Source organism: Paenibacillus sp. strain BS8-2 (assembly GCF_054483835.1).
In genome coordinates this window covers 1,645,344-1,876,029 of the sequence record NZ_CM137010.1, presented here as the reverse complement: position 1 = coordinate 1,876,029, position 230,686 = coordinate 1,645,344, and the positions used below count along the sequence as shown (strand labels likewise).

Annotated in this window: 186 protein-coding genes, 1 pseudogene and 1 riboswitch (2 of these 188 only partly in view); of the genes and pseudogenes, 96 read left to right on the top strand and 91 right to left on the bottom strand. The window is 49.8% G+C overall.

Annotation, left to right across the window (positions count from 1 at the left end; translation table 11 throughout):
- From ACX1C1_RS08215 to ACX1C1_RS08195, 5 genes are all read right to left on the bottom strand, one after another.
- A protein-coding gene (locus ACX1C1_RS08215; RefSeq protein WP_458956615.1) for a carbohydrate ABC transporter permease crosses the window boundary here: on the bottom strand, window positions 1-700 show its 5' portion. The gene continues 173 nt to the left of window position 1, outside the view; 700 of the gene's 873 nt are visible here — the first part of the coding sequence; its start codon is at window positions 698-700; the stop codon falls past the left edge of the window.
- A 42-nt stretch (window positions 701-742) separates the two neighbouring features.
- Window positions 743-2,074: an extracellular solute-binding protein gene (locus ACX1C1_RS08210; protein WP_458956614.1), complete on the bottom strand. Its 1,332-nt coding sequence runs from the start codon at window positions 2,072-2,074 to the stop codon at window positions 743-745.
- Between the two features lie 429 nt (window positions 2,075-2,503).
- Complete coding sequence (locus ACX1C1_RS08205) at window positions 2,504-4,048, bottom strand: response regulator transcription factor (RefSeq protein WP_458956613.1); 1,545 nt, start codon at window positions 4,046-4,048, stop codon at window positions 2,504-2,506.
- The gene (locus tag ACX1C1_RS08200; protein WP_458956612.1) at window positions 4,045-5,925 is read right to left on the bottom strand and encodes a sensor histidine kinase; all 1,881 of its coding nucleotides are present in this window, start codon (window positions 5,923-5,925) and stop codon (window positions 4,045-4,047) included. The genes ACX1C1_RS08205 and ACX1C1_RS08200 overlap by 4 nt, the downstream gene beginning before the upstream one ends.
- Before the next feature lie 199 nt (window positions 5,926-6,124).
- On the bottom strand, window positions 6,125-7,132 hold the full coding sequence (locus tag ACX1C1_RS08195) for an HNH endonuclease (RefSeq protein WP_458956611.1): 1,008 nt from the start codon (window positions 7,130-7,132) through the stop codon (window positions 6,125-6,127).
- 189 nt (window positions 7,133-7,321) lie between these two features.
- Here ACX1C1_RS08195 and ACX1C1_RS08190 point away from each other — a divergent pair, with 189 nt between their 5' ends.
- The 3 genes from ACX1C1_RS08190 (at window position 7,322) to ACX1C1_RS08180 (ending at window position 12,006) form a co-directional block, all read left to right on the top strand.
- The gene (locus tag ACX1C1_RS08190) at window positions 7,322-7,804 is read left to right on the top strand and encodes a GyrI-like domain-containing protein (protein ID WP_458956610.1); all 483 of its coding nucleotides are present in this window, start codon (window positions 7,322-7,324) and stop codon (window positions 7,802-7,804) included.
- Between the two features lie 726 nt (window positions 7,805-8,530).
- Entirely contained in the window at window positions 8,531-10,267 is a 1,737-nt protein-coding gene (locus ACX1C1_RS08185; protein WP_458956609.1) for an ABC transporter ATP-binding protein, read from the top strand.
- On the top strand, window positions 10,264-12,006 hold the full coding sequence (locus tag ACX1C1_RS08180) for an ABC transporter ATP-binding protein (RefSeq protein ID WP_458956608.1): 1,743 nt from the start codon (window positions 10,264-10,266) through the stop codon (window positions 12,004-12,006). The genes ACX1C1_RS08185 and ACX1C1_RS08180 overlap by 4 nt, the downstream gene beginning before the upstream one ends.
- Before the next feature lie 426 nt (window positions 12,007-12,432).
- Here ACX1C1_RS08180 and ACX1C1_RS08175 read toward each other — a convergent pair whose 3' ends face one another.
- Complete coding sequence (locus tag ACX1C1_RS08175; RefSeq protein ID WP_458956607.1) at window positions 12,433-13,980, bottom strand: RNA-guided endonuclease InsQ/TnpB family protein; 1,548 nt, start codon at window positions 13,978-13,980, stop codon at window positions 12,433-12,435.
- A gap of 249 nt (window positions 13,981-14,229) precedes the next feature.
- Between ACX1C1_RS08175 and ACX1C1_RS08170 the strand changes: the two genes are divergently transcribed.
- The 3 genes from ACX1C1_RS08170 to ACX1C1_RS08160 are packed head-to-tail and all read left to right on the top strand — an operon-like array spanning window position 14,230 to window position 17,064.
- The gene (locus tag ACX1C1_RS08170) at window positions 14,230-15,276 is read left to right on the top strand and encodes an ABC transporter permease (RefSeq protein WP_458956606.1); all 1,047 of its coding nucleotides are present in this window, start codon (window positions 14,230-14,232) and stop codon (window positions 15,274-15,276) included.
- Window positions 15,269-16,375 (top strand): hypothetical protein, encoded by a 1,107-nt coding sequence (locus ACX1C1_RS08165; protein WP_458956605.1) that lies wholly within the window; start codon window positions 15,269-15,271, stop codon window positions 16,373-16,375. Before ACX1C1_RS08170 ends, ACX1C1_RS08165 begins: the two co-directional genes overlap by 8 nt.
- Window positions 16,372-17,064: an ABC transporter ATP-binding protein gene (locus tag ACX1C1_RS08160; protein WP_458956604.1), complete on the top strand. Its 693-nt coding sequence runs from the start codon at window positions 16,372-16,374 to the stop codon at window positions 17,062-17,064. Before ACX1C1_RS08165 ends, ACX1C1_RS08160 begins: the two co-directional genes overlap by 4 nt.
- Window positions 17,065-17,644: 580 nt before the next feature.
- On the opposite strand, the gene aguB is transcribed toward ACX1C1_RS08160, so the two are convergent.
- Window positions 17,645-18,523, bottom strand: coding sequence for an N-carbamoylputrescine amidase (aguB, locus tag ACX1C1_RS08155; protein ID WP_458956603.1), 879 nt, complete (start codon window positions 18,521-18,523; stop codon window positions 17,645-17,647).
- A gap of 28 nt (window positions 18,524-18,551) precedes the next feature.
- Complete coding sequence (locus tag ACX1C1_RS08150; RefSeq protein ID WP_458957630.1) at window positions 18,552-19,586, bottom strand: agmatine deiminase family protein; 1,035 nt, start codon at window positions 19,584-19,586, stop codon at window positions 18,552-18,554.
- A gap of 549 nt (window positions 19,587-20,135) precedes the next feature.
- Between ACX1C1_RS08150 and ACX1C1_RS08145 the strand changes: the two genes are divergently transcribed.
- The gene (locus tag ACX1C1_RS08145) at window positions 20,136-24,149 is read left to right on the top strand and encodes an RCC1 domain-containing protein (protein WP_458956602.1); all 4,014 of its coding nucleotides are present in this window, start codon (window positions 20,136-20,138) and stop codon (window positions 24,147-24,149) included.
- 88 nt (window positions 24,150-24,237) lie between these two features.
- On the opposite strand, the gene ACX1C1_RS08140 is transcribed toward ACX1C1_RS08145, so the two are convergent.
- Complete coding sequence (locus ACX1C1_RS08140) at window positions 24,238-25,677, bottom strand: GGDEF domain-containing protein (protein ID WP_458956601.1); 1,440 nt, start codon at window positions 25,675-25,677, stop codon at window positions 24,238-24,240.
- A 233-nt stretch (window positions 25,678-25,910) separates the two neighbouring features.
- Here ACX1C1_RS08140 and ACX1C1_RS08135 point away from each other — a divergent pair, with 233 nt between their 5' ends.
- Both ACX1C1_RS08135 and ACX1C1_RS08130 read left to right on the top strand, forming a co-directional pair.
- Window positions 25,911-31,010 carry an AAA family ATPase gene (locus tag ACX1C1_RS08135; protein WP_458956600.1) on the top strand — a complete coding sequence of 1,700 codons (5,100 nt, stop codon included), beginning with the start codon at window positions 25,911-25,913 and terminating at the stop codon, window positions 31,008-31,010.
- Window positions 31,007-31,651: a response regulator gene (locus ACX1C1_RS08130; RefSeq protein ID WP_458956599.1), complete on the top strand. Its 645-nt coding sequence runs from the start codon at window positions 31,007-31,009 to the stop codon at window positions 31,649-31,651. Before ACX1C1_RS08135 ends, ACX1C1_RS08130 begins: the two co-directional genes overlap by 4 nt.
- A 553-nt stretch (window positions 31,652-32,204) precedes the next feature.
- Here ACX1C1_RS08130 and ACX1C1_RS08125 read toward each other — a convergent pair.
- Both ACX1C1_RS08125 and ACX1C1_RS08120 read right to left on the bottom strand, forming a co-directional pair.
- Window positions 32,205-33,215, bottom strand: a complete 1,011-nt coding sequence (locus tag ACX1C1_RS08125; protein ID WP_458956598.1) for an SGNH/GDSL hydrolase family protein — start codon at window positions 33,213-33,215, stop codon at window positions 32,205-32,207.
- Between the two features lie 232 nt (window positions 33,216-33,447).
- A complete protein-coding gene (locus ACX1C1_RS08120; protein WP_458956597.1) occupies window positions 33,448-33,993 on the bottom strand; it encodes a LemA family protein in 546 nt (181 codons plus the stop codon).
- A 150-nt stretch (window positions 33,994-34,143) separates the two neighbouring features.
- Here ACX1C1_RS08120 and ACX1C1_RS08115 point away from each other — a divergent pair, with 150 nt between their 5' ends.
- Both ACX1C1_RS08115 and pepT read left to right on the top strand, forming a co-directional pair.
- Window positions 34,144-35,190 carry a DUF3137 domain-containing protein gene (locus ACX1C1_RS08115; protein ID WP_458956596.1) on the top strand — a complete coding sequence of 349 codons (1,047 nt, stop codon included), beginning with the start codon at window positions 34,144-34,146 and terminating at the stop codon, window positions 35,188-35,190.
- Window positions 35,191-35,296: 106 nt separating this feature from the next.
- The gene (gene pepT, locus ACX1C1_RS08110; protein ID WP_458957629.1) at window positions 35,297-36,529 is read left to right on the top strand and encodes a peptidase T; all 1,233 of its coding nucleotides are present in this window, start codon (window positions 35,297-35,299) and stop codon (window positions 36,527-36,529) included.
- 122 nt (window positions 36,530-36,651) lie between these two features.
- Here the strand turns inward: pepT and ACX1C1_RS08105 are convergent, their stop codons facing one another.
- A complete protein-coding gene (locus ACX1C1_RS08105) occupies window positions 36,652-37,386 on the bottom strand; it encodes a lysoplasmalogenase (RefSeq protein ID WP_458956595.1) in 735 nt (244 codons plus the stop codon).
- Window positions 37,387-37,450: 64 nt separating this feature from the next.
- Window positions 37,451-38,068, bottom strand: a complete 618-nt coding sequence (locus tag ACX1C1_RS08100) for a sterol desaturase family protein (RefSeq protein WP_458956594.1) — start codon at window positions 38,066-38,068, stop codon at window positions 37,451-37,453.
- Between the two features lie 663 nt (window positions 38,069-38,731).
- Between ACX1C1_RS08100 and ACX1C1_RS08095 the strand changes: the two genes are divergently transcribed.
- Window positions 38,732-40,384, top strand: coding sequence for a transposase (locus tag ACX1C1_RS08095; protein ID WP_458955523.1), 1,653 nt, complete (start codon window positions 38,732-38,734; stop codon window positions 40,382-40,384).
- 351 nt (window positions 40,385-40,735) lie between these two features.
- Here the strand turns inward: ACX1C1_RS08095 and ACX1C1_RS08090 are convergent, their stop codons facing one another.
- The 5 genes from ACX1C1_RS08090 to ACX1C1_RS08070 form a co-directional block, all read right to left on the bottom strand.
- A complete protein-coding gene (locus ACX1C1_RS08090; protein WP_458956593.1) occupies window positions 40,736-42,538 on the bottom strand; it encodes an ABC transporter ATP-binding protein in 1,803 nt (600 codons plus the stop codon).
- 52 nt (window positions 42,539-42,590) lie between these two features.
- Window positions 42,591-43,616 (bottom strand): aldolase, encoded by a 1,026-nt coding sequence (locus tag ACX1C1_RS08085; RefSeq protein ID WP_458956592.1) that lies wholly within the window; start codon window positions 43,614-43,616, stop codon window positions 42,591-42,593.
- Window positions 43,617-43,753: 137 nt separating this feature from the next.
- Window positions 43,754-43,915 carry a paeninodin family lasso peptide gene (locus ACX1C1_RS08080; RefSeq protein WP_458956591.1) on the bottom strand — a complete coding sequence of 54 codons (162 nt, stop codon included), beginning with the start codon at window positions 43,913-43,915 and terminating at the stop codon, window positions 43,754-43,756.
- Window positions 43,916-44,269: 354 nt separating this feature from the next.
- Window positions 44,270-44,641: a DUF4180 domain-containing protein gene (locus ACX1C1_RS08075; RefSeq protein ID WP_458956590.1), complete on the bottom strand. Its 372-nt coding sequence runs from the start codon at window positions 44,639-44,641 to the stop codon at window positions 44,270-44,272.
- Window positions 44,638-45,102 carry a DUF1284 domain-containing protein gene (locus tag ACX1C1_RS08070; protein ID WP_458956589.1) on the bottom strand — a complete coding sequence of 155 codons (465 nt, stop codon included), beginning with the start codon at window positions 45,100-45,102 and terminating at the stop codon, window positions 44,638-44,640. Before ACX1C1_RS08070 ends, ACX1C1_RS08075 begins: the two co-directional genes overlap by 4 nt.
- 269 nt (window positions 45,103-45,371) lie before the next feature.
- Between ACX1C1_RS08070 and ACX1C1_RS08065 the strand changes: the two genes are divergently transcribed.
- Window positions 45,372-46,424 (top strand): LLM class flavin-dependent oxidoreductase, encoded by a 1,053-nt coding sequence (locus tag ACX1C1_RS08065; RefSeq protein WP_458956588.1) that lies wholly within the window; start codon window positions 45,372-45,374, stop codon window positions 46,422-46,424.
- A gap of 22 nt (window positions 46,425-46,446) precedes the next feature.
- On the opposite strand, the gene ACX1C1_RS08060 is transcribed toward ACX1C1_RS08065, so the two are convergent.
- The 4 genes from ACX1C1_RS08060 to greA all read right to left on the bottom strand — a co-directional run bounded on the left by ACX1C1_RS08060 (window position 46,447) and on the right by greA (window position 49,550).
- Window positions 46,447-47,310 (bottom strand): TolB family protein, encoded by an 864-nt coding sequence (locus tag ACX1C1_RS08060; RefSeq protein ID WP_458956587.1) that lies wholly within the window; start codon window positions 47,308-47,310, stop codon window positions 46,447-46,449.
- A 166-nt stretch (window positions 47,311-47,476) separates the two neighbouring features.
- Window positions 47,477-48,532 (bottom strand): NAD(P)/FAD-dependent oxidoreductase, encoded by a 1,056-nt coding sequence (locus ACX1C1_RS08055; protein WP_458956586.1) that lies wholly within the window; start codon window positions 48,530-48,532, stop codon window positions 47,477-47,479.
- 164 nt (window positions 48,533-48,696) lie between these two features.
- Window positions 48,697-48,981 carry an alpha/beta-type small acid-soluble spore protein gene (locus ACX1C1_RS08050; RefSeq protein WP_458956585.1) on the bottom strand — a complete coding sequence of 95 codons (285 nt, stop codon included), beginning with the start codon at window positions 48,979-48,981 and terminating at the stop codon, window positions 48,697-48,699.
- A gap of 89 nt (window positions 48,982-49,070) precedes the next feature.
- The gene (gene greA, locus ACX1C1_RS08045) at window positions 49,071-49,550 is read right to left on the bottom strand and encodes a transcription elongation factor GreA (RefSeq protein WP_458956584.1); all 480 of its coding nucleotides are present in this window, start codon (window positions 49,548-49,550) and stop codon (window positions 49,071-49,073) included.
- Between the two features lie 529 nt (window positions 49,551-50,079).
- On the opposite strand from greA, the gene ACX1C1_RS08040 reads away from it, so the two are divergent.
- From ACX1C1_RS08040 to ACX1C1_RS07975, 14 genes are all read left to right on the top strand, one after another.
- The gene (locus ACX1C1_RS08040; protein WP_458956583.1) at window positions 50,080-51,447 is read left to right on the top strand and encodes an extracellular solute-binding protein; all 1,368 of its coding nucleotides are present in this window, start codon (window positions 50,080-50,082) and stop codon (window positions 51,445-51,447) included.
- A 116-nt stretch (window positions 51,448-51,563) separates the two neighbouring features.
- Window positions 51,564-52,448, top strand: coding sequence for a carbohydrate ABC transporter permease (locus tag ACX1C1_RS08035; protein WP_458956582.1), 885 nt, complete (start codon window positions 51,564-51,566; stop codon window positions 52,446-52,448).
- The gene (locus ACX1C1_RS08030) at window positions 52,448-53,278 is read left to right on the top strand and encodes a carbohydrate ABC transporter permease (protein ID WP_458956581.1); all 831 of its coding nucleotides are present in this window, start codon (window positions 52,448-52,450) and stop codon (window positions 53,276-53,278) included. The genes ACX1C1_RS08035 and ACX1C1_RS08030 overlap by 1 nt, the downstream gene beginning before the upstream one ends.
- Window positions 53,279-53,402: 124 nt before the next feature.
- Window positions 53,403-54,323: a GntR family transcriptional regulator YhfZ gene (gene yhfZ, locus ACX1C1_RS08025; protein ID WP_458956580.1), complete on the top strand. Its 921-nt coding sequence runs from the start codon at window positions 53,403-53,405 to the stop codon at window positions 54,321-54,323.
- 30 nt (window positions 54,324-54,353) lie between these two features.
- Window positions 54,354-54,713, top strand: a complete 360-nt coding sequence (locus ACX1C1_RS08020; protein WP_458956579.1) for a hypothetical protein — start codon at window positions 54,354-54,356, stop codon at window positions 54,711-54,713.
- The gene (locus ACX1C1_RS08015) at window positions 54,714-55,079 is read left to right on the top strand and encodes a DUF2620 family protein (RefSeq protein ID WP_458956578.1); all 366 of its coding nucleotides are present in this window, start codon (window positions 54,714-54,716) and stop codon (window positions 55,077-55,079) included.
- On the top strand, window positions 55,076-56,455 hold the full coding sequence (locus ACX1C1_RS08010) for a YhfT family protein (RefSeq protein WP_458957628.1): 1,380 nt from the start codon (window positions 55,076-55,078) through the stop codon (window positions 56,453-56,455). Before ACX1C1_RS08015 ends, ACX1C1_RS08010 begins: the two co-directional genes overlap by 4 nt.
- 32 nt (window positions 56,456-56,487) lie before the next feature.
- Window positions 56,488-57,393, top strand: coding sequence for a phosphotriesterase family protein (locus tag ACX1C1_RS08005; protein WP_458956577.1), 906 nt, complete (start codon window positions 56,488-56,490; stop codon window positions 57,391-57,393).
- A 51-nt stretch (window positions 57,394-57,444) separates the two neighbouring features.
- Window positions 57,445-58,614 (top strand): YhfX family PLP-dependent enzyme, encoded by a 1,170-nt coding sequence (locus ACX1C1_RS08000; protein ID WP_458956576.1) that lies wholly within the window; start codon window positions 57,445-57,447, stop codon window positions 58,612-58,614.
- On the top strand, window positions 58,607-59,830 hold the full coding sequence (locus ACX1C1_RS07995) for a phosphopentomutase (protein ID WP_458956575.1): 1,224 nt from the start codon (window positions 58,607-58,609) through the stop codon (window positions 59,828-59,830). Before ACX1C1_RS08000 ends, ACX1C1_RS07995 begins: the two co-directional genes overlap by 8 nt.
- Window positions 59,831-59,918: 88 nt before the next feature.
- On the top strand, window positions 59,919-60,176 hold the full coding sequence (locus tag ACX1C1_RS07990; RefSeq protein WP_458956574.1) for an HPr family phosphocarrier protein: 258 nt from the start codon (window positions 59,919-59,921) through the stop codon (window positions 60,174-60,176).
- 41 nt (window positions 60,177-60,217) lie between these two features.
- Window positions 60,218-61,945, top strand: a complete 1,728-nt coding sequence (ptsP, locus tag ACX1C1_RS07985) for a phosphoenolpyruvate--protein phosphotransferase (protein ID WP_458956573.1) — start codon at window positions 60,218-60,220, stop codon at window positions 61,943-61,945.
- A gap of 675 nt (window positions 61,946-62,620) precedes the next feature.
- Window positions 62,621-63,142: a MerR family transcriptional regulator gene (locus tag ACX1C1_RS07980; RefSeq protein WP_458956572.1), complete on the top strand. Its 522-nt coding sequence runs from the start codon at window positions 62,621-62,623 to the stop codon at window positions 63,140-63,142.
- The gene (locus ACX1C1_RS07975) at window positions 63,139-64,056 is read left to right on the top strand and encodes an SRPBCC family protein (RefSeq protein WP_458956571.1); all 918 of its coding nucleotides are present in this window, start codon (window positions 63,139-63,141) and stop codon (window positions 64,054-64,056) included. Before ACX1C1_RS07980 ends, ACX1C1_RS07975 begins: the two co-directional genes overlap by 4 nt.
- Before the next feature lie 101 nt (window positions 64,057-64,157).
- Here ACX1C1_RS07975 and ACX1C1_RS07970 read toward each other — a convergent pair whose 3' ends face one another.
- From ACX1C1_RS07970 to ACX1C1_RS07955, 4 genes are all read right to left on the bottom strand, one after another.
- Window positions 64,158-65,018, bottom strand: a complete 861-nt coding sequence (locus ACX1C1_RS07970) for an alpha/beta fold hydrolase (protein WP_458956570.1) — start codon at window positions 65,016-65,018, stop codon at window positions 64,158-64,160.
- 471 nt (window positions 65,019-65,489) lie between these two features.
- Window positions 65,490-65,909, bottom strand: a complete 420-nt coding sequence (locus ACX1C1_RS07965; protein WP_458956569.1) for a hypothetical protein — start codon at window positions 65,907-65,909, stop codon at window positions 65,490-65,492.
- 55 nt (window positions 65,910-65,964) lie between these two features.
- The gene (locus tag ACX1C1_RS07960; protein WP_458956568.1) at window positions 65,965-67,161 is read right to left on the bottom strand and encodes a ParM/StbA family protein; all 1,197 of its coding nucleotides are present in this window, start codon (window positions 67,159-67,161) and stop codon (window positions 65,965-65,967) included.
- Between the two features lie 307 nt (window positions 67,162-67,468).
- On the bottom strand, window positions 67,469-69,274 hold the full coding sequence (locus ACX1C1_RS07955) for a cache domain-containing sensor histidine kinase (protein WP_458956567.1): 1,806 nt from the start codon (window positions 69,272-69,274) through the stop codon (window positions 67,469-67,471).
- Window positions 69,275-69,461: 187 nt separating this feature from the next.
- Here ACX1C1_RS07955 and ACX1C1_RS07950 point away from each other — a divergent pair, with 187 nt between their 5' ends.
- The 6 genes from ACX1C1_RS07950 to ACX1C1_RS07925 all read left to right on the top strand — a co-directional run bounded on the left by ACX1C1_RS07950 (window position 69,462) and on the right by ACX1C1_RS07925 (window position 77,985).
- Window positions 69,462-70,838: a carbohydrate ABC transporter substrate-binding protein gene (locus ACX1C1_RS07950; protein WP_458956566.1), complete on the top strand. Its 1,377-nt coding sequence runs from the start codon at window positions 69,462-69,464 to the stop codon at window positions 70,836-70,838.
- A gap of 166 nt (window positions 70,839-71,004) precedes the next feature.
- On the top strand, window positions 71,005-72,387 hold the full coding sequence (locus ACX1C1_RS07945) for an ABC transporter substrate-binding protein (protein WP_458956565.1): 1,383 nt from the start codon (window positions 71,005-71,007) through the stop codon (window positions 72,385-72,387).
- Between the two features lie 96 nt (window positions 72,388-72,483).
- On the top strand, window positions 72,484-73,395 hold the full coding sequence (locus ACX1C1_RS07940; protein WP_458956564.1) for a carbohydrate ABC transporter permease: 912 nt from the start codon (window positions 72,484-72,486) through the stop codon (window positions 73,393-73,395).
- 15 nt (window positions 73,396-73,410) lie between these two features.
- Window positions 73,411-74,226 (top strand): carbohydrate ABC transporter permease, encoded by an 816-nt coding sequence (locus ACX1C1_RS07935; RefSeq protein WP_458956563.1) that lies wholly within the window; start codon window positions 73,411-73,413, stop codon window positions 74,224-74,226.
- A 55-nt stretch (window positions 74,227-74,281) separates the two neighbouring features.
- Window positions 74,282-75,949, top strand: coding sequence for a response regulator transcription factor (locus tag ACX1C1_RS07930; RefSeq protein WP_458957627.1), 1,668 nt, complete (start codon window positions 74,282-74,284; stop codon window positions 75,947-75,949).
- Window positions 75,949-77,985 carry a DUF5107 domain-containing protein gene (locus tag ACX1C1_RS07925; protein WP_458956562.1) on the top strand — a complete coding sequence of 679 codons (2,037 nt, stop codon included), beginning with the start codon at window positions 75,949-75,951 and terminating at the stop codon, window positions 77,983-77,985. The genes ACX1C1_RS07930 and ACX1C1_RS07925 overlap by 1 nt, the downstream gene beginning before the upstream one ends.
- Window positions 77,986-78,161: 176 nt before the next feature.
- Here ACX1C1_RS07925 and ACX1C1_RS07920 read toward each other — a convergent pair whose 3' ends face one another.
- Together ACX1C1_RS07920 and ACX1C1_RS07915 are read right to left on the bottom strand one after the other, a co-directional pair.
- Window positions 78,162-78,590: an SRPBCC family protein gene (locus ACX1C1_RS07920; protein ID WP_458957626.1), complete on the bottom strand. Its 429-nt coding sequence runs from the start codon at window positions 78,588-78,590 to the stop codon at window positions 78,162-78,164.
- Between the two features lie 144 nt (window positions 78,591-78,734).
- Entirely contained in the window at window positions 78,735-79,226 is a 492-nt protein-coding gene (locus ACX1C1_RS07915) for a hypothetical protein (protein WP_458956561.1), read from the bottom strand.
- A 278-nt stretch (window positions 79,227-79,504) separates the two neighbouring features.
- Between ACX1C1_RS07915 and ACX1C1_RS07910 the strand changes: the two genes are divergently transcribed.
- The 5 genes from ACX1C1_RS07910 to ACX1C1_RS07890 are packed head-to-tail and all read left to right on the top strand — an operon-like array spanning window position 79,505 to window position 84,253.
- A complete protein-coding gene (locus ACX1C1_RS07910; RefSeq protein WP_458956560.1) occupies window positions 79,505-80,629 on the top strand; it encodes an amidohydrolase/deacetylase family metallohydrolase in 1,125 nt (374 codons plus the stop codon).
- A complete protein-coding gene (locus ACX1C1_RS07905; RefSeq protein ID WP_458956559.1) occupies window positions 80,595-81,704 on the top strand; it encodes a DgaE family pyridoxal phosphate-dependent ammonia lyase in 1,110 nt (369 codons plus the stop codon). Before ACX1C1_RS07910 ends, ACX1C1_RS07905 begins: the two co-directional genes overlap by 35 nt.
- 56 nt (window positions 81,705-81,760) lie before the next feature.
- Complete coding sequence (gene dagF, locus ACX1C1_RS07900) at window positions 81,761-82,516, top strand: 2-dehydro-3-deoxy-phosphogluconate aldolase (protein WP_458956558.1); 756 nt, start codon at window positions 81,761-81,763, stop codon at window positions 82,514-82,516.
- The gene (locus tag ACX1C1_RS07895; RefSeq protein WP_458956557.1) at window positions 82,509-83,528 is read left to right on the top strand and encodes a sugar kinase; all 1,020 of its coding nucleotides are present in this window, start codon (window positions 82,509-82,511) and stop codon (window positions 83,526-83,528) included. The genes dagF and ACX1C1_RS07895 overlap by 8 nt, the downstream gene beginning before the upstream one ends.
- 11 nt (window positions 83,529-83,539) lie before the next feature.
- Entirely contained in the window at window positions 83,540-84,253 is a 714-nt protein-coding gene (locus tag ACX1C1_RS07890) for a GntR family transcriptional regulator (protein WP_458956556.1), read from the top strand.
- Window positions 84,254-84,740: 487 nt separating this feature from the next.
- On the opposite strand, the gene ACX1C1_RS07885 is transcribed toward ACX1C1_RS07890, so the two are convergent.
- Window positions 84,741-85,127, bottom strand: a complete 387-nt coding sequence (locus tag ACX1C1_RS07885; RefSeq protein ID WP_458956555.1) for a retropepsin-like aspartic protease — start codon at window positions 85,125-85,127, stop codon at window positions 84,741-84,743.
- A 721-nt stretch (window positions 85,128-85,848) separates the two neighbouring features.
- Complete coding sequence (locus ACX1C1_RS07880; RefSeq protein ID WP_458956554.1) at window positions 85,849-87,135, bottom strand: IS110 family RNA-guided transposase; 1,287 nt, start codon at window positions 87,133-87,135, stop codon at window positions 85,849-85,851.
- 338 nt (window positions 87,136-87,473) lie between these two features.
- On the opposite strand from ACX1C1_RS07880, the gene ACX1C1_RS07875 reads away from it, so the two are divergent.
- The 4 genes from ACX1C1_RS07875 to ACX1C1_RS07860 all read left to right on the top strand — a co-directional run bounded on the left by ACX1C1_RS07875 (window position 87,474) and on the right by ACX1C1_RS07860 (window position 91,736).
- Window positions 87,474-88,847: an IS110 family RNA-guided transposase gene (locus ACX1C1_RS07875; protein WP_458952756.1), complete on the top strand. Its 1,374-nt coding sequence runs from the start codon at window positions 87,474-87,476 to the stop codon at window positions 88,845-88,847.
- A gap of 647 nt (window positions 88,848-89,494) precedes the next feature.
- Window positions 89,495-90,727 (top strand): serine hydrolase domain-containing protein, encoded by a 1,233-nt coding sequence (locus tag ACX1C1_RS07870; protein WP_458956553.1) that lies wholly within the window; start codon window positions 89,495-89,497, stop codon window positions 90,725-90,727.
- 24 nt (window positions 90,728-90,751) lie between these two features.
- The gene (locus ACX1C1_RS07865) at window positions 90,752-91,294 is read left to right on the top strand and encodes a LytTR family DNA-binding domain-containing protein (RefSeq protein ID WP_458956552.1); all 543 of its coding nucleotides are present in this window, start codon (window positions 90,752-90,754) and stop codon (window positions 91,292-91,294) included.
- A 10-nt stretch (window positions 91,295-91,304) separates the two neighbouring features.
- Window positions 91,305-91,736, top strand: a complete 432-nt coding sequence (locus ACX1C1_RS07860) for a hypothetical protein (RefSeq protein ID WP_458956551.1) — start codon at window positions 91,305-91,307, stop codon at window positions 91,734-91,736.
- Window positions 91,737-91,830: 94 nt separating this feature from the next.
- Here ACX1C1_RS07860 and ACX1C1_RS07855 read toward each other — a convergent pair whose 3' ends face one another.
- Complete coding sequence (locus tag ACX1C1_RS07855) at window positions 91,831-93,921, bottom strand: polysaccharide lyase (RefSeq protein WP_458956550.1); 2,091 nt, start codon at window positions 93,919-93,921, stop codon at window positions 91,831-91,833.
- A gap of 380 nt (window positions 93,922-94,301) precedes the next feature.
- On the opposite strand from ACX1C1_RS07855, the gene ACX1C1_RS07850 reads away from it, so the two are divergent.
- A complete protein-coding gene (locus ACX1C1_RS07850) occupies window positions 94,302-95,027 on the top strand; it encodes a 3-ketoacyl-ACP reductase (RefSeq protein ID WP_458956549.1) in 726 nt (241 codons plus the stop codon).
- A gap of 45 nt (window positions 95,028-95,072) precedes the next feature.
- Complete coding sequence (locus ACX1C1_RS07845) at window positions 95,073-96,293, top strand: DUF4872 domain-containing protein (protein ID WP_458956548.1); 1,221 nt, start codon at window positions 95,073-95,075, stop codon at window positions 96,291-96,293.
- A 35-nt stretch (window positions 96,294-96,328) separates the two neighbouring features.
- Here ACX1C1_RS07845 and ACX1C1_RS07840 read toward each other — a convergent pair whose 3' ends face one another.
- Window positions 96,329-97,261 (bottom strand): substrate-binding domain-containing protein, encoded by a 933-nt coding sequence (locus tag ACX1C1_RS07840; protein WP_458956547.1) that lies wholly within the window; start codon window positions 97,259-97,261, stop codon window positions 96,329-96,331.
- A 235-nt stretch (window positions 97,262-97,496) separates the two neighbouring features.
- Between ACX1C1_RS07840 and ACX1C1_RS07835 the strand changes: the two genes are divergently transcribed.
- The gene (locus ACX1C1_RS07835) at window positions 97,497-98,864 is read left to right on the top strand and encodes an FAD-dependent oxidoreductase (protein ID WP_458956546.1); all 1,368 of its coding nucleotides are present in this window, start codon (window positions 97,497-97,499) and stop codon (window positions 98,862-98,864) included.
- Between the two features lie 24 nt (window positions 98,865-98,888).
- On the opposite strand, the gene ACX1C1_RS07830 is transcribed toward ACX1C1_RS07835, so the two are convergent.
- Window positions 98,889-100,859 (bottom strand): ABC transporter substrate-binding protein, encoded by a 1,971-nt coding sequence (locus ACX1C1_RS07830; RefSeq protein WP_458956545.1) that lies wholly within the window; start codon window positions 100,857-100,859, stop codon window positions 98,889-98,891.
- A 186-nt stretch (window positions 100,860-101,045) separates the two neighbouring features.
- Here ACX1C1_RS07830 and ACX1C1_RS07825 point away from each other — a divergent pair, with 186 nt between their 5' ends.
- Complete coding sequence (locus ACX1C1_RS07825) at window positions 101,046-102,740, top strand: M3 family oligoendopeptidase (protein ID WP_458956544.1); 1,695 nt, start codon at window positions 101,046-101,048, stop codon at window positions 102,738-102,740.
- A gap of 313 nt (window positions 102,741-103,053) precedes the next feature.
- Here the strand turns inward: ACX1C1_RS07825 and ACX1C1_RS07820 are convergent, their stop codons facing one another.
- The 3 genes from ACX1C1_RS07820 to ACX1C1_RS07810 all read right to left on the bottom strand — a co-directional run bounded on the left by ACX1C1_RS07820 (window position 103,054) and on the right by ACX1C1_RS07810 (window position 106,887).
- The gene (locus ACX1C1_RS07820) at window positions 103,054-105,285 is read right to left on the bottom strand and encodes a carbohydrate-binding domain-containing protein (protein ID WP_458956543.1); all 2,232 of its coding nucleotides are present in this window, start codon (window positions 105,283-105,285) and stop codon (window positions 103,054-103,056) included.
- Between the two features lie 80 nt (window positions 105,286-105,365).
- Complete coding sequence (locus tag ACX1C1_RS07815) at window positions 105,366-106,058, bottom strand: DUF4956 domain-containing protein (protein ID WP_458956542.1); 693 nt, start codon at window positions 106,056-106,058, stop codon at window positions 105,366-105,368.
- Window positions 106,051-106,887, bottom strand: coding sequence for a VTC domain-containing protein (locus tag ACX1C1_RS07810; RefSeq protein ID WP_458956541.1), 837 nt, complete (start codon window positions 106,885-106,887; stop codon window positions 106,051-106,053). The genes ACX1C1_RS07815 and ACX1C1_RS07810 overlap by 8 nt, the downstream gene beginning before the upstream one ends.
- A 379-nt stretch (window positions 106,888-107,266) precedes the next feature.
- On the opposite strand from ACX1C1_RS07810, the gene ACX1C1_RS07805 reads away from it, so the two are divergent.
- Together ACX1C1_RS07805 and ACX1C1_RS07800 are read left to right on the top strand one after the other, a co-directional pair.
- Window positions 107,267-107,944 (top strand): response regulator transcription factor, encoded by a 678-nt coding sequence (locus ACX1C1_RS07805; RefSeq protein WP_458956540.1) that lies wholly within the window; start codon window positions 107,267-107,269, stop codon window positions 107,942-107,944.
- A 1-nt stretch (window position 107,945) separates the two neighbouring features.
- Window positions 107,946-109,232, top strand: a complete 1,287-nt coding sequence (locus ACX1C1_RS07800) for a sensor histidine kinase (RefSeq protein WP_458956539.1) — start codon at window positions 107,946-107,948, stop codon at window positions 109,230-109,232.
- Window positions 109,233-109,860: 628 nt separating this feature from the next.
- Here ACX1C1_RS07800 and ACX1C1_RS07795 read toward each other — a convergent pair.
- Together ACX1C1_RS07795 and ACX1C1_RS07790 are read right to left on the bottom strand one after the other, a co-directional pair.
- Window positions 109,861-110,058 (bottom strand): annotated as a pseudogene (locus ACX1C1_RS07795) (IS256 family transposase); the annotation flags it as partial.
- Between the two features lie 384 nt (window positions 110,059-110,442).
- The gene (locus ACX1C1_RS07790) at window positions 110,443-112,242 is read right to left on the bottom strand and encodes a CotH kinase family protein (RefSeq protein WP_458956538.1); all 1,800 of its coding nucleotides are present in this window, start codon (window positions 112,240-112,242) and stop codon (window positions 110,443-110,445) included.
- Between the two features lie 253 nt (window positions 112,243-112,495).
- Here ACX1C1_RS07790 and ACX1C1_RS07785 point away from each other — a divergent pair, with 253 nt between their 5' ends.
- The 4 genes from ACX1C1_RS07785 to lepB all read left to right on the top strand — a co-directional run bounded on the left by ACX1C1_RS07785 (window position 112,496) and on the right by lepB (window position 115,147).
- A complete protein-coding gene (locus tag ACX1C1_RS07785) occupies window positions 112,496-112,957 on the top strand; it encodes a hypothetical protein (protein ID WP_458956537.1) in 462 nt (153 codons plus the stop codon).
- A 39-nt stretch (window positions 112,958-112,996) separates the two neighbouring features.
- Window positions 112,997-113,770 (top strand): hypothetical protein, encoded by a 774-nt coding sequence (locus ACX1C1_RS07780; RefSeq protein ID WP_458956536.1) that lies wholly within the window; start codon window positions 112,997-112,999, stop codon window positions 113,768-113,770.
- Between the two features lie 92 nt (window positions 113,771-113,862).
- Entirely contained in the window at window positions 113,863-114,510 is a 648-nt protein-coding gene (locus ACX1C1_RS07775; RefSeq protein WP_458956535.1) for a hypothetical protein, read from the top strand.
- Window positions 114,511-114,565: 55 nt separating this feature from the next.
- The gene (gene lepB / locus ACX1C1_RS07770; protein ID WP_458956534.1) at window positions 114,566-115,147 is read left to right on the top strand and encodes a signal peptidase I; all 582 of its coding nucleotides are present in this window, start codon (window positions 114,566-114,568) and stop codon (window positions 115,145-115,147) included.
- 77 nt (window positions 115,148-115,224) lie between these two features.
- Here the strand turns inward: lepB and ACX1C1_RS07765 are convergent, their stop codons facing one another.
- Window positions 115,225-115,872, bottom strand: a complete 648-nt coding sequence (locus ACX1C1_RS07765; RefSeq protein ID WP_458956533.1) for a response regulator — start codon at window positions 115,870-115,872, stop codon at window positions 115,225-115,227.
- A 128-nt stretch (window positions 115,873-116,000) separates the two neighbouring features.
- Here ACX1C1_RS07765 and ACX1C1_RS07760 point away from each other — a divergent pair, with 128 nt between their 5' ends.
- The 3 genes from ACX1C1_RS07760 to ACX1C1_RS07750 are packed head-to-tail and all read left to right on the top strand — an operon-like array spanning window position 116,001 to window position 119,122.
- Window positions 116,001-117,563 (top strand): sensor histidine kinase, encoded by a 1,563-nt coding sequence (locus ACX1C1_RS07760; RefSeq protein WP_458956532.1) that lies wholly within the window; start codon window positions 116,001-116,003, stop codon window positions 117,561-117,563.
- Window positions 117,564-117,566: 3 nt separating this feature from the next.
- On the top strand, window positions 117,567-117,995 hold the full coding sequence (locus tag ACX1C1_RS07755) for a response regulator (RefSeq protein WP_458956531.1): 429 nt from the start codon (window positions 117,567-117,569) through the stop codon (window positions 117,993-117,995).
- A complete protein-coding gene (locus tag ACX1C1_RS07750; RefSeq protein WP_458956530.1) occupies window positions 117,992-119,122 on the top strand; it encodes an HD-GYP domain-containing protein in 1,131 nt (376 codons plus the stop codon). The genes ACX1C1_RS07755 and ACX1C1_RS07750 overlap by 4 nt, the downstream gene beginning before the upstream one ends.
- Window positions 119,123-119,211: 89 nt before the next feature.
- On the opposite strand, the gene ACX1C1_RS07745 is transcribed toward ACX1C1_RS07750, so the two are convergent.
- From ACX1C1_RS07745 to ACX1C1_RS07735, 3 genes are all read right to left on the bottom strand, one after another.
- On the bottom strand, window positions 119,212-120,051 hold the full coding sequence (locus ACX1C1_RS07745; RefSeq protein WP_458956529.1) for a sugar phosphate isomerase/epimerase family protein: 840 nt from the start codon (window positions 120,049-120,051) through the stop codon (window positions 119,212-119,214).
- Between the two features lie 46 nt (window positions 120,052-120,097).
- Window positions 120,098-120,427, bottom strand: coding sequence for an MGMT family protein (locus ACX1C1_RS07740; RefSeq protein ID WP_458956528.1), 330 nt, complete (start codon window positions 120,425-120,427; stop codon window positions 120,098-120,100).
- A 157-nt stretch (window positions 120,428-120,584) separates the two neighbouring features.
- Window positions 120,585-121,094: a C40 family peptidase gene (locus ACX1C1_RS07735; RefSeq protein ID WP_458956527.1), complete on the bottom strand. Its 510-nt coding sequence runs from the start codon at window positions 121,092-121,094 to the stop codon at window positions 120,585-120,587.
- Between the two features lie 229 nt (window positions 121,095-121,323).
- Here ACX1C1_RS07735 and ACX1C1_RS07730 point away from each other — a divergent pair, with 229 nt between their 5' ends.
- From ACX1C1_RS07730 to ACX1C1_RS07720, 3 genes are all read left to right on the top strand, one after another.
- Complete coding sequence (locus tag ACX1C1_RS07730) at window positions 121,324-122,562, top strand: MFS transporter (protein ID WP_458956526.1); 1,239 nt, start codon at window positions 121,324-121,326, stop codon at window positions 122,560-122,562.
- A 178-nt stretch (window positions 122,563-122,740) separates the two neighbouring features.
- Window positions 122,741-123,121 carry an AbrB/MazE/SpoVT family DNA-binding domain-containing protein gene (locus ACX1C1_RS07725; protein ID WP_458956525.1) on the top strand — a complete coding sequence of 127 codons (381 nt, stop codon included), beginning with the start codon at window positions 122,741-122,743 and terminating at the stop codon, window positions 123,119-123,121.
- Window positions 123,122-123,415 (top strand): type II toxin-antitoxin system RelE/ParE family toxin, encoded by a 294-nt coding sequence (locus ACX1C1_RS07720; protein ID WP_458956524.1) that lies wholly within the window; start codon window positions 123,122-123,124, stop codon window positions 123,413-123,415. It abuts the gene before it with no gap.
- A gap of 141 nt (window positions 123,416-123,556) precedes the next feature.
- Here ACX1C1_RS07720 and ACX1C1_RS07715 read toward each other — a convergent pair whose 3' ends face one another.
- Window positions 123,557-125,008 (bottom strand): IS1182 family transposase, encoded by a 1,452-nt coding sequence (locus ACX1C1_RS07715; RefSeq protein WP_458956523.1) that lies wholly within the window; start codon window positions 125,006-125,008, stop codon window positions 123,557-123,559.
- Window positions 125,009-125,157: 149 nt separating this feature from the next.
- Here ACX1C1_RS07715 and ACX1C1_RS07710 point away from each other — a divergent pair, with 149 nt between their 5' ends.
- Window positions 125,158-125,418 carry a hypothetical protein gene (locus ACX1C1_RS07710; RefSeq protein WP_458956522.1) on the top strand — a complete coding sequence of 87 codons (261 nt, stop codon included), beginning with the start codon at window positions 125,158-125,160 and terminating at the stop codon, window positions 125,416-125,418.
- 189 nt (window positions 125,419-125,607) lie between these two features.
- On the opposite strand, the gene ACX1C1_RS07705 is transcribed toward ACX1C1_RS07710, so the two are convergent.
- Window positions 125,608-127,167: an SAM-dependent methyltransferase gene (locus tag ACX1C1_RS07705; protein ID WP_458956521.1), complete on the bottom strand. Its 1,560-nt coding sequence runs from the start codon at window positions 127,165-127,167 to the stop codon at window positions 125,608-125,610.
- Between the two features lie 185 nt (window positions 127,168-127,352).
- Here ACX1C1_RS07705 and ACX1C1_RS07700 point away from each other — a divergent pair, with 185 nt between their 5' ends.
- Together ACX1C1_RS07700 and ACX1C1_RS07695 are read left to right on the top strand one after the other, a co-directional pair.
- Window positions 127,353-128,354: a phosphodiester glycosidase family protein gene (locus ACX1C1_RS07700; protein ID WP_458956520.1), complete on the top strand. Its 1,002-nt coding sequence runs from the start codon at window positions 127,353-127,355 to the stop codon at window positions 128,352-128,354.
- Window positions 128,355-128,369: 15 nt separating this feature from the next.
- Window positions 128,370-129,404 (top strand): GtrA family protein, encoded by a 1,035-nt coding sequence (locus tag ACX1C1_RS07695; protein ID WP_458956519.1) that lies wholly within the window; start codon window positions 128,370-128,372, stop codon window positions 129,402-129,404.
- On the opposite strand, the gene ACX1C1_RS07690 is transcribed toward ACX1C1_RS07695, so the two are convergent.
- On the bottom strand, window positions 129,398-130,627 hold the full coding sequence (locus ACX1C1_RS07690; RefSeq protein WP_458956518.1) for a glycoside hydrolase family 130 protein: 1,230 nt from the start codon (window positions 130,625-130,627) through the stop codon (window positions 129,398-129,400). The genes ACX1C1_RS07695 and ACX1C1_RS07690 overlap by 7 nt on opposite strands.
- Window positions 130,628-130,849: 222 nt before the next feature.
- Between ACX1C1_RS07690 and ACX1C1_RS07685 the strand changes: the two genes are divergently transcribed.
- Window positions 130,850-132,358, top strand: a complete 1,509-nt coding sequence (locus ACX1C1_RS07685; RefSeq protein WP_458956517.1) for an FAD-dependent oxidoreductase — start codon at window positions 130,850-130,852, stop codon at window positions 132,356-132,358.
- Here ACX1C1_RS07685 and ACX1C1_RS07680 read toward each other — a convergent pair.
- From ACX1C1_RS07680 to ACX1C1_RS07640, 9 genes are all read right to left on the bottom strand, one after another.
- Window positions 132,355-133,179: a helix-turn-helix domain-containing protein gene (locus tag ACX1C1_RS07680; RefSeq protein WP_458956516.1), complete on the bottom strand. Its 825-nt coding sequence runs from the start codon at window positions 133,177-133,179 to the stop codon at window positions 132,355-132,357. The two genes, ACX1C1_RS07685 and ACX1C1_RS07680, sit on opposite strands and share 4 nt — an antisense overlap.
- A gap of 112 nt (window positions 133,180-133,291) precedes the next feature.
- Window positions 133,292-134,647, bottom strand: coding sequence for an FAD-dependent oxidoreductase (locus ACX1C1_RS07675; RefSeq protein WP_458956515.1), 1,356 nt, complete (start codon window positions 134,645-134,647; stop codon window positions 133,292-133,294).
- 44 nt (window positions 134,648-134,691) lie between these two features.
- On the bottom strand, window positions 134,692-135,702 hold the full coding sequence (locus ACX1C1_RS07670) for a glycoside hydrolase family 130 protein (protein WP_458956514.1): 1,011 nt from the start codon (window positions 135,700-135,702) through the stop codon (window positions 134,692-134,694).
- 32 nt (window positions 135,703-135,734) lie between these two features.
- Window positions 135,735-136,640, bottom strand: coding sequence for a carbohydrate ABC transporter permease (locus ACX1C1_RS07665; protein ID WP_458956513.1), 906 nt, complete (start codon window positions 136,638-136,640; stop codon window positions 135,735-135,737).
- Window positions 136,641-136,735: 95 nt separating this feature from the next.
- Window positions 136,736-137,641, bottom strand: a complete 906-nt coding sequence (locus ACX1C1_RS07660; protein WP_458956512.1) for a carbohydrate ABC transporter permease — start codon at window positions 137,639-137,641, stop codon at window positions 136,736-136,738.
- A 74-nt stretch (window positions 137,642-137,715) separates the two neighbouring features.
- Entirely contained in the window at window positions 137,716-139,119 is a 1,404-nt protein-coding gene (locus ACX1C1_RS07655) for an ABC transporter substrate-binding protein (protein WP_458956511.1), read from the bottom strand.
- A gap of 128 nt (window positions 139,120-139,247) precedes the next feature.
- The gene (locus ACX1C1_RS07650) at window positions 139,248-140,873 is read right to left on the bottom strand and encodes a response regulator (RefSeq protein ID WP_458956510.1); all 1,626 of its coding nucleotides are present in this window, start codon (window positions 140,871-140,873) and stop codon (window positions 139,248-139,250) included.
- Entirely contained in the window at window positions 140,860-142,614 is a 1,755-nt protein-coding gene (locus ACX1C1_RS07645; protein ID WP_458956509.1) for a cache domain-containing sensor histidine kinase, read from the bottom strand. Before ACX1C1_RS07645 ends, ACX1C1_RS07650 begins: the two co-directional genes overlap by 14 nt.
- Before the next feature lie 124 nt (window positions 142,615-142,738).
- Window positions 142,739-145,402, bottom strand: coding sequence for a family 16 glycoside hydrolase (locus tag ACX1C1_RS07640; protein ID WP_458956508.1), 2,664 nt, complete (start codon window positions 145,400-145,402; stop codon window positions 142,739-142,741).
- Between the two features lie 318 nt (window positions 145,403-145,720).
- Here ACX1C1_RS07640 and ACX1C1_RS07635 point away from each other — a divergent pair, with 318 nt between their 5' ends.
- Entirely contained in the window at window positions 145,721-147,766 is a 2,046-nt protein-coding gene (locus ACX1C1_RS07635) for a LuxR C-terminal-related transcriptional regulator (protein WP_458956507.1), read from the top strand.
- Window positions 147,767-147,906: 140 nt separating this feature from the next.
- On the top strand, window positions 147,907-148,593 hold the full coding sequence (locus tag ACX1C1_RS07630; protein ID WP_458956506.1) for a hypothetical protein: 687 nt from the start codon (window positions 147,907-147,909) through the stop codon (window positions 148,591-148,593).
- 97 nt (window positions 148,594-148,690) lie between these two features.
- Here ACX1C1_RS07630 and ACX1C1_RS07625 read toward each other — a convergent pair whose 3' ends face one another.
- Window positions 148,691-149,281 carry an MSMEG_1061 family FMN-dependent PPOX-type flavoprotein gene (locus ACX1C1_RS07625; RefSeq protein WP_458956505.1) on the bottom strand — a complete coding sequence of 197 codons (591 nt, stop codon included), beginning with the start codon at window positions 149,279-149,281 and terminating at the stop codon, window positions 148,691-148,693.
- A gap of 226 nt (window positions 149,282-149,507) precedes the next feature.
- On the opposite strand from ACX1C1_RS07625, the gene ACX1C1_RS07620 reads away from it, so the two are divergent.
- From ACX1C1_RS07620 to ACX1C1_RS07605, 4 genes are read left to right on the top strand one after another with little or no spacing between them, the layout of a single operon-like run.
- On the top strand, window positions 149,508-150,599 hold the full coding sequence (locus tag ACX1C1_RS07620) for an iron-siderophore ABC transporter substrate-binding protein (RefSeq protein WP_458956504.1): 1,092 nt from the start codon (window positions 149,508-149,510) through the stop codon (window positions 150,597-150,599).
- Window positions 150,599-151,639 carry a FecCD family ABC transporter permease gene (locus tag ACX1C1_RS07615; RefSeq protein ID WP_458956503.1) on the top strand — a complete coding sequence of 347 codons (1,041 nt, stop codon included), beginning with the start codon at window positions 150,599-150,601 and terminating at the stop codon, window positions 151,637-151,639. Before ACX1C1_RS07620 ends, ACX1C1_RS07615 begins: the two co-directional genes overlap by 1 nt.
- Entirely contained in the window at window positions 151,636-152,667 is a 1,032-nt protein-coding gene (locus tag ACX1C1_RS07610) for a FecCD family ABC transporter permease (protein WP_458956502.1), read from the top strand. The genes ACX1C1_RS07615 and ACX1C1_RS07610 overlap by 4 nt, the downstream gene beginning before the upstream one ends.
- A complete protein-coding gene (locus tag ACX1C1_RS07605; protein ID WP_458956501.1) occupies window positions 152,667-153,470 on the top strand; it encodes an ABC transporter ATP-binding protein in 804 nt (267 codons plus the stop codon). The genes ACX1C1_RS07610 and ACX1C1_RS07605 overlap by 1 nt, the downstream gene beginning before the upstream one ends.
- 20 nt (window positions 153,471-153,490) lie before the next feature.
- Here the strand turns inward: ACX1C1_RS07605 and ACX1C1_RS07600 are convergent, their stop codons facing one another.
- Window positions 153,491-155,053, bottom strand: coding sequence for a GGDEF domain-containing protein (locus ACX1C1_RS07600; protein ID WP_458956500.1), 1,563 nt, complete (start codon window positions 155,051-155,053; stop codon window positions 153,491-153,493).
- Between the two features lie 202 nt (window positions 155,054-155,255).
- Here ACX1C1_RS07600 and ACX1C1_RS07595 point away from each other — a divergent pair, with 202 nt between their 5' ends.
- The 5 genes from ACX1C1_RS07595 (at window position 155,256) to ACX1C1_RS07575 (ending at window position 160,140) form a co-directional block, all read left to right on the top strand.
- Window positions 155,256-156,701 carry a DEAD/DEAH box helicase gene (locus tag ACX1C1_RS07595; RefSeq protein ID WP_458956499.1) on the top strand — a complete coding sequence of 482 codons (1,446 nt, stop codon included), beginning with the start codon at window positions 155,256-155,258 and terminating at the stop codon, window positions 156,699-156,701.
- 138 nt (window positions 156,702-156,839) lie between these two features.
- The gene (locus tag ACX1C1_RS07590; RefSeq protein WP_458956498.1) at window positions 156,840-157,760 is read left to right on the top strand and encodes an ATP-binding cassette domain-containing protein; all 921 of its coding nucleotides are present in this window, start codon (window positions 156,840-156,842) and stop codon (window positions 157,758-157,760) included.
- Window positions 157,753-158,529, top strand: coding sequence for an ABC transporter permease (locus ACX1C1_RS07585; protein ID WP_458956497.1), 777 nt, complete (start codon window positions 157,753-157,755; stop codon window positions 158,527-158,529). Before ACX1C1_RS07590 ends, ACX1C1_RS07585 begins: the two co-directional genes overlap by 8 nt.
- Before the next feature lie 10 nt (window positions 158,530-158,539).
- Complete coding sequence (locus tag ACX1C1_RS07580) at window positions 158,540-159,211, top strand: response regulator transcription factor (protein WP_458956496.1); 672 nt, start codon at window positions 158,540-158,542, stop codon at window positions 159,209-159,211.
- Window positions 159,212-159,231: 20 nt separating this feature from the next.
- Complete coding sequence (locus ACX1C1_RS07575) at window positions 159,232-160,140, top strand: sensor histidine kinase (RefSeq protein WP_458956495.1); 909 nt, start codon at window positions 159,232-159,234, stop codon at window positions 160,138-160,140.
- Window positions 160,141-160,313: 173 nt separating this feature from the next.
- On the opposite strand, the gene ACX1C1_RS07570 is transcribed toward ACX1C1_RS07575, so the two are convergent.
- Together ACX1C1_RS07570 and ACX1C1_RS07565 are read right to left on the bottom strand one after the other, a co-directional pair.
- On the bottom strand, window positions 160,314-161,777 hold the full coding sequence (locus ACX1C1_RS07570; RefSeq protein ID WP_458956494.1) for an amino acid permease: 1,464 nt from the start codon (window positions 161,775-161,777) through the stop codon (window positions 160,314-160,316).
- Window positions 161,778-161,856: 79 nt separating this feature from the next.
- On the bottom strand, window positions 161,857-162,798 hold the full coding sequence (locus tag ACX1C1_RS07565; protein ID WP_458956493.1) for a DsbA family protein: 942 nt from the start codon (window positions 162,796-162,798) through the stop codon (window positions 161,857-161,859).
- 160 nt (window positions 162,799-162,958) lie between these two features.
- Here ACX1C1_RS07565 and ACX1C1_RS07560 point away from each other — a divergent pair, with 160 nt between their 5' ends.
- From ACX1C1_RS07560 to ACX1C1_RS07550, 3 genes are all read left to right on the top strand, one after another.
- Complete coding sequence (locus ACX1C1_RS07560) at window positions 162,959-163,525, top strand: TetR/AcrR family transcriptional regulator (RefSeq protein WP_458956492.1); 567 nt, start codon at window positions 162,959-162,961, stop codon at window positions 163,523-163,525.
- A 68-nt stretch (window positions 163,526-163,593) separates the two neighbouring features.
- Entirely contained in the window at window positions 163,594-164,055 is a 462-nt protein-coding gene (locus ACX1C1_RS07555) for a nuclear transport factor 2 family protein (RefSeq protein WP_458956491.1), read from the top strand.
- Window positions 164,052-164,612, top strand: a complete 561-nt coding sequence (locus tag ACX1C1_RS07550; protein WP_458956490.1) for a TetR/AcrR family transcriptional regulator — start codon at window positions 164,052-164,054, stop codon at window positions 164,610-164,612. The genes ACX1C1_RS07555 and ACX1C1_RS07550 overlap by 4 nt, the downstream gene beginning before the upstream one ends.
- 105 nt (window positions 164,613-164,717) lie before the next feature.
- On the opposite strand, the gene ACX1C1_RS07545 is transcribed toward ACX1C1_RS07550, so the two are convergent.
- Window positions 164,718-165,671, bottom strand: coding sequence for a hypothetical protein (locus ACX1C1_RS07545; protein ID WP_458957625.1), 954 nt, complete (start codon window positions 165,669-165,671; stop codon window positions 164,718-164,720).
- Between the two features lie 352 nt (window positions 165,672-166,023).
- Here ACX1C1_RS07545 and ACX1C1_RS07540 point away from each other — a divergent pair, with 352 nt between their 5' ends.
- Entirely contained in the window at window positions 166,024-166,881 is an 858-nt protein-coding gene (locus ACX1C1_RS07540; RefSeq protein ID WP_458956489.1) for a class II fructose-bisphosphate aldolase, read from the top strand.
- 101 nt (window positions 166,882-166,982) lie between these two features.
- On the opposite strand, the gene ACX1C1_RS07535 is transcribed toward ACX1C1_RS07540, so the two are convergent.
- On the bottom strand, window positions 166,983-167,315 hold the full coding sequence (locus ACX1C1_RS07535) for an antibiotic biosynthesis monooxygenase (protein ID WP_458956488.1): 333 nt from the start codon (window positions 167,313-167,315) through the stop codon (window positions 166,983-166,985).
- 282 nt (window positions 167,316-167,597) lie between these two features.
- Between ACX1C1_RS07535 and ACX1C1_RS07530 the strand changes: the two genes are divergently transcribed.
- Complete coding sequence (locus ACX1C1_RS07530) at window positions 167,598-168,260, top strand: hypothetical protein (protein WP_458956487.1); 663 nt, start codon at window positions 167,598-167,600, stop codon at window positions 168,258-168,260.
- Between the two features lie 246 nt (window positions 168,261-168,506).
- On the opposite strand, the gene ACX1C1_RS07525 is transcribed toward ACX1C1_RS07530, so the two are convergent.
- Both ACX1C1_RS07525 and ACX1C1_RS07520 read right to left on the bottom strand, forming a co-directional pair.
- The gene (locus ACX1C1_RS07525) at window positions 168,507-169,931 is read right to left on the bottom strand and encodes an MFS transporter (RefSeq protein ID WP_458956486.1); all 1,425 of its coding nucleotides are present in this window, start codon (window positions 169,929-169,931) and stop codon (window positions 168,507-168,509) included.
- Window positions 169,932-170,050: 119 nt separating this feature from the next.
- A complete protein-coding gene (locus ACX1C1_RS07520) occupies window positions 170,051-172,399 on the bottom strand; it encodes a glycoside hydrolase family 2 protein (RefSeq protein WP_458956485.1) in 2,349 nt (782 codons plus the stop codon).
- 137 nt (window positions 172,400-172,536) lie between these two features.
- Between ACX1C1_RS07520 and ACX1C1_RS07515 the strand changes: the two genes are divergently transcribed.
- The 3 genes from ACX1C1_RS07515 (at window position 172,537) to ACX1C1_RS07505 (ending at window position 175,680) form a co-directional block, all read left to right on the top strand.
- Window positions 172,537-173,778, top strand: a complete 1,242-nt coding sequence (locus ACX1C1_RS07515) for a helix-turn-helix transcriptional regulator (RefSeq protein ID WP_458956484.1) — start codon at window positions 172,537-172,539, stop codon at window positions 173,776-173,778.
- Between the two features lie 267 nt (window positions 173,779-174,045).
- A complete protein-coding gene (locus tag ACX1C1_RS07510) occupies window positions 174,046-174,756 on the top strand; it encodes a MerR family transcriptional regulator (protein WP_458956483.1) in 711 nt (236 codons plus the stop codon).
- 60 nt (window positions 174,757-174,816) lie between these two features.
- Window positions 174,817-175,680 (top strand): AraC family transcriptional regulator, encoded by an 864-nt coding sequence (locus ACX1C1_RS07505; RefSeq protein WP_458956482.1) that lies wholly within the window; start codon window positions 174,817-174,819, stop codon window positions 175,678-175,680.
- On the opposite strand, the gene ACX1C1_RS07500 is transcribed toward ACX1C1_RS07505, so the two are convergent.
- From ACX1C1_RS07500 to ACX1C1_RS07490, 3 genes are read right to left on the bottom strand one after another with little or no spacing between them, the layout of a single operon-like run.
- The gene (locus ACX1C1_RS07500) at window positions 175,677-176,336 is read right to left on the bottom strand and encodes a universal stress protein (RefSeq protein WP_458956481.1); all 660 of its coding nucleotides are present in this window, start codon (window positions 176,334-176,336) and stop codon (window positions 175,677-175,679) included. The genes ACX1C1_RS07505 and ACX1C1_RS07500 overlap by 4 nt on opposite strands.
- 25 nt (window positions 176,337-176,361) lie before the next feature.
- The gene (locus ACX1C1_RS07495; protein WP_458956480.1) at window positions 176,362-177,066 is read right to left on the bottom strand and encodes a response regulator; all 705 of its coding nucleotides are present in this window, start codon (window positions 177,064-177,066) and stop codon (window positions 176,362-176,364) included.
- 30 nt (window positions 177,067-177,096) lie between these two features.
- Window positions 177,097-178,572, bottom strand: coding sequence for an ATP-binding protein (locus ACX1C1_RS07490; protein ID WP_458957624.1), 1,476 nt, complete (start codon window positions 178,570-178,572; stop codon window positions 177,097-177,099).
- 406 nt (window positions 178,573-178,978) lie between these two features.
- A riboswitch (cyclic di-AMP (ydaO/yuaA leader) is annotated at window positions 178,979-179,177 on the top strand.
- Window positions 179,178-179,494: 317 nt separating this feature from the next.
- Here ACX1C1_RS07490 and kdpF point away from each other — a divergent pair.
- The 5 genes from kdpF to ACX1C1_RS07465 all read left to right on the top strand — a co-directional run bounded on the left by kdpF (window position 179,495) and on the right by ACX1C1_RS07465 (window position 186,329).
- A complete protein-coding gene (gene kdpF / locus ACX1C1_RS07485; protein ID WP_458957623.1) occupies window positions 179,495-179,575 on the top strand; it encodes a K(+)-transporting ATPase subunit F in 81 nt (26 codons plus the stop codon).
- 31 nt (window positions 179,576-179,606) lie between these two features.
- Entirely contained in the window at window positions 179,607-181,277 is a 1,671-nt protein-coding gene (gene kdpA / locus ACX1C1_RS07480; protein WP_458956479.1) for a potassium-transporting ATPase subunit KdpA, read from the top strand.
- 23 nt (window positions 181,278-181,300) lie between these two features.
- Entirely contained in the window at window positions 181,301-183,331 is a 2,031-nt protein-coding gene (gene kdpB / locus ACX1C1_RS07475) for a potassium-transporting ATPase subunit KdpB (protein WP_458956478.1), read from the top strand.
- Between the two features lie 30 nt (window positions 183,332-183,361).
- Window positions 183,362-183,934, top strand: coding sequence for a potassium-transporting ATPase subunit KdpC (kdpC, locus tag ACX1C1_RS07470; RefSeq protein WP_458956477.1), 573 nt, complete (start codon window positions 183,362-183,364; stop codon window positions 183,932-183,934).
- Between the two features lie 67 nt (window positions 183,935-184,001).
- Complete coding sequence (locus tag ACX1C1_RS07465; protein WP_458957622.1) at window positions 184,002-186,329, top strand: histidine kinase; 2,328 nt, start codon at window positions 184,002-184,004, stop codon at window positions 186,327-186,329.
- 117 nt (window positions 186,330-186,446) lie between these two features.
- On the opposite strand, the gene ACX1C1_RS07460 is transcribed toward ACX1C1_RS07465, so the two are convergent.
- The 6 genes from ACX1C1_RS07460 to ACX1C1_RS07435 form a co-directional block, all read right to left on the bottom strand.
- Window positions 186,447-187,025, bottom strand: a complete 579-nt coding sequence (locus ACX1C1_RS07460) for a YdeI/OmpD-associated family protein (protein ID WP_458956476.1) — start codon at window positions 187,023-187,025, stop codon at window positions 186,447-186,449.
- A gap of 123 nt (window positions 187,026-187,148) precedes the next feature.
- Window positions 187,149-188,225 (bottom strand): sensor histidine kinase, encoded by a 1,077-nt coding sequence (locus ACX1C1_RS07455; protein WP_458957621.1) that lies wholly within the window; start codon window positions 188,223-188,225, stop codon window positions 187,149-187,151.
- Between the two features lie 5 nt (window positions 188,226-188,230).
- The gene (locus ACX1C1_RS07450) at window positions 188,231-188,911 is read right to left on the bottom strand and encodes a response regulator transcription factor (protein ID WP_458957620.1); all 681 of its coding nucleotides are present in this window, start codon (window positions 188,909-188,911) and stop codon (window positions 188,231-188,233) included.
- A 99-nt stretch (window positions 188,912-189,010) separates the two neighbouring features.
- Window positions 189,011-189,769, bottom strand: coding sequence for an ABC transporter permease (locus ACX1C1_RS07445; protein WP_458956475.1), 759 nt, complete (start codon window positions 189,767-189,769; stop codon window positions 189,011-189,013).
- Window positions 189,766-190,782, bottom strand: coding sequence for an ATP-binding cassette domain-containing protein (locus ACX1C1_RS07440; protein WP_458956474.1), 1,017 nt, complete (start codon window positions 190,780-190,782; stop codon window positions 189,766-189,768). The genes ACX1C1_RS07445 and ACX1C1_RS07440 overlap by 4 nt, the downstream gene beginning before the upstream one ends.
- A gap of 192 nt (window positions 190,783-190,974) precedes the next feature.
- Window positions 190,975-191,658, bottom strand: a complete 684-nt coding sequence (locus ACX1C1_RS07435) for a TetR/AcrR family transcriptional regulator (RefSeq protein ID WP_458956473.1) — start codon at window positions 191,656-191,658, stop codon at window positions 190,975-190,977.
- 132 nt (window positions 191,659-191,790) lie between these two features.
- On the opposite strand from ACX1C1_RS07435, the gene ACX1C1_RS07430 reads away from it, so the two are divergent.
- From ACX1C1_RS07430 to ACX1C1_RS07420, 3 genes are all read left to right on the top strand, one after another.
- Window positions 191,791-193,143: an MATE family efflux transporter gene (locus tag ACX1C1_RS07430; protein ID WP_458956472.1), complete on the top strand. Its 1,353-nt coding sequence runs from the start codon at window positions 191,791-191,793 to the stop codon at window positions 193,141-193,143.
- Window positions 193,144-193,406: 263 nt separating this feature from the next.
- Window positions 193,407-193,892 (top strand): RNA polymerase sigma factor, encoded by a 486-nt coding sequence (locus ACX1C1_RS07425; RefSeq protein ID WP_458956471.1) that lies wholly within the window; start codon window positions 193,407-193,409, stop codon window positions 193,890-193,892.
- Window positions 193,889-194,497, top strand: coding sequence for a zf-HC2 domain-containing protein (locus ACX1C1_RS07420; RefSeq protein ID WP_458956470.1), 609 nt, complete (start codon window positions 193,889-193,891; stop codon window positions 194,495-194,497). The genes ACX1C1_RS07425 and ACX1C1_RS07420 overlap by 4 nt, the downstream gene beginning before the upstream one ends.
- Before the next feature lie 250 nt (window positions 194,498-194,747).
- Here the strand turns inward: ACX1C1_RS07420 and ACX1C1_RS07415 are convergent, their stop codons facing one another.
- Window positions 194,748-198,089, bottom strand: coding sequence for an S-layer homology domain-containing protein (locus ACX1C1_RS07415; protein ID WP_458956469.1), 3,342 nt, complete (start codon window positions 198,087-198,089; stop codon window positions 194,748-194,750).
- A 248-nt stretch (window positions 198,090-198,337) separates the two neighbouring features.
- Between ACX1C1_RS07415 and ACX1C1_RS07410 the strand changes: the two genes are divergently transcribed.
- Complete coding sequence (locus ACX1C1_RS07410; protein ID WP_458956468.1) at window positions 198,338-201,304, top strand: ATP-binding protein; 2,967 nt, start codon at window positions 198,338-198,340, stop codon at window positions 201,302-201,304.
- Window positions 201,282-202,055 (top strand): LytR/AlgR family response regulator transcription factor, encoded by a 774-nt coding sequence (locus tag ACX1C1_RS07405; protein ID WP_458957619.1) that lies wholly within the window; start codon window positions 201,282-201,284, stop codon window positions 202,053-202,055. The genes ACX1C1_RS07410 and ACX1C1_RS07405 overlap by 23 nt, the downstream gene beginning before the upstream one ends.
- A 38-nt stretch (window positions 202,056-202,093) precedes the next feature.
- Here ACX1C1_RS07405 and ACX1C1_RS07400 read toward each other — a convergent pair whose 3' ends face one another.
- The 8 genes from ACX1C1_RS07400 to ACX1C1_RS07365 are packed head-to-tail and all read right to left on the bottom strand — an operon-like array spanning window position 202,094 to window position 213,103.
- A complete protein-coding gene (locus tag ACX1C1_RS07400) occupies window positions 202,094-202,966 on the bottom strand; it encodes an aldose epimerase family protein (RefSeq protein ID WP_458956467.1) in 873 nt (290 codons plus the stop codon).
- Window positions 202,963-204,450: a sulfatase gene (locus ACX1C1_RS07395; protein WP_458956466.1), complete on the bottom strand. Its 1,488-nt coding sequence runs from the start codon at window positions 204,448-204,450 to the stop codon at window positions 202,963-202,965. Before ACX1C1_RS07395 ends, ACX1C1_RS07400 begins: the two co-directional genes overlap by 4 nt.
- 6 nt (window positions 204,451-204,456) lie before the next feature.
- Complete coding sequence (locus ACX1C1_RS07390) at window positions 204,457-205,791, bottom strand: sulfatase family protein (protein WP_458956465.1); 1,335 nt, start codon at window positions 205,789-205,791, stop codon at window positions 204,457-204,459.
- A complete protein-coding gene (locus ACX1C1_RS07385; RefSeq protein ID WP_458956464.1) occupies window positions 205,778-207,253 on the bottom strand; it encodes a glycosyl hydrolase family 28 protein in 1,476 nt (491 codons plus the stop codon). The genes ACX1C1_RS07390 and ACX1C1_RS07385 overlap by 14 nt, the downstream gene beginning before the upstream one ends.
- A gap of 21 nt (window positions 207,254-207,274) precedes the next feature.
- Window positions 207,275-209,593: a helix-turn-helix domain-containing protein gene (locus ACX1C1_RS07380; RefSeq protein ID WP_458956463.1), complete on the bottom strand. Its 2,319-nt coding sequence runs from the start codon at window positions 209,591-209,593 to the stop codon at window positions 207,275-207,277.
- A 33-nt stretch (window positions 209,594-209,626) separates the two neighbouring features.
- Window positions 209,627-211,270 (bottom strand): extracellular solute-binding protein, encoded by a 1,644-nt coding sequence (locus ACX1C1_RS07375; RefSeq protein ID WP_458956462.1) that lies wholly within the window; start codon window positions 211,268-211,270, stop codon window positions 209,627-209,629.
- A gap of 21 nt (window positions 211,271-211,291) precedes the next feature.
- Window positions 211,292-212,200, bottom strand: a complete 909-nt coding sequence (locus tag ACX1C1_RS07370) for a carbohydrate ABC transporter permease (protein WP_458956461.1) — start codon at window positions 212,198-212,200, stop codon at window positions 211,292-211,294.
- A gap of 18 nt (window positions 212,201-212,218) precedes the next feature.
- Window positions 212,219-213,103, bottom strand: a complete 885-nt coding sequence (locus ACX1C1_RS07365; protein WP_458957618.1) for an ABC transporter permease — start codon at window positions 213,101-213,103, stop codon at window positions 212,219-212,221.
- A 332-nt stretch (window positions 213,104-213,435) separates the two neighbouring features.
- On the opposite strand from ACX1C1_RS07365, the gene ACX1C1_RS07360 reads away from it, so the two are divergent.
- Window positions 213,436-213,567: a hypothetical protein gene (locus ACX1C1_RS07360; RefSeq protein WP_458956460.1), complete on the top strand. Its 132-nt coding sequence runs from the start codon at window positions 213,436-213,438 to the stop codon at window positions 213,565-213,567.
- A gap of 34 nt (window positions 213,568-213,601) precedes the next feature.
- A complete protein-coding gene (locus ACX1C1_RS07355; RefSeq protein ID WP_458957617.1) occupies window positions 213,602-213,781 on the top strand; it encodes a phosphatase PAP2 family protein in 180 nt (59 codons plus the stop codon).
- 100 nt (window positions 213,782-213,881) lie between these two features.
- On the opposite strand, the gene ACX1C1_RS07350 is transcribed toward ACX1C1_RS07355, so the two are convergent.
- Window positions 213,882-217,670, bottom strand: a complete 3,789-nt coding sequence (locus ACX1C1_RS07350; protein ID WP_458956459.1) for an RCC1 domain-containing protein — start codon at window positions 217,668-217,670, stop codon at window positions 213,882-213,884.
- Between the two features lie 163 nt (window positions 217,671-217,833).
- On the opposite strand from ACX1C1_RS07350, the gene ACX1C1_RS07345 reads away from it, so the two are divergent.
- Window positions 217,834-220,434: a LuxR C-terminal-related transcriptional regulator gene (locus ACX1C1_RS07345; protein ID WP_458956458.1), complete on the top strand. Its 2,601-nt coding sequence runs from the start codon at window positions 217,834-217,836 to the stop codon at window positions 220,432-220,434.
- Between the two features lie 157 nt (window positions 220,435-220,591).
- Here ACX1C1_RS07345 and ACX1C1_RS07340 read toward each other — a convergent pair whose 3' ends face one another.
- The 6 genes from ACX1C1_RS07340 to ACX1C1_RS07315 form a co-directional block, all read right to left on the bottom strand.
- Complete coding sequence (locus tag ACX1C1_RS07340; RefSeq protein ID WP_458956457.1) at window positions 220,592-220,993, bottom strand: hypothetical protein; 402 nt, start codon at window positions 220,991-220,993, stop codon at window positions 220,592-220,594.
- A gap of 184 nt (window positions 220,994-221,177) precedes the next feature.
- On the bottom strand, window positions 221,178-222,242 hold the full coding sequence (locus ACX1C1_RS07335; RefSeq protein ID WP_458956456.1) for a phosphotransferase enzyme family protein: 1,065 nt from the start codon (window positions 222,240-222,242) through the stop codon (window positions 221,178-221,180).
- A gap of 102 nt (window positions 222,243-222,344) precedes the next feature.
- Window positions 222,345-223,244 (bottom strand): helix-turn-helix domain-containing protein, encoded by a 900-nt coding sequence (locus ACX1C1_RS07330; protein ID WP_458956455.1) that lies wholly within the window; start codon window positions 223,242-223,244, stop codon window positions 222,345-222,347.
- Window positions 223,245-223,370: 126 nt separating this feature from the next.
- On the bottom strand, window positions 223,371-224,351 hold the full coding sequence (locus ACX1C1_RS07325) for a hypothetical protein (RefSeq protein WP_458956454.1): 981 nt from the start codon (window positions 224,349-224,351) through the stop codon (window positions 223,371-223,373).
- A complete protein-coding gene (locus ACX1C1_RS07320; protein WP_458956453.1) occupies window positions 224,342-225,487 on the bottom strand; it encodes a hypothetical protein in 1,146 nt (381 codons plus the stop codon). The genes ACX1C1_RS07325 and ACX1C1_RS07320 overlap by 10 nt, the downstream gene beginning before the upstream one ends.
- Before the next feature lie 117 nt (window positions 225,488-225,604).
- Window positions 225,605-226,582, bottom strand: a complete 978-nt coding sequence (locus tag ACX1C1_RS07315) for a helix-turn-helix transcriptional regulator (protein ID WP_458956452.1) — start codon at window positions 226,580-226,582, stop codon at window positions 225,605-225,607.
- A gap of 81 nt (window positions 226,583-226,663) precedes the next feature.
- Here ACX1C1_RS07315 and ACX1C1_RS07310 point away from each other — a divergent pair, with 81 nt between their 5' ends.
- Window positions 226,664-227,143 carry a hypothetical protein gene (locus tag ACX1C1_RS07310; protein WP_458956451.1) on the top strand — a complete coding sequence of 160 codons (480 nt, stop codon included), beginning with the start codon at window positions 226,664-226,666 and terminating at the stop codon, window positions 227,141-227,143.
- 29 nt (window positions 227,144-227,172) lie between these two features.
- Window positions 227,173-227,649, top strand: a complete 477-nt coding sequence (locus tag ACX1C1_RS07305) for a GyrI-like domain-containing protein (RefSeq protein WP_458956450.1) — start codon at window positions 227,173-227,175, stop codon at window positions 227,647-227,649.
- A 211-nt stretch (window positions 227,650-227,860) separates the two neighbouring features.
- Here the strand turns inward: ACX1C1_RS07305 and ACX1C1_RS07300 are convergent, their stop codons facing one another.
- From ACX1C1_RS07300 to ACX1C1_RS07285, 4 genes are all read right to left on the bottom strand, one after another.
- A complete protein-coding gene (locus tag ACX1C1_RS07300) occupies window positions 227,861-228,562 on the bottom strand; it encodes an SDR family oxidoreductase (RefSeq protein ID WP_458956449.1) in 702 nt (233 codons plus the stop codon).
- A gap of 39 nt (window positions 228,563-228,601) precedes the next feature.
- Window positions 228,602-229,594 carry an NADP-dependent oxidoreductase gene (locus ACX1C1_RS07295; RefSeq protein ID WP_458956448.1) on the bottom strand — a complete coding sequence of 331 codons (993 nt, stop codon included), beginning with the start codon at window positions 229,592-229,594 and terminating at the stop codon, window positions 228,602-228,604.
- An 86-nt stretch (window positions 229,595-229,680) separates the two neighbouring features.
- Window positions 229,681-230,259, bottom strand: coding sequence for a TetR/AcrR family transcriptional regulator (locus ACX1C1_RS07290; RefSeq protein WP_458956447.1), 579 nt, complete (start codon window positions 230,257-230,259; stop codon window positions 229,681-229,683).
- Window positions 230,260-230,475: 216 nt separating this feature from the next.
- Window positions 230,476-230,686 carry the 3' portion of a TolB family protein gene (locus ACX1C1_RS07285; protein WP_458956446.1) on the bottom strand. 908 nt of this gene lie beyond the right edge of the window, so only the last 211 of its 1,119 coding nucleotides appear in the window; its start codon lies beyond the right edge, outside the window — the gene reads right to left on this strand; its stop codon occupies window positions 230,476-230,478.

The following is a 230,686-nucleotide window of genomic DNA, read 5'->3' as shown; positions in this document are numbered from 1 at the left end:
CGATAACGTGGTCGAATGCTTTCAAGCTTCCGGAGATACAGAGTACAATCGTTACTACGACTGTTCCCCAGATGATCGGCAGCGTCACAAAGAACAACTTTCTCCAGCCAATGGCGCCGTCGATCTTCGCCGCATCGTCGATCTCCGAAGAGATGTTCTGCAGTGCGGCAATAAAGATGATCAGATAAGGGCCGATATTCGCCCAGTTAATCGGGATGGACACCGCAAACATGTTGATTTTCGGATCGGATAACCAAGCACGGGTCCAGGAGTCCAGCCCAAGCGTCTCGAGAGCTTGATTCAGCAGACCGATCTGCGGGTGGTAGATATACCCCCAGATGAGGCCGACCACGACTGTGGACAGCACCATCGGGAGGAACACCGCCGAGCGGAGTATCCGATTGAACCAAGTGTTCTTCAAGAGCAGCAGGGCAAGCAGGAGGGCGATCGGCACTTGGCCGATAATCGCTGACGCAACCAGAATGAGGTTATTCTTCAGCGCCCTCCAGAATACAGGATCCTGCAGCATCATTTCGTAGTTATTAAACCCGATGAACTTAGCGGCACCGAGCCCCTTCCAATCGAAGAAGCCGTAGTAGCCGGACCAGAAGATCGGGATAATAGCGAAGACCAGGAAGATCAGCAGTGCAGGAAGAAGCGCCAACACGACGAAGCTTCTACTGCGCAGGGATGCGGGCATGGCGACAGCCTCCTTTGAATAAACTTGAGTGAATTAGTGAGATTATTGTTGAGTCGAACGAGCTTGCGCGTCCTGCAGCTTCTTCGCTACATCTTCCGGTTTGCCGCCCATCATAAGCTCTTGCAGACCGTTGTTGATCGCTTCGCCTGCTTCTGCGGACAAGTATGCGTCGTATACAGGCGTGATGCCTGCTTCTTTGGCCAGGTTGAATGCTTTGTAGTAAAGCGGGCTTACTTTGGACTCATCCAGCTCCATCTTGAACATTACCATGGAGTTGCTCTCGGCAATTGCCTTCTGGCCGTCTGGTCCGCTTACTGCGTAGATCAAATCAAGTGCCGCGTCTCTTGAAGCGCCTTCTGTTTTCTTGCTAAGCGCGAAACCGCCGCCTGCGCCGCCGGAGATTGTTCCAGCTTCGCCTGCTCCGCCTTCAATGGACGGAAGCGTCGTCACTTCGATTGGTGCGATTTGCTCTGGTGTTGCAGATGCTGCAAGGTTTGTCAGCGTCCAAGCGCCGGATACCATCATTGCTGCATTGCCTTGTACGAAGTATTGCTCAGCTTGCGTGTTATCGATGCTGTTCGCGCCTTCTTGGAACGCTTTGTTGTCTACAAGCTCTTTGAACTTGCTAAGCGCGTCTACGAATTGTGGATCCGTGAAGGATGCGCCATCACCTTTAACCGCTTTGAGGAACCAGTCTGTGCCAGTCACTCGATCCGCCAAGGAACCGATAATTGTGGACTGTGCAACCCACGGCGCTTTGTTGCCAAGCGCGATTGGCGTAATTCCTTTATCATTGAACGCTTTAACGGCGTCCATCATCTCTGCCCAAGTTGTAGGCACTTTCACGCTGTTAGCGTCGAACAGATCTTTGTTATAGTACAAGAACGATGTTGCAGACATGGCAAGCGGTGCGGAGTAGATTTGGCCTTCTTCGAAGGAGAAGCGGTCAAACGCGCCGTCCATGAAGTTGCCTTTCCAATCCGGATTCTCGTCCGCAAGCTCAGTGATCGGTTGGAGCAATCCTGCATCAAAGAACTCTTGCGACTGGCTGCCTGCGTATACGAAGAATACGTCCGGCATTTCGTTAGCTGCCGCAACCGTACTCAGACGCTGACGGTAGCCGTCAACCGGAATCGCTTGCGCGTCTACTTCAACGTTAGGGTTGTTTGCTTTGTAGGTATCAATCAGTTGTCTTACTGCTTTGGCGCGAAGGTCATCGCCTGCGAAGTTATGCCAAACCGTGATTTTTGCTTTTTCTCCTCCAGCGTTGTTGCCTCCGCTGTTGTTGGATGTTTCGTTCGAATTTCCGCAAGCCGCTGTCAGCAAAGCTAGCATGGTGGTAACGGTAACAAGTAGGGTAAGTCTCTTTTTCATATTGAATAATCCCCCTTCATGTAATGTATCCTAAGTATAGATGGCGAGCCCAAAACGTCGTAGGGGGGAAACTTCAGTCCAACTAGGGGGGAAATTCACCTTAGCATCAAAATTGACGGTAGCGTTTCCATTGCTTGGCCACTCTGACTTTATATTTCCCTCTCACCTTTTTGGTTATTCGTCTATGAACAAATATACGCCGATTTGGCTTAGCCGCAGCTGCTGATAAGCATGACGATGATCGCCGCAGTTGGTGTATAGGTAAACTGACATCAAATCAAAGGATTTACTCCTATATTTGAATAAACGCCACACAACCCTCATCTAATAGTTTAGGTGGGGGTTCTGTGGCGTCTATTAATTGAAGCTAAACCTTTATTGTTAATCTGATGTTGCGACATTAACAAACATTCTATCAACAAGCCAAAACTACCCCTGACGGAACTGCGAGGGAGTGGCGCCGGTATGGCGTTTGAATAAATGGTTAAAGTGCTTGAGATCCTCGTACCCTACACGTTTGGCGATCTCGCTCACCTTGGCGGGCGTTTCCCTTAACAGCTTTGCCGCCCATTCCATTCGCACTTCCGTTACATATTCAATGTATGTCTTGCCTGTCTCTTGCTTAAAGAGCTTGCTGAAGTAATTCGGATTCATATGAATGGAAGCCGCAACCTGCGATAACGTCAGACTCTGGTCAAGATGCTCGCGGATATAAGCAATCGTCCGCTCGATAGAATCGCGCGGTCCACCGTTCAGGCGCTTGTATTCGACTACAATAGCCGACAGCATACGACTCAGCGCTTCATCCGGATGTTGCTCCAGCTGATTCTCGTTGTTATCATCCGCGCTGCCGAATGCCGGCGCCGATTGACCGATAGATTCCGCCGCACGCTCGAGCCAACGGAAGCCCGCCAGAAGCAGGGAGCGCAGATAAGAGGACATCGTGCCCGGTGTTGCTTCGGGGTCGCGCTTGATCGCCGAAAGCAGGTTCTCGATCCACGCTGCAAGCGCGTCCTCGTCCCCTCCCCTTAGAACAGCAATCAATTCCGCTTCCTCTTCCTGCGAACAGACTGTGCGCATCCCCTTCCGATCCTTGATCTCCTCATAATCAAGAATGCCGCTCCCGCCAGCCAGCCAGCGGTAGGCAAGCGTCTGTTCGGCCGTCCTGAGCGAATCACGCAACCCCGCAATCCCCGATGCTTGCTGACCGATTACAGTAAAGACGGACAAATTCGAGACGCGACCGATTGCGTCAATCGCCGCGCGTACCGTACGACTTGCCGCAGGCTGGCCCGCACGGAAGAAGATTAGCCAACCGTTGTTCCAATCCAAGATGGCACAGTTAAGCGAGTCCCTAAGCTTATCGCCGATGTGGCGAAGCGGCATCTTGAGCTGCTCTTGCAAGTGCATCGACGAGCTAGGGCAGATCATCCAGAGCTCCAGTGTTTCCCACTCCGATCCTAATCTGAGTTCAGGGTAATTCAACAATACTTCTCCAATCTCCGCATCCTCCAGCGGATGATTGCTCCTGAGAAGTCTATCAAGCAGCTTCCATCTGAATGCCGTCTGATGGACCTCCCCTTCTTCTACGGCGGCACGGTTGCTTGCGATCTTGCCCCGTGCCTTCATGACGGCGGACATAATATCGCCAGGGCGGCTCGTCTTGAGCAAATAATCGCTAATTCCACTCCGAATAGCTTGTTGAGCGTATCCGAAGTCATCATGCCCGGACAATATCACAATCTCGATGCCAGGGTAGTCCCGTTTGATCTCTTGTGCCATATCCAGCCCGCTCATACCCGTCATGCGTATATCAGTCAGCACAATATCCGGCTTTTCTAACGGAATACGCATTAATGCTTCCTCGGCGGAGGCCGCAGGCGCAAGTACGGAGATGCCGTTCTCCTCCCATTGAATCACGGTACTAAGACCTGTGCGGATAATGACTTCATCATCGACAATCAGCAGCTTCATCCTCGCTCCCCCTCTCCTTCGGATGGTTTGTCCAGTATAATCGCATGTCTAGACTCGTATTCGTTCACTTTCTCTTGCTCAATCTGCTGCTCGCGCGAGACGTACAAGGGCAGGATCGTGAATGTGACGACCGTACCTGCGCCTTCCGAACTCTCGATATGCAGTCCGGATTCTGGGCCGTAATGCAGCAGCAGACGATTATGCACGTTCCGCAGCCCGTAGCTGCTCCCTTCTTGAGACGAGGGCTCGTCCATAGTCTCCTGCAAGCCGGAGGCAAGACTTAACGTCAACCGCTCGCGAAGCTCCTCTAACCTTGCGACGTTCATGCCTACGCCGTTATCTTTGACCGAGAACGTAATGTTATCGCCGTCTTCCCAAGCTTGAATCGCAATATGCCCCTTGCCTTCGCGCGTGAGAATACCATGTATCATCGCATTCTCGATCAATGGCTGAAGAAGCAGCTTGAGCATCCTCCGATCCAGCAGCACGGATGAGATGTCCGCTTCATATTCGAATTTGTCCGGGTATCGAATCCTCTGTATATTGACGTAATTGTCGATATGAAGAATCTCTTGGCTGATCGCACAATACTCCTGACCTTTGTTCAAGCTGAAACGCAGGAAGTCACTAAGCGAGCCCACCATCTCAGCAATCTTGGCATCTCCTTTCATCAAGGCCATCCAGTGGACAGAGGACAACGTATTGTAGAGAAAATGGGGATTAATCTGAGCTTGAAGCGCCGACATATCGGCTTCCTTCTTAAGCGCCTCGTTCTGCTTCACCTCATCCGTCAGCTTCACGATTCGCGAGCTCATTCGATTGTAAGTAATAATGAGCTGGCCCACCTCGTCGATGCTCGTCACCGGCAATGTCGGCAATGGCTCGTCCGGACTGTAGCGTTTCAAATATTGGGTAAGCTGAGAGAGCGGCTTGGTCACCTTCTGAATGAGAAACAATACGAATGCAATGACGAACAACATGGCAAGACTGACCGCTATGGCCGTGAGTGTAAGGAAATATTCGTTCTCCGCCTTAAACGCTTGGACTGGGGTAATGCCGACCAGCTTCCAGCCGACGTTTTCTATCGAATAATAGAACACGGACTTTCGATCCGCTTTATCGTCGTAGTGAAAAAATCCAGAACGATCCCCCAGTGACCCGATTCCTGGATAGAAGTCATCGAGCGCAAGAGAGGTGGAATACCCGTCCGGCCCCGCCAGTATCCGGTCGTTCTTATCAAGCAGCAGCACGATGCCGCCGCCCTCAAGGCCGGCCTGCTTCAGATGATTGGAGATCACCGATTGGAGCAAGCTGATCTTGAGCATGCCGATATCGTAATACTTTTGCGTGCTTCTAATCGGTCGCGACATGGTGATCACATCGTTTCTTCCTTCGGAAGTAACTTGCAGATGCACCGATGACCACCACTTCGGATATAGGGCGTAGTAATTCGGAATCGTCTCGGTGATGTCCTTGAATTGGGAATCGATCACCGATTTAAAGGCAACGGCAGGCTTGTCCGAATTCGCTTCAATGATGACATTGGCAATATACGGCTTGGAAATCGAAAGCGTCGTCAAGAGATTGATGATAGACGTCTGACGAAGCAAGTTGCGCTCCGGCGTCTTGAGATACGTCTGCACGTCGGGGTGACCGATCAAGAAAAGTGATTGGTTCTCGACATCGCTGACCATGTTTTCTAGATAAGCACCGATCTGACGCAGCGTGTTCATCCCCGAGTTTCTGGCCTTTTCCTCGGTCAGTCCGGCTGCGATGTTATAAGAGAACAATCCTAGCGACACTACGGGCACCAGGACTGAGATAATAATTAATAACGACAGCTTATGCTTGAGCGATCGCCCGAGCCAGTTTTCCATAGTGCGCCTCCGCTTCGACTATCTTCGCAGGAATTACATCTCCACCAATAGACTAGACCAATAGAATAGACCTTACTCGACCACATGCGATGCAGGTCTCGGAACGTATCATGCGAAAGAGCGCCATTGGTTATTGGCGCTCCTTCACTAACGGTATCTATTCGCGGCTGATATTATGATTTACAGCTTCTACGCACCGTTATTCCAGCGTGCTTCTGAATTCGTCCGCATCGCGGTTTGCCTTAAGCTGATTGCATTCGTAACAGGCACAGACGCAATTGGCAGGGGTCGTGTGACCACCTTTGGCTCGAGGCAACTCATGATCGATCGTATCTCCGTACTTGCCGCAGAAGCGGCATATATAATTGTCGCGCGTTAATATAAGCTTGCGGAACTCCTTATTGCTGTACAATCTCCGAATCGTTGAGCGGTTGACGACAACCGCCGCCCCTTCACGGACCAGGATCTGCGCGAGCTCAAGCTCGACTTCCTGGTACCAACGGCGACCGTTATCGGTCTTGCCGCGCATGCGAACGAAACCGCTGGCGGTTGGCCGCAGGAAGGAGGCGTCGCCCTTGTCATGCGTGCTGCGCCGCGGCGGCTCCGCCAGCATTCGTGGCTGTGCGGCCGGCCGGCGCTTGCGCCCGCGACCGTGCGGCTTGCGCGCAGCAGCAGCCGCATCGCTCGGCGCGTCCGCGCTAGCCGGCGCCGCGGCGATGCCCGGCGCTGCCGCTTGGCCGGCGGCTGCGGGGCGCTGTGCCGGCGGCGGGGCTGCGCTGGCGGCTGCGCTGCCGGCGGCGCTGGCACTGGCAGCGGCTGCCGCGCTAGTGCCGGGCTGCGCGCCTGCGCTTGCCGCGCCGCTCATGCCTGCGCTTGCCGCGCCGCTCATGCCTGCGCTTGCCGCGCCGCTCATGCCTGCGCCCGCTGCGCCGCTCATGCCAGTGCTTGCCACTGCGCCTGCATGCGCTTCCGCATGCTTGTTCGCGCTCGCATGATGCAGCTGTCGCGAAGCGCCTTTCGCCGGGAGCGCTTCGACGGACTGCCGTCCGCGCCTGCAATCGCGGCAAGTGCCGCGTCTTCCTTGGCTTCCCGCACGGCGACCCGTACGGCGCAGAAACTCGCTCAGCGCTTTCATCTCACCGCACTGCACGCACAGCTTCGTGCTTATATGCTCATGTTGGTTGGATTCGGAATGTTCAGTAGTCATAAGAAGAGTATAGCACACAGGGTTCATTTACTAAATGATCGTATTACACCACTGAAGGATTCCCCCCTTGTCTAGCCGAATAATTTAGAAACAGTCACGATTGGTTTATCCATCCTGCATAGTGCCTCAAAAACTGCTTGAATGAATCATCGATTGACCACAACCCACATCTCAAAGGAGATCAAAGATATGGAATACAAAATCGAAGTCAAAGATTCCTTTACAATCGTCGGCAAATCACTTGCGGTATCTTGTATCGATGGGGAGAATCTCAGAGAAATACCGAAGTTCTGGGGACAATGCCATCAAGACGGCACCATTGCAGCCTTAGAAGAGCTGTCGCCAGGTGAGCTGTGTCTAGGCGTATGCTTGGATATGAATGAAGAAATGACCAACTTCAACTATATGATTGCCGTTAAAGGCAATGCCAACCAAGCCGGCGGTGAATTTATCTCGCGTACTGTCCCGGCCCTAACCTGGGCGATTTTCACCTCTATCGGACCAATGCCAGGCGCCATTCAGGATCTATTCAGCCGCATCTTCTCGGAGTGGTTCCCATCGTCTGACTATGTACATGCTGGCGGACCCGAGATTGAAGCCTACACGGCAGGCGATACCTCCTCTGCGGATTATCGATGTGAAGTGTGGATACCGGTTATCAAGAAGGTTTAGGCATTCTGCTGCTACAATGCAACGACAACATCTCACCCTGTAACACTACAATCTGTGTAAACGACTCTATATCCCGCCTAGAAACTCATATCCATCGTCTCGCTGATCACCAACCCTATGCCCTTTTACAAACTTAAGACGTTAGCACACCTACCTATGTATCCCATCCGACGTGATCGATGTTTACAATCCCATATGGCAAACCAATTTAAGCGAAAAACTCCTATTGGAGTACTTCAAAGATGAGCGACCGCGCTATGATGAAGGTTTTATTGCCAAATCCAATTTCCGTCTTCAAATGCTCGAAAACATATAACTTCCGGCGTGTAATATAATCCCTCTTAGAAAAGTGAAATCCCAACCATATTCAAGGCTTAAAGGGAACGAAGCTCGGTCAATAACTGCGAGGTGTTAACCTGGAGCAAGTACTCTTCGCAGCGTTCGATGCGGCGAAGCGCGGAAAGATAAATCCACGCTTCCCCTTTCATTCTCAACTTCATCCATCCCTCGAACTAATTCAGTCAGCCATACGGCTGTGCTTTTTTCGAATCATCTCCGCCACCGCAGTACTTCGGATGGATTCGTTTCGCTCTAGGCGCCATTTTTCTGGACGCCTAATTAAATTTAGCACGTAAACATCCGTTAGCGAATGACAACACTTGTATGTTTTCCTAATTTGATAAAACCTGTAAAATATGTTCGGATGATATAGAATGGAGTGATTCATTGGCTGCTTACAGGTGGATTGTGTCCTATTTGCGACCCTATGGATGGCAGCTAGGGTTGTTTACGATGCTTAGTTTGTTCATTTCTGGAGTTGAGCTTGCTGTCGTGTGGTTCATACAATACTTTATCGATGGAATTGGGCCAAGCGGCGATGGAAGTCGAGCTCTGCGTATGGTCGTTCCGTTGCTCGTATTGGCGTTCATGATGGTAGGTGCACAGGCTTTATCCAATCGGCTGCGTCGTCATTTCCAAGAGCTCGCCACGCGTGATCTGATCAAGGCGTTGTTCAGACACTTGCGCACACTCGGATTCGACTACTCCGAACGGCATCCGAACGGAGAGATTATTGGACTGTTCCATACCGATGTTCGGTCAGCGCAGCTCTTTTATGAAAGATTCGTACCCTCTACTATCCAACAATTGTTGTTGCTTGCAGTTTTCAGTGCGTATGCGATTTACACTTCATGGCAACTCAGTCTCATCGTTATTCCTTGTTTTCTCACTTACTATATCATCGGTCCGTACTTCGCCAAGCAGGCATCCATCGGGGCTAAGGAAGCGAATGTCCTTCGCCGAGCCGCGAACAAGCAGCTGTACGATACGGTGTCCGGCCTTCACGAGGTACGCGCCTATTATCGTCAGGCATGGAGCATCAACCGACTCATAGAACGCTATCGGAATTATCACCGTGTCGAACTGCGCCGATATATGTTCAACTACTTGCGTTCATCCACTCGGTTAATTGCAACGGGATTAGGATCTGTTGCCGTATTGGCCATGGGCATCTGGATGGTGAAGAACGGGCGGATGTCATTAGGAGAATTCGCCGCTTTCTCCATCGTGTATTCTCGAGTGATGGTGACGCTTACCTCGTTCGTCGTCTTGCTTACGGAGCAGCGGGTGCAGCTCCAGCAAGCGGCTGGCATGCATGATCTCATATTGCAGACACCCTCTGTGCGTGAGCCGGATTCCCCGCGACTGCTGGATCGGGTACAGGGTGAACTCGCTCTCGATCGGGTCAGCTTCGACTATCCGTCCCGCCCCGGCGTCATCAGAGATTTCTCCCTGCATATTAGACCTGGAGAGAAGGTGGCTTTAGTCGGCGAGAGCGGCGGAGGCAAGTCGACGTTGCTGAAGCTGTTCGCGAGACTGTACGATCCCACATCGGGTACCGTTACGCTTGACGGCGTTCCCGTTCGCGAACTGAGCTTCCATCAACTGCATACGAAGATCGGATATGTGTTCCAGGAAACCTATCTATTCGGCGGAACGGTGCGTGATAACATCTTGTTCGGGCAACCCGATGCAACCGCCGAACAGATAGAGGCTGCCGCTCGCGCAGCCTATGCGCACGAGTTCATCCTTGCGCTTCCGAACGGATACGACAGCATCATCGGCGAGCGGGGCATCACGTTATCCGGCGGACAAAGACAGCGCATTGCCATCGCGCGCATGTTCATCAAGAATCCTGCGATTGTCCTGCTCGATGAAGCGACCAGTGCGCTCGACACCGTAAGCGAACGCGAGGTCCAAAGTGCGCTTGAAGCGCTGCTCACAGGTCGAACGACGATTGCTGTCGCACACCGATTATCGACTGTCCGCCATTATGATCGAATCGTTGTTGTCAATGATGGACGCAACGCGGAGATGGGGACCTACGAACAGTTAATGACTGCCAATGGAATATTCCGGAAGTTGGTATTGGCGAGAAAGCAAGAATGGGGAGATAGCGCATGAAAGACGCCAATTCACGTCAGCCGAGCAACATTCGCTGGCTGCTGGAGTTAGTCCGGCCGGTGCGCGTATTGATCAGCTTCGGCTTATTGCTGTTTACTGTCAAAGTGCTTATGAACCTGGTGACGATCGGCATGCAGAAGTGGGTTATCGACGATATCCTGATCGCCGGACAGTACCACCTGTCACTGCTTTATTTGACCCTCTTCTTTGGCTCGATTGTGATATTCCATACGACGAACACGATTGCTGCGAGATTGCTCGACAAGAGCGGCTTCCTCCTTAACCGGGCGTTGACCGAGAAGTTCATGACGCAGTTGCATGTCTGGCCAACGGCGAATCTGCAGAAGGAACGAACAGGCAAGCTCATCCATCACGTGACTGACGACATCTATCAGGTGGGGAGCATTGTTCCCGGTTTCTCTCAAATCGGAATCAACCACGGCTTCAGCTTCCTAGTGTTGATCGGCTTCATCGGCTGGACGAGTCCTCTGATCTTATTAGCGGTTATCGTCGTTAGCGTTGTCTACATCGCCCTGGCGAGGTACTTCGGTCCGAAGGTGAAAGCGGCGGCCAAAGAGAAGAAGGAGCGACACTCCGACGTCATCGTCGGCATTGAGGAAGCTGTTGCTTCCACCCGTGAAGTGATTGCCTTCCACCGGATGGAGTGGGAGGAACGCAAGTTCGATAGGACGTTCCGCTCATACTTCAAATCTTCGATGAAGGAAGTCGATCTGGACAATAAACAGCTGATCGCAATCGAGCCGCTTCGCTGGCTAGTTACCTTCGTCACACTTGGTATCGGTGGCTGGTTCGTTATACGTGGATCGATGACAATCGGCACACTCGTTATCCTATACCCGTTCGCCGTTCAACTCATGTATTCAGCGAATAATTCGCTGAATTTTATAATGCTTTTGTCTGCGCGTTCAGCCGATATTGATCGGTTGCGCCGCGCGCTGGATCAAGAACAATGGAAGGAAGGGGATCGTTCGTTAGAGGGAAACATTCATTCGTTGACGCTGAGGGAAGTCGGCTTTCGATATGCCGAAGGGCTGCCTCGTGTGCTGAACGGGGCAACCTTGGACTTTCCGATCGGACGCAAAACGGCATTGGTCGGCGCAAGCGGCGGGGGAAAATCAACGGTCGCGCAGCTGTTAATCCGATTCGTCGAGCCAGAGGACGGCGTTATCGAAGTGAACGGCACTCCGCTCTGTTCGATTCGTCGCAGCGATTGGAATACGCGAGTGCGTATTGTATTCCAGGAGCCTTATTTGTTTCCCGACACCATCCGCAACAACTTGCTGCTCGGACGCGAAGGCATAACAGCCGCCGAACTGAGCGAGGTATGCGAAATCGCTCAAATTCGTTCGTTCATCGAAGAGTTGCCGGAAGGATACGATACGGAGATTGGCGAGCGCGGAATTACGTTATCAGGCGGGCAGCGGCAAAGACTCGCAATCGCACGCGCACTGATCGGCCATCCGGACATTCTTATCCTGGATGAAGCGACAAGCGCGCTTGACCTGGAGACAGAACGCCGGCTGCAGGCCGCGATGGATACGAGCCGACAAGGGCGGACGACCATTGTCATCGCACATCGGCTTTCCACCGTTCGTAATGCCGATCGCATATACGTGATCCAAGATGGCATCATCGCCGAAGCAGGTACGCACGACGAGTTACTTGCCGCTAGAGGGCCATACAGAACGTTGTGTGACAAGGAGATGCGACTGGCATAATAGAATCAGAAACCCTCCTAACCCTGACCTCGTATGGTCGGGGCTTTCTTGGCGGAGCCGTATCACGAACCACTTCAACTAACACTACGGCTTGATGATTCACTTCGTCGTTCGCTGCATACAGCAACGTCAGCATGCCTTCATCTGCCCATTTCCACAATTCTTTCAGGATTGGAAGCCTTGATTGATCCTCCATGAACTCTTCTCGAAGATCTAATGATGATCTAATCCTAAACGACAAGATTGAAATAGCAATTCGAGTCGCCTGAGCCGTACACTTGTTTCTGGCATTGAAGCAACCATGCATTACTACGAGAACATCGTCAGACAGATGTTTTTCGACAAACCCGATAACTAGAAAATTTATAAATTACAGTAAGAATATATTAAACTTTTCTTAATGAATACTCCCAACACTTACCGATGCTATCGCTTCGGCTGAAGTGGGGGTTTCGAATGTCTCAACCTGACTGATTGCAGGATGCTTAACACCCGGGGAGTTGACACGTTGACGGACTGGTTACCATCCAACCCCTCTATCCCATCCGTGCTCTTCGCAGATACGTTTGGGAATACTTTGCGCATAATGTTGGCTGCGCCGTTCACATCGGCATGAATCAAGCCCTTTGTGCTCCTATACAGTCCGCGATGAATCCGTCTGCCGCAGAACTTCCATGTCCCTTCATCACCATATCGCGGCAAGGGGTCGTGATCCAAAAAGCTTGCTTTCGACGTATACGCTTCTTCCGTCAGAACAACCGCTATCCCTTGGTCTGCCGCCTTATACTGGATCATACGGATCAACATCTGGTGCGGGATGTGGCAGAACGCCTGATTATGACGTCGTCCCATCGCTGTCGCTTGCTTCCAACCATCGTTATGTCCGATGACGATCGTACCGATGCGTTGTTCCACAGCCAACTGGACGATGTGGTGGCTGGCTTTGTGGAACAAATCTTTGATCCGGAGATGGCGCTTCCGATGCAAACGTTGCAGCCGTTTGGATGTAAAAGCTCCTTCTCGCGGGTCTTTGCCTTGACGAAGAATCCCGGTGTAGTGCGCTTTCATCTTATTGTAATACTGATTGATTGCTTTGACGATCTTGTCCTTCACGATCAGCGGCTGCGAACCCGTTGTCGTGACAATGGTTGCAAGATTGTCTACGCCCAAATCAATGGCCATTAGTAAATGCGGAGCATTTACGTCCATTAGTAAATCGGAACGATTTACGTCCATAAGGGACTCGGCACATGTTTCGCCCTGCACATGTTCTTGCGTTGTTTCCTTTTCCTTCTCTTTCATCGGACAAGCGAAGATCAACTCGACAACATAGTGTCCATGGCTCGGCACCACGCGTACTTGCTTCAGTTGTCCGTCGATACAGCCCAGCTTGCCGATGTTAAGCTGCAGCTTGGTCTTGGGCAGCTTAAGAAACTTCCGTTCTTTGATTACGCAATCCTGATTGGAGAACACCACTTCTTTCACCGGACGGCGAGCGTAACCCGGTATATTCGGTTTGCCGCTGTACTTCTCTGGATGTTTGCGATAATCCTTCATGCTCGCGAAGAAGCCTTTCCAATTCTGAAATACCACCTTCATAATGCCTTGACTGCTTTGCGCAGGGAGCGCGCGATAATCGGGTTGTTCCATCACTTTGAACAACGCGTCCAGAAAGGAGTAAGACACAAAGCTCTTCTCCTGTGAAGGCCGTTCAAACGGACGGGAACGATTTTTATCGCTCCGTCTCTCGTTCATCGCTTCGAGCTGCGATTCGAGTGTATCCATCACGTGTTGTTGCAACGGCTGGAGGGGTTCATTTCGACCAAAAGCAGTAAACACTTGCCGGATGAAAAAGTTGGTCGTGTTGTACAGATTTTTAGCGTTCTGACACACTTCATCCAGGTACGCAAACAACCGATGGCCGGGTTTAATCCACACGTGATGCGTTCTGTACATCACCGATGAATCCGACATGATTTCACCTCCACCTGAAAACAATATACGAATGTATGTTCCTATTCAATTATAACGTTAATACAGGTGGAAGAAAAGGACATCTTTCGGGCACGTTCAGGAGGTCCCCGATTCACCTCACCGCTTGCAGAAGCGGGAGTCCTCTCGACGAGTGCTGATAGAAAATAAAACAACGTCCTGTATAGTCATGATGTCGACTCGCACGATAGCGCGCCAACTCATTGATATGGAAAGGACGATTTTGTTCCCATGTTCATCTTGATCACCAGCTTGAAATCATTAATACGACAGCCACTGATCGTTTCGCTGCTACTCATCAACATGATCGTTATGACTCTGTCTCTCCTCACCGTATTATCCGTTCTAAACACCGAGTGGAAAACATATCTTCGGAATCGGAACACGGTCATCGTGACCCTGCAGGAGTACCCGCCACTTAAAACGCTACTAGACAAACTGGAATCGTGGAGAGATCACCCATCTGGTGTATCTCCTTCTCCGCTAGCGACAGCCAAGCTTCCACTGACATACGGAACCGCTCAAGGCGTCTACTCCGTCTCCGGCTTCGGCAAGGACAACCCCGCACTCGGCCTCTTCTCGGAATTCGAACCTCGGCCAGGGGAGATCCTGCTTAGTTATCCCCTCGCAGCCAAGCTTGGTGACGTCCGACCGGACAAGCTGCTTGGAGAGAACATCTATATAAACGATAGCCCCTTCGTAGTCGCCGGCATTGTAAAGGATAACTCTCTAGATACTGCCTTCATCTCCTACGAATCACTTGCAGAACTTGCCAATCCGCTTGTAACCGTGGTGTTCGCCGGGACCAGCTCAAGCGATATTGTAGATACGCTTATGGCGGACCTGCTTCCTTTTCACCCTACTATCCGCACAGAAGACGACGCCTTAATTCTTGCCCAATTCGAGCGGACACTGTTGCGATACACGGGAATCGCAGCTTTGCTCGCTCTTTTCTCGATCATCAGCTTTCTGCAATTGTTCCAATGCAAGCTGCGGGCGGATACCAACAGATGGAACATCTTCCGCTTGTTCGGTGCCCGCAGGAACGATATGCTCTATGCCGCTTTGATCGAGTCATTGGGTATTACGTTGACGGGATTCGGTAGCGGATTCGCGCTGTTTGCTATTTTGCACAAATATGTACAGATTCCGTATGTCGCGCTAACCTTTGATACCCTTGTATGTATCGTCGCTGTAGTTTTGTTGGCACTCCTCTTCGTCTGTCTGCTCGCTGCGATGCCATTCTATATTCGCAGAGGGGGGTATGAGCGTGCCTAGTTATTTGCTTTATCTTTCTCGCAAGCTGATGGGATCTTCACGTAGAATTTGGCTCATTTTACTGCAATTTTTGCTATTATTTTCATTATTCAACGTTCTCGCATACGACTTGTGGGAGGAACGACAACGCCATCGGCAGACGATGGACGCAATCGGTCGGAATTCTTACATATTAGACGCAGCGATTAGAGATATGAACACGATAAGAGGAGGCGATTGGCCTGATAGTTGGCTCCCCAGTCAAATCGAATATTTGAGAGAAAATTTCCGTGAACGATTGTCCTACTTTTACAGAGACTCTATCCTTGCAGCCGAAAACGGTAACGCCCTAGACGTATTGTACATCGACAAACCATTCTATCAACGACTGATGCATGTTTATTTCGATGGCAAAAAACTACCTTATTTCCACGACTGCGCAGTTCCCCCTCACTTTCTATTCCACGGAGAAGTGCGGGAGACAAGGCCCGATTACGAGTTGAATCATACAGACATGATACGTTACTTAACCCTTCAAGAGAGTAAGCCCTTCTTGGTGCTCCCCGCACCAAGCGATACGATTTATCAATCTGGACAAGGCGATTTATATCCGATTTATGCCGGCCCGCTAACCAATGAGGAACGAGCGCGCACAACCGAAGAGCTGACGCTTTTGAACGACAACATCAACTACTCCTTCCGCCTATTGGCTGAAATGCCAACCGAGAAGCACCAATATGAAGCGGGAAGCGCCATTCTCCGACTGGTGTTCCTTGCGGCGGCAGCCCTTATATTATTTGTAGGATATGTCGGCTCCATTCTGATGCTATATGCTATGAATCGCCGCTCCTTGCAGACGTTACGCTTATTCGGAGCCAGACTGCTCCATGCAAGAGCTATCGTCCTTGGTTGGAATACGTACTTGCTGTTGCCTAGTTGCATCGCAGCGCTTCCGCTCAGCTATTTGTATATTCGAGCGCAGGGGAGTGGCGATTTTTTCGGATCGTTCCTGCCATTCCCTTTCTTGCTGTGCATGTTGCTTGTCCTGCTTGGTGTCCTGCCACTCTTACGAGACAGCTGGTCGATTCATCATAAATTTGATAATGGAGGTAGATCATGACCTTACTTTCGCTGCGTGATGCGAGCAAATGTTATAAAGGAACATACACCGATACCAATGTCTTCAGTGGCTTATCACTCGAGGTGGAGGAAGGCGATTATCTTGCTGTAGTCGGACGATCTGGCGGAGGTAAGACGAGCTTGCTGCATATCATCGGTTTGCTAGATCCCAGCTTCGAAGGCCGTCTCCTATTTCGTGGACAAGATGTTCGTTCCTTGAGAGCCGCAGACTATCAGCGTATCCGCAACGAGGAGATCGGGTTCGTTTTCCAGAATTTCAGACTGATTCCGGAGCTTACGGTTTACGAGAACGTGGAAGTCCCACTTGCTTTCTCAACGAAGAAGGAGCTTCGCAGACACAAGAAGGAGCGAATCTCACACTTGCTGCAGGAGCTAGGTTTAACCGGAAAAGAAAAGGCGATGCCGCACGAATTGTCGGGCGGGCAGCAGCAACGCGTCGCCATTGCGAGAGCGCTGGCGAACGAGCCGGCCTTGCTCATCGCGGATGAACCAACCGGTAATTTGGATGAAGCCTCCTCGCACGCCATCCTAACGATCTTGCGAGATTTGAATGAGAAACACGGTATGACCATCGTGCTTGTTACGCATGATCCAGAGGTCATGTCGCATGCCGACAAAGTATATGAGCTGCGCAGTCTTATTGCCGCACCCTTACCTACAATGACTTGACTTGTGAGCCGGGGTGAAGTCAAGAAGATAAACCTCTCGCCCTATATCTGCGCAGCTATATACAAAATTGCATCCGTAGACGGTGAGCAAGGGGATGCGAGTGAATTAACCTTGAATGGATAAACAATCCTGCATTTTGTACATCATTCCGTCCTCTTTAATTCGAGGATCCGTGTATTCCTGTATTTCGCACAGCATTTTTTGTGCTGAAACCCTTCTTCACCCCGCCGGGGCTAGTTTTTCCTGTATCAAATACATCAATCTAGATCAGTTGGAGACAAACCGCAGAATATTGCTGTACGAAACACATCATTCACCCGAGGAAACAGCATACTCTAAGCACATTCTCAACCCACGTAAGTACAAGGTTCTAGTTCTTTACAATCCAAAAAAACCTCCTGACCCATCTGGTCAAGAGGTTTCTCTATCATGCGAGCTAGCTATGCGGCGGATGCTAGCACTTGTTCAGCACTTGTTCTGCACTTTTCCAGCTCTTGTTCATCACTGCCCACTGCCCATCACTTGTCTACTCATTCATCACTCATCCGGCACTGCCCAGCACTTACCCGCCAATTATCGGTTATCTTACCCGAATCTCGCCGTCATACGAAGCGATCACACCGTACAAGTCCGGGCGGCGGTCGCGGAAGATGCCCCACTCGATGCGCTGGACCTCCAGCTGGTCAAGATCGAATTCGGCGACAAGCACCGTTTCTTCGTCACGGCCCGCTTCGGCCACCATGTTGCCTTGAGGACCCGCGATAAACGAAGAGCCGTAGAAGTTGATCGTAGAATCTTCGTCTCCCTCTTCGCCGATTCGGTTAGACGCAATGACCGGCATGAGATTGCAAGCCGCATGACCCCTCATACACATCTGCCAGTGATCCTTGGAGTCAATTGAGCCATCCTGCGGCTCCGAGCCGATCGCAGTTGGGTAGAACAACAGCTCGGCACCCATGAGCGCCATGCTGCGCGCCGCCTCCGGATACCATTGATCCCAGCATACGCCGATTCCAATTTTGGCATAACGCGTTTTCCATACCTTGAAGCCCGTGTCTCCAGGATTGAAGTAGAACTTCTCTTCGTACCCCGGACCGTCAGGGATATGGCTCTTACGGTATTTGCCCAGCACCTCGCCGTCGGCGTCAATGACCGCAAGCGAGTTGTAGCGCGCATAGTTTTTCTTCTCGTAGAAGCTGATCGGCAGCACGACGTTTAACTCTTTGGCAATACCGCGGAAGTGGTTGATCGCTTTGTTTTCTTCCAGCTCCGTCGCATACACGTAGTAATCCGCTTTTTCCTTCTGGCAGAAATACGGCGTCTCGAACAGCTCCTGCAGCAAAATAATTTGCGCGCCTTCTGCCGCAGCTTGGCGCACCAGCTTCTCGGCGTTGCGAATATTCTCTTCTATGTTGGTTGTGCAGCTCATTTGCGTAGCCGCTACTTTCACGGTTCTCATCGGAATCGATACCCTCCTTCGAATTCTGTTAAACCCGGCGTGCCGGCATTTGTTGCGTCGTGCAGTGGACGTTGCCGCCCTCGCGAATAACAGCCATACCATCAATCGTACGAATTCGGCGCTCCGGGAACGCCGCTTGCAGCTTCTCGATCGCTTTACGATCCGTCTCCTCTGCCCCGCCGCCGAACACCGGCAGAATAATGCCGCCGTTGACGAAGTAGAAGTTCAAGTAGCTGAGCGTAAGGCGCGTTTCCTCATATTCGGCGTACGGAGGCTGTTCGATCTCGATGATCTCGAGCTTGCGGCCTTTGGCGTCCACCGCCTCGCCCAGAATACGACGGTTCTCTTGGGTAATCGCATAATTATCGTCGGATGGATCGTCGCACACTTGCAGGATAACCACGCCCGGCGCTGCGAAACAAGCGATATTGTCGACATGACCGTCCGTTTCATCCCCGCTCAGTCCGCGCTTCAGCCAGATGATGTTCTCTACATTGACGAAATCTCTAACATAACCTTCAATCACCTCGCGGCTCAGCTCGGGATTACGGTTCGTGTTAAGCAGGCATTCTTCAGTCGTCAGAAGGGTGCCTTCGCCATCTGTGTGGATGGAGCCGCCTTCCATGACGAGCGGCGCATCGAATTGCTTCACATTCACATGCTTCAATATTTGCGGCGCTACAGCATCGTCCAGATCCCAAGGCGAATATTTGCCGCCCCACGCATTGAACTTCCAGTTCACGCCTGCAACCTCGCTATCCTCGCCCACAACAAATGTAGGGCCGTTATCGCGAAGCCAAGCATCGTTATGCTCGATCGGCAGGCATTCTACAGCCTCGTTGCCAGCGAAGATCGCGCTCACTCGCTCGAGATCAGCAGGATTAACGACAACCGTAATCGGCTCAAATTCGGCGATAGCCGTCACCAGCTCGGCGTAACCTGCGCTCACTTGCTCGTAATGTTCGGGATAGACCATCGAGGCTTGTACCGGCCAAGAGATAAAAGTACGTTCATGCTCCGTCCACTCGGCCGGCATTGTATAGTTTAATTGTTTAGGATTCATCATGTAGAGCGCCCCCATTATCGCAATCGCATAGTACTTCAGACGTTCGGTGCCGCTGAAACCATCCTTATCATATAACAAATTTTCATGGCGCTCAATGCAAGAGAAGGCTGTCGCTGTCATTGTTCAAACAATTTGCCCCCCCTACCCTAGCAAAATAAAAGGGGCTGACTCAAAAGCAGGTTTCTCGCTTGAAGAAACAGCTCGCGTAATGAAATTAAGATTGATGGACGAGCATCTCCAGTTGTGTTGTTTCAGTGTTTTCCATTTCATAGTTCTCCATTTTATCATCCATGTAATAACCAAATACTTAATTATTTAATTACAAATACAATGGGGGCTGGGGGCGTTGTCAAGGGACCTTTTTTGCACATGAAATAGACCTAGCCGCTGTCAGTTTGAGCATGCTTTTGGTCTTAAGTCCTAGAATTTAGTAATTTGTCATATGACAAAAGTACTGACTCCGGTCACTATTCGACATGAACCGATACTCCTATAATAATACTGGTTATAAGAGATTCGTGAATAGGATGAAGGAGGATAAGCGCAATGGAACATGCAGGGTCGAGAGGAAAACGAAAGTCGCGATTGACACTACTATCAAAGTGTTTGATATTTTTCCTGGCAGTTCATGTGATACAGACAATGGCGTATTCGCCGATGACAACAGCAGCGCCGGGTAATGAAATGTCGGCGGCAGGCACCGGGGTAGTTGTATTTGGCAAAAATGATGTGGGACAGTTAGGGGTGGCAAATCCACCATGGATGGATGTGATTCTATATCCTACCGCAGTGTCTTCCCTATCGAATATTACGCAAGTAGCTGCAGGAGAAAAACATTCTCTTGCGCTCGATGCGGATTTCAAGGTTTATGGCATCGGAAGCAATACATTCGGACAGCTGGGAAGTGTCCCGAATGCGAACGATAATAGTATGGCATCTCCAGTCGAAATTGCGGGGCTGCCTCAAGTGAAGTCGATAGCGGCAGGAAAAGATTACTCCATGGCATTGTCGGTCACGGGCTCCGTATACATGTTTGGTTCATTGTCGTTTGGAGATTCGAATGTCTCGTACAGCGATCCAACGCCAACGCCAACGTTAATAAATGAGGAGCTGCCGGCCATGAAGGCTATTGCAGCAGGTCCTAACCGTGCGTTCATGGTTGCGGAGAATGGCGATGTGTATGCTCTCGGTAAGAAGGACGGGTATCTCCTTGGCGTTCCAGGCACAGGTTATGAGCACACGCCTATACAAGTATCGCTTCCGGGGGGAGCGAAAGCTGTAGATGTGTCTGTCGGGGAGGATCACAATTTAGTCTTAACAGAAAACGGCATCGTGTATGGTTTTGGTCTTAACCAGAACGGTGCTCTTGGCTCTTCCAATATAGGAAATAGCAGTGGTATGGGACCGACGCTTATGCAAGGGTTTCCGGGGGGCACAACCTTCTTCTCTATATCTGCAGGAGACAGGTATTCACTCTTCGCAACGGCTGATGGAATAGTTTATGGCATGGGTCTTAATGTTTACAACACACTGGGCATTGATTCGACAATGTATTCACAGCCTACAGCGCCAATACAAATTACTGGTCTTGAGAACGTGACGTCGGTAATTGCCGGTTATACGCACTCTCTAGCCATTACGGCAGATGGCAGTGTCTATTCATTCGGTCAAGGTTTAGATGGCCGGCTAGGTCAAGGCCAAGGTTATGACAATTACACGCAAGCCACACCTAAGAAGATTGTCGGCATGACGGGGTCAGCTGTTGCTATTGGGGGCGGCAATTCAAACGGATTTACTGTGGTTGCCGGAGAAGTGAACAGCTCAGTAACCTCGTCGAGCACAACCTTCGATAAACATCCTGAGAGACAGGCGAATATCCTCATTACAGCTACTCTAAGAGGGAATGTAGTAAGGGGCATCACTTATAACGGAAACACACTGCAGGCAATGACGGATTATCGTGTAAGCGAATCAGGTTATCAAATCACGATAAACAAATCCTACCTGGCCGGAACTGCTATAGGTATTGGGGACTTGGCTGTAACCTTTAGCGGCGGTGAAGATCAGATTGTGAAGATTACCGTAAGCGAATCACCGGTTCCAGATTTCAGCCAAGATGGTTTGTTCGTATTCGGGAAAAACGATTATAACCAATTGGGTCTTGCGGATGGCAACAACCACTGGTTGCCGCATCATCTGAATGCTTTTGGCGGCAACGAGGTTGTAGACGTCGATTCTGGGTATAGGCATACACTGGTTCTGACCTCGGACGGCAGTGTCTATTCCTTTGGCAATGGCAACGGAAGTGGCGTGCTGGGTCAAGGTGATTCGAATCATGAGAGTACGCCGAAACGGATTGAAGGTTTAACTCAGGCTGTGTCAATTGCCGCAGGCGGCATTCATTCATTGGTTCTGACGGCTGATGGTAAAGTCTATGCATTTGGAGCTGGCTATTCTGGGCAGTTGGGCGACGGCGAGTTCCATGCTGGTCTAAATGTGCCAACTCAGATTGAAAATTTGCCGCCGATTAAGGCGATTGCAGCTGGCAGCGAGCATTCTATCCTTTTGTCCGAAGCGGGAGATGTATACACGTTTGGTGGAGGGTACATCGGCCAATTGGGACAAGGCAAGTTCTATGTCGAAAGTAATGACTATGGCCTGAGTGTGCCGACCAAAATGATGAACTTGCCTAAGATCAAGTCAATTGCGGCAGGCTATGACCATTCCATACTCTTGTCAGAAGAAGGAAAGGTTTATACGTTTGGCGGAGGTTACTCCGGTCAATTAGGCGACGGTAACTTCTATGAAGAGGAACAAAATGGTGGATCAGCTTCGCCGATTTTGTTAACAAATCTGCCCAGCATGAAGCAAATTGCGGCAAACGGCGATCATACACTCCTATTAAGTCTGTCGGGAGAGGTATATGCGTTTGGCTATGGCGGGGCTGGCCAATTGGGCCAAGGGGTCTTCTATGGTTCCGAAGCTGAATATGGTCTTAGTGTGCCAACCAAGATTGAAAGCTTGCCCAAGATTAAAAAAATAACGTCGGGTATGAATCATTCCTTGTTCCTGTCGGCTGCAGGAGAAATATATGCATCGGGGAGTAATAACTCGGGTGAAGTTGGCCAGGATACTAGAGATTATAGTAAAATTTCCACACCAACACGTATTACGCAGCTGTCCAACGTTGTGAATATTGCGGCAGGCTACAATCAATCCTTTGCTGTGGTTAAGCATCATGTGTTAGACAGCAGTCTGGACCTAAGCACAGCGACCTTCGATAAATACGGACCGAGTCAAGTCGACATAAGCGTTGAGGTTCAGGAGAACGGCAATAAGCTTGCATTCATTCATGACGGCCAGCACGTATTAATCGCCGGGACAGATTATACGGAGGATGGGACGTCGATAACGATTAACGCCTCCTATCTGTCGCAGCTTGCAGTCGGAACGACGGAGTTGACGTTTGAGTTTAGTGAAGGCGCGGACCAAACGGTAACGGTAACGATTTCCGATTCTACGCCTCCTGGCGGCAACGGAAGCTCGGGCAATACTTCTGGCGGAGGAGCAGTGTTGCCGGTGCATTCGACCAATGGTCAGATTACCGTGCCAAGCGGATCCTCGGGAAGCGTCTCGCTGGATAATGCGGTTACGGTCATGATCCCGGCGGGTGCTTCCAATCGCGAGCTGAGAGTGACGATCGAGAAGCTCGCTAATACTTCAGGGATTATTCGCAGCGAATTGATGGCAAGTCCCGTATACGAGATGCTTAAGAATGTAGCGGGCAATTTTGACAAGCCGGTGGTGCTGTCCTTTGTCTTCGACAAATCGAAGGTTAAGCAAGGGCAATCGGTTGCGATCTTCTACTATGATGAAGTGAATAAGAAATGGGTTTCGATCGGCGGAGAAGTAAGCGGAAACCAGGTGACGGCGGATGTAGACCACTTTACGAAATTCGCGGTACTGGTTGTAGATGAGAAGACGGGACAACTGGTTGACGAGACGGCGGAGACGGTGGAGGAGCCTTCCTTCAGCGACATCGCTGGTCACTGGGCTGAAACCAACATTGAGGAAGCTGCGAAGCTTGGCATTACGGGCGGCTATCCAGACGGTTCATTCCAACCGGAAGCGCAAATTACACGCGCGGAATTTGCAGTTATGCTCGCCAATGCCTTGAAGCTGGAGGCTATAGCTGATTCATTAGCCTTTACAGACTGGACAAGCATTGGCAAATGGGCAAGAACGTCAGTAGCTGCGAATGCGGAAGTCGGTATCATTAAGGGCTATGAGGATGGCAGCTTTAGGCCGAATGCAAGCATTACACGCGCAGAGCTTGCTGTTATGATAGCTAGGGCTTACGGTTCGGATTACGCGGAGAATGCGAAGTCGGATTATGCGGACCAATCGGATATTCCGCAGTGGGCCGTAGGGCCGATCGCTTCCATCGAGAGTGTGGGCATTGTCCAAGGGCGTGATGGCAATCGCTTTGCTCCTAACGACACTGCTACAAGAGCGGAAGCGGTGACCATGATTCTGAGATTGCTGCAAGTGAAGTCATAATAATAAGGAGGACAGGCGCCCCAGGCGGCCTGTCCTCCTTATTAACTGGCATATGCAATGCGGCCTGGCCTGAGCACGTAGAGAGAAGCTACTCTCTCTCTCGACCGCGCTTCATCTCAAACATGGCGTTGTCGGCTGCATTAATTAACGCTTGCCCGTCGGTTCCATCAGCCGGGTAATAACTCGCGCCAATGCTGATGCCAATAGTAACGTCAAGTTTCCCGTACCTTGAGGTGTATTGGGCGAATTTCTCCTGAATGTGCTGAATGAGCGTATGAATCTCTTGAGGGGTAGGCGAGTTGCGAATAAGCAGAATAAATTCGTCGCCGCCCATTCTTGCAGCTGCACTTCGGTCGGCTGCTGCTTCTTGTAAGATTCGGGCCGCTTGCCGCAAGGCGTCATCGCCTGCGAGATGACCGCGATTATCGTTCAGCCATTTCAGTTGATCGAGATCGATCAGCAACACAGCAAGCGTCTCCTGGCAAGTCTTGGCCTCCTGCAAGGCGGCGTCTAGTTTCTCGTAGAAATATCTGCGGTTGGGAAGACGCGTAAGCGGATCGTGATAGGCGAGAAAACGAATTTCTTCCTCTTGCTGCTTCTGCGCCGTCACATCACGCAGGATGAGGAGAATATGCCATTCATTGTCGACCCATACATAGTCGGCGTTAGCGAGCAGCACCAAGCGGCCTGAGCTTGTGTCGAGCTCCGTCATGACTTGTTTGATCTCCAGCTGGGCCTCGATGCGGCTGTGAATGTCAGAGCCAAGCATCCCAAGACATAGACCCGGCGCCAGTCCAATTGAATCGAAGAAACGTTCCGCACCAGGATTAATATTTTTGACCTTGCCATCCAGGTTTACGAGTAGAATAGAGTCCGGGTTCAAGTTGAACAGCTTCTCGAATCGTTTGTCGTACAGGTTCAGGAAGTCATGCTTGCGCATCGTTCGTCTTAGGAAGTAGCACCACAAGATGCCGCTGTACAAATAAGGGTAAGGCGGCAAGCTGTCACCGAAGTTTATATAACCAAAGACAATATGCCAGGCAATGGATACCGCAATTCCCCAGATGAGCTGGATATAGATGGCTCGTTGCTCTTGCGTTTCGGCTTTGGAAATCGCCCTCATCAGTGGAATGATAAACAGGAGATCCATTAATACGCTAGATGACATAGCTACGTAGTAGCCTTCATTATAGACAGGCAGCTTCCACATGCCAACTTCTGCAAATTGCTGTGGAGAGATAAGCTGCGCGCCTGTAGCCAGATTGAGGATAACAAATATAAGCGGTAGATAAAACACCCAAGGGTACAGCCAGCGGGGAAGCCCGGCGTCTAGCCGAGTAAATTTAATCAGGAAATGAAAACATAAACCAGGGATTATGATCCCTACGCTGCTCAGCCAGAGGGAAGAGAGTAAGGGACTATGCTCGATGGACACCTGATTTCGGATGTACTCTTCCGCGAATAGCAGCAAGTAACAGAATGCAATTAAACTAAGCAGGATATGCTCAGTCTTCTTGAAGTTCCTCAACAGGACGTCTGTGGTCATATACGCAAAAAATAAAATGGGCAATCCATGAGAAAATAATAGTAGAAATGCCTCTTGTAGGCTCATTAAATCACCAAATCTTTCCATATATTCATTGAAAAAATGAATAGGCTACTATTTATTCTAACCTATTATGGAAACCTTGTGTATGAATGAATTTAAAATTTTGATATGATGGTCAGTAAAACGCAAATTTAGAACGCGAGTAGGTGAGAATGATGCTGGAATTATCGGGGTTTCGAGTTGTCGAGACGCTTGGAAGCAATGAGGAGATTAGTCTGTATCGTGTTAAGCATATAAGAGACGGTCAACGCTTCATCGTGAAGACAACCAGCGAGTTCTATTCGGGCTCCGATATGAAAGCCTCATTCGAGGAGGAATTTGACAGGCTCCGTGAGCTGCGGGGGAAGGGAACGCTGTTCCCCGAACGATTAGAGGTATTGGGCGAGCGCCCCTGCATGTTCCTGCAAGATCCAGGAGGCATGACGCTGGAGCAGCTCATGCAAACGCAAAGGACCTCTTTAAAGCTGGAGCAGCTTATGGAGACGGCGATTTCTGCAGTCGAGTGTGTTCGTCAGCTTCATCGTGAACACATGACGCTGTACGAGCTGTCGCCTATGTTTATGCTCGTCAATGATAGCTTTACAGAAGTACAGCTAATGGATGTTCGTTCCTCTAATGTTGATGGAAGGGAACATACAGCCTCTCGATCAGCGACAAGGCGTTTGGATTCGCTTCTTGCTTATTCAGCGCCGGAGCAAACGGGTAGAACAGGCAGGATGCCTGACCACCGTTCGGACTTCTATGCGCTTGGCGCCATTCTGTACGAATGGTTTGCCGGGAGACCGCCGTTTCTCGCGCAGAATACAATGGATCTGGTCTATCAGCATTTGGCGACACCTCCAGAGCCAATTTCTTATCGAAACAAATCCATCCCCAAGATGGTTTCGGATATTGTATTAAAATGTTTGGAGAAGATGCCGGAAGAGCGATACGCAAGCGCATTTGGCCTAAAGTCAGATCTGGAGGAATGTATGGTCCAGCTGCGTATCTCTGGTAAAGTTCGGACGTTTCCTCTTGCTAATCAGGATATTTCGGAAAGATGGATTGTATCAGGAGGCCTTATCGGAAGACAAGCCGAGCAGCAGGTTCTGCTTCAGGCGTTGCAGAGAACTTGTGATGGAGCGCAGGAGGTCATCTGGGTTAGTGGGAAGTCTGGGGTTGGCAAGACTTCGCTTGTCCGGGAGACGCTTCGCAGCGCGATGCCAGCAGGAGGCTTGTTTATCAGAGTAAAGGCGAATTCGGAGGGGCTTCCTTATGACGTATGGCTGCAGACAGTTGATCAATTAACGGCGCATCTCCTAACGCTAAGCTCCCTGCAAGCGGAAATGTGGAAATTAAAAATAAGGGACGCTGTACAGAACGGCGGAGAGCTTCTCATCAACCATGTTCCTCGCCTAGCGGCACTTATAGGAGCGCAACAGACAGCGGCAACGAGGGAGCTGAATCCGCTGGAAGCAAGGACACGGCTCCATCTTGCCATGAATCGATTCATTCAGCTATTCCTGGGGCAAGGGCAGCCGTTGGTTCTTTTTCTTGACGACTGGCATATGGCGGATGAAGCAGCCACTCAATATTTGCTCGATTTGCTTAAGGATGAGGCCACAAATCATCTGCTGATCGTCGGAGCTTATCGACATCAGGAAGCACGCCATCAGGATAAGCTGCAAGAGCTGTCCCGCCAGCTAGTCGGGCTTGGTACATCGACGGGGCAGATTCAACTGGGCGATTACGATCGCGCGGCTCTAAAGGTGATGTTACAGCCTGTCATGCAAGGGCCTGTTGAGAGGAGCGAGGAGCTGCTTGATGTTCTGCTGCGCAAGACGGAAGGCAACCCCATGCTGCTTCAACAATTCCTGCAGGATATATGGCTGCATGAATTAGTGAGCTTCAATGACCGGAGTCGATTCTGGGAGTGGAATATTCAAGCCATCCTGGAACGGAATGTGCCCGAGCATGCGGCGGCAGAGCTGGCGGACAGGCTTAAGCAGTTGCCCGCCCGCACCATTCATGTACTAAGTCGAGCGGCTTTTCTGGGTAAGCAATTTGATCTGCGTACGCTCTCTGTCATTACGGACATGACTCAGGAGCAGCTGCTAGAATTAGGTCTCCATGCCGAGGTTCGAAGGCTGCTGCAGCCGATTCACATCGTAAACAGGGTTTATGCCTTTCAGCACGATCGGATTAGGAAGTTAGCTTATCAACTGGTTTCTGAGCCAGAGAAAACCCGTTTGCATCTGGAGATTGGAGAGCTTCTGTTCCAACGCTGGAAAGCAGGCGAGGCGGTTACGGTATTCGAGGTGTTAAGTCAATGGAATCAAGCTTTGTCAATGCTTGTCCAGCAAGGAAAGTGGGAAGAGCTGGCGGAGCTGAACCTGCATGCGGGTGTTGAGGCTAAGCAATCTGCCGATTATGAGGCATCGCTTCGTTACTTGCGTCTGGCCACGCAGCTGCTAGAAGCAGAAGGATGGAAGGCATGTTATGGATTAACCTATCAAGCTTATAAAGAACGGGCGGAAGCCGAGTTTCGGAGCGCGAACTTTGCCGAAGCTCAGGAGCTGTTTCACCATATGCTGAACAATGCGGTAACCAATATGGATAAAGCAGCGGCTTGTCTGATGCTCATCCAAATGGAGACCAATCGCGATCGCTTTCATGAAGTTATTACATTAAGTGAGCAGGCATTAGCCTATTTAGGCACTCCTTGCCGCATGAGAACCGATTCGCTCCAATTGCTGCGTCAATGGCTGAGAGTGCACTGGAAGCTTCGCAAGAAACCGGTTGAAGCTCTTGAAGCAGCACCTCCAATGACGGATGAGCGGTACCAAATGGCTATGGCTGTGCTGGATTATGCGAGTCATGCCAATTTCGTGCTGGACAAAAAATGGTGGCTCTCCTCCACTCTTATGCTGCTAGAGTTAACGTTGGATCACGGAATAGCGCCGGAATCTTCTATCGGCTTCGTAAATTACGCCATGGTTCTGGATTTCAAGCAGCATCAGTATGAAGCAGCCTATAAGTGGGGGAAGCTCGCTTGCAAGGTGGCACAGCCGAATCCGAGGCTGCACGCCATCGCTGTCACCGCCTTGTCGGTGTGCTATAACAGCTGGAGACGATACGAGCCTGGTTTATTGCCTATATCCATAGATGATGTCAGCAAAGCCGCGCTTCGGTCCGGGGAGCTCTGGAACGCCAACCAAAGCATGCTGGTCAATTGTGGGCTGCTATTCCAATTCAGTCATCCGCTGAAGGATATTTATCGCAGACTTATCGATTACGCTCCTCATTTGCAACGTAACTCAAATGTTCTGCATAGTAAGCAGGCGGCCATTCTTGCTCGTATGATTCTTGATCTGGCAGGGTATTCGACCGTAAATGATCCGTATGCAGGGGTTGACATTCTAGCGAAATCATTTGCCGAAGCTGTGCCCGGAGACGATACTTATTTCCTCCAGGAGTCCATCTATATCTACCAATACATTACAGGCTATTACTTTGGTGATGTCGAGGGGGCTCATGCGGCGCTTCAAGGCTGTATACAGCTCAATCAATTGCGAGCGGATCATGCGGTCGATACTTCCAGTCATGACTTTTATTATGTGTTGGTGTTGAAAGAAAGATTTGCCTCCAGGGATAAACGCGAGCAGCGGGCGGACTGGAAAGAAATACGTGGATGCTTGAAACGGTTGAAAATCATGGCGAAGCGATCGCCCATTCAGTATCTGCACAAATACTTGCTGGCCCAGGCAGAAGCGGCTTCCATAAGGAAGCAAGATCGATTAGCGGAGACCTTGTACGAGCGTGCCATAGATACGGCCCGCGCCAATGGGTACATTCACGATGCTGGGACGGCAGCGGAATGTTTCGCCAAGCAAGCAATTTCCACAAGGAAGGAACGACTCGCTAAGCTTTATATCAATGAAGCGTATGAGTCGTATCGAAAGTGGGGGGCGCATGCCAAGACGGCGGATATGGAGTCGAAATTCGGCTATCTGTTGAGTCTTAAGAGAGAATCGGAAATACAGTTGGAGAGAATCGATTATCATTCCGTCGTGATGTCCGCTCAAGCTTTGTCTGGTGAGATGGAAATGGACAAGCTACTGGGCATGTTGATGCGTATGATGATGCAAAATGCGGGGGCCGAATACGGTGCGCTGATCTTCGAGGATGAAGAAGGGCGCAAGGTTGAGGCATACGGAACGCCGGAGAAGCTTCATATAGCGTCCATCCCGTGGGAGGAAGCGCATGAGCTTGTTCCTGCGGCAATCGTTGATTACACGGCAAGGACGAAAGAAGAAGTGGTCGTTGACGATGCAGCAGTCAGCGGGCTGTTCGAGCGGAATGATTACATCAAGCACAAGGATCTGAAATCCGTGCTTTGTTTGCCAATTATGAATCAGAATAAACTGTTATGCATGCTTTACTTGGAGAATAATTTGTCGTCAGGGGTATTCACAGAGAAGCGTCTGGACGTGCTGAAGCTGCTCAGCTCCCAATGTGCAATATCGATTGCCAACGCCAAGCTGTATTCGGGCATTCAGTTTCTCAAGAGCAACTTGGAAGAGCAGGTAGAAGAACGTTCGCGCGCGCTGGAGAAATCGATGCAAGCAACCTCCGAAGCGTTGGCCGAAACGACGGTCTACGCGGAGCGAACCCGAATTGCCCAGGAAATTCATGATATTGTCGGTCACACCCTTACCTCTACCGTACTTCAAATTGAAGCGGGGAGAAGGCTTCTGCACAAAGATATGGACAGTGCGGTTGTACGACTGAAGGAAGCGCAAGATCTTGTAAGGCATAGCTTAAGCGAGATTCGTAATTCCGTCCATATGCTGAAGGAGGACAAATACTACGATATCGAAGAGTCTTTAAAGCTGCTTATTCACGATACGGAACGAAATATGGGCGTTGTGATTCACACTTCGATCGCCTCCGCTTCACATTTGTCATTTATGCATAAGAAAGTGATTTACCATGCCCTGCAGGAAGGATTAACGAATGGCATTCGGCATGGAGGCAGCAGCGAGTTTTATTTCCGTCTGGAGGATGACGGACTGCGGATGCAGTTCAGTCTTGCGGACAATGGATCTGGTGCAAGCCGCATTAAGATGGGATTCGGGCTTACCATGATGAGAGATCGTGTCGAGCAGCTGAAGGGTACGCTTCAGATCGATTCCGAGCCTAACAAAGGAAGCCTGCTGCGCATTCAAATGCCGTATCAGCTGCAAGAGAAGGAGAGTGAAAACGCAGGATGATTACCATTGTTATAGCAGATGATCAGATGCTGACGAGAGAAGGCTTGAAGACGATTCTGGATTTGGAAGAGGATATCGAGGTCGTCGGCGTTGCCCGCAACGGTGCAGAAGCTTGTGAGCTTGCGGCCAGACTCCATCCGAAGCTCATTGTAATGGACGTTCAGATGCCGGAGATGGACGGTATTCAAGCATTGAAGCAAATCAAGAAGAGTCTGCCTGAAACGTTTGTCCTTATGCTCTCCACCTTTCTAGATGACAACTACATTGTAGACGGAATGGCACAAGGCGCGAGCGGCTACATGCTGAAGGACATGGACGCGGATAAGATGATCGCTGCGATCCGTGATACCGTATCCGGTCAGTTTATCTTGCCATCAGCGGTAGCAGCCAAGCTTGCGAGCCGCATGATGAAGCTGTCGGTGGAGCAACAAGCTGCGGCAGCCGTCCAATCGAATGTCCAACTGACAGATCGGGAGAAGGAGCTTGCAAGGCTCGTCTTGAAAGGGTATACCAATCGGGAAATTGCCGCTGCTATGTACATTTCCGAGGGCACCGTACGCAATTATATCAGCAATCTCTACAGCAAGCTGGAAGTGATGGACCGTGTGCAGGCGATTGTGCGTCTGCAAACGTTCATGTGAACGTTACGGCCTCATGCTGGAATGTTGGAACCTCTTAAAGTTTCAGAAAGGGGCTGACTCAAAAGCAGGTTTCTCGCTTGAAGAAACAGCTCGCGTAATGAAATTAAGGTAATAACAAAGAGATGGCGGTGCTTAGGGAGTTATTCCCGGCATCGCCATCTCTGGCTTTCGGTCTATTGCTGCTTTCTTGAGCAAATTATGGGCGAGCGAGCGAAAGCCACCCGACCTCAGAGCTTACTTTCGGCAAGCCTCGAAGCAGGAAACGTCGGAATCCCCGATTGTTCTTCGCTTGTCCTTGGGCCTAACTTGCAACTTTTCTTCCAAATGCTGAACAGCCGACTCCACCTTTTCGCTCGTCAGCTCAGATGCTTCGCCAAGCTCAGCCAGATCTAGTCCTGCCTGAACCTGATCCTCCTGTCTTTCCGCCGCTTCAATGGTCGCACTTCCATTTTACCAAGAAACGGTTTTTTTTATTTAATCAATAAGAAAGGGGCTGGCCCTTAGGTCAATTTATGACCTTATGGGACAGCCCCTTATTATTCTGTGCTACCTATTATATAAGCGTTTCCCGTCCGACAGCCGGGCGCACCTCGCCTACGATACGCTCCGAGAATCGAGCGCCCATCAATTTGCACCCTTCTGCATTAGGATGCAGACCATCTGGCAGATGGTCGTTATCGGCTTCTCCGAACCAATCCCTGCCATCCCGGTACGTTAAATAACGATCGCCATGACGCTGCAATATATCCGCCGCCTCCGCAACCTGGTTCCGGTAGTCCTCGACGGTCATGCTGAGCAAATTAGGCCTCGTCTCCCTTTCGGCCGCGTAGATCGGCGACACCAGAATAATCGGCGTCTCAGGTTGTTTCTCCCGGATCGTCTGCACTAGTCCGATGACGGCGGGTAGAAACGTTCGCTTGCTGAGCGTGCTCGCCCCATGTACGTTGATACCCACGCATAAGGTAATGAGATCCGCAGGCAAATCCCGGATTAAACGCGCGACCATTGGCTCCAGTGCACAGTTGCCGGAGAACCCTAAACAAGTCAGGTTGTAGTCCAGCTCCTTGGCTGCAATAGCCGGCCATGTCAGCGTTGGACTTGTAGCGGAACCACAGACGGTGATGGAGCTGCCGTAAGTGACCCATCGCGGTCTGTCATCTGCTGATTGCGGCGATGCCGTACTGCCAGGCTCTATCTCCAATCCCTCAATGGTCATATGACCTTGCTGGGGCAGCCATATCTCTACGTTGCGCATACCGTCAGGCAAGTTCTCCCAGACTGATTCCGTTGTCCCTACCGGCAAATTCACCGTGCCGTGCAGATTACCGTCGACGACACAATCAATTCGCAGGTCTATATCAACCGGATGGAAACGCAGCGCAATCCTGCTCGAATCCGTACGAAATCTCAGTCGAACGCCCGCACAGATTCCCGCTTGCCCATCAATGCCATTGGGAGGGAACAGCTCATATTCCTCATACCGAATGCGCCACGGCTTGACCCCATCTACTTTCTGCTCTACCGACACCGTCCCCGCGAACCATTGCTCCGTTAATTTGATCATTCAATCTCCTCCTATGAAGCCCATTGTGCCGCAAGCACGGCCCTTACTAATTCCCTTGTTTTACCTCATTATACCGACTCCGCATCGCGATCGTATATATGAAAACGATTGAAAATATGATGAATATCTGCAACATTTCCGTTCTCCTGCTTGATTTGCTCTGTTGCTCAGAACAAAATAGAGGAGCCGCAGCTCGTCATCCGAGTTACGGCTCTTCTTGGCATACGTATATCTAGCGTTGCAGCATTTCTTTCATGCTCACATCAGCCTTCTTGGCCTTCTCTACCTCTAGTAGCTGCTGTTCTTTGAAGCCGAACAAACCGGAAATCAAATTCGCCGGGAACGAAGCGATTGCCGTATTAAACGCAACCACATTGGCGTTATATGTACGACGGCCAGCCGACAGCTTCTCTTCGAGATCAGCAGCAGTGTGCTGCAAGTGGAGATAGTTGTCGCCAGCTCGAAGCACGGGATAATCTTCGGCCAACGCCACGATACTGCCGAGCTTCCCGTTCAGCTCGCTCAAAGCCTGCAGACTCTCGCCACTTCCCCCTAAGCCGGCTCTTTGGCGAACAATATCCTTCAGCGTGTTCTCTTCATACTTAGCGTATTCTACGACCGTCTGCGCCACCTTAAGCAACGCGTCGTAACGCTGCTGCATATAGATTTCGATAGCGCCCTGTGTCTCTTTAATCCTGTTTCGCATGCCTAGCAGGCTATTGTACTTCGCTATAATATACAATGCCATCAAGACAACAATAATGATAGCCCAAACCATGAAAGTCACCCCTCATCATCATTTTTCGACAATTTATAGGACAATTGTAGAATGAATGTGGAGGAATAACAAGGGAATTTTGCATATTTCGTCGAATACGTACAACTATTGTCCTAAATAATTTATGTGAAGAAAGAGGGATTCCTGAATATGCTTCCTTCCTATGAAGAAGTGACGAACAATATTTCAGCGCTTAACGCCTGGGAAAGTCTGCGTGAGCACCGAAACCGCAGCATAATCAGACGAGGGTGGCATATTGTCGTCGGACTTGGCATATTAGCGATCGGACTCGGTTTTATTTGGTTCTCATTTGATACCAGTACGACGAGCCCCGGAACTGAAGAGGATGCCGAAGGGGCCTTCTACACGTTTCTTTTCGGCCTGCTTATCGTCATCTGCTCGCCCCTGTATATTCGCCAAGCCTTCGGCAAAGTGCACAAACGCTACAGTCGCTACTATAAGGAGCTAATCGTGCCGCCAGTCGTTGCCAATATGGTTAAGCTGGCCTCCTATCCTCCTGAGCTCAAAGGCAGCCGCTTCGATTGTCGGTATACTATGAACGGCTCCATTCCCAAAAGTGAACTATTGGAAATTCCTATTTTCGAGGTATTGAAGGACGCTAACCTTTATGACGGTGAAGATCTGTTCAAAGGAATTCTTGGTATGACGGACTTCCAGCTGTGTGAGATCCATGCCCAGAAGGAAGAGCGTGACCCTGAGGGCGGGAACATGACTAGAACCACCTTGTATCAGGGGCTTGTGCTTATCGCAGACTTTCACAAGCATTTCGAGGGAACAACCGTTATCCAATCCCGTAAGGGAAAAATAAGCAACTATATGAAGCATGTCGGAGAATTCATGAAAACAATCAGTCATGATTTCGACAAGCAATTCAAGGTCTGGACAACAGACGAGACAACCGCCCGATACTTGCTGCCCGTCGATATGCTGGAGAGATTGTTACAGCTCCGCCTGCGATATCCCAAGAACAGTATTACTATTTGCTTGCACGATGGGAAGCTCACGATCGCTCTCCACTGCGTGGACTACTTTGAGGCCAAGGGTATCAAGAAGCTCGAAAACGATGCAATTCTACACACCTACAACGAAATTCGCTCCATCTTGGAAATTGTGGATTTGCTGAACCTTAATACACGAATCTGGAACAAACAAGGCGTGAAAACCCGCACGAAGTAGATCATACCTTAGCTGTGTCCCGCTTCGCCGCGCTGCATTTCTGCTTGCATCCATTTTGTATTATACTTGGAGCAGAACAGAAACAGGAGCTGAATACCCAATGAGCATGAAACAAGAGCTAATTTCGCGTCTCACTACATACGTGCAAGTAGACACACAATCCGACGAAAACAGCGAGAGCTGTCCATCCACTCCGGGACAACTAACCTTGCTCCGCATGCTGGTGGAGGAACTGAAGCATATCGGCATGCAAGAAGTGACGATGGACGATAACGGCTATGTCATGGCGACGCTGCCGTCTAATACGGACAAGGCAGTGCCAACGATTGGTTTCCTCGCGCATGTCGATACGGCAACCGATATGACAGGTGCGAATGTGCAGCCACAAGTCGTAGATTCATACGATGGCGGCGACATTATCCTGAATGCCGAGCAAGGCATCGTCTTCTCCCCCCGTGAATTCCCGGCATTAGCCGGTCATGTCGGCAAGACGCTGATGACAACCGACGGAACGACGCTGCTTGGGGCGGACGACAAAGCAGGCCTTACGGAAATTATGACTGCAATGGCCTTCTTGATCGCCAATCCAGAAATCAAACACGGCAAGATTCGTGTCGCTTTCACCCCGGACGAAGAAATTGGGCGCGGTGCGCACAAATTCGATGTGACGGCTTTTGGCGCGGATTTTGCATATACGATGGACGGCGGTCCGCTTGGTGAACTGCAATACGAGAGCTTTAACGCTGCGTCTGCCAATGTGACCATCAACGGCAAGAACGTGCATCCAGGCACCGCGAAGGACAAAATGATCAACGCAACCAAGCTGGCCATGGAATTCCATGCTATGCTGCCCGCCTTGGAGGTACCCGAGCATACGGAAGGCTACGAGGGCTTCTACCATTTGAACAACATAGCTGGAGATGTCGAGCAGATGCGTCTTCACTACTTAATCCGCGACCATGACCGCAAGAAATTCGACGATCGCAAAGCAGAGATGACGCGCATCGCCCAGTCGATGCAGGCTCAATATGGCGAGCAACGTATTGTGCTGGAGCTCAAGGATCGGTACTACAATATGGGGGAGAAGATCCAGCCTGCGTTCCATATCGTAGAGACCGCGCGCGAAGCCATGCAGAACCTCGGCATTAAACCGCTAATCGAACCGATTCGTGGTGGCACCGACGGCTCCCAACTCTCCTTCATGGGATTGCCTACTCCGAATCTCTTTACAGGCGGCGAGAATTACCATGGTCGCTACGAATATGTCTGCATCGATACGATGGAGCTAGCGGTGAACACAATCATCGAAATCGTTAAGCTGTACGAAGCAAAAGGATAGGTTGCCGCCGAATTCGATGAACCTCATCAACAAATAACGAACAACGGACAGACACATCCCACACAAATAAAGGAATGGCGATGCTGGGGAAATCCCCATTACATCGCCATTCCTTTTTGTCATTACTTTGTCGTTACTTCGAAACCCCGGGAGCCTCGCCCATTGGCAATACTTGATGCGATCAGGAGCTGTGCTGCAAAGTAAGTCGACATTATGAGTACCCCTGACATCGGCACTTCACCGACAAATTTATTCCACGCTAGGATGGAGTCCGATGCCATAAACAGCAGTGCGCCGCATATTGCAACAACGTTGCGACTCATGATGGCCGTCCAGCCCATTGCTCCGATAACCGCAATGTAGATGACAACGGGAATCCACAAGCCACTCTGACTCTCATCCGCCATAATACTCTCGTAGAAGCGGCTCCCCATTGTAATCGAATAGGCGATGATCATGATCCCGGCTGTGAAGCCGATTGCGAACCCTTCCTGCTTACTCTTGGCCGTTTTCTCCTGACTTTTCGTCGAATTTAGCCATCTCGTCGCCATCGCGGCTACATAGAACAAGTGCCCAATCAGGAACGAGCCCAGTCCGAAAACAAACCAAGGATCGTCCGGCAGCAGTAGCAGCGTATCTCCGCCGATGCTGAATACGAGTCCCGTCACGATCAAACCTCGATATACCGCGCCGTCATTGCCCGTTCCTTTGACTCGCGACGCGAAGGCCAGCCCAATAATGAGCACCATAGGCAGCAGCTTAAACAACCAATTGAGCCACTCGATCCCGAGCGACAGCGTAGCCAGATGAATGATGGCGGAGATACCTATTACCAAAAGAAGTCCATTCTGTTTCACTTTCGTTCCTCCCCCTGTTTCATGTTTATCTAAGGATGCAGCTTAACTCTTCTATACTATAACGTCAGCGTCCTTCCAAATCCTTGACAAAAGCGCTTGTCGGCACCTGTTTCTCATCCTTTAGTGTGCCGAAGAGCGCATCCACGAACGGTGTTGAGACGCCATACCAGTAATTTTCGTTTTTGAAATGATGGAGTAGATGTGTCTTTTTGACCCACTTCCCTAGCTTCGTGCGCGGCTGCATCGGACGATGAGCAACGTAATGTTTCCACTCGTAGACGAGCAGCATGGTGATCAATCCTGCGGCAAAGGCAGCGGACGCATCTGGCAGTCCGGTTACGAGGTAGAAGACCCCAACGAAGACGACGAAGTTAGGCAGGCTGTACCACAATGGCAAAAACAACAGCTTCAGATCATTCGGGTACGTATGATGATCGTAATGTAAGCGCTTGAGTAACTGTAGAAACAAAGGATGACGCGGAGCCTTAAGATGAAAGAAGAACCGATGCGTCAAATATTCGCTGAACATAAATCCGACGAGACCCGCGGCGAAACAGAGCAGGCTCCTTAGGCTAGCTCCATACAGCGAAAGGATCGTCCCAATGATAGCCACAAGCAGCACCAGCATAACCGTGATGTCCGTATGTAGGAAAAAATCTCTATACAACTTCTTATTCGCCATCGCTCGCTCACCCACCGTCCCGCAATATAGTCACACTATGATTGCAACACAGCAGGGCGGAAACTGTCAACTGCGATACGATAAATCGGCGGACCGATCGCGGCTCGGTGCCGCGCATAGCGCCATAGCCCACTTCTGCCGCGCACACACCTGCAGCCCGAAAAAAATCGGGCTACAGCGCCCACCGCGGCCGCGCACTCACCTGCAGCCCGAAAAAATCGGGCTATCGCGCCCACCGCGGCCGCGCACGCACCCGCAGCCCGAAAAAATCGGGCTATCGCGCCCACCGCGGCCTCGCACACACCTGCAGCCCGAAAAAATCGGGCTATCGCGCCCACCGCGGCCGCGCACACATCTGCAGCCCGAAAAAATCGGGCTATCGCGCCCACCGCGGCCGCGCACACACCTGCAGCCCGAAAAAATCGGGCTATCGCGCCCACCGCGGCCGCGCACACACCTGCAGCCCGAAAAAATCGGGCTATCGCGCCCACCGCGGCCGCGCACACATCTGCAGCCCGAAAAAAGAGACTGTCGATTAATTCTAAAGAATCTATAAATAAAAATGGTCAAATTCTATATAAAATAACCTTTTTACTCGATAAATCACCGAATATCTCCCGATTTCGTGGTATAATAGACTTATACTGAGGGGAGAGATTTGTCATGGCAGTCGCGTTTAAACAGTTTGAGCAGCTTTCATTTGCGGATATCGAGGTTTATTCTGTGTTGCCTGAGCATCCCATTTGGAGCAAAGTAGCGGATCTCGTGGACTTTAGCTTCACTGACCGCATTTGTGCTCATCTGTATTCCTCGCGCGGTCCTAGACCCTATGCCCCATCCATCAAATTTAAACTTCACGTTGTCCAGCGCTATTACAACCTTTCGGATCGCGAGATGGAGGAGCGCGTCATTGGCGATCTCTTCATTAAGCGATTTTTAGGCGTTCCGGTCAGCTTTATGGGGTTCGACCACAGTACGATCGGGCTTGATCGCGACCGTCTCGGCTCTGCTTTATTCGATGCCTGTCACCATCACATTCTCGCGCAAGCGAAGCAAAAAGGGCTTTGGGGCGATAACAAGGACATTTGGATTGTGGATTCCTTTATCACGCAGGGCAATGCCGTTTACCGCTCCTCTTATCGCCTCATCAAGCATGCCTTCGTCCGCGTGCTGAACCACCTGAAGCGTGCATATCGGCACTTGTTTGACCGTGCCCAAACGGAGCTTGACTTGCGTCCGTTGACCACAAAGCTTCCTCCCGATGCGACCGCGGAGGATCTCGGTGTTGCGTTTAGTCAATTGATTCTTATGGCTTACGAACTGTTACACTGGTTCGAAAAGGATGCGATCCGCAACCTCTTCTGGTCGTGGTCCCATCCGGAGCGCCGAGTGGATTCTTTAGAGCTTCAAGCGATTCTGTACCAGACTTTAATGGAGAATGTGTACCCGGAAGATCCGAATGATCCCAAGACCCCATTCAAGAAGATCGAGCGTAAAAAGCGGCTGAAAGACCGGATCGGCAGCGCAGTCGATCCAGAGAAGCGAAATGGTTTCAAAAGCAAAACCTTACAGTTCTTTGGCGACAAGGTGCAGGTGGTCATGTCCGAAACCAATGGCATCGTGCTCCATGCGGAACCGATTGCGGGCAATGAGCCCGATGGCGACCGTCTGCAGGAGCTCTTGAACGTTGTGATGGAAGAGCATAACGTCAAACCGGAGTACGTCTTGGGCGATTCAGCGTATGGATACGGGGTACACCGTCAGACGTTGGCTAAAGACGGCATTCAACTTGTGTCGCCGTTAAAATCCATTGGCGTCAATACGAAGGGGCTCATGTCCAGCGACTTATTCCTTTACGACCCCGATGCGGCGTCGGTCACTTGCCCGCAAGGCCAAGTAAATGCTTATATTAACGATATGCGAGAAGACTCAGGCAAACAGTATATATTCAGCAAAGCCCAATGCAAGAGCTGTCCGATCAGATCGGAGTGTACCACGAGCAAAAGGACCGGGAGAACCATTTTCATCAGTGACTATTATGCAGAATTCAAGCAAGCAGGAGCATTTAACGCAACCGATGCGGGAAAGGCACTGCTACAAAAACGCGCGAACATTGAACGGAAATGCAATGAAATGAAAAATCACAATGGGCTAGGCAGAACACGATTACGTTCTCGGGAGAAGCGCCGTATAGACACGAAGCTTGTAGCCGTGGTGACAAATCTGAAGCAAATCGTGAAACACGCGCAGGGTTCGCTTACACTTAGTTTTCAACGTAAGCGAGGCCCTGGCTCACTGTGGCCGATTTACGGTTAAGGGCAGCAAAAGGAACAGAAAAACGGGCTGACTTGACCGAAGTTGGACGTTGAAAGGCATGAAATGCAAAAATTTAACAGAATGATAGTTGAGGGCAAGTCTGGTGACTGTTTAATCGACAGTCTCGAAAATCGGGCTATCGCGCCCGCTTCGGCCGCGCACACACCCTGCAGCCCGAAAAAATCGGGCTATCGCGCCCGCTCGGCGCTGCCTTCGCTCAAACGGGACGTTTGAGCACTTACAAGTAAATTAAATAACTTCTACTAGATTGATGCGGATGTACTCCCCCATCTTCATTCAGCAGCCTGTTCGCTCCTCATCCGGCTCCTCCTACACCCTAGGCAGATGCACTTACGCCTGGACGACCAGCTCCTGCTGGCCCAGCAGCCTGCCGAACAGGCTGCGACGATCTTGCGCCAGCTCCGCGTACCGTCCGCTCTGCACGATCTCCCCCTGGTCGACCACGATAACCTGGTCGGCGCAGCGAATAGTGGACAACCGATGCGCAATGACGATGACGGACATACGGTCGCGCAAGCGTTCCAGCGTCTCCTGTACATGTCGCTCCGTCTCCGTGTCAAGCGCGCTGGTTGCTTCGTCGAGGATGAGGATGGAAGGTTCTCTTAACAACGCCCGCGCAAGCACCAGTCGCTGCTTCTCCCCGCCGGAGAGCCGCACGCCCTTGTCGCCGATAGGCGTGTCCAGTCCCAGCGGCAGCTTGCGGACGACATGGTCGGCGCAGGCCAGCTTAAGCGCGTCCCACAGCTGCTCATCCGATGCTTCCGGCTCCATCATGAGCAGGTTGTCGCGGACACTGCCGCTGAAGAGGAACGGCTCTTGCGGCACATAACTGACAGACCGTCTGAGCGGCAGCACATGCCCCTCCATCAACGGCATACCGTCAAGCCTCAGCTCGCCCCGCTCCGGTCGGTTAAGCCCCATTAATACATCAGCCATCGTCGTCTTGCCTGCTCCGGAAGGACCTACAATCGCCGTCATGCCCTTTGCCGGAATTCGCACATCGACATTCCGCAGCGCATAAATCTCCTTCTGCCTATCATACCGAAACCACACACCACGCAGCTCTAAGCCTTGCGCGAGCTTGATCGGGCGTGTATCTCGGAAGCTGGCATCGCGCAGCTCAATGGATCGCTCGCAATCGTGTTGCAGCTCGAGCAACGCCTCGAACGAAGGGATCATATTCGACAGATTCTCCAGCTTGGACTGGATGCGAGTCACAACCGGCCATAACCGCGAGAACAGCAGTACAACTAGCAGCAGCTCAGCAGGCTTCGATTGAAATAGCTGGACAAGCGTATACACCGCTGCGGCTAGCAGCACAGTCGACACGATGCCATAGAGCAGCTGGGAATTGGTTTTCAGCCGCGTAAACTCGACTGCATTATGCTCGGCTTGCCGGCATACGTCGCTCATCCAGTCCGCGTGCGTACCTTCGAGCGTATTGCTTTTGATCTCCTTGATTCCGTTGAGATGATCCGTAATACCGGCTACATACGTCTTGGATAACAGCAGATTCTGCTCGCCGAACTCCGCCGCCCGGCGGGTGTAATATCGTGAACATAACAGCAATACAACGCCAGCACCGAGAATACCCGCCGTCAACCAAGGAGAAAGCAGGAACGCCAGCACGATTTTGACCGAAGCAAAAATAAGCGACGACCCAAATTGAAAGTAAGAGCTGATTCCGCTCTTTACCTGCGCGATTTCCGTCGTCATGATTTTGACAATGTCCGACTTGCGATGACGAATGAAGAAGTTCCAATCGGCTCTGAGCAGCCCTTTGTACGTATCCTCACGGAGCTTGCGGATAAAGCCTTGCTGGATTTTTTTGTTCAGAATCGTCTGATGCCGGTTGAACAAGCTTTGGGCCACGCTAATGAGCACGTACGCAATCAGGATCAGCGTTAAGCTTTGTGTCTTCGGCACGCCCTCGAACAAGCCAAACAGCCAGCCTACATACGGGATGCTGGAGCTGTCGAAGTCCACGAGACCCGTAATGCTGAGGAGAGGCAGAATGAGGAGCAGACCCATCGATTGAAGGAGCCCTACGAGCAGCAGTGCGAGGGAGTTAAGCCACAAGATCGGGCCCGCATATTGATACACCCTCTTGGAGAATCCAAATATAAGTCTCATACGTAATCGCGTCCTTCCAGCCCTTCTAGCGATAACGAATTAGCCGTCCTGCTCATGACGCATTCACTTGCTCTAAAGCGACACCGCCAAGCACAAGCTCCATCAGTTCCGGCACAGAGTATTGATCACGCGGCCGCCCAAGCTGCAGCATGTCCGTCCGGTTCGCCAAGCTCGTCATACTCTGAAAATGCCATCCCAATAAACCGAGCGGCTCAATCAAAGAACGATGGAAGGTATGAAGCGCCAACGCGCGCAGCCGATCCGTCCCTTCGAGGGTGATAAGCGTTGCCCTTTCCTCCTGCTTAACAAGCTCAATAATACCAGCCAGCGGCATGGGAGCATGAGTGAATCTCGTCACCGGGACCGCATATTTCGTGCGGATGCCTTCCGCTTCCTCGGAGGGACGAGCCTCTCTTTCGTACACCGTACGGAGCCCCTCGCTGCTCACACCTAGACCACTTAGACTTTCTTGCCACAGCTTCTGCTCGGGGAGTGCTGGCCATACAAACACGGGCTCTTTCTCATTACTTGGCAAAATAACAGGAATGATATCGTCGCTCACGAAAGAATAACCTCCATCCAGCATTGCTTTGGCAAGCGTAGATTTACCTGCGCCCGAGCTGCCAATGAGTGCATAAGCAAAGCCATCCTTGGCCACCGCGCTGCCATGAAGAGGCAATATATTGCGTTGCAGGAGCAGGATCGCCATGCAGTATCCATCCAGGAATAAGCGAATACGCTCCAACTGAGCTCCCTCTTCCGGACTTACAACGACTCGATCTCCCGCTTCCACCATATAAACTGCCGTATGTTTAATACGGAAGAGTACTTTATTATCCAAGATAACAAACGCATCACCAGGAGCGGATTTCTCCTCCCACATTGCACCTAGCTGCCCCCATTCGACTCGAACATCTGCTACGCCAATAGCCGCTTCTGCCGGTCTTGCGCCGGGAAACGGTATCTCAGATATAATGTTGAATCCAAAAGCCTGGTACGCGAAGACATTGTCATGCTCATGCTCTTCGATATTGCCATTGCAGGCGCCATGTACTTCCCCGATGTCTTCTCCGATCATGAGAATACCTCCGTTATATGATTAAAATTGTTCTATATTGAGAACTCTTATCTACACGATATTCAACGAAAAAGCCCTGACCCTTTGCGATGAGGGATAAGGGCTTTACGATTATTATGATTCAAATATTGGCTTTACTAGCTACCGAAACCAATGCTTTCAGAACCCGATCCTGATCCGGAGCCGGAGCCAGATCCCGAACCCGATCCACCCTTCCCCTTACCTTTTCCTTTACCTCCTGCTGTCATCTGGATATCAAGCGTTTCCAACTTCGGTGCTGTCCATTGTTTTTTGTCCAAACGTAACACCTCCCTCGGTTTATGTAACTTAACCAAGAACATGTCGGCAGCCCGTGACGACTAATTTCTCCGAAACCAGTTGTTCTTAATCAAGAACGATACAACCTCATCTTAAGATGGTCTTAACAAATTGTCAATGAAAGATTAAAATTTCCTTAATTTTTGTAACAGCCTAGCACTTTATAACCATAATGGACTCGGGAGTTTGAGCTGAACGAGTATGGAACGGCGGTTTTTCTATCGAAGCAGCAGGAATGCGGATAGAGTATCCATCATATTCTGCGATGCGTGTTACAGGGGGAGAACTAGCAAGAGGAGGAGGCCAACGCAGCAAAAAAAAGCCGCAACACGGCGTTATTTCACGTCATGCAGCGCGGCTAAGCCCGTCTCTTCGTCCGGCATGAAAAACACTTGTTTTCCATGATTACTTTCGTAGATAAAGTCCTTTAAACTAGAGCTGGTGTAGACACCAAAGTCGCCGACAATAGCAAGCTTCACTTTGTAATTCGTATATTTCTGCAGGACATCCCCTGCTAATTTCGTTTTGAGATCAAAAAAGGATTCGATGAATAACGACTTGTCTAACAGCAATTTGTTGCAGCCGTCTGTCTCGTAGCTCACCGTCGCCATAAGATCCAGCGCATCCTGCACATCCCGAATGAGTACTTCCCCGCTCTCGATAACGGCTACCTTGGACTCGCCTCGTGCATCTATACGTATGTTCATGTTTTCCCTCCTGCTTCGTTTGTATTCGGCAGCGGGCGTAATGCCCGCGAACCATGAATATGTGCCACGCCTTCCTTACACAGGCCATACGGTTCCCACCGGCAGTCTGAGCATAATAGGCGAATATCCTCAGGTTTCACTCGTGTCGCTACTCGCTCCAGAATCCCGCTCCAACTAGACTGCTCGCCAATAGCCATCCCCGTCACTGACAAGATGTCACGATCCTTGCGGAATACCGAGTCATTGCGACAATGGGCATGCTGATCCGTCGGAAACGCGCGGCAAATGTCATCCGGTCCGTCTATAACCTCGATCTCTGTCGCCGGATTAAGCCGTAGTCTCTCGTAGATTTCTGTCATGTTCGTGCAGAATCCGTCGGAATATCCCTTCCCTCGATATCCAAGCAAACATAGGAGATGATGCCCTCTAAGCTTGATCGGGTGTATGCCGTTCACCTCCATCTAATATGGACAATCACAACCATTATAATCATAATCCCCGGCAACGACCGTCATGCCTGCCTGCGGATTAAATTCTATAATAACAATGGACGTTTCCTACGTCTATCCTGCTTTTCGGCTTTTCAGATCAACTGGGCTTTTCCGCCAATACTAGCAATCCCACGTTAAGCCTACACTATAATACCAGTACATTATTCACTTACTATTGTTGAGAAACACTATATTCTATAGTAGAATATCATTATAAGAATACAAGGAGGCGTACAGCAATGACGATAGAGAAAAAAATGGAGATCGGCATCAGCACATTCCTGGAATCCGGAGAGAATCCCAGCCATGCCGCCCAGCGGCTTCGCGACGCGGTGGAAGAGATGGTGCTGGCCGACCAGGTCGGCCTGGATGTATACGGTATCGGCGAGCATCATCGCCCCGAGTATGCCGCTTCATCCCCTGCCGTTGTCCTAGCGGCAGCCGCAGCGACTACCAAGCATATCCGGCTATCCAGCGCCGTAACCGTCTTGTCGTCCGATGACCCCGTGCGTGTCTATCAGGATTTCGCCACGCTTGACGGATTGTCGAACGGCAGAGCGGAAATTATGGCGGGTCGCGGCTCGTTCATCGAGTCGTTCCCGCTGTTCGGCTATAACCTGGACGACTACGACGCGCTGTACGAAGAGAAACTAGAGCTGCTGCTCGCCATCACCAAATCGGAGAAAGTAAGCTGGCGCGGCGGACATCGCCCTGCCTTTGACAACCTCGGCATCTATCCGCGTGCCGTGCAGGATCCGCTCCCCGTCTGGATCGCCAGCGGCGGCAATCCCGAGTCGGCAATCCGCGCCGGCATGTTAGGTCTGCCGATCGTATTCGCCATCATCGGCGGCATGCCAGAGCGGTTCGCTCCGCTTGTGGATCTATACAAACGGGCAGCGATCCAAGCTGGTCACGATCCGCGCAAGCTGCAGATCGCCACGCACTCACACGGCTTCATCAGTGACACGACGGATGGCGCAGCCGACCTGTTCTTCCCTGCAACGCAGGCGCAGATGAATAAGATCGGTCGCGAGCGTGGATGGCCGTCGTACGATCGCGCAGCTTTCGACGCTTCCCGCACATTACGCGGGGCGCTGTATGTAGGAGATCCCGAATTCGTTGCAGAGAAGATCGTCCTGCTGCGCAAAAATCTCGGGCTTACTCGTTTCTTCCTGCACATCGACGTCAGCTCACTCCCGCATCGTGAGGTGCTCAAGACGATCGAGCTCCTTGGCACCAAGGTTGCGCCGATCGTTCATAAGGAGCTTGCAAGAATCGAAGCTCAGGCGTAAATCAAACCTCTCGTCCGCATACTTAGCGGATCGGGAGGTTTTTTGCTTCAACCAGCTCATAACTGACGAATGCAATCCGCTTGCTATCCGGCGACCAAGAATTGACGTTAATCGTGCCTTGCCCGCCGAACAGCTTAGCCAGCACACGATACGCTCCGCCCTGTGCCGACATGGCTCGCAATTCGACATGTTTGTTCGCGGGATGATCGCCTGCCGCCACGTCACTCTTGCGATATGCCAAATAGACGATTGTCTCGCCATCCGGCGACACATGGGGGAACCAGCTGTTGCTTTCGTCCGCTGTCATCTGTATCTGCTCGGAGCCATCCGCTCTCATTCGCCACACCTGCATGGTGCCGGTGCGCACGGAATTAAACCAAATATGCTCCCCATCAGGCGAATACTCCGGTCCATCGTCGAGGCCTATCGTGTCGGTTAAGCGAACCTCGTCCCCGCCCTCAGCCGGAATGACGTAAATATCGTACTGACCGTTCCGTTCGGCGCAATAAGCAAGCATACGTCCGTCAGGCGACCAACCATGCAAGTAGCTCGGACCGTTCGGCGTAACCAAGACAGGCTCTCCGCCAGCTCTTGGAAATATATAAATGCGAGACAAACCATCCTCCTGCGCATGATGGCTGACGGCAATCCTTGTATGGTCAGGTGAGAGCACATGATCATTGTTGCAGCGGTTCGCGTATCCGGAATCCAGCTTGCGATTATTGCCCGTCTCGATATCGTATTCGTATAACAATCCCTCGCTGTTATAGATCAGCTTGCCATCGTTCGTCCAGTTAGGCGCTTCGATCAGCTTGTCGAATATCTCCAGCACGGCGCGCTCGCCAGATGCTACATCCATCGTCTCCAAATAACTTCTGACCTTCATCTCCTCGAATTCCCTCCCACTCTTCTTCACTTTCATCAGGCATAAGTACCTTCAGTATAGAAAAAGAACCTTAGCAGAGCAATTCTCAGCGGAGAAATCGCTTGGACGGTACATACCAAATAGGCGCTCCATTCAGCGGAGCGCCTCTAACGTCACAATACTCTTATTATTTGGTCGCAAACATCGCTTTCTTAAGCTCTTGGTTACGCTCGGCGAATACATCGTTGTGAGAGGATACCATCCCGTAAGCTTTCGCCTCCGGCGTGATGAATTGCTTCGCTTTGTTAACGGCATTGGCCGCGTCATGGAAGGCGCCTGCGATGAGATGCAGCTTGCCGTCATGGGCCAATATATCGCCTGCGGCATACAATCCCGGTACCGACGTCTCGCTGGAGGACGAACCTTCGATGCCCCATTCCTTGTGCATCTGGATCTGCACTTCGCTCTTCTGAAGCAGATCAGAATCCCGTTCGAAGCCATGGTTAATGATCACTTCATCCACCGGCAGCTCGATCTCGGTGTCGTCTTCGTGATTCTTGATCATGACGGAACCGATCGCATCATGTGTCGGCGTCGCAATCAGCTTGCCGATCGAGGTGTTGAGCAGAACGCCAACAGAGCTCTTCATGAGCTTCGACACTTCCGCTTCATGTCCTTTCAATGTATCCTTGCGGTAGGTCAGATACACCTTCTTGGCGATTGGCTCGAGCTCGTTGGCCCAGTCGATTGCAGCGTTGCCTCCGCCGGAGATGAGTACCACCTTGTCTCTAAAGCGCCCCATCGACTTCACCGTGTAATGGAGATTGGATACCTCGAAGCGGTCAGCGCCTTCGATATCCAGCTTGGTAGGCTTCAAGATGCCACCACCAACGGCCAGAATCACCGTGCGCGAATAATGTTGTTGTCCCGATGATGTATGCAGAACAAATAAATCCTCTTCGTTCTTGGAGATGGTCGTTACCTTCTCGCCCGTCACGACTTCCGGGGCGAAGGTCAATCCTTGCTGCACCAGTTGGTCGATCAGCTGCTCGCCCGTTACTGGCGTCAGACCTCCGATATCCCAGATCATCTTCTCTGGATATACATGCACCTTGCCTCCAAGATGAGGCTGGAATTCTATAATCTTGACCTTCATTTCGCGAAGACCCGCATAGAACGCCGAATACAGCCCTGCCGGCCCGCCTCCGATTACCGTTACGTCAAACACTTCATCTATCGTCATTTGGTAACACTCCCAACCCAAAATGATTTTCTTATATCCTATTACAAGAATCGTACCACAATTCTTTGAGAATGAAAATCATTACTGAGGTTTGGACACAAAAAAGCCAGAATTCGTCAGCTCCACGACTCTGGCTATCCATTCTATGGTAACAACGATGGTTGTTACGTCTGAGTACCACCCTTGGACAATTGATCCTGCGCCATCCGTACCAGCTCTTTGACCATCGAACCGCCGATACGCCCGCCGATGTGGCCAGCCTGCTCGGTAGTCAAGTTGCCATTGCCTTGCGGTTGCAACGGTATCCCTAACTCCTTCGCCACTTCGAACTTTACGTTGTCTGGACGATTCGCATCGACCTGATATCCTTCGCGCTTCATCACTTCCGCCTTAAACGTCTGCATCCCCTGCGCGGCTCCGGGCACCGCATACTTGCGCCTTCTGGACATCTTGGATCGCTCCTTCGCATCATTTAGGAGTATAATGCCCGATAGGAAGCCGGCTGATGCAAGATGATGCATTCGCGTTCAGGAACTCGTTACCCCGCTTTGATCTCCAATAGTTCATATTCAATAATGCCAACAGGAGCGTTGACTTGAATTTTGTCGCCAACCTTCTTGCCCATCAATTCCTTGCCTAGCGGACTCTCATACGAAATTTTATTATTCGCCACATCGGCTTCGGCAGGTCCGACCACTTGATATTCGATTTTCTCGCTAAACTCGATATCGTTAAGAACGACAGTCGAACCAATGCTCACTTGACTGGAGCTAATGCTGCTAGCATCCACAACTCGCGCAATTTTGAGCATACGTTCCAGTTGCAGAATACGCGTCTCCATAAATGCCTGGTCGTCCTTGGCGGAATGGTATTCACTGTTTTCCTTAAGGTCGCCGTAGCTAATCGCCACCTTCAACCGCTGAGAAAGCTCCTTCCGCTTAACCGTCTTAAGCTCGTCGAGCTCATCTTCGATTTTCTTCAGCCCGTCCGGCGTCAGAATCAATTCTTCCTTGCTCATATCGCAGCCTCCGCTTCCTGATCTATTTGTTCTGCCTGACCTAATTGACTTGTTGAACACTTTTCCGAACCAGATAACTCGATCAGTCTATTCTATAGTGTATCACACTCTCGGGCAAAGGACGTAGAAAGGAAACTTCCCGCACAACCCTTATGGCTGCGGGTACCATATTGTCACTTACGCAACACCTTTTGTATAAAGTGCCCAAATCATATTTACACACTCCAAAATCCGTGCTATGATTTACCTGTTCTCAATATACAAAAAAAAGTATATTAACGTGACGGTTATAAACATCACGTTTCCAGCATGCCGAGCCTATGGTTCGGCCGTCCATTTCGTATAATATACAATTTTTTGTACATTACTTTCGGATCAGCCGTTCATTACATGAGAGGAGTGATGTTTGGCAGGGCTGCAAGGAATCCCGCATCGAATAGCAACAAGAATTCACCCGCAACAGGCGTACGGAGATGAAAGCTTGGTTGGCATGAAGTGATTCTATTAACCCAGGGGAGCTGTTCAAAAGATGAAAAAATGGTTAACGCTCACAAGTATTGCAGCAATGACAACGGTAGCGATTACTGGCTGTGCCGGTGACAACGGCAATAACGGCGGTACGAACGAAGAACAAGCATCCGCGACTTCGGCTGCGACTGAGAAACCAGCAGCTACTGAGAAAGCAGAGAAGTTCACGATGACGCTCCGCCACATCCATATTCGCGATACAGCCAAGCCTACACTCGCATTGCTCGAAGAAGTGGTGAAGAAGACAGAAGAGGAAGTACCGGGTCTGTCCGTCTCGCTCGACGGCGTTGAGGATACCGTTAACCGTAACGTGAAGCTGAAGGCCGAGATGACAAGCGGCACGCAGCCTCCCATCTTCAACCTTTTCGGCGGTGCGGATACTCAAGGGTATTCGAAAGCAGGACGTTTGCTCCCGCTTAATGCCATCATGGCAGAGCTCGGCATCAAGGATTCCTTCTTCGATCTTCGTGAGTTCACGGTAGATGGAGAAGTATACGGCTTGCCGGAATCCGGATACATCGAAGGGTTCTTCTATAACAAAAAGCTATTCGAAGAAGCAGGCGCAGCTGTGCCGACGACGTGGGATGAACTGCTCTCCGCGATGGAGAAGCTGAAGGCCAAAGGGATCACTCCACTTGCGATGGGCGCAGGCGGAGGCGACGCTTGGGTAGCGAACATGCTCGTGAACAACCTGTTCGTCGCGCTCGGCGGACCAGCGCTGCAAGAAGGATTCGCAACCGGCGCAACGAAGTGGACAGATCCGGCCATTATTGAAACATTCAAACGTATCGAGGATCTTGTGAAGAAAGAATACATCGATCCGAACGCACTAGGTCTAGGATTCGCAGAAGGCCAAGCGAACTTCTACACGGGCAAGGCCGCTATGTTGTTCGACGGCAGCTGGGCCGTTAACGCCATTACTGGCGAAACGTCGGTCGTGAAGGATGATGCCGGCTTCTTCCGCTTCCCTGATGTAGGCGGAGCAGGCGATGGCTACATCAACGGCGGCTGGTCCAACGGCTACGGCTTCTCGGCAGACCTGAAGGACAATGAGCTGCAAGCGGTTAAGACGTTCATCAAGAACTTCTACACGGTCGAGAACCAAACACGCACATTAGTTGAAACCAATCAAATCCCTGCGATGAAGGGCGTAGCAAATGTGGATGGAGCAAGCGCGCTAATTACTTCGATCGGCGAACAACAAGGCAGTGCCAAAGGCGCTTACCCTGCCTTCGACGCATTGGTGCAAGCTGATGTGAAGATTCAACTGGAGACGCTTGTGCAAGAGCTGCTTGGCGGTCAAGTCACGCCGGCAGCCGCTGCTGCGAAGATGCAAGAAGTACAGGACAGCTCAAACGCCAAAGGTTAATCCCGCCTCAACAAGCTGTTCATGCATATCGGCGGCAATCATGATGACCAGGTTGCCGTCCGCTGCCGTCGCCATACGGCCGGACGGCATCCCAACCTGGTGCAGGAGATGAAATTATGTTCAAAGTGTATCGGAACTTCAAAGCCTACTTCCTATTCGTCATTCCAGCACTTTTGCTCTACCTGGTTTTCTACTTAACACCTTTGTTCCAATCACTTGTCTATTCGGTCACGAATTGGAACGGCATTAACGATCCTGTATTCAATGGGATAGACAACTTCGTCAAGGCGATGGACGATGAGAAATTCTGGATTTCCTTCCGGAACAATCTCTACTTCGTAGGTTTCTCGGTCTTCATCCAGATCCCGGTGATCGTGTTCATTGCGATTCTCATTAGCGGGATGAAGAGAATGCTGAATTTCTACAAGCTGACGGTTTTCCTGCCGAGTATCTTGTCGACCGCCTCCGTCGCGATCATCTGGAAGTTTATCTTCGCTCCAGAAGCCGGGCTGCTGAATCAAATGCTTCGGGCCATTGGACTTGAGTCATGGACGAGGTTGTGGCTAGGCGACAAATCGACTGCCATCTGGGCTGTCATTGTAACCAACGGTTGGCAGTGGACCGGTTTCTATGTTGTCCTTATGCTTGCTGCAATCTTTGCTATTCCGAAGGAAATCCTGGAGGCCGGCGAGATCGACGGTGCCGTAGGCTGGCGGAAGGCATGGTTCCTAACGATTCCGCTCATCCAGCCCGTCATTGCGGTGTCCCTGCTCTTATCCGTCACTGGCGCGATGAAGGCGCTCGATATCGTTCTGATTATGACCAAAGGCGGTCCGTTCGGCAGCACTGAGCTTATGGCTACGTATATGTACAAGCAAGCCTACAGTCTCAATGACTTCGGATATGCCAATGCGATTGCTATTATTATTGCGCTCTTTACCGCTCTATTGTCGATCGTGCTTCAATTATTCAACAATCGTTCCAAGGGGGGAGAAGGATAATGAAGGCAAAGCCCAAACACACTTACGCTTGGCATCTCGTTCTGGCGGCTTACGTCCTTGTTGTTCTTTATCCACTGTTGTTCGTCGTCTTGTCATCCCTCAAGAACAACACGGAGCTATTCAATAGCCCTTGGAGTCTTCCGGCCAAGCTTGACCTTAGTAACTATGCCAATGTGCTCTCGAATTCATTGATCTGGAGAAACTTCGCCAACAGTATTGTGGTCGGAGGCATCGCTACGATTGCAACGATTCTGCTGTCGACAGCCATCGCCTATGCATTGACGAGGATGGCCTTCAAAAAGCTGAATAAGCTGGTTTACGGTCTGCTTCTGCTGTCGCTGCTTATCCCGCCAGCATCGTTGCTCATTCCGCTTTATATTCTCATTCAGGACTTCGGGCTTTACAATACACATCTTGCGCTCATTATTCCGTATGCAGCCTTCGGCATTCCGTTGTCCGTCTTCGTCGTCAGCGCATTCCTGAAATCGCTGCCTATGGAGCTTGAAGAAGCTGGCATCATGGATGGACTGACCATCTACGGATTGTTAGGCAGAATTGTCATCCCTTTGACGCTGCCCACGCTTGTTACGATCTTTATCCTGAACTTTATTAATAACTGGAACGAATACATTATGGCCAACTTGTTCCTCTCCAGCCAAGAGCTTCGTACGATGCCCGTCATGGTCGTCGCCTATGCCGACAAATTCAACATGAATTATGGAGCTTTGACGGCTTCGATCGCCATTAGCGTAGCGCCAGTCATTCTGATCTATGGCTTCTTCCAGCGCAGTATTATTGAGGGCGTGACGGCCGGCAGTGTGAAGGGCTAAGCCCGCAATCCGCTTTACATGGCTAAAGTCGTTCCGATATAATGAAGTATTGCCAATATACAATTATATGTACTTTAGGAAGCGGCTTTATTAACGGAACTATGAATCAATTGGAGCGAGCGATATGAAGAGTAGGCTGTATCAGAAAAGCGGGATGGTCATTATGTATCTGGCCCGCATGTTCATGAGCAAGAAAAAGGGCGACCGCATCGAAACCGTCTCGGAATACGAGAAGGAGCTCGGCTACGCTCGCGGGACGATCCAGAATGCGCTTGCCGTATTGAAGTCGGACGGCGCCGTCGTACTCGAGAGCAGAGGCCATGTTGGTACGTTCATTCAAGATATCGACTACCGGAAGGTTTGGTCCTATACCGGGATCGACTTCATTATGGGCGCGATGCCGCTCCCGTATTCGAAGCTGTACGAAGGGTTCGCTACTGGCTTGTACAAGACAGCCGAGCTCCATAATATCGATCTCAACATGGCTTATGTCAGGGGCGCCAGCGTGCGGATTCAGATGCTGCTGAAGGGCGCATACGACTTCGTCGTTGTCTCCAAGCTCGCTGCCAAGCAAGCGATCGAGGACGGACTTGAGGTCGAGATTGATCAAGCCTTCGGCGTCAGCTCCTATCTGTCCGAGCATGTCATCATGTTCTCGGATCCCGCATCTGACGCTATCACAGACGGCATGTCCGTCGGCATCGATCCGAAGTCCATCGACCAGCAGCATATTACGAAGCTGTTATGCGCCGGCAAGCAAATAAAACTGGTGGAGATGCCTTACAATCAGATCGTCAAGAGCATTCAGAATCGCGTGATTGATGCCGGTGTCTGGAACCTTGATGAGATCAAGGAGAAAGAAATCAACGTACCGTACCGGAGCATTGCCGCGAATGAATACTTCGCCGAAGCGACGGAAGCTGTTATTCTGACCGCAAAGAACAATCGAGGTCTCAATCATATTTTGCGAGATATGCTGGAGATTGAGACTGTGCTTGAATATCAGAGAAAAGTGATCAACTACGATATCGATCCGAGCTATTGATCGGATTAGAAGAAAGGAGCTGTCCACCCGATGCTTGACGAACGAATAGAGCTCATGTACGAATCCGGTCAAGTCGACCAGGATACGTATGAACGGACACCAGCCTTGCTGCGGCAAGTGGAGTCAAAGCTGGCTATTCAGCTGTCCGAGGAGAACGGGGGCTCGTTCACCTCTCATCTGATGAAGGCCATCGAACGCGTCAAGACGAATCAGGCCGTGGCTTCTTGCTCGGATGCATTGCTTGCCCAAGCGACTTCGAACCTGCCGTTATTCACCTTCTCCATCGAGCTTCTGGCTCCATTTAATACCCATCAAGCGGATCTGGAAGCGGAAGCCGCGTTTATCGCAAGTTACTTATTAGGGATGACAGAGGAAGAGGAGACGGTGTAGATGATTCGAATCGTAATTGCCGGTCTGCAGAAGGACAGAATTGAACGTTGCGCGAAGGAAGCCGGCGGGGAGCACATCAGCACGCTAGTGACGACAGATATGGATGCCGCGCGCAAGGTGAAGAACGGCGATGCCGATTATTATATCGGCGCATGTAATTCCGGAGGCGGAGCGGCACTGTCCATCGCCATCGGTCTGCTCGGCTACGGCCGCTGCGCCACTGTTGCGAAGAACGGCAGCAAACCCGATCCTGTACAGATTGATACACTCGTAAGCAAGGGCACCATCGCTTTCGGCATTGCAGAGGAGAGCATTGAGCAAGCGGTTGCCTTCGTCGTACAGAGCATCCTGAAGAAACATCAATAGCGGCTTCTGAAGCTGGCATAGAGGAGGAAGGGCAGCTGCTTCCTTTCACGATAGGTCCTATCCTTGTCATTACATGTCTTACGGCGTTGGTGGCACTCGCCGCACATCTGGGCAGAGCCGTCTTCCATGATGGCGTGCGTCCCATCATGCCCGAGCTCATCGAAGGCAGAATGGAGCGGCGCGAGCTTGCATCCATCGCCTCTGGTCTCAGCATGGGCTTTATCACTAGCGTAGGCATAACGTTCGCGATCTCCTTCCAAATGCTCAATCCATGGCTGCTGTTCCTCCCTGCCGACATCATCGGCATTATGGCGAGGCGGTGGTGGATTGCCCTGCTCGGTGGAGCGATATGGGGACTTGCGGCTATAGCTGGTCTAAGCGGACTGCTTGCTGTCCTCGCGGATTTGCCCGTCGATATGATTGGCGCACTCAGTGCATTCGGCTCGCCTGTACTTGGCGCAATTGCGGCCTATCCATTGCTCGCCATTCTGCAGCAGTTCAAGTGGCGCAGCGCTCTGATCAGCACCGCGGTTGTGTTCATTGTTATTGTTACTTGCACCCAGTTAACCGATCTTGGACAGCTATCCTTGCTCGCGATTACGACGCTCACTTCCTTCTTGCTCCTGATCGGCTTCGTGGTTCGTCAAGAGCTTAAGAGCAGACGACAACGCCGTCTGAATGGTGAGCGTTCGCCTGAGACAGAGGTCGAGGTCGATGAAGAAACCGAAGCCGAGCAACTGAAGCAGTGGCGTACCATCAAACGATCATTGCCCTTATTCATGGCGATTGGCGCCTGCGCAGCACTCGCTTCTCATCTCGGCATATTCGCCGGCACGGACGTGTCGCTGCCATTCCTCCAAGAGGTATGGGGGCAGGACGGCCAAGGCGGCGATAGCGGCTTCCTTGCAGCAGCAGCCGTCGATACGGTCCGACTGCTCAGCTTCGTCCCTTTGCTCGCCGTTACCGCCTTAGCTACTGGCGTACACGGTGTTGCAGGCTTAATGCTGATGTTCCCCATCGGCTACCTGTCGCCGAATCCGCTTGTCGCAGCAGTGCTCGGCGCAGCGGTCATGGCGCTTGAGGTGCTCGCGCTTCGCCGTATCGTAGGCTGGCTGACGCGATATCCGCATCTGCGCGAAGCTTCGGATTATATGAGATCGGCTATGAATGCGATGCTTGAGATCGGCTTCCTCATAGGAGGCGCGCTGGCTGTCCTGCGTATGGAGGGAGGCTCTCCAGGCATTGGACTCGTCTGCTTCCTCTTGTTGTACGCCGCCAATGAATCGCTTGGCCGCCCTGTCATGCGGGTTGCCATCGGTCCCGTGCTTGCGATTGCAACAGGCTTGATCTTAAATTTGGTTCACTATATCTCTTAATCACCGATGTTATTCGGTAGGAGGAACACCTCATGATGCTGCATACCGTAACGGGTCCAGTCGATCCCGCCGAATGGGGCGTGACGATGATTCATGAACATCTTATATTCGATCTGACCGGTATCCGCAATGATGCCGACTCCTCCCTAACCAGGCAGGATGTCGCCCACGAGATCACGGATTTGAAGCAGAGCGGCTGCAGCGCGATCGTCGAAGTTTCCAATATGGGCATGGGGCGCGATGCGCTCGGTCTGTATGAACTCTCTATCGAGACAGGGATGTCGATCATTGCGTCTACCGGCTTCTATAAGGAAGTCCACTACCCCCCTGTCGTGTTCGAACACGATGCGGCCGCACTCGCTGAGCTGTTCGTACACGATATTAGGGTCGGAATGGATGGCTCATCTGTCAAAGCAGGACTAATCGCAGAGATTGGCAGCAGCTTAAACGAAGTGACCGCAGCAGAAGCAAAGGTATTCGAGGCGGCGGCGCTCGCGCATCATGCGACGGGAGCTCCCATCAGTACCCACTGCGAGATCGGAACGATGGGAAGCAGCCAGCTTGCCCTCTTCGATCGGCATGGCGTTGATCTCTCCCGTATTTCGTTCGGTCACCAGGATTTGAACCTGGACTTGGATGAGCAGATTCTGCTGCTTCGCAGCGGCGCCTGCATCCAATTCGATACGATCGGCAAGCTCGCTTACCGCTCGGATGAGGACCGTGCGCTTAATCTGATCCGGCTGCTCGAAAAGGGCTTCGTTAAGCAATTAATGTTGTCTTGCGATATAACCAGAAAATCTCATTTGCTAAGTAACCGCGGCTACGGCTATCGCTATTTGTTCGACAGCTTTATCCCGCGATTGAAGCAGCTTGGCGTCACCGATGGGATGCTAACACAGATGCTTACGCATAATCCAAGAACCTTCTTGGCCTTCTAATCCCTTATTCAGCAGGGAAATACGTTTGGATGTAAGGAGATCGCTATGTTCTTGTCAAAAACGGTGGAAAGAAACGCCGCATTAGTTCACTATGCGATCGAGCTGCACCAATCAGGACAGATTATGCCAGACACGTATGTCATTGATTTGGACGCAGTAATGAGCAATGCGGACGTCATGCTGCAGGAAGCGAGCCGATACAATATCCAGCTGCTGTTCATGACGAAACAATTCGGGCGGAACCCGATTATATCCAAGGCACTCGCCTCTCTCGGCTTCCAGGGTGCGGTAGCCGTCGACTACCGCGAAGCGGAGACGCTCCATCACTTCGGCATCCCTCTCGCCCATGTCGGTCATCTCGTCCAGACGCCAACACGGATGATGGAGGATGTCGTCAAGATGGCACCCGATTGGATGACGATCTATTCGGTGGACAAAGCGAAGGAGTTATCCGATGTTTGTAGACGACTTGGCATCACGCAGAACATTCTGCTCCGTGTGATCGATCATGCCGATACGCTGTATCCCGGTCAATATGGCGGATTCAAGCTCAATGAACTGGCCGAGCATGTGGAGCAGCTGCTTAAAATTCCGAATATTCGGATAAATGGTCTAACTTCTTTCCCTTGTTTCTTATACGACCCTGCAATCGGCGACATTGTCCCGACGCCTAATGTAGATACGCTTCATAAGGCGAAGGCATTGTTGGAGACACGATTCGGCATCCAGATCGAGCATATGAATATGCCATCCGCTACCTGCACACACACGATCTCGCAGATTAGCGCGTTAGGCGGCACGCATGGCGAGCCTGGGCATGGTTTGTTAGGCACAACGCCGATGCATGCAGCAACGGATCTAGCCGAGCGCCCTGCTATTGTCTATGTAAGCGAAGTATCCCATCAGCTCGATGATCGGAGCTACTGCTACGGCGGCGGTTATTACCAGCGCACGCTGGTAAAAGAGGCGGTTGTTGCCTCCGGCAACAACTCTTATGTGCGAAGTGTCATTCACTCACCCTCTCCGCATTCGATTGATTACCACTTCGAGATGGAGGGCAAGCATCCCGTCGGGCAGACCGTCATTATGGCGTTCCGCACACAGATCTTTGTCACTCGAAGTCTGGTAGCCGTTGTTGCCGGTCTCTCCACAGGCCGCCCTCAGCTGCTCGGCGTGCATGACAGCCAAGGAAAACCTTGTCTGGAGGTCAGTTATGGGTAGATTTATCGTCATCGTGCTGGACAGCTTCGGCGTAGGCGCGATGGATGACGTTCCTCATGTAAGACCGCAGGATATCGGCGCCAATACATGCCTTCACATTCTCCAGCATGTCGATGGTCTCGAGCTGCCGACGCTTAGAGAGCTTGGCCTTATGAACGCGCTCGGCGAAGAGCTTGGCGAGATGCGGTATTCTCCGCAAGCGGTATATGGGACAGCCGAATTAATGCACCATGGGGCAGATACATTCTACGGACATCAGGAAATCATGGGTACGATACCGCAATTGCCGTTATTCCAGCCCTTTAGCGAGGTTGTGCTTGAGGTGCAAGCTGCGTTGCTCGTTGCTGGATACGAGGCCTCCTTCGTTCAGGCGGGGGGTCAACTCCTATTAACCGTCGACAATTGCGTTGCAATCGGCGACAATCTGGAGACAGACGCAGGCCAAGTCTATAATGTATCGGGTTGTCTGGATGTCGTCTCCTTCGAGGAGATCGTCGCCATTGCCCGAATCGTGCGCAATGTTGCTCGGGTCTCTCGCGTTATCGCCCTAGGAGGCGAAGCCATCCCCTTCTCGGAGCTGATTGCGGCTGCCGACTCACGAGAGGAAGGTCGATATGCCGGCATAGACACGCCAATGTCCGGTCTGTACCGACAAGGCTATCAAGTCGTGCATCTCGGATATGGCGTAGACGCATCAGTGCAGCTGCCTACCCTGCTCGGTCAAGCAGGCATCGACGTATCGCTGATCGGGAAGGTCGCGGACATCGTCGAGAACCCGCATGGCGCTCTATGGCCAGGCGTGGAGACCGAGCCGCTGTTCGAGCGATTGTTCGCTGAATGCGAACGAATACAACACGGGTTTATCTGCTTGAATATACAGGAGACCGATCTTGCCGGCCATGCGGAGGATGTCCACCGCTATGCCAACCGGCTGCAGGTTTCGGACCATGCGATCGGCATGCTCCTCCCTCGGCTGCGCGACGACGACATCCTCATCGTGACTGCAGACCACGGCAATGACCCTACAATCGGGCATAGCCGGCATACAAGGGAGAACGTCCCGCTGCTTATTCGGTGCCAGAGTCAGAGCCCGCGCCGGTCGAGTATGAACTTGGGGCGACTCAGCACGATGTCCGATCTAGCAGCAACGGCCGCAGAATATTTTAATATCGCCAAACCAGCCAATGGACGCTCCTTCTTGTCTCGTCTCCGCTGAGCGCTGGACCACGATCATGGCCGGGAAATTGGCAGCTTACAATCGCGATACATTGAACGTCATTGAACGATATAAAGGAGACATTGATATGGAGCAATCATTTACTGTCTTGAATCCGTCCGGTATCCATGCCAGGCCTGCTAATCTCATTATGGAGAAGGCTCATGCCTTCACAAGTACGATTACATTACGTACGGAAACTAGATCTGCTAACGCAAGGAGCATGGTAAGCCTCCTGAAGCTAAGCGCCAAGCAAGGCGATCAGGTCATCGTTGCCGCAGAGGGCGATGATGCCGAAGCAGCGGTGCGCGCAATTGGCGCCATTATTCAGAGCGACAAGGAATAAGCGAGTCACGATTTATTGGGCTCCCAAAGGAGAGGCACTGTATGGAATGGCAAGGAATCGCCGCATCAGCAGGTTATGCAATCGGCAGAGCTCATGTACTTGAAGAGCGAACCGTCATCGTGGCGCGCAGGCAGCTTGCGGCTCATGAGATTGAGGGTGAGGTTACACGTCTGTCCCAAGCCGCAGAACGCGCTTCGCTCGAAGTGCAAGCCATCCGGTCCCAGGCGGCTGCCGCAGGGAAAGATGAACAGGCAGCTATCTTCGCCACACATCTGTCACTGCTCGTGGATCCGGAATATATGGGTGAAGCAATTGAGCGTATTCGGCAAGAAACGTTAAACGCAGAGGCTGCTTTGCAAGACGTAACCGATGAGCTCGTCGATCTATTCGGCAGCCTTGATAATCCACTGCTGCAAGAACGCTGTGCCGATCTCCGCGACATTCAGTCTCGGCTGCTCGCCCAGCTTCGGGGAGAGAGTGGTCCTGCTCTCGTGTTTGCAGAGCCGGTCATCCTGATTGGCAATGATATTACACCATCCGTTACTGCTCAACTGGATCGTGCGCATGTGCTCGGATTTGCGCTTGAGACTGGGGGAACGACCTCCCACTCCGCCATCATTGCCCGTTCTGCCGGCATCCCTGCCGTCGCAGGCTTGCAGCATTTGTTAGCCGGAGTTAGCACGGGCGATCTCGTCATTCTCGATGGATATTCGGGAACGATTCTCGTCCATCCGAACGCCGAGCAGCTGGATAAATATCGGAAGCTTGCGCAAGCCGATCACGAGCAGAAGGAACGGTATGCAGCCTTCAAGGATCGCCCTTCCCTAACGGCAGACGGTCATTCCGTACAGCTGGCTATCAATATTGCAGCCCCGAAGGAAGCAAGCAACGCAGCGAAGGTCGGTGCCCAAGGAATCGGACTGTTCCGATCAGAGTTTCTATTCATGAATCGGAACGAGAGCCCGTCCGAGGAGGAGCAGTTCGAAGCGTATAAGACGGCTGCTCTGGCTGTGAAGCCTGGCGATCCCATCATTATTCGCACGCTGGATGCGGGCGGCGATAAGGATGTCCCTTATCTGCAGCAGACCCGCGAAGACAATCCGTTCCTCGGATACCGCGCCATCCGTCTCTGCTTGAACGAAGCCTATATCCCGATGTTCAAGCAGCAGCTGAGAGCGATATTGCGGGCAAGCGCCTTCGGCAACGTAAAGCTTATGTACCCAATGATCTCTACGCTTCAAGAGCTTCGGGATGCGAACCGACTGCTGCAAGAAGCAAAAGATGAACTCGACATACTCGGGGGGTCTTATCGTTCCGATATGGAAGTTGGCGTGATGATCGAAGTGCCCGCCGCAGCTCTGATTGCCGACAAGCTGGCGAAGGAAGTACATTTCTTCAGCATTGGCACCAATGATCTTGTCCAATACACGATGGCTGCCGATCGAATGAACAAGCAGGTTGCTTACTTGTCCGAGCCGCTTAATCCGGCTGTTCTGCGACTGATCCAGCTCGTCATCACTGCCGCGCATCAAGAAGGCCGGTGGGTGGGCATGTGCGGCGAGATGGCTGGCCAGCTCTCGGCCATTCCTATTCTGCTCGGGCTCGGACTCGACGAATTCAGCATGAGTCCGTCCATGGTGCTTCCCGCCAGAGAGCTGATTTCCCGCTTGCACAAGGGCGAGATGCAAGCTTTGGCGCAGCAGGTTCTGCAATTGGACACCGCGCAGGAGATCGAACAATATGTTCGGGAGCGAGTGGCCCTGTCCTGAGCCTGAGCTTGAGCCCGAGCCTGAGCCCTAGCGGCAAATACAGCGGTAGACGACTTTGTTAACAGAGTAATCGTCTGCCGCTACTTTGATTTCTTCGGAGCTTTATATCGAGCGAAAAAAGGAGGAGGGGGAAGGAAGGAGGAAGGAGGAACAACTAATCCTGCATTATATACATCAACCTCGGCTGCAAAACTCGCATATACGAGGATTCCTGCATTTTGTGCATCTTTTTTGCGCCGTCTCCCCTATTCGCCTCTCCTGAGACTGTTATTCCTGCAGCAAATACATCAATCGTTCCTATTGGAGCACAACTCGTAGAATATTACTGTACAAATTACATCATTTCTCCCATTACTTACCTCTCATTACTTCTCATTACCTCCCATTCCCCCATTCCCTCCACAACAAAAACGCTTTGCGCACCTTTCCTATCATACATTTAAGGTATTGGTCACTTTTCACTTGGAAATGTAATGCATTAGGCAATCGAGCTGCACAATTTCATTACGCTGCCCTGCTGCATCTACGATAAACTCAAACATGCATAGTCATGCCAAAAACATAAACTCTCCTATATTTGAGAAATTTGAGAAAAGCACTTGCACCTTACGTTACGTAAGGTTTTATAATGAGGTTACCGGTGATCAAGCTAGCGACAAAGAACGGAGATGATTCATGAAACGATATTGGAAGGTCGGCGATTTGGCGAAGCTAACAGGACTGACGGTACGAACGCTGCGGTTCTACGACCAGATCGGGTTGCTCTCGCCGTCGACCGCCACGGAATCGGGACATCGGCTCTACGACGACGAGGATTTATCGCTGCTCTATCGAATTGTTTCGCTAAAGGAGCTCGGCTTATCGCTCGATGAAATAAAGGCGGCGCTGACAGGCCGCGGAATCGATCCGCTTGAGGTTGTCGATCTCCAAATGGAGCGTGCGCAAGAGCAAATCAGGCGGCAGCAGAAGCTGCTGGATCAGCTCCGGCATGTGTCCAAGCTCATGAAGGGCAAGCAGCAGGTTACAGTTGAAGATTTCACTACGCTTCTACAAGCAATGAAAAACGACTACGAGAAGCCGATCTTGAATCGTCGGCAAAGCTGGGAGAACCATTTTGGCCTGCTGGGGATGTTCTTGGCGGGCAAGGCTGACCAAACTAACCATATAAACGCAGAAAACAAGGAGGATGAAGTATGAACAAGAAGTTTGTAAACCATGGAACATTTGTCATCGATAAGACGTATCCGGCATCCCGGGAGCAAGTGTACGAAGCAATGGCTAACGCTGAAGCCAAAGCACGTTGGTTTACCAAACCTGAAGTGTTCGAATTCCGGGTAGGCGGCAGAGAATTCAGCAGCGGCGAATCGCCGGACGGCGGATTGTTCACCTTCGATGCGACCTATCAGGAGATTGTGCCACTTGAACGGATCGTATATACGTACGTGCTCGACCTTAATGGTCTGCGCTTCTCCGTATCCATAACTACCATCGAACTCTCCGATGTGGACGGTGGTACGAAGCTGACCTTCACGGAGCAAGGCGCCTTCTTTGATGGACTGGATGCGATCGAAAATCGGGAGCATGGCTCGAAGGAGCTGTTGGAGCTGCTTGGCAAGTCGCTTGCTGAGAACGGGGACATGGCTGCTGCGGAGATGGAGGACGACACGACGATAACTCCCGGTAAGTGGGAGTATGCTCACGCTCGCTGGTATGACTTCTCGCAAGAAGAGGTGTACCGGGCTTGGTCACAGCCGGAGCTGTTAACGAAGTGGTTCGGCCCGAATGGCTTCACGAGCACATTCAGCGAGTTTGATTTCCGCGAAGGCGGCTTCTGGCGTTTTACCTTCCATGGACCGGACGGCACGGATTATGCCAATGAGCACAAGTTCATCGAGATACAGCCCGGGGAGCGTATCGTATTCGACCATCTAGGTGCTCCCGAGTTCCGGTTGACGGCGACCTTTACCGAGCAGGGCGGACGAACGCGTGTTACGTTCCGTCAACAATTTAAGGACGAGAACGTATTCGAATCCGTGAGGTCGTTCTGCCCGGATAGCAACGAGCAGAATCTGGACCGTCTTCAAGCTCTCCTGGAGGGACAGCGCGTATAGGCATTGCGGGGACTGAACCCATACAATCCACGGAAACGGCCTAAGAATATGCGTGTATTCTTAGGCCTCTCTCGAAAGCGGCGGTTGGCGCTGCATGTCTATTAGCTGTTATTATTACGTGCCAAAAAGGAGAGCAATGCGTCATCGAACTCAGCAGCATGCTTGCCTATCCATATCAGATGTCCCCATGAATCGAGCATACAAACCTCAGACTCCGGAATCAGCGCCTTCGCATGTTCAGGATGAGCTTGGGAAACCGAACTATCGTTCCAGCTATGCATGATCAACGTTCGTGATTGAATGGCCGTCAATTCCTTCGTATAGTCACATTGAGTTTGTTCCAGATCAATCAAGAAACCTGAATAAGAGCGCTGCCGGTTATTCATCTTGAGAAATGCTTCCGTGGATTGCTCGTCAATCCGTTTCCGGACTTCCGAATATGGGATCTTAGAGAAGGATGATGCCATCATTCTGAAAGTTAGCTTGGGAAATATATTATTCATCCATGCAAGCAGCTTCCATGTTCGTTTCTCGGTGTCAGGATGAAACATACGTCTCGCGATTTTATATTCTTTATCCTCTTGTGTAAGCCATGGTTTCGTAATTGCACACTGGAGCGTAAAACTGGCGATTCGTTCTGGAAACATGGAGCAGAAGGTGATCCCTGTCGGTCCCCCTGCGGATACCGCAACCACATGAACCTTATCGAGGTTCAAATGGGCTAATAATTGATGATACAGGTCACAGGCTTGCCTCAAATCCGCAATCGGGGATGTTTGCCTGTATCCCGCTCTAGAGGGTGTGATAATGGCGTATCCAGAGGCTAACAATGCCTCGTAACCAAATTCCTCCAGACAACCGGAATGACCGCCATGGAACAACAATATAGGCGTTCCTTTCCCGGTAACCGAATATTCCAACCTATGTGGTCCGGAACTAAATATTTGAATTTCACGTTGCATGGGGCACGCTCCTCTTATCTACTTACAATGCGATACGATTTATTCGATTAGAATCCACCTCCAATTGTACCACCAACATTCGATATGTCTAACAATAAATGTAAATTCATGCAGTCCGATTAGATAAAATGCAGCAATACAAGGTACTACCGAGCATGACGAAGTCTTGCTCAGACCTCCTGCACATGACCAAGTCACACTTCGTCATACCGAGTAGGACAAAGTATGACCTGACCCTGCCAAGCGTTACTCCGATATCGCCTCGGCATTGTTGTTTGAAAAAACGACAAAAATTTGCCGCCACCTTCTCTACACAAAAACATTCATGGTCTATCGTCCGCAACGCAACCCGTGCACGAAAGTTTACTTCCTCAGAATAATAGGAATAAGACATGCCAAAAAACACCTAGCACGCTAGGCGTTATCTATTGGCATGACTGCGGATAAAAGGAACGATGCCTGCTCGTACCGCTAACTCCATGCTTCGATATCGGCAGCATCGATCATGTCTTCCATCTCTTCCGCTTCTGTCTCGATATCCTCTGTCTCGACTACTTCCGCAGCCGCGGCCATCTGTCCCGCTCCGTTATGAACGGACTGAATGGCGGCAAGATGTACAACATCCCGGGGTGCTGCATATATCCCTGCCGCCAGCGGCTGCGCGGCTGACCGATCTAACCGCTCAAGCGACAGCTCTGCCAAGCCGTTCCGCTCCGCAGGGATGCAGGCCTGCAAGTTTCGAACGCCATGTGACGAAATTTCCCTCTCCACCAAATAGCGTAAAGAATCCATTAGATTAGTCTGAGAATTAAGCCAGTCCATAATGAGTGGATGCTCGTTTTTCTTCGTCTTGAGGCTCAGGTTATCGCCAGGCTGCTTGACCTTCTTCATTTGTAATCACCTGCCCGCATCCTTATCCGTATAGGGGTCCATCCCGGAACCCATGTTATGCCGGTTGAACCACTTTGCCTTTAAGCGCCTCATAGATTTTGCCCCGTACGAAGGCATCCAGCCCCATCGCATTCATCTTAACCGCATAGTCGGCCGGCACGTACAAGAGCAAAATTTCCCTCTCGTCGCATAATTCCTTCAGATACGGATACAGCACGGAGCGCATCAAGATGCTGCCGCCGCCATAGACGCAGATCAGATCGACCTCGTTGCGCGCTTTGGTCAACTGCCGTTTCGCCTGCTGCACGATTTGTTTCACTTGGCTCTCCAGCGGTCTCTTCAATGTGTTAAGCGCACGGGCGTGGTATTTGTGCTTCGGATTCTTAATGACATCGCTAAAAAATTGCCTTGGGCTGTCCGGCAGATGGATCAACCGGTTAAACTCCGGCAACGCCTCCTCGATCGCGTACCCGGCGCCGTGATGGCTGCCATGCACGAATTGGCGCAGGAACTTGTTGCCCTCTGTTATGGGATATTCCGTCGAACCGTCGCCGATATCGATATGCAGAATTCGTTTGTCCTTGAAATAACTGCCGTTGAACTTGTTCTCCATCCCGTACGACTCCGAGAAATGATCGAACAGCTCGCCCTGCCGCCAATTGCCTTCCGCATCCTTCTGCAGCGTAAAGATAACCGGCGTCGCTTCCGGCACAACCTTCACGAACGGGAACGACAGCTTCACCGACGATCGCTGAATGCCCAAGTGGACGGTAACGTGATGGACGCCACCCGTAAATCTGCGCTCGAATCGCGCCGCGGACTCGTCGGTATGCTGCGTTACCGGAAGAGCCGTGGCCATATCGACCTCCACTTGTACCTGCTCCGGGATTGCGCCGCTCTCTTCGTACGCTCGTTGTACAGCAACAGCGGCGATTTGCGCCAATGTGTTGACGACAGGCAGATCCATGTCGCTTTTCATATCGATGCCAATCTGGATATTATCGATCACTTCTCCGCTCTCGAGAGCAAACTTCCCAATATAATACATCCCTGGCCTGACGGCAGGAGAGTCAATGGTAACAACCAGCTGGTCCTGAAGCCCCTTCACGAAGCTCTCCGGCGACTGCTCTTCCCGCCACGGAAGCTCGTCCACTCTGCAATTCACGTTGGGCTGTGCGATTGCACGCCCATCTATAACAAGATCGTGCTCGCTGTTCCCGTTATCGTTCCCTACGAAGAAATGATAGTTCATCCTCATATTCCTCCTCGAAATAGGCATGGCTTGTCCGCCTTGATTCGTTCGCTTCCTGTCCCGGGTACTCACTCGGTATCCCTTAGTCATACTTTGCCATACCGTGCGCCGAGAAACATCGAGCCGAGGTCTATAGGTCCATTCCTTTTTTCTTGATCACATAATGTCGAGATCAAACGTATTAAGCGAAGTTTTCTTCACTTTGCGGAGAGAATGCTTCATCTGTCCTACGCTGAGATACGCAGCCATAACCCGCGGCCTATAGGCAGTCGAAACAGGCTGTCAACTTAACGATTTAATGATTGATCTAAACGTCCATTTCCGTAGCCGTATACATCTTCGGCATCTCGAGCGTCACAGTGGTCCCCTTGCCGACCGTACTATCAATCCGCAGTCCGAATTCGTTGCCGAAGCTGTAGCGGAGCCGCTCATCCACATTGGATATGCCAATGTTGGACAGCCGTCCCTCCGGCGACGAGGATTTTCCGTCCAGCAGACGATCGACGGTTTGCCGTTCCATGCCTTTGCCGTTATCCGAGACGGTCATTCGGAGCTTCTCCCCCTCCAGCTTGCAGCGAATTACAATCAGCAAGCTATGCTCAATGCCATCCTGAGCATGGATGATCGCATTCTCCACAATTGGCTGGAGGATGAACTTCGGTGTCAGGCACGTTTCCACGCCAGCCTCTAGTTCCACGGTGACGTCGAAGGTAGAGCCGTACCTAATCTTCTGAATCTCGACATAATTGTCAATGTTGCGTAATTCTTCTTTGATCGTTACATATTCCTTCTTGTCAACGATCGTGTTCCGCAGCAGCTCCGCCAGCGCGCTCAAGCCAATGCTGACGCTCTCCGCTTGACTGAGCTGCGCTGTCCATTTCAACGAATTAAGCGTGTTAAACAGGAAGTGGGGATTGATCTGCGCCTGCAGCATCTGCAGCTCGATCTCCCGTTTCTGCTGCTGCTCCAGCTTGGTCTGCTCGAGGAGCCCGTTGATTGTACCTACCATTTCATTAAACCTCTCCGAAAGGTGTCCAATTTCATCCTTGCTAGGATCGTTGATGGAAGTATTCAAGTTCCCTCGAATAATGCGCGAGGTCTGCTCCTCTAACACCATAAGCGGACGGTAGATGGAATTCGAGATAAGCAGCGCCAGTGTCAGCGACACAATCATAAGAATACCGCTCAGCAGAAAGATGTTTCGGCTAATGCTCTTCGTCTCGTGATTAAGGTAATCGTCGGATATCAAACTGACCAAATACCAGTCTGAATTGATATCGTAGCCATAAGACACGAGACGTTTCTCCCCGCCGATTGTTTCTTGAAACGCGGTTTCGCCGATCGCTTCATGCTTCCGAATCAGTGGCATCAGACCTTCGTCGGCAAACGGGCGATGCAAGGCGATTCCGGGATTGCGGCTGGAGATGACCGTGCCTTCACTGTTCACGATGAAGAGATCTGTACCCTCCCCCATATTGACGTCAGCGTACAACTGTTGAGAATACAAGGGTTCACTTATACTGATTACGATGTAGCCGATCGTTTTGCTCCAATCGTACAGGGAGACCATTTGGCGAGCGATGACCAGACATGGCTCTCCTTGCTCCGTTGTCAGATACGACCAAATATTGCCCCCGTCCGCGTCATCGATAACTTTGGTCAGCCGGCTAAATTCGGCATCGTTAATCGAGTTGTATCCCATATCATAAATGACGTTGCCTTCCGCGGATAACATTCGCACATTCCTAATATTCTGAAGCTGCTCAAGGCGGTCGCTCAGCAGCGTATTGATATACACATTCATCTCCCGTTTTGACAGCTCGTCCATACTGTTGTAATTCATCACATACCTTTGCACCTGTGCATTCAACATGATGGAATCATTCAGCCCGATGTACTTCTTATTCTCCAATTGCTCATTCTTGAGCAATTGTTTCATAATCTCCGCCGAATATGTACTGATCTTGGATTCGATCGCATCGCTAGTCTTCAAGTAAGAATACAAGCCTGACATCATAATCGGCACCGTAGTCAGAAGCAACAGAGCGAAAATCAGTCTCGACTTGATCCTTGTGCTTCTCAGCAGACCGTACAGCACGGACACCCCTCTCATCTCTGCGCACCCTCTATCTCCCATTATGTATCGTTTGCATCTCCAAAATGTCGCACACTTACCTTTCCTATGGCAAGACAAAGTTTCAAAACGCCTTTCCTAGGACGAATCTATCATTGCTTTTATGACTAGAGCGGCATTATAGTAGGAAAAACGACAAACCCAGCTGATCAGGGAGGTTGCCCAAATGTTTCGCAATCAAATATTATCGGTTGGGATGTTATGCGCTCTTGCTCTGACAGGATTGACCGGATGCAGTCTGACCCAAACGCCTCAGTCGACACCTCAACCGGTCAAGAACGCCTCCAGCGGCTTTGCAAAAAAGGAGCTGACCGTCGCTGTATTTGAAGGTGGTTACGGCAAGAGTTATTGGGAAGAGGTCGTGCAACGGTTCGAAGCCGATTATCCAGGCGTGAACGTGACGCTAGTCGCCAATCCCAAAATTATGGATATTATCAAACCGATGACCTTATCTGGCAATCCTCCCGATTTCCTGTATGCGCCGGTAGCAGATGTGACCAATACGGTGCAAACCATGATCGGCAGCCAAACATTCATGGATTTGACAGAGCTGTTCGATAGTCCTGCGCTTGGCAAGGACGTGCCCCTTAAAGATATCATGATGGACGGTATACTAGAGTATGCCAAGCCCTACGGCGATCAGAAAATCTACATGGCTCCCAACTACGTAACGACAGAAGGTCTATGGTACAACAAAACGCTCTTTAAGGAAAAAGGCTGGATGCCGCCCCGCACGTGGGACGAGTTTTGGGCTCTAGGCGAAGTCGCCAAGCAGGAGGGAATCTCCTTATTGACGTACCCTGGCATCTATCCCAGTTATGTGGCTATTATCCTGTGGAATTCGCTTGCGTCAGCTACAGGGGGCACGGAACAGCTTGAAGCCATTATGCGGTATGAGAAGGGCTCCTTCGAAACAGAAGGCGTACGCAAGGTATTGAAGCAAATCCAACGTCTTGCGGATGAGAACGCTCTCATGCCTGGCACGGTAGTGCTTAACCATACGCAGGCGCAAACCGAATTTCTTCAGAATAAGGCGTTATTCATTCCGAATGGCAGCTGGTTCGAAGGCGAAATGAAGGAAGTCGAACGCGCTCCTGGTTTCGAATTCGGGTTTCTGCCAGTACTGACTTTTGCTCCAAACGATCCGCAATTCGCCCGTATCAGCTTCGAGGCTATGTTCATTCCGAAGAAGGCGAAGAATCCGGAGCTCGCGAAGGAGTTCATCAAGTACCAGTACCGCGACGATATTGTTCGGTTAAATGCTGAGAAATCAACAGGCGTCATCGCGATCAAGAACGGCGCTGAGCTGGCCAAGGACATATTGCCGGCATCCGTTTATAATGCTGTAACGGTATTCAATCGCGGTGTGAAGCCGTTCTTGTTCGTATGGCAGACAACCCCGCCTGCGCCGATGAATATTACCGATGAAGTGTTTGAGTCAGTCAATACCGTTATAAAGGGTGATATGACAATCGATCAGTGGATCGAACATGTGGAGAACACGTTTGCCCGGCATCGAGCATTGCTGCAAGAGGTCCATTAAAGTTCCATAATAATTACGAAAGACGCCAAAATAGTTGGCGTCTTTTCCTTTGTCAGCACACTAATGCATGACAAACTGTACAAAATCGTTTAGGTACTGTCCAAGATCGTACATGTACCGGTCCAAGAGATGAGCGCTATACTTACAAAAAAGAGGAGGGTCTTTCATGAAAATAGCCAAAGCCGCAACACTTACGCTCGCCGCATCGCTAGTCTTGTTCGGGTGTTCCAACAGCACTAACGACCCGAACAACTCATCTGCATCGCCCGATTCCCAAGATCCGAGTTCCGCTCCGACGGAATCCGCCTCAAGCTCCAATCTATCAGGAGACGTCGTGTTCTGGTCCACATGGAGCGACCAAGAAGCGCAAGCCAAGGTTATCCAAGGCGCAGTCAAGGAATTTGAAGCCGCGCATCCAGACGTAAATGTCAACATCAAATTTGTCGGACGCGATATCAAGAACCTGATCAAACCTGCGCTGGATGGCGGAGAGAATATCGATCTGTTCGAAGGGGACCCTGCTAATTATTTCAACAGCTTAAAAGATCATTTGGCGAAGCTGGACGAATACTTAAACCAGCCTGCTCTCGACATGGAAGGCAAGACCATTGAGCAGTCCATTATCCCGAGTCTTATGAGTCTGACCAAGACGTTGTCCAATAAAGCCGGACTTGAGGAAGGCTATTATGCCGTGCCTCAGCAGCCGTTCGCCGTCCTGTTCTTCTATAACAAGGCTGTGTTCGAGAAAGCCGGCATCACCTCCGCTCCTGCGACCTGGGAGGAATTTATTGCTGCGAACGAGCTTATCAAGCAATCCGGTGTCGAGCCGATCACGTTCGACGACGCTTACCGCAGTCTGTTCATCGGCGGCTACCTCAGCAGCGCAATGGGCAGCGAATGGGTATCTCAGCTCGTGAATGACAAGACAGGCGAGATGTGGAAGGAACCGATCGTCCTGCAGTTCGCCAATGACATGATCACGATGAGGGAGAAGGGGTACTTCTCCAAGAAGATCGCGGGCAGCAAATATCCGGCCGCTCAACAAGATCTCGCTCTCGGTCAAGCAGCCACTTACCTGAACGGCACATGGCTGCCGAACGAAGTGGCCTCCACTACAGGTCCGGACTTCCGGTGGGGATCATTCCAGTTCCCTGTTGTGCCTAACGGCAACGGCAAGGGCGGACTCACCGAGTTGACGTACGGCACCAATGGTCTCATGGTGAACAAGAACAGCAAGAATAAAGAGGCCGCGGTAGAACTGATTAGATATTTGGTTAGCACCAAATCACAGCTAGGTATGTCCCAGCAAGCGCAAGCGATCCCGGCTACGATCAACACCGAATGGCCTGCAGCGCTGGCGGAAGCGAGTTCTGCCCTTGAACGTGCGGAAGTCAACGCACCATTTGGTTCTGGTATTTCGAGCAACCCCGACTTCTCCAAGAGTACTGTCTTTCCGATATTCATGGAGCTGATTACAGGCAAGATGAGCGCTGAAGAATATGTGTCCAAGATGATTGCAGAAGCAAAAAAATTCTATAGCGCGGGCTAAGAATCAGACGCGGCCATCCTGTGCAGCAATTCTCGCGGATTGCTGCACATGGCCGTTACAAGCCGTATTCTCGTACGACACCGGGAGGTAAACGACATGCGTATGAACAAATCCACCATTACATTATTCTTGCTGCCGGCTATCGCAATCTATTTGTGTATCTTTTTGTATCCAACTCTTCGCGCCTTTCTCCTGAGCTTCTTTGACATTCCGAATATTGCAAGTCGAATAAGCGACTGGTCCTTTATCGGCTTCGAGAACTACTGGAAGCTGCTTCACAATTCGTATTTCATGGGCTCGGCATGGAACGTATTCAAGATTTGGTTCTTTGGCGGCATAATCGTCATGATCTTCGCGTTCCTATTCGCAGCTATTCTAACCTCTGGCGTTAAGGGAAAAAGCTTCTGGCGATCGCTTATTTATTTGCCCAACACCATAACGCCCGTAGTCATGGCGGTTGTTTGGCTCCATTATATTTTCAACTCCAGCTACGGCTTTCTGACGACGTTCTTCCGGTCTATTGGCCTTGATTTCCTAGCAGATATTCAATGGACGAGCAACGATTATCTGTTCACTTCTATGTTAATCGCGTATTGCTTCGGCTCCATCGGCTACTTCATGTTGTTGCTGAACGCAGGCATGGAGCGAATTCCACATGATTACTACGAGGCTGCAGTGTTAGAGGGCGCGGGACCATTCACGAAATTTTTCAAAATTACACTGCCGCTCCTGCAAGAAGTATTCCGCATGACGCTAGTGCTCTGGACAACGTCAGCGATCAACTTCTTCGTCTGGTCGGCGACCTTCGGACAAGAGAACCCTGAGACCATGACCCCTGGCTTCTATATGTACCTCAAAGTGTTCGGCTCCGCGAGGGGCGTCTTTACGGAGGATGAATTCAATGTCGGAGCGGGCGCGACTGTCGGCGTCATTATTACGGTGTCCATACTCGTTATCTCGACCATAATCAATATGTTGTTCCGGCGCCAAGAGCGCCTCGAATACTAACCGGAGGATTGTGACATGGCCAATAAAATACGATACGTTCCACTATACCTCTGGCTGCTATTCTCGATTATTCTGTTTGGCTACGCCATACTGGCCTCGCTTAGCACGACACGAGGCATCTTCACCAACTCGTTGTTCGGTAGTGGCTTGCACTTCTCCAACTATAGTGTGTTATTCACGGATATGCAGATGGGGCGCTACTTCCTTAACAGTGTCACGTATACGGTTACCGCATGCCTCGGCATTCTCGTAGTCAGCGCGCCAGCCGCATACATTCTGGGCAGGGTCACGTTCTTCGGTCGCAGATTGCTGGAGACGATGTTCCTCTCCGCTATGTCTATACCGGCTTTGCTCATTACGATTCCGTTATTCACATTGTTTGTACAGCTGAAGCTGACCGGCTCGATTCTGACGCTCATCCTGATCTACATTTGTACGCATGTGCCTTTCAGCGTCTTCTTGCTCACGGGTTTCTTCTCCTCTATTCCGAAGGAATTGGAGGAATCCGCTGCGATCGATGGCTGCGGACCGATCAAATCTTTTATTAAGATTATGTTGCCCGTTGCGCAACCTGGACTCGTGACCATATCCATCTTCAACTTCATGGGGATCTGGAACGATTATATCTATGCGTTGATCTTCGCCAACGATCCGAAGACGCATACCCTGGCGCTAGCACTTCAATCCATCGTGTACGGCTTCTCCAACATCGGCAACTACTCCGGCATATTTGCAGCAGCTATGATCGTGTTCTTGCCGACGTTCGTGATATACATCTTCGTCTCCAACAAAATTGTATCCGGGATTACAATTGGAGCCGTAAAAGGATAAGTATCCATCTTGTCGAATTCATACGGGAGTCCATCCAGAGGGGGAATTCTTGAAGATGCTTCGGGTCATCATTGTGGACGATGAACGAGCCGTGCGAGTAGCTATGCGCACGATGATTCGGTGGGAGGAGAACGGCTTTGAGGTTGCCGGAACGGCCTCCGACGGTGTCCAGGCACTTAAGCTTATCGAAGAATCCTCAACGGATATCATCATTACCGATCTGAAGATGCCCAATATGAACGGCATCGAGCTGCTTCGCGAGCTTTCGCAACGAGGTTATGCAGGCAAAACACTCGTGCTCAGTAATCACGGAGATTACGAACTCGTTCGAGAAGCGATGAAAATCGGCGCCGTCGACTACCTGCTGAAGGTTACCCTTCGGCCGGACGATCTGCTTCAAGCGCTTCGCAATGCTGGTGAGCAATTGTCGCGGGACTGGGAAGACAAGGAACACCGTCTACGCATTCACCACGAGCTGATTGAGACGCAGCTCGAGAAACGAAATGCGGCTTGGAAGGAGCTCTTACAGGAGGACGACGCGCAGCTGCGGTATGCCGTTCGCGATGCGGAGCGTTGCTCCATTGTGCTTGATCAACTGAATGGTCACCTGCTCTACGTGACCATCGTTCAATATAAGCAGACACTTGCCACTGGCAAGCTTAAGAATAAGAAGCTCCTTCACTTCTCCGTCATGAACATCATTAAAGAAATCGTATCCAGTCAAACCGACATTGAACTGATCGATCTCGGCGAAGGACATTATGCAGCGCTGCTGCACGGCACTCGCTGGATCGATGACGAACCGGAATGCATGCAGCTCGCTTCCAATATTGTGAAGCTCATACGCACCTATCTGAACCTCGACGTCAATGTCACGATTAGCGGAAGGTTCGACGGACTGGCCCAGCTTCGCGAGCAGTATCGAAGCTGCAGACACGGTGCAGAAGCAACCTTTTATTCCAGTCCGGGAACAGTGTTGTTTGCTGCTGCCGTCGTGTTCGACGACGTGTTGACAGGTCTTCGCTTTCCACAGTGGTCAGCCGATGCCAAACACTCATTCGAAGAAGAAAACGCAGAGAAGCTGGCTTCTCTGCTTGATGCCATGCTGATCGAGATGACAGCAGCGAGATGCAAGCCCGAACTCGTCAAGAACGTATTTATTATTTTGTTCACCGACCTTGAGCATGTTGTGGCCAAATGGATGAAGCTGAACGGTACGTCCAGCGAGTTCATGATTACCCACCCATCCATGACTTCGCTCAAGCAGCGTATGATGAACGCCGGGTCGGCCGGGCAGCTGAAGGCGTCAGTCGACGAGGCGCTTCATCATGCAGAATCCTTATTGAAGGAAGTTAAGCGTCATAGCTGCCGCCGGGAAGTGCTGCAGGTCATCGACATTCTGCAGAAGCGGCTGGAGGACAAAATCACACTGGATATGCTCGCAACGAGCGTAAATGTAACGGAGAGCTATCTCTGCCGCATCTTCAAGCAGGATACCGGCAAGAGCATCTTCCAATATATGAACGAGCTCAAAATCAACCGAGCCATCGAGCTGTTGAAGCAACGCGACTCGCGCGTAAAGGAAGTCGCAGTATCCGTAGGCATAGACGACCCGTTCTACTTCAACCGGTTGTTCAAGAAGATGATCGGCTTAAGTCCGTCCGAATACCGAAAGAAAATGCTTGAAAACCATCCATTAAAGATAGAAGGAGATGACTCGTAATGGCTCTTTATCCATCCACTCTTCGAATCAACGGAGCCACGCTAGAAGGTTTCAATCCGCTTCCCATGTTCCGGAATCGCAACTGGCACCGGAAAGTACCGGACAACGGCACGCTATTGCCGGAGCACCGCGATAAGCTCGGCTACCAAACCGGCGAACGTTATTTGCCTTATCGCGTGCAGGATCGTTATTCCCGCCAGCTCGCGCCGCTCGAACTGGAAACAATCGTGCTCGAGAATGATAAGCTTCGCGCGACGTTTCTCCCTCAATACGGAGGGAGACTATATGCCTTGTACGACAAAGTACAGGAACGGGATATTCTATATACCAATCCCGTGCTTCGGCCAGGCAATCTAGCGATTCTCAACGCGTGGTTCTCCGGCGGAATCGAATGGAACATCGGTCAGCTCGGCCATACATTCGGCACCTGCTCCCCTATTCATGCCGCAAAATTAACCGACGCGGATGGAAATGCATTCCTTCGGATGTACGACTATGAACGATGCAAGAATGTATTCTGGCATCTGGACTTCCACTTGCCGCCAGGCTCTAACGAGCTGCTCCTGCACGTCCGAATTGTCAACGACAACTCAGAGTCGGTACCGATGTACTGGTGGACGAACATTGCAGCGAAGGAAACACCGCAGGCTCGGGTCTTCTCCGGAACGGACGAAGTTATTTATATCGATCATTCGATCAAGGGGTTTGGCCGCGGCAAGCTGCCCGTGCTGCCAACCGTGTCTGAGGCTGACGTTTCCTATCCGATGAACTTCCCTTTCTCGAACGAATATTTTTTCCAGACGCCGGATGATGATGTATCGCCGTGGGAAGCAGTCGCATATGAGGACGGAAGTATGTTCTATGAACGCTCCACCTCCCTGCTCCGCTATCGCAAAATGTTCTGCTGGGGCAATCATCCCGGTGGACGGCGCTGGTGCGACTTCCTTTCCGAGCCGGGTGAAGGCAACTATCTGGAAATTCAAGGCGGCTTTGCCCCGACTCAGCTCCATGGGCTCGACATGCCGGCGGGAAGCGAGTGGACATTTACGCAGGCCTTCGGCATGACCGATGTGGATGCCTCGCGCGCGATCGGTCCGGAATGGCAGGAAGCAAATCGTTATGCGCAAGGTCAAGTGGATAGCCGCCTGTCGGCAGAGATGTTGCTGTTGCTGCATGAGAAGCTGACGGATGAGAGTGCCAAAGTACCGGAAGAGATATTGTTCCAAGGCTCAAACTGGGGCGCACTGGAGCTGCGGCGCAGAACCAGGCTCGATCAGCGCGGAATTCCACAAGGGTTCGCCTTCCCGTTGCTTGCGCAGAATGGAGATAACGAGGAGACGGAAGACTGGCTAACGCTGCTGGAAGAAGGCAAGATGCCTGAGCGTGAACCCGGACAGCTTCCGCAGGCCTGGATGGTACAGGATGAATGGCTGGAGTTGCTGTCAAGCAGCCTTGCAACCACAGCGAATCGAAGCTGGAACGCCTACCTGCATCTAGGCGTGATGTTGTACGAGAGAGGACGCGAGGACGAAGCGCTCGCCGCCTGGAAGACCTCGCTCGAACTGCAGCCCTCTGTCTGGGCGTACCGTAATTTGGCCGAAGCGATGCGCATCGGAGGCAACCCCAGCGAAGCGTTACACTATTGGCAGAGCGCGCTGGCGCTGGCGCCTACCCTTCCAGATCAGGCTTTGTCCGAAGAATATATTCGCCTGCTGATTGAGGACAAGCAATACGAAGAGGCCTGGGCCTTCTATACTCTCCTTCCGGAGAAACAAAAGGCCGCAGACCGTATTCAGATCATTGTCGGCTCAGCGGCGCTGGAGCTGGATAAGGAGGCGTTTATTAACCGCCTGTTCCTGCAGGAGTTCGCGGTCATCCGCGAAGGCGAGTTGCTCATTATCGATTTGTGGTATGGTTACCACGCCAGGAAGCTGGCGAAGGATCGCGGCGAATCGTTCTCCGATCAGCATCTGGAGGAAGCGAGAGCGTCCTTCCCTCCGCCGAACAACATCGACTTCCGCGTTATCGGAGAGTAATAGCAAAGCAGTAGAGAGAGCATCCTTCAATAGGAAGGCAGATGAGCAATTATATTCACAAGCGTGCTGGTTGCCCGCTTAAGCCCAGAGTCACTGTGCATGAACAAGCTGCAAAGGTTGCTATCTCGGCCGCACAGGCCGAGGGCGGCCTTTTGTTCATATGAAGATCAAACATATTAAAATGATGTACTTACGTGTGCATCCGGCGCCTTATCGGCAACAAGGTTAAGCTGCACGCCGTACTCCAAGTACGCCTTGAGGCCTGCGAGGACGAAGGTGAAGCCTTGTGTCGCATCCATGGCTTGCTCCAGCAGCTCATCCGCGTCCCCTTCGAAGCCATCATTGAGAATGGTCACAAACGTCTCGCCTTCTCCGCGTGGTACAAACGTCCATTCAACGCGCGTGCCCCAGTCAATCACGACCTTGCTGTTCTCCACGACTTCGATTACGCGGATATCCGCTCCGGCACCGTACATCTCCCACTCCCACCGAACCTCTCCGCCGGTCTCGAGCTTGCCGCTCCCTTTGGTAAACCAGAATTTGGTCGTTATCGCCGGATCTACAAAGGCTTGAAACACTTCATCAACCGACCTGCGTATGAGCATCTCTGCGCGGACAATTGGCGCTTTACTAAGACTGTTGGTCACCCGTCATTCCTCCTCGTATGAGCACGTTACACGTGCAGAAGTAAACCTAATCACCTAGATAATAGCATACCTCGAGCGCTTCTCCCAACGGCTAACATGGGATCAAAAATCGGCTACTACGATATAGATAGATCCTGCCACCAGCAACAGTGCCACTACTAAGCTATATGGCCATCGCAGCCGGCGGAATAAACCGTCAATCACTAGAAACGCGACCGAACATGCTGCGCCTATGCATCCGGCGATTACACTTACCACTAAATCTGATCCATGCAAGATGAACAAAAACGGAGCGTAGCCGCCAAGGATATGGAGCAATACGGCAATCGACCGTCTGACGACTTTATCATTCACCTTTATCAAGACGATGTCGACAACTGCGGAATAGAGAATAGCATAACCTTGCAGGGCTCCACCCAGCCATAACATATCGGCCATCTCAGACATCTGATAAAGATCAACATTCAAGGCGAGAAGCGGCAGCGCCAAAAATACGCACCCCGCCGCGGCTACTTTAGAAGCTGCATATGCCGTAGCAATTGGCAACCAAAGCACCCAAGTTCTCCTTGCCTTCGTGTTATTCGATTCTGCCATAACGATCTGCCTCCCCTTATCGCTCTTATTGTTAACAAGCGTAACGAAAACGGAGAGGTGCTGGCAGTTCTAACTTTTGTAGTACCTTAATGTAAGCCTCAATGTGAAAATATTTTTTCAACCGACTTAAACATTATAACGTTATATTGTATTTCGTAATTTTTATGCTATGCTATGGGTATAGTGAATACGAAAGAAATAGATATACGCTCGTTGTCTAGATTCGGTCATATAGAAGAAGATACGGAAGAAGCGAGCGGCAGAAAAGTGGTGAAGATATGCATGCGCAAGGACGATTTATTGTGCGCCGAGTGAAGTTGCTAAGTGGTAATCAGGTCGATATCATCATCGACGAAGGACGAATCGCCCGTATTGCCGCAAGCGGGCAAGGGCAGCTCGAAGATGCGTGCGAAATCGAAGGCAATGGACAATACGTATCCAGCGGCTGGATCGACATGCACGTGCACGCGTTTCCTGAGCTGGAGCCGTACGGTGATGAAGTCGATGAGATCGGCGTCAAACAAGGCGTTGCGACGATCGTCGACGCAGGCAGCTGCGGTGCGGATCGAATCGGCGAGTTATTAGAGAGCGGACAGCAAGCACGCACGAATCTGCTGGCGTTTCTGAACATTTCGCATATTGGGCTTCTGCGCATCGACGAGCTCTCCCAGCTGGAGTGGATCGACTGGAGCAAGCTGATTCAAGCCATAGAGCAGCACCGGGCCTCGATCGTCGGACTCAAAGCTCGGATTAGCCGAAGCGTCGTGAAGGACAGCGGCATCGAGCCTCTGCGTTTGGCGCGCAAGTTCTCCGAGCATACCGGATTGCCGCTCATGGTGCACATCGGCTCGGGGCCACCCGCCATCGAGGAAGTCGTTGAGCTTCTGGAAGATCGGGACATCATCACCCATTATCTCAATGGCAAAGCGAACAATTTATTTGACGAAGACGGACGACCCTTGCCTGTTCTGCTGGATGCTATCGATAGAGGCGTCAGACTCGACGTTGGACATGGCACCGCGAGCTTCTCGTTCCGTGTTGCAGAAGCGGCAAAGCAGCACCGCATCCCACTGCATACGATTAGCTCGGATCTCTACCGTGGCAACCGATTGAACGGCCCCGTATACAGCTTGGCCAATGTTATGACTAAGTTTCTGCATCTCGGCTACTCATTAGAAGAGGTAATCGCCGCTGTAACGACGAATGCTGCAGAGTGGCTCGGCAAACCGGAGCTTGGGCGCATCGGGGTTGGCGACACAGCCAATCTAACGTTGTTCGAAGTAAGGCAAGAGGAGACGGAGCTCGTCGACTCCGAGGGAGAAACGCGAATTGCGAATCAACTTATACAAGCTAAAGGAGTGTTCGTCAATGGCAGCTACACTAAATGCGAAGTACGGTCTTAAGAGGGTCATCAATGCAAGCGGACGGATGAGTATTCTTGGCGTATCTGCTCCTACCGATACCGTCATGAATGCCATGAAGCATGGCGGTCAGAACTATGTCGAGATCTCTGATCTGGTCGACAAAGCTGGCGACTACATCGCCGGCATTCTGGGTTCGGAGGCAGCGGTAGTCGTGAACTCGGCATCCAGCGGTATCGCTTTGTCCGTTGCCGCTATCGTAACGGGCGGCAACAAACGCACTAGCCTCCGTCTCCACATGGAGCCCATCGCCAAAAACGAGATCATTATGCTCAAAGGGCATAATGTGCAGTACGGCGCTCCCGTTGATACGATGATCTACTTAGGCGGCGGCAAAGTGGTTGAGGTCGGTTACGCCAACGAAGGTCGCGCCGAGCATATCGAGGATGCGATCGGCCCTAACACCGCGGCCATCCTTTACGTGAAATCGCATCACACCGTGCAAAAAAATATGATTTCCGTCGAGGAAGCATGGGCAGTCGCGCAACGAAATGGCGTGCCGCTCATTGTGGACGCAGCGGCAGAAGAGGATCTTCAGAAATATGTGAAGGTAGCAGATCTTGCGATCTATAGCGGCTCCAAAGCGATCGAAGGACCAACTTCCGGTATCGTCGGCGGCAAACGCCACTATATTGAAGCCGTCAAAACACAGCTGTACGGCATCGGACGGAGCATGAAGGTCGGCAAAGAAACGACGTTCGGCTTGCTGCAGGCGCTGGATGAATACAGTGTCAAGGTTGATCGCAGCGAACAAGAGAAGGAGTCGCTCGGCTTGCTGATGGAGCTGAACGGTCTGAACGGCGTCAAAGTGACAGTCGTGCAGGACGAAGCTGGACGCGCTATCTTCCGCGCGCGTATCGCCATCGACTCCGCACTGTCGGGCACGACGGCCAAGGCGGTCGTAGACGGCTTGCAGAACGGTGCCATCGCCATCTACACGCGCGATTATGGCGTTCGTCAAGGCTACTTCGACATTGATCCTCGTCCGCTCATGGGCGACGATATGGCAGTCATCGCAACGCGGGTTCGCGAGCTGGTGGCTGGCTCACAATCGTAGAAAACCATAAGATCGCCATTTGGCGAATACTTCATAATAACCAGGAGGAAACTACCATGACATCCATTGCAAAACGTTTCTATAAAGGGCGCGTCGCCCTCAACGTGCTGGCTAACAGCATCGAAAATGCCAAACAAGTATTCGACGCAGCCGAGGGCTACGTGCTGGTCGGCGTCTTGTCCAAGGATTACCCAACAGTCGATGAAGGCGTAGCCGCAATGAAGGCTTATGGCGAAGCCATCGAAGACGCTGTCTCCATCGGACTCGGCGCGGGAGACAACCGCCAAGCGGCTGTCGTTGCCGAGATCGTGAAGCAATACGGCGGCACTCACATCAACCAAGTGTTCCCTGCGGTTGGCGCCACTCGCGCGAACCTTGGCGACAAGGACAGCTGGATCAACAGCCTCGTGTCGCCAACTGGTCAGGTCGGATACGTCAACATCTCCACGGGACCGGTAAGCGCTGCGCAGGACGAGCTTGCCATCGTGCCGGTCAAAACAGCGATCGCGCTTGTACGCGACATGGGCGGCAACGCGCTCAAATACTTCCCGATGAACGGACTTGCTCGCGAAGATGAGCTGCGCGCCGTTGCGGCTGCATGCGCAGAAGCAGGGTTCGCGCTTGAACCAACGGGCGGCATCGACAAAGAGAACTTCGAAGCCATCCTCCGTATCTGTCTCGAAGCTGGCGTGCAGCAGGTTATCCCTCACGTCTACTCTTCGATTATCGACAAAGCGACTGGCGCGACGATCACGCAAGACGTGCGCGAGCTTCTCGAAGTAACCAAACGCCTGGTTGACGAACATGCCTAAGCGGATCGCAGCATTCGGTGAAGTCATGATGCGCCTGCAGGTGCCGGGCTACGAGCTGCTATCGCAGTCGAATACGCTGCAGTATTCTTTTTCTGGCACAGGAGTTAACGTAGCCGGGGCGCTCACGCGTTACGGTCACACCGGTTATCTGGTCTCGACGCTGCCGGATCACGCCGTTGGCGATGCTGCTATCGCCGCCCTGCGCAAGCTCGGCATTACAACCTCGTTCGTACGACGCGATGGCAAGTATGTCGGCATGTACTTCTTGGAGAATGGTTTCGGCGCGCGGGCAAGCCGCGTAACGTACACGAACCGTCTGGAGAGCAGCTTTAATACAGCAGCACCCGACGCCTATGACTTCACCGTAATCGCGGACGCGATCGACGTCATCCACTTCTGCGGCATCACCCTTGCAATGAATGACACGGTGCGCGGCCAGATGAAGTCGCTTGCTCAAGCGGTCAAGTCTGCTGGAGGCACCGTCGTCTTCGACTGCAACTACCGTCCGAGCCTGTGGGGCGAGGACGCTTACGAGAAGGCCCGTCCATTCTACGAGGACATGCTGGGTCTGGCGGACATCGTCATGATGAACGAAAAGGATGCGATGCTAACGCTCGGGATGTCGACCGACAAACAATCTCGCCGCGAACAGCTGATAGATTTAATCCCTGCTGTTGCTGTAAAATATAATATAACCACGATCGCGGGTACGCATCGCTCCATTAACGGCGATAATACACATGCTCTGCAAGGGTTCATGTACAAAGAAGGCCGCTTCACATTTGCGGAGCCGCTCTCCTTTGCAGTCCACGACCGCATCGGCGCGGGCGACGCGTATACAAGCGGCATCATCCACGGCGAGACCGAGGGCTGGGAGTCTGCGGACACCGTGGCTTTTGCAGCGGCAGCCAGCATGCTCGCCCATACCATCGTAGGCGATACGCCCATGTCTTCTGCAAGCGATATTGTTAAAGTGATGAAGGCATCATCCATCGGCGACGTAGAAAGGTAGTGCGACACACCGTGAACTTATCCAGGAAGTCCAAACCGTTGTATTTGCAGATTAAGAGCATCCTCAAAGACCGGATTCTGCACGGGGGTTATCCCCTTGGCAGCACGATTCCTTCCGAGCCGCAGCTAGAGAATGAATTTGGTGTCAGCAAGATTACGGTTCGGGGTGCAATCGTCGAGCTTGTGCAGGAAGGTTATCTGGAGAAGGGCAGCGGCAAAGGCACCAAAGTCATCCGCAACACGTCCGCGTCGAAGCTGTCGAAGCAGAAACGATTCACGGAGGTGCTCGTGGAGGGCGGTCACCGCATTCGCAAGGAGCTGCTTATTGTCGAGGTTGTCGTCAATCAGCCGGGCACCCTGCCGCACTCGCTGTTCGGGGAGCAAGCCTACCGGATCGAACGACTTTATCATCTCAATGACGAGCCCTACATCTACTTCCAACATTTCTTGACCATGCGAGCCGGCGGTATCGAGCTCCCCGATCTCTCCTCGCAGTCGCTTTACGACATGCTGGAGGAGCATGAAGTAGCGCCAGTAAAATTCCGCGACGAATTCGCGGTGACGCAAGCCCCGGCCTACATCGAGCAGAGACTCTTGGTGCCTGCCGGCACACCGTTACTTATGCGATCCCGCTACTCCTATGACGGCGCCGGCAACTTGATCGAGTATAGCGAGGGAATGTACAACACCGCTTTGCATCATTATGTCGTCAACTACGATGTTTAAGTTTTATGCCGAAGCAATCCTATCTTTCTGTTGTATCACCCGTATGAAGAAATAAAGTATTAGATTGGTGTTGTTGATTTAGCGGGGTTTTTGAATCGAAGAATCGTCAGCTTTTGCGAAATAAGTTTTAGACTGAGGCATTAATATAAAGCAGCGGCAGCCAAGGACAAGAAAATAAAGTCCTAGACTGCCGCTGTTCTTGTTAAACTAACGTATCCGTTAGAGCAACGAGATAAGGCACCCATTCAACCTTGACGGGTGCCTTCTTGATTATTAACTATAGTTAGTTACGAAAGTAGTCCATGCTGAACTATGAGTTAAGCTTTAGTATTTGATAATTATTTTTTATGTAGTTAACTCCAGAATGGATAGTTAAGATCAATGCAGCATATATAAGAATTTGTTCGAATAATTATTAGCTTAATTCATGAGTTACCTCCATATCTTCAATTCCAGCCATTGCGCCATATCAAAGCTTCATAACAGCTTAATGATTGGCCGAATACAATCGTAATCGATTAAGATCAACAATGAATTTCCCAGGGATCAAAATGTCCAAGCCTATTAAACCGTTAATACCGGAATATTCTCCTATTCGACCAAAATCGATTCGAAAATTATGAGCAAGAAAGGCGTCAAACTTCACCAGATCAATCTTTCTACGAACCGAGGCTTCCCTGCCGCCAATTCCTGTCATAAAACGAATCTGATCTTCTGGTTCATATGAATCGAATAACTCTTGTACAGCGTCAATTGAAATGATGGACTCTGCCGCACCAGTGTCGATTACCACATCCCGGATAATGATTGATTTTCCATGGTGAGTAATCGTTATATAAGAAAATAATAAACCATCGACGAGATCAAGATTCATGGTTTGGTAATCTCCTGATCATAGGTTTAGTTCGAATTTCAATAACGATATTTTCGTTTGAAGTGTGATATACAAATCGTTCATCTTTAGCAGAAAATAGTTCCTTCCATGCTTCTTGCGGATCTAAAATCGTCCTGATTACGGCTACTTCTTCCACATGAAGTTTATTGCTTTCGTAATGGGATTTCAGTTCCTCAACAAGTACATATTGATCCGGAAAATGCTTTCTAACCTCAGACCACTGCATACCTATCACCCACTTGTACCTTTTCCTTGAGTATACCATCATACCAGGATTTATTAAACTATACTCCCTCTATGGAGAATCGCTTTTCTCTTAAATACTCATGTTTCCTTAGATTTTGAACGTTTTTCTTTCATACCAAACAATCATTCAATGGAACAAGGTTGTAGAAGATGTAAAATATGGGGCGGTGAAAGCGCAAAAATATATCCACCCAGACCACTCGTTTTAAAAAGTGGACATTCTGGATATATATGGTCGCACCTTTGGATCTCCACTTAGGCTCATGGCGGTCAACCCTCCCATGTCTCACAGAGTCTTCGCTCCCACATTCCTTCATTCAACCTGTCCATGAGGTGGAGGTCGGATATGCTGCCCGACAGGATCTTCGTCCGTATGATAGTTCTGTTCCGACTCATCCGTGCTTCAATTGTTTGTATTTCATATTTATGTTCTACTTCTAGGAAAGCATTGAATCTAAGCTGCTAACGACAATGCCGTTAACTGGGGAATATCCTGTAACATCGTTTCTTCACTAAACCAATGCCCCTTTTTCAGGACACCAAAGAGAACTCGTATTAGCTTGTTGCATAGCGCAATAAGCGACTGCATCTTTTTCAAGGGATTATTTGGCCGTTTGGTGTAGTACTGATGCAAGGCCTTAAATGCACGGTTCTTAGCCACCAGTGGCATCATGACGCGGAATAACAGCGCTCGTAGTCGCTTTCGGCCTCTCTTCGTGATCTTCGTTTGTCCCTTGTGTTTACCAGACGTGTTTTCTTTTAGGTTCAAGCCGGCGAGCTTAATGATTTGTTTCGGATGCCGGTAATACGTAATGTCACCAACTTCAGCAAGGAAACCGGCTATACTGTCCCGGCCAATGCCCTTTATGTCCAGTAATTGCTTCACATGGGGGATTTGCTCCAAGAGCTCATCCAGCCTTGCCTCAAGCTCTTCAAACTTACTCTCAAGCAACTCGTACTGCGTTAACAACAGTTGAAGCTCTAGTTTTGCTAGTGCGGTCCCTTCTCGTATACCAACAGAACGGCTTGCCGCTGCTTTCAGACTTCTCATACGCTCGATGCCGAGACCTCGCTTGGCAACCTTTCTGAGGTGACTCAGCAGGGCTTCCTCAGACTCAGAAACCAACTCATGCGGCAATAAACAAAGACTGAGTATTTGGCGTGCTGACTTGCATTCCCAGTCCTTAAATACCGTGAGAAACTCTGGAAAGTACCGATCCAACCAGTTATGGACGCGGCCTTGCACCACGCGCAGGTCAGTTGACAGATGATCGCGAATTTTCATCGCTTCCCTTAGTTCGGCATAGATGCCCTGGGGAAGATTGGGTACAGCATATCTTCCGTCTTTGACAAGCTGTGCGATGACTTTAGCATCCTTAATGTCATTCTTGGTTGGTGAATTGTCATCCAATTCTTTGCTTTTCTTCACGTGGAGTGGATTAACCACAGCGCACGTAACATGCTGTTCTCTTAAAAAATGGGCCAGGTTCAGCCAGTAGTGACCGGTCGGTTCCATGCCAACGATGACGTCCTGGAACCCTTGCTCCGTCGCAAGCTTTCTGAACCAGCTAACGAACATTTCGAACCCTTCACGGTCGTTCTCAAACGCAATTGATTTCCCGAACTCGACTCCGCGGTAGTCTTGTGCTCGAGCAACATGTTTGAATTTAGCGATGTCTACACCGACAATTAAGGTAGAAGAAGTAATTTGATTAATGCGTTCATTTTGAGTAGAATTCATTTTGTAGTCTCCTTGGTTTGTATTTGGATCCGGTCGCTGGCCAGCATCTGGGACCCTCATACATCATACCAAGGAGTCTTTTTGTTTCTCAAACACCGTATTTCTTCATTATAGGAATGCTGCCCGTTACTTCAATCAAGGTGAAACGGCTACGCCGTCCTTTGGCGGCGGGGCGCGTTTCATTCCGAGAATTCTAAGTCCAGATAAGGTGCGAAACTTATAAATTCTGGCGTGTAATATACTCCTTTTATAAAGGAAAATCCCCAGCGACTATCGAAGAAAGAAGCACCTGACGAAGAGCTTCAATCTAACCACCCACCACAGGAGGTTGAAGTCACATGGGGAAATCCCAACATATTCAAGGCTTAAAGGGAACAAAGTTCAGTCAACAACTGCGAGGTGTTAACCTGGAGCAAGTACTCATCGTAGCGATCGATGCGGCAAAGCTCCACCAAAAAGCACTCATATGCAATTATTTCGGCGACGTGATTGAGAAACCCTTCTTTTTTTCCGTCAGTCAATCCGGAATGAAACTCCTATACGACACGATTGAAAGAGCCATTCGAGACACGGAAGCCGTACGCTTGTTTCTTGGCATTGAAGCAACCGGCCACTACTACGAGGACATTGTCAGACAGATGACCATGCATGGGTACCACGTTCAAATTCTCAACGCCTACACGACCTCTGAAGAGCGTGCCAGCGCTCTTAGTTGGTGCAAAACCGATGACCTCGACCTCGTCGCCATTGCTCACGCCATTCGTAACAATAAAGCGACGGAGTATCGTTTAACGGAAGGCCTGCAAAGACAGTTGCGCGTCCTAACTCGTGCAAAGCGCTCAGAAATTCGCAAGCGTTCTAGCCTTCGTATGGAGATCCGAAACATCCTGGATATCGTCTGGCGAGAGTATCAAGGTTACGCCGAACACCAGAATGGAAGAGCTAAGAAAATAAAAGTGTTTAGCGATTTGTGGGGGAAAGCATCTCTCTACTTCATGGAGTACTACCCGCACCCCGCTCTCGTTTTGCAACTTGGTGAGATGGGGCTACGGAAGCTTTCCGTTCAGCACAACTTGAAGTTGCGTACGAACGCAATCGGCAAGCTGCTTCATGTGGCAAAGGAATCACTTGCCTCAGACGTGCAGACGCTCCGTCCCGAGCTCATGGTGCTACGTATGAAGCTACAGGACCTCCGCGCCTTCGATGCCAAAATCAATACGCTGGACAATGAGATTGAAAACCTGTTGCTTCAGACCGACGGTAGCTTACTCCTTACGGTTCCTGGACTCGGCGTATCCTTGGCGGCAGAGCTCTACGCGGAGATCGGTAATGTCTTGGATTATCAGCATGCCGGGCAACTCATCAAGAAGGCCGGTACCAATCCGATCGTCAAGCAGTCAGGCGGCGGCGCGGGCTCTTATCGCAAAATCTCCAAGCAGGGCAATACTCACTTACGCTATGTCACTTATCTAGCTGGGCGGAGCCTCTGCTTGCATAATGAGGACCTGAAGCCGTTTTACGAACGTCTCAGAAGCCGAGGCAAGCACGAACGCGCAACCTTTGTAGCAATGGGCAACAAGATGCTTAAGATCGCTTTTGCCATGTTACGCGATAAGCAGCCGTTCCATTCCTCCAAGCCAGCTTATCGGCTCGTGCAGGAAATCAACAAAAAGCTCGCCTTTAATTGCATGATCACATCAAGCGCTGCCTAGATACAAAGAAAAATGATGAAGTCGGTATGTCTGGGACCGAGGGAAGATCGGATCAAATTCTGGAGGCCCAGACCTCGTACTAAAGCGTTATCCACCTCGTCCTGTCAATGCGAATTGTACGTTAGAACAGCTATCTGCACTCAGCCAGATTGCATACAGGATTGAAACGAGGCTATTTCTTCAGATTCGAGACATACCGCTTTCGTCCACCGCTTTTCGTCAGTTGGTAACCCTATTTTTAAAATTCTACAGGTTAGGTGTGTTTGGGGTGCTCTAAAGTCCGTAAAAAGTAGTTGACATAGTACGCTTAGAATTGAACAAAGGCAGCCGATCGCGTAGCTGGCTGCCTTCATGTCGTGATGCGATCGTCTCCTATTAGCGTAATGAAGCGGCGCAGTCTAATACTTTATTATCTTTGAGCAGTGAATACGCATGTTGCTCCGATGTTCAGAGGTCTGTTGGGACTGCCGTAAAGTTATCTTATCCCTCAATTGTGACACCTTGGGTCAAATGCGTTCCCATCGCCTCTGCCACCGAGTAGACTCATCTTGTATATAACTATGACAAGTTGAAAGGTGGTCTATTCCTTTGAAGCTAAGTATCAAGGTGAAACGGCTGCGCCGTCCACTGGCGGCGGGGTGCGTTTCATGCCGAGAAATATAAAGAATACCGTATCAAAAACATCTACTTTCCTATATTTCAAAATTGGCATTGGCCTTGTTCTTGCAGTCGTCGTCGGCTTCGGCGTGTTAACATACCTAAACAGACCTCTTCCACAAGCTGAAGTTAATCAAAAGATCAAAAAGCATCTCGAAAAGCTCGTGGACGAAAGCGACTCCTTGTCCAGTGTGCTGCTCACAATCTCCTCTGGGCGAAACGGCTATCATGAGCAGTTCGCGGTCGGCACGACCCATCATGATTCCGCACAGCCGGCTCAGGTCGACAGCCCTTACCACTCGGCCAGCATCGGCAAGACGATGCTCGCAGCCGTCTTCGGTCAGCTTGTCGACGAAGGTATCGTCCGAATTGACGACACTATCGCTACATGGCTCAGTCCGGACATCCTGGATGGATTGTTTACGATCGATGGAGTCGACCATAGCGACAAAGTGACTATTCGGCATCTCCTTAGCCACACCTCGGGGGTTGGCGATTATTTCGAGGGCCCCGTAACGGACGGAGAACCCATGTTAGACCGCATTACGGCTAATCCCGACCTCACCTTCACTCCCGCTTCGCTGCTCTCCTTTACGCGTGATCATCAACAGCCGGTTGGACTGCCGGGCCAACAATTTTATTATTCGGATACAGGCTACATTCTGCTGGGACTTCTGCTGGAAGCCGTTGAAGGCAAAGCGTATGGCGACATCTTGGAGGAGCGTATATTCGGCCCGCTCGGCATGAAGAACAGCCGGTTGATGTTCCATCAGGAGGACGCGAGCGCGCCAATCGGGATCTATTTGAACGGCATCGACTTCAGCGACCGCGCCGCATTATCGGTTGACTGGTCTGGCGGCGGCGTTGTGACGACGATGGACGATTTGTTGATGTTCATGAAGGCCTTAGTAGGCGGTCATATGTTGTCCGATAAGGTGTATGAAGAACTGACCCGCTTCAATCATCGCTACGACAAAGGCATTCGTTACGGCATGGGTATGATGTATTTCGACTTCAGCGAGCTGTCCTTCCTGCTCGGCTCGATGTCGGATGTGTACGGCACGGTTGGCGCTACGGGCACTTATGCCTTGTACGATAAGGAGCAGGACACTTATTATATCGCGAACTTCGGCTCGCTGGATTTTGCAGAGAAAAGCATAGAAGAACTGGTTAAAATTAGAATGATCTATGATAGGATTAAGAAAACAGAGTGGAAACGTTAAATAACCTATGGGGTTATGGGAGATATGATGGTTCAATTATTATGTTCCGACAAAGTGTATGAAAAGTTGAAGCATGAGCTGGCCAAACATCAGATCGAAATTGTGCAAGAGAGCAGTCTGGCGTTAGTGGAGAGAGGGTATGACATCCCTGGCGATAAGCTGTGTATCGTATTCGATGCGATCGACTACATGGATGTCATTAAGCTTCTTATCTCCGGCGCTCGGGACGAAACTCCCTATCGGAATACCTTGACTGGTCTCAGCGGCAATAACTTCGCCGTATTCGAGTCCAAGGATGTGATGTATCTGGAGGCCGGGGCCGACGGCATTGCCGCCGTGACAGCTACGAACCGTTATGCGATCAAAGAAACCTTGCAGTATTACGAAGGAATCTGGCTCGCCAAAGGGTTTGTCCGCATTAACAAGTCCCAGCTCGTCAATCTCATGCACGTCAAAGAGATCATCCCTTGGTTCAACTCCAGATATGTCCTCCGCTTGAATAACAATGTCGAGCTCGAGGTGTCCAAAATGTTCTCCAAAAAGCTTAGAAGCACACTCAACATTTAGGAGCAGCCCTATGTCGAACGTACATTTCGAAAATGTAATCAAATCGTTTTTCCTCGGCCTTATTTTAGGTTTGATTTTGCTGGTGTTTGACGACCCTGATGCCACATTAACTTATAAGGTGCTTGCGGTGCTCGCCAGCGGCAGCATCGGCTTTATTATTGGTTTTGTTACGGAGTGGCTGACAGCTATCCTTCCGATCCGGTTGGCGAATCCACGTATGTATTTCTTTATCAATAACCTGATCGCGCTAGTTGTTGCAACACTGCTGATGGTGTCCCTATATTGGATCACTGGCGGCGACCACGAAAGCAACGCCCCCTTCGTTCCCGTGCTCTTGACCGTGCTGAGCATCATTTGTATCGCCAATTTGTTCGACTATATGATGTATCGCCGAGCGCAGAGCAAGTTAAAGACCTATCAAGCCACGATAAAAGATAAATAAACCGCAAAGAAGGTATCCGCAGATCGTCCACTCCTTGTTGGAATGTGCAACATGCGGATACCTCTGCCGATCTCTCCTTATCTCCTGTTACCTATTACTTCTTGTTCGCTGGCAGATCGATTGCCCGCAGCAAAGCTACAATCCCCTCGGCGAAGGTGGTGTTGTCCGCAGGCGCGAAGGCTTTGCCGTTACGCCCCCTCAGCACGCCTTGCCCGCTTAAGGCATATACGCTGTCTCTCGCCCAAGCCGGCAAGGACCGATCGTCAGCAAATAACGACTCCGAAGGCACGCTGTTAGTCGTCAGCTTCAATGCCCGCGTCAGCATAACGGCCATCTGTGCACGCGTTACTTCCTCATCCGGCCTGAAGGTGCCATCCTCGAAACCATTGATGATACCTGCTTGCATCGCCGCGGCAATGGCCTTCTTGCTTTCTGCGTCTTGCCCCGACAAGTCTGGGAACGCTGTACCCTTGGAGGAAGTTTCGAGTCCCAGCGCACGTACCAGCATCAGCACCCACTCTGCTCTGCTGACCGGCTTATTCGGAGCAAACGTCTCCCCTTCCGCCGGCAAGACCCATATCCCCAGTTCAGCAGCACGCGTCAATTCCGCCTTAGCCCAATGATTGGACACCAGCTCACTCACACGCTCCATATCGACAACAGGCGCCTCCGGCTCCGTTACTTCCGGCTCCTCCACTACAGGCTCCTGCGTGCCTGGATTTATAGTACCCGGATTCTGTGATCCTGGATTCTCTGTGCTTGGTTCTTCTGTGCCTGGTTCTTCTGTGCCTGGCTCTTCTGTACCCGGCTCTTCTGTGCCTGGTTCTTCTGTGCCTGGCTCTTCTGTGCCTGGCTCTTCTGTGCCTGGCTCTTCTGTGCCCGGCTCTTCTGTGCCTGGGTCAACAACGGTCTTTTCCGTCCCATAGAAAACAGTCTCCGTTATACTGTTCCACCGATTGATCGTGTTGCCTGTTCCCGAGATCCGAACATATCTTGCTTTGGCATCCACTAAAGTGAATGGCTCAAGCTCCGTAAACCGGCTGGAGCTTCGTCCGTCGAATAACAGATTCCACGTGTCCCCATCGTCCGAACCTTCGATTCTGAATATCGTATTCCTGATCGCGGATTGGAAGAAGCCGATAGAGACTTGCGATAGATCCAAGCTTTGGCCCAAATCGTAAAGAATCCACTGTTCGCCTTCTGCCGACCAGCGCGTTGTGAAATCATTATCGATTGTATTCGCTGCCACATTGGTACCGTCTACAGCGCTCGCTGATACGCTTGCAGGCGTAATGCGATAATCCTGCATCGGATCCTTAAATCCGCAGCCGCCCGGATCCAGCTCGCACATGTCCGCGCGGTTAGCCGATATCTTGACATCGTCGTACCATACATATGAATCATGTGCAGGTGCATACGTTTCGGTTGCGCCGCCATAGAAGGAGGAGAAGTAGGCCTTATCTACCTTGTCTGTGTTCGTCACGAACTTCAAGCCTGTTACTTCCGTTACCGGGAAACCGTTGTACCATATTTCGATTTCTCCATCGGCATTGGCTTGTCCATTCGTTACGGTATTAACCTTCAGCCGTTGTACGATATTGAACCATTCGCCCGTTGGATAGTAGATCGGCTCTCCGTTATGATACTTCAGATCGGCTTCGGCCCCGTAGCCCGAGTTGCCCATCGAATAAATGTATACGGCCGCTTGCCCGTCCTTCCGCCAGATGAGACGCGAGCTGAAGCCGTTCTCTCCTGTACAGATTTGACCGCCAGAGCAAGCGCCGCCGCCCGCGAGTCCAATGCCCAGCTTGCCGCCGAATTGCGTCGTTCCCCAGCTGAAGTTCTCATCGAATCTTACCCAGTAGGATAGGTAGTACTCATCTTCCGATTCGAAAGCAAATGGTGCTTGATACCCTGAATCCGTAGGTCCGATCTTGCCAGCCGGGTATAGAACCTTAAGCGATTTGAAGCCGCTGCGGCTGACCTCATCATCCACTTGGCTCCGATCATTGCCTAGCAGCCACGGAGCGTTCCAACCGGACTTAACCCAATCTTCCAGGTCGTAAGGTTCTCCCGCCTTCTCTGTTTCGAATGAATTTTCGAACGATGCCGCCGAAGCGTACACAGCCCCTAGGGCGAGCATGAGCCCCAGCGCGATCATGAATGCAACTATCTTCCTCTTCATTCTTCTACCTCCCTGAATCTGACTCATTGCCTTGCTTATTGCCGTCCTTCCGAACAGAAAGATCAGTTCTCAGCCGAGTGATTCTAGTTGTCGGTACCTACCCTTCAGCATCTTCAAATGACCTCATGCAGAGGTTACCTTCTGCCATCCGCCTCGTCTATTTCCCAATATTGCAATATTTTTCTTTTGTTAAGAAAGAGGACAAACAGGCAAGTTGATATTTCTTATGATTGTTCTCGAATTGCGATAATGGTTGCAGATTCATCAATTTTATCGATGCAGAATCCCCGATCTTACCCATGGCTCTAACGGTTTGGAGGCTAGCGGAGTAGGTAGTATAATCAATAATGAAACACACAATGGAGAGGAGCTATCTGCACATGACGCAATCATTACAAGGAAAAGTAGCTATCATAACTGGAGCTGCAAGAGGGATCGGCAAAGCGACGGCGATCGCGCTGGCGGAAGAAGGCGTTCATATCGGTCTAATCGCCCGAAAGGAATCGTCGTTGCAGCAAGTTGCCGCCGAGCTGGAAGGATTAGGCGTCCAAGCCGCCTATGCAGTTGCTGATGTTTCGTCGAAGGAGCAAGTAGAAGCAGCTATTGCGGCTATTCACAATAAACTAGGTTCCGCCGATATTTTGATCAACAATGCCGGGATTGCCACATTCGGTACCGTGCTTGAGATGGATCCGGAAGAATGGAAAGGGATGATCGACGTTAATTTAATGGGCACTTATTACGCGACTCGCGCGGTACTCCCACAATTGATCGCCAAGAACGGCGGAGATATTATTAATATCGCCTCGACCAGCGGACTAAGCGGCGCAGCCACTTCGAGCGCATACAGCGCATCCAAATTTGCGATGATCGGCTTCACAGAATCACTCGCGCAAGAGGTTCGTCGCAATAACATTCGGGTATCGGCCTTAACGCCAAGCACGGTCGCAACGGAATTGGCAATGGATTTGAACCTAATCAAAGAGAACAACGATTCGAAGTTCATGCAGCCGGAGGATATCGCGGAATTTATCGTGGGACAACTGAAGCTGAATCCGCGTATCTATGTGAAGACGGCTAGCTTCATTGCAACCAATCCATATTAATAAGACAAGTGATTACTTTCAGCAGGAAGTTGGGGGAGATCGGACATGGTAAATCTTACACCTACGGCAGGTTTTCATAATGATACGAACGCTGCCTTGCAGGCCATTCGGTTATACGTAGCGCCGGAAGACCTTGAATTATTGTCGGAAGAGCTCCTGCTTGGTATCGGAGGCGGCATCGGATACGGTTACTTTACCTTTTATTATGAGCAAGAGGATTTCACCAACTTCCATCTGGGCACCCGTGCAATATGGGAGGATAGCGCAGCCTTTATTGCTGGCATCTATGCTTCGTTCGGTCTTGATTTGACAATAAAGCAAACCAAAAATCGTGACGCCGCGCTCGAGGCGCTGACCACGCTAGTCGGCAATGGCACGCCTGTGCTGTTGCCGGTCCACCATGGCATATTCGAGGGAGCTTCGATTGCAGATAACGGTTTCCAGACGTATTGCGCCGCCTATGAGATCGATAAACAGCAGGGCTTCGCCCGGCTAGCCCATCGGTTCGCGGGTGGCGTCGAGGTCTCGCTTGAGAATCTGCTGAACGGGCGCAGCAACATTGCCACGCAGAAGCTGAGAAACCAGTCCTTGTTCGTAGACAAGCATCCGAGCGGCAATTCCGTCCAATTGACGCCGGAATTAATAGCCCGTGCCTCGCGCCAAGGCATCGAGCGGTGTCTCGCCAGCGCATACAATCCGCGGATGACGAACTTCGGCATCAGCGCGCTCGACAAATGGATCGAACGGTTGAAGTCGAAGGACAAGCAAAGCTGGATGACGTTGTTCGGTCAACAAAGGCATTGGACCAAAACGTTACATGCGACGGTTCAGCATATCGTGTGCAATACGGATGGCGCGGCCTTCCGTCAGGCGTATGCCGCCTTCCTTCGCAGCATCGGCGATCAGATTGGAGAAGAGTTGCTGCTTGAAGCCGCTTCACGGTTCCAAACCTCCGGCGAGCTCTGGAAGTCCTTGGCGGAGCATGCACTGCCTGACGGTATGGAAGGGGCAAGCGCACTCCGTATCCACATGATGGAGTCGGAGCGGCTGATCCGAACTGGCGAGCTCGACTTCCCTGCTTACCTGCGCAGACTCGAAGAATCGAAGCGCTTGAAAGAGGCGTTCGAGCAATCGGAGGAATGGTCATTTGATAGGAAACGCGAGCATGCGCTTGGCATAATTCCTTACATAACCGCGATCAAGGAGCACGAAAGCGCGGCGTTGGATGTATTGGAGCGGAGCTTGCAGTCGAAGAAGTGGGGATAGGAGAACAGCATCCTGCTTGAAGGCGTCGTCTATGCTTATGTCTGGCAGAGAGCAGTTGCTGTACCTCCCTCATAGAAAGAGCCCGAAATACGTATATGCTCGAGCGGCTCGCTCCCATTGGCGATCCTCCATAGCAGCTTATCTGCCGCCCGATAGCCGGTTTCTCCAATTAAAAGCAGCGGTCGACTAAGCTCCGGCACGGCAGGCACGGGACCATTGGCCAGCCCAATAACCGAGAGCTGCTCCGGCACCTGGTATTCCAGACTGGACAAGGCATCGAACAGCTTTTCAATGTCTTCGTCGATACCGACAATAACTGCCGTTGGACGCTTTGATGCAAGCTTCTCCTTGAGCACATCGGCATCCCATTCTCCTGTGAGCTGATCGTCCGCTTCGCAGACGAGACCACGCTCTCCCATCATCTCCTGAAACGCCTGCCATCGCCGGACAAAGCCGCGCTGGCTCGAGATATCTCCCACGTACATAATCCGCTTGTGCCCAAGACGAGCGAGCTGATCCACAGCCATGCAAACCGCTTCGTAGACATCCCAGATGACACTGTCGACTTTGGACAGCGCTTTGGGGTAGTTGATCAGCACCTTCGGCAGTGGCAATGCAAGCAGCTTACGCTCCACCTGATCCGACATCAGACGCGGCGCGATAAATAAACCATCCGCGGCCGTCAAGCCGCATTGCTCGAGCCAAGCTTCGAAATCGCGGTCGGACAAGTCCGCATCCAGCGTATGGCGCTCGAGCTTATGATCCAGCAGCTCAAGCCGCTGCCGCAGCCCTTCGGCCAGCACCCGGTTGTAATTGGTCGATTCGCGGGACTGGATGAGTACGAATCGCAGCTGGAATGTCGGATATGGCGTAATGCCCCGGCTAGCCAGCTCTCTTGCTTGCGCCACCGTCAAGTAGCCGCGCATATAGGCAGTGCGAGCAATCTTGGCTCGTGTTTCCTCCGACATGCCCGGCTTGCCGCCGAGCGCCTTTGATATGGTCTGTATAGATACGCCCAGCTCTGCTGACAGGTCGTGCAGCGTGACCGATTTGCGAGATCCCAGGGCAATCCCTCCTCTTGGCAGCCTCGCTCCGTTCTAGTGCGGCTTGGCTCGTATACACTCTATTTTAAACTAAATTTAAACTACTTTAGAAGTGGTCCTCTTTTTATAATGAAAGTACTTTCATTAGGAGGGATATGGCATGAACAGAATAGATGCGGATATCGTAGTGTGCGGGGGCGGCCCGGCAGGAATTAACGCGGCGCTTGCGGCGGGGAGAAGCGGTGCGAAGACGGTTCTGATCGAGCGATACGGATTCCTCGGCGGTATGTCGACGGCTGCGCTTGTGTATCCTTGGATGACGTTCCATACGGTTGAAGGCAAACAGGTCATTGCCGGAACGGCGCAAGAAATCGTGGACCGCTTAATGGCGGAGAACGCTTCGCCGGGACACGTGCGCGATACAGTCGGCTTCGTGCGGACCATTACGCCATACGATCCCGAGGTATACAAGGTGCTGATCGTCGACATGCTGCGCGAAGCCGGCGTACAGGTGCTGCTGCATAGTCTGATGGATGAAGCCGTGGTGGATGGCGACCGGATCGTAGCGGTAAAGCTTGCAACCAAGTCTGGCAAATATGAGATTGCCGCGCAACAGTTCGTCGATGCAACGGGCGATGCCGATCTGGCCTACCTCGCAGGCGTACCGTGCCTGCAAGGACGCGATGGCGATAAGCTGACACAACCTATGACGATGAAGTTCCGTATGCGCGGCGTCGACCTCGCCAGGGTAAAACGTTATATGATCGAGCATCCGGACGAATTTTACAAAAAAACACCGTTCGACGAGTTGGAGCAGCTGCCTCTCTCGGGCGTGTTAGGTTACTTCAAGCATTGGCAGGAGGCCGATCTGCCGATAAACCGCGACCAAGTGTTGTTCTTCACCGGTCCGGGACCGGATGAAGTACTGGTGAACACGACTCGCGTGCAAGGACTCGACTCGACGAAGCTGGAGGATCTGACCGAGGGTGAGATTCAAGGCCGAAAGCAGGTTCGTATGGTCGCCGACTTCATGACGCGCCATCTGCCTGGCTTCGAGCAGGCGTCCATATCGTCGGTCGGCGCGCAGATTGGTGTGCGCGAAAGCCGCAGAATTGACGGTCAATACACGCTGCAAGTCGAAGATGTCATTAGCGGCAAGCCGTTCGACGATTGTATCGCACGGAGCGGCTATCCGATCGATATCCACGATCCATCCGGCAAGGGCGTGCAAGCCGCATGGGTGCAAGGCGACGGCGCGTACGACATCCCTTACCGCTGCCTCATACCAAAGGGCATCGTCAACCTGCTCACGGCAGGCCGCTGCATCTCGACATCACACGAAGCGCTGGCAACGACGCGCTTGACGCCAAGCTGCATGGCGACCGGCCAAGCTGCAGGCACGGCTGCAGGCATGGCCGTGGCGCAAGGCGTGATGCCTGCCGAGCTGAGCATCGCGCAGCTGCAAGAGCGCCTTATCCGCGACGGCGCGCTGCTTAGCAGCGCGCAAAGTGTCAGCGATGCCAGCTAGCAACTGCCTGTTACGCGATACGGTCTACTTAAACAGATTAACGGCGTCTTCCAGAAGGCCATCCGCCGAGAAAATTGTGTACGACCACCATTTATCGTACGGCACCTCGTAAACTTGGTTGTTCTTGACCGCCTCGAGATTAGTCCAGATCGCCGACTTCTGCAAGGTGCGGAAGTACTCCTCCGCGCCAGCCTCCACGTCGGAGATCATCACGATGATCCGATCCGCGTCGAAGTCGGGCAATGTCTCGAGCGACTGAGGATCCGTATACACGAGACTCCCCTTGTTCTCGTCGATGATCTTCTGAATAGGCGCCGAAGGCTTCATGCCGAGCAGGTTGTAGATGACGTGGCCCACGTTCCGGTTGCCGACAAGCGTGAACGAATCTTTGTTAATCCACAGAATCGATACCGTCTCGTCGGGTTTGACGATGGCGGATACGCGCTCCTTCGCCCCCTGCACCTTCACCTCATGCGCCTTGATCCATGCGGCCGCCTCCTCTTGCTTGCCGACGATCTCGGCAACCTCCTCCAACTGGTTATAAATCGTGTTGTCCATCCACTTGAACGTGGCGGTCGGCGCGATTTTGCTCAACTGCCCGTACACCTCCTCGTCGATATAACCCGATGCTACGATCAAATCTGGTTCCAGCTCAATGATCGCTTCGTAGCTCGGCGGGTAATCTCCTACGATGTTGACGGGAGTCGGATAAGAGCTTAAATAATAGTCCGGCGCCACTTCGTAGTTCGGTGCGCCGACGGGCTGAATGCCGAGCGCGAGCAGGGCCGAGGTGGCTCCGATGGAATAAATGCGCTGCGGGTTCACGGGAATGTCCCTTGTCCCAAAAGAATCGGTGTACGATTTCACAGTCGGCTCTGCCGTAGCCGGCGTCTCACTCACGGACGACGATGGACTTGACGTCGCCGAGTCGGAAGACTGGTTCGAATTGTTGCCTGAGGTGGCGCAGCCTCCAAGCAGAACGGCAAAGCAGACGAACATAATGAGCGCTATGGACGGATAAGTACGACTGGTCATTTCAAATTCTCCCTTTCGACGGTGACTATAATGATACTGATAACCATTATCATTATAGCGAGTGATCACAGGACCGCCTATGACCCTTTCAGCCCGGGTAAGTGACCATTTCGGAACTGATTGCTGCACGTTTCCCTTTTTCCGATACTGGGAAGGCGTCATTTGAAACTGTTTCTTGAAAACGCGGCTGAGCACCCGAACGTCGGAATAGCTTAGCCGATCGGCAATCTTCTCCAAGGAAATATCCGATTCCGCCAGCAATCTGGCGGCATGCTCCATCCGGATGCGCGTAAGCACACGGTTTGGACTTTCGGCCAATTGATCCGAGAATAGCTTGTTCAAGTAGCGAGTACTGCAATTCAAGGCCTCGGCCACCGAATGGATGCCGATCGGCTCGGCGAAATGATCGTTCATGTAACGTATCGCCTGATCGAGCAGACCAGGCCTGTTGACGTGAACGCGATTGCGCTCCAGCTGCCATTGTAGATGGTAGATAAAGTGGTAAAACAACGACTTGGCCTGCAGCTTCTCCGTTTGCGTCGTGCCGTTCCAAGCTTGAAACATCCGCTGCAGCGTGTCGCGTAATTCCCCCGGATAATGGGAAGCGAACTGATAGACCGATTGAGTGGGAGAGGGCTTCTCCAAGTCAGGCGTGTTTGCGGGCTCCCCGGAAGTGACTGGCAGGCAGGCTTTGTAGAACAGAAGGATACATTCGAACGCTTCGGTCGTCTCCAGTCGGAGCGTTGCGCCCTTGCCGCCATGAAGCAGACGATCTCCGTTCATCTGCCACCGCTCCTCGTCAACCGATACCAGTGCGTGCCCCTTTATGACATAGAGAAAGCAGCTGGACGGGAAACGGTAGTCCAGACGGCTGTTTCGCTCCCGCAGACGCAGAAGCCTAATATCTTGTATGGATAAGGATGCATGGTTCCAGAAGGTTGAATCGGCGTGAACGTTCATGTCGTGGCTCCCTTAATCGTGATTCTTTCTAAATTATAGCCGATTTGACGCCGATGGGAAGCGGCTCCTCTCGCCATCGTCCCGAAACGGCAAAGTTCCTTATAGCCATTCCGAACCTTTCGGCGCTCCCGAATTGGGGTATAATGGAGGAGTAACTGAATCCTACGCGAAGGCGGTGCCTCTAGCATGAAATTTAGCGAATATACATACGAAAGACCGGACGTGAAGGCGTTCGAGGAGAAATTCAAGGAGCTGCTTGGCGCGTTTGGCGAAGCGGACAGCTACGAGGCTCAAGACAAGGCTATGGCGGGCATGAACAAACTGCGCAGCGAGTTCGATACCATGCAGACGATTACCAGCATTCGCCACTCCATCGACACCAATGATGAGTTCTACAAAACAGAGCAAGACTTCTACGACGAGAACGGCCCGATCGTGCAAGAATTCGTGACGGACTATTATCGTGCGTTGGTCGGCTCCAAGTTCCGATCCGAGCTAGAGACCAAGTGGGGGCGCCAGCTATTCCGCCTAGCGGAGTTGTCGCTCAAAACATTTATCCCCGAAGTCATTGAGGATCTCCAGCAGGAGAACAAACTGACGACGGAATACACGAAGCTCATCGCTTCCGCCAAAATCCCCTTCGAAGGCGAAGAACGTACGCTGGCGCAGCTCGGTCCTTTCCAGCAATCCACCGATCGGGATATGCGCAGACGCGCCGCCCAAGCATCCTCCGGCTTCATGGCTGAGAACGAAACGACGCTCGACCGCATTTACGATGACCTGGTGAAGGTGCGCACGCGCATCGCGAAGAAGCTTGGCTTCGACAACTTCGTCGAGCTTGGTTACGCCCGCATGAGCCGCACCGATTACGACGCAGGCATGGTCGCCAACTTCCGTAATCAGGTGCTGGAGCATATCGTTCCCGTTGCGACCAAATTGAAGGCACGTCAGCAAGAGCGGATTGAGGTCGATCAGTTGCTCTACTACGACGAGAATCTCTCCTTCCTGTCCGGTAACGCAACGCCAAAAGGCGATCCCGACTGGATCGTTGCCGGCGGCGCAAGCATGTACGCCGAGTTGTCGCCCGAGACCGATGCTTTCTTCCAGTTCATGCAAGCGAACGAGTTGATGGATCTTGTCGCGAAGAAAGGAAAGCAAGGCGGCGGCTACTGCACATACATTAGCGAGCATCGTGCACCATACATCTTCTCTAACTTCAATGGTACCTCCGGCGATATTGACGTACTGACGCACGAAGTGGGGCATGCGTTCCAGGTATTCGAGAGCCGCGGCTACCAAGTGCCCGAATATGCTTTCCCAACATATGAGGCTTGCGAAATCCATTCGATGAGCATGGAGTTCCTGACATGGCCGTGGATGGAAAACTTCTTCAAAGAGGATGCGGACAAATACCGCTTCGACCACCTGGCCAGCTCGCTTATCTTTATCCCTTATGGCGTAACGGTTGACGAGTTCCAGCACTTCGTCTATGCCAATCCGGACGCGACTCCGGCTGAGCGCAAGCAGGCTTGGCGCACCATCGAATCCAAATACTTGCCGCATCGCGACTATTCGGATAATGCCTATCTGGCTGCAGGCGGATTCTGGCATAAGCAAGGCCATATTTTCAACTCGCCGTTCTATTACATCGACTACACGTTAGCGCAAATCTGTGCATTCCAGTTCTGGAAGAAGTCGCGCGAGGACCGCGAAGCTGCATGGAGCGACTACCTCGGCCTATGCCGTCTTGGCGGAAGTCTCTCCTTCACGGAGCTCGCAGGCAAAGCCGGTCTGATATCGCCATTCGAGGACGGCTGCGTCTCCTCTGTCATTGGCACCATCGAGTCATGGCTCGACAGCGTGGACGACAAGGCGCTATAGAACAGCGGTCACATGTGAACATGCGCTCACGGATTGTCGTCTGTATGGGACCGTATGGGACCGTATGGGACCGTATGGGATGACAATTCGTGAGCGGGACAGCGAACCGCGCAAGCATCAACAGCCCTCGCCTTAAGGTAATAAGGCGAGGGCTGTTGTTATGAACTCTTTTACGATGTGAAGGATGGTACTGCGCATGACCGATGGGTGTGCTGCTTATTGATCGACTGCTCATTCAACCATCCAGCTGCTCATATATGCTTAGACGATCCCCGCTTCTCCTCAAGCTCTGTCGCATTGCTCCATCAGCTGGTTACTGCGCTTGTGTACTTTCGGCAGCTGGCGCATCGGCTCCGGCTGGAGGGACCGAGCCATCCGCAGGAGGCTCAAAGCCCTCTGGCGGCTGACCGCCATCTGGACGTTGACCGCCATCTGGACGTTGACCACCTTCCGGACGTTGACCGCCTTCCGGACGTTGACCGCCCATACCCATGCCGCCTCCCATTCCGCCAGCTCCGCCCATGCCCATACCACCGCCGCCTGTTGTGATTCCGGATTCGTTCACCCATGTCACTGCGCTGGTCACCTCGAACTCAACAATCTTCGAATCTCCCGAATAGATAATATACGATGTCCCCTGCTTAATATCCGGTGTGCTGAACAAAATCGACTGGAATGTCTTCGTCGGAGCGAACGCCGCGATTTCGTTGCCATCGACGTCGACTAAACGAACATTCGTGCCGCCTTCCAGCGTTTGCGGGAATGTCATTGCAATAGACTGCTGCGTCGAAGTATCCGATGCTGCCTGCACCATACCCGAGCTGCCCGCCGAAATGAGGACTCCTCCACTGAGGTCGAAGGTGCCGTCATAGTCGAGCGAACCATTGCCGTTGCCCGTTGGACCGTTAACGTAGACTGTGCCGCCGCTCATCTTAATGGAGCCATTGGAGTCTAATCCGTCTCCATTCGCGTCGACCGTAAGCGTACCGCCGCTTATCGTGAGTAGTCTGCTGGAATCGCCGGAGAAGCTATCCTGCGAAGATCGTCCTGACATGCCTGCATTAGCGTCATTGCCGCCTGCTACATTAAAGCCATCATCCGAAGCCGTTACTTGGATTTCTCCACCTAACACGGTAATAGCCGATCCTTCAATTCCTTCATAACTCTTCGCAATATCGATCGTACCGCCTGCAATGGTGAGTGAAGCATCCGCATGCATGCCGTCGTCGCCGGTTGCAATCATGAATGTCCCGCCATGGATTAGCATATTGCCATTGGTGTGCACAGCATCGTCTGCCGCATCTACATGGAATATACCCCCGTCTATCTGCAAGCTGCTGCCCGCCTTCAGCGCCTTCGCGCTAGACGACTCCGACTCCGTTCCGTCCGTCGATGAGCTTACAGTCGTACCCGTCGCGATGGCAGCTCCTGACGCATCTATCGCACCGTTACCGGATTCAGATGCAGCTTCCGCACCTGACGCTCCGCCTGACGCACCTCTCGCTCTCGGAGCTCCGCTTTGCTGCCCGCTTCCTCCTCGACTGCCGCCACCGAAGCCTCCACCTCCAAAGCCGTTTTCTTCGGTATGCGTGACGCCGTTCACATTGCCGCCGCCGCTCTCCAATTGGAAGTTGCCATCCTTAACAAACAAGGATGTCTCTGCCTGTATAGCATCGTTGACAGAAACAATATGGAAGGCTCCTCCTCCGATGGCAACAATACCTTTGCCTTCTTCTTCGGCGTTTGTTGCTTTGACGCCGTCACCGCCTGCGTCCACTGTAAGGCTCACGCCCTCCAGAGCAGCAACACGATCCTTTCCTACAAGTCCGTCATCGACTGACTTCACATTAATCGTACCGGATACCAGCAGAAGATCATCCTTGCTCTTGATTCCATCATTATAGTTCCCCTCGACCGTCAGGGCGCCGGTTCCGTTAATGATCAGATCTGCTTTGCTGAACATGGCTGCATCCGGCTCATCCTCAGAAGCATCAGCGTAGACATATTCCGCTTCATCCGACAGCTTGTTCTCCGTTCCCTCCTGCAGGGTGACGATCACTTTGCCAGCTTCCTCGATATAGAAAGGCGCATTGTCCTTGTCATTGATCTCGACACCATTAAGCACGACATGCACCATACCATCCGGTACAAAGATGGATACCTGTCCGCCAGTCAATTGTCCGCTCAGCACGTACGTACCAGCTGCAGTAATGCTGACCGATCCCCCTTCCGCCGCCGTCGCGCCGCTGCCGCTCACAGAAGCAGTTGTTCCGTCAAAGGCGATGCTGGTCGAAGAGTCCGCGCTCCAGGATGTATCGTAATCTTCTTCATCAAACGTCACAAGCTCGTCCATGGTCAGATTCACTAGCTCAGTCGATGTCGGTGTCGATGTCGAAGTAGAAGCCTCATCATTCAAGACCTCGGACACAGCCTGCTCCGCCGATACACCATAGACGCTTCCTTCATCCTTGCTGCACGCCGAAGTCAGGAGCACCGCGCACAATGCGATGACGCCTACATAATGCTTGATTTTATTATTCTTCATCAAGTAGACTTCCTTTCGTTATTCCCATCCAAATTCCATACATCATATAACCCAGCGCCTATGCCCACCGTTCCAAATCATTAATAATCCGCTGCCGCGGTAGGTGTCATCGTAAGCGAGACGTCCAAATTGCCGTTCCGGCAACGAATCGCATCCAGCAATTCCTTCTGATTCACGGTCTGACCAAGCGTTATACTATACACAAGCTCATACAGACTTCCAAGCTCCGTCGTCCGCACCCGTCTCAGCTCATACGCCACGCCGAATTGCTCAAACACTTGACCAAACGCTTCCTCGTAGCCCAGGTTTTCGGGAACTGTTACCTTCAATTGCTTCTGTTCTGACTTTCTTGCACCGTATTTGATTTTGCTCAGCACGAACATCAGCACACACAGCATGATTGTGAACAGCACTCCGTAGCCGAAAGCTCCCACACCACAGGCAAGTCCCGCGGCCATTGTAAATAGTACATATGCAATATCTCTTGGATCACCTGGCGCGCTGCGGAACCGGATAATCGAGAAGGCACCCGCCAGACTGAACGCCCGTGCGATGTTGCTGCCGATAAGAAGAATAATAATAGAAACAATGACGGGCAAAATAACCATAGTCAGTGTAAAGTTGGCAGAATATCCGCTCGGATTCGTACGCATGTACGTCATGCTGATAATACCGCCAAGCACAACTGCAATCAGAATCGTGGCAACAGCCGTCCCGAAGGTCATGGTCGTCTCTGCTGTCGTCGGATTAAATATTGATTGAAAATCAAACATATAACACACGCTCGCTTTCTTGTTGTGGGATAGAGATGGACTTGCCTGACGGGATCGCGATGCTGCCTGACGGGAAAACGATATTAGCTGTGCCGTCACCTCCGTGCTCGGAGATCATATGACCACGCACCGTCTTCTTGTATTCGTTTCCGTATTTGGAGAAGCTTGTGCGGTACAAGCCATGCTCCGAAAGCAGCCGCGACAGCCACAAAGGCACTGTTTTTTCGGCTTTGACTTCCATTAGCCATTTGCCGTCTGCATGCAGTGATTCGCCATGATCGCCAAGCTCCAAACCCAGATCGTAACGCCGATGACGGATATTCGTATCGAATGTAATGCGCAAATCCCTGCTTTCCTTACTGAACATCGCTTTACGCTCGTAAGCCAGGTACACCTTTGGTTCTAGCTCATATCGGCTTAAAAAGTACGCGATCTCGGCTACCACCTGTTTGTTCATGTACGGCTGGTACTCGGGAGTGATACCTGTGCGGACGAATTCATACGCTTCGCTAAGCTTTAGTCCCGTCCTGCGTTTGTTGACAAGTCCAAACACCTTTTTCTTTAGCTCCAAGTACACTTTTGCGTCGCCGCCTGGCACTCCATATGCTCTCAGCCTGAGCTTTTCCTTGTACTTTGGCTTCGACAAGCTGGTGCGGATGAGCGAATGATGTGCCGTATCGAAATACAAATTGCAAATCGAATAATATTCGTGTTGCTTGTTATAGTCATCCAGCTCCATATAGTCGAGCAGATCGTCATAGAAATTCCGATATGCCGCGTCGTCTAGCAAATATTTGTTTTCGTATCGGTTGAACACCTCGATGGCCATTGCCGGTCCTCCTTTTCCTCACTTACCTGCTTGCTTGATTGATTGCTTGATTGATTGATTGATTGATTGATTGAATAATTGCTTGATTGATTGATAGTCACGCTTGCCTTGTCTGTATATTAGCCCTCCAACCTTGAATGAACCTTAAACGACTTTACAATTCCTCAAAAAAAATTACGCTTCATTATATTGCTTGATATAGCTTGAATCTGCACCCAATAGCTTGATTTAGTTCCATATAGCCTGCTGACGCGGTCGCTCTATCTCTTCAGCCTCCCTGAGTCCGCCACTTCTTGTGACCGAAAGTTAAGGTTGATTCAAGGTTGACTTGTTATAATAACAACATGAACAGAGTACACAAGCAGAGGATGAACGATCGATGCGAATCTTGATCGCGGAAGACGAACAACATTTGGCTGAGGCCTTATCTCAAATACTCAAAAAACAACACTACTCCGTAGACATTGTGCATGATGGTCGCTCCGCTTTTGATTACGCGCTCAGCGGCATTTATGACCTGCTTTTGCTCGACATTATGATGCCTGAGATGGATGGGATCGCTGTACTTCGCAAGCTGCGGGGAGAAGGCGTGTCCACGCCGGTCATACTGTTAACGGCAAAGGGAGAAATTACGGATAAAGTCGCTGGTCTTGACCACGGCGCAGATGACTATATCGCCAAACCATTCTCCACCGAGGAGCTGCTCGCGCGAATCCGGGCGGCGCTGCGGCGAAAGGGCGAGGTTATTCCCGAGGACGGCATCACTTTGGGCGATATCGAGCTGAATACAGCCCAGTTGAAGGTTACTGTCAAAGGCAAGGAGCTCAAGCTGAACTTAAAGGAATGCGAGCTTCTAGAGCTGCTGATGACGCGCAAGCAAGCCGTAACGTCCAAGGAGCAAATTATCGAAAAGCTGTGGGGATTTGATTCGGATGCGGAGTACAACAATGTGGAAGTGTATATTTCTTTCCTTAGGAAGAAGCTGACCTTCCTCCACTCCAATGTGAAAATCAACACCATTCGCGGGGTAGGGTATGTCCTCGAGGTGGCCAAATAAGATGTTCAAAAAACTGAAAAACCGCTTCCTCCTCCTGAATCTTGTCACGATTTCCGTTATGATGCTGGTAGCCTTCGTCACTATTTATACGATCACTTATCAAGACGTACGTCGCGATATCGATACTGAATTGCATAAGACATCAGAGTTCTTCCGAATGCCTCACGGCGGCGATAACAAACGAGGCTTGTTGGATGTCGGCTTCCTGAGTGGACTGCTCGGCGAACCTCCGATCCAATCCGGTTATGGCGGTCCTCCTCCGGGTCGAACCGTTTCCTTCATGTTATTGGCTGACCAAGACGGTGACATTACGGTGACAGACTCACGCTTCGATCTCGAAGACGGCTTCTACGAAGAAGCGCTTATCAAGGCTCTCGCAAGCGGTGGAGAGACTGGACAATTCGCGCATGACGGCAACGATTGGGCGTTCAACGCGCAAGCAACGAACGTGGGCACGTTATTCGTCTTTATGGACGTTACCGCTCAACAGGCCATACTCACGAATTTGATCTACACCTTTGCAGCCGTTGGATTAGGCATGTTGATTGTTATCTTTTTTATCAGCCAGTTCTTCGCCAATCGTTCCATCAAGCCTGTCAAGGATGCTTTCGAGAAACAAAAACAATTTATCGCAGACGCCTCGCATGAGCTCAAGACACCACTCGCTGTCATTCAGACCAATACGGATGTGCTGCTCGCTAATCGAGAAGAAACGATTGCCAGCCAGGAGAAGTGGCTGCATTACATCAAACAGGAAACGAGCCGAATGGCTAAGCTAACGGGAGATTTGCTCTATTTGACTGAGATGGAGGAAGCTCGCTCCGCTATGATGTATGCCGAATTCGATCTCAGCGACACATTGGAAACCATTATGCTCACGATGGAAGCCGTCATCTTCGAGAAGCAGCTCCGGCTGAATTACAATATCGAGCCTGATCTCCAAACGCACGGTAGTGCCGAGCAGATGAAACAGGTGATTATGATTCTTCTTGATAACGCCATCAAGTATACGGGCACCCGTGGCATCATTACGATCTCACTCCATAAGGTTCAGAATGACGCATTGTTGTCGGTGACCAATACCGGGGAAGGTATCGCACCCGAGCATCTCGGCCGTATCTTCGATCGTTTCTATCGTACGGACGCCTCCCGTTCCCGCTCCCAAGGCGGTCATGGACTCGGCCTGGCAATCGCCCGCTCCATCGTCGACCAGCATGGCGGCAAGCTCCAAGCACGCAGCACGCTTGGGGAGTCCACAACATTCCTGCTGCAGCTGCCAACGGTGTAGCCGACTGCGCTCATCAGTAGCGGCTCCCTACTTCATCACGCACGACTGGCCCTCCGCCGATCTTCCGGTGGAGGGCTGGTCTATGCAGCTTCGGACTTGTTCATACAACTGCGGACTGGTTCATACAACTTCTAGGACCACCGCTTATACTATGTCGAATATCCTACGTTTCACGCTCGATCGTATTTGTATTCTCCGCCTCAAACGCACGGCCCAATCGTATGTGAAATTCTACATACAATGTGCTGCGACCCAAGCATACCGCCCAAACGTATGTAATATTCTACATACGATGGCTTCGACCCAACCACACGGGCCGAACGTATGTGAAATTCTACATACAATGGCTTCAACCCAAGCATACCGCCCCAATGTATGTAAAATTCTACATACAATGTGCTGTGACCCAACCACACGGCTCAAACGTATGTGAAATTCTACATACGTTGTGCTTCAACCCAAGCATGTGGCTGTAGCGTCAAGAAGTTTGTGTAAGGCGGTAAGGATATCAATCGGGATGATGGATAAGATAAGAGAGATACTCTAATGTTCTGACAGTGTTGCTGGCGGGGGATTAAGCCCCATACTTGTTCGGTAATTACTGGTTACTTAAGCGTTGTGGATAACGTTAGTTAAACATATCAGCAAGCTTCTTCTTGACCTCTATCATCCCGATTCCAGGTGTGACGCGTTCTGCATTCGTATCGTTGTACTCGATGTATTGTAAGTAGACGTCTTTCTCGGCTGCATCCATGTTCGTTAAACTTTTCTTTGGCTTGAGTCGCTTACGGAACTCCATGTTCATGCGCTCGATGGGGTTCAGAGTCTAGATGGCCAAGATTTTCAAATAGATTATTCATCGTGTTTTTGGTTATATTAGTCATAGGTAGGGTCCTTTCTCTGGTGGCATCGTAACCCCGAGGAGACCCTACTATTTTGTGCTCGGCTCGACCACAAATCTTGGTACACAATCTATTGCACATCCTCCTCGCTACGCCTAATAGCCCGAATAATCGGGCTATAGAGCTTTCCTATACATCTTAGTTACCTGGGGCTGCTTGGCTCTTAGTTCATGCACCTTGCTCCCCTTAAGCTCCTTGGTCTAGACCTTATGCTCCATGACTTGCTCCTTGATCTTGACCTTGACCTGCTCCTTCATCTTGACCTTGACTTGCTCCTTGACCTTGACCTGCTCCTTGACCTGACCGGCTTATTGACCTTGACCTACTCCTTGACCTGGTGCTTGGCCTTGACCTGCTCCTTGACCACGTCCGCCAGCACCTTGCTGTCCGAAGTTTTGGCCACCGGGGCCTCCTCCGCCTACACCTCTGCCTCCGTTACCGTTGTCACCCAGCTTCGACATATCAACCGTAGATGCGTCAACAAGTGCGTTCGGGCTGGCTTCCTGCCCTTCTGTCGTCGAAGGAATTTCACCATTTAGCTGCTTCTGAATGCTTTCGCCGCGCAACGTTCCTAGCTTGCTCAGTTCGACCACTGCTGCTTGATACTCCGAGTATGTGATAAACGCGGTTGGATCCTGCTCCACATGCTCCGCAATGAGTTCATTCAGGCTGTTCACCTTCTGTTCGAATTTGCCGTCCGAGAAGTAACCGTCCACGATTTCCTTCAGGTACGCATGATACTGCTCCTTATATTCGTCAACCTCCAGCAGCTTGCCGAGAATCGGACGTTCTTCCAGCGTAACGCCGGAGAGAGGTGTATCGATTGCCTGATTGATGACATCAGAGGCTTCCCCTGTCTGGAACCCTCCAAACGCCATATTGTAATCCCAAGGCAGCATAGTGAGCTTGCCATCATTCTCGTATAGGATATAGTTGTGCGCCATGTTCGACGTATAGCTGTCCATATTTACTACAACCGTATGAGCGGCAAAATAACGCAGTACGGCGTCCACATCCACGACTTCCTCCAGATTCGACCCTTCGCTCAACTGCTTCAACGCATCGATTACGCGCCTTTGATCTTCCTCTGTCGTCTTAGTCTCCGCATTGTCAAAAATTGCAGAATAGCTGGAAAGCTCATCGTCGGTATACACAAGTGACACACCGTTGCCGCTTCCGTTCATGCCGCCGCCACCGCCACCGGGGCCTCGGTTTCCACCAGCTGCACCACCTATTGCGTCTTCCGGTCTGCCTCCAGCCACACCACCTGGGAATTCGCCATTTGCTGGCGGCTGCACACCCTCGGTTCCGGCAGGCATCCCTTGTCCCGCTGCACTTCCGTCCATCGGAGCTGCTGGAGGACCCCCTTCAACGGCGCCTGCCGGACCTGCTGCTCCATTGCCATTCATAGCTGCGCCTTCACCTGTATTAGCGCCGGCCATAGGCAACTGTCCAGGACCTATCGCACCGAGAGCTACATCTCCATCGTTGTTCGGCTTATAGAGCTCGCCTTCGTCTCCCTGGGCGCGGGCAAGGTAGCCACTGTCGATGTCCTCTACTGCCAGATAGAAGCCCCAAGCTTCGCCATTCACCTCAATATCCGCGTAGGAGAACAACGGAGCGTCTACTCCGATATAGCTCATGATGTCGTAGCTCAAATATTCTTTCATATAACTGTTATCCGTAGTCATGTTGTTCACGACTAGCTTGTCTAGTCCCATCCAGGTTTGATCCGCCACGTATTCGTCAAATTTAATCTTGAAGCTGTAACGATCCGTTGTATCATCGTTGGCTACCTGCCGCAGACTGGAATTACCCTTCGGCCGAATGCCTACATTCTGAATCGTTGTGCCGTTAATCGTTATGTCAGCAGAAATATATTCCTCTTCGGCTGCGTTATCCAGCATCTCCTGCCAAGCAGCCTCGTCCGCATCGATCGAGATCGACATGATATCATCCTTATCCATCTCTGCCGCGTAGCCTACCTCAACAACAGTATCAACAGTCTCAGTCTTTTCCCCTGCACTGCCTCCGAATGTACATCCCGTCATCATCATAGAGCTAACGATCGTAATCCCCGCCAGCTTGATCCACCTGTTCGCTTTCATCTATCATCGCCCTCTCTCAGCTTTGTATATATTACTTTTACCTGACCGTATGGATCTATCCTAAACAATGAATCTTAAATGAATCTGAATCAGCTCGAGCGGATGAATGTAATTTCCGTATGGTACGAAAGTCTACCATCACCCACCACTAAAGAGACCAAACAAACTACACCCATGACTGACGAGGGAATTAGAGATGCGAGATATAATTGGTGTAACGAACAAGAACAATCCATTGAAGGAGGGCACCGCGTTGAAACGCTATACAATCCGATCCATAGTCGCATGTACTGCAATATCGTTCGCGCTAGCTACGGGCACTGTATACGCGGCAACCGACGCCGGTTCGTACCTTCGACAATGGTATGAGACAAGAACGCAGCACGCACAAACGCAACTATCGGATGCAATCGAACTTGCAACAGCGGACGCAGCATCGCCCATCGCCGAGCTCTCCACAGAGTTGGCCGTTGACGCCGATGACGCACTCTTGCTGCAAGCTGAGACCATCCAGAGCAACAACGCCTCAGTCATACAGGCCTATGGCAGCAAGTACGCGGATAAAGTGGTTGCCGCCGAACAATTGGCTACAACCGCTATGCAACTAGAGTTCGACGCTTATGTAGAACGGGCTTCCCGCGAGAATGCGGATGAGCTGGAGCAGACACTGATCGATACGATCGAAGAGCTGACAGAGCAACTGGACAGCGAATAATTAAACCACCCATAATCGAAAATCAAAGGAGAATGAACAATGAAATCGACAAAAACTAAAGTAGTAGCAGGCGTAATCGCAGTAGGTATGGTAGCTTCCATGGGAACGGCTTTCGCAGCAACTGACGCAGGCGGTCAATTGACAAACTGGTATAACGCAGCTTCCACATCAATTAAAGGAATCATTACTGGCGAATTCACAGCTTACAGCGATGATGCGAAAGCAGATCATAAAAATACTGTAGATGGTATTATCAAACAATCCCGTGAAAACATTCGCGATCTAGGCATTGCTGAGAAAAATGATGTTAATGCTCAGATCAATGCTCAAGTCACTACGTATACAACGCAAATCAGCAATGCTCAATCATCTATCCAAAGCAATATCGGTAGCGAATTCGATACATTCGTAGGAATCGAGAACGGTAAAACTTCGGATGCTGTCAATGCAATCGGATTGCAAAACCAAAAAGATCTTGGCAACGCTATTCGTAACCATCAGAACTGGTATGCAGACACATACCTCGTAAACGAAACAAACATAACCCATGCAGCTGCTAAAACGACATTAGAAACAGCAATTAGCACTGCTAAAGGCGCATTGAATGACTCCCTAGCTACAGAACAAGGTATCGCAGCTACTGAACTGCAAAATCATCTGGATGGTGCAATCAGTTCCTTGCAAGGTCAATTAAATGATCAAGCTGCAGATGGCGTTGCTGCTGCAAAAGTAGTTATTGAAGCAAAAGGTGAAGCACTTCTTGAAACAAGCTTGTCTGCTCTTGATGCAATCGTAGACGGCATCGACGAATAATACAACAAAGCATTGCAACAGTAACGATTAGCGGGAAGCCCTGGTACCGGGGCTTCCCCCTGTTTTGACTATTCAACGAAAGGAAGGTTGGCATGAAGAATTTATGCAAACATAAGGTCGCTACTGGAATTGTTGCTTTAATTATTGCCCTTACAGCATCAATGGGTGTCGCTTATGCGGATCTTGACGTTGCCGGTACGCTACAGGCTTGGTTTAACAAGAAGACGGACAGCGCCATTACTAGCCTGGAACAATCCATGCAATCGGATCTAGAAACGCAGAAAGAAGAATTAAAACAACAATTGCAGACACGACTCGCCACTTCCTCCTCAGAACTGGACGCTTACACCGAAACGATACGTGAACAATATATTGATGCAATTCAGGCGCATTCCGCTAAACTACTTGAATCCACTACGTTCGACCGTGAAGAGGATCGGCAGCAGATTGAACAGAAGCTACAAGCAATTTTAGACAGCGCAACAGGAGCAATGAATTCGCTTATGGAAAGCTACATACCACCTGCCGCTGTATTTACACCGACTGAACTGCAGCCTGCACCGATAAATACTCCTGAGGCTTCCAATTTACCTACTGCAACAGCAGATGCGATTGTCATTTTGGAGACAGTAGAGGAAGAATTGTTGCTCCCTTCGCCTACTGCTTTACCAATCGAGTCATTATTGCCCACGGAGGAGACAACCTATTCGCCTTCAGCGACTCCGAGTCCTGTATCATAATATAAGCTTGGAACACTATAATTGAATGAACTTATAAGGCGGTGACTACACAGCCATGGCAGATTCCATACAAGCCGTTGAAGAAACTCGCATAAGCAGACAACGCTCTTCGTCCCCTACTGGTCGCCCATCTATATGGAGGCGTATCAGTCTCCTTCTTCTAGCAGGCCTCCTCTTCCTTGTAGTTCACAATTCAACTGGACTTATGAAGGTATCTGGTCAATCCATGCTGCCTTCTCTGGAAAATGGTGATATCTTGCTCATGAACAAGGTATCTATGCTGCTTAAGAAACCCAAATACGGAGATGTTATGATCATACATCTCGACTCATTAGGTTATAATATCGTAAAGCGAGTGATTGCGGTTGAGGGAGATATCATCTCTATTACAGATGGTACCACCTACGTGAATGGACAACCCCTTGTTGAACTTTATACATATGGTGCATCAGGCGATATGCCAGAGACCCAGGTTGCGAACGGTCATGTGTTCGTCATGGGGGATAATCGTACACCTGGCGAAAGCTTGGATAGTCGCGACCCTCTAATTGCACAAGTTCCCCTCTCTTCTATGCGTGGTTTCGTAGCCGTCTCATTATGGCCTATGCGATCCATCTCAAAGCCACTGGAGTTGTAAGGCTTAAGGACAATGAAGAAGCCGCCCGGAGCTAAGTCCAGGCGGCTTCCTCTATGATATGCAGTTCGTTTCATTCTTCATTGAATGCTCTCGTACTGAACCAATCCCTTGGACATTGCGAACAAAGCTGCTTGTGTCCGATCCGCTAGATTCAGCTTCGCTAGAATCTGGCTGACATGTTTCTTGACCGTAAATTCGGTGATAAACAGCTCGCTCGCAATCTCCTTATTGGGACGTCCCTTGCCGAGCTCGATTAGTACTTCCAGCTCCTTGGGAGTCAGCTCGTCCAATCCGCCAGAATGGGCTCTAGCCGCGGAATCAGCAAGCAGCGTGTCCATAAAGACGGGATCATAATATTTGCGCCCGCGAGCGACTACCTCTACCGCGTACAGCAGATCCTCAGGCATTGCTTCCTTGAGGCACATCCCTTCCACACCTAGCGACTGGGCAAGCTTAAGCTCGCTGCCGGTTGCTGAGGATGTCAGAATAAGGAACTTGGATCCATGTCCAAGCTGCCGTGCCCGCTGAATGAAGTCGAGCCCCTTGTCCTTGCCAAGATTTAGATCTACTAATGCGATATCCGGTCTTACTTTATCCATAAGAGCTAATGCATCTTCTGCGTTGGATGCTTCGCCTGCGATGTCGAATTGTTGTTCCATACTTAAGACCATTCGGATACCCTGACGGACCAAAGGATGATCGTCTAGGATCATGATTGCTGGCATCCATTTCCCTCCTGCTTCGACTGAAGTATGCTATAATAATTTTAGAAAATTACTCCTACCTTAGCACTATTTTCATTCTAACTCATATGCAACTATTTGACTACATTAATTTCCAATTGGGAGAGCATATGTCACTCGTGTCGTTCAAAAATAATACATTATATCTCTTTCTAGGCTGCAGATGGGCATTGTTGGTCGTCACTTTACTCGTCTACGCCATTCAATATGGCAGCCATTTGTCCGAGGCAGGTCTTGCGATCGCGGCAATTGCGTGCCTCACCTTCTATAGCTTGGCGATGCTGCATACCACCGAACAGAAGCAGAAGAGCGTAGCGATCATCGCTGCCGATCTACTTGCTGGGGCCATCCTGCTCTATGCAGCGGATAGCTTCACTTACGCGCTGCTGTGTTACGGCTTATCGGGGCTGCTGATTCTTAAGCTCTATATCGGACGGAAGCTGTTTCATGTCATCGCGGTCTCCTACATCCTGTTGTTGCCTATCGTCGCGTATCAGCTTTCACAATCATCTTCCCTTCCCTACGTCACGGATACAAGTGAATACTGGGTGCTCGTTTTGATATTCTATATCGTCGTGTGGATCGAAGGACGCGCTTCAAGCCTGGTCATACGTCATTTGCGCAGCTTAGCCCGTATCTACGCCTCAACAGATACTGCTCCCAATCTTGATCTCCGACTCCCGGAAGCTATCGCTCGAACGGAGAAGTCCCTACGCAGTCTCTTACAGCATCGCGATCTATGGCTCTGCCTGGACTCTCCTCTGCTGAGAGAAAGAGATAAAAGCATCCAGCATATTTATTACGCCCAGCGTTTGGCCGAACATCCGCCGATTATTAAAAGCGGTTATATTCAATCCTTCTCCCCTGTTGGCGAACAGACCGAGCTCTACGTGCAGGCGTTACAAGATGCAAGCCGGCATCGCTACGGCTGGCTAATTCTGAAGACGGACGAGCGTAAACTGTCCTGGATGGACATCGTGTATATACGGCTGACATTAGTGAAGTTTGCTCACCAGTATGAGATGGGCAATCGCTTTGCTGCGATGCAGGAACAGGCTGTTGCGCTGGAGAGAGATGCCATCGCACAAGACATTCATGACGGTATTGCGCAAGAGCTATTTTTTCAATCGATCAAGCTGTTCCAACTCAAGAAAGTGCTGCAGCAAGACCATGCATCCAGCGCAATCGATATCGTGACGGAGATGGAAGGCAAAGTAAAAGAAAATCACCGCCAAATTCGCGAATTTATCGAGGAACTAAAGGGTGAGAAGCGTAAGTTTAATCTGCAAGATGCCGTCGAGAGTCTGTTACACCGCATCGTAGACGGCAGTGGTGTGGAGCTAACCTTCCAGCTTGAAGGGTGGGTGGCCAAAGAGAAAATCGAGATTGAAGAAGCCATCTATCATCTGATCGAAGAAGCCGCCAACAATGTCCTGAAGCACGCCAGCGCACGACAGCTGTTCGTCAAGCTGGAGGTCACTAGCGTTCAATGGACCGTACTGGTGCAAGATGATGGCAAAGGGATGGATACAGAAGCGGCATCCATACATGGAAAGCTGGGGATTAAAGGAATGAAGAATCGTATCGAAACGCTGAACGGTCTTCTCTTCCTCCAGTCAGATTCGGGCAGGGGCACAACAGTCAAAGCAGTCATACCAAGGAGAGGAGCTTAGCTTATGTACAAAGTCGTCATTGCGGATGATCGGCCTCATGCGAGGCAAGGACTTCGTCTCTTGCTGTCCTGCTCGTCAGACTACTCTATAATCGGCGAGGCCTGTGACGGTACAGAAGCGATCGAGCGTACCTCGGACCTCAGACCCGATCTGCTGCTCACGGATCTTAAGATGCCTGGGCGATCCATCATCGATGGTGCTGCTATGCTTAAAGCAGCCCAACCACATTTAAAAATGATCGTTCTGACAGCCTTCGATGATAGCGAAGATATATATCGCGCCATTCATTCGGGCATCGATGGTTATCTCATGAAGGATACCGATCCTGGTTATATTCTGCAGGTGATTCATGATGTCATGAACGGGTCTACTTACTATCAATCCAAAGATAATAAACTCGCAGCATCCTCCGAAAATAGAGGTGTGTCGTGAACGTTAATAAATGGCTCAACCTTCCCCTTCAACAGCTGCTTCTGGCATTGATCGGGATCATGACTTCCGTGCTCGTTATCGTCGGTCTCCTGGACACGAACCTAAGCGCCGCATACGACATACCCGAGAATATCTGGATTGCCATTGCGATTACCGCCTGCTCTTGGGGGATGTATAGTATTCAGCGTCGGTTATTCAAGCATCGCCGATTAAGTGAATGGATGACGTTAGTGTATCCGTTTCTTATGCTCGTATTCTTATCGGTCTATATTCCAGAGCTTGTCGCTCAAATGTGGAGCCTGCTCTTGTTTTATCCCATCATGATCAGCATGGTGACGAATGTAAGGCTGTATGGTTATGCATCTGCCGTCTTCCTGATTTATTTCACCTTATATACGTTTCTCCTGCTCCCTGAAATCTCAAGCTATAGCAGCGAGTCCACCTTCATCTCCTCCCTCCTTCGTATTGTGCTAGCCTTTGGCAGCGTATTACTAGGAGCCGTATTACTGGCAGGTCAACATCAGCTCAAGCAGCGGAGCGAAGCTGCTGCCATTAGGGGACAGAAGCAACAGGTGCTGAACATGCTGGAGTGCTTTATCCCGGCCCTAGAACGCAAGACGCAAACATCGCGTAAAGAAATTAACGATATGAGCCAATTGATGAAAGCACTGTGGCAGCAGCTTGGCGACGGTACCAAAAAGGATTGGGAGATCGAGTTATTATCGATGCTTCACTATGTAAGCCGCATCAAGCTGCCGGACTATATGTTCGAAAAGGCGGGGAAGCTGTCGGGCTTCGAGCTGGAGGTCGTGCAGGAGCATTGTTTCATGGCTAAGGAGCTCTGCGACGGCATCCCAGCCTTCGAAGAAATTCAATCAGCGTTCCTTTACCATCACGAGAAAATCGACGGCACGGGATATCCGTTCCAGATCAGCGGAGACCGTATCCCGCTGCTCTCCCAAGCGCTGGGACTGGTCGAAGTGTATATGGCTATGACTGCTCCTCGTTCTTACCGAAAAGCAATGTCCGAGCAAGAGGCTTTCCTGGAGCTACGTAAGATGCAAGGCGAATACTTCCGCGCCGATCTTGTAGAAGCATTAGCAAAAACGATACGCGTTGCGGCTTAATAATAAAAAAACCTCCTGACAGCCCAATCAAGCCGCCAGGAGGTTTGGTTATGATCGCTTTCGTGCCCGTTTCATTCGCACATCTGCACTTAAGCTCGTGCGCGCGCAGCCGCCTGGCCTTCCAGCACGAATCGTGCCGCCGCTGACAGCTCCTCTATTCTGACATCCTCCAACGTTACGAAACCAAATGGTTTATGCCGCTCCAGCAGCTCCCAGAAGAGCGGATAATGAAGCTCTCCAAGGCCTGCGGCAGTCCCCTTCAGCTTACCATCCGCGCTTCGTTTATAATCCTTGGCGTGTGCGCTGACGATACGCGGCCCCAGCAATTCGAACGCTTCGCGAATGACATCTTCTTGGCGGGTCGCGTTGTGCTCATTCATCAGATTGCATGGATCCAGTACAACGCCTACACAAGAGGACGGGAATCGACTAATGGTCTCTGCGAGCGTCTGCGAAGAGTCGATAAGATGACCTTGCGCCGCCTCCAATCCGATCGTTATGCCCCAGCGCTCAGCTTCTTCAACCAACTCCTCCATGGCTTGGTGCAGTCGGTCCCAGTACTTCGGCATCAGCTCCGTATCTCGTACTCGCGGCACACCGACTTCCGTTGCAACTGTCGGCGCCCCAAAGTGCCTCGCATGGCGCAGATGCTCCTTGAAACGATCGACGTTATAACGGAACGTCTCGTCGTCCAGATCGATTAAGCTTGCGTAGCAACCTAATACCGCGATGCCCACCTTGTTTTGTGCGAAAGCGCCTCCAATTTCATTCGCAAGACCTGGACTCAATGCGCCAAGAGGAAACTCCACATCGGAGATCGCCTTGCTTAACGCGAGCTGAACATACGTGCATTCTGTTTCCGCCACCTTAGCCGCCAGCTCTCGAAACGGCTGCTTGCCCACCAAATGTGCCAATATCCCGACTGTCATCCCTGTTTCCCCCTCCGAATAATTGCATGACTCTGTCATGACGATCTCACAACTGAGGACTGTTCGCGTTGTCTGGGCGATGTCGATAACGCACCAGATCGATGCGCCCATTCTCGTCAAGCTTCACACCCTCACTGTTCAAATACAGCTCCTGCTTGAAACGTGATTCGTCGTCCTGCACCGCGATCTCACCTTTCGCATTCACAACCCGATGCCACGGCAGTCCTTGCGATTCGCTCATCGCATGCAGAATTCGCACCACCTGCCTCGCCCCTCTAGCGCTGCCTGCCTGCTCTGCAATTCCTCCATAGGTCATCACACGACCCTCCGGTATGGATTTGATGACATCAATGACCGCTTTGGTGAATGGCTGCATAGTTTCGTATCTCCTCTACATGATGCGTGGCAATAATCGCACCAACAACTTAACCCACTTCCACTTTATCATTCCAAAAAAACCCTTACAACCATTTTGGTCGTAAGGGTTCGCGTAAGCCTGCCTTTGTGTAATGGCCGATTACACGTTTACGGGACTACAGTACTCTTCTTGCCGTTGAATAGCGTTTCGAGTAATCGCTCAACTTATTGATACGAACACCGTTAAAGGTGCTGCTGATCGTATTGTGAATGAACTGGCCGTTGCCGATATAGATCCCGACATGACTGACTGCGGACGACTTGCCGTTGTTGAACAGAATCAGATCGCCCTTTTGCAGATTGCTTTTGGAAACGTATTTGCCTGCAAGCTTCTGGGAGGATGTCCCCCACTTGAGGCTAACGCCATATTTGCCAAACACATATTTCGTGAATGAGGAGCAGTCGAAGATCAATCTGCTTGTATTATTAACGCCATACTTATACGTTACTTTCCCTTGCAACGATTTCGCCAGTGCCACGATGCTGTCTGCTTTGGCCGATGCCGTTGTTGCGGATGCCGCATGGGCTTGTCCGATATGAGAAGTACCGAAGGCCGCTTGGCCCGATACGAGAGTTGCGCACACCGCTGTTGCAATTACGGTTTTCTTGATCCATTGATTGTTCATGATATACCTCCTGATGTCTTATTTGCTATACCCGGAGTATATCACGCTCATTTGGGAGCTTGTGGATTCTTAGTGGTTTCTCATTAGACAATACCTTCATGACCAGGCGATATCTTCCTTTGACGACTTTGCATTGTATGAATGTTTCTCGTAGTGTAAGTTAGAACAATGCGGTCGAAGCCGCTCATTTATCAACTACCGAAACACGGTCATCTTGGAGGCAGCACTCATGAGTAAACGTCTGGACAGAATCAATACCATTTACGCGATGCAGCTCGCGACCATCTTTATCGGATTTATCATCTTTGGGTTTTCCGAAAATATTAAGGGACCCGCGATCCCTCGCATTCAGTTCGACTTCTCTCTTAATGAAGGCCAGCTTGGCACCCTGCTGTCGCTTAATGCGCTAGGTTATTTGCTTGCTTGTACCTTCACAGCTTTGTTGACGCGTATCTGGGGAATCAAGATCGTCACCGTCCTGGCCTTCGCCGCCATGATCGCTTCCGGTGTTCTCATCTATTTCTCCCACAGTTACCCCATCTTCTCCTCGTCCTACTTCTTGATGTATGTCGGCAACGGCATGCTGGAGATTGCGCTGGCGATACTTGGGGCACGCATCTTCGTCAAGAATACGGGAATGATGATGAATTTGACGCACGGCTTCTATGGACTCAGCTCGACCGTAGCGCCGCTAATCGCCACCGGCATGATGTCAGTCAGCATATTCGGCCATACGCTGGATTGGCGCGGCATGTATCTGATCATGTTGTCCTTGTCGATCCTGCCGATCATATCGGCCCTATTCAGTAAATTTCCAGGGGATGCAACCGCTCTGCACGAAAGAATTCCGATGCGCACGCTGATGCGCGATCCTGCCCTGTGGTTGATGGTGGCGATTCTGACGTTCGGCGTCGTATCGGAGCTTGCCGTCGGAGGTTGGCTCGTTAACTTCCTGGAGAAGGCATACGGCTGGGACACCGTATCGGCATCCGGCATGCTGTCGGCGTTCTTCCTCTGCTTCGCCCTTGCGCGATTGCTGCTCGGACCGATTACAGATCGAATCGGCTTCATTCTGTCGCTTGCCATCTTCTCTGCTTTCTCTGCGTTATGTACGTTCGGGGCCATCGTGGGCGGCGAAAGCTATGCGTATCTGTTCGCCGCGGCGGGGATTGGCATCGCTATGATCTATCCCACTGTCATGGCTTTCCTAGCCAAACGGTATACGAACGGCACCGATGCCGTTATTACATTTACCGTAACCATTATGGGAGTCGGCAGTGTGATCGGCAATTACTTGATCGGCGCCGTAATCGAGGGAGCCAAGCGGCTGTATGGCATGGATGCCGAGGGCAGCCTCATCCGGGGCTTGCAGGCGGGCTACTGGTTCATCGGCTTATGCGCAGCGGTATGCTCGGTCTTTAGCTTCGTCCTATATCGCTATCTGAAGAAACGCGGTCAGCTGCTTTAGCTTTGAAGTCCGGTAGGAATTCTACTAGCAACAGGCTGTCTAATGGGTCCAATAACCGTCGAGACAGCCTGTTTTTGTGCTGCTACAAACCTATTTTCAATTGACAGCTGGGTAGTGTACAATAAAGAAACAAAGAAATTGGAAACATGGAATCTTTTCAATATGGGAGGGGTATACTATGGTAATAGCAAATGAGGTGGTGACTCGTATGGAATGGAAGCGCGCACGTGTCTCTCAGAAGCGCCAAGTAACGATACCTCAAAAGCTCTTTGAAGAAGCCGGCATTAAAGACGAGGTCGAATTCGGCATTAAAGACAGCATCATCTTCATTCGCCCTGTGCGTGAAAATGCTGGCAATGACTACTTTGGTGATTTGATTTTGGCTGATTTGCTCAAAGAAGGTTACGCTGGTGATGAATTGCTTGCAAAGTTTCGTGAGCGACAAGGCGAACTACACGCTGCTGTTAAAAACTTAATTGCCGAATCCGAAAAGGCTGCTCGCAATTTCAATGGCGTAGACGAAACGGAAACACTTTTTGGCGATGTAATGGGGGATTAGATGCTTCCCATTACTTACCTCGGCCCCGCTGAACGATATTTGAAAAAACTCGTTGAAAAACCGCTGAAGCGCGCCTATTTCGATGCCCTTTTGGCCATTCGAAAGGATCCCTCAATTGGGAAACAAAAGACAGGCGATCTCGCCAGCATATTCGGCTATGATGTATCTTATAAGGGCACTAACTATGAGATTGCCTACCGTGTAGAAGAAAATGATGATGGTGAGCTTGTGGTCGTCATCATGGCTGGATCCAGAGAAAACTTTTACGAAGAGTTAAAACGATATTTGAAATAGCGAAAGGATCCCCGCTGGCGAGAGGCCACTGAAAATCTGTGGCTTATACATGCTCAAGTATGGCACTACACAAAACAAAGGCTAATTCCATTCGTTATGAATGAGAATTAGCCTTTGTTTCTTTGGTATGCCAATTCTATTTCACTTCATTAACTTCAATATTCGCTTCACATTGACTGTGAATATCGCGACTGCACCTTGCATTTCCATACCTAATAGACCCGAGGTCTCAGCTACATCATACCCGTGTCTATGTTTCAGTTCACTATTCTTTGCTTCAATTTTATAGCGTTCTTTTGCTTTTTCCTTGAAATAGTCACTTTCCTGAAAGAGCTTTTGACCACTGTGTTCGGCTGATTTAATGCTAACCGAATAGGTCTTTGTCTTTGCTCCTTCTTTATAGCAGCCTTCTTTGAAGGGACATTGCTGGCATTTGCTTATATCAAAATAAAAAGTATTGATTTGGTTTTTTGCTACATTTTTTGTACCTGTTCTTGCCTTGCGAATGGCCAGGTGTCCTGCTTTGCACACGTACATGCCTGCATCCTTATTGATATCAAATTCGTCCTCTTTACGACGAGCGCCATCTGAGATCATAGGGTTTAATTTGGATACCAATTTAAGTTCGTTTTCATTGGCATACTGAATATTATCCTTTTCTGAATAAGCGGTGTCCCCAATTACAGTATCAATCTCCATCCCCGTTTCGATACTTTTCTCAATTAACGTTTGTAATTGCTTTCCATCGTTCTTTTCGCCTGTCGTGATGATCGCAGCAGTAATGATTCGCTCCTCGTTCATGGCGATATGTGTTTTGTAACCAAAGAAAGAGGAGTCCGCTGTTTTGTGTCCTACACGTGCATCCGTGTCGTTTGAGCGTTGCAGTTGTTCATTGTGATCCGCTACGATTTCTTTCAAGTAGTTCAACTTTTCTTGAACCTTTGGATAGTGGCTGATGGCTTCTTCCTTTTCAACAGCCTCAATCACTTTTTGACAATACGCCAACTCATCGGCTATGTCGTTTGTCGTTGTTTTGGGCGGGAATTTCTCTTTCATCGATTCGTCGATTTGGTAGACAGCTTTGCGAAGTAATTTTGATTTTTCTATTAGGAATTCCTTCGGCGATTGCTGATTATATCTTGCTTTTGTGTGTGTCGCGTCTACGATGATTGATTTGCTTTTAATGAGTTCCTTCTCCAGAGCGATTTCCACTGTTTTCTGAATTAGCATGTCGAGCAGATTAATGTCTTTCAAGCGTAGCTTGCGAAACTTCGTTAATGAACTGGGATTGATAACCGCGTCTTCCGGGGCCATATCCAGAAAATATTTAAAGGACATGTCATATTTCGAACGCTCTACGACATCTACATCTGAAAGATCAAAGATGGATTTCAATAACAAATATTTAAACATCCGAATAGGGGGAACAGCATTTCGACCATTGTCTAAGCAATAATTCACTTCTAACTCTTCATGAATAAAAGAGAAATCGACAAGGTCATTAATCTGTCGGAGCATATTGTCTTTTGGGACAACGATATCGTATATGCCCATATATGGACTAAGATTTAAGCTTTGTTGATTTGAAATCATCTGGGTCACCGCCTGTTTTGGTTACCCCTATTATACAAGAAAACAAGATGCTCTTCCGCTTATATGTGGAAGAACACCTTGTTTTTAATTAAAGAACTTTTTCAGTGGCCTCGCTGGCGACGGGATCCTTTTTACTTACTCACATTTAGATGTTACGGAATATACGAGAGAACTGGTTACAATCTTCGATATATCAACTAAAAAGCGATGTGTCACCAAGGGGGTTACCAATGTTTCACTACGATGTAACTTGCTATAATTGTAAAAAAACATTCAGGGTATACGAAGGTTCACTAAAATATAAACAAGCTAAGGAAAGAAAAGTTAAGTATTTTTGTTGCGAAGAATGTGCTGCTAAAATACGCATGGAAGCAATTATGAATTTTATGCGCGGGACTAATCGTTTTTAATTATTGATTTTGATTTTCGATTTTCATTCATATGGGAGATTAAGCTATCTGGGAGAGGTTAATTCAATAAAACAGCGACAGCCAGGATCATCTCCTCTTCCTTGTCTGTCGCTGTTTCCATTTCCGAGGTTCATCTACGACCCCGTCAATTCCTTTATTCCCTGCAGACACCATTCGTATCTGCTGGTGTTATGCGTATTCGATTTCCTTAAGGAGCTCAAGTGCCGCCTCGTGATCGGGCTCCAGCTTAAGCAGCTCCCGCAGGTACTGGGCGGCTTCTTCATCCCGCTCCAGCTCGAAGCAGCAGATCGCCAGACAATAGTAAACAGTGGAGACGACTTCATCCGGCTCCGCTTGGATCGAACGTTCCAGGTAACGTTTCGACTCTTCGTATCTGTCCATCTCGAACAGAATCAAGCCCGCATCCAGCGCCAGGTTATACCGCTGCTCCATGACGTAGTACGGCGCCCACATCCGCTCGATCCCCATGGCGAGATCGTCCTTCTCCTCATCGTTGGCATCCCCCAGCAAGGCGGAGATGTTCTTCGTGTTATGCACGAACCACTCGGCGTCGTAACCGCCCAGTCGCCAGAACCCGAGGAATGACTGCAAGCCCATATCCTCCTGATGACGATCCACCAATTCCTTTAGGCTGTAGAAATCATCCGGACCAAACTTCCCAATAGATCTTCTATAGGCTAACCGGGTATGAACGTAAGTCTTCGGTTCTTCCACATAGAGGATAGAGCCCACATTAATATTCATATAATGCTGCGAAGGGAACAGCGTGATCGCGCCTTGCCGCTCGAATTCGTGCAGGAAGGCATGGAAATTCGCCGTAAAGGAGAAGCTTCCATGCCGCACAAATTCCGGGGGCTCCGTATTATGCAGTTGCTCCATCAAGTGGTCGCCCTTATCCGCCGTGATTAGCACGAAACCTTCTTGCGATAACGCCTTTAGCCTGTCGAGACATGCCAGTCCCGCCACCGGGAATAGCAGATACACCTCATCAAGCTGCTCGCGGTACAACTGGATGAGCTCCCGATACGGATAATCTTCGGCTTCGTATTCCGGAGCAAGTCGGTTCTCATAACGAAGCTGCAGACGGTCCAGTACGGCAGAGATCCCGTGTTTGGGCGCCGCGCCAACCTCCCCGACGTAAACATCAGCTTCGTAGACACGACCATCTTGGAAATACAGCAGCTCCTGCGGAATCCCGTCAAAAAAGTAATTCGCTACAATCACTAGCGGCTGCGCCAATGCGCCGGTGCTAATCGTCTCCCCCGATACCGACAGATGCAGCTCGGAATCCTGTACGGCGTCGAACCTCGCGAAGTCGAGCCACCCGTCCGCGATAAACACTTGCAGCGCAGGATGGTCCCGCCATGCAGACACATTGCTCATGGCTAGATCCGTCATCCAGTAGCGAATCGGCGGCAGCGTCATGTCCGCCTCGTTGATCAGATCGCGCAGCTCATGCAGCACATGGCAGGCCAGTCTGCCTGCTCCCGCTCCAAGCTCCACGATACACACGGGCTCCTCTGTCCGGCCTTGCCCCGCCCGATCTAGCAGCAGTCCAAAGATCATGTCGGCATAAGCGCCTCCGATCATTGGGTTGCTTGTTATATATTGAGGCACCTGATCGTTCCGCCAGGCTTGCATGCCAGCATCTTCGTAATATTGACGTTGCAGATCCCATATTGGCGCTTCGCTGAAACGATAGCGCTTTTCGTTCGATGTGTTCGTCATGTCGTTGTTAAACCTCTCTCTCTGTGGCACTCCGCAGCAGGCAACCGCCCTCGTCATACCTCTATGACATCATCATACCTTTTTTCGCGCAGATACACGAATCTCTTCGTCTACATTGTCCGAATCCATTTAAGATTCATTCAAGGTCGCCCCTCTAAGATAGGAGCAAGACTCCCACACATGAGGTGATTTCCTTGATTTCCTGGATGAAAAGAAACCGATTAATGACGATTATGGCCATTGTGCTAATAGCTGTTGCTTTGATCTTGTACCGGCTGGCAGATCGTTATCTCATCGAACACTTTGAAGTGATCGTCGAGCCAAATACAAGCGTTGCAGATGCAGGCAAGTCTACTGAAACGAATGTGGATGCTTCTGAAGAAGGGGATTCAGGAGATACGGCATCCGGTACAGATACTTCGACCGACGCCGCTTGGGATGACTGGAGCTACGAGGACGACAAGCAAACCATTGAAATTCAGAAGGTGCAGTCCGGCACCGGTGCGGATGTCGTCACCTATTATGTCGCCGATGTCACCTTCCACGGGACGCCGAATCTGGATACTGCCTTCGCCAAGAACGCTTTCGGCACCAATATCATTGAGAACACGTCGACGATCGCCGAGAACAACGGCGCCATCTTCGCCATCAATGGCGATTATTACGGCTTCCGGAGCGATGGCGTCATTATTAGGGGCGGCACCTTGTTCCGCGACGAACCCGCCAGAGAAGGACTCGCTTTGTACGAAGACGGATCGCTCCAGGCTTACGACGAAGAAACCCAATCTGCAGAATCGCTGCTTAGCGCCGGCGTCACCGACACGTTTTCATTTGGACCGGCGCTAATAACGGACGGGAAAATCTCCGGAGATTTCTCCAGCGTCAAAATTGACAAAAACTTCGGCAACCGCTCCATTCAAGCCGCTAATCCTCGGACCGGCTTCGGCATGATCGAACCGGGCCACTTCCTATTCGTCGTGGTCGACGGTCGCAGCTCCGAGAGCCGCGGCATGACGCTTACGGAGTTTGCGGAGCTGTTCCAGGAGCTCGGCGCCACCGAAGCCTACAATCTGGATGGCGGCGGATCGTCCACGATGTATTTTATGGGCAGGGTTGTGAACGATCCACTCGGCAAGGGCAGCGAACGAGGCGTCAGCGACATTATCTATATTCCGCAATCTGTATAGAAGGAGGCCACCATCATGACCATACTTATTCCCTCCTACGAGCCGGACGAGCGGCTGATCGCCCTTATACACCGGCTGAAGGAAGTTAGCGCAGACGACATCCTGATTGTCGACGACGGCAGCGGCGAAGCATACCGCGGTATCTTCGAAACGGCCGAGCACGCCGGCTGCACGGTACTGACGCATCGGATTAACCAAGGCAAAGGCAGCGCGCTCAAGACCGGCTTCGACTATGTTAGGCAACAAAGTTCCAGAGACGATGCAGGCATCGTATGCGCGGACAGCGATGGGCAGCACTTGCCCGGCGATATTCTGCGAGTAGCCGCCGCCGTACGCGAGCGCAGCAGCCGCATCGTGCTGGGGAGCAGACAATTCACCGGCAACGTCCCTCTTCGCAGCCGATTCGGCAATAGCGCTACCCGAATGGTCTACTCCATGGCGACCGGCCAGCCGATTCAAGATACGCAGACCGGTCTGCGCGGATACTCAGCGGATATGCTGGACTGGCTGTGCGCGCTGCCCGGCGATCGCTTCGAATACGAGATGAACATGCTCCTCGAGGCACCCAAGGCCGGATACCTATTAGTGGAAGTGCCGATCGACACCATCTATCTGGACGAGAACAAGTCTTCTCACTTCCGCCCTCTAATCGATTCCGCTCGAATCTATTGGCCATTCGTGAAGTTCTGCGCGTCCTCTGGATTAGCCGCCGTCCTGGACTTCGCGCTGCTGCTCATTCTGCAGTGGGCGACTTCCAATCTGCTGCTGTCTGTCATCGGGGCTCGTATATGCAGCTCGATCATCAACTACGGCATCAATCGCCGATTCGTGTTCCGGGGAGGCAAGGAGGATGGTCTGAGCGGCAGCACGACCATTCGTCGATCGATGTCACGTTACTACTTGCTCGCCGTTATCATCCTGGCGCTTAACTATGGTATTCTGCATTTGTTTCATATCGAGCTAGGAGTATCGCTTGTCATCGCCAAGCTTGCTACCGAATCCTCGTTGTTCGCGCTAAGCTTCTGGGCGCAGCGCAGATTCGTTTATTGATCGATTCGCTTCCCGATCTCGTCGAACGTCCGAATATGCCGCAGCAACTCTTCAAGGTTAACCCAGGAAATGCCGACCTTTTGATCTGCCGCACCATAAGACATGATTAAATCCTCGCCCAGAACAATACCCCCGGTCGTAAATAGGCATGGTGTCGGATAATCGTTCGGCATTTCCCAATCCCGCTCCGCGAACATCAGTCGGTCGGAGCATCGATGAATCACGACAGGGAAATCATCCTCTCGCTCTCTAAGGATCATAAAAGATTGCGTGTATCCGAACTGCACATTTTTTTTGGCATGATAAGAAACCAGCCATTCTTTATTCCCCAAGGCAATCGGCGGCCAGCTCGCGCCTACCTTATTCTCCTCCCAATCGAAGATCGGGTAAGCCAGCAAGCGATGTGTCGCCTTTGGTGTAACAAAGTCCCCCAATGTTTCCGCTGCCGCCAAATAGATGGAGGGTTTGCCGACCTCTTCTCCGCCTTCGAACGGGATAACATTCATCGGTCTATGCAGCATGAGATATTGCTCTTTGCCTGCAATCGTCATCTTCTCGGGGAATAAGAACACATCGCGATTATCGCTGACGTAGCCCTCCGTTAGAGGACCGATGTACTGAAATGCGTTTTCGTAAGCCCCTCGCTTGAGCTCGTCCAGATTGAGCTTATAGAGCACGGTTACTGTATCATTAGCCCGAGCGGTTTTGATAAACGGATCCGAATCGTCCCCCTCAAATATCCAATCCGGAACGTATTCGAATCGCGTTTGAATCGGCGGGTTCTGGCTGCTGAGCCAGTAGGGACCAGGAGGAAACGGGCGGCATGCCACCGTTACGTACAATTCATTCTCTATATAAAAGATTCTGGGGTCTTCCACGCAGCCATTCGCGTAATTCCGCACTTCATTTCCGTATATATCCTTCGTATACAGCTCATGCTCTTCATACCCGAGCGCAGGGGCCAGCGCAGGTCTTGCAAAGTCTGCGTCCCATGTTTCTCCCGCATCCTTGCTAATGGCATAACCCAGAAAAATCGGATAAGGGTCGTGACAGCCCTCTCTTCTCTTTTCCGACCATGGGCCCGTTGCCCGAAACAGCATATGAATATCGTTAGAGTCGGGATCCTTAATAATGGCGGGATTCAACACCATCTTATCTGCCCAGCTGCAACCTGGTACCGGTTCAAGAGCGGGTTTGCTCAAATAACGAAATGTCGGCTTCATAGTTCCTCCTGTTTTTCATCCATAAGGATAATAGTTATCCGTCTTACGCAATCAATTTATCACGGTCATTTGACTTTTTCAAAACACTTTTTCCATAAAAACGTTCTTTCGAAAAAACAGTAAGATTCATCAAGTAGAAAAGGAAGATTCATCATTCTCGCCATACGATTATGCGGTTTATAATTGAATCAGCAAGGAAAACCGTCATCGGAGGCGATTCATGTGAATCAAGAGAAACAGTATGATATTGTCATTTATGGAGGGACGGCTGCGGCGATTACAGCGGCTGTTCAAGCCAAAAAAATGGGCAAAAGCACAGTGGTGATCGAGCAAGGTCAGCGAATCGGAGGCTTGACCAGCGGAGGTCTTGGGGATACAGATGTGGGCATGGAGCATGCGGTGGGCGGTCTTTCCTTAGAATTCTACGAACGAGTAGCCAAAAAATATGCGCAAGACGGAGCTCGTTGGTTATTCGAACCTAAGGTAGCGCTCGAAGTATTGCAGGACTGGGTAACGGAATACGATATCGAGGTCGTCTACGGGGAGCGTCTTGATTTGGTCGACGGGGTGACGAAGCAAGGAGCAAAGATCATCTCCATTCGTGCAGAATCCGGGAACGTCTATTGCGGCAAGATGTTTATTGATGCTTCTTATGAAGGTGATCTGCTTGGCAAAGCCGGCATTTCCTACTTTGTAGGGCGCGAATCGAACTCCCAATACGGGGAAACTTTAAACGGCATTCGCCCAGGCAACGAGCTGCCAAGCGGGATCGATCCTTACATTGTGAAAGGTGATCCTTCGAGCGGCTTGCTGCAGCGTGTTAATCCTGAACGTGGCGGTAACGTCGGCGATGGGGATACCAAGCTTCAAGCGTACAATTTCCGCATGTGTTTGACCAACAATCCCGATAACCGTATCGAAATCGAAAAGCCTGAGGGGTATAACGAAGCCGATTACGAAATTTTGTTCAGAGCGATTGAGCAAGGACAAAGCACGAAATTCTTTAAGTTGAATATGGTGACCGAGGATAAGACGGATTCTAATAACAACAGCGGCATCTCTACGGATTACAACGGTATGAACCATAGCTTTGCCGAGGCGGATTATCTTACTCGGGAGCAGATTCGCGACGCCCAGCGCGTCTATCAGCAAGGTTATGTCTGGACCATACAGAACCATCCGCGCGTTCCCGAGGAAATCCGTGCGGTCTACAAGCCATGGGGCTTGCCGCGGGATGAATTCGTCGATAGCGGACACTGGACTCCTCAGCTGTATGTGAGAGAATCGCGCAGAATGATCGGGGATTATGTTGTGACGGAGCATGATGTCAGACTGGAGAACCCGGTGGCGGATTCGATAGGAATGGGCTCCTTCGCCATCGATTCGCACCACACTCAGTACTACGTCAATGAAGATGGGCATGTTAGCACGGAGGGTGGCTTTTATGTAAGATTGAAGGCCCCTTATCCGATTAGCTATCGTGCGATTATGCCCAAACAAAGCGAATGCACCAACCTAATCGTACCGGTATGCGTATCCGCTACCCATGCAGCTTACGGCTCGATCCGGATGGAGCCTGTCTTTATGATTCTGGGGCAATCGGCTGCGACGGCGGCTGCACTGGCGCTTGATGCGGACGGCATCATTCAACATGTACAGGTGGAGCAACTGCACGCTATCCTGCTGCAAGATCAACAGGTGTTGTACGAAGACGCCAAGTCCGTGCTTTAGTTGAATCGGAACCCGAATTTGCGCCGGTATTCCCCCGGGGGATGTCCAAAGCGGTCGCGGAAGGATCGGCAGAAATGGGCGTAGCTCAAGAAACCCGTTTTGTCGGCAACCTGCTCCAGCGCAAGATTGCTATATAGCACCTGCTGCTCGGCTAGATTTAATCTCACTTCGATACAATAGGCGAATAACGACCCGCCAAAGGCGGCTTTGAACAGATACGAGCTTCGCGAAACACTTAAGCCGACAGAAGCCGATATTTTCTCCAAGTTCAGCGGTTCATGGGCATGATTCTCGATATATTGCTTAAGCTTGTAGGCGGTATCCGTGCCCTTGGTCCGCTGATTCAATTGAATCACTTGCTCGAGCGTCAAACAAAACGTTCTGAGCAGATAATCCATAATCTCATCTTGGTTCTGCATAACCTTCTTCTTCTCGCTGATCATATGCTTCCACAAGGTGATGACGGTGTCGTCAAAGCCAATGTTTGTTTTGGTCGGCATGTTATTGCCGCTCCACCAGGAGTCCAGCCACTCCCCCTTCCCGATCAAAAAATAATCGCTAACGGGCTGAACGGCACCCGATGCGGGGGCGCTTCGAGGCTGCACATCCAGCTCATAAGGTTGATCGGGTGGATAGATAAGCAAGTCGCCAGGAATGATGGTTTCGTATTTGCCCGCAACCAGCGCGCGACAGGTGCCTTCGGCCTGAAACCGGAAGAGATAGTTGGTCAGCCCATCGTTATACTTCACGGAGTGCGGCTTCGTATGCGTGAAATAGTTAGCATAGATGACGCTTGCGCCATGCGGGACTTGATTCGTCATAAGTGGGTATGGTGCCTCCTGGATTTCATTTTTTTGATGCCATTATAGAAAATTGGCGGTATAGGGGACAACCCCTATACCGCCACCCTTGTTTATGCGATCCAATAGCCGACTAGCTCTCAACCGGAACAAAGTTTTCTCCAAGCCATACATCCTGCTCCAGCAGCTGTCGTTGCAGCTCGGCAACGGATATGCCGCGCGAGCCTGTATCATCACGCAGCGCCAGTGTAGCTGCCGTTCCCGCAGCCTGCCCCATGGAGAAGCAGTTCGGCATGACCCGCAAGGAGCCTTGCACCGCTCGATCCGAGGACACGCAGCGTCCGGCAACCCACAGGTTGTCGATGCCGACCGGCAGCATGATCCGGTACGGTACGCCATGCGAAACGCCGGGAGGCAAATGGTTGAACGTCATATCACTTTTGCTGTTGGCGAGATGAATATCGATGTAGTACGCATTGCGCGCAATATCGTCCGGGAAGGAGCGCGCGGAGAGAAAATCATCTGCCGTCAGAATATAGTCTCCTTCGATACGACGAGTCTCCCGGATCCCGAGCTGCTCTCCACTCGCCACCATATGGGCGTGCTCAAAGCCCGGCACATAACGGCGGAAGAATTGCAGTTGGCGTTCTGCCGTGCGCCGCCCTTCGATCGCCCCTCTGGTCAAATCCTCTGCCAGAGTGCCGTCTACCCCGAATACATGGCCGAAGTTAACGCCGACCAGGTAATCGCTGACCCATGCCAGACCCGAGATCGACTTGCGTCCTTCCGGCAGGGCGCCGGCCTCGATCGCCTGCTCAACCGCCTTGTGGAGCTGGCCCGTATCCCCGCTCTCTTCCAAGAACCGGTTGAACCTTGGTCGATCCACGTTCGCTAGCAAATAACACATGCTGCCCGGCTGAAGCTCCCCCGCTTCTCCGCCCTTCTGGAAAGGAACGCCTGCCAGCGCGGCAATATCTCCATCACCCGAGCAGTCTATGATATACCGGCAGGGGATGAAAGAACGCCCTGTTTTGTTAACTACAATGACGCCTTCTACCGTGCGCTTATCCTCGGACAATACCACATCGTAAACGAAGGTGTGGAACAGCGGAATAACGCCGCATTCCAGTATGGCATCGTCATAGACGCGCTTCAGCACCTCCGGATCGATCGGCACCCAGTCCAGCTTCTCCTCGTATTCCTCGCGGAAATCGGAATAGCAGGCTTCCTTCATCCGCTCCATTAACGCAAGACCGAGACCGCGTATGATCGGCTTCTGCTTATCCGTGAAGGGGCAGAACGCAGGAACGAGTGCCACGGTTCCCATGCCGCCAAGGAAACCCCTCTGCTCCACCAGCATGGTGCGCGCTCCCCCTTTCGCTGCAGCAATTGCCGCGGCGATTCCGGATGCGCCTCCTCCGATAACCAATACATCGACTTCGCTTGCAGCCGGGATGCTGGCGGATGGTAACGTAATCTGTCTATTCATAGCAACCTCCCACATTCAGTACAGGCATAACCTGTCGCAACGGTTTATTTGACTGTCCCTTCCAGACACAGCTTGAGCAAATCATCAACATGAGCAGTAGCCAGGCATTCGACGGTGTCGGCGGCGCCGTAGTAAATTTTGACTTCTCCGGAATCCTCCAGAATCATGCCGCCAGGGAAAATAACATCGTTGCGGAACCCTCCATCGGTCTCGTAAGCGGCTTCCGGTGCAAGCAGCGGCGTCTCCGCCTTGCCGATGATCCGGCTAGGATCTTCAAGATCCAGCAGCATAACGCCGGCTGTATACCGCTTCTTCCAACTCGGCTCCCAGCCGTTCTTGCCCCGATTGCGGTCGATATCGACGGCATGGAACAAGGTCAGCCAGCCCTTGTCCGTCTTGACAGGCGGAGCACCCGGGCCTACCTTGTCGTTGGCGTAAGCTACATCCTCGACCGCTAGCAGCAGCTTAGAGTTGCCCCAATATCTCAGATCGGGAGAGTCGCTCATCCACATGTCAAAGCGGTCAATGCCGCCTCGGCTGTATACGGGCATAGGGCGCTCCAGCCGAACATATCGGTCTCCGATTATCTCCGGGAACAGCACCATGTTGCGGTTATCCGGCAGCGACAGGCTTAACACCTCAAAGGAGCTAAAGTCTTCGGTGACGGCGATGCCGCCTCGCAAGCCGTGCTTGGTATCGACCGCAAAGCACATATAACACTGCTCGCCGATGACCGTCAGACGCGGATCATACACGCGGATAACCTCTTCATCCTGCCAGGACCAGCAAGGCATCGGACGCACATCCCATTTTATCCCGTCATCGCTGAAGGCCAGCCCCAGATTGGTGGTATGATGCGGGGCAACCGTCTCCTTCTGCTCATCGCCATAGTCATTGCGGAATACCATTACATATTTGCCCTTGAACTTGGTAACCCCCGCATTAAACACCATCGCCGGCCCGTAAGGCACATCGCTTGGAGACAGGATGGGATTGGCAGGATATCGGGTAATAATCGGACTTGAGAACAGAGGTCCTACTATAAAATCGCTCATATGCATGTTTCCCCTTATCAATAGAGTTGAGATTAACCTTTAACGGAGCCCGACGTGACTTGTATGAAGGACTTGTTCGCCAAAATATATGCCAGCAGCATCGGTAGAATGGAGAGACATGCGCCCGCCATCATTAAGTGAATTTGCATAGCCGCGGAGGAACCGTACCGGAGATTCGCAAGTCCGACGGTAAGCGTCTGCAACTCCGGATTCGTCATCGTAAACACGAGCGGCAGAATGTATTCGTTCCAGGCATGACGGAATTCGAACAGGCCGGCCACGCCGAGTCCTGGCGTCAGGAGCGGCAGAACGATACGGAAAAAGGTTCGGACGAACCCCGATCCATCCACCATGGCCGCTTCATCGAGCTCGCGAGGTATCGCTTTGAAGAAACCAAGCAATAAAAAGAATGTACTGGAATGGGCGCTGACCAGAATGAGGATAACCCCCCATAACGTGGTGTTCAGGTTCAGCACGACCATCAAATCAAATTGCGGGCGGAGTACGATCGCACCGACGGATATGAACATCATGGCCGCCTGCGTCGTCACATACAGGGATTTTCCCGGAAATTGGCGCCGATCGACTACATAAGCCGCCATGGATGCTACTAATAGGGTGGCCGCTGTGACGACAATGCTGACAAATGCGCTGTTCCAGGTATAGCGGGCGAAGTTTGCTTGCTTCCAAGCTTCCGCATAGTTGGCGAATTGCATCTTGGCCGGCAGCAGGGTGCCGCCGGTCATCATCTCGGCGCCAGTCTTGAGAGAGCCGGATAACGTCATTAACAGAGGAAATAAGGTCAATCCAGCCGTTGCTAATAAGAACAACCACATCACCGTACGGCTCGCGATTCTGCCCAAGCGACCCGTCTGCGAGCCAGCGTCTGCTTTGCCGCTGTTCCTTTCCGGCTTTCGAGATAACACCTGTTCGTTCATTTGCTTATCCTCCTGCAAGCCTGCAGCCGTTTATACTAAACTTATCTGCGGCGTTGTGTTCGAATCGTAAGGGCTTCGCAAGGCGATTAGCGCCATTAGTACACTTTGTTCATTTTGCGGCTTAACAGGAAGTACAAGCCGGTGATCGCACCAACAATAACAGCGGTGACGAAGCCTACAGCACTGCCGTAACCAATCTGCTGTTCGACAGGCGAACCCGTTGATACCGGGAACAACAGTTTGTACAGGTAGAGGTACATGACCTCGGTCTTGCCGATCGGTCCGCCCTCTGTAATGAGCATGATGCTTTCATAACCTTTCAGGGAGGCAATTATGGCTAACATAATGACCAGTTGGGCAACAGGAGCAAGCATCGGAAGCGTAATATTCCAGAACCTTCTTCCGGCGTTCGCGCCGTCAATCGAAGCACTTTCATACAAATCTTTCGGGATGCTCTGCAGTCCAGCCAAGAATAGCAGCATGTAGTTACCGACCGCGCCCCATACCGCAACAAGAATAACCGTTAACATTGCAAATTTCGTTCCCAGCCAGTCAACCGGCTGCGAGACTAGATTGAGCTTCATCAAAGCGGTGTTAACCATTCCGTTATACGAATTGAAGATGGTATAGAACACAACGGATATAACCGCGGTACTGATAACCGTGGGCATAAAATAGATCCCGCGCAGCAGATTGCTGCCGCGCAGCTTGCCGTTCAAGATAACCGCAAGCAGCAGGGATATGGGCAGCGTAAGGAGCAGCTTGCCTCCAGCGTAGATAAAGGTATTGCCAACCGATTCCCAGAACAGCGTGTCGCGCATGACCCGCTCGAAATTGTCCAAGCCGACGAACAGAGGCTCGCCATATCCGGCATAATCATAGAACATATAGCGCAGCATCCAGATCAAGGGGTAAACGCCAAGAACCGCTGTCAAAATAATGCTCGGGGATAGAAACAGAGAATTCTCTCCCAATCGTTTCCAATTCCATTTAAAGCTCATGATCGTTCCTCCTTTTGGGGAAAGAAAAGGGGCATCCGCCAAAACATGCGCGGCAGCCCCCTCTTGCCTGCTATTTATCCCTGCGGCTTGGCCGGATCAAAGGCAGGGTTCGGCGTTACAACGGCCTCGCCTTTCTCCACTGCTTTGGACAATGCGTCATTGTATCTTGTGTTCAAATCATTCGTAATGGCTTGCAGATCTCCACCGGCGAGCATGTATTTGAAGAAAGCGTCGGCGTAGTTTGCTCCCTCCGGAGTCACGTTTGGCGACACCGGCCAGATGGAGTCGTGTTCCCCGACCAGGAAGCCATCCATACCGTTAATATCGGGGTTTGTTGCTTGCTCTACAATGCTTGGCACTACGGCAATTCCGAAACCTTTTTCATGATAGCTCTTCAAAATTTCGTCGCCGTACATGTACTCCATGAATGTCCATGCCGCTTCCTTATTCGCGGATTGGGCACTGATGCCTAGCCATGCTCCAGCTGATACAATCTCGGAGGTTCCCTTAATCTGGCCTTCTAGAGTTGGTGCCAAGGCGCCAGCCCAATTGATTTCTGTCGGGAATTGATCCTTATACACGCCCGGCTCTGTCGAGAAGGAGAGGTACATACCGATCTTGCCGGCTGCGAATTGAGCGCGCAGTGGATCAATATCAAGCGATTCCGCACCAGGAATAATGCTTCCGTCTGCATACATTTGTTTGAAGTATTCGATAACCTGCGAATAAGGAGCAAAATCAAATTGTCCTGTTTTCAGATCAAAGCCTAGTCCTTGATGTCCGCTCAAAGATAGAATCTCCCGAATGGAACGGTCAAAGGCTGATTTCGGGCTTTTGAAGTTTAGAGCAAAACCATAAATACCCTCGCTTTTGCCAGCTTCGGTAATTTTCTTAGCATCGTCGACCATTTCCTGCAGGGAGGTAGGAGGGCCGTCAATACCCGCTTTGGCGAACAGATCCTTGTTGTAGACCAGTCGTAATGTATTGCCGTTATTCGCTAAGCTGTACACTTTATCGTCAAAGCGGTTGATGCCATCGATCATCAGCTTGCCAAATTTCGTATTCAAGTCGTCCGTAAGAAACACGTTGAGCGGCTCCAGATACCCTTTTTTGACAAAACCAGCCGTGTTGCCGCTCTTTAGACGCAGCACATCCGGTGCCTGGTTGCTGGAGAACGCAATGTCGACGCTTTGCGCATAGTTCTCGGACAATACCGTCAGTTCTACTTTAATGTTATCTTCGTTTGTTTCATTGAACTTGTTGATCATTTCGTTGATGTACTCTTGATCGTGACGATCGTCCGTCCAGTACTTCAGCGTCACGGGAGGCTTGTTCGCCTCTGGTGTTGCTGTCGCGGCGCTTTCTGTGGAAACCGCATTTGTTGCGCCAGTATTACTGTTGCCATTGTTGCTGCTGCAGCCTGCAAGTGCGGTAGCCAGAATGAGACTCATGCCAAGACCTAACCATTTTTTCTGCATACACTCTACCCCTTTAATTAGCATTTGAGTCGTAAGCTCTTCTTCATTATAGGTTCTGGTCCTCCGAAAAGGAGTGCGTCAAATTCACTCTTGAGGGATAGAATTCTATGGTTTCTATCCTAGATTCTTTATACTTCGGGCCGGTCCGAATGATAACTCGCCCGGAATTCCGATGGGGTCTGACCCGTAATTTTCTTGAACACATCACTGAAGTATCTGCGTTCCTCATACCCGACAGCCGTTGCTACCTCCTGCACCTGCGCCCCCTCCACGAGCAGCAGCTTCGCCTTCTGAATACGCTCCGAGGTCATATACTGCGTGACCGTCACCCCGGTCACCTGCTTGAACAAGCTCGCGAAGTAGCTGGCGCTAAGATGCACATGGGCCGCGCATTCGCCGACGGCAAGATCTTCAGACAGTCGGCTTTTCATATATTCAATCGCTTTATATACAACCTTCTGGCCCTCGGACAGGCTGTTCTTGTGCACTAACGTTGCTCCCTCCGTGCACAAGGTGACCAGTTGACGCTGCAGAGACGCTAGAGAAAGCCCTGGCGACCCTTGCGCCGACTTGAAATTCTGGACGAGCGGCTGGATGTCCGAATAGGGCACCATCTCGTAGAAGGTACGGATCGCCGAAGCAGCCAGCTCGTCGTATAGGCTGAGCAGATAAATCGGATTTTGGCGGGAGACCATCTTCTGCAGCGATTCCGAAATCGCCGACAGGATGTCGGCCGTACGCCCGACATTGCCGGAACGAAGGGCAAGCAGCAGCTCATCCTTGTATTCCAGTGCTAGCGGCTCCTGGCTTCCGTGCGGATTAATGTCCTCATACATAATGGCCGTATTTCCTTCGGTGAACAGGTGATGGGAGAGCGCCTGCTGAGCCTGGCGGTAGGAATCCGGCAGCTCACTGACTTCCCCTACTCTGCTCCCAACGCCGATGGAAACCGTGAATTTGGTGTAGCGTTCAATATTCCGGCAGATTTTTTCCGCGATTTCGATCGGGCTGGCCGGGCCCGAATCGTTAAGCACGGCCAGATACTGGTCGAGACTGGCACGGAAAATAACGCTGTTCGTATATTCGGCGAACGTCTCCTGCATGATATTGAGCAGCGAGAATCGGATCAGCTCCATCTCCCTGATGGATGGCTCGGCAACCTGCTCCCCGAAACGGTCCATCTTGATCACCATCACCACAAAGCCCCGCGGCGCAAGCTTAATGTTCAGAAAATCCCACCGTCCCGAGGCTTCTTCCCATGAGGTGCGGTGATTGACCAGCATCGTAAAGTACTCTTGCCGGAGCACCGGCATGCTCTCGCGAAGCTTGATCTCCATTTCGCGCAGGCCTAGCAAATGGATTCTCTCTTCCATAATCTCGGCTTTGGCTCGAAGTACCGCAGCCATAATATCTTCTTCCGAAAAGGGTTTCACTACAAAATCAAACGCCCCAAGCTGCACCGCCTGCTGTGCGTAATCAAAGTCGGCATAACCGCTTATTAAGATAACTTTGCAGCTGCGGTTCTCTTCGAGCACCTTGCGCAGCATACTAAGCCCGTCCATTATCGGCATCCGTATATCGGTAATGACCAGGTCCGGCCGCAAGCGGGTAATAAGCTGAAGACCTTCTTCGCCATTGCTCGATACTCCGGCAACCGTAATCCCTTGTTCTTCCCAATCCATCGCGGTCAATCCGTCCACGACAATCTTAATATCGTCGATAATGCAGAGACTAATAGATTCAGACTGATTCACCCGAATGCTCCCCTTTCCTTGGCAATGAAATTTGGATGTCCGTTCCGTGCTCCGGCGTACTGTTCACTTGGAACTCCGCGCTATCGCCATAATAGAGCTGAAGCCGCCGAATCAGGTTGGATATGGCATACCCCTTCTTCGATTCCTGCCAGAACAGAGCGCGTAGCTGGTCCTCTTCCATTCCTTTGCCGTTATCCCGAACGACAATCGTCCAGCGGTCGCCCTCTCCCGCGATTTCGATCTCGATGCGACCACCGTTCTTCAGATCGCGAAACCCGTGGAGAATGCTGTTTTCCGTCAATGGCTGCAAGAGAATACGCGGAAGCGACAGCGCCATTAGCTCAGGCTCCCGCACAGTGATCTCATACGTAAACAAACCTTCATAGCAGCTTAGCTGCAGCTCCAGGTACTGACGCACATGCTCCAATTCCTTCGATAATGTGGAAATTTCCTGCCCATTGTTTAGTCCCAGCTGGAACAGGCGGGAGAGCGACATGACCATCTGCTGCGACGGTTCGATCTGCTTCAGCTTCAGCTTCCAGTAGATCGTGTTTAAGGTGTTATATAGAAAATGAGGGTCCATCTGCGAGGACAAGGCTTTGATCTCCGCAGTCCGCTTATGCGTCTGCGCCTCCGTTACCTCGTCAATCAATACGACGATCTGCTCCAGCATCCGGTTGAAGCGCAGACCTACTTGCCCGAATTCATCCCCGCTGGCGCTTTCAAAACGGGCGGTCAAATCGTTGTTCTCGACCCGCTTCATCACCTTCATTAATCCTTGCAGAGGCATAAGCAAATAACGCGAGAACGCGCCAGAGATCAGCATCGTGACAAGGAAAGCAGCCAGCGCGACGCCCGCGATCAGCCATTTGACGTAAACCAGATCCTTGAGGACGCCGGCTCTGGACTGAATGGTGGTCATCGTCCAATCCGCAATGCCGATACCCGCATAATTAAGCAGATAGGTTTCGCCATTCAGTTCAAAGGATTGACTGCCCTCCGGGCGATTCATCATCCCCCTCAGCTTACCCCCTTCCACCGCCTGGCGGACAAGCGGCTGCTTCACCGGGTAGACCGTCTCCCCTTTGTCGTTGAGCAGAAAGTTCGACGCCCCTCCCCCCGAATCACCTTGCACCAGCTTGCGAAAGCCCTCTTCTCGAATATTCACGACAATGTAGACGCCTTTAACCGGCGTGTCGAAGATTGGCTCCAGAATAAGGGAGATGACGCGGTCCTTGCCGGTGAACAGCATGTCCTCATGACCCTCCACCCACAAATTCTTTTTCTCCTGCCCGATACGGTCATATAAGAACGTATCCTCGAAAACGTTAAGCCGATTGCGGTTCATCGATGAAGGATAAAATTCGCCGATCGGCGTAGAGACGTATATGGAATGAATGAGCGGCTCGGCAATCCGCGCCTGCGAAAATACATTGTCTAGATCGCTTAGATGCTTGTAATATCTGCTGTCGTCCGCGGAGACGACATCCCGCAGCATCTCATAGAAAGGACGGCTGATCATAAATGTCATCATAATCAGCATCAGCTTATTCAGTTTCTCGTCCACAATCTGAGCGGACCTTGCCACCGTGTCCTGCGTGAGCTTCAGCGCGTTTTTCTCCAGCGTGGCGGCCGAGATATAATAGGACAGCCCTCCCGTCATCAGGACGGAGATGACAATGACGGCCAGAAATGCGATTTTGAGTTTGTTGCGCAGCGATTGCCTGCGGAGGTATTCCAAGCTATTCACACCTTCCGTTATCACTTTCTATCCTATGATTATGTCACCCCGGCCACCTGTTCGACAAATGAAAAACGAGAGCTGCCCCACAGGGACAGCTCCTTCTGTTGCTCGCCTGCCGACGTTAGGCGGGAGGTGCCAGAACCAAGGCATCGTCGAAAGATACACCCGCCGAGGTGGTCCGTAATCCAATTCGCCCCGCCGTCAATTCCGTTACGGGGTTGGTCCATTCCGTCATTAGCGCTCCGTTCACATACCCTTTAACCGTATTGCCTTCGATGAAGACCTTAACCGTATACCATTGGTCCGCCCGGGCCGCGAAAGGAGTGCTGGACACCAGAGTCAGCACCTGGTTCACGGATTTGTACAATTCCACAACCTGAGTCGCTGCATTAATGCGGTACATATAATAGTTATTCACATCTTGTACCCTGAATAGTAGTCCTGCATTGGCATTGGCGATAGGCATTTTCACTTCGGCTTGATAGGTATAATCCGTCCATGAATTGCCTGCTGTCGTGATCGCGGTTGCCGTAGCGGTTTGGGTCAACGCTTTCGATCCGTCCGCCGTTACGCTCCACGAACCGGAAGACGATGTCCAGCCTGTCGAATTTCCGTCTTCAAAATCGTCGCTGAACCTTGTGATGGGGTAAACGGCCGCATTGTCAAAATGAACGCCTGCCGAGGTGGTCCGGAATCCGACTCCTCCCGTTGTCAATTCCGTTAACGGGTTGGTCCATTCCATCATGGCTTGCCCGTCTACGTAACAGATTATTTTGTTCCCCTCTACAACCGCCTTGACGGTATACCACTTCTTGCTCTGTGCTGCGAACGGGTTGCTTGCCGCCAGCGTCATTATTCCATTCACGGATTTGTACAATTCCAGCATCTGATTCGCTGCGTTGACTCGGTACATATAATAATTATTGGCGTCTTGCACTCTGAATACGATGCCTGCGTTGGCATTCGCAATCGCCATTTTCACTTTGGCTTCATACTCGTAATCGCTCCATGCGTTGCCGGCGTGGGCGGTAATCAAGGACGTGACGGTCTGGCTTCCGCTGGACAACACGTTATTGCCGCCATCCGTCGGTACGCTCCAGTTGCCTGCAGCTGACGTCCAGCCAGTCGTATTGCCATCTTCGAAATTGTCGCCGAACAATAGCGGTCTGGAGTTGGCAAAGGTTACGCCGCTTACATTGTCATTAATAACGGAAACCTTCAAGTCGGTCAGATTAGTCGCGAGCTTGCCCTTCACGTAAACATCCGAGAACATAACGTTTTTCACCATGCCGCCTTTGGCGACATTCCCGGAAAGTCTGGATTGCTGCGATCCCAACTGGCGAATATTGATGTTTTTCACCGCAATATCGCTGACATCTCCGGAAGTGCTGGTCGAAATCCCCAGCCAATAATTGCCGAACTGATTGATGTCCACTCGTTCGATATCAATATTCTCGAATGTAATCCGCCTAGCATATCCTTCCTCCGGCAGCGTGTTAAGCGTGTAGCCATGATCAATAAGCAATGCCCGGGCACTCTGATAAATATACGAATTGCGAATGGTCACCCCGATTTGCGCTTGTGCTACTCCTTGACCAATCTTGAAGGCCGCACATCTCGTCCATGCGAAAGCGTCGTCGAATACTACATTCTCCAAATGCTCGAGCGCTCCCGGCCACCCGCTGGACATTCCCGTCTGCAGCCAGGTTTTAGTCGAGTACGTATCATCATCCGAAATGGCGATCGAATGCTGGACAAGCACGTTCTGACTCTCGTTGATATCGATTACGTCATTTTCGATTTTGTAGAGGTCCTGGAATCCTTTCAGATTTTTGATGGTTACATTGTCGGAACGCACCACCATGAACGACCAGAAGCCAGCATCCCGCAAGATGAGACCGTCAAAATTAAAATTGGAGGTCTGCATCGGAACCAGAAGATTGTTCAGGAATCCTTCGTTTTTGTTCGGCGCCGGCATCTTCCGCTCTCGCATCGCGATGCCATTGCCATCGATGGTTCCACGTCCCCGAACCGTAATGTTGCTGGAGCCTGCGGTTGTCCGAATAAAATACGTTCCGTCCGCATTTCGCGAAGTCTTGCGGAAATCATTGGCGTAGTCTTCGCCTTTGCCTGTGCCGACAATGACGGCGCCTCCGGCCAGATAGAACGTTACATTGCTTTTTAACGTCAGGTTTCCACTTTTATATACGCCTGCAGGAATAAATACAGTGCCGCCGCCGGCATTATGGGCCGCATCGATCGCCTGCTGAATCGCTACTGATGCCATTGTGGCTCCCGTATTGTCGGCGTTGTAAGGCGATTGGGTCACATTATAGATCCCTGTGCCCGAAGAAGGGGGGATATTTGTCTCCAAGGGATCCGCCGCGATGACCAACCGCTTTCGCAAGCCATTGATCTCCACAATGACATAGGTGGAGGAAGACAGTGAAAACGTCAGCTTGTTCCCGTCTACCGTACCTTCAATGTTTTTGGCCAATGGACTGATGGAGTAGGATGTAATCGCCTCATTGAAGGTCACTTCAATACTTACCGTGCCGTCAAATGAAAATTGCGCATAATCGTAGTCTGCTAGATAACTAATGACGGGTACCGTTTGATTATCCGCTTTTAATGCGTATACGCTCGAAGCGGTATAGATGGATGGCATCGGATAATTTTGAATCGTGGCACTCCCGTTCGCATCAGCCGATTTTGGTGGAATTCCTGAAAGGATGAAGACTAGCACAATCATCAAACAGATGGATTTTTTTGTCATGGTAAGCATAAGTACCTCCCTTAGATTGGTCTCTGCCTACCGATGGTAAGAAGCGAGAAGACGTTTCCCATTCCCCATCGGCGTCCTTGCATACTCTATCCCGATTATAAGCCTTGATCAGAGAGAAAAGAGTGGGGCAGGCTCACTCTTTAGGGAGAATTTCTAACTGTTCCTACCAATAAGAAACGACTGATGGCAGTCCCCTGCCCCGCATAAAGCCTCAAAATCGGGTCTTCCGCTTCTACAATTTTCGACAGTCACCTAGACCGGAATCTATTATACTAGCGATATCCATTGATACTACGTGCGAGGCGAGGCGATTCGGCTATGAGCATGAACCAACGACCACTTACAGACCAGGCTTCCCACTTGTACGAGGCTGCGCTTGAACAACGATTATTTGGACGCGATGAGGAGCTTCGCCACTTCGAGACGCTCTGTCTAGCAGAAGACAACAAGAAACGTGTCATTAACGTTCATGGAACGGGTGGAGTCGGCAAGACGACTCTCCTTCATGCCTTCCAGAGAATAGCTGCTTCGCATGCCATGCCTTACTTCTTGCTGGACAGCCGCGAATTTCCTGGCGACCCATCCGCCTTCTGTCACTTCTTGTTGCGCCAGCTGCAACACTATTCGAAGATGCCTTATCCTTCAGACTCGACAGATGCGGACGAATTAGCCGATTACTGCTCCGTGGCGATGCACCAGGAAGCAGTAGGCAAACGCGTTATCCTTGCTTTCGATACATTTGAGGTTATCGGCGAGCTTGAGCATTGGCTTCGTGATGTATTTATGAGCCGCATGCCAGAAGGTACACTAATGATTGTTGCAGGTCGTTTCCCGCTCGCCCCAGCTTGGCACGCCTCTCCTGCCTATATCGGCTCTCTCCGCCGAATACCGCTCACTGATTTGGATTACCCTGCAGCGCATGCCTTTCTGCAATATTCCGGCATTCAAGGTGATGACATCATTCTCGACTTATACCATAGAACCAAAGGACACCCCCTTTCGCTAACGCTTCTAGCTTCTACCGCCGAAGCCCCGACGCCAGACGGCGGTCTAACCGATGATGAGCTGTTCGCCCATATCGTCCAAACATGGCTGCGCGAAGTGTCCGATACCCCTATGCTTGAGCTTGTCGAATCTGCCGCTGTCGCTCGCCAATTCAATCAGGAGCTGCTAAGCTACCTGGCCGGCACCCCTGTTTCCACTGAACGGTTCCGCCAATTAGTCGCCTATTCGTTCATCCAACGTACCGATAAAGGCTGGCTGCTGCATGAGCTGTTGCGCGAAGCTATTGTACATGACTTGCGTACACGCATGCCCGAGCGTTATAACCAGCTTTGGAAACGGAGCATCCTGTATTATTCAGAGCGACTCAAGCAATCGGCGAGAAATAAAGCTGTCGCATGGGAGAGCGCCGAGCTGCTGTATTATATTGGCAACCAATTTATTCACTTTCTCTTATATCGCCAGTGGGTCCATTATTCGGTGGAGCCGCTGAGCCTGTTGAACTGGACGGAGGCTGAACACTATATCCAGCTTCGCAGGGAAACCGCGAAGGAGGCGCACATCCATTATGTAGATCCGGACACAGGCGCCAATATGAGTTATTTGCTGACAATCGACGAGAGCATCCAGGTGCTGAACCAAATCCGACTGAGTGAGCTGTTTGAGCTTGACCCCGGCTGTGTGAAGCTGATTCGTAATGGCGAAGGCAAGGTGTACGGGTTACTTGAGATCATCCCCATTCAGGAACAAACCATGCCGTATCTGCTGGACAAACCGCTCTCTTCGTCCTTCTTCAGCCATCTAACAGAGAGCGAGCGCCAAGCCTTGATCGAGAACACCGGGCGCAAATCCGGTTACTTTATTAAGACGCTCGACGTCTTTGATTTCTCTGATATAGCCATGATGCACGCCTCGCTCTCAACCTTGATTAACCACATGCTCTCTACGGGGTATATTGTCGCGGCGCCGATTGGCAATCCAATCTCCAGTGCAATCCTTCTTAGTCTAGGATTGGAGCAGGTAACTGGCGTGACGCACTCTGACTACGACGGGCACACGCCAACGCCTTACTACATCCTGGACACGCGAGGCGCCAAGGTTCATGCCTACTTGGATCGCATGTTCGCCATGTTCGGGCTGCAAAGCGCGGATGAGGACAAATCAGCCGCTATGGAAGCACTGACCCGCCGTGAGCGAGAGGTGGTCGAAGGTGTCGTGAATGGGCGCTCCAATCTAGAGCTCGCTATTGATTTATGTCTTAGCGAAGTCACCGTCAAAAAACATCTCGCGAACATCTTCCGAAAGCTGAACGTGAAGAGCAGAGCGCAGCTTATTCGCAAGGTATCCCGTCCCAACTCGTAACAAACAAATCGGAAACCGTCTCATCGAGAGGCGGTTTTTCTATGTGCGATGTCCCAATAATACTTCTTTCGAATAATAGAACCCGGACTCCAATGGTGTTACATTGAAGTCGATATCAGGATTCGAGGAGGAATTGTCAAGTGAAAAAGTGGGCATTACCGATTGCATTTGTTATGGTGTCGTTATTTATGCTGGCATCCGGGGCGTTCGCAGCTACCAATCTTACATCGATCAAGGCATTGCTGAACGGCGAGCTCAAGCTCGTCAAGGACGGGGTCGTGTGGAAGCCGACCGACGCTAATGGACAGACGGTTCTTCCCATCTCCTATAACGGCACGACCTACCTGCCGGTCCGGGCAATCTCCAATGCATTCAACATCCCGATCCTCTATGACGACAAAACAAAAACAATCCGCCTCGGCGAAGGCGAGAACGTCAACTTCTATTCGACTGCCGTCAAGCCGGAGCGTTCGACATGGACGTTCCTCGACATCGTGGACCAGAAGCAGCTAGTCTTCGGCGGCAAGACGTATAAGGGCGCGTTCGCTATGGATGCAAGCGATACCGAGCGATACGAGCTGCGCATCAACTTCGATCGCAAGTATGCGAAGCTGCACTTAATGGTCGCTGGCGAAGAGAATCTGAAATTCAAGGTTTATAACGATCAAGGTCAGCTTCTATCGCAAGAACTGACGGCTCCGGATGGCACTGTCGCTACCTACGAGATCGATCTGCAAGGCAGCTCAGGCATCATATTCAAGCCTTATGGCGCTGCCATCGCCACAACGCCGCAAGTATTCATCCTGAAGGATTCCTACCTCCAGTAAACGCCCTAAAACGACATAAAACCGGAAGCGCATGCAGCCATGCGTCTTCCGGTTTTTTAGTAGTGTTCTACGTACACCATATCCTCGTCCTTGTCCGTTAAATGTCGTACCCATTGATTCTAAGATGAGCATGAAACATCTCCTGAGAGGACGGGAGATTCTCTTGTGCTGGCCAGGTATCCGCATCCCAGAGTCCAGCATGTTTGAGCGCGCGCGGGCAATGGATAAAACATTCCTCTACTTCCACGACAATTCCGATCGTTGGAGCTTTGCCTCTTAGCGCCAGCTTCTCCAGCACGGGATGATCCCGGATGATATGCGCTTTGCCGTTCACCCGCATCACTTCTTGCATCCCAGGAATGACAAATAATAGTCCGACGTGGGGATTGGACAAAATATTGGATAACGTGTCTGCTCGTTTGTTGCCCGGACGATCCGGGATAATCAGCTGAGATTCGTGAGCGACATATACGAAACCTGGAGCGTCTCCCCTGGGAGATACGTCACACTGCCCCTTTTCGTTAGAGGAAGCAACAAATACCATCGGCGATTGCGCGATGTACCCCCTCGCTTGTTCATCGATTATGGATACACTTTTTAATACGACGGCCTCATGCGGCGTGCCCACCAAATCTCTAAGCTCCTCAAGCGAACCCACCAGATGCTGCGATATGTCCAACTTTTCCATTGTGATCTCCTTTAATAACATTTCCGAACTACTCTTAGCTCTCTTAGCTACCATCGTACCGTAATGGACGGCTTACTTTCAACATTCCGAATAAAAGCCAGCCACTTGGTAATTTTTCTCATTGACAACCAAACTACTAGGATATATATTTAGTGACGTTGATAATCATTATCGTTATCAGTTGAATGCGTTCATTACACAAATTCAAATAAAGGAAGGTCATCTCATGAACACCAAACGCAAGTTCTCCTTATCCACCATTTTCATCGCAGCATTGCTTAGCATCGCGCTAGTCGGCTGCTCCAGCCAGAACTCCAACTCGGAGGCTTCCCCGTCTCCAACAGAAAGCGCGGCTGCAACCGAGGCTCCAGCAACGGAAACACCAGCGTCCGAAGATGCAACTCAGTACCCGGTCACAATTAAACATGCGCTTGGCGAAGCGGTTATTGAAAGCAAACCAGAGCGTGTTGTAACGATTCAATGGGCGAATCATGACGTAGCTCTCGCTCTTGGCGTCGTGCCAGTCGGCTTCTCGGCTGCTAACTACGGCGTAGAAGACGGCAGCGGACTGCTGCCTTGGACTGCTGCTAAGCTCAAGGAGCTTAACGTAACAGAACCAAACATCTTCCAAGATACAGACGGTCTTGATTTCGAAGCGATCTCGGATGCTAATCCGGACGTCATCTTGGCTGCTTACTCCGGTATTACACCAGAGGACTATGAAACGTTGACGAAAATCGCTCCGGTTGTCGCTTACCCAACTGCACCTTGGGCTACAACTTGGCGTGAGCAAGTCCTTCTGACTGCAGAGGGTCTCGGCATGAAGGCTGAAGGCGAGCAATTGGTTAAGGATTCCGAAAATCTTGTTATCGAAGCAGGCAAAAAACACCCGAACATTCAAGGTAAAACCGTTGTATGGGCTAACTTCTCTGCAAAAGATCTGTCCAAGATCAACATCTACACAACAGCTGACCCGCGCGGCGAATTCTTGACTGCACTTGGCATGACATACCCAGAAAGCATCACAAGCCTGATTACAGATCCAACAAGCTACTCGCTGTCACTCAGTGCCGAGAATTCAGAAGCGCTGTATGATGCCGACATTATCGTAAGCTATGGTGATGAAAGCTTGTACGAAGCTGTTAAAGCTGATCCGCTGCTCGGCAAAATCCCTGCTATCCAGCAAGGCTCCGTTGTATTCATCGGTAACGGCACTTCGCTTGCCGCTGCAGGCAACCCGAATCCGTTGTCCATTGCTTACACGATTGATGAGTATCTCGGTCTAATCGGAGGAGCTGCCGACAAGGTCGCACAATAATGAGCTCTACAACGATTCCGAATAACGGCCGGGCAAGCTCGCCAATACCAAAGCACTTTCCTTTGGTATTGGTCCTCTGTATCGTCTTGCTTCTCGCCACCGTGATTGCCTCACTGGTCTTTGGTTCTAGACCAGTGAGGTTTCATGAGTTGATCGACGGATTGTTTCGCCCCGAGGTAGATTCCTACGGAGCCAATGTTGTCCGCAAGCGGATATCGCGAACCATCTTCAGTATCTTCTGCGGCTCGGCACTAGGTGTGTCCGGCGCGCTGATGCAGGCGGTCACGCGCAACCCAATCGCCGATCCCAGCATTCTTGGCGTCAACACCGGCGCTTCCTTGTTCGTGGTATGCGGCATGGCGTTCTTCAACATTAGCACGGCGAATCAATATATTTGGCTAGCTTTAGCCGGTGCTGCGATTACCGCAGTGTTCGTGTTCGGAATCGGCTCGATGGGGCGTGGCGGAGCCACGCCCATTAAGCTTGTTCTGGCTGGAGCAGCGACTACCGCTGCATTATCTTCGCTCGTAACGGCCATCTTGATCCCTCGCTCTTATGTCATGGATCAATTCCGATTCTGGCAAGTTGGCAGTACCGGCTCGGCGACATGGGATGGTATAGGCACGTTTATTCCGTTCCTGGTCGTCGGAATGGCCATTGGTCTACTCACCACCCCTGCGCTGAACGCGCTGGCGCTGGGAGATGAAGTGGCCACAGGGCTTGGTGTGCGCACGGGGACGCTGAGGCTGATCGCTGCGCTCGCAGGCGTGTTATTATGTGGCGCGACGACCGCTTTAGCCGGTCCGATCGGTTTTGTCGGACTTATAGCTACACATATCATACGATTAGTGCTGGGTCCCGATCTCAGGCTCATTATCCCGATGTCGGCTATTGCCGGTGCTATTATTCTGACCGTCTCCGATATAATCGGACGGGTTATCGGTAGTCCGGGCGAGCTTGAAGTCGGTGTCGTGACCGCCTTTATCGGAGCACCTATCCTCATTATTGTCGCTATACGATCGAAGGTGCGTTCCTTATGAGTCAATCATCTATTATGTTTATCATGGAGGGCAGGAGCCATCGACGGCGCCGCTTCCTTATCGTTACCGGTCTTCTCGCATTGCTCGCGCTCGCCCTGTGCTGCGCCATGCTTCTGCTTGGCAACACGATCTATTCGATTCAGGACGTCTTGCGTGCGCTGTCAGGTGAGCAGCTCAAAGGTGTCTCGTTCGCAGTAAACACGATTCGGTTGCCCCGCATGCTGGCTGGACTCTTTGCCGGACTTGCTTTCGGCGTTGCCGGCTATACGTTCCAGACGATGCTGCGCAACCCGCTGGCCAACCCGAACGTGATCGGTATAACTTCGGGATCCAGCGCTGCCGCCGTATTCTGCATCGTCGTCCTGCAAGCGAGCGGAGCTGTTGTATCTGCCGCTTCGGTCGTCGCAGGTCTGGTGACCGTAATCATCATTTATCTGCTGTCCCGCGGCAAGTCGTTCTCCATTGGCCGGCTGATCCTGGTCGGCATCGGCATTCAAGCGATGCTGGACGCCTTTATCTCGTATATGATGCTCGTCAGCGCGGAGCAGGACGTCCCTGCAGCAATGAGATGGCTTGCCGGCAGTCTTAACGGTTCTCAGCTAGATGAGCTGCCGCCGCTAATCATTACTGTCTTGATATTTACCCCTATTATCATCGCGCTCGGCAAACATCTCGACATCCTGGAGCTCGGCGAGCAGATGGCTTCATCGCTTGGCGTTAGCACAGATAGAACCAGAATCTTCTTGATTATCGCCTCCGTCTGTATGATCGCGATTGCTACGGCGACAACAGGCCCTATTGCCTTCGTATCGTTCTTAGCGGGACCGATTGCGAAGCGACTCGTTGGCATTGGCTTCTCAGGTATTATCCCTGCGGGTCTTGTTGGGATTAACTTGGTTCTGGCATCCGATCTAATCGGACAATTCGCTTTCGCTCACAGATTCCCTGTAGGCATCATTACCGGATTGCTAGGAGCGCCGTATCTGATCTTCTTGTTGATCCGTATGAATCGAAAGGGAGAGTTATAATGAAGCCGACACATATCTTTCAGGCCAAAGACATCGTAGCTGGCTACGAGAACAAAACCGTTATCCACGGCGTAGACCTCACCATACCGAGCAATCAGATCAGCGTCATTATCGGATCCAATGGCTGCGGGAAGTCTACCCTGCTCAAGACGCTGGCTCGTCTGATCAAGCCGTCCGCCGGGTCCGTCACGATCGACGGCAAGCCGCTGGCCAAAATCCCGCCGAAGCAGCTTGCTCGAGTGGTCGGCTTGCTGCCGCAATCCCCTATCGTCCCGGAAGGTATTACCGTGGCGGACTTGGTGGGACGCGGACGTTTCCCTCACCAATCCCTGTTCGGCAGCTGGACCAAAAAGGATTACGCGGCCGTCGCCGAAGCGATGGATTTGATGAACATTACCGAATTCGCCAATCGTCATATCGACGAGCTGTCGGGCGGTCAACGGCAGCGCGTCTGGATTGCGATGGCCCTCGCGCAAGAGACAGACATCCTGTTCCTCGATGAGCCGACAACGTTCCTCGATATTACGTATCAGGTCGAAATTCTGGACCTGCTCACGGATCTCAATCGTACACTCGGAACAACGATTGTGATGGTGCTGCACGACATCAACTTGTCGGCGCGCTACGCGGATCATATCTTCGCGCTTCACTCTGGCAAGCTGGTATCCGAAGGGGCTCCATCCGAAGTCATTACGAGCACGCTCGTGAAGGATATCTTCGGGCTGGATTGCACCGTCATCGAAGATCCCGTTGCCGGCTCCCCGCTTGTCGTGCCTCGCGGCAGGCATCATGTGAATGTATAGCGGAATCAAGAAGAAGGCCATCATATGACGTGATGGCCTTCTTCTTGTACAGCTTTCCTTTTGTTCGATCGTTTGACACGATACATAGCTTTGTCCGCACTCATCAATAAGGCGCTAGCTGTCACTCCATCATCCGGGAAGACGCTCATGCCTATACTGAGACCACTCGATATCGGCTGTCCTTTGTATACAGGCGGATCCTCCGCGACACGCCGACGGAGCCGATCGACGATCTTCTTGGCATACTCTGTCGAAGGAGCATGACGAAGGAACAATACAAATTCATCTCCGCCCAACCTTGCCGCCATGCCGTCAAGCGCCGCCGCTTCTCCGATCATCCGGGAGATATGACGCAGTACTTCATCGCCGGCTTCATGACCATATCTGTCATTCGTTTGTTTGAAGTCATCCAGATCGATCAGAATAACCGTCAAATTGAGATTGTCCGGCTCCGCCGTCTCTGCCTCATGCAATGCCTCATGAAAGCTTTCGTAGAAATAACGACGATTGGGCAGACGCGTCAGCGGATCGTGATAGGCGAGGAATCGAATCGCCTCTTGGCTTTCCTTTTGCTCGGTGACATCTCTGACAATGACGATCATGTGGGACTCATTGTCCACGAATACAAAGCCGCCGTCAATAAGGACATCCAGCTTCGTACGTCCGATACGAATCGCCATTTCATAGGATTTGAAATCCTTTTTAAGCTCAAGTTTGTGACGCAGCCCTTCATCGGAGAGGGAGTAGAACGACGTTAGCTTCAGATCGATGCCCTCGAATAGCTGTCTTGCACTGGGATTAAATTCTTTGATTCTGCCATTAGGCTCCACCAGCAATATAGCAGCGGGATTGAGATGAAACAGCTTTTCGTAACGTTTGTGCTTGAAATTCAAGAAGTCGAACCTCAACATAGCCAGTCTCAGAACGAAACACCAGATAACTCCGCCATAAATATACGAATAAGGCGGCAGCACGCCGCTGTATTGGAAGTATCCGAATGCAACATGCCAGCATGTACATAAGACAACGCCAAAGACTAGCAAGCGGAAAATATCCTTGTGCTCCTTGGATTGCGCCTTTCTCTTGCCGATATACAAGACGACCAGATACAGGCAGCTGATTAGAATGCTGATGGTAAGCGCTGCGTAGTATGGCGCATTATACACAGGGTACTTCCATATGCCGTCTTGCGTGAATGCGCTGGATGAAATCACCTTATGGCTGCTGAGCAGGTTGACGATAATAACGGATAACGGCAAATAGAAGATACCCGGGTACAGATAACGCGGCATGAGCTTGTCTACTCCGGAGAATTTCGCAAGGAAATGGAAGCCAAGCCCTGGCATGATAATGCCGACATTAGAGAACCACAAGGCGACAAGCGCCGGACTATAGGATATCGGGAGCAAATGACGGACAAATTCTTCAGTGAATAACAGAATATATACAACTGCCGTCAGAAAGAGCAGCTTATGCTCGACCTTCTTGGCATTACGAACTAGAACATCGGTAGCCGTGTACACAAAAAATAGAATAGGAAGCAAATAGGCAATGAATAGGTATATAACATCTGCTTCACGCATGCTGATCACATCTCTTCCCGATCTGTGTATGATATTGGCCTGTTACAGCTGTCGCGGTATTTCGACATAACCCCTTACCATTCTCATTATAAGGCAAGAACTTATCAGCGTGTATTTTAAAATATCGATATCATCTCATGATTGTCGCTAAAACTTGGTATAATGAATGAATATGAACGTTGAGAAAAAGAAGAGGTTGAGTATGAGCGAACAAACATTTTCGGATTACCCATTAAGCGAAGAGATTAGAAGAGCCTTGGACGGGTTAGGCTACACATCACCGACAGAGGTTCAGATAGAAGTTATTCCAATTGCCCTTCAGAACAAGGATTTGGTCGTCAAATCACAAACAGGCAGCGGCAAGACGGCTGCGTATGGCATCCCGTTATGCGAGCTAGTGGACTGGAATGAAAATAAGCCGCAGGTATTAATCCTTACGCCAACCCGCGAGCTTGCCGTACAGGTTAATGAAGACATTACGAACATCGGCCGATTCAAACGCATCAAATCGACACCGCTCTTCGGCAAACATCCTTACCATATTCAGAAGGCTGAGCTCAGGCAAAGAACACATGTCGTGGTCGGGACACCAGGACGCGTGCTGGATCATATCGAACGCGGCTCGTTATCGCTGAACCGATTGGCCTATCTAGTCATTGACGAAGCAGACGAGATGCTGAATATGGGTTTCCTTGAACAAGTTCAATCCATTATTCAAGCACTACCCAAGGACAGAGTCACGATGCTCTTCTCTGCCACCTTCCCGGAGGATGTGGCCAAGCTGTCACGTCAATATATGAAGGAACCTGCCATTATTGAGATCAAAGCGAGCGGTTTGACCACGGCTTCAATCGAACATTCGCTTATTTCAGTAGCGGAAGGGGACAAGCTTTCACTCCTTCGCGACTTGCTCATCGTCGAAAGCCCTGACAGCTGCATTATTTTTTGCCGGACGCAGGAGCATGTAGATCAGCTATTCAGAGAGATGGCCCATCTGGATTATCCTTGTGATCGTATCCATGGCGGCATGGAGCAGTACGAGCGTTTCGAGGTTATGAATGCGTTCCGCAGAGGACAATTTCGTTATTTGATCGCTACCGATGTGGCTGCAAGAGGCATCGATATTACGAACATTACCCACGTCATTAATTACGACATCCCGCTAGACAAGGAAGCCTACGTTCACCGCACGGGACGTACGGGGAGAGCAGGCAAGTCAGGCAGAGCCATCACCTTCGTCACTCCCAAGGATACTCGAAGATTGGCGGAGATCGAAGCGTACATCGGGTTTGCGATCACGAGGATGAAGTCCCCTTCGCAAGACGCCGTTGATCTCCGCAGAGCCGGTTTCGAGCAGAAGCTCCAGGTTGAGCCCGCCCGGAAACAGGACAAGCGCGAGCAATTGAACAACCAGATTATGAAGCTCAACTTTAACGCCGGCAAAAAGAAAAAAATAAGAGCTGTCGACTTCGTCGGCACAATCGCGAAGCTGGACGGCGTGACGGCAGACGATATCGGGATTATTACCATACTCGATCACGTAAGCGATGTCGAAATTTTGAATGGCAAAGGACAACATGTGCTGGAGCTCATGCGAGACACGACCGTCAAGGGCAAGCTCCTGAAGGTGCGCCGCGGGAAGAAATAAATACGATTGAATAAGAGGGTATCCGCCATGTGCGGGTACCCTCTCGTTATTCTTTAAACTTTTTTTACACTTTGTTAGCCAAATTCTTTTCGACTGTTGTTTATGCTATACCTATGAACATCGAAAGGATGAGGATCAATGTCAGAAACGATTCTGAAAGCTACCAACGTATCGAAAATATACGGCAAACATAAAGCGCTGAGCAAAGTGTCACTCGAAATGAAACGCGGGATGATCTATGGACTCATCGGTGAGAACGGTGCAGGCAAATCTACCTTCATGCGTGTTGTGATGGGACTCATCTCGACAGACGAGGGCGAGATCGAGTTATTCGGTCAAACAGGTTCGAAGGGTCTGCAGCAGGCTCGGCGCAAAATGGGACAATCCATCGAGATGCCCGCCCTGTATCCGGATCTGACCGCACGAGGAAATCTGCGCGTACAAGCCGCTAATGGCGGCGTAAGCGAGCATGAGATTGATAGCTTGCTGCGTATGATGAACCTGGAGTATACGGGTAGAAAAAAAGCAAAAAACTTCTCGCTCGGCATGCGCCAACGTCTTGCCATTGCGTCAGCGCTTATAACCAACCCCGAATTCCTGATCTTGGATGAACCGACCAACGGGCTGGACCCATCAGGAATCGTAGAGATGCGTGAAATTATACAACGCTTGGTGACGGAACGTGGCATTACGGTGCTGCTGTCCAGCCATTTGCTGGATGAGCTCTCGCAAATCGCTACCCATTACGGCATCCTGCATGATGGCAAGCTAATCAGCGAGTTTTCACGGGAGGAGCTTGCAGTGAAGTCTCGCCAATACATTGAATTAGAAACGAATGAGGTGCAAGCGGCTATTATTGCCCTCCATAATATGGACATCCGTAACTTTGAAGTCGTAGCCGGAAACGCCATTCATATCTATGAACGCCTGCATGACGTCGCAGACATTAATCGTGCTCTTGTACTTGCGAACGTCGGCGTGATCCGAATCGGTGCGACCAGACAGAAGCTCGAGGACTATTTCTTACAATTAACAGGAGGAGGAAACCATCATGCTTAATCTGTTGGCCGCCGAGAACATCAAGCTGCTTCGCAGCAAAAAACTTTGGATCGTGCTGGCCGTGTGCTTCCTGCTTCCGGTGTTGCAAGCCGTAGAAGCACGTTACGATTATAATGGGGAAGTGCTGGTCCAGAAGCTCGAAACCGTCGTCAACGGAGCGAGCGGCGTGCTTATGATGGAGAAAAACGGGGTGACGGTCCTGCTTGTGATCAGCGCTTTTATCAGCTTCTTCATTGGGGAAGAATTTCAGAATGGGACCATTCGCAACGCGTTGTCGTTAGGCCGCGGCCGTACTCAATATTATTTGTCCAAGTTTGTCGTAGCCTCGATCATTTCGTTTATCGGCGTTCTCTTATTGACGGCATCGGGCATGATCGGCTATTCCTTCGCGTTCGGTTTCGGAGATATCGCGGAAATCAGCCATTATGCGAGCTACGCGTTCCAGGCGTTTATCACGCTGTTCCTGCTGATCTGGGCTAGCGTGTCGATTTTCGTTATGGTGGGCTTCCTGACCCAAAATAGCGGCATCTCGCTCATATGGAACTTCCTGATTACCATTGGGACCGGCTTCGGCGCCCCGATTTTCCTCCAAACCGAACATTTTAAACAGGTTACCTTTTGGTTTACGCAGTCCTTCCTGTTTTATTCGGACTTCGCAAGTCCAGCCGATATCGCCAGATTCTCCGAGATGATTGTTGTCAGCCTGATCACGATCTTGGTATCATCAATTGTTGGCATTCTTCTGTTCACACGGACAGACATAAAGTAGGTCGATCAAATTGGCTACCATTATGATAATCGAAGACGACAATGCCATCCATTCGCTTATGAAAGAAGCCTTGGAGATACATGGCTTCCAAACGGTGAGCGCCTATTCCGGCACAGAAGGGAAGCTGCTCCTGCAGCAAGAGCAAGTGGATCTCATTCTGCTGGATTTGATGCTGCCGGGGATGGACGGGGAGCTGTTGCTTCGTGATATGCGACTTGGCTCCTCCCTCCCCGTCATCGTCATCTCAGCTAAGACCGATCAATTAACGAAGCTGGCGCTATTGACGAACGGTGCAGATGACTATCTAACCAAGCCGTTTGATGTACAGGAGTTGCTTGCTCGCGTCCGGATTCAATTGCGTCATGCGTCCAGCAGCACTGCTGATTCTGGGCGAGATACTACTTACAAGAGCATCCGCATGAACGCCGATACGAGAGAAGTCTATATTCATGATCGCGAGGTCCACCTCACTGGACGAGAATATGCGATCTTGGAGTTGTTCCTAGACAACCCGCAGAAGGTATTCAGCCGGGCTAATATATATGAAAGTGTCTGGAATGAACCGTATTGGGATGGAGATAAGACCGTCAACATGCATATCAGCAACTTGCGCAACAAAATAAACAACGAGGGCGAAAGCTACATCAAGACGGTGTGGGGCATCGGCTTTAAATTTGATTAAAGAAAAGGGGCGTGATTGCGATGTGGGGATGGCTGCTGCTTCTCCCGGCATTGGCGCTGCTTCTTTATCTCTTCTTCCTAAAGCGAGAGCTTAGACGACTGAAGGGGCGCATCAAGGAGCTTCCAGCTAGAGCCCGTTATGGCAGCAGGCTGTATATCGATTTTCGCGAGAGGAACCTTATGGGGCTGGTCGACGAATTGAACCAAATGATCGATGCATTCGAGCGCAATCATGTGTTAGCCAGGCAAATGGAGGAGAACGTGCAGTTGTCCATCGCCGGATTATCGCATGATTTGCGCACCCCGCTTACATCCATCCGCGGTTACTTACAGCTCTTACAAACAACTCACGACGAAACGAAGAAGGCGCAGTACATTGCGGTCATTGACCTTTCCGTACGACGGTTACTGGAATTGACGGATCGTTTCTACGATCTGGCGCGCATCGAAACCAATCAGAAGGAACTATCCCTTACTATGATATCGCTCTCCAGCTTGGTGGAGGAAACCTTCTTGTCCTTCTACGAGCAGTTGGAGGAGAGAAGCATTGCGCTCCAGTTCCCCGAGCATGCCGAAGAAACGAACGTAATCGCCGATCCGTTATTACTGGTTCGTGTCCTCCAGAACATCGTTCAGAACATATTGCGATATGGCGGCACCCAAGCGGTCATTGAATATGAGAGGATCGGTAACGAGCTGCTGTTCCGTGTATCCAACGACTTGCGGCCGGATAACAACATCAATATCGATAAAGTGTTCCAGCGATTCTATACCGAGGTAACAAGCCGCACGAACACTGAAGCTGGCGGGCTTGGACTTTATCTGTCCAAGAAGCTCATTGAGAAGCTGGATGGGAGGATGAATGCAAGACTGCAGGATCGTTGGTTTATCCTGGAGATCCATCTTCCCGTTCGTCAATCGGGGGTGTAGCTGACAAGTGGAACGATATTCCACACCAGTCCCCCTCCAGGCAATGAAAGGTCGAGCGGTGTTAGATTGAGCAGAAATACGGCTATCTTGATGAGCCCGGAATTGAAAAGAACGTAATCGTTGCGGAAGCCTCGCAACCGGGGGTTGCGCCCTAGAAAACGTGTAAAGAGAAGCTACTCGTTGCTCAAATCACATTCCTCAAGCGACACGACATTTGTCTTATACTTCAGCTTATAACCAAGGTAGACCGCAAGAAACAGCGGTATGCCGATATAGGTCGCAACGATACCGTAGAAGCTGACATCCCCCTCACGGAACATCGAGTAGCCCTGTCCAATAATGACGATAGAGCATATGATCAATGCGATGATGGGACCGATCGGGAACCATTTGGCCCGGTATGGCAACTCGTTCAAGCTGCGACCCTGCACCGTAAATGCCCGGCGGAATCGATAATGACTGATCGCTATGCCAAGCCACGCAACGAATCCGCACATCCCTGATGCGTTAAGCAGCCACACGTATACGGCACCTTCACCGAACAATGAGGCCAGGAAAGCGAGTAATCCAAACGCCGATGTTACCATCAGTGCTGCTGTAGGAACACCACGGCTGTTCAACCGTTTCAACCATGCAGGCGCCTTGCCATCCTTCGCGAGCACCCACAACATACGAGTTGAAGCATAGAGGCCCGAGCTGCCAGCAGAAAGTACCGACGTCAGAATAACCGCGTTCATTACAGAAGCAGCGAAGGCAAATCCTGCCCGCTCGAATACGATCGTGAACGGACTTACCGCGATGTTTGTGAGGTCCCCTTGAAGCAGCAGCGGGTCCTGATAAGAGACCAGCACCCCGATAATAAAGATGGCCAAAATGTAGAACAATAGAATCCGCCAAAAAATTTGTTTGATGGCTCTCGGAATGTTTTCCGCCGGGTCCTCGCTCTCTCCAGCAGCCACACCAATAAGCTCTGTGCCCTGGAACGAGAAGCCTGCCGTCATGAAGATACCTAGCAGTGCAAAAAACCCTCCATGGAACGGTGCGTCACCTTCCGTTAGATGACGGAAGCCCGCATCGTGATTGCCCATAATCCCCACAATCATCAAGATACCAACACCGATAAAGATAAGTACCGTCACAACTTTGATCATAGAGAACCAATACTCCGATTCTCCAAATGCCTTAACGGATAGATAATTAATGAATACAATAACGCCCAAAAATACCGTGGTCCATAGCATCGTGGACGATTCCGGGAACCAGTATTTGACGATCAGCGTCGCTGCCGAAATTTCCGCTGCTAATGTGATCGCCCAGTTGAACCAATAATTCCAGCCGAGCGCAAAGCCGAACGCGGGATCGACGAACCTTGTCGCATACGTACTAAAGGATCCGGAGACTGGCAAATAAGCAGCCATCTCGCCGAGACTGGTCATCAGGAAATAAACCATAAGTCCAATCGCCGCATAGGCAAGCAACGCTCCACCTGCTCCTGCTGTATGGATCGCGCCGCCACTCGCCAGGAATAGTCCTGTGCCAATGGAGCCCCCCAGCGCGATCATCGTCATGTGCCGAGCCTTAAGCCCGCGCACCAATTGCTTCTCTTCTTGCTTGTTCTGTCTGCTCTTGTTGTCCATACTCTCGACCTTCCATCCTTAACCACTTAGTCAACCTTCTTATTATAGAAGGAGGACCGCTCATTTACTATCTCATATATTATCCAATTCCCTCCTTGTTATGAGGACAGAGCGTGAGCAATAATTCCCCAAGCACTTCCTTCACCTCATAGCTGCCTGGCGGGAGCTCCTCTTGGGCAAAGGCCGTTAGTGCCGACTGTTCGATATCATACATGACTTCGATTTCTTTCGAGAACAACACTTTCTCCTGTGCAAGCAAGCTAGCAAGGCTTGGCAGTTGCTTAGGCTTGAGCTCCTCTACCCCTAGCGCCTGCTTAAGTCCAGCAACGTAGTTGTCAAGGGCGCGCGCTCCAACTATTTTTACCCCTTTATTCTCTTCGTTCATCATTACAATCGTAGGAAACCCTCTTACACCTAGCTGGCTAACCAGTTCGAAGTCCTCTTCCAACCATTCTTTGGCTTCCGACCGGAAGGATTGTTTCACGATCTCTTCCCCGTTCAGGTTTAGTTGGCTCACGATATCGATCAGCACAGCCTCTTCTGCAACATTCTGATTATCAACAAACACCGCTTCTCTCAGTCTCCGCAAATAAACATTCGCAAGATTAGCATCGATTCTCTGAATACATTTGAATACGCGCGAAGGCGGATACGATGACTGGATCGGATTCGTTAGCCACAACGAACCATCAATCGGCATACGAGAATGCGCGCCTACTTCCTTCCAATGCGAGGCTACGTCTGATGGCTTGTTAATCGTGTTCTTCACATCGGCGAACCCATTCCAGCTCTCAAGCAACCCGCCCATAATCGTGTGAAGTTTGAAATATTGGCCATATTGCTCTGTAAACCGGCGAAAGACCGGCTCAAGCGCCCAGCAATGCGAGCAGATTGGATCCGTCACATAATAGAGATCCACCGTCTTCTTGGACGGAGTCAATTGGAAAATCTCCATCTCATCATCGCCTGCTTCACCGCAAATCCCTGTCGTTAGGTCACACATCATATTGTTGTCACTCATAGGAATAACACCGCCCTATTCTATTTCGATTTGAATACCGTTTTTGGTGTACAATTGCATTGTAGTCGAGCCTGAACGATACCAACACCAATGAATGACTGAAATTATCGTATATACAACACATCCACGAAGTTGTCGGAAAAGTAGGAGGCGCTGCGGCATGACGCATGACAAAACAGACCCGCGATTTGTTCGGACCCGCAAATATATTATGGATTCATTCATTGAGCTCTCTAGTAAAAAGGAGTTTAAAGATATCACCATTAAAGATATTACAACTGCGGCAATGATCAATCGCGCGACGTTCTATTATCACTTCCAAGATAAATTTGAGCTGCTCGAAAAGGTATTATCCGAGGTGCTGTTCATTAATCTCGAGTCCGATTTAATCGCAAATGATGAGCTTAACGAAGAAAGACTTACGCGTATCTTCCTAGCGATTACCTCCTTCCAAAGCTCCTTATCCGATCGTTGCCATCGCGGGTACGAAGACACGATTGCCCTTATTATCCGGGAGCAGTTGAACATTCTCTTCTATAAGATGTTGTCGAAGGGACATCCGGCCGAAAATAAGGTCGGACTTGAGCGTACGTCGGCCATGTTAAGCTGGGGAATCTATGGAGCTTCTGTTGAGTGGAAAAGCAATAGCGAGGTAAAGCCTGAAGAATTTATCCGCTCGCTGCTTCCTTTTATTACGAACGGGACGCAAGCGATTAATAAGCTCTGATACCTCTTGTCATTTGTAAACCGATCGGTTTATAATGTAACAAAAGGTTTATAAGAGGAGGACATCACATGAATCCAATTACCCCCCCGTTTACCCGTGAAACCGCCATTCAGAAAGTGCGTTTGGCCGAAGACGGCTGGAATAGCCGCGATCCGAGGCGTGTATCGCTTGTCTACACGGAGGATAGCGTGTGGCGCAACCGTACCGACTTCCCTGTTGGGCGTGAGGAAATCATCGAATTTCTAACAAGAAAGTGGACGAAGGAGCACAACTATCGCCTCATTAAGGAGCTATGGGCATTCTCCCATGAGCGGATCGCGGTGCGCTTTGCCTACGAATGGCATGATGCCGATGGAAACTGGTTCCTGTCGTATGGGAATGAAAACTGGGAGTTTGCCTCTGATGGCTTAATGGCACGTCGTTATGCCTCCATTAACGATATGCCCATTGCAGAATCCGAACGTAAATTCCATTGGCCGCTTGGACGGCGTCCTGACGATCACCCTGGTCTTAGCGAGCTCGGCTTATGACTCGTATCGTATTGGAGAAGGCCGATGTGATTCCCAAGGTGGCTGAAGTATTCCGCGAGCTTGGTTATGAGGGTGCTTCCATGAGTCAGATCACCTCCCGAACAGGGATTTCCAAAGGCAGCTTATATTACTTCTTCCCCGGCGGGAAAGCTGAGATGGCTGCCGATATCCTGCAGCATATTGATACGTGGTTTGTCGAGAACGTATTTGAGCCGCTGGAACGAGAGGAGCCAGTGGCAGCCATCACAGCGATGTGGCACGAGGTGAATACGTATTTCCGCTCCGGACGCAGAATTTGTCTGGTAGGCGCATTCGCGCTAGACGAAACAAGAGACCGATTCGCCGGAGCCATCCGTCAGTACTTCAAACGGTGGATTGATGCTTTATGTGCTGCATTGACTCGAGCGGGAGCCGACGCTTCCAGTGCCATGGCGCTGGCAGAGCATGTAGTAGTCGGCATTCAAGGCGGTTTGTTACTCGCCAGAGCGCTCGGCGATGAGCGTATCTTCGACCGCACCCTGTCGAGCTTGTCAGATCGAGTAGAAGCTAGCTTATAAGAAAAGCAAGTCGTCATGACTCAGCAAGAAAGGCATCCATCTCATGGAAATGAGATCGGATGCCTTGTTCATTCATGTATACCATATCCGCTCTGAAGCGGCTGCTTAAAAGATACTGTCAGGAACGTAATATATTTTTTGCGTATCCGTCTTGTTAATCGGATCTGTCACTATTGTGAAATAAACGCGGCCGTCCTTTGTTTGCACACCCTCAATCTCATGCTGGCCAACATTGGTAATATTCACAAGCGTTTTGTAGGCTCCCGAATTGGACATCATCGCAATCTGCGGTGTTTGGCCCTCTCCCCCGCCAGAAGTATAGATTTCGGTACTTCCTAACATGTCGCCGCCTTGAAACGACCCGTTCGGTCTGACAATATTGCTGCCAGATTGAGTAAAGCCGGTCACATAAGCGTTTTGAGCCGCCGTAGTACTCATTTGCACTAGCTCATTACTATCCAGAAGCTGATTAAGCATCTCCGTGTTATAGATGGACCAGGTGACATTGCCGTTGGTCGTCTGTACACGGAACACGGTGTAGCTACTGTTGCCACCGCCATCCACTCGGTATGTCGTACCTAGGCTGGTACCCGTCTCGTTAACATAATTCATATACGTAAATCTGCTAAGATCGGTGTAGTCCACTGTCGCATTAGGCACATAATTAAGTCTCGCTACCTGCAGAGACCAATAATAAGAGGTTGATGGATCCGCTTTCGAGCTGAAATAGAAATAATTAGTTCCATTGTACGTGTAGATGTCCAGCGTTTGACAATGACCGGTATTCGTAACTGTCATCTTATCTTGGAAGTTAGCGTCATTCCCGTCAATCAATAGCCTCGATAGATAACAAGTCCCGCCGGAGCGTTGCGTCACGTATATATAGGTCGATCCAATATACGCTTTCTGAACGGCGACATTATGTTGCAGCCCCTTAAGGTTGTATGCCAATGTTGCAGAAGCATTAACTGTTTTCTGGGGTGTTGCTGCAAAAACGGGCATAACTGGGAGCAAAAATATGAGAAAGGCAAACATTGCTGCTGTTGCTCTACGAAACATCATCCATCCCTCCAGTCACATCGATTTATACAATTTTATCCACAACAATGTAATATCTATTCTGCTCCGCGATTTAAAAGACCATGTGCGTCTTGAGATCACAAACTTTAAAAACAAACCCTTGTCTATCTCAATTCCTCAAGCTTACCTTTCAAACGCCCTCATCGCTCCATAAGGCAGCGCTTTCACGCGGTTGTGCAACAAAAGTTCATTAAATTATTCATTTTTTCACAGGAAAGACGGCTAAAATCGTAGAGATCATGTATAATAATGAATTGAGTAACATAGTCCCGATCGGAAATCCGCTACAGGACCATAGAGGTAAGAATAATCGTGTAGGAGGCAATCAATTATGGCATTAGAATCAATGAAGGACATGCTTAACAAGGCTCTTAAAGAAGGATATGCGGTAGGTCAGTTCAACCTTAACAACTTGGAGTGGACGCAAGCGATCCTTGCTGCAGCAGAATCCGAGAAATCCCCAGTTATCCTCGGTGTATCCGAAGGCGCAGCTAAATATATGGGCGGTTTCAAAGTCGTTACAGCTATGGTTAGCGCGATCATTGAAGAATCCAAAATTACGGTTCCAGTCGCGATTCATCTTGACCACGGTTCCAGCTTCGAGAAATGTAAAGCTGCAATCGACGCAGGTTTCACATCCGTTATGATCGATGCTTCCCATCATCCATTCGAAGAAAACGTTGAAACAACGAAAAAAGTTGTTGAATACGCGCATTCGAAGGGCGTTTCCGTAGAAGCCGAGCTTGGTACAGTTGGCGGACAAGAAGACGACGTTATCGCTGAAGGCGTTATCTATGCTGATCCGAAAGAATGCTTCGAGCTGGTTCAACGTACTGGCATCGATTGCCTAGCTCCTGCTCTTGGCTCCGTACATGGTCCTTACAAAGGCGAGCCTAACTTGGGCTTCAAAGAGATGGAAGAGATCTGCGCTACGATCAAGCTTCCGCTTGTACTGCACGGTGGCACTGGTATCCCTACAGAGCACATCAAAAAATCCATCTCGCTTGGCACAGCTAAAATCAACGTTAACACAGAGAACCAAATCAACTTCTCCAAAGTTGTTCGCGAAGTATTGGCTGCTAAACCAGACGAATACGATCCGCGTAAATTCATCGGCCCAGGCCGTGATGCTATCAAAGAAACAGTTATCGGCAAAATCCGTGAATTCGGTTCTTCCAACAAAGCTTAATTGGAAGCTCCGTAACGGACAGCAAAGCCCGAAATCCTGTACAAGGATTTCGGGCTTTTGCGGTTAGGACCCATGTGCTCCCTTCAGTCAATAACGACTCCTTAAATGCCTTTCGCCGCTTGACCTGGTCTGATCTTCTTCACATCATATAAGTTCACAACGGTGCTGATGACGAACTCCGGGGGTTGTTTGCCTCGGCTGTCGCGGTGTCCTTGAATATGCTCCGGGCTTTTCTCCCACGCCTTCCAAGCCTCCTCGGACTCCCAGCGAATAAACACCTCAACCTCTTCGGTTTCCTTGGAGCGCCTATTCACCATGACTGTAATATCAATCAGACCTTCCCTTTGGTCCAGTGGTCCCTCTTGGCTGAACCGTTCCACCACTTTATCCGCATTGCCCGCAAGGACCGTAATCGTCCGCTTCATAATAAACATATGTTTCCCCTCCCGCTGATGAGAATGAATATCACCCTAGTGTAGGGGAAATTGCGAATAGAATCCATGGACAAAACCCTGAATGAGCATGGAACAATTGGCGGCACTAATTCGTTGCAGCATGTACCCACCAATAGTAACTGGGAAACACTTGCATATTGCCGGCAAATTTGATGGCAGTTCAGAAGATATAGGATTGTACTTAACAAAACCAGGAATTGACTTTTTTGATGATTATTGGGACAATTATCCTCAATATTAATAAGGGAGGCGAATCAAGTTATGCGAATATTTCTAAGCATGCTACTAACGGTGATTACAATCGCAGTAATAGCAGGATGTGGTACAGAGCAAAAGGCGCTTTTCAGTCAGGCAGGAACAGAAGTAGATGAACAAAAGCAGCGTGATGAATCGGAAACTTCAACTTACGACGATGCACCTATACATCCAAGCGAAGTGGATTCCGTTGAATTTAGCAAATCATTACAGTCATTTCCTGCTTTGGTGAATTCCAAAAGTGCAGAAAATTTGTCTGACCTGTCAGCGGAACAAGTTTTTGATTGGGTGAAGGCAACCGAACTCATCTATCAAACCATTATGTCTAGTAATACTGCTATTACAGAAGAACAAAGATTGGAAGTCCTTGCATGGCTGCAGGCCTATATGTCAGAAGAGTTGATCAAACAACGAGTCGCTGGGGCGTTTCACCCTGTAGAAGGTGGATATAGAATTATTGATCCATATCAATTTCAGAATTTTAATATCCTTCAAATTGAAAGAGTTGTTCATCTCGATGTGGTGCATAAGGACGATGTGACTACACTAACTGCCGATCTTGTTGTCATGGTGGAACAACCCATTAAAGTCGTGTATGAAATCACAACGACAGACGGTGTCTCCAAGCTGACTGGCTATCAATTCGAAATGATTAAGAACACGCAATAAACCATTGTCAAACGGGAGGCATTCTCCAAACTGGAGGTGCTCCAATTGTCCAGCGGCACACGTCGAGTCACATTAATAACAACCTCCGTTATGCGCCAACGTCTACATGCCATGCTACTACACGCCAATCCAACGCACAAAAAACCACCGTTTCCAGTGGTTTTCTTACGTATGTCTCTACTAATGAGCAGCCTGGCACCCAATGCGGAATGGATAAGCTTGCTATATGCGTTGCTATAGGCTGTTTTATTTGCCAAGCCGCTTGTTGGTCAAATCCATTGCAAGCTGCAGCGTGCGCTGCTTGTTCATCGGATAAGTGAAGACCAGGAGCAAGAAGAGGACCATGAAGATGACTCCTGGGATCAAGGTAGCAAGCGTGAAGATGCCATGTAGAGCGTCAGCCGATTGCACATCCTTTGTCGAGTCATAGCCCACAAGCTGAATCGCAAAGCCACCGATGCCGCCGGCGATAGCTTGGCCAATCTTCCTGGCGAAGGAGTAGAACGAGTAGACGGTTCCATCCTCGCGAAGCCCGGTTGCAAACTCTTGGTAATCGATCACATCGGTTACAAATGCCCATACCACGATGTTGAAGAAGCCGAAACCAAATATGCCAAGTGCGGACAGTATGATGAACGTCATCGCCGACACATCCGGCAAGAAGAACAAGGCGAGATATACGACTGAGGCCAGAAGCATACCGACAGCTGAGATTTCCTTTTTCCCAAAACGTTTCACCAAAGGTTTCGTGAGCGGTATGGCGATAATGATGCTGGCCATCTGGATAAGACCTGCGATGCTAAGCGCTGAAGCATTGCCGAAATAGTTCTTAAATAGATAAACGTTGACTGCACCCATTAGCATATTCAGCATCATGAACAACAACGACACCGTGAGTATGGAGATTAACGGCTTGTTTTTCCCTAACGCTTTCATTGTCGCGCCAAAATTCAGCTTTGGAGCTTCGGATGCAGACGTATCGGTTCTCCGCTCCGTACTCATTTTGTAACAAGCCATGTAGCTCGTCAGGGAGAGCAGGCAGAATGCAATAGCGCCTAACAGGAAGCGATTCGAATCTGCTTCATTGTCCACGAACAAGATAAGCGGGCCCAGAACGTTGATCGTCAAAGCTGCAATCAGGCCGCCCAAGGTGCGGAAGGTTGATAGAGTCGTTCGCTCAACAGGGTCGCTCGTAATAGACGATGCCATAGAGCCATAAGGAATATTAACCGTGCTGTACAAGGTTCCCCATACAAGGTACGTAATGAAAGCGTATACAAGATAGAAATTGTTAGACATCCCTGGAATATGAACAAACATAAGTAAGCCGGACAAGGATAAAGGAATCGACATACGGAAGATCCACGGCCGGAATTTGCCATTCTTGCCCGCAGGTCTCGAATCAATAAATCTGCCCCATACCATATCAGCCACGGCATCCCATACCCTCGCGATCAAGAACATGATACCAACTGCGCCTGCGCTTATATGAAAAATATCCGTGTAGTATACCATTAAGAAGGAGCTAACCAGCAAGAAGAAAAAATCATTCCCCAGATCGCCGAACATATAGCCAATTTTATCCCGCATGCCGAATGGGCGGTGCACCCCGCTCTTCATTTCTAATTCAGGCTTACTTGCCTTGTTGGTTTCCTGTTGTGCCGGGATCATCTGAACACCCTCCTTGGATCACTTGTCATATAGGCTTGCCTGAGCTTTCTCAGTGAGCTGCGGCGGCTCTATCCTTCATCACTCTGATGGAGATAAAGCCGCTTGCGCTCATCTTTTGTCTACGCTGTTTTCTTGATCTGTGTTAATTCTTTGTTCAGCATATACAACAGCTTTTCATTAAACATATCGGACGCCATCTCGGCGATCATATTGATGCTCATGCCTTTGGCCATAGCGATCATAGGATGCTCGGTAAATTGACCCAGATATTTGATCAGAACCGCATTCGCTTCCTCATTGTCCATGAGTTCACCAATCTGACATTTCGTCGAATAGACATCGTCCGTAATAATCAGTTCCTCTACCAACACTTCGCTTGTATCCGGCATTTGGAACCAATTCTCCACAATGCCACCTTTATCCGCCGGTGCCTCGTAGCTTGCATTAGGCTCAGCCACCTTCCGGAAGTGAGCCGTATCTTCAAACACTACACCGCTCTCTTCTGAACGAGCGACAACTTGATTCCAGCCCTCTCCCAGCTGCACATTCTCGAATCGGAAGATATGATCCTCACTTGTCACCGAGCCATGCTCGACACCGTTGACAATAAGCTTGACCGCTCCGCAGTTAGAATATACCTTTACGCTAATACGATCCTCAGCGCGATCGATAAATCGTTTGCTTGTGATATGCACGAATTGCTCATCAGACCAGTTCGCCTTATACATATAGAACGCGTCCTTCTTGATTTTGCGATCGTAAGTAACCAGGCCTTTGTTATTACGACCTTTCACGCCGCCTTCATCGCGGATATTCGCGCCGAAGTCGAACATATTCCATACATACGTCGACCAGAGGAACGGACGTTTCTTGAAGATTCCCCACACGATCTCATGGTAGAGGGCGTGATATTCTTCTGTGTAATCCTTCACCTTCGGGTCATTGGTATGGTACTGCAGAATACCCTCTGCTCCGTATTCGGAGATACCTAGCGATACGTTCGGATTTGTAGCATGGAAACCGTCGATCCAGCCTGCAAAATCCTCTGCCTGGCCTTGGTACCAGCCATAATATTTGTTATAACCGACAATATCGGTTACATGGTTGTAATCATCATCGTCCGGTACGAACATAACATTGGCCATGGTGGACAAGCGTGTCGGATCTTCCTTCTTCGTCAGCTCATTCAACTCCGAAACAAGCTTCCTCAGTGCAGGTGATTCGCCCCCGATTTGGATTTCATTCTGAATGCCCCAGAACATAATGGATGGATGGTTGAAGTTCTGTCTGATCAGCTCGGTCATCTGCTGCTTGGCATTGATGCCTTCCAGCTCCGTCTTGGACATAATCGAGATGAACGGAATTTCCGCCCAGATAATCATGCCCTCCTGATCACACAGATCATAGAAGTAGCTGTTATGCTGATAATGCGCCAATCTGATCGAGGTTGCTCCGACCTCCTTGATCAGCTCCATGTCTTCTTCTTGCTCTCTCGGCGTAATCGCCCAGCCCATATCCTTGCGATCCTGATGACGGGATACGCCGTTGAGCCGTAGATGCTTGCCGTTAAGGAAGAAGCCTTGTTCCGGATCTACGTGGAAGTAACGAACGCCAACTGGAATGGAGACGAGATCAATCGTATCGTTATAGCTTGCAATGGATACGTTCGCTGTGTACAGATAAGGATTCTGTTTCCCGTTCCAAAGCGTTGGATTGTTCAACTGGACGGGTATCTCCACCGTTTCCCTTGCTCCCGCTTCCAATACAACATCCAGTGCCGCATATGCAACCTTGCTGCCGTCTGCATCGAGCAGATCTGCCCATACCAGAACCTTCTTTGCCTCGGTCAGTTGATTCGCCAGCTTCGCTCTAATCGTCAACGATGCCCGTTCATCCGTCACCTGATCCTGCACGATATAGACGCCTTGCGAGCCGTAATCCATCAAATCAAAGTGAACATCATTCACCAACACGATGCTTACATCGCGATAGATGCCACCAAAGAAGGTGAAGTCGGCCATCTGCGGATACACATCATCAACGACAGTGTTATCGACTTTCACTGCGATTGTATGGCTGCCTGCGCTTTGCAAAGCATCTGTAATATCAAAGCGGAAGGTCGAATAACCGCCACGGTGCTGTCCCATATGTTGACCGTTCACATAGACATCGGTGATACTGTTCGAACCCTGAAATTCAATATATACTCTGCCTGCCAGAGCAGCTGCTCCAAGCTGAAGCTCTCTTCTATACCAGCAAGCCCCTTTGAAAAAGTCAAACCCGCTTGCGCCGTCCAGCGCATTCCAAGTGTGCGGCACGTTTACGGTTTCCCATGTGGAATCGTTATATTGTGCTGCCGAAGCAGCCTCACTATTTTCTTTTAGAAATTTCCAACCTTCATTTATGTTCAGTACGTTTCTCATTAGACATTCCCTCCATATGAGTCGAAAGTTTGAAATCGCTTGCATAAATGATTATAGCGCTTTCACTTGCCAATTAATCGCACATATATGATAATAACCGTACATATTTTGCATATGAATGACGATTCGGAAATACTAATATGGAAAACTGGATAGGTTAATTTAAGGAGGTTGTACACCTAATGGATCAGGAATTCGAGAATTTCCATCATATAAGCAATATGGTTCACGGCATTACAAAGCTGGACATTCGTTTCATTGCTCCGGATGGCCATCCCCTCTACCAGCTTGTCGACCATAAGCTTCCTTCTAGCTTCCAACGGATACAAGACGAATATGAAGCTATCGAAGCCATGCTCCGTCATCATGATTCCCGCCATTATTATTTCTATGAGAATAGGTACGGGCTTGAATATGTAGCTGTCGCGCTCTGGGAACCCGCGGTTTCTGAAGGAGGCGACCCCTTGCTCGGGTACTTCCTCGTCGGTCCTTTCCTCTCCACGACACCAGGCTTCGACTTCATTAGCCACATGATGCTGCAGAATAAACTTCCCCTCGGTGAGCGTAATCATCTGGAGGCCTTCTATTCCTCCTTGACTGTCGTTAGCAGTAATACCGCGGCACATTTAGGCGAGCTGCTTGTACAACTCACACATAGCAGCATCGTTGAATCCGTCCAGATTAGCTCCAAGATGGATATGCCGCGTATCCATACGGAGCAGCTCAAAGCAACAATCGAGGAGAATCAAGCCATTATCGAGATGCGCTATCGCTATGAGAAGCAATTCATGCATTTGATCACCAAAGGAGACCTGCATGGCTTGCAAGAGCTGATTAAGAAAACCTTCAGCATCTTCAATATGCCTGATCGTATTCCCGAGAGCCCGCTCCGCTCCGCCAAAAATCTGCTGCTCACCTTAAATACATTATGCCGGATCGCAGCAGAGCGAGGCGGTCTGCATCCCGTATATATCCATCACATATCTGAGAAGCTCTCGATTATGATTGAGCGCTCTCCGAACCTGCCAAGTCTGAATTCGCTTCGGACTACCATTCTAGAGGAATACTGCGAAGCCGTGCGTACCTACGCCACCGGCAGCTACGGACCCATTGTAAGGAAAGCGATTGACTACATTCAATTCAATCTGGAGAAGCCGCTCACACTTCGTGAAGTAGCTGAATTTATCCCGGTCAATCCCTCTCATTTGTCACGGTGCTTTATGCAGGAGACAGGTCAAAGCTTTATCGACTTTATGAACCGGAAGAAAATTGAGGAGGCCAAGCTGTATCTGCGCAGCGGCAGCATCTCCATTACGGAGATCGCGCTAATGGCGGGGTATAATGACTTAAATTATTTCGGCAGAGTGTTCAAGAAGGTAACGGGCATGACTCCATCGCAATATGCGAAGAACGTAACGGTATGATGCCTTTGTCTAGCGATGTCGCTCACGGATAGTCCTTCTGATTCCCGTAGCAATTTGATATACTCCTAGCGAGGCATATTCAGCATTCCTTTCAGTCTCCTTCGTCAAGTTCTCGCAAACCTAACGATAGGAGGATAATAGGGTGCTGGCAAGTGTCTCTTTTCTTTGCCATTACTTGAACATTTTTACGCTGCAATATTCGGCACTTGTAATATGCAATAAAGCAGTCCTCTACTTGAAGGTTGAATTGCAAGGAGTTGAAGGCTCATGAAGGGTCACGAAATCGCTAAAAAACTGAATATCAGCACAAGCGCATTAAAGCATTATGAAACATGGGGGCTTATCCCCGAAGTTGAACGAGCAGAAAATGGATATCGTAACTATACAGCGGAGCATGAAGCATACTTCGAGTGTATCCGCGCCTTAAAATCCGGATTCGGAATGGACCTGGTCAAGGAAATCATGCCTCGTATCATCCTCGGAGAGAAGCTTGAGGTATTGTGGCTCATTAATAAAGCTCAGGTTAACCTACATACAGAAAAGCTCATTGTACAAAGGACAGTCGACATGCTTGATTTGCGCGAGCTAAGTGACTTCCCCTCGTACGGGGGAACACAAGTATTGACGATCGGAGAGGCAGCAAAGGAGGCCAACATCTCCCCATCCGCGATTCGGCATTGGGAAAAGGAAGGATTGATTACATCCGAACGTCACAAAGAGAGTGGCTTCCGACTCTATACCCCCGCCGATCTTCGTAAAATCCTTATCATTCGTACGATTCAGAGAGTGGTCTATTCCTTGGATATCGTGCGAGAGGTGTTGTCGGATTTGGATAAAAACAATATTGCGCAGGCAAAAGAAATTGCGCTAAAGTCTCTGCAATACCTTGATTATGCGCTTGTCGAGCAGTTGCGAGGCGTTTCTCATCTTCAGAAGTTGTTTGACACCATCGCGAACAATCCGATCACTTCCGTATAGAAAAGATCGAGTCGATCATGGCTGTTTCAGATACGATAGAGATGTGAAGGAGGGACATGAATGTTACAACAATTCAACAAACTAATGGACTATATCGAAACCCATTTGACGGAAGAGATTTCGGGGGAAGACATCGCAAAAATTGTGGGACTTTCCGATTATCACTTCAAAAGAATGTTTTCGTATATGGCCGGAATGTCATTGCATGAGTATATCCGAAACAGGCGATTATCGGTTGCCAATGTTGCGCTCATCAACGGGGCTAAGGTTACGGATATTGCCTATGCGTATGGCTTTCAATCGATTGAGGGATTTTCAAGAGCATTTCGAGAGTGGAGTGGATTCTTACCCTCTGAGGTGATGAAGAACAAAATCCAAAAGTCATTTCCCAAATTCACGTTTTATATCGATATCAGAGGAGGAATATCTATGGAGTTTAAGATCGAGAAGAAACCGTCATTCAACATTGTTGGTGTTTCCAAAAGAGTGCCGATTCAATTCAAAGGTGTCAATCAAACCATACTAGAGCTGGCCCAGTCCATTACCGAGCAGCAAAGAACGGAGATGCGTGAATTAGCTGACCTGTATCCGCAGCAAGTCTTGAATGTTTCTTATAATTATGATGATGGTTTCCTTGAAGAGAAAGGTCAATTGACGCATATGATTGGCTTCGCTACTACGCAAGAAAACCCATACGATGACCTAGAGCAGCTTTCTGTTGAAGCGAGCGAATGGGCGATTTTCCCCAATGAAGGGCCGTTCCCCGCTACGCTGCAAGAAACGTACGCCAAAATTTATGCCGAGTGGCTGCCATCTTCAGAGTATGAAGTGACGAACCTACCCGGCATTTCATTTACAAATCACAACGGTACGTCTGAGAAGGTGTACAGCGAAATTTGGATGCCTGTATTCAAAAGGACCTAAGTCTCCTTGTTACTTGTCGCTGGCGGGATAAAATCGAGTACCTCTCCCTGTCTCACTTTGTAATACTGTGATTGCCCGTTACGATGAAGCTTCAGCATTCCGTTGGTAAAGTCCGTACTGGGATCTTTGAAGAACATACCGTTAGCAGCCATCTCCCCTTCGGCATCCTCGGCATTAATCATATACCTTCCGGCATGATGGGTAATCTCTACGGCATATCCCCGTTCGTAATTGCTCATCAAGTCTTCATCTAGTCGGCTTACGGCAACAATGTGTAGATCGATCGCTCCGATTTGGTTTAACAATTCGTTGACGAAGGAGCCTTGCATGATTTCTTGCCAACGGGATTGAGGAGATTGTCCGATAATAAGCTGGCTGATGTGCAATGACTTGGCGGCTTCAGCGATTATTTGAGCCGGCTTGGTGCTGCCACTGGTCTTAATCAGCAAGGTAGCACCTCGCTCCTCGCATAGATGTCTCCATCGCGTCAACCACTCCTCTTGCTCGGGAGCAAGCTCATCCTCCTTAACCGGAATAACGCTTAGTACATACAAAGGGCAACGAAAAAAATTCGCCAGCTCCGCGCCTCTCCCGATAAGCTTCTCTCCATTCGGGCCGTAACTCACGCAAACCATTAATTTCTCGTCTGTGGACATAAGTAATCTCCTTTCGTTGGCTATGTTATTCGCTAGCAAGAAGTCGGTAGCCGATACCCGGCTCCGTTACAATAAACTTGGAGTTAGAGGGGTTCTCGTCCAGCTTTTTCCGAAGATGACCTATATACACGCGCAAGTAATGGCTGTCGGATTCATTGTAGCCGGCTCCCCATACTTCCTGCAGCAGTTGACGTTGAGGGACAACCTTGCCTGCATGAAGGGCCAGCACCTTCAACAGCTCGTATTCGGTCGGCGTTAATTTAAGCCGTTCTCCTCGCAGCTCTGCCACATGTTGCGAAAGATCCATCGTCAATTCCCCAATATGCACAATGGGATCCTGCGTTACTCTCTGCGCAGCATGCCTGAGCGCAACCCTAATGCGGGCTAATAATTCGCCCATGCCGAACGGTTTGGTCAAATAATCGTCGGCGCCCGTATCCAGCGCTTCGATCTTGTCGGCTTCCCTATCTTTGGCCGTAAGGACAATGACTGGCGCATTAGACCATTCGCGGATACGGCGTAACACTTCGATCCCCGACATATCAGGCAATCCAAGATCGAGCACGATTAAGTCAGGCATGACGGCAGCGACTTGCTTGAGTGCATCTTCGCCCGTAGACGCCTCTTCGATGATATAGTCATGTGCCTGCAACGTAACCTTCAAGAGCTTGCGGATTTGCGGCTCATCATCCACGATCAACAGCCGGGCTCCTTGTGTGTTCGTTTGCATGAATGTAGGCCTCCTTAGACGCGTATTTCGTTAAACCATTGGAAGTGAGACGGTAAACACAGTTCCTCTCTGCTCGTTAGCGCGAACCGCAATCGTCCCCTCGTGCAGCTCGATAATACCTTTGCAAATGGCCAATCCAAGGCCCGTTCCGGTTATATGTTTGGTGGCGTCGGCACGGTAGAACTTCTCAAAGATCAATTCACTTTCCGCTTCTTTGATCCCAATCCCCTCATCGGAGATGGTCATGACCGCTTGACCGGCTGATGCCGTCATCGTGATAACGATCTCGCTGTAATCAGGGCTATATTTGATGGCGTTGCTTACGATGTTCACTAATGCTTGCTCTAACAGAACTTCATCTCCAGGCACTACAACGGGCTCCTCATGGTGAAGAACGACTCTAATCTTGCGCTGCTGCTGATAATCGCGGGCCTGGCCCACGGCTGCGTTAATAACATCTTCGAGATCGCACCAGCTCTTCCGGAAATACAACATACCGCTTTCCAGCTTTACCATGTTTAACAAATTGTTGACCAATCGGTTCATTCGAAGGGAGCCGTCCCGAATCGTCTCGAGGAGCTCCACGCGATCGGATGGAGTGAATAGATGGTCGTTCTCCAAAAGGCTTGTGGCAGAACCGATAACCGCCGCCAGAGGCGTCCGCAGCTCATGCGAGACTGAGTTAAGAATCGTGGTACGCATCCGTTCGGACTCAGCCGATACAAGAGCAATCTTGGCTTCTTCGGCAAGTTTAATACGCGCGATGGTATTGGCTGTAATACCCGCCAATGTTCTAATCACTTGCTGTATCTCGTCCGATGCTTGTGTAGCTTGTGCAGTTGCCGATTCGGAGTAACAAACAAGGAGGCCATATTTGCGATGATCGGCATGCAGCCATGCCAGATATACCAAATGTTGACCAAGCATCAAACACTCTGAACCATCACCTTCAGCGCGTTTATACATGTAATCGATACCAATTGATGCCAATTCCCGTTTGTGGTTATCGTCGATTCCCCTTGTATGGCCAGAGAGTCCCAGCGTACCGGTCTCCTCCTCCACATACATCGTAGCTTGCAGCCCAAACTTCCTTGGTAGCTGCGACAACAATCGCTCCGACAAATCATGGATATTGGATACCGATATCATTTCTCTGCTGAATGCGTATAAGGCAGCGGTCTGGGCTTCCTTGGACTTGGCATACTGAGCCTGCAGCTTCAGCCTTGTGGCAAGTCCTGCTGTTAATGCGGCGACAACTAAGTAAACACCAAAGGTAATGAAATATTTTAAGTCAGCAACCGTTAAGCTTAAGACAGGCGGCACGAAAAAAACATCAAAGGCAAACACACCGAGAAACGAGGCGTAAATGGCGGGCCGTAGCCCTAGGTATACCGCGTTAAAGAGCACTGGCAACAAATAAAGTAACGCTACGTTTGCCAGGTCGAATAAGCGACCAACGGGTACTAATAACAAAGTCATAATTGTAATGAACAAGGTGGTGCTTATATATGGCGATAATGCAATCCGCCTTACAAGAGACTGAACGATCTGGAATCACTTCCTTCGTAGTTACGCTTGTTGTTCTTCTCCTAGATTACTTAATAATAACGAATAATGAAACACGCTGCAGGTGTAAAAATTACATAAAAATGTTTATAATCCATCGATAATGAGAGCAAACGATAGGAAACGAGCGATAATACGTTGCTATATGGAGTGTTCGAACTTAGCAAAACGTAGACCATCTAATTTGACGTTTGCTTTGCTTTACAGCTTTTACGAGGGGGAGTAACATGTTGCCATGAATGGATTCACGTACTCCGTTCAGCGCTGAATTGCTGGTAAGTAAACATTCCTTCGAATCCAAGGAAAGGATGATGACGTCAAGTTGATATAGCCCGAATCATGTACGGGCGAACAATCGCTGAATCTAGTAGGCCACTTCCCAAGAGAAGTGGCACCTGAGAACGGGGGACCCATATACAATCCGCATGTATGTCTAATGTGGATTTGGGGTGAATCGTGACCGGAAATGAACGTATCCGGCATGTAGGGCGACTCTAACGCCCGAATCCGACAGCTAACCTCGTAAGCGTCTATAGAGGCAACAATTTGTCGTGATTAGACACGGTTCTTTCCCTGTGCCTAAGAAGCTGATGAAGGTTCCTCTTCGTGCAGCTTCTTTTTTTGTTGCCCAAATAAAGGGGTGTGAGGCGCAGCATGTCCATTCAAGAGGAAATTATTTTGGTTTCGCCGTCCACAGCTGCGGGCACGTTCTGTATTCCAACGGCGGGGATGTTTCATTTTTGATATAGGGAGGAACGTAAATGGATATTGTCATGATTGGGATCTTAACCGTCTCACTAGCAGGCATGTTAGGACTGTTAGCGTGGTGCGGAAGTGTTGCTTCGGAAGGAAGTGAGCCGCAATGATGCTCGCACTCGGCGTGGTGGTCGTCGTTGTTTTCGTATATTTGACGTATGTGCTGTTGAATCCAGAAAAATTCTAGAGCTGCCGCTAGCGGGAAGGAGTATGCAACAATGTTAGCTTTGATCGCGATCTTCATCACTTTAATAATAGTTTTCTTGTTGGCCAGACCAACAGGCTTATATTTGGCTAAGGTATTCCATTCGGAAACGACTGTTCTGGACAAATGGTTCGGTCCAATAGAAAGATTGATTTACCGCTTGGGAGGTCTATCCCTTACCAACCAATTATGGAAAAAGTATGCCGCAACCGTCATCCTCAGCAACGGAGTTATGATCTTGCTGGTTTATATGATTTTCCGAATGCAAGCCTATCTGCCGCTTAACCCCAGCCATATTCCAAACATGGAGCCTACGCTTGCGTTTAATACGGCGATCAGCTTTATGACCAATACGAACCTGCAGCATTATAGCGGGGAGAGCGGTCTATCGTATTTGTCTCAGATGGTCGCTATCGTATTTATGATGTTCACGGCTCCGGCAACTGCGTTATCCGTTGTTATCGCCTTTATGCGAGGACTCGCAGGCAAGCCAATGGGCAATTTCTTCGTGGACCTGACGCGTTCCATTGTTCGTGTATTATTGCCCATTGCGATTGTGGCCGCTCTACTCTTTGCAGCACTTGGCGTTCCTCAAACGCTGGAACCTGCGGCAGTTGCTCAGACGCTGCAAGGCGAAGAACAGACGATTGCGCGCGGACCGATGGCTTCGTTCCTCTCCATTAAGGAGCTCGGCAACAACGGCGGCGGATTTATGGGCGTCAACTCAGCGCATCCATTCGAGAATCCCGGCGCAATAAGTAACACGCTGCAGATAATATTGATGATGTTATTATGCACGGCGTTGCCGTACACGTATGGGAAGATGGTGGGCAACCCCAAGCAAGGACGGGTACTATTCGTCGCCATGACCACATTGTTCATTATGATGTTAGGGATCTCTCTCGGCGCAGAGCAAGCAGGCAACTCCGCCATAAGCGCGCTTGGCATCGATCAGGATCACGGCAGCATGGAAGGCAAAGAGACACGGTTTGGTATCGAGCAATCCGTCTTATATTCGGTTGTCACTACAGCCTCCGAGACGGGGGCAGTTAATACGATGCATGATACGTTGACGCCGATCGCTGGATTGGTAACCATCGCGAACATGATGCTGAATACCATCTTCGGTGGTGTAGGTGCCGGATTTATGAACGTGCTGATATACGCAATGATTGGCGTATTTTTGTCCGGATTAATGGTAGGCAGAACGCCAGAATATCTTGGCAAGAAGATTGAAGGGAAGGAAATGAAGCTGATCGCGCTGACGATGCTGGTTCCTCCGTTCATCATTTTGATACCGACGGCAATCGCCTTGTTCTATTATCCGGAGACGATCTCGAACGCCGGCTTCCACGGTCTTACGCAAGCCATGTACGAATACACATCATCAGCCGGCAATAACGGTTCCGGATTCGAAGGACTAGGGGACAATACAACCTACTGGAATATATCGACTGGCCTAGTCATGTTTATAGGTCGTTACTTCTCGATCGTGACTCTACTTGCCGTGGCGGGTTCGCTTGCAGCGAAGAAGACGGTACCCGAATCGATTGGCACCTTCCGCACGGACACTGCCTTATTCGCAGTCGTATTCTTGGGAGCCGTGCTTATTGTTGGCGCACTGACCTTCTTCCCGAGCCTTGTACTCGGGCCCATTGCCGAGCAACTAACTTTGGCGCCATAGCCGTTACTGGAGAGGAGTATACCATGAGTCAACCAACTAAATCAGCCTTAAGCGGACCTATCGTGAAACAGGCATTGAAGTCGTCTATTCTCAAATTAGATCCACGAGTTATGATTCGTAACCCGATCATGTTCGTCGTGGAAATTGGATTTATCATTACGTTGTTGTTCGTTTTCGTGCCTGATGCATTCGGGGGTGCAACTCCCGTATGGTTCAATGCTACAGTCGCTGTCATCCTGCTATTGACGGTATTATTCGCTAACTTTGCAGAAGCTTTAGCAGAGGGCAGAGGTAAAGCGCAAGCAGACTCGCTCAAAAAATCCAAAAAAGAAATGATCGCGAACAAACTGATGGGCTCCTCGATCAAGCAAGTACCTTCTACCGAGCTTCGCAAAGGAGATATCGTGCTTGTTGCCCAAGGGCAATGGATTCCTGGCGATGGGGAAGTGATTGAAGGACTTGCATCTGTCGACGAGTCAGCCATTACGGGCGAATCTGCACCTGTTATTAAAGAAGCAGGCGGCGATTTCTGCTCGGTGACGGGTGGAACTCGCGTGCTAAGCGATCAAATCAAAGTGCGCATGACAAGTGAGCCCGGAGAATCCTTCCTGGATCGCATGATATCGCTCGTTGAAGGCGCCAAGAGACAAAAAACGCCGAATGAGATTGCTTTGAACACGGTATTAACGAGTCTGACACTCATCTTTCTGGTTGTCGTCGTCACGCTTCCTTTCTACGGAACATACCTCGACATTGAGCTTGAAATACCGATGCTGATTGCTTTGCTGGTCTGTCTAATCCCTACAACAATCGGGGGACTGCTGTCCGCCATCGGCATTGCGGGGATGGATCGGGTCACTCAATTCAACGTTCTTGCGATGTCTGGCAAAGCGGTTGAAGCCGCTGGTGACATTAACACCATTATTTTGGACAAAACAGGGACAATTACATACGGAAACCGTATGGCTAGCGAATTTATACCGGTTGGCGGACTATCGGAGCAACGTGTAGGGGAATGGGCCGCCATTAGCTCCATTAAGGATGAAACACCGGAAGGCCGCTCTGTGCTGGAATTAATGAAGAAGCTGGGATGGAAATACGAAGAAGCCATTGCAAGTAATGGGGAATGGGTCGAATTTAGAGCCGAAACTCGGATGAGCGGAATCGATCTTAGCGATGGTCGCAAGGTGAGAAAAGGTTCGGTGGACGCGATTAAGAAATGGGTATTGGAGCAAGGCGGTATTGTGCCCAAGGATCTGGACGCTCGGAGCGACAAAGTAGCTACGGCAGGAGGAACGCCGCTGGCTGTCGCCGTGGACAATACGATCTATGGCATCATCTATTTGAAGGACACGGTCAAACCGGGGATGCGCGAACGTTTCGAGCAAATGCGGCAAATGGGCATCAAGACGGTGATGTGTACAGGAGACAACCCGCTTACGGCTGCAACAATCGCTAGAGAAGCAGGTGTAGATGATTACATCGCGGAGAGCAAGCCAGAAGATAAAATTGCAGTCATTCGCCATGAACAAGCGCAAGGTAAATTGGTAGCTATGACTGGGGACGGTACCAACGATGCGCCAGCATTGGCGCAAGCAGATGTCGGCATCGCAATGAACAGCGGAACTGCAGCCGCCAAGGAAGCTGCCAATATGATTGATCTGGATTCGGACCCTTCCAAGATTATCGAGGTTGTAGCCATTGGCAAACAGCTGTTAATGACACGCGGGGCGCTGACAACGTTTAGTATTGCGAATGATATTGCCAAATATTTTGCCATTATCCCGGCGATGTTCATGATTGCAATTCCGCAGATGGATGCCCTTAATATTATGAAGCTGAGCTCTCCCATGTCGGCGATCTTATCGGCTCTCATCTTTAACGCTATCATTATTCCATTATTGATTCCGCTAGCTATGAAAGGTGTCGCTTACAAGCCGCTCCCTTCGGCGAAGCTTCTGCAACGGAACCTGATTGTGTATGGAGCAGGCGGCATTGTTGTGCCATTCGTCGGGATCAAACTCATCGACCTTATCGTGCAATATTGGGTATAGCTATAACATCGAGTTAAGGAGAATCCTCATATGAAAATAATAATAAACAGCCTACGGATTAGCATCGTTTTTATGGTTCTTTGCGGTCTCATTTACAACTTGGCGATAAACGGCATTGCTCAGGTTCTCATGCCAGATCAGGCAGACGGCAGCTTAATTTATAACGAGAACGGACAAATCGTAGGTTCGAAGCTCATCGGGCAAACGTTTACGGATGCCGGATGGTTCCATGGTCGGATCTCGAGCATCGACTATCAAGCGGCTGGCTCCGGCACTCCGAACTATGCACCTTCGAACCCTGATATGCTTGCCCGAATGCAGCAGTCCGCAGAGGACTGGGGGGCAAATAACCCTGCGGTTCCAATCGCAGATGTACCTATTGATCTCATTAGTAACTCCGGATCTGGGCTGGATCCGCATATTAGTCCAGACGCAGCGAAAGTGCAAATTCCGCGAATTAGCAGCGAAACAGGTCTGTCTGTGGCTGAGCTGGAAACGCTGGTCGAGAAACATATCGCTCCTAGAGAATGGGGAATATTCGGCGAACCGACAGTCAACGTGCTTCAGCTCAATATTGCGCTGCAACAATTGAAAGCTTCATAAACAAGCGCACCCTCGCTTCATCTTGGATGAAGCGAGGCGTCCTGCTGTCGGGAGGGTGAAAGAGTTGTTGGAGCCATTCAAGCGGAAAAGCCCGGAGCAACTGCTAGCATCCATTATGAAGCTGCATAAGGGCAGGCTCAAAATCTATGTTGGAGCCTTTAGCGGTTCAGGAAAAACCTATCATATGCTTCAAGAGGGCTGTACGCTGAAGCAGCAGGGCGTGGATGTGGTCATATGCGCTGTCTCTACCAAGCAGAGACCGGATACGCTCAAGCAAATAGGCGATTTGGAGAGAGTGCCCAGCATTCATTGGTACCAAGGGGAGCACGAACAAAAGGATCTTAATCTTCAAGGTATTATCGAACGTAATCCAGAGGTTGTGCTGGTTGACCAGCTAGCACATCTCAACCGGGAGCATGCAGAGTTTGCTACACGGATCGAAGATATTCAATTTCTATTGGATCAAGGGATTAGCGTAATTACAACGGTTAATATCTATGAGCTTGAAGATGCGATGGAGTTAGCACGTCAATGGACGGGTCTAGAAGTGTTTCCCACTGTACCTGCCCATACGTTATCGATGGCAGATGAGGTTCGGTTAATCGACGTAACACCAGAGACGATACTGGAGAGAATGTCGGATGGACGCATGCAGGACATGAATCCGCAATGGCTGAATCGGGGCAATCTGGCGAAACTTCGTGAGCTTGCCTTGCGACTAATGGCGGAAGATGTGAACGGAACGTTAGAAAAGCACCGGGAGGAACAAGGGTTAGTCGGCACAGCCGGAACGGCGGAACGCATTCTTGTATCTGTTCAATATTATTGGAATGGATCGATCTATGTGCGCAGAGGGCAGCAGGTTGCCAAACGGCTGGGGGGAGATTTACGGGTTGTATCATTCGTTAATCCGAAGAAACCACTATCAAAGGAAGCATCGGCTTTCCGCGAGTCCATCGTTCAATTGACGGAGAAGATCGGTGCGGAGTTCGAAGAATTGACGGTTCGTACAAGAAGACATGTGCCGCGGCGACTGATGGAAGTGGCTCTTGCACACAACGTCACTCGTATTGTCATGGGGCACTCCAGACAGAGCGTATGGCAGGATCTATGGAAGGGTTCGGTTGCTAATCAATTGTTAAAGGGAGTTCGTAATATCGATCTCCTCTTCGTCGCCGACCGTTCCTCCAACGAAGGGGAACGCATATTACCGACTCATACGCCATTACAAGAGAACCGGATTGAGCCCTATCGCAGGTTATCTCCTATTGAAATCGAAGAGAAGATCGGGCAAATGCAAAGAGGCAGGCTGAAAATCTACATTGGAGCTGCGCCGGGGGTTGGCAAAACACACACCATGCTTCGAGAAGGCAATGATCTTCTTGCCAAGGGCATTGATGTCGTCATCGGTTTGCTCGAAACACACGGCAGAGCAGGAACTCAGGCTCAGGTGGGCCAGCTCACAAGCATTCCTCGTCTCTGCAAAGAATATAAAGGAACAATACTTGAAGAGATGGACTTGGACTCCATCATCCGGCGTAATCCAGAAGTCGTTTTAGTGGATGAGTTAGCACATACCAATATCCCAGGCAGCATGAACCGCAAACGTTATGAAGATGTAAGAACCATACTAGATGCTGGTATCTCTGTCATCTCAACGATGAATGTACAGCACTTGGAGAGCTTGAATGACGCCGTAGAACAAATTACCGGCGTTCGGGTGAGGGAAACGGTGCCAGACTATATGCTGAGTCAGTCGGACGAGGTGCAATTAATCGATGTAGCCCCCAAAGCGTTGCAAGAGCGGATGATCGCCGGCGACATCTATGCGGCAGACAAAGTCGGCGATGCGCTGAGCGGCTTCTTCAAGATTGGCAATCTGATCGCGTTACGCGAGCTTGCGCTGCGAGAAATTGCAGACGACGTGGACGAACGACTGGAGTCTTGGGACAGACATGTTTCGTTGCGAGGACCATGGCGAAGAAAGGAGATTATTTTCGTAGGCATATCTACTGGTCCCCATGCAGAGCGTCTTATTCGTCGCGGCTTCCGTATCGCGTACCGACTCAAGGCAGCATGGATCGTAACCTATGTCCATGCTGGTGATGAGCTGCCCGAATGCTTGGAGGCACGCATTCAGGCATTACGCAGTATGACGGAGCGGCTTGGCGGCGTGTTCGAGCTGCAGTACACTCGCATCGCCAGAGAAATATCCACTGCGTTGATTGCCAGCGCAAATGAGCTGTTCGCCACCCAGATTATTGTCGGCCAGTCCTCCAAGAGCGTATGGAAAGCAAGGATTAGCGGCACTGCCGTCGTTCGTGACATTCTTCGATATGCCCGCCATTTGGATGTGTTGGTTGTGGCTGATTTTAGACCTGTTGTGGTGGGTTAATCCTGAGACCTTGGTTATAGTAGTCAACAGCATTTCATCACGGACTTCAGACGCGTGCTTGGCGACACACCTGTGCAATATAAGCGGAAAATTGACTCTCAATCATCCATATAGAGCTCAGCGACTGGCTTCCAGCAGCTTGGTTATCGCTTTCTGTAATTGAGTTGCCTTGCTCTTGGGTGATGTCGCCTTCAGAAACGGTAATAATAGGGCATATTGCGAGGTTTTATCGAGCTGGCTGAACGTTTGTTTGGCCTGCTCATGCTGCTCAAGCACAGCGACGAAATCCTGCGGAATCGTAACGTTTCTCTGTGATTCATAGGCTGCTTCCCATCGACCATCTTCCTGCGCGCGCTGAATCTCTGCGTAACCGGGCGCTTTCATGCGTCCGGTCTCCATGAGTTGCCCCGCTTTGCGTACATTCACCATGGACCAGGGACTCTTGGGGCGTCTCGGCGAATACCGTTGCAAGTAATAGGACTCATTTAAGCCTTTACGGTGACTATCGATCCATCCAAAACAGAGTGCTACATCCAGCGCCTCCGGGATGGTGACCGAGGTTGCACCCGATTCCTTCTTGGCGATTCTAAGCCATGCTTCTTCCCGCTGGTCATGGTGACTTGCGAGCCACCGTTCCCATTCAGCGGCGTTGGTAAAGTCAATGTATAGATCCGGATTAGGCGTTTCCATTTCCATCTAAGCTCTCCCCTTCCCTACTCCCTGTATTAACCACTCTTAATCTCACTATACAAGAAGCAAATGCACGCAGTATTACATAAAACCGCAGCGATCAGCGAGAACACACATTGGCATTAGTGGCTAGTATTCGGAGGAGCCACGTCCGTTCAAAGAAACCGTAATCTCTGTTCCTGCCCCAAGCTCGCTTTGAACCCGAATATCCCCCTTGTGCAAATCAACGATCCTTTTGACAATGGAGAGACCGAGACCGTTGCCGCCAGCTTTCCGATTCCTCGATTGATCCGCCTTATAAAAGCGCTCAAAAATATGCACCATTGTATTTTTTTCCATGCCTATGCCGGTATCTCGTATCTTTACGAGCACACTTCCCTCGGCATTCGACGTTGCCGTTATCGCAAGGGTGCCTCTTGGCGGAGTAAATTTAATACTGTTATGAATTAAATTAATCCATACCTGGTCCATAAGGTCCTCATCCGCTGTTATGACAACTTTGTCTAAATGAACCTCCAAGTTCAATTCCTTGGCTTCCCATTGAGGTTCATTAGCAAGCAGGATACGGCGAAGCTGATAATCCAGCCGATAGCTTCTCTGTTCAAGCGACAGATGTTCGGATTCGAGTGAGGTAAGCTTCAATAAATTCTCGCTCAAATGCGAGAGCCGAATACTTTCCTTCTCGATAATTTCCAAGTAATGTCTTCGTTCCTCCGGACTTAATTTATCATTCTTAAGCGTATGGGCAAACCCGCTGATTGAAGTAAGAGGGGACTGGATTTCGTGGGACACGTTGGAGATAAACTCCTGACGCAATTCCTCCATTTCCCCTAGCTTCGTGGCCATGTTATTGATGTTTTCAACAATTTGATAGTAAGGATGGTTACCGTGTTCATGAAACTGCTTGAGATACAGAGAAAGATCTATATTAAAGTTCCCTTCTGACATCATTTTCATTGCCTGTATGAGGGGCACTAGCTGCTGCTCTTGTCTAGCTCTTACCCAAGGATTCCTGGTTATGAGGAAGATAAACAAACCAAACAAAAAGAAGCCCAAAAGGGAGTTGATCAGCAGTCTTGACCATTCATTAAGCGAATAGGGTATGACTTGGAAAAGAGAGGTTGTTGCCCAATAAGCGATGGACCATGCGACTAAAAGACCAAACACAATAGCAAGAAATCCAGCCAATTGTTTGAAGCGCTTCATGACGTTCAACGCAGTACCTCCAGCCTATATCCTAGGCCGCGAATCGTCGTGATGACAAAGGGGCAATCCTCCTGCGAGAATCTTTGCCGAAGCCGTTTGATATGAACATCAACCGTCCGGTCGTCCCCCTCGTAATCAAAGCCCCAGATATCTTCGATTAGTTGCTCCCTCGAAAATGTTTTTTTCTGATGGGTGGCGAGCTTATATAATAGCTCAAACTCTTTCAGTGGCAGTGTCATACTTTCAGTGCCAACCTCGACTTTATAGGTAGCACGATCAATGACAACATTGCCAAACGTAATTTGGTTGGCAAGGGTCACTTGATGCCGTTTAAGAAGAACCTTAACTCTTGCGATGAACTCGGGCACCTCAAAGGGTTTGACCACATAATCGTCGGCGCCGAGATTAAATCCTTTTACTTTCTGTGTCGTTTCCCCTTTGGCCGTTAGCATTAGTATAGGTACCGTATCCGAATAATACGTTCGAACCTCTTGGCAAAATGTCCATCCGTCCATATTCGGCATCATAATATCAAGAATAATCAGATCAAATCGAACGGTATCCATAATGGCCAACGCAGCCTGACCATCTGATGCATACTCGATCAAATAACCTTCTTGGGAAAGAAGGACCCCAATCAGCTCACGAATATGCGAATCATCGTCTACCACCAATATTTTCACCATCATTATCATTCCCTCTTCGTCATGAATGGAATCGCCTTGCCAGCAGTATCAGCGATTCCTAAAGATGCTTCTCTATATGACTCGAATAGTATGACTCAACTATGCGCGGCGCATGTAGGCACGCACGGTCAAGGGGGCAAAGATCGCCACAATAACAGCAGCTCCGCCAAGTGTGATGACTAGATCCCAGCCCACTGTCCCTGAGTTGGTTAAATCTCTAACGGCAGTCACGAGATGCGAGATCGGATTCAATTTCACGAACCATTGCAGCCAGTCAGGCATCGTATCAGCCGGTACGAAGGCATTCGATAGAAACGTTAGCGGGAAGAGGACAATCATCGAAATCCCTTGAACGCTTGAAGCCGTCCGCGCAATAACGCCAAAGAATGCGAAGATCCAGCTGATGGCCCATGAACAAGCAATGACAAGCAGTCCGGCAAGGACGACAGCTCCTAATCCTCCCTCTGGACGGAGGCCCATTACATAACCCATCGAGAAGGTAAGCACCGTTGCGATTGTATACCGAATGGTATCCGCAAGCAATGCCCCTGCGAGCGGAGCAATTCGGGCAATAGGCAATGACTTGAAGCGGTCGAACACGCCTTTATCCATGTCCTCTCGAAGCTGCGTACCCGTCACAACCGAAGTTGTAATGACCGTCTGAACCAGAATACCCGGAATAATAATGGGTAAGTAACTTTCCACATTGCCAGCGATCGCACCGCCAAAGATGTAGGTAAACATTAACGTAAAAATAATCGGCTGCAACGTAACGTCAAACAGCTGTTCAGGTGTTCGACGTATCTTCAATAAACCGCGATAAGCCATTGTTAATGAATTTCGTATGGCTTGATTCATGACATAACCCCCTTGGTCATAAGATTGGATTCGGTCTTGTCTTCCTTATTTCCTTCCCCTGTAAGCGTCAAGAACACTTCGTCCAGAGATGGCTTCTGCACACTGAGCTCAGCCAATTGGATCCCCGCCTCCCGTAACGCGACTAACAGATCCGTCACTCGATCTGCAGCTGCCATTGGCGCAGTGATCATACCGCCCTCCGGAGAGACTGCAGATTGTACGTTCAACACGCGTTCAATAATCACGCGAGCTGCTTGCGTATCCTGCATCTGTTGCACACTTAAGTGCAGAGATGAAGTGCCAATCGATCGTTTCAGCTCATTAACAGTGCCTTCCGCCACGACGCTTCCTCGATCGATCACAACGATCCGGTCCGCCAGCTCATCTGCTTCTTGCAGATACTGTGTCGTAATCAGAACGGTTGATCCTGATTTCACCAGACGACGAATGGTGTCCCACATTTGATTACGCGTGCGCGGATCTAGCCCAGTCGTGGGTTCATCCAAGAAAATAAGCGGCGGCTGTGCAATAAGACTGGCAGCCAAGTCGAGTCGTCTGCGCATCCCGCCAGAGAAATGTTTGAGCGGGCGTTTCGCGGCTTCCGTTAATCCGAATTCCTCGAGCAAATCATTGGCTTTGCGCCTCGCCTCTTGGCGGCTAAGACCAAGCAATCGCGAGAAAATAATCAAGTTCTCGGTTGCGCTTAATGCTTCATCAACGGAGGCATACTGACCTGTAACACCTATTAACTGACGGACAATTTGTGATTGCTTAGCGACGTCATACCCGAATATTTTTGCAACACCTGCATCAGGTCGCATTAATGTGGCCAGCATTCTTATCGTGGTCGTTTTGCCAGCCCCGTTGGGTCCCAGTACACCGTAAATGGAACCCGCGGGCACCTTCAAATCTACACCGTCAACCGCTCTGTGAGCACCAAACGTTTTGACCAGCCCCTCCGCTTCGATCGCAAACTGCGTATTCATTAATTTCGGTTTATGAATGGTTGTCATATGAATCCTCCTTGTACCACACGCTATGGACTAGCTCATGTGTATGTTCGCTTCTTGATTACCTTTTTGATCATAGAGGCCGATTATGAACTGAATGTGAACTAAAAAAAAGATGTGGCTCATACGAACTGAGTCACATCCTTTGTTGATAACATAACGAAGCATGGGATGATGGCGCTGCATATCGAGCCCCTAACGCTCCTGCTCCTTGATGACCTGCTCAACTCCGAGCAGAATAACCTTCAAGCCAAAGTCGAATGCCGCATCGGTTCCCATAAGCTCGAACAGTCCGTTCGTGAACATCCTCCGGAATAGCCCTGCCTCCGAATCAGGCATGGCATCCAGCAACCGAATGATCTCCTCGCCAGGTATCGCTCCCTCTCCCTGCTCCTTCAGGATTGTCGATACATTGCGCTCATGCTGATAATCGTCCATGACGAAGTAGTAGACAAAGTTCACAAGTGTAGTGACCACCTGCATCTTCTGCTCTTGCTGGAGCGGAGACGATTCTACGCAGAGCAGCATCCGGTTGGTAAGCCGAATCATGTCTGGTTCGTGTGGCAATGTCATCATCATGAGCTGAGAGGAGCAAGAGAAGCGGCTGAGCACGTTCCTCATCGATACCGCCAGGCCCGCCAGTTGCTCCTTCCAGTCGCCCTCTGAATGAAACTCATCCAAGATGATTTGGGATACCTGGTTGGCCAGCCGTTGGTACAGCTTTTGTTTGCTCTTGAAGTACCAGTATAAAGAAGGAGCCTGAATACCTAGCCTGTCGGCTAATCGCCTCAAGCTAAACTTTTCGATGCCATCCTCCGCCAGAAGCTCCCATGAAGCTTCCAGTATCTTTTCCTCCGAAATCTGAGGCTGCTTTTTCATCCGTATCCGCCCTTTTATCTAACAGTGTAAGATAATACTTTACAGATTTATATCCCTCATGATATCATCTAACACTGTAAGTCACAAACTAACACTGTTAGATAAAATACATCAAGAAAGTGGTGGATCCGCATGGATGCAGAAAACCTCCATTATTTCGAGAAAGCACCCGTCGCAAAAGCTGTAACTCACTTCGCTATACCGATGATGTTAGGCACTTCAATGAGTGTCATCTACTCCATCCTGAATGCCTATTTCCTTGGTACGCTCCACAATACAGCCATGTTAACCGCATTGGCATTAACTTTGCCGTTATTCGCAATCATTATGGCACTAGGCAACTTGCTTGGCATGGGCAGCGGCACCTTCATCTCCCGTCTGCTGGGAGAGAAGAAATATGAGGATGTGAAACATGTGTCTTCATTCGCCTTCTACAGCAGTATTGTTCTGGGTTTTATCGTAGTAGCTGTCGGACTCCCGCTGATCGATACCATCGTTCACAGTCTGGGGGCGACGCCTGACGCTTTCGCCTTCACGAAGGATTATGTCGCGGTTATGCTGATCGGTTCGCCAATCGTCGTCTTATTCTTCACGCTGGAGAATATCGTACGCTCGGAGGGCGCGGCCGTCACATCGATGATCGGTATGATTCTTAGCGTTGTCGTCAATATAATTCTCGATGCGTTAGTCGTTTTTGTTTTCCATTGGGGTGTGGTCGGCGTGGCGTCTGCTACGATCATTTCCAACTTGGTTGCGTGTATATTCTTCATCTTCCATATCGCTTATAAGAGCTCATTCTTGACCGTCTCTGCAAGGTGGTTCAAGGCAAACAAGGTCATTCTGGGCAATGTATTCAAAATCGGGGTTCCCGTCTTTGTAATGAGCATGTTCTTGGGCGCGATGTCACTTATTTTCAACCATTTCCTGATCGAATATGGGGATCAATCTGTAGCGGCTTACGGAATCTCATCACGGCTGCTACAGCTTCCCGAGTTTATTCTGATGGGCTTATGCGAGGGAGTCGTCCCGCTGATCGCCTACTCTTTCTCGGCGAATAAAGAGCGGATGAAACAAACCATCGGATTCACCATCAAAGCGATCGTGGCGTTAGCGGTTGCGTTCGGCATAATCGTCTATCTCATCTCCGACCACTTGATTGGTTTATTTACGAATGATCCGCAATTAATCGAAATGGGCAGCTACATTTTACACGTAACGTTTATCTCCTTATTCATTACAGGCATGACCGCATTGTTTACCGGGATCTTCCAAGCCACTGCGCAAGGAACTGCCGCATTTATTATGTCGATTATTCAAGGCATTACTCTGATTCCGACGCTCTATATCGCCAATACAATAAGCGGCTTCCACGGAGTAGTCTGGTCGCTCGTCATTGCGGAGGCCGTCGCATTCCTTGTCGGTGCTATCATGTTATATGTTCTGCGTAACAAATTGCAGCCGGACTTGGAGCAGCTTGCGCATTAGCCCACTAGCTCACTAGCTCACTAGCTCGGAGCATACACAGAAGGCACCTCGGTGGGTGCCTTTTCTTTATATGCGCTTCTATATGCGCTGTGTGGAATCTCATGTATCATGCTCTATTGCCGCTGTATCGCAGTACGTTCAACAACTCATCCGAGACAGGTATACTATTAGAAATAATAGCAGAAACCTTTGACAAAAAAATTGAAATCTATATGTAACGAACGTTACTTTTTCCGGATATATAGCGTGAAGGGAGTGAGAGAGTGGCCGAGAATATCGAAGAAATATATCAACAGCATGCCCAAAGCGTCTTCCGATACTTACTAAGTTTGACTCATGATGAAGATTTGGCCGAAGAGCTAACCGGGGAAACCTTTTACCGCGCGGTCTATTCTATTCATACCTACAATGGCTCTTGCAAGATAAGCGTGTGGCTGTGCCAGATCGCCAAACATGTGTGGTATCAGGAGCTCGACAAGAGAAAACGTCGCCCCAATCAAGAGCTGCAAGAGAATATCCCTTCATCCGACATGTCACCAGAGGAAACCAACCTATTCCAGAGTAATAAAATGGACTTGTACCGGGCTATTCACCAATTGAGCGAGCCGATGCGAGAAATCGTCCATATGCGTTTATCCGGGGAATTTTCCTTCGCGGAAATAGGTGAAATACTTGGGAAGAGCGAGAATTGGGCACGAGTCACTTTCTACCGCGCCAAACAAAAAATGATGGAGGTATTATACGTATGATCAAATGTCATATTGTCCAAGATATGATGCCAAGCTACATAGACGGTTTGCTCAGTAAGGAAACCGAACACGACTTCCAGCAGCACCTTGAAGCATGTGATACATGCCGGATCCTTCACAGCAAGCTATCCGCTTCAATAGAAAACGTCACCGCCAACCCACAGATAAGCAAGAAGGAAATTGATTTTCTCAAAAAAATTAGAAACAAGGCAACGAAAAAAGCAGCTCTGGGATTTATTTTGCTCTTAATCATTTTCGCATTGTTAACTTACTTATTTGCCATAGGCTCCCCTGTCGCCAAAGCGGATCTCAGCTATTCCACCAGCGTTGTCGGAGATACCTGGCAGATCCATATGGAGCTTACAAATGGCAAAGCCTTGCTTGTCAAAACAGAGCCAATCTATGATGAAACAGATAGCAGCGGCGTTAAGCGGATCATAGGTGTTCTTGTCAAACCTCGCGAGCTTATGCCTTCACCGATCTTGGAGGATGATAATACTTCCTTTATGTTCGGAAGTACGATTGAGAGTTTCAATCGGGAGGATTACAAAATCATCCTCCGGTTAGCAGACGATGAAATTGTTTTCACTTCGGATAGGCTGTAAGGGCTGCCAGATAAACATTTCATACAAGTGATGCCCTTACTCCAGCTCTATACCTGCGTCAAATCCGAGCATGTATTGCCCACTTCAGGAAGAACATGAATATCGGCATGCTGACACAATTTCTCTAGTCGCGCAGCAGTTTCGTAGGAGTGCAGAATAATATCTTTGCCTCCAAGTGTCTAACTGGACAAAAAAACAGGACACTCCACATGAGCGTCCTGTTTTCCGCAGCATTATATTCTATTCCTGCTTATTTTACATTTTTCCAGCTTTCGATGCCGGTCTCATATTGCTCGAATGGATGCTCAACCGAAGCTTCCATAATGTCTAGATAGTACTCATGGCTCTCCGGTACGTCTGTCCACTTCGCATCGACCTCAACATGCCAAGGGTTACGTCCGAGCAGCTGGTTAAAGATTTGAACAACCTCAAGTCTCGTCATCTTCTGATTCGGATTGAAGACTTCATCGGTGGAACCAATCTTCAGACCTTGCTTCTCAACCGTTGCAATAGCTTTCTCCGCCCAGTGTCCCGTTACGTCCGTGTACGTGCTTTGATTCACAACATTCCACTTATACACATTCATCAGTAACTGTGCAAATTCCGCTCGTGTAATTTCTTTGTTCGGCTGGAACGTATTGTCTCCGGAGCCGATCATCCATTTGTTATTCGTAACCGTCTCGATCGCGTCTGCAGCCCAGAAGCTTGCGCTCACATCGGAATACGATACGTTCTTATCGTTTGCAGTAGATGTATACAAACGAGACAGAATCGCAGCAATTTCAGCTCTCACAACGCCTCGCTCAGGAGCGAAGCTTCCATCTGGATATCCAACCATGTATGGATCATGTGTACCCGCAGCTTTGACGATCGGCTGTGAGGAGAAGCTGAATTTCACAATCGTTTGACCGACATGAATAACGCCGTCCTTAATGTAGCTGTCACTCCCGAATTGTTCATCACGCGTATCCTCACGGCTGTCAAAAACAACATATCCATCCCTCTTGCCGAGGAAATAGTAATCGCCGTCAGCGTAAACCATCCAGCCATATTCACCGCTCTCCGAGCTGATCTGCGGGTTATGGTTTTGGTTTGGTGCGAAATCCGGAAGCTCCGGCAATTCAACTAATGTTCCCGGCACTCTGCCTTTGGAACGATTAAGCTCCGTATCGGCCCAGTACAACTGCATATCTACACCTGCAACCGGCTGATTCGTTACCGTATCAAGAATGGTGCCGTAAGGATCGACTAGTTCAGCCGTTACGCTAGCTTTTCCATTGGCATCCACAACTAGTTTCCCAACTGGGCCAGCCAGTTTTTCGCCATTTGGCGCAATTACATTCATCGATATCTGGTATTCGCCAGGACCAAGTTTAGGAAGCGTGAAGGTGCCATCCTCATTCATGACAAGTTGCGGCACATTCAGCTCTTGGCCGTTGGCCAGCTTGATTGTGCCCGACACCTTCAAATCTGTTCCGACTAGCTTCGTAATTTTGTCCTTTACGATTGCACCGCCGCTTGATGAGTCGGATACAATAACTTCCGTATTCATCGTTGGTTGTTCAGGCGAATAAGGTGTAACCGGCTCAACAGTAACCACGTTTGACACGCCTGCATGTTGACCCGATTCGACTACCAATCGGAAGTAATACGTTTCCCCGTTTGTTAGATCGACAACAGTTGCCTTTGTAGAAGAGGCATTCAGCTCTTCTTTTGTTGTTACCGGAGTAAAGGTCACACCATCCGTCGATTGTTCAACAACAATGTTCGATGCACCCGTTATTGCAGGGAATTTCAATGTAACATTTTTATTGCCCGCCACCGCAGACAATGTAGTAATCGGTTCAGAAGGCGCGACTTCCACTTCATTGGAAGTGCCTGTAAAGAAGCCCGAATCAACAACCAGTCTGTAATAGTACGTTACGCCATTGGTCAGACCGGTTATGGTTGCGCTTGTAGATGCTGCAGTCAGCGTCTCCTCTGGATCGACCGGAGTAAAGGTGCTGCCGTCCGTCGATTGCTCCACAACAATATCACCATCTGAAGCGCCCGTCAGGGTAGGGAAGTTTAAAGTAACTTGTCCATTGCCTGCAACAGCGGACAACGTGCTCAGAGGAGCCGGGGCTGCCGCAAGGACATAGACTGTAAAGATTTTCTCGCTGGTCAGTCCATCCTTTGTAATTGTTGCCTTCAGATCCACATAAACGCCCGACTGATTCGTAATTGGCCTAGTAACCGTGCCATCAGGTGCAATGATTGAAGGCTCATTGGAGGACCATACCGTTGTTACATCCTCGCTTTGTTCAAGCGTAATATTCGTACTTACCGCATTTTTATGATCTCCGGAATTAAACGAGATAGCCGTATTGTCTTCTGCGTCTTCAATAGCCAGAATCGCATCTTTATATTGAGTAATAATTTGATTAGCAACACGTTCTGCGATCCTTTCAATAATATCGTCGCTAGCGTTCTCCGAATCGGAGCTTACAAACAATCCGCCGTTGGCGATTTCATTAATAAAGTTTTGGTTCAATTCTTCGTATACCGAATCCGTTACCCCGATATATTGCGCATGGCTGTGTTCGATGGCATTTTTCAAATTGGATTGATTCGTGCCGCCATCCAGACTATCGCTAGGATCATCGTTGATGTTCACGACGTAACGCAATGGAGCATTCTCTTCCCACACAATTTCTTCTGCAGCTTGGTTCAATGTTTTGTCCGAAGTAGAGAACAACTTCATGTTGTCAAAAGAGAAGATCGAGATGATTTCACAGCCGTGTCCGATATGGCTAACGATTGGACCGAATTCATTGCCATAAGTATCGGGAAGGGCAAGACTTTTAATAACATGAATACCGTTATCCCACATATTCAGTGTCGTATCGGTTACATTAATTTTGATCGTGTGCTGGGTAGGCGCCTCTACCGCTTTGGTATAGGTGCCAATTGTGCTGACGCCCGCCATCGAGCCTAAATCACTATATGACTCATTATGCAGCGCTTCTGCGTTCACACCATCAATGTTATAGACCTCGACAGCGCCATTGACATATAGAATAGCGTATCCGCTTAGGTCCCCTTCACTATCAATCTCCGTATTGAATAGGAAGCCTCCGCCATCCATACTGTGGTAATCCGCTTTGGACTCGTCCATGTCGAAGGTAATCATTTTCTTGCCCTCTGGAGCACCGCTCGTCAGCATGAAATCCTTATAACCTGACACCGTATATCCATAGAAGGTCAACGTTTTGCCGTTATTGGAAATTTGAACATGATTGTAATCGGCCGTTACAACTGCCGGAGTAGTGCTGTTATACCAGGTGTTATAGCCCGAATGCACATGCGAATCGGTTACTGCCGCCGGGTCAGCGCTTGCGTCCATAATCGATACATATTTCGGATTTACGCCCCCTGCAGTAAGCTTCTCTTTAATGGCTTCATTTAGTTGGATATCGAATTCGCTGGAATCATACACGCTTGTTCCAGCATTAAAGTATACCTCTGCTACCGGTGACAGTGCACTTGCCATTGATGCATTCGTCACGACCAATAGAAAAGCCATTGCCATTGCAATCATTTTTTTCTTCATCTGATTCACCCGTCCTGTTAGATTAAAGATACATGCTGATAGAACCATAAAAAATATACGCTAAGAACCTTGTATATTTATCATCTCCACCAAATTAATCAGCATATTAGTTCTAACATACCAGATGCTTCTCTCAAAAAACTCTCAAAATTCCACATATTTCTCCCTACTACGACTGTAGTTGTCGAATGGTAGTTTTTTCAGCCGTCTTTAACGTATGATAGGTATTGACGGGAGTGTGACCGAGGATGAAAAAGCTATTAGGCTGGTTTGGAGTGGCTTTCGCCTTAATCGCCATTCTTTATATGATTTACAGCGACAAGGATACAAGTTCCTTTCATATGAAGGCCATAGACGGCGTGCTCGACCTGCGAGAATTAACGGATTCTCCATTTATATCTTTAGCCGGCGATTGGAAATTCACAGCCGATTCTTTTGTGAGTACAACTGATTTTGACAATCATACCAATCTTGTACCCGTGCCGGGTCCTTGGCCATCGAATGTGCAATGGGGCTCCTATCAGCTCAAGGTGTATTTGCCTGATCATTGGTCCGACATTGGTCTCCGCGTTCGTAATATTTGGTCCGCTCATACCATCTATGTCAATGGCGCAATGATCTCGGAGAAAGGTAAACCCGCCGATACGAAGCAAGAAACCATACTCAATAATCCGGCCTATGAAGTATACTTCACGCCGGATGACAGGCAGCTTCTTATTACGATTCATACCTCCAACTTCTACAATGCACGGGGCGGCATCGTCCTGCCGATTGATATTGGGGATGCCACGCAAATGAAGGAAGACGTGCAGCGGGATCTAACCTTAGAATGGGCTGCCGCGATGTGTATGCTTATCTTCTGCATGTACCATCTAACGATTTATTTATTGCGAACAAGAACAACAGGTGAAGCTTTCTTGTACAGCGGGTTGTACTTCCTTGTTATGGCCATCATGATTGTTGTCCGCGGCGAACGCCTGCTCATACGCGAGTTCCCTTCCATCCCTTACGAGCTTTACTTTCGTCTGCAGGACGCCAGTACATACATCTGCGCCATGTTGATTTTCATCTTTATAGTCAAAGTAATCCCTGCCGTTATGAAGCGCAAGACATTGATCCTGCTTCTTCTCCCGCTTCTGCTCTACTCGCTTCTTAATGCTATTCTTCCGGCAAGATCCTTGGCGGGTATACAATATGACTTCTTTTATTACATCGATGCACTATTCTTGGGGCTTATTGCACGTATCATTTATTTAATCGCAAAAAATCGAATCTCCATCAAACGAAACGAAGCTTTCATTCTTATGGCCATGCTTTTATTTATTGCGATCTTTACCTTAAGCAGTTCGTCGGATAGCTTGTATTTCACTGGCCGCAACAGCTTAAACCGACTTGGATTAATCGGCTCTATGTTAGCGATGAATGTCTTCCTAGGTGTACGACTTATGAATCGGACAGAAGAATCGGAGAAGCTAACGGCTCGATTACAGAAGGCGAATGATACCAAAAACGATTTATTGAAAGTTGCCACACAAGATTTGCATAGACCGCTGCACGATGCCGTTTATTTGCTTCAGTCGATTACCCGAGAGCATGATCGCCGTAGACAAAGTGAGCAATTGTTTTTGGCCGAACAGTTACTTGGCAACATGGTTTATATCCTGAGAGATCTAAACGATTTTACTCGTATTCGATTTAATGATTACGACATTCAACTCAAATCGACTAATCTACGGATGGTCGTCCTGCATGTACTTCAGCTCATGCAGCTAACCTTTGTGAAGAAAAAAATTCAAATACACGAAAAGATCCCGCACCAGCTTTATGCAGCCGCAGACGAACAAGCCTTGACACAAGTGCTCCTGCGTATGATGACGGAGATTACTCGAGATACTGCCGAAACCTATCTGACCCTTGAAGCTATGCAAGCTGGCGACAATGTCATGCTTCATGTGGCTACATCAAACGAATTTGTGACAACAAGAAGAGATGGGCAGCATTCTTCAGGGCTTATGATGACGGTGGAGCTTGTCCAACAAATGAATGGAAGTATAACATATGAGAGTATGGAGCGAGGCGCCCGCTTCACACTTCGACTGGGCTTCAGCGAGCTCAAAGAGCCGGATGCTGCAGTGGAATACACTTTTAGTGATCAAGCTGCCGTGTCCGCAGAAGAACTAGAGGCGGCGACGGTCCTCATTGTCGAAGACGATGCCATGCACGCGGAAGTAATGAGGGGCATGCTGAGCGACACATACAATATTCGGATTGCTTATACCGCACAAGAAGCGATCGATTATTATCATAGTCATACGGATATCACGATGATCCTTATGGACGACATTATTCCTGGCAATACGAATAGTCTCGAATTGCTTCAGCAGATCCGTAAGCAAGCACCGTTAATGGAGCTGCCGATTATTATGATGATTGCTTCGGAAGATCCTAAGCATATTGAGAGGATATTTGCATCAGGCGCAAATGATTATATGATCAAACCATTCTCGAAAGAATCGTTAATGGCTCGATTAAATGCCGTTGAACAGACGAAACAATCCATGCTGAAAGCAATCGAGTATGAAATGGCTTTTCTGCAGACCCAAATAAAACCACACTTTTTGTATAATGCGCTTAGCAACATTATCTCCTTCTGCTATACGGATGGAGAGCGCGCTGCTCATCTGCTCACCATGCTCAGTTCGTTCCTTCGTTATATATTTGAAACGAGCCGGGACGGGCGTTTCTCTACCCTGCAGAAGGAGCTGGAAATTATTGAAGCTTATGTCGAAGTAGAGAAGGCCCGATTGGGCGATCGACTAACCTTCGCCTATGACATCGATCCGCTTATCGTCGCCGATAACGTTCTCATTCCTAGCTTGCTCTTGCAGCCTTTAGTTGAAAACGCGATTCGTCACGGGATATTCAACAAAGAAGGAGCTGGACATGTCCAGGTTTCGATCCACTCCCATGACTCTCGCTTGAGCATATACGTCATCGATAATGGTGTCGGCATATCGCCGGAGCAATGTGCCCAGCTAATGGGGGAGTTGGAGTCCGCAGGCAGCGGGATTGGATTCACGAATGTACGCCGGCGCGTTCATGACCTGAGCCAAGGCAGCCTGGAGATTAGCTCCATACCAGGTAGAGGAACAACCGTTCATTTCATTATTCCGATTATGGAGGGACTCGATGATGTGGAAAGTAATCCTCGTTGAGGATGAGAGACCGATTCTGGGACTGCATGCTAGATTACTGGAAACCTATGGCCCCTTTGAAATTGCAGGTCGGTTCGAATCTCCATTTGATGCGCTGCAAGAGATACCCAAGCACGACATCGACGCGCTCGTGCTCGATATCGAGATGCCGAGAATGACAGGACTTCAGCTGGCCCAGCGCCTAGTGGAAGACGGTATCGACGTTCCCGTCATATTCACAACCGCTCATCAACAATACGCCGTACAAGCTTTTCGTGTACAAGCGCTGGATTATATTTTGAAGCCGATGACCCCAAATACCGTAAAGTTGCTGGATGAACGCCTTCAGAAATATTATGGGAGCAGACCCAAGCCGGCCGCCAGCAAGAAGGAGCTTTATGTACAGCTTTATGGGGAAGCCTATGTCAAAAAGGGGGAGCAGCTTGCAAAGTGGCCGACTCGCGTAACCGAGGAGCTGTTCTACTATTTTTTGCTGCATGAAAATAAATTATGTTTGAAGTGGCGAATCATCGATGATTTATGGACGCATGTGGAGGAAAAACGGGCGCTCTCCAATCTATATAACACCATATACCGGATGCGCCAGCTTTTTGTCGAGCTGGATGTGCCCATTGTCATTGATCGCATCAATGATGGTTACATTATGAATACAAACAACAGTATTGTCATAGAGCCAAAGGAAAATGATAAGGCACTTTTACTTGAATCCAAAGGATATTTGTGGGCCTACCGGCTAGCATTTAACGAATAAACGTTAGCCGGTGATCATCCGATTATAAATATGCTGCATTACAAAACCTCAAGATAAGTGGACCAAGAATGTCGCTCCCCCGGCAAAGCCATTGGTAATGTTCCTGCCCATTCTGCGGGAGGCAGCGTAGCGGAAGGATAGTTCGTCGGTTGAATCGATAGGCAGTTGATCTCATTGCCGTAACAATCCTGCCAAGCTTTGGCCACCCAGATTCCGATGTAAGGCAGCTTCTGCCTGTCAAAGCCGATCGTCAATACTTCCTCTCCTGCCTGTACCGAAAGGCGTCCGTCCGCTAGAGGACGCGAGAACACCTTTGCCTGGTAACAGGTTTCCGAACGATCCCAGAAGCCTTGCTCCATCCATGTTCCTTCGTGCAGGAAGGCTCCTGGAGAGGAGCGATACACATATAGCCACTCCGCACCCTTAGGAAGAGACACCTTCGTCCCTTCCTCCCAATGAAGCGAAATATGTGCATCCGCCAGAAAAACAAACGGCTCGTTGCCTTCATTCACAAAGGCAAGGTCTGAACAAAACCGCTTCCCTTCCCACCAAAACATACGCTCCACTCGCAAACATCCAAATTGTTGCCGAAGGTAGAGCTTCTCCCCAACAATCGAAGGCTGAAACGGCATTCCCCAGAATATGCCGTGATCCCGAAGCGTCTCGCCGGCATGCAGCCCCACTGGCATGATGCACGAACGAATTGTTGGGAAACACTCGTCCCAGCCCGATTGGTCGAATGAGTCGTAACCTGTGTCACTGCGATGGATACGTTTGTCCTCGTAGAGAAAACATCTGCCACTCCGAAGCGATTTCAATTGTCGTACTTTGCCTCCGATGCGAGGATCAATCTCCACCGTTAGATGCTCATTCGTCCATTCGATTATCCCGTCAACCTCACGAATGCTCAAAGCCGTACCCCTTCCCGATATGCGTCCAGCCCCAGTCTATGAAATTGTTCGGCTGGTGCACCGCAGTTGCTGAGGAACGCGGCGGCAGACCGCTTAAGCCGGCTTACGACATCGGGGAAGTCGGCAATTACGTTGTGTTGCTGACGATAATCACTTTTTACGTTGTACAGTGCCGAGTATTGCTCGCCTCTCGCGCACGCGACAGGATATCGCCCATTCTCATAATCACCTGTTGCGAACGCTGCGCCGTATTGAGGGGGTAATGAAGAGTACCAATATAAAGGCTCGTTCGTCGCGTCCTCGGGCCAGATAAATAATGTCCATTCTCCGTCGGTAATGTTCAAGGCTTCTCCGAACCTGCCAAAGCATACCGTTTCTTGTACAGCAACGCCTGAATGATCGCCCGTTAGCAGCGGCAACAGGCTTCTTCCCTGCAAATCTTGTGGCGAGCTAATTTCAAACGCATCGAGAATCGTGGGGTATAAGTCCACCAGCTGCACCAGATCATTCACTCGCTTGCCCGGTTCAGGATTCTGCGGATGATAGACAACCAGCGGGATATGCGCGACTTCCTGATACATATTTGAATCCGAGATCCCGCTCCACGGTTTTCCCATGAGCTCATGCTCCCCGAACATATGGCCATGATCAGTCGCCAATACAATCATCGTATTCTCCATTAAACCCAGAAGCTCGATCTGATCGAGCAAATATCCTATCCATCGATCGGTCATCGTAATCTCGGCAGCATACAGCTTCCTTACACGCTCCGTCTCTTCCTCGGACAAGCTATTCCGCCCATAAGTCGGCCAAATGACATCCTGTCCCCTGTAATCTTTGTCATACAAATCAATATAATGCTGCGGAGGATCAAACGGCTCATGCGGATCAAAACAATCTATCATTAAGAAAAAACGATCCCGTGTATAGTTTTTCTCCAGCCATGCTCCAGCTTCCGACATGAGGATAGCCGGAAAATAATCGCGTTCCGTCTTGCGGAATGCCCCGTTCTTGCGATTGCGAGCATAATACGCCTCCGGGTCTCCGCAGTGTCCTGCCGATTTCTCCGGACCTACCGGCATCTGCACGGAATCGGTATCTATTTTCCACTTGTCGTATTCTTGTCCACGGATAAATTCATATGCGCTAAAGTTAAAGTGATAATTGCCCGAGCCCTTTTCCCACAAGTGGAAGTGGTCCGTAATAAGCATGGAGGGGATTCCGTTCTCCTCCGTAATGACTTTAGCCAAATCGCGATCATTCGCCTCCATGGGACCCCAGCCACGGAACGGGAACTCCAGCTTGCCCGTCAGCATATCCCGCCTAGCAGGCATACAAGGGTATGAACCTAGGTAGGCTTGATCGAATACTACCGACTTCTCAGCCAGTCGATTCATGTTGGGCGTCTGCACCCACTCGTTTCCATTGAATCCCATAAAGTCGTATCTCAACGTATCCACTAACAATACAATTACATTCTTCATCTCGTCTCACGCTCCATAATGAGTTAACTGACTGAGAGCAAGACGATGATGAGGAGAGGTAACGGCCCCCTGCAGCAACGGGTCGCTCGTGTCCGCCATCCATCTCAGAAGCCGCTCGCTCAATTGCTGCTTGATGTCCGCGTAGACTGGATCCTCTGCCCTATTGTCGAGTTCATGAGCGTCGGCCTCAAGATCGTAGAGCTCCACAAACTCATGATAGTGCAGCGCTGGCTTCTCCGGGAATACAGGGTCTGTGCGCGGCCTCCACGATTGGGAGGGGTTCATAAAGTAGGGTGCTCCACTAAAGTTAATGATCAGCTTGTATCGCGCCGTACGGATGCATCTGCGTGGATCATAATAGTCATGATACGTCATTTCACCGAATATGCAGTCCCTAGAAGTCGCCTCTGCATCGTTGTCCAACAGCGGCGCAATGCTTACGCCCTGGACATTGCCTGGCACAGGAAGCTCTAGCAAATCAAGAAGCGTCGGCACGATGTCAATGTTAGAAACCAGATTGTCGATCCGCTGTCCTCCCTGCCAACGCCCCCCAGGGACACGCAATAGCAGCGCGACCTCCAACCCAGAATCGTATAAGGAACACTTCGCTCTAGGAAGAGCAAGACCGTGATCGGTTGTAAAGAGAACTACGGTATCTTGATCCCGCCCTACCGCTTTAAGCTTTTCCATCAGGAGACCGATTTGAGCGTCCATATATTTGACCGCGCCTTGAAGCTCCGCCATTTCCTTGCGACTGCCTGCATGATTCTCCAGGTAACCAGGGACCGTAATATCGCGCTCCTCATCAGGCTCGATATATCCGCCAGTAAAGCCCATGTAGTCCAGCTCCTCCATGTTGCGGATCCGATGAGGCTCGAAGAAGCCGATCTCAAGGAAAAATGGCCGCTCTTGTACCGCAAACTGCTCAAGCATATGGATCGCCTCGGCCGCAATCGCTTCCCCTCTCCGCGGCGAGGTGCATACCTCATCAAAGCCGAAGCGCTCGGCTGGATCGAGCAGCGTCTCATGGTAGATGCCCGCGAGACCAGTGATGTAGCCCGCCTCTTGCAGCATCTCAGCAAGATGCCTTTCTTCGGGATGAATATCCCACATTCCAACATTGGTCAAACCCATCATGCCATTGTTGTGCGGATATCTTCCTGTGAACAACGAAGCTCGGGATGGGCTGCATTGCGGCGCCGTGCAGTATGCCTGTTCGAAGAGCACCCCTTCAGAAGCCAATCGGTCCAGATTCGGTGTTTGGACAGTCGTTACGCCATAACACCCGAGAAACCTCCCCAAGTCATGACAAGTGATAAGGATAAGATTAGAGCCTTTCATATTTCCCCTCCTCCTTGCCGCCAATCTTGATATGATGTGAATAAGGCGAAATGCTGCATAAGGAAGGATCGAGCTCCTCCAGAGGCGTACCCACTACGGCTATTTTCTCAAAGCTGACATTTTCGATATTGCTGATCGGAGAGAACGACTCTATCAGGATTGGTTGCTTCTCGCCCCCAATTAACGCAATATTCTGAAAATAAACATCTCTAATTCTCCCTAGCTGTTCGCTCACCGTCCATGGCGTCTTCTTGACGACCAGCTTTATAAGCGGCTTTAAGCTTCGTTCGACGGTAATATGATTAAAGTAGATATCCCGTACTTCACTTTCATCGGATACGAGAATTCCCAATACACCTTGATCAGGGGTATTATGCGTAGCATGAATAATGGTGCAGTTCTCGAATGAAACATGCGAGATCGGTTTACGCGTTTCGTAAGTCACACCAAGCGCAAAGCCCCAGTCGCTCCATATGACACAGTTCTCCACATGAATGTTCTTGCATTCTCCGCCTGGCAGCTCTCCCTCAGGTTCTACTAAGAAACAATCCACGTTGCCGGTATCCATAGCCTTGATTGCAATGCCGTCATCACGCTGACGTACAAAGCAATTCCGGATGACAACTTGTTTGCTCGACACCGGATTAATGCCGTCGGAGTTATAGAATGCGCTGATGATCTTCACGCCATCAACGAGACATTGCTCGCTTCTGTACATTGTCAGATTCCAACAGGTTGCTTCTTTAAGAATAACACCTTCCACCTTTACATTTCTGCACCGGGTAAAGACAATCGGGTTTTTGCGCGCCCCTTCATTCTCAAGCAGACTGCTGTCGATAATCCCCCGTCCTCGGATCGTAACGTTAACGGCATCTTCGGCAAAGATGAGATGGCCATACCTTCGCTGCGTAATTTGATTGGGTTTCTTCTCTTCGCGATAACAAGGCTCATCAGGAGCTACGACCCCGACCAGTACAGCCCCTCCCGCCACATAAAGCGTCTGATTGCTCTGCAACTGGATGGAGGATATTTCATGAATGCCCGGCCCATAATAAATAACGTTGTCATCTTGCCCCGGTATGTCTTCCTCCATTGGATTGGCGAACACATGCAGTACCGCGTTCGCATCTCCGTACGGCTCTATGGAAATATGCTGCCCTGGTTGAATAGAAAACCGAATTCGTTGTTCGCTAGACTGGAAATCAATGTGTTGTGACACGGGCATCACCCGAATATGCTCGATGGGATGCAGACAGGTCACTTCCACCTCAATAGGGCCAGCGGTATCAAAGTAAGCAAAACTCGCCGTAGAAAACGGAAGTCCTTGACAAACCCCTTCAGGGTTGCGGCTATTGTATACGCGTGCGGTATAACAGAAGACTGCTTGCTCTTCAAGGCTTACTCTAAAATCATTGGATTCCGGCACAGATGCCGGTGCTGGATAGATTCTGAAATCCGACAAGTACTCTCCCCCTAGTTATTGTCAGCGATCCGATTGCTGACCTCTTATAAGCGCCCGATACTGCATGGGCGTAATGCCCTCTGCCTTCTTGAACTTGCGGATGAAATTCGTCTCATCCAAGTACCCCGTGCTTTGAAGAACGGTTCGCAACGGTTCATCCGTCGCCTTCAATAATTCCTTGGCCCGTTCCATCCGCAGCTTATCCACATAATTCATAAGGGTATACCCGGTTTCCGCTTTGAACAATTTGGTGATATGCGATGGCGAGATATTGAAATGGCGGGCGATTTCATCGAGATTCAAGCTATATTCGGTATATCTGTGCTTTACATAGCCTATAATTTGCGGAATGAACTGGTCTTGCTTCTCATGCTTGCGTTTATGAATATCCCGGCATAATGTCAGCAAGATCTCGGTCAGCTTCCGCTCCGATTCATCCAGCGTTTCCGGCCGTTCTCCCAGCATTTCATTAAGGCGAAGACGATCACTATCGACAAGGATCATCGATTGTTCGATTTGCCGATTAAGCGTAATGACCCAACTGCTTAACAAACTGTAGCCGGACTCCCCGCTTGTGGCATGCAGGCGGATAAAGTCGAACATCTCTTTCATATGCTTTTCCAGTTCATTGACTTCACCCTGCAGCAAGGCATGAACCAACTTCGTTTCAAGAGATTGCGGGTACAGATACGATTCCGCGTTGTCTTGCACGTAGGTCTTGACGTCATGATAAAGAATAACCTGATCCCAGCCCTGCACGAATCGATATTGCGCGGCTTTGTTCGCTTCCCGGAACGCTTCGGGCAGCTTGGCAAGATCGTCATAGATGGACCCGATCCCGATCGTAAGCGTGAAACGGAAATGCTTCTTATAGAACGCCTTGGCCTGTCGCGCGAATTCGACTAGCTCAGCCGAGGTTACTCCATCTCGTATATTCAACACCATGACTCCGCCTTTGTCCTCTACTAGATTCATGCCGTATCCAATGCCAATCTCATTGGCTAACTCTTCGAGTACATTCAGAATGCTGAACTTTAGCAGCTCCTGAATATCGGGAGAATTCTGAGTCCGAAAACGCTGGTAATCGTCAATATAAAAGAGAAGGACCGTAACGCGTGAATAAGAAAAACCTAAGAGACGATATTCGCTGCTCTGCTTGAACGTCTCGATCGCTTTCACATTCCCGCTCAAGAGCTGGACGACGGCCTGTTGTTTCATGAGTCCCGCTTTCGATCTCAACTCGGACCGTAGATCCTGATTCTCCTTAGCTACCCCATCCAACCAGTGGGACATCCGGTCAAAATGAGTCATCGCCGGTTCTTCCACGGGCAACTTCGGACTCTCAACGGTGAAACCTTTGATCTTCTCAAATAGCCGCTGCAGAGGACGATTGTAGATTACGGCGAACGTCACCGCAATAATCACGCCAATGATAAACAGCCCTAACGTCGCATAGTTAAAGATAGCCACGAGATTATTAAACTGCTTCATATACTCGAAGGTCGGTATGGCTAATATATAATTCCAGTTGTTATACGTTGATTGAATGCGAATGATCGAATAGTCGGTCCCGACAATTCGTTGTCTGGACATGCTGTCGGTTAGCTTTAGCAATTGCCCGGCATCCTCTATCGTCTGACCTTGTTCCGAATGATTCGCATGGACGACCAGTTGATCGTTGTGGAAGATATACAGATTGCCGTGATATTTGCTGGCGATTTGCTCTGCCGATTGCCAGAACTGCTGGTTCATGACAAAGGTCAACAGCGCATACGGCTGCGACGAATTAACTGGCAAAGGATAGACCAAGGATATGCGTTGCTGCCCCTGAGAGGTCAGAATAATCGGCGTTTGTCCTCTTGTCAGTTGGTTGCTTATTTTCTCAATCTCATCCGCCGGCAGCTGATACTGATTCAAGAAGGTCTCAATGGGATATCTTCCTGACGAGGCATACGCATAGGAGCGATCGCGATAATAATAGAGCATCATATCAGCGATATTTCCCCGTCCGTATCCATACTTCTTCAGCTCGCCAATGGCTTCATAGTTCCCGAACCGATCTTTGGTCGCAAAAAAAGGAGACAACTCTGAATTATTCGTGACTTGAAGAGCCGTGATCTCCAGCTCTCTTAACTGATCATTGATGTTCTCCGTGAATTGATACAAGTCCAGCTTCCCGAACTCATGTGTCTGTTCCTTAATGGTACGAATAAAGGTGATATAAACCAAGCCGCCTAGAATGGAGAGAAGAATGACGACAATGGACAAATAAGATAAAAAAATCTTCACAAATAAGGAAGAGGGTCTCCTCTGACGAAGTACTCGCGTTAATATCGTCATCTGGATTCCCTCCCCTGAAGTCATAAATTAGTGTTAGTTGCTAGAATACTGTTGGAACGCTTCATCGTAGATCTCAATCAGGCTATCAATACCCATTTGATTTAATGTTTGTACGTACGACTCCCAGCTTTCATCAATCGATTCTCTGCCGATAATGAATTGGGCCATCTTCTGGCTAACGAATCCGGAAATATCGGTTTGAACGGCATTGACTTGTTTCTGCTTCGCATCCTCCAGATAGATCAAAGGATATTCCGTGACACCGAAAGGATTAACCTGATTGCGGTTATCGATCAAATGTCTTTCCAGCTTGTCATTTATTTTTGTCCAGAACTCAGGAGGTCCCCCAACTTCGCTTCCGCCCGGCTGGATGGTCGCAATACCACGTTTGTCGGTTGCCGCTTGCCCTTCTGCCAATATCCAATTCCAAGTTCCATCATCATTGACCTTGTAATCTTCACCTTCGACTCCCATCCATACAAGGCGTCGGCCTTCTTCGCCGTATAGATAATCTACCCAACGAATCATCGCTTCAGGGTTCGGATTGGCACTCGTGATTGCGAATTTGCCACGCTGAATGCCCGGATCCTGCAGCCATACTTGCTTCCCGTCCGCCGTCTTCATAGGAGGCAGAGCCGTATAATCGTAATGGCGCTCCGCGCCTACATAGATGAGAGGGCTAGCCGTTACAACAATTCCGAGCTGGTTATCCGTACCCGTGCCTTTGGCTTTTACTTGCTCCTCATTCTGCACAAACACTTCGTTATCAAGTAACTGTTCATCGTATAGTTTCTTCATGAATTTCAAAAATTCCTTGTATTCCGGTTGCATAAACGCAAACTCAACTTTGTTTTCCTCATTAATGTATACACCGCTGTACGCATTCGGCAGCAAACCCCAGTTGCCCATTAGCAAACGGATATTCTGATTATATCCAACTGCATTGCCCTCGACAGAGAAACTTAGCGGAATTTCATCCTGCTTGCCGTTGCCGTTCGGGTCTCCTTCCTTCATCGCCTTCAGCACGTTATACAATTCTTCAGGCGTCGTTGGTTTCTCAAGCTTTAATGCATCCAACCACATCTGATTCACATACATCATAAAAATAGTGTCGGCTGGCAGCACCTTAGGCAAGGCAACGATGTGACCGTTAGGCAGCGTAATACTTTTCTTAATGTCCGGTCGCTCTTCAAACATTTTTTTGATATTAGGCGCATACTTGTCGATGAGCTCTTCCAGCGGGATGAGCGTGCCTTGTTCCCCGTAACGCATCTCTTCCTCCGGTGATAAACTTGCTTTAAAGAACACATCCGGGAGATCATTGCCCGCGAACATGATGTTTTTCTTCTCTGCCCAATTGGCAGGCAGCGCAGTGTTGTACTCAAAGCTGATATTTGTCTTTTCTTCCATTCGTTTAAAGAACAGATTATCCTCCCATTCTGACAGAATAGGATGTGTGAGCCCCATCATATTCAGCTTAATTGGAGTCGTAACAATAGGGAAACCTTCCGCGTTAAAGTTTTCTATCTTCACCTCTTCCGTGCCCGGAGCAGCCGTCGTTTGAACCGGTTCCTGATTGTTGGTATTATTGCCGCTGTTATTACCTGAACACCCCGTAATCAGACCAATACTTAATACACCGCTAAGTAAATAAATCATTCCGTTTTTCGTGCGCATGCTTGTCGCCTCCCCCAATGATTATCCTTTTAGTGAGCCTACCATAATCCCTTTGACAAAGTATCGTTGAACAAATGGGTACATAATTAGCAACGGGATGCTTGCCACAATAATAACCCCGTATTTGATCATTTCCGTCACTCGCATTCGTGAAGCTGCATCAAGCGCGTCTTGCCCCGACAACATTTCTGCCGCTACCTCTCCCTTCACCAGAATTTCGCGCAATATCAGCTGCAATGGATATAACGAGCGGTCTGTCAAATAGATGAGACCACGGAAATACTCGTTCCAATGACTTACACTATAAAACAATGTAATGATGGCCAGGATCGGAGCAGACAGCGGCAGAACGATCCGAATGAGAAAGTGAATATTGGTTGATCCGTCGATAAACGCCGCTTCTCTCAGCTCCTGAGGAATGCTCGTTTGAAAATACGTTCGCGTAATAATCAAATTCCACACCACGATAGCGTTAGGAATAATGAGCGCCCACATCGTATTCACCATATCGAGGTTTTTCACAAGCAGATAGGTTGGTATCAGTCCGCCTCCGAAAAACATGGTGAAGGTATACAACAGCATCAAGAAATTTCGTGGTACAAAATCTTTCCTGGAGAGCGGGTAAGCGGTCATAATCGTTAAGATAACATTAATGATCGTTCCGACAACCATGTAGATCAAGCTATTCCGATATCCGCTCCACACAGCGTCGTTCTCAAAAATCAATTGATAACCTTCGATGGTAAACCCTTTGGGGAACAGCCACATCTTGCCGCTCCAAACCATGTTGGGATCGCTGAAGGAAGCGCTTAATATAAACACCAATGGATAAATAAACAGTATTGTCATGACTATCATGACGGCATAATTCAGATAATCAAATACGACATCGCTTCGGCTCTGTTTCATCCGACTTGGTTTTACATTCATGACATGATGTCCCTCCATTTACCATAAGCTCGTTTCGCTGCGTTTGCGAATAAACTGATTGACGGAAACCAACAGTATGAAATTGATAACCGCATTAAAAAGCCCTACTGCCGTTGCAAAGCTGAAATCAGCCGAAAGAATACCCATCCTGTACACATACGTAGAAATAACATCCGATGCCGAGAGATTAAGTGAGTTTTGCAGCAAAAACACCTTCTCGAAACCTACGTTCATCATTCTTCCGACATCCAGAATAAGCAAAATGATCGCCGTTGGAATCAATTGCGGGATGTCTATATGGATTATCCGCTTCAACTTGCTGGCACCATCGATCTGCGCCGCTTCGTAAAGCTGTTTATCCACTCCTGATAATACCGCAAGATAGATAATAGTGCCCCAACCAAGACTTTGCCATACGCCAGACAGCACATACACGGTTTTGAACCATCCGGGCTCTTGAAGGAAGGCTATCGGCTCTAATCCGAAGAACTGAATAATATGATTCACGGTCCCGCCTGTCGCGGATAAAAAAATCATTAATATGCCGACCATAACTACTGTCGAAATAAAATGCGGTGCATAACTGACCATTTGTACGAATTTCTTGAATCGTGCCTTCCCAATCTCGTTAAGCAGCAATGCAAAGATAATCGGAGCCGGGAATGCAACCGCCAATTCGTACAGGTTAATAAATAAGGTGTTTTTTATTAACAACCAGAAATTGTAGGAGCTTAAGAACCTTGCCAGATGCTCAAGGCCTACCCAATCGCTGTTCAGGAAACCTTTGACCGGATTATAATCCTTAAAGGCGATCTGCAGTCCGTACATGGGTCCGTATTGAAAGATGATAAAATAAATGAACGCAGGGATGCTTAGCAAATAAAGATCATAATTCCGTTTCATATCGAAGAACAATTTCAAGTCTTCACCTTCCTTTCTGTTGTTGTTGTCCTGTCACCTAGAAGCATAGTAGGAAGCTGGTTGGGAGTAAATCTGCAGTTTTTTTCTGATCGGCAAAAATCATTTGAGCTCGCGCAAGCCGCGCTATATCTAAGGATTTCGGCTGCAAGCTTATCATCCTGTTCGCTGGAACCAAAGTTGCAGATCATGTGAAACCGATTCTGCCTCATGAAAAATATTGCTCAAATGCTTATTGAGCAAGCGCATACAAAAGCAATTTTATAACAAATTTACAGCAATAATTGTATAGCCCGTTAGGAGATTTTGATTATACCTTGTCCAAGAACGTGGTCGGTAAGGCTTATGGATTTGCGGAAGTGTTTAATATCTTAGGGGAGCTGCCAGCCAATATGGGGATATTGCTCGGAACCGCAATTCTGTTCTTCGGCAGGAAAAGCCTATTATAAGCATATCCTGGCGTTCGCTTTAATCTGGGGCGTGATGGTAGCGATCAGTCGCGTTCTGCTCGGCGCACACTTCTTTACAGATGTTATTGTCGGCGGCTACATCAGCATTGCTGTGTTTTATCTGCTCACCGAATGGATGTATAAGAAGCCTCAAGCCGGACAACCACTCCCTGCTCAAAGGATGAGCGGTGCGTCTAATCATCCCTTTAATTAACTCGGAATTGAAAATTGGATGAAAAAAGACAGTATCCACACCCACATCGGATACTGTCTTTTGTGTACATCCTCGATACGAAAAGAATACCAGTGAACAATTAAGGATGGGTGCGATCGATTAAACCAGCCTTGTCCAGCATCCTTTGTATAATGACTACTGTTTCTGCCCTTGTAATGTCGTCCTCCAGCATCAGCTTCGAATGAGTGCCCTGGATGAGCTGATTCGTCACAGTCGCAACGACTGCCTCTTCGGCCCATGAATGGATGGCTGAGCCATCTACAAATTGGGCTAAAGTCGCTTCTACTTCCTTACTGCTGAATTCCGTAGCCAATCCAACGAGTTTCATCGCCCTATAGATCATAACAATCGCTTCTTCACGTGTGATGGTGGCGGCTGGGTGGAATGTTCCATCCGCGTACCCTCCGACAATTCCATACTTCTGAGCTGCTGTTACCGCTCCGTTGTACCACGCACCGGATTTCACATCAGCGAATGCGTTAGATTCCGCCGTGTCAGCCAAACCTAAGGCGCGTACAAGAATGGAGGCGAATTCCGCGCGGGTAATAGACGCATCTGGATTAAAATGATTTTCATCTGCACCACGCGCTACCATTCTTGACCCCATGTTGTTCACGGCATCCTTTGCCCAATGAGACTCAACATCCTCAAAGCGGATCGTGTTCCCTATCAGTACATAGGTGCTGTTGGTCAAACTACTTACAACGGCAATAACCTTCCCTTCGCGAGTAATAAATCGTGTAGGCATGTGGCGGATCGTCCCGTCTTCTTCCACGATTACAGCCGTCGTGTAGCTGCTTGAATGGGCGCCATCCGGAAGAACAATCTCCCTTTCTACATATGAGTTAAACTCGCTTAATTCGATTGATTTGCCGTTATATGAAATCGTGACTATAAAGTCTACAGGTGATCCAATAACGGTAAACCCTTCTTCATTTGCCGTACGATTGAGAAGCGCAATCTGTGCGGCACTGCCTTTGGCAAGGGTAATGTGCAAGGTGGTATCAGCGATCGGTACCTGATCCCCTAATCGTTTTGACCATGAATCAAACTCGATCTCCTCCATTGGCAGCTTGTAGTTACCGTTCAATGTTTGGATAATGAGAACGCCCTGCTTGCCTTCCAACCCTTGTACGGCATCTCCCGTCCATACAACAGACACTTCATCTACAGTTTCAGTGATCGAAATAATGATTTCCGGCTGTTTGCCTACCTGCTCAAGCTGCGCCTGCCATTTATTCGAGTCCATATGGACCGTCATGACAACTTGCCCATTTTCCTTCGTAATCGTAACATCATCAACCAGATCCTGCTTTACTCCACTCACAGTAACACGTAACCCTTTGAGCTCATCGGGCACATTCTCCGTGTTTGAATTGCTTTCAGGAGTGCCCCCTGATGTACCACCGTTGGTATCAAGCGTCCACTGCGCAAATAGCTCAACATTCGCAGCTCCCATAGTGAACTCTGCTCCTGCCGCATATGCTGTTCCATTTCCATCCGGTTGCGTATTCCATCCCACGAAGGTGTGACCGAATTTCGTCATGCCTTCTGTATTGCCAAGGACAGTTACCGTTGTCCCTTGCTCATATGCATTGCCGTCCATCGGAACATCCCCTATTCCGCTGTTGGCATTGTACGTCACCGTATACGTCGGGTTCAGTGTCCACTGCGCAAATAGTTCAACATTCGCAGCTCCCATAATTAATTCGGCACCAGCCGAGAACGCCGTTCCATTTCCATCCTCCTGAGTATTCCATCCCACGAAGCTATGACCGGACTTCGTCAGGCCTTCTGTATTGCCAAGGACAGTTACCGTTGTCCCTTGCTCATATGCATTGCCGTCCGTCGGAACATCACCTGCTCCGCTGTTGGCATTGTACGTCACCGTATAAGTCGGGTTCAGCGTCCACTGCGCAAATAGCTCAACATTCGCAGCTCCCATAGTGAACTCTGCTCCTGCCGCATATGCTGTTCCATTTCCATCCGCTTGCGTATTCCATCCCACAAATGCGTGACCGGATTTCGTCATGCCTTCTGTATTGCCAAGAACAGTAACTGCAACTCCTTGCTCATAAACGTTACTATCCGTCGGAACATCACCTGCTCCGCTGTTGGCATTGTACGTCACCGTATAAGTCTGGTTCAGCGTCCACTGCGCAAACAATTCAACATTCGCAGCTCCCATGGTGAACTCGGCTCCTGCCACATAAGCCGTTCCGTTTCCATCCGCCCCCGTATTCCATCCCGCAAAGGTATAGCCTGGTCTCGTTAAGCCTCCACTTCCCAATACGCTAACGGACTCGTCCGGATAGTACACATAGTTATCTATCGGCGCGCTGCCTATACCGCCATTTGCATAATAGTTCACAGAGTAAGTTGGAATTTCTACTGTCCTTATGGTCACTTTATTGTACACACGTTTACTGCCATCTGTATCCTTCACGATGACGATAAAATGATAGGTTTGACCATCATACAAACCTGTTACTTGCTTGGTATCCGTATCCAACTCATAATCTCCGATTCGGACACCAGCGGCCTCAATGGCACTAACGGTTAACGCAGTTTTGCTGCCAATTTGATAGACTTGATAGGCCAGCTCAGCCTGCTGTCTCATATTATCCGTTGCCTTCTCCCAAGACAGTGTAACACCTGTTTCCGTAATGTCAGTTGGTGTGATGACCGGATTCGCAATGGTAGGTGGAGTTACATCCAATACGGCAGCATTGCGAACAGGAACAAGCTTCGTTTCATTTGATCTATCCCCTAATTCCCCATATTCGTTGTAGCCCCAGCCCCAGGTTTCCCCTCCGGATTGCATCGCAGTGCCGTTATAACCGCCTGCACCAATGGAGACCACATCCGTTAAGCCGCTAACTTGAACGGGACTTAGCCTAGTCTGCGTGGTCCCATCTCCCAATTGTCCATAATTGTTTATGCCCCAACTCCATACCGTCCCGTCTTCCTTTAGCGCATAACTAAAATGAGTGCCCCCTACGACACTTTTTACATGATCGATTCCAACCACTTGAACAGGCACTACACGGTTTGTGGTGGTTCCATCACCTAGCGTGCCAAATGTATTTCTCCCCCAGGTCCATACCGTCCCGTCTTCCTTTACCGCTACACTATGATGATCTCCCGCGGCAATCGCCTTTACATCGCTAATACTTACTTGAAAGGGAGTTGTACGATAGGCGGTCACCCCTCCTCCGGATTCGCCATACGTATTTCTCCCCCATGCCCAGACTGTCCCGTCCGACTTCAGAGCCAAGCTGTGATAGCCTGCATTTACAAGAGATACTACATCCGTAAGGCCAGTCACTTCTACGGGCAATTGCCTTTGCGTCTTCGTCCCGTCGCCTAACTCCCCGTTGTCATTCCTTCCCCAAGCCCATACCGTCCCATCGTTTTTTAAGGCGAGAACGTGATAACCGAGACCCGTAGATACAGCGGTTACCCCTTCAATGCCTCTTACCTGTACCGGAGCCGTTCGATTCTCCAACGTACCATCGCCTAACTGACCGTTTTCATTTAATCCCCAAGCCCACAGCGTGCCATCTTCCTTAATTGCATAGTTGCTCATAATGCTGGTTGCAATTAGCTTGACGCGATCCAGGTTTTTTACGCGGATAGGCCACATGGCATATATGTTCATTTGATCATGTGACAGCTGTCCCTTCGTATTTCGCCCCCACGACCATACCGTCCCGTCACTAATAAGAACCGAACTATGGTAATAACCTGTCGCAAGCTGCGGTGCAACAACATATTCGGCGGCATGCACAGATTTTATTGCAATTGACGGCATGATCCCCAAAAAGACAACAATGGCTACGATTACTTTCAAAATACGATTTAACATATATACCTCCGTTACTTTAGCACTTTCTACAATTACCTCCAATTTTACAAATTCAATTTGTACATTACGATTGACGAATGTTAACTTCAAACCGATTTTTTCGTATAATAAAGCTACAAATGATCGATTCTTGCGAGAACGTGTCGCAATTTGCGAGGTACCCATGATCCAACAATCGCCCCCTATCTTCTTACATGCCAAAACAACCGTTCCCGTTCTCAAAAAATCCCACGTGACACGTGACAGGTTAATGGATGCCCTTACAGCCGGATTGAAGGGACGGATTACACTTGTGTGCGCCCCTGCCGGCTTTGGCAAGACGACACTCGTCACACAGTGGGCGCATAACCAGAAGCACGCTCCTGCTTGGCTCTCTCTGGATGAGCGGGATAACGATATCATCCGATTCTGGCGATACGTGACCCATGCGCTTACGGCCATCGTTCCCGAACCGGTCATCCAGCGGATTATACCGCTTATTCAGACTTTGCCGGCTATATCGATTAGCACCTTTCTGGATGCCTTATTAAACGAACTGTACGTCATGGAAAACGCAGTTGTACTGATCCTAGATGATTATCAACTTATACAGAATGAACAAATTCATAGCAGCCTTTCCTATTTCATTGACTATTTGCCCCAAACCGTACATGTGTTGATTGCCAGCCGAACCGAGCTGCCTTTCTCTGCAGTCAAATGGTTGGCCAACGAAGAGTACCACCATATCGATACTTTGCAGCTTCAATTTACAACCCTTGAAACAGCATTGTTTTTCCGTGAGTCGTCAGGTGGTTTGGGGCTGTCCACGGCAGAGATCGAACAAGTAACCCTTCAGACAGAAGGCTGGATAACCGCTTTGAAGCTGTTATCGTTGGCCTTGCGCACCGGAACCCATGATTCACAATTTATTCGGGATTTCAAGGGAAATCAGCGCGATGTCGCCGATTACTTATTCCATGAGGTCGTGTCCAAGCTGCCCGCCGACATCTATCGATTCCTGCTTCAGACCTCGATTCTAGGTCGAATGGATAGTATGTTATGCAATGCCGTCACGCAAGAAAAGAATAGTGTTCAACTCCTTGAACGTCTAAAAAACCTGAATTTGTTCTTGGTTCCGCTCGACGATCAAAACAGCTGGTTCCGATACCATCATCTATTCGCCCAATACCTGCAGGAACTGGTGAAAAAGAACCACCCTGAGCTTTGGAAGCCATCCAATCGTCTGGCTAGCGAGTGTTTTGCTGCGCGCGGTTTTATGGAAGAAGCCATTCAACACGCCATCCAGGCTGAGGACTACGTTCTCATGCAGACGTATTTGGAACAGCATCTGCCTACAGTGCTCAATACAGGGGAGCTTGCCACTCTCCTATACTGGTTTACCTGTATTCCCGAAGAGGTCGAGCGCTCTCCTGAGCTATCCCTTCTCTATTCCTTCGTTCTGGTTCTAACTGGACAATTGGGCCCAGCCAATTATGAGTTGGAGCGTATTGAGCTTCTGTGCAAAGCCATGGAGCCTAACGCACGCTCCAGGCAATTGCAGCATAGCATTCTTTTTGTGAGGTCGAACCTTGTTTTTGCCAACGGAGATTTCGGCAGATGGTTCGCTTTTGCCGAGGAGCTGCTGGATCAGATCGTCCCATCCGACCCGACCTACTACAATTTCAATTACAATACCACCGAACCGCTTGTAAGACGGACGACTCTTGGACTCAAGGGCATGCTGTCAAGTGATACCGAAACGATCGGCAACATGTTCACAGGCGTACTCGAATCCCATGGATGGCAGGAGTCTCTCATCAATTTGTATGTCAAACAGTCGCTATGCGAGGGCTATTACGAATGGAACAGAATGGATCAATGTCGGGAGCTCCTCCTTGTTCTTCAGAGAACAGACGCATCCAAGCGCTATCCCGGTTTATTTATCCCCATCTGCATCACGCAAGCCCGCATTTATATGCAGGAAGGTCGAGTTCAACTCGCTTATAATGTGGTTGATGAGGCATTACTCGCAGCCAACCAGCTCAATGAAGCGCTCTGGATTGATGCGCTGCGCGCGTTTAAAATCCGGATTTACTTACAAGAGGGACAGGTTCCACAGGCCAAGAAAGAGATGGCTCAGATCGGGCTGACCGTTAAGGATAAACCTACTTTCAACAAAGAATATCAATTTGTTACGTTATGTCGTCTGCTGGGCAAACAACAGAAGGAAGTCGAAGCTCTCCGCCTGCTAGAGCAGCTATGGCTGCAATCCGAGAGAGAGCAGCTCTACTCTAGCTTAGTGGAAATCTCGACTCTTCAAGCCTTGTTGGAGGTTCAACGCGGACAGCGCAGCGCTGCACTGCAATATGTTCATAAAGCGCTGACGATAGGCGAGAAGTTTGGTTATGTTCGAAGTTTCCTTGACGAGGGGACGGCTATGGCCGAATTGTTGGATATGTATCTCACCCACATGAGCAGCGAAACAAACGCAAGTTCATTGGCAGGTGTTACAGAGGAATATGTCCGCATGCTGCTTCAGCTGTTCCCGCAGGTGCCCAAGCCGTATACTCCGCCTGCCGCCCCTCTAGCCGAGCTGCTGACTAGAAGGGAATGTGGTCTCTTACGCCTTGTTCAACAAGGTGCGTCAAATAAGCAAATAGCTGCAGCACTATCCTTATCCGAGGGTACCGTGAGGATCTATCTCTCTCGTCTGTATGAGAAGCTCGGCGTCTCCTCCCGAACTCAAGCCTTGATCGCCACACAGGACATGCAGCTGTATTGCTAGTTTTCTTAATGATTTCTAAATGCAGTCTAAATGAGCTTGCAAAAAGAGGCGCATACCTCCCAGTTACAGGAGAATATGCGCCTCTTCTCTTTAATGATTTGAATCATGCTCGTACCCGTTGCAGCAATCGTTTCTTTCGCAGATCTTGGCGTCCATCTTATCTTAGAGAGGCATACTTGCTTGATTTCATAAACTCGCGATGCGCTTCCTGAATCGAGTTCACACGCATCAGTTGCTCCTCAGAACCGCCTTGCTTGAGTTGCCCTGCAATTTGCGCCAGCTTGAACATGTTGTAATGGTTCGCATCCGCCTTGCTGCGGCTATGCTGCAATCTATCGGCATACGCCTGACGCTCAAGCGAGATGCTCTTGGCTCGATCATACAGACTGGGATCATGATGTTGTAAGTAGTCCATCTCGTCGGTACGCAGCTTCTTACCAAGCATAAGTATATTTCGGATAGATTCCAATTGCGACTGGACTTTCGTCGCGCCCGCGTCCTTGAATTGCTGCATCGCTTTGAAATAACTATTAAACGGCTGCATGGATTTTACATTCACGCCGTTTCCCCCCTAATTATAATTGTCCACACGATTAAAACGGCTAACGTTAATGGGGGTCCTGAATTTACATGCGAGAAAGTAATTTCAAATTCATTATTTCTATTATAGACAAATATCTCCACTTCGCCATCCTAAATATTTCAGATCGCTCGGATCCATTACCATATTTTCGTTTATAAAATTATCTGCCGATGATAAAAGGCTCTTCGCAAGTATACATCCCATGGAAAAAACCCTTATACGGGATATCGTCCACCAGACATTTGATGAGATACGATAGCTCTTCATCACACAACGGTTCCTCGCCATTGTTCTGCATAACCTCGAAAGCGTCAACGATATTCTCCATAATATTGGCCTGAATAAATAAAGGCAGCTGCTCCAACATCGAATCTTCGAGCGTAGTCTCCGATCTGTATCCCGCGAGCACCGTGTCAAAATAATGGTCCATAAACGTCTTACGTTTATCGGCGTCGCTCTCAAATTGTACCCAGCCCACGCCTTGCAACCAAAGACCTGCCAAGTCGAACATATACCAGCAGTGGCACGAATTATCGAAATCAAATACGGTGATTTGCCCGGTATCCATGTCTATGGCGTAATTGCCATCGTTATAATCAAAATGAACCATACCGAAATTCTCCCGGTTTCTATTCATGCCCTCTAAAGTCTGAATGAGCTGCAATAACTTCTCCTTCAACAGATAGAGAGAATCCGGAATCAATTTACCGATATATTCAGGATTGTATTTGTCAAACAAACTGTACCGTGGACGGACAGGCGTATAGCCTTTCGATATTTGATGCAGCTTCCCTAGAACTTTACCGCAATTATAATAATATTCGGTAATCGGAACGCCTTCACGATAACGATAATGATTGTCTGCAAGCATTGTCCCTTTAGCTTTTTCGAATAGGCAGACAAAAAAGATGTGATCATTGTAGGCGATCTCTTCCACCAGAGCTCCCTTCCAGGAGGCAACTACATCCGAGACACTTCCTCCATGCTCGAATAAATACCGGATATATTCCACTTCTCCTTGAATATCTTCAAAGCTTCTGTCGCATAAGTAAGCGATTCGGAGTATTTTGGCGCTCTCCCCCTCTTTCTCGCAAGAATAAACTACATTCCGACCTCCATCATGTCCCGGCACTAGCTGCAATTCATATCCTTCTAATTCAAACAATTCAGATACTTTTGTGAGCAAATAAGCTTCACCGATTGCAACCACTTCGTTATACGTCATATCTATTTTTTTCGCCCCTTTGAATAACCATATATTAGGTAATGCCATACAAAAAAGAACATACCATGGCAGCGGCATGTTCAATGGACTTTTTTGATCATTTTATGCGTGTTTTATTCGGATGGGCGCGAACCACTCCATTTGGCAGTATTGTCCATCATACGCATCTATGTCGATTTTCTCAAAGTAGAACTCGTGATCCAAGAGCTCATATCTCCCGTTATGCTCCCTGGCAAGCTTACCGATGGCCTTGTACAGCAGCTCTGCACGTAGTTGGCTAATCTCCTCATAATGATGATTGCCAATATAACGAAAACCGACACACATAGAAGCAGGGACGGTGTCACCTGCAAAACCATCAGGGATTTGATTCAGATCCGCTACACGCATCGAAGGAAGGTAATAGGTCCAATTAAAAGATGGGGCAGGTGCCCTTGTAAGACCATAATAGATATTGGGTTCCACCGTATTAGGCACATGATGCCGATTATTATGCCAAAAATCTTTGCCGGCTTCGGGCGCTTTGACCGGTGATTCAGCGATCTCAATTTGATACCTTTGTCCGATGACATGGAAGGACGGAATCATAACCATATTCGGTCCATATACCATATTTCCGCACACATCGTTTTCTGGGAATAGCAATAGAGGTGCGGTTACATAAACATGTTTGCCGGACTCCCTACATTCGCCAGGCGTAATCCCATATTCACGTTTAAACGCACGTATATAAGTTTGCTCATGCTCATAACCACATTCGATGGCAATATCCAGAATGCGCTTGTCGGATTGCATGAGCTGCTCCAAGCTGACGGCCAGCTTTCGAGAGCGGATATAACTTTGCAGCGTCACGCCAAAAGCAAACTTAAAGAGTCGACGCAAATGAACAGTGGAGATCGGGAGCCCATGGAGTAATGCTGTCTCCCTCGTACCTGCAGCACTCTCTTCTATTCGGGCCAGGAGCTCAGAAAAAAGTTTGTACGGTTGTATGGTTGATGCCACTCTCCTGGGTATGTGTCTACTTTTAAAGAATGAAGTAATCATGTCCAAAACTCATTGATTTTCAACTATGGTAATTCGTAATACCAAACAGGCATGCGCCGGTAATAATGAATTATTGGTATAAATTCAACCTCGTGAACGAAATGAATCCTTCTTTTTCACAGAAGATTTAGGTATAAGCGAGTTGATATCAGTCAAATTTATTAATATATTTACTATATGTTTCACTATCATAGTGAGAATATAAAAAACAAAAATCGTAGTTGAACCAAATAATATATAAAATGGTACCATTTCAAATCCATCGAGGCTATACGCCTTAATAAATTCACGAAGAGGCGGGCACGCAGATACAATTGCAATATACATAAGAATGTAATTCAATCTTTTTTGAAAGATAGAATTATTATAATCCCATAGAAATGAATAGTTTGTAACTTCCTGATTAAACTTCTGCTTTAATTCATCTATAAGCTCTCCAATTTCCCAAGCTTTATAATATTTGTTCATAGTATTTATTTCTAATTCATATGTCAAAAAGTATTTCGGTTTTGACAACTTAAACAATTCACTTGAATAATACGATAATAATTTCTGATATTTCCTCCCCAAAGTTCTTCTTTTATTTAAATTATTTAATAAGTTCTGTAGTTGCTTTGATGACTGATAAATAAAGCAGGCGTCTAGCATGGCAAACAATTCATTATCCCCGTCTCGCTTTGTAAAAACTTTCCCATGTTCAACATTAATCTCATTTTCTAAACCCTCATTTATCACCCACAACATCGACCAATCATAATGTTCGATTGTAGCAATATTCCTCCGAAAAAAGGTTACTCCATTCTCGTAGTTTTGATCAAATATATTTTGGCTATTATAATGTTCTAAAGCCATATCGGTACTCGCAAATTCGTCAATAAATTGTATGATTATGTAGCTATTTAGTTCATTATTATAGACACTTATTCCAAATTCATTGTTATTAATTAATGTATATCGCAGTACAGAAGGAACTTCAACGAGATCCTTCCTTTTATGATAATCAATAATATTGTTAATTTTTAAACTTAAGTTGACACCATGAACTAGGTAATATTTTACTCCCATACTGAGAAAAAATCCCCCCATTCTCCGTGCTCTTGTACATATTTCAAGAATTGTGAAGGAGTTTCGTAAATGCCATTGCTAATTTTCATCTCCAGCCAAAGTGAACCCAATACATATGATTCAAAATAGCCCGGGTACTCCAAAAGGTAAATTAATGATTGTATTGCTTGAGCTTCCGAGTTGTTCTCCCTTAGTAGATTGCCTACCATTTCAGCAAGATCTTCTAATTGTAATGTTGGATTACTTGTAAGCCTTAAAATACTGCATGCTCTGTTTTTAAGGTATTTTGTATAATTACTTCGCCGAGTGTTCCATTCACAATAAGTTGCCCATCCCTCAACTAGACACATTGCACCGTGATCAACAAAATTTGGCCTGAACGTTCTCATCGTTTCATAATAATGACCGTGCCCGGGGTACACTTCATGGAAAACAGTTGTTTGAATATCTTCTACATTTAACATTTCCTTATTTCTGTACATAATTAATTTATCATGGTTATCCCCAGTTAACTCCCTTGCCCACCACTCTGCATAACCAGAATGATCTTCAATGATTTCAGTGCTATATTGACTCACCTTGAATTCACCAAATTCGCTAGCTACGCTTTTATCCTCTACAACGTTTTTAACATACCTTTCAATTATCACTTCATACTCTTCAGGATTTATTTTTATATTTTCTTTTCTTTCAACTGGCTTTGCTGAGTGAATAATATCCTTCAATAGCACGTAGTCTGATCCAAACATGCAAGAAAAAAGTTCATTAATATCGACTCTTCGAACAGAATTGATCGAATGCTTTAGTAAATCGTCCAAAACCTGCTTATCCATTGGATCTGAACACACTAAATTCAATCTGTTTTGTACATGAGCGATAAGAGGCTGCGGAACTCCAATAATTTTCAAGTAAACAGATGATTTATTATTATCAATAAATTTAATGCATTCAATAGGATTTGCTTCATAAAAATCTAATATTAAACTGAATGAGAAAAAACTTTCATAAAAATAAATTATTTTCAGATATATTTCTTGTTTTTTTCTATCTAGAACTTGAATTGACTCCATGACCATCTGCTTCATATTCTTATCAAAGCAAATTTTATATCTCCAATCCCATTCATTTATAATCAAGAGCCCAGCTCCTTTACTTCTACTTTTCGCAATTGAATTTTCCAAAATAATCATATCACATGAGAAGAACAGAGCATAACAACAAACATGTGTAGAACGACCAGCATTTGCTCAACTTTAAGGTCCTATCCGTTGTTCCCAAGATGTTAATCGCTTATCCAATATGACGCGTAACTCATTAGGAATCCGCTCGAACTCGACTCCTACGCCCAAGAACAGAAGCCAATCGGCGTAATACGCTAGCTCCTCCCCATCGGCCACATCCAACTGAACATGAAAAACCCCGCTCGATTGAAACATCCCCGTAAAGGCCAAGATAATACCCGGCGGGTGCATGCGCTTAAAGCGCTGAATCCCCATCGTATCAAGCCTTACAACAAGATTGGACTCTCGCGCACCAAGCCGCTTTTTATTTAGAATCTCCTGCTCTGACATTTTCATCTCCTGCTTAGAAATCACGGAATCCCGCAGCATCTCGACTGGCAAATAACGAAACTCATCCATGTCGAAGTCATAAACCTCGACCAGCCATCGCGCGTTGGAGTTAAAAATGTGCAGCAGATAAACGTCCATCAATTGAGGCCAGCCAGGACTCGCCTCGTAGGTGACGCGCAAATGCTTATCCTGCACAGCAAGCGAAATCAGCTGATTCAGTTCCGGAGGCGCCGCGTCGTCGAGCTCCAAGAGATTCGGATTGCCAGGATTCGTATTCTCAAAAAGCAGAATATTATTGAGCTCAATTAACTCGTCTTGCTGGGTTTGCGTTGCGATGCCGATGAGTTTCTCCGTGATGGAGCGTCGATTCTGAAGGTACGGAAGCTGCGAATTCTTAGAGGCAATAAAGCTGATGAACATCGCCTTCAGCTCATCTGGCGTGAAACGTGCGGAGGGTAGATACTGATTCTGCAGGACGTGGTAACCTCCCCCTCGCCCAAGCTCGGTCGTCAGTGGAAAGCCCAGTGCCTGTATCTCGTTAATGTCGCGGATCGCCGTAGCCCGGGAAATCTTGAACTCCCGTTGAATCTCGGCTATCGTAAAATGTGCGCGGTTATTAATGTAGCGCATAATGAGGTTCACTCGCTCTGTTTTCTTCATACATAAAAGGTATCACTTTTTGATACATTCAGCAAATAGAATCAATCTTGTAAGAAGTTAACTCACAAAGGAGCGAATCAAATGTCTAACTACACCATCAAAACCATCCTAGATAACTACAAAATGACGGCTTTCGGCATAACATTTGAAGACTTTAACGACTGGGCGGGCAATGCGGCAAACACGGCAGCCAAAAAAGCCGAAATCACCGAAAACGGCAAGCTTGCCGAACTACTCGCACTCGCTGACGGGCAAGAATATCAAATAAACTACGTCATTGACGGCAAAGCTTGGCGCGGCTTCGGCGTGATGGGAGAGTTCGACGTAGAAGGTGCAGTTGTCCTCGATTTCCTCGCTGGCGACTATATCGTCGTGCCGGGCACAGGCGCTCACAAAGACCGTCTCGCCGACGAAATTACTGGCAAAGTATTCGGCGGGGTGTTGCAAGAAATTACTGACTACAAATACGTTGGACCCGGCAACTCAACATTCGTCAAAGCAACGGATAACGGGGAATGCTACGGTGAAATGTGGCTTCGCGCACAAAAAGTTGAAAGTTAAAACGCCAACCTTTGGAAAGGAGTACCCACATGTCAAATTACACGCTTGAACACAAAAAATCTTTCGTACTAACCGCCTATGGGTTTTCCATTCAATCGAACTTCCAAGACATGCCAGCTATGCAGAAAGAGAAAGAAGCGTTCTGGGGCGGACTCCAAGCTGACGGACGATTTGATAAGCTCAAAAACGCCGCAAAGGACGATCGCGAATGGTCCGTTAACGAGGTTTATCAGGGCAAACCGTGGAATTATTTTGCGGTAGAAGCACGCAAATCAGTCGCTGACGCCACGCGCATTATCGAGTTTCCAGAGAGCGAGTACATCGTGGTCGCAGGAAATGGCGATAAGGAGACTTTGTTTGATCAACTGACCTACCGTGCTTTCGGTGAAGTCTTGTCCCAAATTACGGACTATGCTTACATCGGCGGGCCCAATGCGACTTACCGCCAAGATAACGGCAACGGCACTTTCTACGGTGAATTCTGGGTACCTGTGGTTAAGAAATAAGGGTCTTCCAACTGAAGAAGTCTTAAATATTTTAGAGCCATCCCGCAAAGGATGGCTCTTTCTTCTACGATTACTAATCGATGAGGCAGCTCCAGCTTCCCAACCTCTGTCTTACTCCATAATTTCCCCATATGAAATGCCCCTTTTCAAATGATCTTCTAATCCCGCCTGATGCTCCGGCAAGATACTTTGGTGATTCATTTCGTTTTGCTTACTTTGCGAACGATGGGTAAATGGCCGCTACACCGCCAGCCAGCGCGCTTTGAAGCATGCGACTCGTATCATCGGCTAGAATCTCAACGCTTCCGGATTCGATTCCATCAATTGCGATTTTGGCGATCTCAGCAGGGTTAGACTTGGGAGCATTCACGCCGGTTGTCATATCCGTCTCCATATATCCAACATGCAGACCGGCCACTCGAATATTCCGAGGATGCAGACTAATGCGCAGATCGTTCGTCAGTGCCCATTCTGCCGCCTTCGCAGCCGAATATGCCCCTATGCTTCCCGTGCTAAACCAAGATAAGGCGGAAAGAATATTCAGAATGGACCCTCCCCCGTTATTCGCAAGGATAGGAGCAAAAGAACGGATCATGGATAGCGTGCCAAAGAAGTGCGTATTGAATTCCAAATGGATATGATCGAGATCGCCGTCAAGTAAGGAAGCGCCTGTAGACACGCCTGCATTATTGATCAGAATCGTTACGTCTTTCGCGGTTGCAGCAGCTTCAGCTACTTCTTGCAGGCTGGTGATATCCAATTTGACTGGTATTGCACCAGGAATATCGATGGTCTTCGGATCTCTAGCCGCGGCATACACCTTAGCTCCTCTGGAAAGAAGTTCAAGTACCAGATGACGGCCAAATCCCCGGTTCGCACCGGTGACAAATGCAACTTGTTCAGAAATATTCATTATAATTGGCTCCTTTCACGGTTTATTTCATAGTATTGATTACTTCATTTTTATGATGATTTTCCCTTTAGCCCTGCCCGATTCGGAGTACTCAATCGCTTTTTGGGTGTCTTCAAAAGGATAAACCCGATCAATAACGGGCTTTATTTTATCGGATTCCATCCAATCGGTAAGGAGCGCCAACTGTTTGCCGCTTGGCTTCATAAACAGGAAGCTGTACTTGACCTTGTATTTTTTCTCCAGTTTGGTGAACTTGCGGCTAATCAATCGGAACAGGCTCGTTTTGACGAATCCAGCCTTCTCCTCTTCTCCGAAACGAGCATTAGGCGGTCCAACAAGGGATACAATTTGTCCTTGCGTTTTGACTATTTTAAAGGCTTTCTCTAATGTCTCTCCGCCTTTGGTATCCAAAACGGCATCATAACCTTGTAATAGCTCATCGAAATGTTCTGTTTTGTAATTGATCACTCGATCGGCTCCAAGCGACTCGACCAGTTGGACCCCGGCTTCACTTGTCGTCGTTGCGACATAGAGCCCCATTGCTTTGGCTAATTGGATTGCAAAGGTGCCGACGCCGCCCGATCCGGCTTGAATCAACACCTTCTGTCCAGTCTTTAGTTTCAGCTTCTCGTGCAGCACTTGATAAGAAGTAAGCCCAACCAACGGAATGGACGCCGCTTCCTCAAAGGTAAGGTTGCGAGGCTTGAGCGCGATATCGTCTTCATTCACTGAGATATATTCAGCGAATGCCCCGCCTTTGCTTGGTCGTCCGTATACCTCATCGCCGACCTTGAACGTTCTAACCTTCCGCCCCGCTTGAATGACAACACCCGAGAAATCATACCCTAATACATGCGGCATCTCGTATTTCAGCATGATGCGTAATTTGCCATTCCTCACTAGAAGATCAAGAGGATTAACACTTGCCGCATGAATTTCCACCAATATATCGTGATCGCCTACTGCGGGCATTGGAATCTCAGCTGATCTGAGCGGGTGTTTCCCGTATTTGTCCATTACCATAGCTTTCATTGCATAGCCTCCATGTTTATTAGATTTTTCCTAACGTATCCACATTTCTAGAATGATCGTTCTAAAATAAAGAAAAAAAGAATCCATCACTTTTTCAATACATTTATCGACACCTGGGCGGTTCTGAAAAGTTTCTCTTTGGCAACCGAGGTTCTTGCCATTACCCTTATCCCAACCCATACAATATGCACATATTCCGCCAGTTCCTCGGCATCATAATCAGAGGTGAATTCACCGTCACGTTGTCCCCAGACTATAATTTCTTTGAGCAGCTGCTCTGATGCGACAAACGTTTCTGTCGTCTTTGTATCAACGTCGGTATCGCGAACCGCCAATTCCACAGCCGAATTCACCATTAAGCACCCGGGAGGCGAGTCCTCTTCTCCATTAATAATGGAGTTAAAGATAAACTGAAGAGCTTCCGTTGCTGTCTTGGAGCGTTTAACTCCTGCTGCCAGCGAGACGTTATTTGTATGAACAAAACGATCCAGTGCTTTAAGAAACAGCTGACGTTTATCACCAAAAGTGTCATACAAGCTTCTGCGATGAATGCCCATATGCTCGACCAGATCAGTCATGGATGTCTTCTCATAGCCCTGCTCCCAGAAAAGTCTCATCGCTTTATCTAGCACCACGTTCTCTTCAAACTCTTTGCTTCTTGCCATCTTATCGTCCTCCTGCCATCATGTTAGCATATTGAGAACGATCAGTAAAGAAAGAAAAAATTAGACAGATAAATGAAACACTTTGGCGGCGGCGCGCGTTTCATGTCGAGAAATATAGAGAATGCCATATCAACAACATATACATTCCTATATTTTTTAGAAAATGGCGACGCATGGCATTCACCCTGCACCGCCCTTTTGATCAGCCCAGATGTTCTATTGTTGGTTTGTGGAAATTGTGATATCCACCACGCTGCTATCGTAGCCATTGCCGTTCCATACCGAGTAAGACAGCTGCTCGCTGGATGGGCTCCATGAGGTGCCTGCCGCGTTGTCGACATCTACCACAATCCTTGTGGCTTCGTCGGTCAGTAGATCGTGCACGTACAGTCCTTTGGCAGTCGCTCCGTTGACCTCGGCTTGCATG

Excerpts from the sequence above, each read along its gene's own strand:
- ACX1C1_RS08210 (WP_458956614.1), bottom strand. The coding sequence starts at position 2,074 with ATGAAAAAGAGACTTACCCTACTTGTTACCGTTACCACCATGCTAGCT.
- ACX1C1_RS08205 (WP_458956613.1), bottom strand. The coding sequence starts at position 4,048 with ATGAAGCTGCTGATTGTCGATGATGAAGTCATTATCCGCACAGGTCTT.
- ACX1C1_RS08200 (WP_458956612.1), bottom strand. The coding sequence starts at position 5,925 with ATGGAAAACTGGCTCGGGCGATCGCTCAAGCATAAGCTGTCGTTATTA.
- ACX1C1_RS08195 (WP_458956611.1), bottom strand. The coding sequence starts at position 7,132 with ATGACTACTGAACATTCCGAATCCAACCAACATGAGCATATAAGCACG.
- ACX1C1_RS08190 (WP_458956610.1), top strand. The coding sequence starts at position 7,322 with ATGGAATACAAAATCGAAGTCAAAGATTCCTTTACAATCGTCGGCAAA.
- ACX1C1_RS08180 (WP_458956608.1), top strand. The coding sequence starts at position 10,264 with ATGAAAGACGCCAATTCACGTCAGCCGAGCAACATTCGCTGGCTGCTG.
- ACX1C1_RS08175 (WP_458956607.1), bottom strand. The coding sequence starts at position 13,980 with ATGTCGGATTCATCGGTGATGTACAGAACGCATCACGTGTGGATTAAA.
- ACX1C1_RS08170 (WP_458956606.1), top strand. The coding sequence starts at position 14,230 with ATGTTCATCTTGATCACCAGCTTGAAATCATTAATACGACAGCCACTG.
- ACX1C1_RS08160 (WP_458956604.1), top strand. The coding sequence starts at position 16,372 with ATGACCTTACTTTCGCTGCGTGATGCGAGCAAATGTTATAAAGGAACA.
- aguB (WP_458956603.1), bottom strand. The coding sequence starts at position 18,523 with ATGAGAACCGTGAAAGTAGCGGCTACGCAAATGAGCTGCACAACCAAC.
- ACX1C1_RS08150 (WP_458957630.1), bottom strand. The coding sequence starts at position 19,586 with ATGAATCCTAAACAATTAAACTATACAATGCCGGCCGAGTGGACGGAG.
- ACX1C1_RS08145 (WP_458956602.1), top strand. The coding sequence starts at position 20,136 with ATGGAACATGCAGGGTCGAGAGGAAAACGAAAGTCGCGATTGACACTA.
- ACX1C1_RS08135 (WP_458956600.1), top strand. The coding sequence starts at position 25,911 with ATGATGCTGGAATTATCGGGGTTTCGAGTTGTCGAGACGCTTGGAAGC.
- ACX1C1_RS08130 (WP_458956599.1), top strand. The coding sequence starts at position 31,007 with ATGATTACCATTGTTATAGCAGATGATCAGATGCTGACGAGAGAAGGC.
- ACX1C1_RS08125 (WP_458956598.1), bottom strand. The coding sequence starts at position 33,215 with ATGATCAAATTAACGGAGCAATGGTTCGCGGGGACGGTGTCGGTAGAG.
- ACX1C1_RS08120 (WP_458956597.1), bottom strand. The coding sequence starts at position 33,993 with ATGGTTTGGGCTATCATTATTGTTGTCTTGATGGCATTGTATATTATA.
- ACX1C1_RS08115 (WP_458956596.1), top strand. The coding sequence starts at position 34,144 with ATGCTTCCTTCCTATGAAGAAGTGACGAACAATATTTCAGCGCTTAAC.
- pepT (WP_458957629.1), top strand. The coding sequence starts at position 35,297 with ATGAAACAAGAGCTAATTTCGCGTCTCACTACATACGTGCAAGTAGAC.
- ACX1C1_RS08100 (WP_458956594.1), bottom strand. The coding sequence starts at position 38,068 with ATGGCGAATAAGAAGTTGTATAGAGATTTTTTCCTACATACGGACATC.
- ACX1C1_RS08095 (WP_458955523.1), top strand. The coding sequence starts at position 38,732 with ATGGCAGTCGCGTTTAAACAGTTTGAGCAGCTTTCATTTGCGGATATC.
- ACX1C1_RS08090 (WP_458956593.1), bottom strand. The coding sequence starts at position 42,538 with ATGAGACTTATATTTGGATTCTCCAAGAGGGTGTATCAATATGCGGGC.
- ACX1C1_RS08085 (WP_458956592.1), bottom strand. The coding sequence starts at position 43,616 with ATGATCGGAGAAGACATCGGGGAAGTACATGGCGCCTGCAATGGCAAT.
- ACX1C1_RS08075 (WP_458956590.1), bottom strand. The coding sequence starts at position 44,641 with ATGAACATACGTATAGATGCACGAGGCGAGTCCAAGGTAGCCGTTATC.
- ACX1C1_RS08070 (WP_458956589.1), bottom strand. The coding sequence starts at position 45,102 with ATGGAGGTGAACGGCATACACCCGATCAAGCTTAGAGGGCATCATCTC.
- ACX1C1_RS08065 (WP_458956588.1), top strand. The coding sequence starts at position 45,372 with ATGACGATAGAGAAAAAAATGGAGATCGGCATCAGCACATTCCTGGAA.
- ACX1C1_RS08060 (WP_458956587.1), bottom strand. The coding sequence starts at position 47,310 with ATGAAGGTCAGAAGTTATTTGGAGACGATGGATGTAGCATCTGGCGAG.
- ACX1C1_RS08055 (WP_458956586.1), bottom strand. The coding sequence starts at position 48,532 with ATGACGATAGATGAAGTGTTTGACGTAACGGTAATCGGAGGCGGGCCG.
- ACX1C1_RS08050 (WP_458956585.1), bottom strand. The coding sequence starts at position 48,981 with ATGTCCAGAAGGCGCAAGTATGCGGTGCCCGGAGCCGCGCAGGGGATG.
- greA (WP_458956584.1), bottom strand. The coding sequence starts at position 49,550 with ATGAGCAAGGAAGAATTGATTCTGACGCCGGACGGGCTGAAGAAAATC.
- ACX1C1_RS08040 (WP_458956583.1), top strand. The coding sequence starts at position 50,080 with ATGAAAAAATGGTTAACGCTCACAAGTATTGCAGCAATGACAACGGTA.
- ACX1C1_RS08035 (WP_458956582.1), top strand. The coding sequence starts at position 51,564 with ATGTTCAAAGTGTATCGGAACTTCAAAGCCTACTTCCTATTCGTCATT.
- ACX1C1_RS08030 (WP_458956581.1), top strand. The coding sequence starts at position 52,448 with ATGAAGGCAAAGCCCAAACACACTTACGCTTGGCATCTCGTTCTGGCG.
- yhfZ (WP_458956580.1), top strand. The coding sequence starts at position 53,403 with ATGAAGAGTAGGCTGTATCAGAAAAGCGGGATGGTCATTATGTATCTG.
- ACX1C1_RS08020 (WP_458956579.1), top strand. The coding sequence starts at position 54,354 with ATGCTTGACGAACGAATAGAGCTCATGTACGAATCCGGTCAAGTCGAC.
- ACX1C1_RS08015 (WP_458956578.1), top strand. The coding sequence starts at position 54,714 with ATGATTCGAATCGTAATTGCCGGTCTGCAGAAGGACAGAATTGAACGT.
- ACX1C1_RS08005 (WP_458956577.1), top strand. The coding sequence starts at position 56,488 with ATGATGCTGCATACCGTAACGGGTCCAGTCGATCCCGCCGAATGGGGC.
- ACX1C1_RS07995 (WP_458956575.1), top strand. The coding sequence starts at position 58,607 with ATGGGTAGATTTATCGTCATCGTGCTGGACAGCTTCGGCGTAGGCGCG.
- ACX1C1_RS07990 (WP_458956574.1), top strand. The coding sequence starts at position 59,919 with ATGGAGCAATCATTTACTGTCTTGAATCCGTCCGGTATCCATGCCAGG.
- ptsP (WP_458956573.1), top strand. The coding sequence starts at position 60,218 with ATGGAATGGCAAGGAATCGCCGCATCAGCAGGTTATGCAATCGGCAGA.
- ACX1C1_RS07980 (WP_458956572.1), top strand. The coding sequence starts at position 62,621 with ATGAAACGATATTGGAAGGTCGGCGATTTGGCGAAGCTAACAGGACTG.
- ACX1C1_RS07975 (WP_458956571.1), top strand. The coding sequence starts at position 63,139 with ATGAACAAGAAGTTTGTAAACCATGGAACATTTGTCATCGATAAGACG.
- ACX1C1_RS07970 (WP_458956570.1), bottom strand. The coding sequence starts at position 65,018 with ATGCAACGTGAAATTCAAATATTTAGTTCCGGACCACATAGGTTGGAA.
- ACX1C1_RS07965 (WP_458956569.1), bottom strand. The coding sequence starts at position 65,909 with ATGAAGAAGGTCAAGCAGCCTGGCGATAACCTGAGCCTCAAGACGAAG.
- ACX1C1_RS07960 (WP_458956568.1), bottom strand. The coding sequence starts at position 67,161 with ATGAACTATCATTTCTTCGTAGGGAACGATAACGGGAACAGCGAGCAC.
- ACX1C1_RS07955 (WP_458956567.1), bottom strand. The coding sequence starts at position 69,274 with ATGAGAGGGGTGTCCGTGCTGTACGGTCTGCTGAGAAGCACAAGGATC.
- ACX1C1_RS07950 (WP_458956566.1), top strand. The coding sequence starts at position 69,462 with ATGTTTCGCAATCAAATATTATCGGTTGGGATGTTATGCGCTCTTGCT.
- ACX1C1_RS07945 (WP_458956565.1), top strand. The coding sequence starts at position 71,005 with ATGAAAATAGCCAAAGCCGCAACACTTACGCTCGCCGCATCGCTAGTC.
- ACX1C1_RS07940 (WP_458956564.1), top strand. The coding sequence starts at position 72,484 with ATGCGTATGAACAAATCCACCATTACATTATTCTTGCTGCCGGCTATC.
- ACX1C1_RS07935 (WP_458956563.1), top strand. The coding sequence starts at position 73,411 with ATGGCCAATAAAATACGATACGTTCCACTATACCTCTGGCTGCTATTC.
- ACX1C1_RS07930 (WP_458957627.1), top strand. The coding sequence starts at position 74,282 with ATGCTTCGGGTCATCATTGTGGACGATGAACGAGCCGTGCGAGTAGCT.
- ACX1C1_RS07925 (WP_458956562.1), top strand. The coding sequence starts at position 75,949 with ATGGCTCTTTATCCATCCACTCTTCGAATCAACGGAGCCACGCTAGAA.
- ACX1C1_RS07920 (WP_458957626.1), bottom strand. The coding sequence starts at position 78,590 with ATGCTCATACGCAGGTCGGTTGATGAAGTGTTTCAAGCCTTTGTAGAT.
- ACX1C1_RS07915 (WP_458956561.1), bottom strand. The coding sequence starts at position 79,226 with ATGGCAGAATCGAATAACACGAAGGCAAGGAGAACTTGGGTGCTTTGG.
- ACX1C1_RS07910 (WP_458956560.1), top strand. The coding sequence starts at position 79,505 with ATGCATGCGCAAGGACGATTTATTGTGCGCCGAGTGAAGTTGCTAAGT.
- ACX1C1_RS07905 (WP_458956559.1), top strand. The coding sequence starts at position 80,595 with ATGGCAGCTACACTAAATGCGAAGTACGGTCTTAAGAGGGTCATCAAT.
- dagF (WP_458956558.1), top strand. The coding sequence starts at position 81,761 with ATGACATCCATTGCAAAACGTTTCTATAAAGGGCGCGTCGCCCTCAAC.
- ACX1C1_RS07895 (WP_458956557.1), top strand. The coding sequence starts at position 82,509 with ATGCCTAAGCGGATCGCAGCATTCGGTGAAGTCATGATGCGCCTGCAG.
- ACX1C1_RS07885 (WP_458956555.1), bottom strand. The coding sequence starts at position 85,127 with ATGAATCTTGATCTCGTCGATGGTTTATTATTTTCTTATATAACGATT.
- ACX1C1_RS07880 (WP_458956554.1), bottom strand. The coding sequence starts at position 87,135 with ATGAATTCTACTCAAAATGAACGCATTAATCAAATTACTTCTTCTACC.
- ACX1C1_RS07875 (WP_458952756.1), top strand. The coding sequence starts at position 87,474 with ATGGGGAAATCCCAACATATTCAAGGCTTAAAGGGAACAAAGTTCAGT.
- ACX1C1_RS07870 (WP_458956553.1), top strand. The coding sequence starts at position 89,495 with ATGCCGAGAAATATAAAGAATACCGTATCAAAAACATCTACTTTCCTA.
- ACX1C1_RS07865 (WP_458956552.1), top strand. The coding sequence starts at position 90,752 with ATGATGGTTCAATTATTATGTTCCGACAAAGTGTATGAAAAGTTGAAG.
- ACX1C1_RS07860 (WP_458956551.1), top strand. The coding sequence starts at position 91,305 with ATGTCGAACGTACATTTCGAAAATGTAATCAAATCGTTTTTCCTCGGC.
- ACX1C1_RS07855 (WP_458956550.1), bottom strand. The coding sequence starts at position 93,921 with ATGAAGAGGAAGATAGTTGCATTCATGATCGCGCTGGGGCTCATGCTC.
- ACX1C1_RS07850 (WP_458956549.1), top strand. The coding sequence starts at position 94,302 with ATGACGCAATCATTACAAGGAAAAGTAGCTATCATAACTGGAGCTGCA.
- ACX1C1_RS07845 (WP_458956548.1), top strand. The coding sequence starts at position 95,073 with ATGGTAAATCTTACACCTACGGCAGGTTTTCATAATGATACGAACGCT.
- ACX1C1_RS07840 (WP_458956547.1), bottom strand. The coding sequence starts at position 97,261 with ATGTCGGAGGAAACACGAGCCAAGATTGCTCGCACTGCCTATATGCGC.
- ACX1C1_RS07835 (WP_458956546.1), top strand. The coding sequence starts at position 97,497 with ATGAACAGAATAGATGCGGATATCGTAGTGTGCGGGGGCGGCCCGGCA.
- ACX1C1_RS07830 (WP_458956545.1), bottom strand. The coding sequence starts at position 100,859 with ATGAACGTTCACGCCGATTCAACCTTCTGGAACCATGCATCCTTATCC.
- ACX1C1_RS07825 (WP_458956544.1), top strand. The coding sequence starts at position 101,046 with ATGAAATTTAGCGAATATACATACGAAAGACCGGACGTGAAGGCGTTC.
- ACX1C1_RS07820 (WP_458956543.1), bottom strand. The coding sequence starts at position 105,285 with ATGAAGAATAATAAAATCAAGCATTATGTAGGCGTCATCGCATTGTGC.
- ACX1C1_RS07815 (WP_458956542.1), bottom strand. The coding sequence starts at position 106,058 with ATGTTTGATTTTCAATCAATATTTAATCCGACGACAGCAGAGACGACC.
- ACX1C1_RS07810 (WP_458956541.1), bottom strand. The coding sequence starts at position 106,887 with ATGGCCATCGAGGTGTTCAACCGATACGAAAACAAATATTTGCTAGAC.
- ACX1C1_RS07805 (WP_458956540.1), top strand. The coding sequence starts at position 107,267 with ATGCGAATCTTGATCGCGGAAGACGAACAACATTTGGCTGAGGCCTTA.
- ACX1C1_RS07800 (WP_458956539.1), top strand. The coding sequence starts at position 107,946 with ATGTTCAAAAAACTGAAAAACCGCTTCCTCCTCCTGAATCTTGTCACG.
- ACX1C1_RS07790 (WP_458956538.1), bottom strand. The coding sequence starts at position 112,242 with ATGAAAGCGAACAGGTGGATCAAGCTGGCGGGGATTACGATCGTTAGC.
- ACX1C1_RS07780 (WP_458956536.1), top strand. The coding sequence starts at position 112,997 with ATGAAATCGACAAAAACTAAAGTAGTAGCAGGCGTAATCGCAGTAGGT.
- ACX1C1_RS07775 (WP_458956535.1), top strand. The coding sequence starts at position 113,863 with ATGAAGAATTTATGCAAACATAAGGTCGCTACTGGAATTGTTGCTTTA.
- lepB (WP_458956534.1), top strand. The coding sequence starts at position 114,566 with ATGGCAGATTCCATACAAGCCGTTGAAGAAACTCGCATAAGCAGACAA.
- ACX1C1_RS07765 (WP_458956533.1), bottom strand. The coding sequence starts at position 115,872 with ATGCCAGCAATCATGATCCTAGACGATCATCCTTTGGTCCGTCAGGGT.
- ACX1C1_RS07760 (WP_458956532.1), top strand. The coding sequence starts at position 116,001 with ATGTCACTCGTGTCGTTCAAAAATAATACATTATATCTCTTTCTAGGC.
- ACX1C1_RS07755 (WP_458956531.1), top strand. The coding sequence starts at position 117,567 with ATGTACAAAGTCGTCATTGCGGATGATCGGCCTCATGCGAGGCAAGGA.
- ACX1C1_RS07745 (WP_458956529.1), bottom strand. The coding sequence starts at position 120,051 with ATGACAGTCGGGATATTGGCACATTTGGTGGGCAAGCAGCCGTTTCGA.
- ACX1C1_RS07740 (WP_458956528.1), bottom strand. The coding sequence starts at position 120,427 with ATGCAGCCATTCACCAAAGCGGTCATTGATGTCATCAAATCCATACCG.
- ACX1C1_RS07735 (WP_458956527.1), bottom strand. The coding sequence starts at position 121,094 with ATGAACAATCAATGGATCAAGAAAACCGTAATTGCAACAGCGGTGTGC.
- ACX1C1_RS07730 (WP_458956526.1), top strand. The coding sequence starts at position 121,324 with ATGAGTAAACGTCTGGACAGAATCAATACCATTTACGCGATGCAGCTC.
- ACX1C1_RS07725 (WP_458956525.1), top strand. The coding sequence starts at position 122,741 with ATGGTAATAGCAAATGAGGTGGTGACTCGTATGGAATGGAAGCGCGCA.
- ACX1C1_RS07720 (WP_458956524.1), top strand. The coding sequence starts at position 123,122 with ATGCTTCCCATTACTTACCTCGGCCCCGCTGAACGATATTTGAAAAAA.
- ACX1C1_RS07715 (WP_458956523.1), bottom strand. The coding sequence starts at position 125,008 with ATGATTTCAAATCAACAAAGCTTAAATCTTAGTCCATATATGGGCATA.
- ACX1C1_RS07710 (WP_458956522.1), top strand. The coding sequence starts at position 125,158 with ATGTTACGGAATATACGAGAGAACTGGTTACAATCTTCGATATATCAA.
- ACX1C1_RS07705 (WP_458956521.1), bottom strand. The coding sequence starts at position 127,167 with ATGACGAACACATCGAACGAAAAGCGCTATCGTTTCAGCGAAGCGCCA.
- ACX1C1_RS07695 (WP_458956519.1), top strand. The coding sequence starts at position 128,370 with ATGACCATACTTATTCCCTCCTACGAGCCGGACGAGCGGCTGATCGCC.
- ACX1C1_RS07690 (WP_458956518.1), bottom strand. The coding sequence starts at position 130,627 with ATGAAGCCGACATTTCGTTATTTGAGCAAACCCGCTCTTGAACCGGTA.
- ACX1C1_RS07680 (WP_458956516.1), bottom strand. The coding sequence starts at position 133,179 with ATGACGAATCAAGTCCCGCATGGCGCAAGCGTCATCTATGCTAACTAT.
- ACX1C1_RS07675 (WP_458956515.1), bottom strand. The coding sequence starts at position 134,647 with ATGAATAGACAGATTACGTTACCATCCGCCAGCATCCCGGCTGCAAGC.
- ACX1C1_RS07670 (WP_458956514.1), bottom strand. The coding sequence starts at position 135,702 with ATGAGCGATTTTATAGTAGGACCTCTGTTCTCAAGTCCGATTATTACC.
- ACX1C1_RS07665 (WP_458956513.1), bottom strand. The coding sequence starts at position 136,640 with ATGAACGAACAGGTGTTATCTCGAAAGCCGGAAAGGAACAGCGGCAAA.
- ACX1C1_RS07660 (WP_458956512.1), bottom strand. The coding sequence starts at position 137,641 with ATGAGCTTTAAATGGAATTGGAAACGATTGGGAGAGAATTCTCTGTTT.
- ACX1C1_RS07655 (WP_458956511.1), bottom strand. The coding sequence starts at position 139,119 with ATGCAGAAAAAATGGTTAGGTCTTGGCATGAGTCTCATTCTGGCTACC.
- ACX1C1_RS07640 (WP_458956508.1), bottom strand. The coding sequence starts at position 145,402 with ATGCTTACCATGACAAAAAAATCCATCTGTTTGATGATTGTGCTAGTC.
- ACX1C1_RS07635 (WP_458956507.1), top strand. The coding sequence starts at position 145,721 with ATGAGCATGAACCAACGACCACTTACAGACCAGGCTTCCCACTTGTAC.
- ACX1C1_RS07625 (WP_458956505.1), bottom strand. The coding sequence starts at position 149,281 with ATGGAAAAGTTGGACATATCGCAGCATCTGGTGGGTTCGCTTGAGGAG.
- ACX1C1_RS07620 (WP_458956504.1), top strand. The coding sequence starts at position 149,508 with ATGAACACCAAACGCAAGTTCTCCTTATCCACCATTTTCATCGCAGCA.
- ACX1C1_RS07615 (WP_458956503.1), top strand. The coding sequence starts at position 150,599 with ATGAGCTCTACAACGATTCCGAATAACGGCCGGGCAAGCTCGCCAATA.
- ACX1C1_RS07610 (WP_458956502.1), top strand. The coding sequence starts at position 151,636 with ATGAGTCAATCATCTATTATGTTTATCATGGAGGGCAGGAGCCATCGA.
- ACX1C1_RS07605 (WP_458956501.1), top strand. The coding sequence starts at position 152,667 with ATGAAGCCGACACATATCTTTCAGGCCAAAGACATCGTAGCTGGCTAC.
- ACX1C1_RS07600 (WP_458956500.1), bottom strand. The coding sequence starts at position 155,053 with ATGCGTGAAGCAGATGTTATATACCTATTCATTGCCTATTTGCTTCCT.
- ACX1C1_RS07595 (WP_458956499.1), top strand. The coding sequence starts at position 155,256 with ATGAGCGAACAAACATTTTCGGATTACCCATTAAGCGAAGAGATTAGA.
- ACX1C1_RS07590 (WP_458956498.1), top strand. The coding sequence starts at position 156,840 with ATGTCAGAAACGATTCTGAAAGCTACCAACGTATCGAAAATATACGGC.
- ACX1C1_RS07585 (WP_458956497.1), top strand. The coding sequence starts at position 157,753 with ATGCTTAATCTGTTGGCCGCCGAGAACATCAAGCTGCTTCGCAGCAAA.
- ACX1C1_RS07575 (WP_458956495.1), top strand. The coding sequence starts at position 159,232 with ATGTGGGGATGGCTGCTGCTTCTCCCGGCATTGGCGCTGCTTCTTTAT.
- ACX1C1_RS07570 (WP_458956494.1), bottom strand. The coding sequence starts at position 161,777 with ATGGACAACAAGAGCAGACAGAACAAGCAAGAAGAGAAGCAATTGGTG.
- ACX1C1_RS07565 (WP_458956493.1), bottom strand. The coding sequence starts at position 162,798 with ATGAGTGACAACAATATGATGTGTGACCTAACGACAGGGATTTGCGGT.
- ACX1C1_RS07560 (WP_458956492.1), top strand. The coding sequence starts at position 162,959 with ATGACGCATGACAAAACAGACCCGCGATTTGTTCGGACCCGCAAATAT.
- ACX1C1_RS07555 (WP_458956491.1), top strand. The coding sequence starts at position 163,594 with ATGAATCCAATTACCCCCCCGTTTACCCGTGAAACCGCCATTCAGAAA.
- ACX1C1_RS07550 (WP_458956490.1), top strand. The coding sequence starts at position 164,052 with ATGACTCGTATCGTATTGGAGAAGGCCGATGTGATTCCCAAGGTGGCT.
- ACX1C1_RS07545 (WP_458957625.1), bottom strand. The coding sequence starts at position 165,671 with ATGTTTCGTAGAGCAACAGCAGCAATGTTTGCCTTTCTCATATTTTTG.
- ACX1C1_RS07540 (WP_458956489.1), top strand. The coding sequence starts at position 166,024 with ATGGCATTAGAATCAATGAAGGACATGCTTAACAAGGCTCTTAAAGAA.
- ACX1C1_RS07535 (WP_458956488.1), bottom strand. The coding sequence starts at position 167,315 with ATGTTTATTATGAAGCGGACGATTACGGTCCTTGCGGGCAATGCGGAT.
- ACX1C1_RS07530 (WP_458956487.1), top strand. The coding sequence starts at position 167,598 with ATGCGAATATTTCTAAGCATGCTACTAACGGTGATTACAATCGCAGTA.
- ACX1C1_RS07525 (WP_458956486.1), bottom strand. The coding sequence starts at position 169,931 with ATGATCCCGGCACAACAGGAAACCAACAAGGCAAGTAAGCCTGAATTA.
- ACX1C1_RS07520 (WP_458956485.1), bottom strand. The coding sequence starts at position 172,399 with ATGCAAGCGATTTCAAACTTTCGACTCATATGGAGGGAATGTCTAATG.
- ACX1C1_RS07515 (WP_458956484.1), top strand. The coding sequence starts at position 172,537 with ATGGATCAGGAATTCGAGAATTTCCATCATATAAGCAATATGGTTCAC.
- ACX1C1_RS07510 (WP_458956483.1), top strand. The coding sequence starts at position 174,046 with ATGAAGGGTCACGAAATCGCTAAAAAACTGAATATCAGCACAAGCGCA.
- ACX1C1_RS07505 (WP_458956482.1), top strand. The coding sequence starts at position 174,817 with ATGTTACAACAATTCAACAAACTAATGGACTATATCGAAACCCATTTG.
- ACX1C1_RS07500 (WP_458956481.1), bottom strand. The coding sequence starts at position 176,336 with ATGTCCACAGACGAGAAATTAATGGTTTGCGTGAGTTACGGCCCGAAT.
- ACX1C1_RS07495 (WP_458956480.1), bottom strand. The coding sequence starts at position 177,066 with ATGCAAACGAACACACAAGGAGCCCGGCTGTTGATCGTGGATGATGAG.
- kdpF (WP_458957623.1), top strand. The coding sequence starts at position 179,495 with ATGATGCTCGCACTCGGCGTGGTGGTCGTCGTTGTTTTCGTATATTTG.
- kdpA (WP_458956479.1), top strand. The coding sequence starts at position 179,607 with ATGTTAGCTTTGATCGCGATCTTCATCACTTTAATAATAGTTTTCTTG.
- kdpB (WP_458956478.1), top strand. The coding sequence starts at position 181,301 with ATGAGTCAACCAACTAAATCAGCCTTAAGCGGACCTATCGTGAAACAG.
- kdpC (WP_458956477.1), top strand. The coding sequence starts at position 183,362 with ATGAAAATAATAATAAACAGCCTACGGATTAGCATCGTTTTTATGGTT.
- ACX1C1_RS07460 (WP_458956476.1), bottom strand. The coding sequence starts at position 187,025 with ATGGAAATGGAAACGCCTAATCCGGATCTATACATTGACTTTACCAAC.
- ACX1C1_RS07455 (WP_458957621.1), bottom strand. The coding sequence starts at position 188,225 with ATGAAGCGCTTCAAACAATTGGCTGGATTTCTTGCTATTGTGTTTGGT.
- ACX1C1_RS07450 (WP_458957620.1), bottom strand. The coding sequence starts at position 188,911 with ATGGTGAAAATATTGGTGGTAGACGATGATTCGCATATTCGTGAGCTG.
- ACX1C1_RS07445 (WP_458956475.1), bottom strand. The coding sequence starts at position 189,769 with ATGAATCAAGCCATACGAAATTCATTAACAATGGCTTATCGCGGTTTA.
- ACX1C1_RS07440 (WP_458956474.1), bottom strand. The coding sequence starts at position 190,782 with ATGACAACCATTCATAAACCGAAATTAATGAATACGCAGTTTGCGATC.
- ACX1C1_RS07435 (WP_458956473.1), bottom strand. The coding sequence starts at position 191,658 with ATGAAAAAGCAGCCTCAGATTTCGGAGGAAAAGATACTGGAAGCTTCA.
- ACX1C1_RS07430 (WP_458956472.1), top strand. The coding sequence starts at position 191,791 with ATGGATGCAGAAAACCTCCATTATTTCGAGAAAGCACCCGTCGCAAAA.
- ACX1C1_RS07420 (WP_458956470.1), top strand. The coding sequence starts at position 193,889 with ATGATCAAATGTCATATTGTCCAAGATATGATGCCAAGCTACATAGAC.
- ACX1C1_RS07415 (WP_458956469.1), bottom strand. The coding sequence starts at position 198,089 with ATGAAGAAAAAAATGATTGCAATGGCAATGGCTTTTCTATTGGTCGTG.
- ACX1C1_RS07410 (WP_458956468.1), top strand. The coding sequence starts at position 198,338 with ATGAAAAAGCTATTAGGCTGGTTTGGAGTGGCTTTCGCCTTAATCGCC.
- ACX1C1_RS07405 (WP_458957619.1), top strand. The coding sequence starts at position 201,282 with ATGTGGAAAGTAATCCTCGTTGAGGATGAGAGACCGATTCTGGGACTG.
- ACX1C1_RS07395 (WP_458956466.1), bottom strand. The coding sequence starts at position 204,450 with ATGAAGAATGTAATTGTATTGTTAGTGGATACGTTGAGATACGACTTT.
- ACX1C1_RS07390 (WP_458956465.1), bottom strand. The coding sequence starts at position 205,791 with ATGAAAGGCTCTAATCTTATCCTTATCACTTGTCATGACTTGGGGAGG.
- ACX1C1_RS07380 (WP_458956463.1), bottom strand. The coding sequence starts at position 209,593 with ATGACGATATTAACGCGAGTACTTCGTCAGAGGAGACCCTCTTCCTTA.
- ACX1C1_RS07375 (WP_458956462.1), bottom strand. The coding sequence starts at position 211,270 with ATGCGCACGAAAAACGGAATGATTTATTTACTTAGCGGTGTATTAAGT.
- ACX1C1_RS07370 (WP_458956461.1), bottom strand. The coding sequence starts at position 212,200 with ATGAATGTAAAACCAAGTCGGATGAAACAGAGCCGAAGCGATGTCGTA.
- ACX1C1_RS07365 (WP_458957618.1), bottom strand. The coding sequence starts at position 213,103 with ATGAAACGGAATTATGATCTTTATTTGCTAAGCATCCCTGCGTTCATT.
- ACX1C1_RS07355 (WP_458957617.1), top strand. The coding sequence starts at position 213,602 with ATGGTAGCGATCAGTCGCGTTCTGCTCGGCGCACACTTCTTTACAGAT.
- ACX1C1_RS07350 (WP_458956459.1), bottom strand. The coding sequence starts at position 217,670 with ATGTTAAATCGTATTTTGAAAGTAATCGTAGCCATTGTTGTCTTTTTG.
- ACX1C1_RS07345 (WP_458956458.1), top strand. The coding sequence starts at position 217,834 with ATGATCCAACAATCGCCCCCTATCTTCTTACATGCCAAAACAACCGTT.
- ACX1C1_RS07335 (WP_458956456.1), bottom strand. The coding sequence starts at position 222,242 with ATGACGTATAACGAAGTGGTTGCAATCGGTGAAGCTTATTTGCTCACA.
- ACX1C1_RS07325 (WP_458956454.1), bottom strand. The coding sequence starts at position 224,351 with ATGGGAGTAAAATATTACCTAGTTCATGGTGTCAACTTAAGTTTAAAA.
- ACX1C1_RS07315 (WP_458956452.1), bottom strand. The coding sequence starts at position 226,582 with ATGAAGAAAACAGAGCGAGTGAACCTCATTATGCGCTACATTAATAAC.
- ACX1C1_RS07310 (WP_458956451.1), top strand. The coding sequence starts at position 226,664 with ATGTCTAACTACACCATCAAAACCATCCTAGATAACTACAAAATGACG.
- ACX1C1_RS07305 (WP_458956450.1), top strand. The coding sequence starts at position 227,173 with ATGTCAAATTACACGCTTGAACACAAAAAATCTTTCGTACTAACCGCC.
- ACX1C1_RS07300 (WP_458956449.1), bottom strand. The coding sequence starts at position 228,562 with ATGAATATTTCTGAACAAGTTGCATTTGTCACCGGTGCGAACCGGGGA.
- ACX1C1_RS07295 (WP_458956448.1), bottom strand. The coding sequence starts at position 229,594 with ATGAAAGCTATGGTAATGGACAAATACGGGAAACACCCGCTCAGATCA.
- ACX1C1_RS07290 (WP_458956447.1), bottom strand. The coding sequence starts at position 230,259 with ATGGCAAGAAGCAAAGAGTTTGAAGAGAACGTGGTGCTAGATAAAGCG.